The sequence below is a fragment of the Acetobacter nitrogenifigens DSM 23921 = NBRC 105050 genome (assembly GCF_000429165.1).
Taxonomy (GTDB): Bacteria; Pseudomonadota; Alphaproteobacteria; order Acetobacterales; family Acetobacteraceae; genus Acetobacter; species Acetobacter nitrogenifigens.
Genome location: NZ_AUBI01000002.1, coordinates 227008 through 423545, shown reverse-complemented (window position 1 = coordinate 423545; position 196538 = coordinate 227008). Strand labels below are relative to the sequence as shown.

The following is a 196538-nucleotide window of genomic DNA, read 5'->3' as shown; positions in this document are numbered from 1 at the left end:
CTATGGACGTGCATCCCGGGTGGGTTCGGAGCGGGTATGACGATACTGCGGGCCCAAAAGCCTATTATATCAATCTCGAAGCCAAGCCCGGGAAGGGCGATCTGGTCGAGCAGTTCCTGAGCGACATTCTCGCTGGCGTAGAGCAGGAGCCTGGAACCGGCCCGTGGTTCGGGTGCCGTTTTTCCGAGACGACGTTCGGGATTTTCGAGGCGTTCCCGGATACCGCGGCTCGCAATGCTCACGGCGTTGGACCCGGGGGACGAAACTTTCTCAGGTCGGCCGAACTGGCGGACATGCTCGCCTATCCGGCGCATTTGTACCGCCTCGACGTTATGTTTGGAAAATATGATGTGATGTTTGGGAAGAAGGTGGTTTCCGGCTGAATTTTCCCGCGATCGCGTGAATCTTTTTTGCGGCGAGGCGGTCACGGCGCAATTTCTACGATCATACCGTGACGCTCGACCTATCTGACCTGGCGCGACGCGTTGTTGTGATTTTTGGCCCTGCCGCCTGTGCGTGCGGGCTTCTATGGGAGAACAATATGAAGATTTATGACTGGCCCACGGGGCCTTATCCGGCTCGCGTTCGTATGGCCCTGACCGAGAAGGATATGGAATCCAGAATCACGTTCGAAAAGGTCGATCTTTGGAAGGGGGAGCACAAGATGGCGGGCTTCCTGAAGAAGAACTACTCGGGCACCCTGCCGGTGCTGGAGCTCGACGATGGGACGTTCATCGCCGAATGCACGGCCATCACCGAATATCTTGATAATCTTGATGGAAATCCGATTTTGACCGGGAACACGCCCCGCGAAAAGGGGGAGATCCACATGATGAACAAGCGCGTCGAGCTGGAGGTGATGGATGCGGTCAGCGTCTATTTCCACCATGCGACGCCGGGCCTTGGGCCGGATGTGGAACTCTACCAGAATAACGAATGGGGTTTGAGGCAACGGGACAGGGCCCTGAGGGGCATGCGCTATTTCGATTCCGTCCTGCGAGAGCGCCCGTTTGTCGCTGGCGAGAAATTCTCGATGGCCGATATCACCCTCGTGGGCGGCCTGATCTTCGCCGCCATCGTGGAGTTGCCCGTTCCCGAAGAATGCACCGCCCTGCTTGCCTGGCACGAGAAAATGAAAGAGCGCCCTAGTGTCAAAAAACAACTAGAAATTAAAGCATAGTATAAGAATCGCTTATTCAAGAACGCTTCGTTCGCGGCTTCCGGGTGCTGGTGGGGACTGGTGAAGCCGAGGTTGGGCATATAATTGAGAGAAGCGCTGGCGCGGCATTGTTGTATCTCAAAACCGATATTTTTACGGCGGTGGTGCTCCCGGTTCGCGTCAAAAACCCGGCTGTTGAAGCCTCGGTGAATTTAACAAACGCGAAATTTTGTTATTATTCTCTATTTTTACCTTATTGTGTGGTGAGGGAAAATTTCATGCATGAATAACTGCATGCCACCGGTTTTTGGGCCAGACCCGATCTCTTCCAGTAAATTGTTCGCTCGCAGGACGCCGTGTTCGGCCCGGCGTCAATTCAGCGTAATGACTGTTTCGGTGCGAACATGAGGATCGACGGTATTCAGCATTGTGCTCAAACCCCACTGGCGTTGATCGAAAGTTGTGGCGCTCGCGATCTTCGTCAACGTGTTTTTCTGGAAAACCATATTAACATCGAAGGTCAGTGGGTGGGTTTGCCCCCTCATGGTAAGCGAACCGACCAGTTGCGTACGCACTTTACCATTGTGGATCGTTGGTTGGCAGTCGCCAACATAATGCATGGCGGGATGATCGTCGCCGTCAAGCATCAGCCCTGACAGCATCACTGTGCGCAGAACGGCGCTGCCGACCTTGATGGAATTGACGTCCATCGTAAGATCAACGTGGCAGGTCTGGTCAGTCAGGTTGTAAGTCACACTCCCGCCAAGTTTCTCGAACGATCCATCGATGTCAGTGACGGCGCTTTTCGCGTGCAGCGTCGCCTGCGTGTTCGAAGGCGTCAGCGTAACGTGCTGGGGGGCTGCGTTCGCGATCGGAACGAGGATCGGGCTGGCGCACAGGAGAAAGAGTGTGGACAGAGCGTGTTTCATGCGGCGTCAACGCGCGTGAGGTCTGAAAGATGCCGCGTTTTCATGGCGAAAGAAGGAATTTCGCAACGTTGATCGCTTTTCTGTCCACGGGCCGTTCATGGATTAACGGCCGAGGCGCATGCGCTGAGGTGAAACCAATCTGGAAGCGCTTCCAGCTTATGAGCAGTTTGGTTCGAATGCGCACCATATGGCTCGCTGGCCCGGTTCATGCGTCGTCGCTGACATCAGGATCGATATGGTTGTCCCCGGGCCGCTATGGCGCTCCCATAGACGAAGCCATGGGAACATCCTCCGCGTTGCCGAGCGCGCCTGCCGCGAACGCGAGGCTGGCGGCGGAGATCAGCGCCGCGTAATAGGCGTCCGATCGTGTCAGACGGGCGTCGAAGAGACCATTCTGGGCCAAAGACGCCTGGGTGACCGAGCCGACGCCGCTGCGATAGGCGGTGAAGGCGGCGTCGAATGTCGTGCTCGCGGCCGTTTGCAGCCGGTCTGACGCTGCGTAGGCGCTAAGGCTGGTGCGCAGGCTGTTCTGTGCGGCCACGATTTGCCGGACGGAGTCGTCGATGGTCTGGCGCAGGGTTACGCTGGCGGTGTCCGATTGGTTCTGTGCTTGTCGGACGAGCGCGGCGCGCGTGCCGCCATCGAAAATCGGCACGGTAATGCCGCCCAGGATCAGGCTGCTGAAATTATTGGTGGACAGGTTGAGCGTCGGGGAGGAGTCGGATCCAACGCCCGGAACCGAGGACAACGAAAGGCCGCCCGTACTGTAAGCGACGTTTCCGGTGAGGAAAATTTTCGGCAGGAACTCAGCCTTTGCGGCGGCGACGCGACTCTGCGCCGAGCGGACGGTCGCGTAGGCGGCCAGAACGTCTGGTCTGCGGGAAACGGCCTGCCGCACCATGGCGTCGGTCATGCGCATGTCGGAAAGGGCCAGAGGGCGGTTGGAAATATCCTGTGTCTGCAGCCGGGTGTCGGGCGACACGCCCATGGCGGTCATGAGGTCAAGGTAACGGTTCTCTACCTCGCCCTCGGCCTGAACCAGACGAAGTTCCGCCTGCGCGGTCGCCTGCTGCGTTTGGGTGACGTCGACGATCGTGCCCTGGCCCTGCTTCAGCCGGGCTTCGGCCGCTTTCTGGACCTGCCGCGCATTGTCCAGCGCCTCGCGGATCAAGATGACGCGGGCTGCTGCTGCGGCATGTGTGTAGAACGCCAGAGAGACGCCGTAGATGACCTTCTGATGGGCGGCCGTGAACAGGATGTTGCTGGCGATTTGTGCCTGCTGCGCCGCGTCGATGGTCGCCTCGCGCTTGCCGAAATCGAACAGCAGCCACTCAATGCTCAGTGTCTGGACTTCGCCGCTGCCGGAGGTGTTGTTGCGTACGCCATTGGTCAGGTTACGCAGGTCGCTCGCACCAGTGTTAAATGCGTCGCCGATAACGCCGCCATTGCTGATGGATGGGTTGGCCCCATTGTTGCGCGTGTGGTTGTAGCCCCCTACCACCGTGGCGCTGAGGCGAGGCAGATAGCTGCTGCGCGCAATTCCGACCGCCAGAGCGCTGTCGCGCGCGGTGTTCCATGCCCTGCGGGTGAATGGATTGGCCGATTGCGCGATATCAATGAGATCGACCAGCGAGTAGGCGCGGTTTGCTGTGATGTCTGGAGAGGCGTCCCGCGGGTGAATGGCCGTGTTGGCTGGAAGCGCGAAGCCGGGCGGCAGCGTCAGGCCCTGTGCGTGTTCTCGTCCCGGCAGGATTTCTCCGCTTTGGGAGACGTTGGGTTTCCAGGGGGCGTCGGGGTGCGCCGGGGCAGTCTGGAGAGCGTCCGTGGCGCATGCGCCAAGGCAGCAGAGCGTGACGCTGGCCATGGAGCGAAAATACAGAGCCTTCATGGAGTATGGGCTTCCAGCGCGACAAGGCGCGTGGTGAGGTCCGGCGACGCGGGAGACAGCAGCGTGTCCGCCGTCAGCTCGGCGGCCTTGCTCAGGATGTCATGATATTGCGCAAGCCTGTCCATCTGGGCGCGCATATGCGCTGGCTCGACGGTGGCGTTCTCAAATACGCGTTCGGCGGCGGACAGGGCCGTCTGGGCGTCTGCGGCGCAGAGCATCCGGTCTGGTTCCGTGCGCGCCGCAATCTGACGCCGCAACGCTGCGAACATGGCGTCCAGACGTTTCGGAATTTTTTGATAGGCGCTGCTGGGCCAGAAGCTTGTGAACATCGCGTAGGTGATCAGATTGCCGAGCATGATGCCGACGATACGATCGCGCGCGGTGGTCATGTCGGTCGTTGGGCCATAGTCCTTGAGGTCAGACAGGAAGAACGCAAGGCCGATCTGAAAACCGGCATAAGCAATGCGTGCGTCTCCTGTTTTTACCCAAGCGCCGATCAGAGATCCGATGAAAATAAGGAGCAGAAAAGCGACAACGTTGTGGAGATGGGGCATAACGAACACGATCGACAGAATGCCCAGCGTGGCTCCGACCAGCGCGCCCGAAATACGCAATGAGAGTTTTGAAATCATTTCACCCATCGTCGGTTGGGCGACGATGAAGCAGGTGATGATGCTGGTATGAATGCCCTGCCAGTTTAGTATCTTGAACACGAAATAGCTGAACATGACGGCGGCCGTTCCCTTGACGGCGAAGCGCACATGCTCGGGGTTGGTGAATGCGTCCGCAAAGAAGAAGCCGTTCCCTTCGGGTTGAGGAGCCGGAGAGTGAGACGGAGCGGGATTTGTGAAAGAGGAAAGAATGTCGACCATGGCGTCATGGCTCGTCTGGCCAATCCGTGTTGGGGAGGGAATGTCGATTGGATAATCGCCGCCCTCAAAAATGATCGCCATTTCTTGCATGGTCGGCGCCAGATCTTTCAGAGAACCATCGTCGTCGCTACGGCTTGCGTGGGCGCGGGCGAGAATAAGCAGAGCGACGCTGCTGCGCGCGGCCTGCTCCAGCGCCGCCAGATCGTTTGCGCGCCAGATTTTCTCGAGCCGCGCCATTTTCACATTCTTCGCCATGCCAGACATGCCTTCGCGCATCATGTCGTCGGCGCGTTCCAGCAGAAGGGGATCGGGGGCTGCAAGCAGCGCTGCGCTCATGCGCAGGCGCGCAGCGATACGTCGGGTCAGGAGCGCTTTGGGAGACGGACAGATCAGCAGTCCAAGCACGACCATTACAACACCGGGTGCGAGCGTGAACAGGTCGGCGTAAAGCAGGGCGCGTGTCGCCAGTTCGCCGACAGGAACCTGATCGACTGCGATCATCGCATAGACGACGATCAGGCCAAGCATGTATGCGACCGGTTTGAGTTTGCTCGCTGACCCCAGAAAGAAAAATCCACACGAAAGCAGCGCGACGGCAATGACGATGCCCAGCGGATGATCCAGCGTAATGCGGATGATTCCGTAAACCAGAGCCAAAAGTACCAGAATCAACAGATTAACGCCGACCCCGGCGATGGCGTTTGTGGTGCGGTCTTCTTGCCAGAGAGCCATGGTGACGAGGGTCGGGACGGCGAGTTCCGGGATTTGCCAGATTTCACCGATCAGAACGGTCGTCGTACAGCCGGCCGCCATGCGCAGGGCGTAGCCCATGCGGCCCGGCGCAGGATTGCATATAAGGCGCCACAGACGTCGCGTGGACGGTCCTGTCGGCAGGACGAACTGACCGCGCGGCGTGACGTCGGCATAGGGCCCCATGTCGGGCGCCCTATCGACAGGCGGCGCCATGTCGGATCTCGACGGTGGCGGTCGCTCCCAGACGAAGAAGGGCAGGGTCGGCGTGGTCGAGCCTCACCCTGACCGGAAAACGTTGCGCGACATGCACCCAGTCCATCTCTCGGGGAACAAGCGGAAGCGCGCGCGCTATGCCTGCGGTGTCGGCTGATAGAACGCCCCAGCCAATGCTTTCGACGTGGCCACGGATCGACGCGTTTCGGTCGATCATGGAATAAACTGTCGCGCAGTCGCCGGGACGTATAACGCTCAGATTGACTTCGCGGATATTCGCGATGGCAAACCATGCATCGTCTGCAATGAGAGTGAAAAGAACCTGTGATGGGGCAAGAATTTCACCAGGAAGGACTTGCAGGCTCGTGACGTAACCATCCGTGGGTGCAACGACGACAGTTTGTCGCAGTTCATAGCGTGCGTGATCAAGGGCCGCCTGATTGGCCGCTTCTGCCGCGAGCGAGCTTTTCAGGTCTCCGATAGCGACCTGCGCGGCGGCGGATTGCTGATTCGCCTGCTTCAGAGATACCTCCGCATCATGAAGAGCCACGCGCGCCTGATCGTATTGCTGCCATGGAATATAAGCGTGGTTCGCCAGGGGGGATAGACGTTCCACCGTACGCGCGGCGAGGTCGCGATTGGTCTGTGCGCGCGTGGTCTGGTCCTGAGCGACGATGGAGTTGGCGGTCTTTACGGCGACAAGACGTTTTTGATTCTCCACTTCTGCCCGAGCCAGCGCCAGATTGGCTTCCGCCTGCCGAACCGTCAGTTCGTAGGGTTCGGGGTCGAGACGGTACAGCAGATCGCCCTTATGGACATGCTGGTTTACGTGCACCGGCAGCTCCACCAGCCGGCCCCCGACCGTGGTGGCGATGTGGACGAATTCGGCGTCGATAACGCCGCTGTCCGAGGACGGGTGGGCGTTGTCTTCGTGTGCAACATGCATTCCCAGCAACGTTGCGGCTGCAATACAGAGAACGGCGATGCCGATTCCGACGGGTTTGCCGCTTGAAAGATGGACGCGTTTCATAATCAGGGACCGAACCAGATCAGCCAGATGGACAAGGCCACGATGACGCCGAGGGCGCTGTAGGTGAACAGGCGGAACCGCAAAATCGAGTCAATCTTTGTCACCACGAAGATAACGCGCAGCCCAACGGCTGACGCGACGCCGAACATGGCGCACATCATCCAGTCAGGGAAATATGCCCCTGCCAGCGAGAAGGAAGGGGCGGCGTCTGTGGAGCACCCGGCGAGGAGCAGGAGCGGGGTTGCCGAGAGAGGAGACGGGCGCGACATGATGTTGACGATCTGCCTTCTCCACTCTGAAGGGTAACGAGGTAACGAAGGTAACGATGTGTGGTTCTGTTAGCAAAAAATCTTTTCTTATTGCGGTTGGCGTTCTCTTGGGAGAGAGGTTTGCGCGCATGGCGATGTGACGAGGAGGAATGCTCGGTTGCCGTAGGCGCTTGCTGTGCATATGCCGGTGGTACAGATTGGGCTTGGAACTGCATCGCGAACTACGGAGGGTCGTCAGTGGCATTCGACGTCCCGACTGCCTTCTAGGCGCATATCTGTATTCCGAGGGCTTGACCAGCGACCCCGTCCAAGCGTCACATTGCCGCCGTCGTCTGTCCGCAATGGGTATGTCGGAGCCGCCATGTGGTGGAAAACCTCTGGGAGCATATGCAGGAACTGGCGCTCCGTCGCAAATCGAGACGAAATGAACGCCGCTTCATTCCAAGTTATCTTTTATCTCGCCTCTGGCGAAGATTGGATCAAGGTCCGACAGAGCCTGCCATTTCCAGCATCAACGCCGGGAACCGGACCCGATGCCGAATACGTCATCGTGGAGACGATCAAATACGTCCTGAATTGTGTCGTGGGCTCGGCGCCCCTTGCTGTCGACGATTGTCACGGTGGCGGTCATCCCTGCAGCAAGTGTGACGTTCGCAGGTATGGTGTCTATCCGAATTCGTACGGGGATGCGCTGGGCCAGGCGGACCCAGGTGTAAACCGGGTCGACGCTGGGTAGACCCTGCACGCCGGCTCCAGCGTTCGATGTCGCGATGCCGCGCGTGATGCTCACGACATGTCCCCGGAGCGGTGAACGGAAGCCCATAAGATCAATGCGCACCGGGTCGTTGATGTTTACCGAACTGATCTTGGTTTCCTCGAAATAGCCGTCAACCCAGTAAGACGATGAATCAATGACCGTGACGTTGGGGACGCCTGCTGTTGCGAAATCACCGTCACGCATGATCAGGTTATTCACGGTGCCGGTGACAGTGCTGCGGACATGCGTGCGGTCGAGGTTGATCTTCGCTTGAGACAGGCTTGCCAGGGCTTCGGCGTATTGCGCGCGGGCTACTTGTGCGGTCGCTTCGTATACTTGCTTTTCTTCACGGGATGCGGCTGCATCCGTAAGATGCGTGCGGCGTTCATGCTGGGCTGTTTTCAGAACCATGTCGGCCTGTCGCTGTTGCGATACGGCCGTAGCGGTGGCGACCGCCACCTGGAAGTCGAACGGGTCAATGTCGTAGAGTACGTCTCCGGCATGAACGACCTGATTGTCTTTGACATGCACAGCGATGATCTGGCCCGAGACGCGGGGGGCGATATTGGCGACCTGCGCGCGCACCTGACCGTTCCGCGTCCATGGCGCCGCAGTGTAGTAATCCCAGAGAACGAACGCCGTGACCATCGCAATGGCCAGAATTATCGTTGTGGTGATGACTTTGATTGTAAGGCGCGCCCTGTCAAACATGTCCAGAGATTCCTGCTGGCATGGAGAAAATACGGGCAGTGGATGTGTATGAAGAGTGACGTGTCATAAGCATTATACTTTTCACCGCGACAGCTGTTCTGGATCGGCGCGCTATTGGGGCCAGGGAGTCACAGGGCGAGGGAATAAACCCCGGTCAGGATGATCAGCAGACCAAACTCCGCCAAGGGAATATTCCACACGAATCGCTCCAGTCGAGTTTTCGCGATCAGTGGGCGCAGGGCAAGCATCGTCACCACGGCGAGTCCGACATGAAGGAGAAATGACGATACCAGGAGACCGTCCATATCCAGAACCGATGGAATTTCCATCACACAGCGCTCCGGGATTTTGGAAGTATTTTATAAAAATTTATGGCGGATCGGTTTCGTTGCAGCAACATGATCGATCCTGTCATGCCCGACACCGCCCCGACGACTGTGGTCATTTCTCCACCGGATAGTTCCCCCGATCGGGAGAGAAGCCGCTCGGCGGATGCTCGCATGAGAGAAATTCCTTCTTTGCAGCAGGATATTTCTGTGGCGCGCATCGCTGCGTCGCATTCGGCGCGTATCGTGGCGATCGTCGCGGCCCGCCCAAGATGGCGTCGTGCACGCGCCAGAGCTGCGGCAAGGTCCTCGAGTTCCGCCATTCTGGAAAGAACACGCACCTGCGAAAGGGATTTCGGGAGATAGCTGTTCCACAGAAGGATATGCGCCAACCGATCGTAATTCCTGCTGATCAGTACGGAGCCTGCCTGCCTGTCATGCCCGACGCACTGCGAGCGCAGCGTGAAGCCGATGGCCATAGCAACGCGAAACCTCCGTGAGCGCGCAGACGGAGGCAACAACAGCGTCAGGGCCACGAAAATCAGCAACGCCGCAAGGATATAGAACACGTTCCTGTTTACGAAGTCTGCGGGATTGAATTCTTGCTTGTTGCTGACGCCAAGCATGACGAAGAAAAAGACGCCGGCGTTCAGGCCGATCGCCGATGTCTTCGGCTGAAGCAGCAGCAGGCAGCCGCCAAAGACGACGGGCGCAGACGCGAGTGCGAGAAACGTCATTTCGGACCCGCGCGTAAGCACGAAGAAATTCAGAAACGCCGCAACTGCTACAGCCAGGGGCGTGCCGATCAGCGCTCCCATTCCGAAGGCGCGGACATTGTAGGTGGTGGCGGCGAGCATGATGATGATCGACGCCTGGGACAGGGCGGCGACGCTGCCGGGTATGCCGGAAAGAATGCACAACCATGCGGAAAGACTGAAGCCGATGAGCAGACGCAGACCGTTGAGCAGGGCCATGATGACGTCCCGGTGCCCGGCGATCGGAAAATCAGGAGCCGGATTGCGCGTCGCAGAGCCGTCGCGGACTGTGCAGACCCCGTCTTCGGCCCATCGCCAGAAGGACAGAAGCGCCATGGAGCATTCCGCGAACCATGCGTCTTCTATTGTCAGTTCTTCCGCCACTCCCTCCGACGACCGTCGCGGCCGCTCCAGCAGCCCTTCCAGCGCTTTCATCGCAGCGGGCGGGGAGTCCGGGCAGGACGCGCTTTCGAATACCGCCCGAACATCCTTGATCATGGATGGGGAAACGTGCCCCTCTTCAAGAGCATAGCCAATGGCGCGGCTGCGGCTCAGCATTTCCATCAACGACACCATGGCCGACCGGGCGCCTGCGAGCCGTACGCGGCCGTCCCCGATTTCGGTGCGGGCGTAGGAGACCTGCGTGGTGAGCGCCATGATGCGTCCAGCCAACTCGGCGCAAGTGACGGCGTCGGGTATGGAGTGCCCGAGGACCGCATTCCGTGCGATCATCTGTGCTTCACGCGCTGTAGCCTCCAGCCCCGAAACCAGCTTGTTCCATGCTGTAGGCGCACCGATCACGTCATTGACGGCTGCCGTCGCCGCGATGCCAATCAGGATCGCGGATACGCGGTTGACGGTCACCGCGAACGCGTCCTGCGGCGAGTCTATGCAGCCAATGGCGATCAGGGCGACGGTATAACCCGCCAGCATCGCGGCGTAGGCCCGGAAATCTCGCTCCAGAGTTCCGACGACGCAGCACAGGCCCAGCCACAGGCCGGTGCAGCCTAGTAACACGGCGCGATCCTGACTGAAGCACGCGGTCAGAAACAGGGCGACAAAGGCCCCGATAAGTGTTCCAAGCAGTCGATAAAGCGCTTTGGAGAGCGTTTGTCCTCGCAGGGGTTGGGCGAGAATCATCACCGTGACCGCGGCTGTGGCGGGCGAGGATATCTGGAACCAGAGCGCTGCCGCGAGCGCGAGTGAAACGGAAAGCCATGTGCGCAGGCAGAACGCGAATGCGCCCGGCGGGAACAGCGTATGCAAAAAACTCGGGACCCAGAAAAAATCTTTCAAGCCCCGAATGCGCCTGCCCGTTGTTTCCTCAACAGCGCCCACTGCCCGCCCGCCTTCCGCCTGTAGCGCGGATCGTCCGCCGCCTTTTTTGTATCGGACCCTTCGGGCGTCAGGCCAAATGACAAAACAAGGCTCGGTCTGCGTCGGGCTGGATCATGCTATTCGCCCGACGCAGCGCAGATAGAGATCAGGCGGTAAGGTCACGCGTGTAGACGCGGTGACGCTTGGAGGGCTCGGGAACGATGCGTTCGATCAGGCGGCGCATCGGCTGGTTCGTCTCCAGAACCCAGCCCAACTCGATCCGGCGATATGGAAGAGTTCGGCCCCGCTTCATCAACTCGGCAATTACGAGGCCCGGCAGCAGAGAGCCGAGGGCCGTGCCGACTACGGCGCGGTTGACGCCAAGGAGGATGACGCGCGCAGAGTGGAATTCGTGACGCAGCAGGCGTTTGCCGAGGCGCGCCCAGCCGAAAGGCGAAGGTGCGCCGCCGAGGTCCCCTGCGATGTCGAAAAGGTTGGGGATCACCAGAGCCACCGCCATCGGTTCTCCGGCGCGCTCGACCAGTACGAACAGCTCGTCACGGAGGATCGGCTTGATCTGGTGGATCATGGCTTTCATTTCCGTATCCGCGTACGGAATGAAGCCCCACGTGTCGCGCCATGTATCGTTGTACAGCTGGCGCAGGATATCGCCGTCACGCGAAATTTCGCGGCGGTTGAGCTGGCGCACCGAAAGATCGCCCAGGCGCCCTTCGCCCACGCGAAGTCCGCGCGGTATGATATGCGCCTCTTCGGCTTCGGGGCCGACCTGCATGTCGTAGGACAGAACGTCCATCGCCTTGGTCATGCCAGCGGATTCGACTGCGGCGCCCAGTTCCTTCGGATGCCAGGGCATCATGATCATCGGGGGCGCTGTCTGCCCGTCGATCATAAGGCCGTATTCCCCGTTACTGTTCAGCGTCCAGGGGCCAAGCATTCGCGTCCGGCCCTGTGCGCGGAGCCAGTTCGCCGCCGCGTCGAGCAATGGGGGGACGATTTCAGGACTCGCGGCGTCCAGCGCGCCGAAAAAACCTGTGTCTGTTGACAGGCCCGTCGCCGCCGATGTCTGGCCGATCAGATCGTCGATCTGCGCGGAAATGCGACCAACGGGCTTCCCGTCGCGTAACGCCAGAAAATACTGGGCTTTGCCGTGCGAGAAAAAAGCCGACCGCTTCGGGTCGAGCAGATCGCGTTGTTCCATGTCCAGTGGCGGCGCGTACCCCGCCATGCCTGCATAGATTCGACGTGGCAGCCGCACGAACGTGGACAACGCGCGAAATCCGGAAACTGGACTGATGACAAGGCGCGCCGGCTGGGTCATGACATCTCCCTCTAAGCGCGTAGCGCCCCTTACGCGAAAGGCCCCTTGGGCGGGACGCTGATCGCATGGAAACGCCTGCAAACGAAATAAGCCGAGACGTAACCTTGTGTAACAAAATCTTGCCGAGGGTCATGCGCCGTATCGTCCGTAAGCTCGCTGGAGCGGGATTTTACACACATCGACCTTCCGTCCGGGCGATCCTTATCACCGGCGCTTCGAGCGGCATAGGCGCAGCGTTGGCTCGTTTTTACGCGGCGCCGCATCGCACCCTTATGCTTTGGGGACGTGATGAGGCGCGGCTTGGCGAAGTCGCTGCGGCATGTCGGGCGGGCGGAGCGACGGTTCTGACGCGGGCTGTGGACCTGGCGGACGGCGTAGCGGCGCTGGCTGCGTTTCGCGAAGACGACGCGGCGACGCCGTTTGATCTGGTGGCGCTCTCGGCTGGACTGGGAGACATGAAGAGAGCCTCGGATCAGGTCGAGCGCGCCGAAGCGGTGTTCAGGCTGGGCGTGGTGAATTATGCGACGCCTGCGGCTCTCACCATGGCGGCGGCCGAGCGCATGAGGAAGCGTGGCGGCGGATCAATCGGCCTGATCGGTTCCGTCGGCGCGTTTCATGATGTGCCATTTGCGGCCGGATACGGCGGATCGAAGGCCGGGTTGGCGCGATTCGCCAGTTCGGCCCGGATTGCTCTCGCGCCGCTTGGTGTGCGGGTCACGTTGATCGCGCCGGGATTCGTCGACACGGCCATGAGTCGCAAACTCATAGGGCCGCGTCCTTTTCTGGTGTCGGCGGACGATGCCGCGCGACGTATTGCGAAGGCGCTGGGCGCTGGCCGCGCGGAGCTTGTCTTCCCGTGGCCTTTCCGTCTGCTGCGTCGCATTGACCAGATTACGCCGCGCCCCCTCGCGGACGCGCTCATGCGACGTTTGAAAGCAGATCAACAGGCGTAGGCGGCTATGCCAGCCAACCGTGCAAAGAACTGCGCGTTAGAGCTCCAAAACTCAATGAGCGCCCGGGTAGCGCAGGTAAGGCGCGCAGGCCGCGCCATTCGGATGGCAGCGGAAAAATCTGGAAGTTAGGGGACTGGACGTGAGCGAAATTGTAACCGCAGACATTGGCGGAACCAACGCCCGCTTCGCCGTGGCCACGATTGCGGACGGCGCCGTGCTGGAACTCTCGGAGCCCGTGACGCTCCCTGTGCGTGACCACGACAGCCTCGGTTCGGCCTGGCGCGCCTTCCAGGAGCGTCATGGTCGCCCGTTGCCGAAGCAGGCGGCGCTCGCTCTCGCCTGCCCGGTGCAGGGCGAAGTCCTGACGATGGCGAACAGCCCCTGGATCATCACTCGGGCGACATTACCCGACGAATTGGGCGTCGAAGAGCCGCTGCTGGTGAATGACTTTGAGGCTGTGGCTCATGCGGTCGCCAGCCTCGACGCTTCATGCCTTCCTCATCTGAGCGGGCCGGATCGGCCACTGCCAAGCGAGGGCACGATCGTAGCCATCGGACCTGGCACAGGGCTTGGAACCGCGTCGATCATTCGCCGGGACGGGCGCGTCCTCGTGTGCGGCGCGGAGGGAGGGCATATCGGTTTTGCGCCCTTTGACGCGTTCGAGGACAGGCTTCTGGACAAGCTCAGGGCCGTCCACGGACGAGTTTCCGCCGAGCGCGTCATCTCCGGTCCGGGCATCATCCCGATTTGCGCCAGTCTGGCGGAAGAGCGGGGGGATTCGTTGCATGGGCTCGATGATCGACAGATCTGGACGCTCGCTCTCGAAGGTCACGACCGACTCGCGGTCGAGGGCATGACCCGATTTTGCCGTGCGTTGGGTGCTTTCGCTGGCGACATGGCGCTGGCGCATTGCGCGAGTGGCGTGGTCATCGCGGGTGGATTGGGCAAGCGCCTTATGAATGTCCTGCCATCCTCCGATTTCGCCGAGCGATTCGTGGCGAAGGGACGATTCGAAACGATGTTGCGGCGCATCCCGGTTCGCATGATCCGCTACCCGGAACCGGGGCTGTTTGGCGCGGCCTCCGCTCTGGCCCGTCGTCTGGACGAAGCGGCGCAGGCGACCTGATGCTGTTATGGGACGTGCGACCGCCGATGCAGCCGCGTCAGGGACGGTAGCTCGCATCAATAGGGAAGCTTCGTCGTCTTGTGCCATGGACGGCGCAGGTTCGCGCGGGCCAGCCTTCTTGAAGCTTAAGTTGCAGCTGGGGCGATCGGCGTAACAGGTCGGGGCTCGGGCGAAGGCCTGATCGCCAGACCTATGCCCGGTTGCGCAGCCCTTCATGGAAACGGCTGGCAGGCAGCGCTCTACGGACAGGCAGTCGCGCCGTGATCCACAATTTGGAGAAACGCCCATTGTGGAGGTCCGGGCGGGAATCGAACCCACATTCGCGGATTTGCAGTCCGCTGCATCACCATTCTGCCACCGGACCCCGTATGGGGTTGCGCTATATCCACCAGCGAGGCATCGCTGGTCAAGCCGGTCTGTGAAGTCATAATGGTTTGCAGGGTCGCTGCGCCGTGCGGACGGTCGATCGGCAGTGCTGTTATTGAGGTTCTGGGGCGCAAGATGAGTGAGAGCGAAGGACAAACGATTGTGGCCGCGCGCAACGCCGGGACGGGCGCCCCGCACATCGATTTCGATGCGGCGCGTTCGCTTATGGTGGACGATCAGGTCCGACCGATCGAGGTGGACGATCCGCGCATATTGGCGGCGATGCGCACTCTGCCACGCGAACGGTGCGCACCGGACGCCGAGCGTCAATTCGCCTACGCCGACCGTACGCTGCCCCTGACCGAAGGACGTTATCTGCTGCAGCCCATGATCGCCGCGCGCCTGACGCAAGCGGCGGGAATCGTGAACGAAGAGCGTATTCTGGTCGTCGCCGCAGGGACGGGTTATCTGGCGGCGCTCGCGTCGCATCTGGGCGGGCGCGTCATTGCAGTCGAATCCGATCCCGATTTGTGCGCGGTTGGCGAAGCCTTCACATCCGATGTCGCGCCGGGCGTCGTGTGGCGCCACGGACCGCTCGAGTCCGGGGGGGCGGCAGACGCACCGTTTGACCTGATCCTCATAGATGGCGGCGTTCAGGAAATTCCGGGTTTCTGTGTGGCGCAACTGGCGCCAGGAGGGCGTGTCGTCGGGTTGCTGTCGCGCGACGGCGGCGCGTCGTCGGCGTTCGTTGCAGAGCTGGATCGCTCGGCGCCCAAGGGGAGCGCCGCGAATGGCGGGCGGCCGATCATTTCGCATGGCGAAAGCGCATGGGCGATTCGCCTGCAGTTCGACGCTCCGGCGCCGCTGCTGCGGGAGTTGCTGCCGAAGCCGGTCTTTTCATTTTGAGCAGGTCCGAAGCGTTCGGGGCTCCGACTTTTCGTGCGGATGCGTTTTTTCAGATTGCCGGGCGATAGCAAGACGCTGTTAAGTTCATGAGTGGAGTATCAAAATATAACGTGGCATAAGTGTTTTGGCTCGACGCCGCGTGCGGGACAGGGCGAGTGGCGGAGACGAGAACGGCGATGAAGCATTCCTGTGGCGTAGGGTTGGGGCTGGCTGCACTACTGTACAGCTCCACCGCTCTGGCCCAGAAATACGACGGCAGTGGGGCGCCAAGCTTTATTCCACACACCCTGCAAGAAGCGTTGTCGGCGGCGTATTTGACCAACCCGACGCTGCAGCAAGAACGCGCTACGTTGCGCGCAACCGACGAAACTGTGCCTACTGCGCTCGCTGGCTGGCGTCCGAAAATTCAGGGGACGTTCTCGCCGAGTTATTATCAGGGATATAATAACTACCGAGGAAATACGGACGTCCCTGGTTCAGGGTATTTTCGCAGCTATAGCACTGGGGGCTATCAGGCTCAGGTCTCGATTCAGCAACCTATATACAGCGGCGGCAAGACGACGGCGTCGACGCATGAGGCCGTCAATCAGGTGATGGCGGAGCGCGCCAAGCTGATTTCGACCGAACAGCAGGTGTTTATGGACGTCGTCAACGCCTATGTCGGCGTCATTGAAGACGAGCAATTATTACAGCTGAATATCAACAACGAACGCGTTCTCGAGCAGCAGTTACGGGCGACCAACGAACGCTTCCACGTTGGCGAAATCACGCGCACGGATGTGGCTCAGGCAGAAGCTGCGTTCGCCAGCGCGAAGGCGACGCGCCAGCAGGCGGAAGGCACCCTGCAGACGGCTCAGGCGACCTACATGCAGATCGTCGGCATGGCCCCGCCGCCGAATCTTGAGCCGCCTCAACCGCTCGTGCTGCCCGTCAAGTCGGAAGCCGAGGCCGTTGCGCTTGCGATCAAAAATAATCCGGACGTCGTGAACGCGTTATTTACCGAATCAGCGCAAAAAGATGCTGTCGGCGTCGCTATGGCGGCGATCATGCCCACCGTTTCCGTGGAGGGCGCATACATGAAATCGAAGAATCAGGAGTTGAACAACCAGATTAACGAAAACAAATATGCGCTTCTGAACGTTAACGTGCCTATTTATCAAGGCGGTTCGGAGTATGCCGCGATCCGGCAGGCGCGCCAGCAGGCCTTGGCGGCGAGGCGCGCGGTCGATGTGCAGCGACGGACTGCAGCTCAGGCTGCTGCGTCGAACTGGCAGAGGCTGGTGTCCTACAAGGCGGCTATCGAAAGCAATCGTATGGCTATCAAGGCTGGTCTGGTGGCGTTGGACGGAGTCGAGCGTCAGGCGATTGTTGGAACCAGCACCACTCTTGAGGTGTTACAGCAGCAGGGAACCTTGCTGCAGGCTCAGGTGGCGCTGGTGCAGAGTCTCAGCAATATGGTGACGGCGTCTTACAATGTGGCTTCGTCGATCGGGCGTCTTACAGCGTCCGATCTGCATCTGAATGTCCCGTTGTATGATGAAAAAGCGTATTATAATGCGGTAAAAGATCGACTTTGGGGAATTAGTGACTACGCGGTTAACCAGCCGGGCCGTTAGTCTGAGTATTTCGAGCGGGCTGCCAGGGGACGTCTAGATGACAGATGAGCATGACAGCCACGCCGAGAGCGGTTCGATAGAGACAGTCCTGTCGTCGATCCGTCGTATTCTTCAGGATGGCCGGGATGACGCCGCTCCTGCCGAGGCGCATGCCGGTCGAGCGACGCCTGCGGCGTATGATGACGACGAAGATGACGAGGACAGTGTGCTAGTTCTGGACTCTTCCATGATCGCGCAAGACGATGGCGGCGAGCCCTCGGTTCATGACGCGAAACAGGAGGTCGCCACTTCGGAGCGTGAGCATGGGACCGACGTGGAAAAACCCACGCCGGACGCGATAGAGGCGAAGAGTATCGATCCGGTTGAGGCCGACGAGGGGCATGTGACGTCGGACGTCGTGGCTCCTCTTGCGGAGGCGCCTGCGGATGATTTTGTCGAGTCGCCTGCGGAACAACCGGTCGCGGCAATCCCTTCGTCCGCCAAGAACGTCAGTGCTGAATTCGACGCGGCTGCGTCGGAGGGTGAAGGTAAAATTTCGTCAAAAGATGAGACGGTAAGCGAAGTTGTCGCTGAAGACCTTTCTTCGGCGGTCGTTTCGCCGCATGAAGAAAAGGCTGCGGCGACACAACCAGAGCGGCCGCAGGTAATCCAATCTGGGGGGATAATGAGCGAAGATAAAAATACGTCGACCGACGGGCAGAGCTTCGCGCAGGGGTATGGGGCGGCCGGAGCCGCTGCCGAGAGCGACGCGCCTGCGCCTGTCTCCATCGCGCTGGACAAGCAGACAGTCGGCGCGACGGAACATTCATTCGGCGCGTTGCAGCAGATGTTGCGCCGTAAACAGTCCAACGAACATAGGGAGAGACGAGTGGCTATCACGCGTGGTGGAAACCTGACCATTGAGGACATCGTCCGCGACGAAGTCCGCGCCTTCCTCAAGGAATGGCTTGACAATCATCTTTCCAGCATCGTGCAGCAGGCCGTGCAGAAAGAGATCGAGCGCCTCAGCGACCGGTAAACGGCTCGCCTCTGGAGTGACGACTGGGAAGCAGGCGATCGGCGACGATTGCCTGTTTCTCATTTTAGGCTCCTGTGCCAGATAGGGCGATCATCCTGACGATTATGTGGCGGCCCCGCTGATCGTCGCGCGCTCTCTTCTGGTTATGGACGATGCTCGACAAGACGTTTCAGGCGACAGACACCGAAGCCCGTCTCTACGCGGCGTGGGAACAGAACGGGGCGTTCGCGGCCGACCCGCAAAGCCCGACCTCTCCTTTTACGGTCATGATCCCGCCGCCGAACGTCACCGGCGTACTGCATATGGGGCATGCCCTGACCATGACGGTTCAGGACATCCTGATCCGCTGGCGGCGTATGCAGGGGCGGGACGCGTTGTGGCAGCCGGGCACTGACCACGCGGGCATTGCGACCCAGCTTGTGGTCGAAAGGCAGCTCGCTCTTGAGCAGCAGACGCGTCAGGCGCTGGGACGCGATGCGTTCATCGAGCGGGTTTGGAAGTGGAAAGCTGAGTCAGGCGACGGCATTACAAAGCAGTTGCGTCGCCTCGGCGCATCGCTCGACTGGTCGCGCGAACGATTTACGATGGACGAAGGCCTTTCGCGCGCCGTGCGCGAGGTGTTCGTTACGCTTCATCGGCAAAAGCTGATTTATCGTGATCGTCGCCTGGTCAACTGGGACCCGCATTTCCGCACAGCGATTTCCGATCTGGAAGTTGAGAGCAAGGAGGTGCGCGGCAGTCTCTGGTATATCCGCTACCCGGTCGACGGCGCTCCCGACCTGTCGATAACTGTTGCAACCACGCGCCCGGAAACGATGCTGGGCGACGTGGCTGTGGCCGTTCATCCGGAAGACGCGCGCTATGCAGCCCTGATCGGCCGCTCTGTGATCCTGCCTCTGACCGGTCGACGTATCCCTGTCGTCGCGGACGAATACTCCAATCCGGAAAAAGGCACAGGCGCGGTCAAGATAACGCCAGCACATGACTTCAACGATTTTGAGGTCGGCAAACGTCATAATCTGCCGCTGATCGTCGTTCTGGACGCAGGTGCAAACATCACGCTGGAGGAAGTCGAGGCTGACCTTCGGGCCGAGCCTGGTCTTGCCGATCCTGAGTTTGTGCGTGGTCTGCAAGGTCTTCAGCGGGACGATGCGCGCCGCATCATCGTGGAGGAACTGGAACGTCTCGGCCTTCTGGAGAAAATCGAGCCGCATACGCATCAGGTTCCGCATGCGGAGCGCGGCGGCGCGGTGGTCGAGCCGCGCCTGACGACGCAGTGGTACTGCGATGCGGCGACGCTGGCCGGACCGGCGATCGAAGCGGTCGAGAGCGGACGCGTAACCTTCGTGCCGCGTCAGTGGGAGAACACGTTCTTCTCCTGGATGCGCAACATCCAGCCGTGGTGCATTTCCCGCCAATTGTGGTGGGGACATCGAATCCCGGCGTGGTACGGTCCCGACGGCGAGGTCTTCGTCGCGCATGACGAAGCAGGCGCCGCCACGCTCGCCGCCGCGCATTATGGTGAGAGCGTCGCGCTGACGCAGGACGAGGACGTTCTCGACACGTGGTTCTCGTCCGGCCTCTGGCCGTTCTCGACGCTAGGCTGGCCGGATAAGACGCCCGAACTGGCGCGTTACTATCCGACCGACGTGCTGGTCACAGGCTTCGACATCATCTTCTTCTGGGTCGCCCGGATGATGATGATGGGTCTGCACTTCATGGACGACGTGCCTTTCCACACTGTCTTCATCCACGGCCTCGTTCGCGACGAGCGCGGCCAAAAGATGTCGAAGAGCAAGGGCAACGGCATTGATCCTCTGGAACTGCTCGACACTTACGGCGCCGACGCGGTTCGTTTCACGATATGCGCCCTTACTGGCGTCGGGCGGGACCTGAAATTCGGTCCGAAGCGGGTTGAGGATAACCGGGCCTTTATCACGAAGCTCTGGAACGCCGCGCGATTCTGCGAGATGAACGGCGTCAAGGCGGCTCCCGGCTTCGATCCGGCAAAGGTCGTCAGCCCGCTGGGCCGCTGGATTCTGCATGAAGCGTCCAAAGCCGTGCAGGAAGCGACAGCGGCGCTGGAGGCGTATCGCTTCGACGATTACGCAGGCGCCTGCTACCGCTTTGTGTGGAACCGGTTCTGCGACTGGTATCTGGAGTTCACCAAGCCGGCCTTCACCGGGGAAGCAGGACCAGAAGCGGAAGAACTGCGCGCCGTCACCGCGCACGTGCTCGATGTGGTGTTGCGCCTGTTGCAGCCGGTCATGCCATTTGTGACCGACACGTTGTGGAGCGAATTCGGGTTCGGTCCTTCGGGTGGATTGATTGGCGCCGCGTGGCCGGAACAGATTCCGGTGACGGATGCTGCTGGAGCGGCGGCGGAACTTGACTGGGTGATCCGCTTCATTTCCGAAATTCGCACTGTGCGTTCGGAGATGAATGTGCCGCCTTCGCGTCTGTCGCCGGTCCTGCTTCAGGGAGCCACGCAGGAAAGCGTTGATTGCGCGACGCGCTGGCGTGAAGCGATCGGGCGCATGGCTCGCGTCTCCGAGATCGAGGCGTTGCAGGGCGAACCGCCGCGCGGGTCCGCCCAGACCGTGCTTGGGGACACGACGCTGGTCCTGCCGCTCGCCGATCTGATCGATCTGGACGTTGAGCGCGCGCGTCTGGCGAAAGAACTGGACAAGGCGCGCGGCGAAATCGAGAAAACCGAGCGCAAGCTGGGCAACGCCGATTTCATCGCCCGTGGCAAGCCGGAGGTCGTCGAGGAAACCCGGGAGCGTCTGGTGGCGCAGCAGGGCGAGCGGGATCGGCTGCAGGTTGCGTTGGGGCGCCTCGCCTGAAGGTATCCGAAACTGAAAGATCTGTGATTTTTCGGGGGGTGTCGGAGACATGGCAACACGAGCGCAAAGCTCCTGTCCCGCGTCGCTCCGGACCTCCGGAAAACTGCTTTGGCGGGGCTGAAATCCTGGACGGTTCTTTCGAATGAAAGCGGAAATCGACCCGCTCGCGGCGTTCACCGTGACTACGTAGCGCGTCTTTTGCGAAATACAGGCTTCACGGACGCCAGTATCCTCGGCCCGAATACCCCTTCCTCTAAAACACAAAACATTGGAACGGCGTTCCTTGAGACCGGAATGTCGCTCTGAAAATCAAACACTCTGGAGAATTTCTTATGAACCGTGTGCGCGCTACCACCGCGACTTCCCGTCTGCGTCGTCGCGTCGGGATCACGCTGGGCGTGTCGGCGTCGGCCCTGCTATGCGCCGCAGCGCCTGTGGATTCCAACACGGTGGCGACCGGCAACGACATCCCTGCCCATGTCACATTCCCGACGGCGCAGCGTGATTACGTTAAACGCGAAGTCATGATCCCGATGCGTGACGGCGTGAAGCTCTACACGGTCATCGTTGTGCCGAAGGGCGCGCATGACGCGCCGATCCTGCTGACCCGCACGCCATACAACGCCAAGATGCGCGCCAACCGGGTGCCAGACGCTCCGACCATGCGCGCTCTCCTGCCGCAGGGCGACGACGTGTTCGTTGATGGCGGTTATATCCGTGTGTTTCAGGACATTCGTGGCAAATATGGTTCGGAGGGCGATTATGTCATGACGCGCCCGCCGCGCGGCGCGCTCAACCCGACCAACACGGATGAGACGACCGATGCGTGGGACACGATCGCCTGGCTGGTGAAAAATACGCCCGAGTCTAACGGGCGCGTCGGCATGACCGGGTCGTCCTACGAAGGCTTCACCGTCGTGATGGCTCTGCTCGATCCGCACCCGGCGCTTAAGGTTGCGGCTCCGGAAAGCCCGATGGTCGATGGCTGGATGGGCGACGACTGGTTCCACTACGGCGCGTTCCGGCAGGGCAGTCTGGATTACTTCACCGAGCAGATGACTGTGCGCGGCGAGGCGAACACGATTCCACGCGTCGGTCTGGACGATTATACGAATTTTCTCGCGGCAGGCTCTGCTGGAGCTTTCGCGACCCAGGCCGGGCTCGATCAGTTTCCCTTCTGGCGTCGGATGAAGGCGCACCCCGCCTATGACGCATTCTGGCAAGGACAGGCGCTGGACAAGTTGATCGCACAGCGCAAACCCACCGTGCCCATGATTTGGGAGCAGGGCTTGTGGGATCAGGAGGACATGTGGGGCGCGATCCACAGTTGGCAGGCGCTGCGTAACGCGGGGATCTCAACCCCCAATGTGCTCGTCATGGGGCCATGGCGGCACAGTGGGGTGAACTACAACGGCTCCTCGCTTGGACCGTTGAACTTTGAGGGCGACACGGCTGAGCAGTATCGCCGCGACGTCTTCCGCCCCTTCTTCGATCAGTATCTGAAGCCCGGCGCGCCTGCGGCTTTGCTGCCGCCTGCGATCATCTACAACACGGGGCTGCAGCGCTGGGATCGGTACGAGAACTGGCCGCTGGCCTGCGACACGGGCTGCGCGTCGGGCATGAAGGCGCTCTATCTCACGCCGGGCAACGGACTTTCGTTCTCACGGCCTGACTCCGATGGGTCGGATTCCTACGTGTCCGATCCGGCGCACCCTGTGCCGTTCCTGCCGAGGCCGTTCAATTTCGGAGAGAGCGCCCGCTGGAAGCCGTGGCTTGTGCAAGATCAGCGAGAAGCTGAATCCCGCCCCGACGTCCTGACTTACGAGACCGCGCCGCTTGACGAACCGGTCGCCGTCAGTGGCGTTCCGGTGGCCCAACTCTATGCCGCAACGACGGGTACGGACGCCGATTGGGTAGTAAAGCTGATCGACGTCAATCCGCCGACCACGGCGGACCGGCCGGAGATGGGCGGTTATGAACTGCCTGTATCCGAGGACATTTTCCGTGGCCGCTATCGCAAGAGCTTCTCGCAGCCTTCGCCGATCGAGGCCAATCGCGTGGAGAACTATCGCTTCACATTGCCGCCTGTGAATCACGTCTTCGCAAAAGGCCATCGAATCATGGTGCAGATCCAGTCGTCTTGGTTCCCGCTCTATGACCGCAATCCGCAGCGCTACGTGGCCAACATCTTTGACGCGGCGCAGGCGGATTACGTGAAGGCGACGCAGAGCATCCACCACGGCGGCGCGTCGGCGAGCGCCGTGATCCTGCCGGTCGCGCCAGTCGGGCAGTAAGGATCGCGCGCCGCCGTTGTCGCCGCCGTATCGGCCGCCCATATAGAGGCGGTCAATCGGACAGCACCTGGAGCGTACCATGAGCGATGCAGCAACGACGGCGACCGAAACAGCAATCCTTGGCGGTGGTTGTTTCTGGTGTGTGGAGGCCGTGTATCTCACGCTGCGCGGCGTGAAGAGCGTGCGTTCAGGATACGCGGGCGGCCACACCGAACACCCGAGCTATGAAGAGGTTTGTACGGGCCGCACGGGTCATGCGGAGGTCGTGGAGGTCGTTTTCGATCCGTCCGAAATATCCTACGCCGACCTGCTACGGATATTCTTTACGGCCCACAACCCCACGACGCTAAACCGGCAGGGCAACGACATAGGTACGCAGTATCGCTCTATCATTTTCTGGACGTCCGAAGACCAGAAAAAAACGGCTGAGGCGACCATGAAAGAGGTAGAGGTAGCGGATGCATGGGACGCTCCTCTGGTGACGGCGATCGAGCCGCTGACGCATTTCTGGCCAGCAGAGGCCAAGCACGAGGATTATCTCGCGCGTAATCCTGAAAATGCTTATTGTCAGGCTGTCGTTGCCCCGAAGGTAGCGAAAATGCGGAAATTGTTCGCACGATATCAGAAAGACGCGTGAGGAGGCCGCTGACCCCGCAGTTATAGCGCAGGGTCAGGACCCGCTCTGTGTGGCGGCGGGGTTCGCGTCGTCAGGACCCGACGTGACCCCAATTTCCATGATCAAATCCCCCAGCCATTTTATGCCGGAGTCGCGGCTCGATTTTCTGGGAAGAAGCATTCTTACGCCGGGCGTTCCAAAAATATCGGGCAGGCGAGATGAAGTCAGGCCTGCGGTTTTTCGAAAGAAATCGGCGATATAGTCTGGAACAATAGCGACAGTATCGGGTTGCCTGAGAAATGCGGGCAAGTGCCCGAACGAAGGCACGACATTCCGTATGGTGCGGTTGACGCCCATATCGCGCAGTCGATGATCGAAGGTGCTGTGTCTTAACGCCGTCTCGATCAGAACATGTCGACATTTCTCTATCGTCGGCAGGTCCAGAAAGTCCGGCAGTGAACAGTAATCCGGATTCCAGACGCAAGAAAAACGGAAAGATCCCAGAGAAGTCGAGAGATAGTCGGGGCGGGTCACGCCGCCGACTGTCAGGGCCAGATCGATCTCCCTCCGTTCCAGCGCTCCGTCGAGCGTAGCGGGAGAGAGGGTCCGGAACGTCACCGTCGTGTCCGGGGCGTCTGCGGCGAGGCGCGATGCAAGGCGCGGCCCGACAGTGTAGTCGAGCCCCCCGTCAGTTCCGATGATAAAAGAACGAGGCGACGAGGCAGGATTGAACGTTCCACGCGCACTGAGAGTCGATCGAAGGGTTTCGGCTGTCAGCTCAAGGGTTTCCGCGATTTCAATGGCGTGAACCGTAGGCTGCATACCGTGTCGCGTACGAATGAACAACTCATCCCCGCAGGTCTGACGCAGACGTTTCAAGGCTGAACTGACCGCCGGCTGCGTCAGGGCCAGACGCGTGGCGGCCCGACTGACGCTTCGTTCATGCCAGAGGGCCAGAAACACATGGGTCAGGTTAAGGTCGATCCGGGACATATTCATTGTATTTATATTCAATCACAAAAAACAAAATTTGACGATAATGTTTTGTTTCAGCAACGGTAAGGACGACCCTCGCGTTATAAATCAACAGGAGCGCTTTGTGAGAAAAGCCATTGGCCGCGTAGCCATTCTTCTCGCTTCTCCGGTGTTTTTTCCTGACGCCGGAGAGGCGCGAGCGCCCCAGCATGCGCCATCGAATCGCTCCGTCGCGCATACAGAACATTCAAAACCGTCGAAGACTGCGGTCGAGCCGAAGCACAATCAACGGTTTACTGCGGCAGGAGCCGAAGCTGTAGAGGTTCGGGGGGGCATGAGGACGGCGAACGGCGTCACCAACACGACGCCGGGCGGTGGGTTGATGGCGCGGCAGAGCGCAGCACGCTCCCAGAGTACAATCACGCGCGACTTCATCGCGAAGCAATCCCCGACGGGCAACGCCATCGCGATGATTTCGGCTCTCCCTGGCGTTATTTCCGCAAGTACCGACCCGCTGGGTCAATCTAACACGGCGATGTCCATACGTGGTCTCCAGCAAGCAGAAATCGGTTTTGTTTATGAGGGAATTCCGCTCAACGATTCCATCAACTACACGCCTTACACGCAAGCGATGGTCGATACCGACAACATCCAGTCGGTCACCGTAGCTCAAGGCGCTCCGGATATCGGAGCGCCTGTCTACAATGACGTTGGGGGGCTGGTTACGGTTGCTCTGCGCGATCCTCTTGAGAAAAGAGGGGGGAGCGTCGACTTCAGTTTCGGCTCCAAAGCGCTTCAGCGTGAATTCATCAGGCTGGACAGCGGGGAGATCGGGCGCAGTCGGGTCAAGGCGTTCGCGTCGTTCTCGTCCACCACAAACGACCAATGGCGTGGCTCCGGGAAATTCCGAAAATATCACGTTGATTCGAAAATTATCAAGGAATGGGGTTCCGGCAGCAGTGCGGGCCTAACCTTTTCCTACGATAACTGGCAGCAGGCCAGTTATAGGCCGATGACCATGGCCCAGTGGCGCCAATATGGAAATTCATTCAATTACACAAAAGAGTATTACCCGGGCAATACAAGCTGGGTTGGGCTCCATCTGTATCAGAGACGCTCCACAGCGATTATCGCTCCAGTAAAACTTAAACTGAGCGAACATGTCTCTCTGGACGTGACGCCTGCTTATATGAACTACTCCGAGTTCTATTATGGCGGCGTCACCCTAAAGAACAAGGGTTCGTATTTTGGCGACCAGCAGATCGCTGACCTGAATCTGCCGTATCAGACCAACGGCGTCACCACCGCCTCCAGCATCAATCCCGTCCCCCAAAAAAGTGGATTCCTCAACGCCGTTCTTACGTGGAAAGCCGGACGTAATACGTTCCGCGCCGGGTACATTTATAACTACATCGCACTGGAGGAACCCATATATTATGCGGCGGTCAATTACACCGGCGGCATCGCTAACAACTACAGCAAGTACATGATCACGATGCCAGACGGCCGCCAGTATCGTACGCTCGACATGAACTTCAAACACCAGATGAACGAGCTGTTCATAGACGATACTTTAAAATTCCTTGACGATAAACTCACTGTCGAGGCTGGCCTGCGTTATCTGATGATCAGTCGCTGGAATACGAACCTGATTCCCGGCGCCACACGATACAAGGTCGGCGCAAGCTACGCCCAGCCTTTGCCTCAGGTGTCAATCAGCTATCAGATAACACCGCATGACCAGATATACATTGACGGCACGACCGCTTACCGCGCTCCGGCGTCAGTGCAGGTTTATGGCGAGGTCTTCTCGACTACGAGTCCAACGCCGGCCTCAAGACAGGCTTCACTGAAGGGTGAATATTCAATCGGTGAGGAGATCGGCTACCGGCATTACGGCCTCGTCAATCTGTCTGTTTCACTGTTTAATTATAATATAACGAACAATCAGATTACGTCGTCGCAATACATCAACGGAATTCCTCTGCCGTCGCCGATCGAGGCGGGAGGTAAAACGTCACGGGGAGCGCAGGCTGAAATCGGTCTCAGACCCTGGCGTCACTGGAGCCCATATGTTTCGGCGCAGTACCTCCATGCGACAACCGATAACAATATCGCATCCGGCCTCGACTATCTGCCGACGAAAGGGAAAATCGCTGTCCAGAGTCCGGAGTTCTCGGCTGCCGCAGGGATTTCCTATGACGACGGACATATTTTTGGAAATTTTGTCTTCAATTACGTCAGCTCTCAATATTCAACCCTTATGAATGACGAGAAAATTCCCGGGTATGAGACGGCCAACATGACACTGGGTTATCGCATGCGCTCCATAGGCTTCGCGCAACATCCCCAGATTCAGCTGAACGTCATAAATATTGGAGCCAAGAACTACCTGTCTGGATTTCAGAGTATATCGAACAACGCCAAGGCTACGCGCGGCGTCTATGGCACGACGATTGCTGGATCCTCTCCTCTCTACCTGAGCGCGGGCGGCGTGGCCGCCGTCGCGTCGCTCAGCACAGCGTTCTGATCACCCTATTTCGGAGCACCGCCCGATGTCATCTTTCCGTCTTGCTCTTTCCCTGTCGAGCTGTCTCGTTCTGTCAGCGCTTTCCGCCCGTGCGTCTGCCGCCCCGTCATGGCCGAGCGATGAAGGGCGTGGATCCTGCCGGGTGTCGAAAAAGATCGACGTTCCGGTGAAAATGCGTGACGGCGCGATCTTGCGTGCCGATGTGTATACGCCGGATACGAAGGAAAAAGTTCCGGTGCTGCTGATGCGCACGCAGTACGGCAAAAGCGCGGCCCAGGTACAGCCGTCCCGTTACCAGAGCCCGGACTGGTTCGCGTCGCATTGCTACATCGTCGCGATTCAGGACATTCGCGGTCAGGGAAAATCGGGCGGTGTGTTTTACGAATACCGCTACGACCGTGACGACGGTTACGACACGGTGCAGTGGGCCGCCACGCTTCCCGGTGCGGATGGGCAGGTCGCGATGTATGGCTCGTCCTATGTCGGGGCGACGCAATGGCTCGCGGCGACCGCATCCCCTCCGGCCCTGAAGGCGATAATTCCTTCAAACACTGGCGACGATTATTACGACGGCTGGAGTTATGAAGACGGCGCCTTCCGTCTGGCGTTCATAGAGCCATGGATGCTTGAGACCATAGCCTCATCGGCCGCGGCCAATCGCGGGGATGAGGCGCTTTCGAAGCAGTTGTTCGCCGATGGGAAGAACGCCTCCATCTGGCTGCCTTATACGCCCTATTCTAAATTTCCCCCGCTGCATCGCGAAGACCCGAAGGTCGCGCCTTACTTCTACGATACGGTCGCCCATCCCTCGCGTGATGGTTTTTGGGAGGCGTTCCAGATCCGGACGCATTACGATCGCGTCAAGGTTCCGGTGCTTGCTTTCGACGGATGGTACGATTCTTTTCTCAACGGCGCCGTCAATAATTTCAACGGTATGCGCACGGATGGCGGATCCCCAGACGCCCGTACTCATCAACGCCTGATTATCGGGCCGTGGGAGCATATCGGGTGGGGCAGACCGGATGCGATCGTCAGTCCGCGCCTGAAGGACATCGGCCCCGTAGCAAACAGTCCGGTTAACGCGTTGACGGTCCAATTCATGGACCACGTTCTGAAAGGCAAGGATAACGGGTTCGCTGACGGTCCACGTGTCGATTATTTCACCATGGGAGAAAATCGTTGGCACGTGGCGCGATCGTTCCCGATCGAGGGCACGCAGTACGTCCCGTGGTATCTAGGAAGTGCGGGTCGCGCCAATTCGTCGATGGGAGACGGTACTCTGACGCAAAAATTTTCGAAACAAGGTTCTTCTTCCGATCAGTTTGTCTATGACCCGTCCAACCCGGTCCCCAGCGCCGGGGGGCATTCATGCTGTTCGTGGACGTCCGGCCCGCAGGGGCAGTTCGATCAATCGCCAGTGGAGCAAAGGCCTGACGTTCTCGTCTATACCAGCGCGCCTCTCAAGAGCCCCGTTAACGTAACCGGACCGATCACGGTCGATCTCTTTGCCGCCACCGACGCGAAGGATACGGACTTTACGGCGAAACTCGTCGACGTGGCGCCGGACGGCCGGGCGATTAACCTCAACAACGGCATTATTCGCGCCAGATACCGGGAGTCTCTCAGCAATCCAGTCCCCATTATTCCCGGTAAGGTTTACGAGTATCGTATCAAGGTCTGGCCGACCTCCAACCTGTTCCAGACGGGCCACCGGATTCGCCTCGAAATTTCGTCGAGCGATTATCCGCAGTTCGCGCCGAATCCCAATACCGGAGAAGCTCTGGGCGACGCGCATGGCGCAGTTCGCGCCAGTCAGACAATCTGGCACGACGCAACGCACCAATCCTCTGTGGTGCTTCCGATCCTTCCGGAGACGGTCGCCGGTGAAGGATATGATCATCCTCCACAGGACTAACTTCAGGACCTGTTACTTTATTGACTTGAATCGCGTGTTTCTGCTGCCTGAAAAGCAGGTGGAGCGGATCAGACCATTTTTCCCGCTGTCCTACGAGGTTCCGTGCTTGGACGAAAGGCAGGTTCCGAGCGGATTGTATATGTGATCCGCGACGGTCTCAGTGGAAAGACGTTCCAAAAGCGTATGGTCCGCACGAGATTTTATACAACCAATTTATTCGTTGAAGCCGCCTGGGCGTCTTTGACCGGATTTTCACCGCCCTGACTGAGCAGGCTGGCCGTTCAAGGCGTCTGATGATTGATGCAACCTATCTCAAGGCGCACAGAACGGTAGGGTCGCTGCTGGAAAACCCCGTCATATCGGACGCACAAAAGGCGGCCTGAACTCAAAGCTCGACTAGCAATAGGATGTGATTTTGGCTGACACGTCGCGGCCAACGTATCAGCGGAACACGGCTTCCTCAGCGAAGGCCTTGCACGGCATGCACCGCACATGCGCCGCCTGCGACATAGAGGCTGCGAAGGTTCCTGAAACGAGTCGCTTCAGGAGCGGTGGAAACGGGGAGCGGCAGGTCGGCGTCCTCGACTCGGTCAAGGGTCATGTTTGCAAGCAGACGACCAAATACGGTTCCCGGCGCAATTCCGCGACCATTGTAACCGGCAATGGAAAGCATTCCGGGCGCAAGGCGATAAAGAAACGGAAGACTTGTTTTTGTTACACCGACTTTTCCGTACCATTCACTTTCGAAAGCAGTTCCGCTGAGTTGAGGAAAGATCTTGGCCAGCATCCGCGTCGCCCACGCATGGTGAATGGGGCGTTCCAATCCACGCAAGGCCCCGATGCTGCCGAACACCAATCGCCCCTCCGCATCCATGCGGAATGACGTGAGAACCTTTCGTGTGTCCCATGCGCCGTGTCCCTGTGGCAGGACGGTTTCCCGAAGGTCCGCCCGCAGCGGAGCGGTTGCAAAATTGAAGTACGGCATGGTGGTGAGCGGACCGGCGAGGGAGGAGCAAGCCCCCATGCTATAGGTGTTTGTCGCAACGATAACTTTTTTGGCGCGCACGGTCGCATGGGGTGTTTCAATCACATACCCCGTGTTTGATTGCACAATACCTGTTGTGGCGGTTGACGTGAAAAGGCGTGCGCCAGCGTTGATCGCGGCGGTAGCCAACCCCCGAGCATAAGCCAGGGGCTGTATTGTTCCCGCTCTACGATCTAGTAGGGCGGAATTGAACATACGAGAGCCTGTCGTCCGAACCGTCTCTTTTTCGCCCAGAAGCACGACATCCGCTCCTCTTTGGAGCCATTGCCTCTCTCGCTCCCTGAGGTCAGCCAAGCCGCTGGCGTCTGGTGCGCAATGCAGGGTGCCTATATGAGACGCCTCGCATTGAATGTTGTGTTTTTCGATCAGACTGAAGACAATAGCGGGGGCAGCGCCGAGCAGAGAAATAAAACGTTCTCCCTGCTGCTTCCCCATAGCCAGGCAGATATCGTCGGGCTTCATCCACATGCCGGCGTTGACAAGACCGACGTTACGTCCGGACGCGCCAAATCCGATTTGCGCGGCTTCCAGCAGGACGGGCTCGCGGCCAGCTTCCGCAAGGTGAAGGGCGGCCGACAGGCCTGTGTAGCCTCCACCAACGACGACGACATCTGTGTTGAGGTCTTGCTGAAGAGATGGTGTAAGGGGCGCAGCGTGCGCTGTCTTGCCCCAGAGACCATGCGATCGAAAATCTGTGTCCATATTCTGTGGTGTCTTTCTTCTTTTATAAGAGGGATTTTACAACCGCGCCGGAATTGAAGGCGTTATTCGCATCGCGTCATCGTTGAATTTCGTTGGCGTAGCAAGGCTTGCGACATTTCATTTTGCTCGGCCTACCGGAGATGAATGTTGAGGCGTGGAATGTTGGGCGCGGCGGTCAAGGCCATCCTATCGGATGTCGAAGAGGTCTCCGTAAAGATCAATTTTGAAAAATTCTATATGAGCGTGAAGGAGATCATGCCGAATTCGGACATCTTCAGTAGATATGGGGTGAGAGAAGTTGCAAACATCGTGTCCGTTCGGTTTGGGATTTCTCAGGTGTCGTGACCCGGTGCGGGCGCGCAGAAGAGAGCGAGCGCCCCCAGAACAAGGAAGAAGGCTGCGAGAATGAAAGCCATCTGAAAATTCTGGCCGTTTGCGACCAGATAGCCGGTTATTGCCGGGGCTGCGATGCCAGTCGCTCCGCTGCACGTCAGCGCGATCGCGTATAGCTGAGTCACGCTGTCGCCACGTTGATCGAAATCTGTAAAAAGCGCAGTGTTTTCACCAAGACTGGCGATAATCAGCGCCATGCCCACGCCGGCGACAAGCGCCGCGATTATGGCGTTCGTGCAATATGGTATCAACACGATGCTTGTAGAGAGAAGTGACAAGATTAAAATAAAAACACGTCGTCCACCAGAGTGGGTCGCGCGATCGGCGCCCCAGGCCTTGAAGGCGGCGCTGGCAAGCGCGCTAAGCGGCGTAGCGACGATGTAGGACAGGCCGAAATACAGACTGGCGACTTCAGTAGACAGATTGAAGTGATATACATAAAAAAGAGGCATCCACGATAGAAACAGAAAGGTCGCGTATGCTCCTGCGCATTGTTGGGCGATCATCATCCAGAAGGTGGGGCTGCGAAGCGCTCTTCCGATGAGCGGCCAGTCTGCGGCTAATTCTTTTTCTGACGATGCGCTTTCTCTGCCTGGAGCGTCGCGGAAGATAATGCGCCATATAATGGACCATGCCAGACCGCATGCACCGATGACAAGGAATGCGATACGCCAGCCCCTGCTCGAAACCAGTTCTCCGCCGAGAAGCGCTCCCAAGGCCAACCCCATGGGCACGCCAGCCTTGCCAATGGTCATGGCAAGGCCGTGCTCCGACGGTGGCGCCCAGTTCCGTATACTTTTCAGACCCAATGTAAAGCAGGGGGATTCACAGGCGCCGAGCAGGATGCGTGTCAAAAAAAGTTGGGGCAGTGTCGCAGCGTAACTGATCGTCATCAACGCCAGTGACCAGAGCGCGACGGCCCATGCGCCAATACGCCTGGAGCCCCAGCGACTGACGAGGAAAGCCGACGGGATATGGAGCAGAAAATAGCTCCAGAGAAAGCTGGACATAAGCCATCCTGCCGTCACCGGCCCTATTTTGAATTCCCGGACGATATCGGGCATGGCGGCGGAGAGAACCGCACGATCGCTGTAGCTGACGACTCCCATAAAAAACATTGCGAAATAAATCGCATACCGATAGGGCGACCACTTTTTTGGAATCGTTGATGTGTCCTCCGCATACTGTGCAAGGGACGAGCGAACAGAGCTGCTCATGGTCTCGATGCTCCGCAAGCGACGACGCGGAAACGGCGTCGTCGCGACAGGACTGCGATTAGAATTCGGCCTTGATGGAACCGAAGAATTGCCGAGGCGCGCCAAGCAGGAAGGACTGGTAGCTATAAGCTCCGGTCGCGTTGGACAGCGGATTGCCGTTCTCGCCCATGGTGCTGATATATCTGGCGTTCGCAAGATTGCTTACTGTAAGGGACAGAACCAGATTTTGTACAAAATTCAGATCATGGATTTTCTGTCCGATATGATCGAAGCGATAGTCGACGCCTAAATTCGCCAACCAATAAGCGGGAGCTTTCGAGTCTCCGACATAGCTGAAATTGCGGCTTCCCATACGGGTTGCGTCAATCCAGATCGTCGCACCGCTCCAATTGTAAGAAAGGCGAGTTTTATACATGAAGCGTGGGTAATTGACCACCTGCTGCCCCTTCAGGGCGTAGGTCACCCCCAGGCTGGTAAGATTCTGGTCGTATGTGGCGTGATCGTAACTTATGCTATTGTAGAATTCCAGTCCAGATATGGGACGAATTGTCAACCCGGCGTCAACGCCGTTCATAGTGACTCCTCCGACATTTGCGACAGAAGAGACGGGGTTGATTAGGGAGCCTGACGTGACCTGCTGGAGCCGATTTTCGAAGTTGGTCCGGTAGGCATACAAAGTCGCCGCGATCATATGGTCTGTATAGTGATAGCCAACCGCATACGTCCAGGCCGTTTGCGGCCGTAACGTTTTGACGGAAGCGTCATACGCCGATTGTAGAACGGCGAACGGAGAAGTCGACAGCTTGTATCCCGATTGTGCATAGGTGTGGACGTTTTCAGAGATATCCGCAAATAATTCATGACCCGGCAAAAAACGCCATGCCAAGCCGATATGGGGGAGAAATGGCTTGACGATTGTTTGTCCAACGCCACTGGTGATCGGCTCTGTCGATCCATAGTAATCGGGGTTCAAATATCCATTGCCAACCCGCGTCGTATTCAGGAGGGATTTGAAACCAAAATGTATATCGATATTGCGAGCAGGGTGATATGTATCCTGGAAAAAAGTCGTGAAAGTGTTTGTGTTATACGTCTGACTGAATATTTTTGCGAACGGATGAGAGAAATGACCAAGATCGTTCACCAGGGAGCCAGACAGAACTCCGTCGACAAGGTTTGGCTCTGAGTATGAATACATTGGTGAGTAATAATGATTGTTTTCGTACCAAACGCCAACGCCAAAATCATTATGGGCGATATTGTAGCGCAAGGAGGAAAGAATTCCGAAGCGCAGAATTTCTGGCTGTTTTACGATATCGCTAAGAGGAGAACCGTTGGGAGACGGCCAGTAGGGTGAAACCCACGTTGTCTGGTTCTGCTGGTTGTGCCCGTAAATGGTGCTTGTCCAACGAAGCCGATCGGTCAGGGCAAGGTCAGCAGTTAACCCGCCGAGATAGTCTGTGTTGTTTGTTCCGCCGGAATAATAAGCAGCGTCGAGAGGGTCGGACAATGTCGCGATGCGGGGAGTGTAGATGCCTTTCGCCGCATTGATGGCTGTCTGATAACCAGAAATCCGTCCATTTTGGTAATAATTTTGATTGTATCCAAGCTTGTCAAGCATCTCAAAAGAGTAGTCGTCATAGGTGTTCTGATGCAGATCGCTCCAGTTGAAAAACGCACTGATTTTACTGCGTTCACCCAATGGTTGAATGAACTTCGCATTGACCTGCTGGATGAATTGCTCGCCATATCCTTTCCACATGCCTGTGTCGTTTCGCATATAGGAGACAAAGAACTTTGTTCCTGATGGCGTTAATTTTCCAGAGTCGAAACGCAGGAATGTGTGATAGAGATCGTTGCTTCCAAATGTCTGGACGATCTTGCCGCCAAGTTTATCCTTGGGATCCAGAGAGATATATTCAATAGACCCGCCAAGGTTGTTGGTGGCGGCGACTGTTTCAGCGCCCGCAGAACGTGAGACGTCCATGCGGCCGACATTTTCCGATGAAATGGCCTGCAGCGGATTTAAGCCATTGTAATTTCGATAACTCATCTCACCCAGGGGAATGCCATCGAGCGTCATGCCGACTTCCTGTTGCTGGAAGCCGTGCATCATCAACTGGGCGGACCAGTTGTCCAATCCCTGGGGATCATTGGATTGAAACATTACGCCGGGCAGGGCTCCGAGAACCTTCATCGGATTTGTGCCGGGAATGGCGTTGGCGATCATGCTGGCGCCGACAGTAATTGTTGAGCTGCGGTAAGGCCTCGCCACGACCGACAAAGATTCCGCCTTCGTGGCGGTCATGCCAGTTCGTGCAACTGACGGGCGGACCTGCGCTTTCATGGATGACGGGACAGGCGATGACGTGCGCTCAGCGTGCGACTGTGCGCGATGGTGACCTGTCTTGGAAGCGGCATATGCTGTGGCGATGGTGAGGGTGGTCGCCAATACAGAGGTTCCTGATATCAGTACAGACCGATGTATCGATGGTTTCATATTCGTCTTCCTTCTGTCTTGTAGGTGGGGTGGCTGTGTAAACCGTGATGTTTGTAAATGTATTATATTGCGAAACCGAAACATAATAGGGGTGGCGGGTGACTCAAATTTATTTTGCGCTACTGATCGCCGTTCGACGCGTTGTTGAGAGTGAAACGGAAATCACAAAATTTGGCTCCCTCCATAATCGTCTGGGTTCGATGGAACGTGATGCGTGGATTGATTCCTTGGCAGAAAGAGCCATCACGCTGGCATGACATGACGCCGCCCAGAAAGCCGATCCCCATGTCCTGATACATCTCTGCGTAGCGGCAACGTGTGACATCGAAGGACAATTCCGACTCGCTGCTGGAAATCAGATCGAGTTCCAGAGCGTCGTCCTGCGTCCACAATTTAAGGATCTCCATTACATCGAGCAGGTCTGGGGCATGGTCGAACCCAGTCGCCATGGCCTTTCCCTGGGAGATTGCTGATTGGGTGACCGCAGCGCGAATTGTCTCGAGCGCGATTTTCGCCCCATGAGTCGAAAGAAGCACGTCGTACACATCTTTCAAGATCGCGGCTTCTATACGCCTGCGGGTCAGGATCGGTGTAGCGTGATCGGTCATTCGGAACTCTCGTCGGCTATGGTGGGCTCGTATCCGCCGTCGACATGTTTTTCCGTGCCGGCCAAGGCCGGAGAAAAAATGCAAACAAGGCGGAGGGAGCCAAGTGTCGCTCGAAGAATATGCCGGTCGTTACGATCCAGAGCGTAAAGCACGCCGGGACCGATCGGATGGACTTCGCCGTTGGCGAGATTTACGACCTCGCCACAGCCCTCAAGGCAATAATTCGCTTCGAGGTGGTGCCGGTATTCGAGCGTGAGTTCGTGTCCTTCCTGCACGACGGTCTCATGCAGCGAGAATCCCATCTTATCAGACGCGAGGAGAAGGCGAGCGCTCTCCCATCCATGTCCGTGTCCGTAACGGCCGGGGGTGTTGCGCATGTCCTGTGCGGTTCGTACGATCATTGATTGCCTCCCTTATGCGCCGTCTGGTTGAGGTATGCACCGTGGGTCAAGCTGGCTTCTTTGTTGCGGCCAGACGTATCGCAAGGGCGACAAGAGCCGTGGCGAATATAGATTGCTGTAGAGTATAAAGGCGAGGATGTTGCTTTATCCAGCATCCGATTTTCGTTCCGCTATAGCAATAAAAAAAATCGAACAAGGCACCGACCATAACAAGAATGACGCCCAGAAACATAAACTGTTCGGTGACCTGCGCTCTGGCGGTGATAAACTGGGGTAAAAGAACAGAACAAAACAAAAGTGATTTTGGATTTGTCGCGTTTGTAACGAATCCGGTCCTGAAAGCCTGCCAGTAGTCCTTTCTGGGGCGCCGCTTACTGGCGTCTCCCAGGATGGGGCTAGTGCGTGCCGCCAGGGCAATCTTCACTCCAAGATAAAGCAGGTATAGCGTTCCAGCAAGACGCACGAGGTCAAATAACCAGGGAGATGTGACCAGAAGAGACGCGAGACCAAGGGCGGCGAGAATTACATGCAGAGCGCGGGCGACGCCTAGTCCGGCGGCGGTCGCCAGAGCGCGATTTGAACCTTCGACGCTCCCGGTCCGCAGTAGCAGGATCATATCGGCTCCGGGTACCAGGTAGGCAATCATGAGTGCGCCGAAATACAGGGGAATGTCAGACATATGGCCTCCGCTCTCGTAAAGAGGATAGACGAGAGGCGGCAAGCATGTCCTTGCGAAGATTTTTTATTTCGATTATGAAATTGGAATTATCTGCCACTTTAGATGTGCGGTGAGTATATTTATGCCAATTCTGTCGCTAGACGCTATCGATATGCGTATTCTTTCCGCCCTTCAGTGGAATGGACGCCTTTCGAATGTGGATCTGGCGGTGGAGGTTGGTCTGTCGCCATCGCCGTGCCTGCGGCGCGTTCGTCTCTTGGAGGAAGGCGGTTATATTTCTGGGTATAGGGCGATGTTGGGGAGAGAAAGTCTCGGTTTGGGTCTTACTGTTTTTGTAGGAATTAAAGTCGAGCGGCATGACGACGAGAGCGCGTCGGCGCTCGAAAATAAGATCGACTCCATGCCGGAGGTGGTCGCCTGTCACCTGGTTTCAGGTGAATCTGACTATTTGTTGGAGGTCGTGGTGCCGGATCTTGTCTCCTATGAGCGTTTTTTAAGAAATACGTTGCTGAAATTGCCGATGGTTCGCGACATCACCAGTAATTTCGCCATTCATCGCGTTAAGTCGGAGTCTCCGCTGCCGCTGACGCATCTGGTTAAATCTGCGGGCGCTTAAGAGTGATAAGATTGTCTCTGTTGCCTGGGGCGTCGATCAGAAGCGGTAGATCTTGACGTTACTTTTTACTTGAGGGTGTCGTGTTGCTGTCGGCCCCTTGCTCTGGCGGCAGGGAGAGAGCCGCCGCCTTTCCCACCGCATCGACAATGGCGTGGATTCTCTTGGTCAGTCCGCCACGGGAGCGTCCGATGGCCTGATCCGCACGACTTTTTTTAGGCGTTTATATACTTTGCAAACACGACCTAATTTCATGACGTTTGCGTACAAAAAAGCGTTTATGCCGTTTACAAATATGGTGACAGGCGAGGATCTCTCGCCGTCCGCATTGTGAGAGGTCAAACGCCTGAGGCAGACGATATGACGGCAGTCGATCCGGGTTGTGCGGCCCCGTGGAGAAAACTCGATTCTCTCAGGTCTTATTGGGAAAGAGGTATTTGCGGGAACTCAACAGAATTTGCCAGAGAACCCGACGCCCCCATAGAGAAAGGCGCGTCGAAGGGACAAACAATTGAGACCGCAGAACGACGAACCTCTGATGTTTTCTGACGAACGGGCGCAGTTTCGCTTCGAAAGCTTGGAGGGCGGCGTTGACGTCGCCGTTGCAGGATTTGAGCGAGTCCCCCAACGCCAGTCCTCCGATCATGCCAACCGACGCGCCCATACCGGAATATAGGGTGAGGCACCACGCTGAATCTCCCAGAAGGAGAACGCGCCCTTTCGACCAGCGAGGCATTTTGACCATCTGAACGGAATCGAACAGGAAGTCGTCTGTTGCCGCGAGATCCTCCAGGACTCTCGAAACAATCCCGTCGATGTCCAGATCGACGAAGATCTGTCGCAGAGTTGTAAGGGGATCCTTCTTCGACGCCGCGGTCGGGTTTTTGGTCCGATAAGAAAAGAGGGCGGTAGAAGGACGCCCTTCGAGGGGAAAGACGGTCAGGGTTCTTCGCGTGTCGGCCAGCATGAGACCGTCTCCGTCCTTGAAGCCCCGGACCGGTCGACGCAGTGGAAAGGCGCACAGCATTGTTCCAAGGGAGTGAAAGAACGCCTCGTCCGGTCCGAAGACCAGTCTGCGCACGGTAGAGCGAACGCCGTCCGCACCGATGACGAGGTCGTAAGCTTCAGTCGTTTCCTGACCGCCGTCGGAACGCAAGGTGACCTGCGCCTGTGTGTTTCCAGTCACGATCGTCTGCGGCACCGTGCCGAACCGCACCTCGACCCTTCCCTCGACACCGCGCCAGAGGGCTTCTTCGATATCCCCTCGGAGTACCGCGATGGGCGCGTCTGTCTCCCGGGTGAGATCGGCGATTCGTCTGCGGCTGCCATCCTTGCGAACATCCCAAAATCGAATGTTCTCAGGCGTCCGCTTCTCCATGATGTCGAGAACGCCCAGAGCCTCCGCCGCATCCTTGCCCTCATCTCGAAGGCCGATGAAATAGCCGCCCCTTCGTCGTTCTGGCGCGCGCTCGATTATGACGGGCGTCCAGCCCTGACGTTTCAAGGCGATGGCCGCCGACATGCCGGAAATCCCAAGACCTACGATCAGCGCACGTTGTGTCATATACCCGGATAACCAGTGAGAGTGCTGCGTTGATCTGAACGTTGCATAGATTGGTGAAGGCATCAATCTGAACATCATTTAGATTGATGCGGAGGAGGCAGCATGGTTTCAACGGAGCGTGACAGCTATCATCATGGCGACCTGAGAGCCGCGCTGATCGAGGCGTCTGAATCGATTATTCGAGAAGAGGGCGTCAAGGGGTTTACGCTTAGAAAAGCCGCGAAACGCGCTGGCGTGTCGCCGGGCGCTCCCTCTCATCATTTTAAAGGGACGAAAGGTCTGCTGACCGCCGTCGCCATCCGGGTTTTTGAACGGCTTGGCGCGGAACTGGCGATCTTGCCTGTTTCCGACGTTCCTGCTCGGGATTTACGTATGCAGGCGGAAGGCTACGTGACATTCGCCACACGAAATCCCGGATTGTTCCGCCTGATCTGTCGTGTCGATCTCATTGACTGTCATGATCGGGACTTCAGGGAAGCGTCTTTCAATGCCTTGATGAATTATGGAAATGCAGCAGCAGCTTACTTCGGGGAGGATCCTCCGGACCGCGCTGCACGTATCTTCCGTCCTTATCTGGCGAGCGCATTCGCGACGGTGCACGGATTGGCCCATATGATTCTGGAGGGACGCCCTGCGCTCCTGTTTGACACGCCGAATCCTGCCGAAACATTTATCGAGACGACATTGCCGTCAATCCTGTTGGCCACATGGCCAGACCGGCCTTGTCAGGTGCGACATTCTGCGTGAGACAAAGAAATCCTCGTGCAAAATAAGCAGATTCAGAGCTCTTGAGAAATTTTTGAAGCTTTGGGGCAGGTGGGTATATTTGTCATTTATATAACTTGTAGGAGTTAAAGATCGGGGCGAGGTCGCTGATTCGAAAATCCTGACTCCATGGCGCTGTTTTCGAATCGCGTAATTTGAAAACTGTTTTGGAAATACTCACCCGTTCAAACATTTGCGGTTGAGCGGGAAATGCTTTCGGAAGAGCGCGGATCACTCCGCTGCCGCGCGCAGCCCGGCTCCGGCGGCAAGCGGCGCCAGCGGCAGAGCCCCTGCGAAGAACGCCAGCAGCAACTCGAGATCTGGCGCGAAGGGCAGACCTGTCCGCGCAGCGTCCACCGCAGCCGCACCAAAGATCAGGCCGGGCGTCGCGAGCGGCAGAACCAGCAACGGAAGCAGCACCCCGCCGCGCCGCGCGCCCAGCACGATCGCCGCAGCCATACCGCCCAGCAGCGAGAGGATGAGGGTTCCCGGCAACAGCCCCGCCAGCAGCACGGGCAGAGTGGCGAAGGGCAGGCCGAGCATGATCGCCAGCGGCATGGCCGCGATCAGCAGCGGCAGGCCCGTCGTCAGCCAATGAGCGGTAATCTTGGCCAGAGCCACCAGAGACGGCGGCAGCCCGAGCAGGAGCAACTGGTCGAGCGACCCGTCCTCAAGCTCCGCGCCGAACAGCCTGTCGAGCGGCAGCAACGCCGCCAACAGGGCGCAGACCCAGATGACCCCGGGCGCCATGCGGCGCAGCAACTCGGGGGAGGGGCCTAGCGCCAATGGAAACAGCGCGCCCGCAAGAATGAAGAACAGCACCGCGCCCAGCGTGTCCGCGCCGTGCCGCAGAGCCAGGCGCAGGTCGCGCGCGACGATGGCCCAGAATATCGCGATCATGCCCAGGCCCCCGCAGCGCCCCAGGCGCCGTCGATCGCGGCTTCAAGCGGCGCGCCTGGCAACGCCAGCGCGCCTGCCTCCGGCAAGGGGAGCGGCACGTGCGTCGTTGCGATCACCATGCCGCCCGTCCGCCTGTGCAACGCCAGCGCCTCGCCGAGTCGTTCGACCGCGCGAGCGTCCAGCCCGAGGCTGGGCTCGTCGAGCAGCCAGAGAGCCGCGTCCGCCAGCACGATGCGGGCCAGCGCCGCGCGCCGCTTCTGCCCAGCGGAGAGCAGGCGCGCGGGCAGTTCCCGCAACTCCAGCAGTTCGAACGCCTCCAGCGCGGGAGCGAGCGGGCGGCCGCGCGCGAACAAGGAAAGGTTTTCCGTCAGGGTAAGGCCCGGTTTCAGGGCCTCCTGATGGCCGAGATAGGCGATATGCCGGGCGTGCATGCTTCGGTCTTCGAAGGCGTCCGCCCCATGCCACAGAATCCGCCCTGAATCGGGTTTCCGCAGGCCCGCCAGCACGCGGAGAAGGGTGGATTTTCCGGCGCCGTTCGGCCCGGTCAGCAGCATTGCGTCCCCGGCGTCCATCGCGAGGGAGACGCCGTCGAGCACCAGCCTTTCGCCGCGAAAGACCGAAATCTCCTCGACGCGCAGCGGCCGGGAGGACTCCTGCTTAGAAATCGGACCGATCCCCTATTTGTGACCGTGCGCCGACCCTGTTTGGCGGCTGCTCGCGTTCTCGTGGTCGCCGCCGCGCTTGTGTCGGAGACGGCTCCCGGTATGTTCTAGCGCCGATCGTAGATCAAGCCGGCGGCCCCGTTTGGGCGGGGCCAAAAGCAGCCTCGTGGAAGCGCGGGGCGGTCTTGGCCGGTTTCGACATGCCAGCGGGATGCTGTTGTCGCGGAGGGAAGTTTACATGAAGTCGGTTGGGCACGATTCGCTGAAAACCGGGCGCGAGCTCAAGGTTGATGGCAAGACCTATCACTATTTCTCGATCCCCGAGGCCGAGAAGACCATTGGCGACGTCAGCCGCCTGCCGGTCAGCCTCAAGGTGCTGCTCGAGAACGTTCTGCGTTTTGAAGACGCGCGCTCCTACACGCAGGACGACGCCAAGGCGATCGCCGGCTGGCTGCCCGCAGGCAGCAGCACGAAGGAAGTGCCCTTCAAACCGTCCCGCATCCTGATGCAGGACTTCACCGGCGTCCCGGGCGTCGTCGATCTGGCCGCCATGCGCGACGGCATCGTCGATCTGAAGGGCGACCCGGAGAAGGTGAACCCGCTGGTTCCGGTGAACCTGGTTATCGACCACTCCGTCATGGTCGACGTCTACGGTACCAAGGACGCGCTGCAGAAGAACATCACCATCGAGTTCGACCGTAACGGCGAGCGTTACGCCTTCCTGCGCTGGGGTCAGGAAGCGTTCAAGAACTTCTCGGTCGTTCCGCCCGACACCGGCATCTGCCACCAGGTCAATCTGGAATACATCGCGCAGGTCGCATGGACCGCGGAAGTCGGCGGCAAGGAATACGTCTACCCCGACACGCTGTTCGGCACGGACTCCCACACGACAATGGTCAACGGCCTTGGCGTGCTCGGCTGGGGCGTGGGCGGCATCGAAGCGGAAGCGGCCATGCTGGGTCAGCCGATCGCGATGCTCATCCCCGACGTCATCGGCTTCAAGCTGACCGGCAAGCTGCCGGAAGGCGCGACGGCGACCGACCTCGTGCTGACCGTCACGCAGATGCTCCGCAAGAAGGGCGTCGTCGGCAAGTTCGTCGAATTCTTCGGACCAGCCCTCGACCATCTCCCGGTCGCCGATCGCGCCACCATCGCCAACATGGCCCCGGAATACGGCGCGACCTGCGGCTTCTTCCCGGTCGACAAGCTGACGCTCGACTACCTGCACGAGACGGGCCGCGACGCGCACCGCCTGAAGCTGGTTGAAGAATACTACCGCGCCCAGGGCATGTTCCGCACGCCCGAGATGGCCGATCCGGTGTTCACCGACACGCTCGAGCTCGACCTGTCCTCGGTTGTTCCGTCGATCTCCGGCCCGAAGCGTCCGCAGGACCGCGTCGTGCTGACCGACGCCACCTCGGCGTTCGAGAAGGAACTGACGGCTGGCCTCGGCGTCCCCGCGAACGACATCGACAAGAAAGCGTCGGTCGCTGGCACGAACTACGAGATCGGCCATGGCGACGTCGTGATCGCCGCTATCACGTCGTGCACCAACACCTCGAACCCTGCCGTGCTGATCGCCGCCGGTCTCGTGGCCCGCAAGGCCCGCGCCCTCGGCCTGACGCCGAAGCCGTGGGTCAAGACGTCGCTGGCTCCCGGATCGCAGGTCGTCACCGACTACCTGAACCGCGCCAACCTGACCGAAGACCTCGACGCGATGGGCTTCAACACGGTCGGCTACGGCTGCACCACCTGCATCGGCAACTCTGGCCCGATCGCCGACAACATTGTCGACGCCATCGAAGGCAACAAGCTGGTCGCAGTGTCGGTTCTGTCCGGCAACCGTAACTTCGAAGGCCGCATCTCTCCGAACGTGCGTGCGAACTATCTCGCCAGCCCGCCGCTGGTCGTTGCGTACTCGCTGCTCGGCACGATGCGTCAGGACATTACGACGGCCCAGATCGGCACGTCCAAGGACGGCAAGCCGGTCTATCTGAAAGACATCTGGCCCTCGAACAAGGAAATCGCGGACCTGATGGGCTCCGCCATCACCCGCGAGCAGTTCATCGAGCGTTACGCGAAGGCGTCGATTGGTCCGCAGGAATGGCAGGACCTGAAGGTCGCGACCGGGTCGCAGACCTACGCATGGGACGGCAAGTCCACCTATGTTCAGGATCCGCCGTACTTCAAGGGCATGGGCGTCGAGCCTGCGGCCGGCGCTGGCGACGTCAAGGGCGCGCGCATCCTCGCGCTGCTCGGCGACAACATCACGACCGACCACATCTCGCCTGCTGGTTCGATCAAGAAGGATTCGCCCGCCGGCAAGTACCTGATCGAGCATGGCGTCGAGCCGAAGGACTTCAACTCCTACGGATCGCGCCGTGGCAACGACCGGATCATGGTGCGCGGCACGTTCGCCAACATCCGCATCAAGAACGAGATGCTTCCGGGCACCGAGGGCGGGCTTTCCAAGCACTTCCCTGACGGCAAGGAAGGCTTCATCTACGATGTGGCCATGCAGTACAAGGCCGAGGGTACGCCGCTGGTCGTGTTCGGCGGCAAGGAATACGGCATGGGCTCGTCGCGCGACTGGGCCGCGAAGGGCACGCTGCTTCTGGGCATCAAGGCGGTCATCGCCGAGAGCTTCGAGCGTATCCATCGCTCCAACCTCGTCGGCATGGGCGTCCTGCCCCTGCTCTTCAAGGAAGGCACGACGCGCAAGACGCTCAACCTGAAGGGCGACGAAGTCATCGACATCGTCGGACTGGAGACCATCACGCCGCGCATGGACGTGACGCTGGTGATCACCCGCGCCGACGGAACGAAGGACGAGGTGCAGCTGCTCTGCCGCATCGATACGCTGGACGAAGTCGAATACTACCGTCATGGTGGCATTCTTCAGTACGTTCTGCGCGGGATGCTTGAGGCTGCCTGAGACCACGTCGTTCTCTGACAACCAGGAAAATGCCGGTCCGGTCCCCACCGGGCCGGCTTTTTCTGTTGAAACGGTCCTTCGGGCCGAATCGATCTGCAAGACGTTCGACGGCCACAGGGTGTTGCGCAACGTCTCGCTGACCGTCGAACGCGGCGAGCTTGTGTCGATCATCGGCCCTTCGGGCTGCGGTAAATCGACCTTTCTGCGCTGCCTGAATTTCCTTGAAATTCCCGACACCGGCGCAGTCACCATCGCCGACGACAGCATCCGCCGCGACGGCGGTCCATGGCGTTCGTCTGACGAGGCGCAGGCGCATCAATTGCGCGCTCATGTCGGAATGGTCTTCCAGTCCTTCAACCTGTTCCCGCACCGCACCGTCCTCGACAACGTGATGTTGGCGCCGCAGGTGGTGAAGCATGTCGCGGCGTCGGTGATCGAGGCCGAGGCCCGCGACCTGCTGGCCAAGGTGGGGCTGGAGGCTGCGGCGCTGCGGTATCCCGCAACTCTTTCCGGCGGTCAGCAACAGCGCGCGGCGATCGCGCGCGCACTGGCGATGCGCCCCGACGTGATGCTGTACGACGAACCCACATCCGCGCTCGATCCACGGGTTGCGGAAGAGGTGCTGGAAGTCATGCGCGCGCTTGACCGCGAGGGGATGACGCAGATCGTCGTGACCCACGACATGCGCTTCGCCCGCGCCGCCTCTGACCGCATCGTGTTCATGGAAGCTGGCGAAATCGTTGAGATCGGCGATCCGGACGAAATCTACGTCAATGCACATGATCCGCGCACCCGCGAGTTTCTCGGGGCGTCGCTGTGACGGTTGCCGCCTGTCTTGTGTCCCGCCAGACGTTCCGTCGGTTCGTTTGCTTGGCCAGCCGTTTGATCGCCTGTGGTCGGATTCCGGTTGTAGGGCTGCTGTTCGCCTCCACGGTTTTTCTGGCGTTGAGCCCGGTCGCCCGGGCCGAAGCGCCCCTGCGCTGGGCTTCCGACGGCACGGCCAACGTGCCCTTCACGTTTCACGATCCGGCCGAACAGACCCGGATGGTCGGGTTCGAATACGACATCATGGCCGAAATCGGTCGTCGTCTGTCACGCGATACCCAGTTCGTTCAGAACGATTGGGACGGCCTGATCCCCGGATTGCAGCGCGGCTTCTACGAAATGGTCGCCGACGGGATCGAAATGACGCCCGAGCATATGGAGGCGCTGGATTTCAGCCGCCCCTATTACGTGACGGCGGAGCGTATCGTCGTACGCCGGGATCAGGCTGGTCTGGATTCGTTCGAGCGTCTGGGCGGGCATGCGGTCGGCACGATCAAGGACACGCTGGCGGAACGGATGCTGCGTGATCGGTCCGACGTGAAGCTGAGTTCCTATGACGAGGAATCGAACGCGTTCTCGGACCTGAAGGATGGGCGCCTCGACGCCGTACTGCTCGACGGTCCGATCGCGCTTTATTATGGCGAGGCCGATCCGGCGTTGCGGATCGTCGGTCCCCCGATCGGTCATCTCGCCTACGGCGTGGCGTTCAAGAAGGGCGCCAATCAGGAACTCCGGCGCCGCGTCGATCAGGCGCTGCAGGACATGGTCGCCGATGGGGCGCTACACCGCATTTTGGCCCGCTGGAACCTGTGGACGCCGGAAATGGTGGAGTGGACGGGCGACCGCACCAACCCCAATATCGCGCCGACCGAGTGGGAACGCTATCTCGCCGCCACCGCTCCGACGCCGGGGTGGGAGGCGCGGTTCTATCGTTACGTCGGCTTCCTGCCGCTTCTCGCGCGCGGCGCGGCGCTGACGCTTGCGGTTTCGGCCTGCGCCATGGTGCTCGCCGTAGGGCTAGGCCTCGCGCTGGCGTTGACGCGGCGCTATGGGCCGACATGGCTCGCCTCCCTTGCGACGCTCTATGTCGAGATTATCCGCGGAACCCCGCTGCTGATCCAGATCCTGTTCATTTTCTATGGTCTGCCGGGCATCGGCATCCGGCTCTCGCCTTTCGTCGCGGGCGTGCTCGGCCTTGGCCTGAACTACGCAGCTTATGAGGCGGAGAATTACCGCGCCGGTCTGCAATCCGTGGCGAGGGGGCAGATGGAGGCGGCTACAGCGCTCAACATGACCCACGCTCAGGCTCTACGGTATGTCGTGGTGCCGCAGGCCTTCCGCGTCGTCGTGCCGGTGATGACCAACGACTTTATCTCGCTCCTGAAAGATTCGTCTCTGGTCAGCATCATCACCCTGACCGAGTTGAGCCAGACATATGTCCGGTTGTCCTCGACCTATTTCGATTATTTCGGCACCGGTCTGATGGTCGGCGCGGCGTATCTGCTGCTCGGCCTGCCCTTCGTAAGGCTGGCGCGCATGGCTGAGAAACGGCTGGCGGTCAGCGAGCGCAAGGGACTGGGGCGGCGCTGATCTCCGGTGTCGCTATGCTGCATGAACGCAGCCATTGCGTTTTTGGCATGCCGGTCTCTCATATCTTCATATTGTGTATGAATACGGAAGCGGACACGATAGGACACATTTCCTCTCGCCGCGGCATGTCCAATGGATCTTCTTTCAGCTTTACACAGTTTCGTACGCGTCGCCGCCACCGGCTCCTTTTCTGCGGTGTCCCGCGAGACGGGCGCCAGCCAGCCGACAATTTCGCGTCACATCGCGTTGCTCGAATCGCATTACGGCACGACGCTGTTCGCGCGGACGACGCGAAGTCTGATGATGACCGAAGATGGTCGCAGCCTCCTTCCTCACGCTTACGAAGTGCTGGAAATTCTGGAGACGGCGGAGACCGTGCTCGGGCGACGTCGCGCTTCGGTGTCGGGGCTGGTCCGCCTTGGCGTCACGACGGCGTTCGGTCTTTATCTGACGACGCGCATCAACGAGTTGCTGCAACGTCAGCCTGAGCTCTCCGTCGAGCTGGTGATGCGCGACGGCTTTGGCGATCTGGTCGAGGAAGGCCTCGATCTTGCGATCCGCGTGGGCGAAATCGCCGAGGGATCGCTGATTGCGCGCAAACTTGGATCGGTGCACCGCGCTCTTGTCGCGTCCGCGAAGCATTTCACGCCACGCGGAGAACTTGAGCACCCGCGCGACCTCGCAGACCAGCATTGCGTCGTCTACACATACGGCGGCGGGCGTCAGGACTGGCATTTCTCGAACAACGGCGAAGAAAGCGTGGTCGCGCCGCACACCGTATTTCGCGCGAACAGTAGCGAAGCTGCGCTTCATGCGGTGAGCGCGGGCGTCGGCGTTGGGCTTCTGCCTGAATTTCAGGTCCGGGATCAGATTGCCTCAGGCGAATTGATCCGGGTGCTTCCAAGCTGGGACGTGCCGCCTATGCCGCTTTACGCCGTCCACACCGGCCCTCGCACGCTCCCGCTTCGCACCCGGACCGTGCTGGATTTTCTCGTGGAAATCTCGAGTTCGATTCTTCGATCGGAGTGATCCGGCCTTAAACGGCTGGCTCCGGGACGTCGGATATCAACCTTCGTGATATCCGGGGTCCTTGGAGCCTGGGCGCGGGTCGTCGCTCGGCTGCAGTTTACCGTTATAGCCGTTGAGCAATGTCGGGGACCACGCGACGATCCAGTCGTTCACCTGCTTGACGAAGCGGCCCGCGAACGGTGACAGCCCGATGCCCTGTTTCGACCAGTCGGCGAGAATGGTGCTCAGCTTCGTCTCGCCCCGTTCCGCCGGACTGATGGCTGTCGCCACGGCCTGAAGATTGACGCTGCCGTCCTTGCCCCGGACGATGTGCGCCCACGTCGCCACCACCATGACCGTAGGCATCGGGAAGCCGAGCACACGCAGTCGCTCGAAGGCGAGATTAAGGTCCGGCGCAGGAACGGTGACGTTAGGGCCGAGCATCATCGGTCCGGTGGACAGGCAGTCCGTCACGCCGGGCGCTGGCGTGGTCAGGCGATTCATATACGCGGCGTCGTCATGGCACGTGGGTTGCAGCGGGCCGGATTGGTCCTTGGGTATAGCCGCGGTGCTTGCGCTGGCGATGACCACGCCGGTGACGACGCCGCGGTCCGTGCGCACGAACACGTTGCTGAGTATCTCGCCATGTGCGCCGATCTGCGTCGACAGGACCGGATGCCATGTTCCTGCTGGGAGCGGCAACTGACGCCCGGCGAAGGGAACGATGTCGTGCAGGTCTGTGTCGATGGGCGGCGCAGACGACGTTGCGGGCACGCCGCCGGACTGCGCGCCGGGACCGCCGCCCGGACCGGGCGCCGCCGCTCCGCTCCCGCCGGAGTCGTCGCCATCGGCGGCGGGCGCGGCTGGGGCGTCGCGACCAAGCATATGGTCAATGTAATGCGTGACGGTCTGGAGGCGGGGAACCACGCGCAACAGCCAGGCAGCCGGGTAAAACAGCGCGACGATCGTAAAGAAGATGGTCGCGAAGAGGGCCGTTCGCCACAGAGGCGCGCGAACCCATAAACGTGAAGCGGCGGACATGGATCAGATCGGAGCCATCGTGTCAGGGCGTCAGATAGGCGCGATTGGGAGAAACAGGGTCGGCGGCAATCTGCGCCGTGACGCCTTCATCTTCTTTGACGATGCGCACCATCTTTGCGCCCTGCTGTCGCGCGACGATAAGGGATTCGCTGATCATGTCTTCGATCGAGCGCACAAGGTCGCGCGCAGAGGCGGCGTCGCCCATGCGGCTCTGTCTGCGCATCACGTCGATCAGCAACGCTGGATCGATGCCGCCGGTCTCAACCTTCAGGCCATAGCTCTCGATCATCGTCTCGATTTCGAGCGCGGAGACGCGGGCGATATCGAGTCCTTTGAGGGCTCGGAAGACGAAAATGCGATCCAGGCGGTTCAGCACTTCCGGCGCGAATCCGGCCTGACGCAGCGCTTCGACCGATTCCGCGCGCATGCGATCCGGATCGTCGACCAAGCGATCTGCGATTTCGGTCAGCGCCTCGGTCGCGATGTTGGAGGTCAGGACGAAGATCGCCCGCACCGTGGAGACTTGAGCGCCCGTGGACGCCTCCGTGACGTGTCCGTCGTTCCACGCCGTGAGGAATTTCTTGAAGACGTCGGGATGCGCCTTCTCGATTTCGTCAAGCAACACGACCGCGTCCGGCTTTTCCTTCAGACCGCCGGTCAGCTTGCCGTAGGTATCGGAGCCCACATAACCCTTGGGCGAACCGAAAAGCTGCGTCGCGGCGTGCGGGCTGCTCATCTGCGTCATGTCGAAATGCAGCAGCGGGCGCTCGAGCTGTTTGGCGAGCTGTTTGGCGAGGTATGTCTTGCCTGTGCCTGGAGGTCCGGCCAGCAGGAAGATCCCGACAGGCTTGCCGCGCACCTGTAGGGCGAGGCGGCGGCGGAGCTGACCCGCCATATCCTCGCAGACCTGATCCTGCCCGATGACGCGGGCGCGCAGATTGGCGGCCAGCTCCTCGGCGTCGATGGTCGTTTCCCGCTGTTCTCGGGCCATCATTTCTTCAAGAGCGTTGCGGTTGGTCAGTCGAGCCAGAACGTCCATCATCCACCCCCGTCTGCGAAGAAGCCCGCGACGCGCCATTCGCTCGGCGCGCGTTTCGAACAACAGTCCCGCAATGGTAAAAAATCCGCCGACAGCCGCCAGCACCGGCCACGCGGGCTCGCACCATTTCATGAAATGGTCGAGGCTGGCGAGCGAAAGATGCAGGCTCGCCGCAGCCTGAAGACTGGCCAGTATCAGAAAGATGACCATCATAACCGGCATGAACCGGTTAAGCGCGGGAAGCAGGCCCTTCATATCATATTATCCCGGTCTTGCGGCGCAGAATCATCGGGTCGCGCGGCGCGGCGGCCTCGTACGTCCAAGCAATGATGCAGCGTGAAAAGCTCAATGGAACACCGCGTTCATTGCGCGACCACGGTCATGGTCAGGTACTCGTCGCGATGAATGGTCGGCAGCAGCGTCGGCCCGAGCACCGTCAGCGCGCCAGGCTGCATGCCCGTCACGCCGGGGTCCGACACGGGGGATATCTGCACTTCGCCGCTGATAAGGATCGGGAGAACGACGGACACAGGATTCTGCGACAACGTGACCATTTTCGTCACGACGCCTGATTGAACCGACACTACGCCGCCCGCTCCGCTGGCGTCGAAGATGGGCATCGTGACCAGTCGATATTCACGCCGCTTGATTCCTGCGAGGATTCGCGCCTGATCACTGGCGGAATATCCAGCGTTTTGCAGCGCCTGCTCTGCATGTTCAGGCGCGATCAGCGCGAATTCCGCGCCGAAGGTGAGCTGTCGCCCGGCGGGCTGCGCCGTTTTTTCCTGCCCCTGCTGCTGCGCGGTGGGCGAACTGGAGTGGTTTAGCCACGCGCCGCCGCCAGCGATCAGCGTGATGCCCGCGACCGCCGCGACGAGCACACGCAACCCGGACGAGTTCGCCTCGGTCTGCGGTTGTAATTCGCGAAGGGGGTCGGGGCCCTGATTCATGGCGCTTATGAGACATCTTGCCCCCGGAAGGCGCAAGGGATTTACCTCTAAAATGGGCGTAACGTGACGTATCGAAGCGAATCTCATTCACCAACGTTCACGGCGCTTTAAGTCTCGGGGCTGCTCGTCCGGCGGATGGTTCTTGCGGTTGGAGGACTTATCGCCTACATTGACGCAATTCCTTTCATCTTCCGCTTTTTGGGGGGTGGCCGTTTTGGCCGCCTTTTTTGTTTTGGACGAAGATCTCTCTACGCATACTGGTCTTGAGACGCGAATCGCGGCTCTTATCGCGCCGACGCTCGTCGATCTCGGGTACGAAATCGTGCGCGTCGCCGTGCTCGGTCGTGACGTGCCAACGGTTCAGATCATGGCGGATCGTGCGGACGGCTCGCAAATCACTGTGGATGACTGTGAACAGATCAGCCATGCGGTCGGAGCCGTCCTCGACGTCGAGGACCCGATTCCAGGCAACTGGACCCTTGAAGTGTCCTCGGCGGGCATTGATCGTCCGTTGACGCGCGTCAAGGACTGGGTGCGCTTCGCCGGGCACCTCGCGAAGGCGGAAGTCAATATCCCCGTCAACGGTCGTCGTCGTTTCTCGGGTGTCGTGCTTGGGGGCGATGAGGCTGGCGGCCGTTTGCGGCTGGACGACGGTAGTGAGGTGGTTCTGCCTTTCGCGGAACTGCGCAAGGCCAAGCTGATTCTCACCGATGCGCTCATCGATGCGGCGCAGCGCGAGGCTGGCGTTGAGCCTGAGGGCGAGGCCGAGACGTCTGAGGACGTGAGTTCATCGGCAGCGCCCACAGGGCGCGGTCGTCAGAAGAAGCCGGGCGCCCGTCGGCACTGAAACCCGGGCGACCGGAGGCTTGGCCGTGACTGCGGTGCGTCTCCGGATGTATGAATTTGGGCCGTTCGGTCTGTGTGTGGAGTGCTGAAGAGTCATGGACACCTCCGTTTCCCGTCCTGAGCTGCTGCTGGTGGCCGACGCCGTCGCGCGTGAAAAGCTGATCGATCGCGACGAGGTTCTCGAGGCGATGGAGCAGGCCATCCAGAAAGCCGGTCGCGCCAAATACGGTCACGAGAAGGACATCCGCGCGACGATCGATCGTCGTTCGGGCGAGGTTCGTCTGTCGCGCTGGACCGAGGCGGTTGAGGTCGTCGAGAACGAAGAGACGCAGATCCCGCTGCATATCGCGCGCAAGTTCAAGCCGGAAATCCAGCTGGGCGAGCATCTTGTCGATCCGCTCCCGCCGATCGATTTCGGTCGTATCTCCGCGCAGACCGCCAAGCAGGTGATCGTGCAGCGCGTGCGTGAGTATGAGCGCAAGCGCCAGTATGACGAATTCAAGGATCGCGTGGGCGAGATCGTCAATGGAACGGTCAAGCGCACCGAGTACGGCAACCTCATGGTCGAGATCGGCTCCGCCGAGGCGCTGCTGCGTCGCGACGAGTTGATCCCGCGCGAGGCGTTCCGCAACTCCGACCGCGTGCGCGCCTACATCTACGATGTGCGTGACGAGCCGCGCGGCCCGCAGATTTTCCTTTCCCGCACCCACCCTGCGTTTCTTGCGAAGCTGTTCGCGCAGGAAGTGCCGGAAATCTATGACGGCATCATCGAGATCAAGGCCGTGGCCCGCGATCCGGGCTCGCGCGCCAAGATGGCTGTCATTTCCCGAGACGCCTCCATCGATCCGGTCGGCGCTTGCGTCGGCATGAGGGGGTCGCGCGTGCAGGCCGTTGTCGCGGAGCTGCAGGGCGAGAAGATCGACATCATTCCTTGGAGCCCGCAGGCCGCGACCTTCGTGGTCAACGCGCTGGCTCCTGCCGAAGTGTCGAAGGTCGTCATGGACGAAGAGGCCGGCCGAGTTGAGGTCGTGGTGCCCGACGAGCAGCTCAGCCTCGCCATTGGTCGTCGCGGTCAGAACGTACGTCTGGCGAGCCAGCTGACGCGTTGGGACATCGATATTCTGACCGAGGCCGAAGAGTCGGAGCGTCGTCAGGAGGAATTCCGTCGCCGGTCCGCGCTGTTCGTGGAGGCGCTGGACGTGGACGACGTCATCGCCGGCCTGCTGGTGACCGAGGGTTTCAACACGATCGAGGAACTCGCCTACGCCGAACAGGACGAGCTGATCGGCATTGAAGGCTTCGACGACTCGGTGGTCGAGGAACTCGTCCGTCGTGCGGAGACCTATCTGGCGCAGAAAGAGCAGGAACTGGACGACAAGCGCGTCGCGTTGGGCGTGTCCGACGATATCGTGGCGCTGAATGCGTTCACCAACCAGATGCTCGTGGCGCTTGGTGAAAAGGGCGTGAAGACGCTCGACGATCTGGCCGATCTGGCGGGCGACGAACTGATCGAAATCCTCGGGACCGACTCGATCGATGAGGAAACGGCCAACGAGATCATCATGATGGCGCGCGCGCACTGGTTCGAGGGTGAAGACGGCGCCGAAGTTGCTGGCGAGTCGGGGGAGGCTTCTTCTGAGCACGAACCCCAATGAGACAAATCGTCACATCCATGCTATAAGCACTGCGCAGTCCTCATCTTCGGGTGAGGGCGACGCAACGGCTCAGGTCGTCGGTGCCGATGGTGGCGACGACGATGGCGATGATGAAAAAGGGCCGCTGCGTCGGTGCATCGTCACGCGGGAGCGTGGTGCGCCGGAAACGATGCTGCGTTTTGTCGTTGGACCCGACCGGGTCGTGGTTCCCGATCTCAGCGCGCGGCTGCCCGGACGGGGAATGTGGTTGAGCGCTCGGCGGGATGTGCTAGAAACCGCCCGGACTCGCGGAGCCTTCGCCAGAGCGGCGCGCGATCAGGTTGTCGTCCCTTCCGATCTGGCCGAAGTGATCGAAATCGGATTGCTGCGTCGGCTTACCGAGATTCTGGGGCTGGCCCGCAGGGCCGGACAGAGTGTATGCGGCTACGCAAAGGTCCGGGAGTGGATTGAGGCGCGGCGCGCTGGAGTGATCGTGCAGGCGTCTGACGGCAGCGTCGACGAGCGCGCCAGGATTATGTCCGGCGCACGCGACCTGCCGGTGGTTGCGTCCCTTGCGGCTTCGGCCCTGGGGCAGGTTTTTGGCCGCGAGCGTGTTGTGCACGCGGCGTTGCAGGCGGGGCCGCTGGCTTCGCGGCTGCGACATGAGAGTGAGCGTTTCGCGGGGATGGCCAGCCGGTCCGCCCCGCTTGCGTCGGGCAGGTCCGGCGATGGGGTAACAGGCGGGTAAATGAACGAAGGCAACGATCAGGATCAGGGTAAGGGACGTCTTTCCCTTCGGCCGGCGGGCAGTTCGACGGTAGGGCACACGGTCGACGCCGGTTCCGTACGCCAGAGCTTCAGCCACGGTCGTTCGAAGGTAGTGCAGGTTGAAGTCCGCAAGACGCGGGCGCCGAAGCCTGGCGCGAGCAAGCCCGGATCGGGCGGCGGGGGGCGTGGCGCAGGTGGCCGCGGGCCCATCCGCGGGCTGACGCCCGCCGAGATCGCCGTGCGTCAGCGCGTGCTCGAAGAGCAAGCGGAACGAGAGGCTCAGCGCATCGAGCAGGAGAAGATTCAGATCCTCTCCGCCGCCGAGGAAGCGCGTCGTCGCGAGGAAGAAGAGCGTCGCGCGGCTGAGGAGCAGGCTGCGGAGAAGGCCCGCGAGGAAGCTGAGGCGCAAGCCGCAGCCAGCGCAAAGCCCGCCGCCCCGGCTCCTGTTGCGCCCGAAGAGCGCGGCCCGGTTGTGTCGGCTGTGCCTATTCCTGGCGAGGTTACGCTGGCGCCGCCGACGGATCGCGTGATCCCGCTGGCCGAACGCGCGATCATGCCTACCAAGCCGCTGGTTCCATCGCGGGCCCCGGCGTCTCAGCCGTCGACTCCTGCTGGCGAAACCCTGCGTCTGCGCACTGCTCGCGAAGGCGAAGACGATCGTCGCGGCCCTGCGCCTCGCAAGGGCGCCGGAGCGCCGCCGCCGCGCAAGAGCGCGGGCGCTGGCGCGAAGAAGGACGGCGGCATTGGTCGCCGTTCGGGGCGCATCGACGTTCAGGCGGCGATCGAAGGCGACGACGACAAGACCCGCTCGCTGGCGTCTGTCCGGCGTCAGCGCGAGCGTGAGCGTCGTCAGGCGGAGCTGGAGCGTCTGCGCGCGGATCAGGTGCGCGTCGTTCGCGACGTCGTGCTGCCCGAGACGATCACGGTTCAGGAACTCGCCAACCGTATGGCGGCCCGTCAGGGCGAAGTCATCAAGGCGCTGATGAAGATGGGCGTCATGGCGACCGTCACGCAGACGATCGACGCCGACACGGCCGAACTGGTCGTGCAGGAGTTCGGTCACCGCGTGCGCCGCGTCGCCGACAGCGATGTGGAAATCGGCATCGAGGGCCTTGAAGACACCGAAAGCGATCTGCAGCCGCGCGCGCCGGTCGTGACCGTCATGGGTCACGTCGATCACGGCAAGACGTCGCTGCTCGACGCGCTGCGCACCACCGACGTCGCCTCGGGCGAAGCTGGCGGCATCACGCAGCACATCGGCGCGTATCAGGTCACGCTCGCCTCCGGCGCGAAGATCACCTTCATCGACACGCCGGGTCACGAAGCGTTCACGGCCATGCGCGCCCGCGGCGCGTCGGTTACGGACGTGGTGGTGCTGGTTGTCGCCGCAGATGACGGCGTCATGCCGCAGACGGCTGAGGCGATCAAACACGCCAAGGCTGCGAACGCGCCGATCATCGTCGCGATCAACAAGGTCGACAAACCTGGCGCCAACCCGGAACGGGTCCGTCAGGAACTGCTCAGCCACGAGATCGTCGTGGAATCGATGGGCGGCGACGTGCAGGACATCGAGGTTTCGGCGCTCAAGCGCACTGGCCTCGACAAGCTGGAAGAGGCGATTCTGCTTCAGGCCGAAATTCTCGACCTGAAGGCCAATCCTGATCGCGCCGCCGAAGGCGTGGTGATCGAGGGCAGGCTGGATCGCGGACGCGGTCCTGTCGCGACTGTGCTGGTTCAGAAGGGCACGCTGCGCAAGGGCGACATCGTGGTGGCCGGGGCCGAATGGGGCCGCGTTCGCGCGATGCTCGACGACCGCAGCCGCCAGATCGACCTCGCCGCGCCGTCGACGCCGGTGGAAATCCTCGGCATCGCGGGCGTTCCTGACGCAGGCTCTCCCTTCGTCGTGGTCGAAAACGAGAACCGGGCTCGCGAGATTTCCGAGTTCCGTCAGCGCAAGATCAAGGAACATGCGGCGGCCGGGCAGACGGCTGCGCGCGGCACCCTCGATCAGATGCTCGCCCGTATTCAGGCTGGCGCCCAGAAAGAGGTCGCTGTTCTGATCAAGGCGGACGTGCAGGGTTCGGCCGAGGCTCTCAAGGCTACGGTCGAGAAGCTGGCGCATGAGGAGGTCGCGGTTCGCGTCCTGAACGCCTCTGTCGGTCAGATCACCGAAAGCGACATCCAGCTCGCCAAGGCGTCCGACGGCGTGATCATCGCCTTCAACGTCCGCGCGACGTCGCAGGCGCGCGAGATGGCGCAGCGCGACGGCGTCGACATCCGTTACTACTCGATCATCTATCAGGTGGCGGACGATATCGAGCAGTTGGTCAAGGGCAAGATCGCGCCGAAGCATCGTGAGAAGTTCATCGGCTACGCGGAAATCCGCCAGGTGTTCAACATCACGAAGGTCGGCAAGGTCGCAGGTTGCTACGTCACGGAAGGCGTCGTTCGTCGCGGTTGCGGCGTGCGTCTGCTGCGCGACGGCGTGGTCATCCACGAGGGCGAACTCAGCCAGCTCAAGCGCTTCAAGGACGACGTCAAGGAAGTGGCCCGCAATTATGAGTGCGGTCTCTCCTTCGCTGGCTACAACGACCTGCGTGAAGGCGACGTCGTTGAGTGCTTCGAGATGGAGCTGGTGCCCGCGTGAGCCGCTCGTCTCCGAAACGTCCAGACGGAAAGGGGCCGGCGGGGCGACTCGCCGGCCTTTCCTCTTCGGGGCCCTCTCAGCGACAGTTGAGAGTTTCCGAAGAAGTGCGCCGCGTTCTGGCCGAACTTTTTGCGCGCACGACCTTTCGCGATCCGGAGCTGGAAGGGGTCATGATCACCGTGACCGAAGTTCGTATTTCTCCGGATCTGAAGCACGCGACCGCTTTCGTCGCGCGGCTTGGCCGCACGGACGTGGAGGCGGTGTTGCCTGCGCTCAAGCGGGTAGCGCCCTATCTTCGCACGCAGCTTTCGCACACGCTTCGTCTGCGGATGGCGCCCGAGATTCATTTCCAGCCGGACACGGCGCTGGATTATGCGATGGAAGTTGACGCGCTGCTGCGTCGCCCAGAGGTCAAGCGCGATCTGGACGAGTGACCTTAACGGTCTGCGTCCGGGGATTTCCTTTCAGGATCAGATGTATTCTGGCGCGCTCTCAGCGTGAACAGATTGCCTTGCTGGCGCGCTGATTGCGCGCCTCCCGCGCGGGCCCTGTTGTCATCTCTGGCACGCAGTGACATTTTGCTTCTCCCAATGATCTGGGGCTTTGGTCGCCGCGCGACCCCGCTATGCTGCGGGCCCTATTTCGAGTTTTCAGGCAGTATAAAAGGGGACATCGGCTATGGCCTACGCGACGGTCAATCCGTTCACCGGTGAGGAAATCAAGGTTTTTCCGAACGCGACGGACGAGGAAGTGAAGATCGCGCTGGATGAGGCGCATGAGACCTTCCTGTCCTGGCGCAAAACGTCTTTCAAGGAACGCGCCCGTGTGATGCACGCGGCCGCTGGCATTCTGCGTCGTGACATCGAGGAATATTCTCGGATTCTGACCCTTGAGATGGGCAAGCTGATCTCGGAGGCTCGCGCGGAGACCGAACTCACCGCGGCGATCTTCGAATATTACGCGATCAACGCCGAGCGACTGCTGGAGTCCGAGGGGCTTCCGGTGCAGAGCAAGGAAGAAGGCCGCGCGAAGATCATCCATCAGCCGCTTGGCATTATTCTGGCGATCGAGCCGTGGAACTTCCCGTTCTATCAGGTTGCTCGCATCATCGCGCCGCAACTTTCAGCCGGCAACACGACCCTGCTCAAGCACGCGTCGAACGTGCCGCAGTCGGCGGCGGCGATGGAACGCCTGATGATTGAAGCGGGTCTGCCGAAGGGGGGCTTCCGCAATCTGTTCCCCACCCGCGATCAGTTGGCGACCATCATCGCCGATCATCGTGTTCGCGGCGTCGCGCTGACGGGTTCGGAAGGCGCAGGCGGCAAGGTAGCCGCGCAGGCGGGCGCCGCGTTGAAGAAGACGACGATGGAACTGGGCGGTTCCGACGCGTTCATCGTGCTTGAGGACGCCGACCTCGAAAAGACCGTGAAATGGGCTGTGTTCGGTCGTCACTGGAACGCCGGGCAGGTCTGCGTCTCCGCGAAGCGGATGATTGTGGTCGACAAGGTGTATGACGAGTTCGTCAAGCGTTACCGCGAAGGCGTCGCGTCGTTGAAGATGGGCGATCCGATGGACCCCGCGACCACGCTGGCGCCACTCTCGTCTCAGGGTGCCGTCGAGGACCTGAAGCGGCAGTTGGCAGAGGCGATCGAACACGGCGCGAAGGCTGAGGAGATTCCTCTCGCCGTGCCGAACACGGGCGCGTTCTTCCGTCCGGTCATTCTGACCGGCCTTGAGGGCGACAACCCGGCCCGCCTGTGGGAGTTCTTCGGCCCTGTGTCCATGCTGTTCCGGGCCAAGGACGAGGCTGACGCGATCCGCATCGCCAACGACTCGCCGTATGGTCTCGGCGGATCGGTGTTCACGCGGGACGAGGAACGCGGCGAAGAAGTCGCGAAACAGATCGAGACCGGCATGGTGTTTATTAACCACCCGACCATGGTGAAGGCTGACCTGCCGTTTGGCGGCGTTTTGCGCTCCGGCTATGGTCGCGAACTGATCGGGCTCGGCATCAAGGAGTTCGTCAACGCGAAGCTGATCGACGTGGTCGACATCGACGCGCCGTTCTGATTGCTCCGTGCGTGGCGCCGGGTAATGACGGCGCCACGCATATGATGCTTTGTGAACTGCGTCGGGCATGTTAACGCCCATTCATGTTTTATAGATTTACTGATAGCGCTCCAATTTCGGCAGGTCGTGAATGACGGCGCAGCACGGTCGTGACGACAGTGCCTGAGCCCTCGCCGCGCGACGCCGGTTCGGAATTGTTACGCAGGATCGTTCAGACCTGCGTGCGCCGTGGTCTGGCGTTGGCGCTGACGACGACGCGTTGGAAAGTCGATATGGACGCGGCTTCGCGTTCTCTTCTGCTTGATCCGGCAGGCCCTGGCGTTCTTGTGGCGTTCTGGCATGAGGCGCTGATGCTGGCGCCGACGCTCTGGTGGTGGACCGAACCCCGCAACCCTCTGTTAAGATTGAGAGTATTGATCAGCCGCAATCGTGACGGCCGGATGATCGCGGGCGTGGTCGCTCCGTGGCGAATTCCAGCGCTGCACGGCTCGTCTGATCGTAAAGGCAAGAACAAAGGCGGCGCGTCTGCGTTGAGGCGTTTGCGCGCGTCGCTCGAGCAGGGCGACGTCGTCGCCATCATGCCGGATGGTCCGAAGGGCCCAAGGCGAGAGGTGCAGGCAGGTGCGCTTGCGTTGGCGGAACTGACGGGCGCTCCGATCATTCCCGTGGGAGTGGCCTGTTCTGGCGTTCGGGCCGGGTCATGGGACAGGATGATCGTTCCCCTGCCATTCGGGCGAGGCAGGCTGGTATGTGGTCCGCCGCTGGTGGTGGCGCGAGGGCGGCGCGACGAGATGCGCGCGCAACTGACGGCCGGATTAAACGAGGCGATGGCGGAAGCCGGACGCCGCCTTGCTGACGCGGATTATGATGAACGCCTTGCCTCCATGCGCGCGCCCGTTATTTCCGGTCAGCAAGATGCGCAGACGACCACCGTCGGTCGGGCGTTGGGCAGCGTATGGGCGGCGATCGCCTCCCTGATCGCTCCGGGACTGATCGTTATGCTGAGGCGCCGCGTCGCGCGTGGCAAGGAATTGCCCGCCCGGTTGCGGGAACGAATCGGATTGGGCGGCGGCGTGGCGAGACCTCCCGGTTCGCTGGTCTGGATCCACGCAGCGAGCGTCGGGGAAACCGTCTCCGTGCTGCCTGTGATTCGCGCGTTGCTCGCCTGTGCCTGGGGCGAGGCGGGCGACGCGCCGAATGTTCTGATCACCACCGGGACCGTCACAGGGTTCAAGACGCTTGCGGCGGCGCTGCCGGATGAAATTGCAGCAGGCCGGGTAGTTCATCAGTTTGTGCCACTGGACGTGCCGCGCTGGGTGAACCGGTTCCTGAAACGCTGGCGGCCGCAGGCGTTCGTGCTGACGGAAAGCGAGCTTTGGCCTAATATGATCGAATGCTGCCGCCGAGTTGCGGTGCCGGTTATGGTGGTGAACGGGCGCATGTCGGCGCGCGCGCTGGCCGGTTGGCGCCGCGCTCCCGATCTGGCGGCGTGGACGCTCTCGCCGATGCGATGGATCGCGGCGCGTGCCGAGGAGGACGCGGCGCGGTTCCGTGCGCTTGGCGCGCCGGTCGTCGTCACGGCCGGAGATTTGAAGTTCGCCGCCGAGCCTCTGGGGTTCGACGCTGCGTTGCTGGAGCGGCTGCGGCTGATCGTCGGTGAGCGCCCGGTATGGCTTGCGGCGTCGACGCATGAAGGTGAGGAAGCGGCCATTTTCGCCGCCGCCGCCGCCCTGCGCGACAGATATCCGGACCTTTTGACCATTATCGCGCCGCGTCATCCGGAGAGAGGCGCAGTTGTGGCGGCGCTCGCCGCCCGCGTGCTGCCGCCGCCGATCAGGCATGATCTGGGAGTGGCCCCGAGGCGGTCGCAGGGGCAATGGCCGGAAGCGTCGGATCCGGTCTGGGTTGCGGATACGCTCGGCGAACTCGGCGTGCTGTTTCGTCTTTCGCGCGTCGTCTTCATGGGCAACAGCCTGTTCGAGACGCCGGGAGGGCGAGGGCGGCAAGGTCCGGCGCGCAAGGGCGGCGGTCATAATCCGCTTGAGCCTGCCCGGCTGGGTTGCGCCATCGCCACTGGTCCCGCCATCGAGAATTTCGCCGCGACTTACGCCCGGCTGGGGGAAGCGATCACCGTGGTCGATTCCGTCGAAGCGCTATCGCTCTGGTTGGGGCCTCTGCTGGCCGACGCCGGGCGCGCCTGGACAGCCGGAGACGCTGCGCGACAGGCTGCGGATTTCGACAAGGCGCTCCCTGAGCGCCTCGCTCGCCGTATTTACGAGACGATGGCGGGAGAAACACCCGCGCAGGTGGGTGTGTGATCCGGTGGTCGCCACGTTTGCGCGCGCCCGCTTTCTGGAGTGCGGCGCCCGGCGTGGGGGCGTGGTTGCTGAAACCTGCGTCGGCAGCGGTGGAGGCGATTGCGGCCAGACGGCGCGCTCGGGTCGGCGAGCGCGTGTCTGTGCCCGTATTGTGCTGCGGCAACCTGACCGCTGGTGGCGCGGGCAAGACCACGCTCGCGCTCGACCTCGGCGCGCGGCTGAGAGAGCGGGGCGTAGCCGTGCATTTTCTGACGCGGGGATACGGCCGTCGACCACGTGCTCGCGGTGTGGGAACGAACATTTTCGGTCGTGGGTTTCCAGAGGAGCCTTTGCTGGTCGATCCCGATATCCACAGCGCTGCGGATGTTGGGGATGAGGCGTTGTTGCTCGCCCGGATTGCGCCGTGCTGGGTCGGCGCGGACAGGGTTCGTTCGGCGCAGGCGGCGATCGCGGCCGGGGCGACGTGTCTTGTGATGGACGACGGATTTCAGAATCCGGGGCTGCACAAGGATATGGCGCTTCTGGTGATCGACGGATCGAGCGGCCTTGGCAACGGTCGCGTCATTCCGGCCGGGCCGCTAAGGGAAAATCCGGAAGCGGGGCTGGCGGCGGCCGACGTGGTGGTCGTAACTGGCGAAGACCGTGCAGGCGTGAGCGTCTGGGTCGAAAAACGGGCGCCAAAGGGCATGCCCGTGCTGCGTGCGTGGCCGGTCATGGAACCATCCGTCGATCTGTTGCGGGGGCGCCCGGTGGTCGCGTTCGCTGGACTGGCGCGTCCGTCAAAATTTTTTCGAGCGTTGCGGGAGCGTGGCGTGGCTCCGCTTCGCGTCGTGTCGTTTCCTGACCATTACGCGTATCGGCGCAAGGACCTCGCGCGGTTAGCCCGGGTTGCTCTGAAGTTGGAGGCGACGCTTGTGACGACCCCCAAGGACGCGGTGCGATTGCCGGCTTATTTCCGGCGGCATGTTACGGTGGTTGGCGTGGAACTGGCGTGGGCGGACCCTGATGCGCCTGAGTCTCTGCTCGACCGTTGGCTTGAGCGCGAGGTAGCTGCACGGTGAAGGTGGATCGAGAAAAACGCGACCTGGAGCGTGTCGGCGTGGGGATGCGGGTGGAGGCGGCGCTCGCGCGGATCGCTTTGGTGTTGCTGCGGCGTCTCGGTCCGGTGCGCGCGTCGAATTTCGCCGGACGTCTGTGCCGTTTTGTGGGACCGTTCTTACCGGTTTCGCGTGTGGCGTACGCCAATCTCCGGCTCGCGATGCCGGAACTGGACGAAGCGGCGCGAAGACGCATCGTGCTGGGTGTGTGGGAAAATCTTGGCAGGACAGCCGGAGAGTTCCCGCACATCGCCAGCCTGCGCGAGAACACCGCCTCAGGGCCTGGTTTCGAGGTCGAGGGCGCCGAGCATCTGATCGAGCAGGCGCAGCGGGGCGGTTCGGTGCTGTTCGTGTCAGGACATATCGGCAATTGGGAGATGCTTCCTCCGGGCGTTTCGGCGTACGGCCTCGGCTTCGCCTCATTCTACCGAGCGGCGGCGAATCCTTTGGTCGACAGGATGATTCGGGATTTGCGCAATGAGGCGATGGGGGAGCCCAAGCCGCTATTCGCCAAGGGCGCGCGGGGCGCCCGGGAGGCGCTTGCCTACGTTGCGCGCGGCGGGCGTCTCGGGATGCTGGTCGACCAGAAGATGAATGACGGCGTGGAGGCGCGGTTCTTCAGTCGTCCGGCGATGACGGCGCCAGCTTTGGCGGCGATGGCGTTGCGGTACCGCAGCCCGGTTATTCCCGGTTATGTTCGCCGGCTCGGCCCGGCCCGCCTGCGCATTGTGGTCGAACCACCGTTGCCGCTGCCCGATAGCGGCGACAGGCAGGCGGACATCCTGTCATTGACGCAGGCGGTCAATGACAGGCTGGAGGCTTGGATCAGAGCCTGCCCGGAAAGCTGGCTATGGCTGCACCGCCGGTGGCCTACGGAATCGAGCCAGCCCTGAATGGGGCGATATTTTTGCTCACCCTTGAGTGCTTGCCCGGAAAAGATTCACAGCGCTGGAGTTTTTGCATAAAAAAACATCATATTTAATGTGCATAAGATTGTTTCGTGAGCAGAATTAGAGATAAAGCGGAATGGATAGTTGCTTTTTTGTCACATTTGCTCTGCGGTGCCTCTTTCTAGGGCGAAATTGTGAAGATTCAGTTTGGCGTGAGCGCATCTCCGCCATAACGTTCCCTCCAGTTCGCCGCCACAGGACAACGGGGATGCCACAGCCAATGCTATCTGAGACGTTGCCCTCTTCATTTTGCAATGTAGTGCCGTTCCGTCAGGCGGTTCTACCTCGTCACCGCGAGTATCTGTCGCGGTGGTTGAACGCAGGCCTTTGTATGGGACTGTGTGACGCCGATATTTTTGTGTCAGATGGCGACACAGGCGCCGTGGGCTCCGAGATGGTTCTGGTGTGGGTCCGCGAAAGCGCTGACCCAGCCTATATCATCCGTCCGGAAGGCCTGCGTTGGGTCGTGGTCGATGCGATCCGCGATTATGAACTGAGCCGCCAGACCTCGTTCGAGCATGCGCTGAATTTCGTGCGTCCAGTTCTGCCTGTTCAAGGTTCGACTGTCGCCGCCTGAAGGTTGCGCCGCGCCCGGTTCTGGCGGGCTGTGTAATACTAGATTTGAAAGTTTGCGTCGGTCAGTTCATCGTGGCGACGCTTTGTCTTGCTTCTATAAGAACACTCAAAATCCTCGTTCCTCAGAAAATTAGTCCGCTCGGAATTTTGCGAGACTCTGATTTGTATAAGGCCCGACCGTCCGTAGTCTCGCCAAAAATCAAGAAAATTTGGAACACTTTTGGGAAAAGCCAATATTGTTGGCGTGATTGCCGTGAGATTTGGTTTGGGGAGGAGTGGCGATCCATGTCGACGGGCGGCGGATGTGCCGTTCAACGCTGCGCCGGGCGTTCATGAGTAGAAAACATTCCAAATATGCGATGATTTTTTCTCTGGCGCTGTAAGAAAAGCGCGGCTGATGCTCATTAACGTCGAAGGCTTGGCCGCATTCGCTGAAAACCGAAGGTAAACTGCCAGGCAGGGGTCCGTCTTCGTGGCGATAACCCTTACGGGTGCGGAAGCGCTGACGCTTCGTCGATCAGCTCCTGCTCATGCACGTCGAGTTGACGCGCCAAAACACGCTCCGTCTCGTCGTTGAGATTGCCGTCGTGCAAAAACTCTTTCAGGGCTTTTCTTTGGGCGCGCACCACTCTCAGGCGGATCGCCAGTTCGGCGCGACGGTTGCGGAGCAGTTCGTCCCGGTTGGCCTCAAGGTCAGTCTGCTTGCTGTCCAGTGTATGTAAAAGTTCCTGATACTCCTGCAAAAGAAGCGGCGCCGCCCTGCTTTGCGCGGGCTCAGGCTCTCCGGCGGATCCTCCCGCAGGGCTGTTGTGGCGGCTTGCTTCATCCTTCAGGACGCTAATCGCCACACGCACCAGAGCCAGACGGGTCTCATCCAGTTCCTGCTGAGTTCGGTTGGTTCCTTCCTGCGACGGCAGTAGCCGAAGGACAAGCGGGAGAAAGACGCTGGCCCCGAGCAGCGACATGATTATGACGCCGGCGGCAATGGTGATCAGCAGGGATCGTTCCGGAAACTCCTCAGCCGAGGGCAGGGAAAGAATCGCAGCCAGTGTGATGGTGCCACGCGTGCCGGCCAGGGCGAGGATCAGTCTCTCGGGCCAGTTTGCGCCGATGAAGGGGCGCCGCCACAGGCGCGCAGCGATCCGCCGGGTCAGGACCGAGGCGCTGACCCATGCCAGGCGGCTCAACGTCATCACAGCCTGCAGCGCCACGATTGCGATCGGCAGTTCCCAGGGAGATACGCCTCCCGAGTGCATGATCGCCCGCGCCTGATGCACCAGGTCCGGCAGTTGCAGCCCGAGCAGCAGGAACACCAGGCCGTTGAGCGCGAAGGATATCGTTTCCCATAACGCGGTCGCCCGCATGCGCGTCCCGATTTCGGTTTCGTTCATCACGCCGGTAAGGCGGATTGTCATGCCTGCGGCGACGACCGCGAGAATGCCTGACGTCTCGATGGATTCCGCAACCAGATAGGTGAAGAACGGCAATATCAGCGCAAGCAGCATATGGCTTGGAGGGTCGTCGTAACCGCGTCGTAGCAACATGCTTTCCGCGCGGCTGGCGCAAAGGCTGATGATGACGCCGGTCACGATTCCGCCCAGCGACACCCATGCGAAATTGGCGGACGCAGCCTTCAGGGAGAAGATGCCGGTCGTTGCGGCGGCCACGGCGAATTTGAAGCAGACGAGCCCGGAGGCGTCGTTCAGAAGCGCCTCGCCGCGCAGAAGGTGGATGATACGCGGCGGCGTGCGTCCCCCACGAAGGATGCCGGAGACTGCGATCGCGTCGGTCGGAGACAGGGCGCCCGCGAGAGCAAACGCGGCAGCCAGCGGTACTGTCGGCAGAAGCCAGTCGAGAAAATAGCCGCCCGCCAGAGTGCTGAGCGCGACAAGCCCGACGGCCATCGCTACGATAATGCTCCGTAGTTCGCCGAATTCCCGCATGGGCACGCGATAGGCGTCGACGAACAGGAGTGGCGAGATGAAGAGCAGAAGAAACAGATCAGTGTCGAGCCCGACATGCACTCCGGCCAGAGCCGCCGCTGCGCCTGCCGCGATTTGCAGCAGCGGCATCGGGATGCGCAGCTTCAGCACGCGCGCGATAAGGCCGGTAAGGCCAACGACGGTGAGCAGGGTCAGCGCGAGCAGTGTAATGTGCATGACGTAACTGAGACGCCGATACGACTGTTGTAAAGATGCCGGGTGGGTTGCGCGCGGCACAGGCTATTGGGGCGGGACGCGTTGTACGGGTGGCGTGAAGTTGCCGGCTGTTAGAGCTGCTGCAGTTTGAAGAGAACACGTGCGGCTTTAATCGCGCCAATCCACTGTTTGCGCTTTGGCTTTTTACTGTTTTTGCGTGCTGGCCAATGGGCGCGTAACGCGCTTTTTGTCGGGAAAAGCTTCACTCTTTGGGAAGGCAGTTTTCGATCAGGGGGCGCCGGATATTTTGCGGGGGGGGCTCGGTACTGGGTTTGCCTTTGTTCCAAAGAATGACTTCACTCTTCCCAGTGTAGAGGGCAGGGGTGTGTCGTAAGTCAGGCGGGGCCAGGCATGAGGCCACGAAGCAGGAGGATATAATCCTCCTTATTTTGGCGGTGAACTGGGCAGAGGCCGCGCCAGAAGCGATGTGATGAACGCCTCCAGTTTAGGGGCGTCGATGGTACGGACGACCGTCTCACGCTGCTCGTCCAGATCCGGCTGATATCCGGGCGTCCACGACAGCGTGTCGCCATATCCTGCGCCGAACTGGCTGTTCACGTCGACGTACAGCTCTTCACTGTGCTTGATCAGGCTCGGGTCCAGCCAGACGGCGGCTGCGATTTCGTCCCAAAGCGGAAAGCCGGGTTCGCGCTTGCTGATCGTGCCGGCGAACGCGGGATTGGCGGCTGCAAGTTTATGGAGGAATTCCGGCGTTAACTCCGTCGCAGTGGAGGGATCGGCTGGAACCGCGACAATATGCCGCCACGGCGCGCGCAGCACGATGCTCGCGGCTTCGGGGTCGAAGCGGAAATTGAATTCTCTCCGTGGAGAATTCGCGAATTCTCTGGCGAACTGTGCGGCGGCGACGTCGGGGCGAACCTGTTGCGGGTTGAGACTTCCGCCCATGTAAACCAGTTCTTTCGCCAGGCTGGCGAAGGACGGATCCAGGCGTTGCGCCAGCGCAAGATCTGTCATCGGACCAGTCGCGATGATCGTCACCTGTCCGGGAAATTCATGAACCTTGCGGATCATGAACATGACGGCCGGCTCATCCGACGCCTTGATGGTCGGATCGCCTTCCGGCAGGTGCGGCACGACATCGGGAGCATGATACGGCGGCGTGCTTTGGACAGTGGGCTCCACCCACTTTTTCATCCAGGCGCCTTTCCAGACCAGCTTGCCGTAAAGCGCTTCCCACCGGTCGGTGAGTTTTTCGGAGTTCAGCAGCGGATAAACCGCGCCGCGTAGCACGGGAACGTCCGTCCTGTGCGCGATCTCGACGGCGCGCAGGGCGTGCGCCACGCCTTCATCGCGCCAGACGTCGCCGGACAGGATCGTGATGCCGAGAACGTCGACGTTCGGCGCCTGCAGCAACATCCATTCCGCGATGCCGGACCCGTCGTCATCGACAATGACTTTTCGCGCCTCGGCTGCGTGGGAGGGCGGCGCACAGACGGCCGTTCCGCCGATCAACGTCGCCGCCAGAGCGACGGGACGAAAAAGCGCGCGCAGTATTCTCATGATTATAAAATTCCGAAAGAGCTGCGGCGCGCGGCCGCGATAGGCGACATGTTCTGGCGGAGAGGTGGTTGCAGGCGCAGATCAGACCGGGTTCGCGCCGTCCGTGCCGCATTTGGCGAAGCGTCCCTTGGCGTCCTTGCAGCGGACGGGCTTCGGCGCCGGGCATTTGGTGAATTTGCCCTTCGCGTCGCGGCACGGCGCCGCTGCGTGTGCGGAGCTGATGGCGAACTGTGGGGATAACGACGGCGCTATGGTCGCGGTCAGCAGGGTGAGGCAGGCAGTCGCAAGCATGGCTTTCATTGGTCTTCTTCCTCGCTCAACGTCGGCCGTCACAGCGCCTCGCTCACGGCCTCCTACAGACCGTGACGATGCCCGATTGGATGAGCGTTCACAAGCGGGTAGCTTTGGTGTGGGGGCGATCGGTCGGCTCTGCCGATAGATGCTCGGGGCAGCTTTACGACTGGGGCGGTGCAGCGGCCAGTTTCGTCACGACTGCGGTAGTTGGGGTTTCTGGCCGCAAGACGGAATGGGGGACGTTGGGTCACTTGCAGACCGCCCATCATCCGCTCCCGCAAACGGTTATTGCGGGACGAGAGTTCTTAGGTCGCTTGCTTGCAACGGGAAAGAGCAGGGTTCCGCCTGAACGTTGGTTGGCCTGCCTTCACGTATCGAGGGTCAGCGGGAGGCGGCGGGGAGCCGAGGTGCCTACGACCTTGATCTGGAATTTCAATGTATTTTCAAAAACGGCGACTCTGGATGGCTCCGGCGTTCACGCTCGCAGCAGCCAAGGGCTCCATCCCGTCGCCGAAGCAGAACGACGGGAGCGTCCTCTGCGTTCAACTGCGGTCGTAACGATCGACGGACAGGTCCAGCACCGGGATATTCGGCTTGCGGCCATGGATCAGATCGGAAACGATCCGTCCGGAGCCACAGGCCATGGTCCAGCCCAGTGTGCCGTGGCCGGTGTTCAGCCACAGGTTCGAGAACTTCTTCGACGCTCCTACGATCGGTGTGCCGTCGGGAGTGTTGGGGCGCAGGCCGGTCCAGTATGTCGCCTGACTGAGATCGCCGCCGCCATAAAGTTCGGAAAACGAGAGTTCGAGCGTCGCGCGGCGGTCGCGGCGCAGGCGCAGGTCGAAACCGCCGAGTTCGGCCGTGCCGCCGATGCGGATGCGGTCGCCGAGGCGGGTCATGGCGACCTTGTAAGTCTCATCGTTCACTGTGGAGACAGGCGCGCGAGCTTCGTCCGTCATAGGCACGGTCAGAGAATATCCCTTCACCGGATAGACCGGCAGGCGAACGCCCAGCGGACGCATCAGCAGCGGAGAATAGCTTCCCAGCGCCATGACATAGGCGTCGCCGGTGATCCGTCCGGCGGAGGTGCGGACGCCGAGGATCGAATCAGCCGACGCGTCCAGCGCCTCGATCGTCGTCTCGTAGCGAAAGGTGACGCCCAGCTCTTCGGCTTTTTGCGCCAGACGCTGCGTGAACATGTGAGCGTCGCCGGACTCGTCTCCGGGAAGGTAGAGGCCGCCCTTCAACAGATGCTTCGCGCCGGACAGGCCCGGCTCGCGCTCAAGGATTTTTTCGACGGAAAACAGTTCATGCGCGACGCCGCTGTCGCTCAGCAGGCGCATGTCCTCCTGCGCGTGGTCGAGTTGCGCCTCTGTGCGGAAGAGCTGAATCAGGCCCTTCTGACGGTCGTCGTAAGTAATGCCGGTTTCATCACGCAGATCGGTGAGGCAATCGCGGCTGTATTCGGCGATCCGCAGCATGCGGGACTTGTTCACATCGTACGCATGTTCAGTGCAGTTCATCAGCAAACCGCCGATCCACCGCAGCATTGCGATATCGATCGCGCCAGGACGCACCACCAGCGGGCTGTGCTTGCCCAGCATCCATTTCAGCGCCTTGAACGGCAGGCCGGGGGCGGCCCATGGCGTCGAATATCCCGGCGAGACCTGACCCGCGTTGGCGAAAGACGTCTCCAGTCCGGCTGCGGGCTGGCGGTCGATAACCTCCACTTCATGCCCGAGTTTCGCCAGATACCAGGCGGTCGTAACACCGATGACGCCGGCGCCAAGAACGATGACTTTCACAGCGGGAGAATCCTTTCGACGGTTCGACGGGCCGGACGGGCCTTTTGCACGAAGGGCGACGTTACGGCGTCCTGATTATGACGGGTTGGGGTGGGCGTCCAGCGGCGCCGCCCGCAGGGGACGGGCGCAGTTTTGGCGGAGCGGCGTGGAATGTGGTAATCGCCGTGCCGATTGCGTCGGAATGCCTGCGCTCGTCTGTGTCTGTCCTGGCTGAAGGGATGGTCCAGGGCGATCGCCGTCGCCGACGCCTGTCCGGAGAGTATGATGACCGCCTGCACACCGGGTGACGATACGCCCACCATGACCGCTTGGGGCGTTGCTCCCGCGACCACGCCTGCCTCGGGCGACGTCGATCATGGGCGTCATGGCGACCATGCGGACGACATGCTCATCCTAGCTCTCCCGAAGGGCCGCATCCTGAAGAGCGTCGCCCCGCTTCTGGCGCGCGCCGGGATCGAACCCGCCGCCGACTGTCTGCAGGAAGACAGCCGCCGCCTGCGGTTTCCAACCAATCATCCCAAGCTCGACGTCGTGCGCGTGCGTTCCTTCGATGTGGCGACCTTCGTCGCGCATGGCGGCGCGCATCTCGGCGTGTGCGGCGCCGACGTGCTGATGGAGTTCGATTATCCTGAGCTATACGCGCCGCTCGACCTGGGCATCGGTGGTTGTCGCGTGTCCGTGGCCCGCCCGCAGGGCGACCCGCCAAACGAGGACTGGTCGCGCTATTCCGAGGTGCGTGTGGCGACGAAATACCCCACGATCACGCGCCGCCATTTCGCGGCCCGCGGCATCAACGCCGATATCGTGCATCTGAACGGCGCAATGGAACTGGCGCCGATGCTCGGCCTGTCGCGTCTGATCGTCGATCTTGTCGACACCGGATCGACCCTCCGTGCGAACGGGCTGCAGGAAGTCGAAACCATCGCGCAGATCACCAGCCGTCTGGTCGTGAACCGGACCGCGCTGAAGACCCGTCCCGAGGCGATAGCCTCCCTCATCGCGCGCTTCCGCGCGGCGCTGAACCCCGCCTGAACATCGCGCCGCCCTGCCGGCGCGGCGACAAATATAGAGTGTGCGTATGAAACGTCTGGATGCCCGTGCGCCTGATTTCGAGGCCGCGTTCACGTCGCTGCTGGCGAACCGGGAGGCGGAGAGCGCGCGCGTGGACGCGCCGGTCGCCGAAATTCTTGCAAAAGTACGGGCGAAAGGCGACGAGGCCGTTTGCGCCTACACCAGTCGTTTCGACCGGTTGGACCTTACGCCCGAGACCATGCGGATCACTGGGGCGGAAGTTAAAGAGGCCGCGTCCGGCGTGCCGCAAGACTTGCTCGACGCGCTCAATGTCGCCGCGACGCGCATTGAGGATTTTCACCGCGCGCAGTTGCCGCAGGATATGAAATACACCGACTCTGACGGGCTGACGCTTGGGCAGCGCTGGACGTCGCTCGACGCGGTCGGTCTGTATGTTCCCGGCGGCAAGGCGGCCTACCCGTCGTCGGTTCTGATGAACGCCATCCCGGCGCGCGTTGCAGGCGTCAAAAGGCTCGCCATGTGCGTGCCGACGCCCGGCGGGGTGCTGAACCCTCTGGTGCTCGCCGCTGCGAAGCGGGCGGGCGTCACGGAGATCTACCGTGTCGGCGGGGCGCAGGCTGTAGGCGCGATGGCGTTCGGCACTGAGACCGTCGCGCCTGTCGACCGGATCGTCGGCCCCGGCAACGCATGGGTGGCGGAGGCGAAACGGCAGGTGTTCGGCCATGTCGGCATCGACAGCATCGCCGGTCCCTCTGAGGTCGTGGTCGTCGCGGACGCGAAGAACGATCCGCGACTCGTGGCGCTCGATCTGCTGGCGCAGGCGGAGCATGACGAACTGGCGCAGTCGATCCTGATCACTGATGACGCCGCGTTCGGCCATCTGGTGACCGAGGCGGTGGAGACGGAGTTGAAGACCCTGTCGCGCGCCGCCATCGCACGAGCGAGCTGGCGCGACTTTGGCGCCGTCATCATCGTGCGCGACTGGGAGGAGGCCGCCCGACTGGTGGATCGTCTGGCGCCGGAGCATTTGGAGCTCATGGTGGACGAGCCGGAGGCGCTGTTCGCCCGTGTGCGGCACGCCGGCGCCGCGTTCCTCGGCCGTTTCTGCCCGGAAGCCGTGGGGGATTACGTCGGCGGGCCCAACCATGTTCTGCCGACGTCACGCACGGCGCGTTTCGCGTCGGGCCTATCCGTTTACGATTTTCTGAAACGCACGACTTTCATTTCCAGCGGTCCGGACGCTCTTTCTCGTATCGGTCGCGCTGGCGTCGCGCTGGCGACGGCGGAGGGGCTGGAGGCGCATGCCCTGAGCATTTCGGAGCGCCTCAAGATCATCGATCGAGGGTGACGGATCGCCCTTTGACCGACGGCGAACGGCCTCAAACCTTGACCGCAGGCCCTCGCCGCATACATATCGCACCCGGTTAAGTGGACTGATCGTCCTGTCAATGAGGTATAGAATGAACGAAGGCCAGCATGTCTAAGGAAGACATGATCGAATTCAGCGGCACCGTTACGGAGCTGCTGCCCAACGCCATGTTTCGCGTGAAGCTTGATAACGAGCACATGATTCTCGCGCACACGAGCGGAAAAATGCGGAAAAATCGCATTCGCGTTCTCGCCGGTGACCGCGTGAGCGTCGAGATGACCCCTTACGACCTGAGCAAGGGCCGCATCACCTTCCGCTTCAAGTAACACGGTTATGACCAGCGCCATCTCCGGCCCGGACGACGGGTCCGGCGCGGCTTCCGCAAGCCGCCCTCTTCTGGTGCTGGCTTCGGCATCGCCCCGCAGATTGTCTCTGCTGGCGCAAATCGGCCTCACCCCCGATCGAGTCGACGCCGCCGATCTGGACGAGACGCCAGCCCCCCGGGAGCTGCCGCTTCCGTACGCCCGCAGACTCGCGGTGGAAAAAGCAGCCGTAGTCGCTGCACGCACGGATGAGCCCGCGTTGATTCTCGCCGCCGATACGGTCGTGTCCATGGGGCGCCGTATTATGCCGAAAGCGGAAGATCGCGATACGGCCCGGACCTGTCTCGAATTGCTGTCCGGGCGCCGCCACACCGTCGTCACCGCAGTCGCGCTTGCGCCCAGCGGCGCATGGTCCGAGGGGCGGCGTTGCGTGCGCGCCGTCGAAACTACGGTGACCTTTTCCCGTCTGACGGAGCGTCAGATCGAGGGTCTTCTCGACCTTGGAGATTGGAACGGCAAGGCGGGCGGCTACGCGTTGCAAGGCCACGCAGCGTCCTTCATCCGCTTTGTGTCAGGCAGTCCTTCCGCCGTCATCGGTCTGCCGCTGTTCGAAACTGCGCAATTGCTGCGTGGTCAGAAAGGCGCATGGCTGACCTGAAGCGCTCGCTCCGCGTCGCCTGCTCGCCGGGCGAAGCGCGGATCGCGGTCGTCGAGGATGGCGTGCTGCGTGATTTCGCCCTGTGGCGTCCGGGCCGTCCGGACGGTGTGGGCGACGTTTATCGCGGACGCGTCGCCAAAATCGTGCCTGCGCTGGGTGGCTCTTTCATCGCATTGGGTGGCGGGACGGACGGATTTCTCCCCAGCCATGACGGCGCGCCACCGCTGGTCGAGGGCGAGTCGGTTCTGGTGTCGGTGGTCCGCGCGCCGATGGGGGGCAAGGGACCACGCCTTAAAATCGCAGGCGGCGCGCCGACCTCTGGTGAAACTGGCCTGCTGACGCGCGGACCGTCTCCGCTGGAGCGTCTTGCAGGAAGCTGGGACGGCCAAATAGTCATCGACCACTCCAGCTTCGCTGCACGCGTCCCGGCTGCCCTGCGCACGCGCGTGCAGCGCGTCCCGCAGGCGTTCGATGAGGGCGTTGAAGACGCCGTGCAGGCGCTTGGCGTCCCCGAAGTCGCGCTGCCCGGCGGCATGAGCGCCACGATCACGCCGACGCCAGCTCTCGTGGCGATCGACATGGATAGCGGAGCCGCCTCGGCGACCGCCAGCGCCAAGCAGACGGCGCAGTTTGCGGCGAATCGTGACGCGCTTCCCGTGCTGCTGGACCAGATCAGGCTGCGCAATCTGTCGGGGGCGATCCTGATCGATCCGGCGGGCCTGAACCAGCGCAAGCGGCAGGCCCTGCGCGAACCGGTCGAAGCGGCTTTGCGGGCTGATCCGTTGCGCCCGCGCTGCCTCGGCGTGACGGGGCTAGGCCTGATCGAGATCGTTCGTGCGCGGGTGCATCCTCCGCTTCACGAATTGCTGTCCAGCGCCCACGGGCAGGCTCTTGCGGCGCTTCACTCCGCAGTCGTGCGGTATGCGGGCCGTCCCGATGCGCGACCGGCGCTTCGGGCCGGTTCCGGCGTATTCGCCGCTCTTGAAGGCGACCTTGAGGCGATGTCCGATCTACGCGGCTGGCTGGCCGCCCCCCTCGATCTGCGACTCGACCCGTCGCTGCCGCCTCTTTCGTGGAGTTTCTCCGATGAATAAGTCCAGCCTCTGCCCGATCTGCGGTCGCGCAGCGGAACGCGGCTTCACCCCGTTTTGCTCCAAACGCTGCGCCGACGTCGATCTCGGCCGCTGGTTCTCTGGCGATTACCGCGTGCCGGGCCCTCCGGCGGACGATGGCGAGTCGGATTCCAGCATCGCTGGATCCTCGGAAGAGAAAATGGAGTGACGGGTTGATCTTGGCGCGCGGGCAGGTTAAACGCTCGCCACGCGCAGCGTTCCTGTGTTGCACGCCGGGCGCCCAAGTAGCTCAGTTGGTAGAGCATGCGACTGAAAATCGCAGTGTCGGTGGTTCGATTCCGCCCTTGGGCACCATTTCCTTCCTAAAATCCATTTGAAATCAACACCTATCGGCTTTTGCTGTTTGGTGCCCCTGCATGTTGTCCCTCTTGGTGACTGCGCTTTAGGGAGCCGCTGAGCGTGCTTGTGAGGCGTGAAATGGCTTGCGAATCTCTTTGCCGCTCCCAAAAAACGATACCTCCAAACGCCGCAACCCGCACGCGGAGGGACCAGCCTCCATCTTTCCGACGCCGCAAATGCGCGCCACCAGACGTGTCGAATCGCATCGTGTGGACTCCGATGTGGACTCGCGCCCGGACCCTCGGTATTCTGACCACTCAGAAGCAAATTTTCTTGAAATTTCAACGCTCTAAGACGTCGTAAAGGCGGCTGGTGGAGCTGAGGGGAATCGAACCCCTGACCTCCTCATTGCGAACGAGGCGCTCTCCCAACTGAGCTACAGCCCCGCCTTGTGTGGGGCGATACATAGCGTTTGGGCGAGGGGTGTCAAGTCGTATTGTCATCCTGCGTCGCGCAGTGCGTATTGTCTGGCGAACGTGGGGACGATAGGGTTGCGCGCCGTCACGCCGCCCCCGTTGAGGCGGCGTGACGGCTTAATGGCTGAAGGTTGACCAATTTGCTTACCGGCGTGTTCGAGCTGCTTCTTACGATTATCCAGCTGTATCAGTGGGTCGTCATTGCTTACTGCGTTTTCAGCATGCTCTACGCCTTCGGCGTTCTGGATGGTCGCAATCGTGCCGTCTGGCAGATAGGCAATATACTCTCTCGCCTTACCGAGCCCGCACTCAATCCCATCCGCCGGGTGCTGCCGACCTTTGGCAACGTGGACCTTGCGCCGCTGGCGTTGTTGCTCGGCCTGCAGTATCTGGCCAGACCCGCCGTAGTCGCCATATACCGAATGCTGGTGACCGGATCCCTATCTTCTGGACTCTACTGAAGCATGCCTTCGAATATAGAAGCTGCTCTACGGATCGCCATCCTGATTCCTTGCCATAACGAAGAGGCGGCGATCGGTCTGGTCGTGAGAGATTTTCGTGCGGCCCTGCCCGACTCAGCGATCTATGTCTACGATAACAATTCGTCAGACAGGACCGTGGAAGTCGCCCGGATGGCGGGCGCGCTTGTGCGGAGCGAGCCTCTCCAGGGAAAAGGCAACGTGGTGCGGCGTATGTTCGCCGATATCGAAGCCGATTTCTATGTGCTGGTCGATGGAGACGCTACGTACGAGGCGGCTGCCGCTCCCGCTCTGATCGAACTCGCCCGGCGAGAGCAGCTCGACATGGTGAACGGCGCCCGCGTAACAGATCGCGTCGCGGCATACCGACCCGGGCATCAGTTGGGTAACCGGGCTCTGACCGGGCTGGTCAACGCGATTTTCGGCAAACGACTGTCGGACATGCTTTCCGGCTATCGTGTGTTCTCCAGACGCTTCGTGAAGTCTTTTCCAGCGCTCTCGGGCGGATTCGAGATCGAGACTGAACTCACAGTGCATGCGCTTGAGCTGGCGATGCCGATCTCCGAATTGCAGACCAGATATATCGAGCGTCCCGAAGGGTCCGTGTCGAAATTGCGGACGTACCATGACGGTTTCCGCATTTTGTGGACCATCGTCGTGCTGGTGAAGCAGGAGAAGCCGTTGATGTTCTTTTCTGCCCTGGCGGCGCTGGCGTGTCTGTGCGGATTGGCTCTGGGCATTCCTGTCGTCGTTGAGTTCGTGCAGACGGCGATGGTGGCTCGGTTGCCGACGGCGGTCCTCGCGACCGGCTTCATGATTCTCGCGGCGTTGTCACTGGTCTGCGGTCTGATCCTCGACAGCGTCACGCTCGGGCGCCTGGAGTTGAAGCGCCTCGCCTATCTCGCACAAAGAGGGCCGATCGCATTTGACGAGCCGGTAGCTTAACTGCGGGCCGCAATGACGATGTGCTGGCGTCTGAAGTATAATAGGCGGCTGGCCCGGGTGTGAAATGCAGACGCGTTATTAATCGCGACCTGCATACATGCGCAATCGGGAGAGCGTCCGCGCGAAGCGCCTGCTCCACCTGTTCGGCGGGGCGATGGCCCTTACGTGAAATTACGTCTGCCGCAGTATCGCGTACAAAGCTGTCAGGTGGCGGCGGGCGCAAGGTCCCCAGGCCACGCAGGCGATGTGTGGGCGCGACCGCGAATCTGTTTTGCTGCGGCGGTTCGAGCGGGGCGATAAGCCTGGCTGCGCAGAAGCTCGTAATCCTGAGAGTAGATGCTGCGAATGCGTTCAATCTGTTCGGGGGACGCAGTTACGGTAGGCGAGATCGAAGCGTTCACGCGAGGAATGTCCTCCTGCCGATTGGGGAACAGGAAAGAGCGCAACGCGCCCATATTGCTCATATCGAACAGGCGCTGCACGGCGATGTGGCCATCGGCGTTACAGACGTACCAGCTTTGCGGTCGGAAAATATGATCGACTTGGTACCAGTTTTTGGCTGCCTCGACATGATCCAGCGCGTCGTCGAGAGAGCGGAACGCCGCATATTCCGTTCTGAATGTGTCCGCTAGCGTGCGGTCGTGTCCGCCGCCGCTGCGCGCGTGCCGGAAAGCTGAGATAAAACGGTCGACGGGATTGCGCACCACGGCGACGCTGGGAAGCTTCGCGAGTTCAGGCTGTCGGGCGGCGAAGTAACGGATGCTGCGATGCTCCATTTCCTGCCCGTAAAGTGAGCGGCAGATGGAGGTGCCGGCATTCTTCGGGACATGGATGAAGAGAACGCCTGTATTCGCGATGAGGGCATGGCGGGCGCGGCGCTTGCGACCGTCCGGCAGAGGGGCTCCGAACTCCGCGCCACGTTCGTGGATGTCAGAAAAAAGCCTGACGTTGAAGGACTTCGCCAGCGCGGTTTTGCCTGCGCTGGCGAGCGTTTGTTTCAGCCGCATTCGCTGTTGCACGCCGCGTGACTCCTCTCCGGCGGCCCGCAAGAGTTATGCGCGCCTGGTCGCCACAAGCGTGGCTAACTGCGCCGCAGTCTAAACATCTGTTCTCTCGACAAAGCGTCTGTAACGTAATTCTTCGCGTCCCTTTGATGACGAAATATGTCTTGGTGAGCGCCCCGCTCAGCCTCTGAACAGACAGTTAGCCTGCGCTTTCGGCTTTCCAGTCTCGGACCTTGGTGGTCTTCCCAAGGCCGGGATTGAAGCAGTTGCAGGGATCAAGCGTCCGGTAGTGCGCGGCCAGCTCCTGCGGGGCCTCGTATAGGTGGCCGTAATTGTGTTCGGCGGGATAGCGGGCTCCACGGGCGTCGTACAGCGGAAGCATTCGGTGTTCGATCTCGACGCAGTCATGGCCTTTTCGGACGATATAGTCCTGATGCATGACGTGGCATAAAAAATGGCCGTAATAGAGCTTCGAAATAAAAAACCTGTCTATTTCTTCCGGTAACGTCTCGAACCAATTCCGATCGTTGCGCCGCAACGCTATGTCCAGCGCCACGATGTCCTCGACCGTACTTGTGTGCACGCTGCGATAGCGGATGGCGGCCCCGGCGGCGGCGAATCTGTGCAGAAACGCCTTCGACCCCTCATCCGGCGTGCACTGGAAGTAGTCCATGCCGTGCGTCGTCTTGAATGTTTGGAGGAACGCGGCAGTCTCGCCGACGAGGTCGGCTTCGACCTTCAGCATCAGATGATGCTCGAACCTGTCCCGATATTCCAGCATGCGTTGCGGCAGGTGCTGCGGAAACAGGGAGCTGCTCCATTGCAAAAGTCTGTCACTTGAATGCGCCGGCAGGCAGGGGAGTTTTTCAGCCAGCCTGTCAAAGCGGTTTTTCAACGCGAACATGGCTGGCAGGCGGCGCGTGCCGATCGCGCGGATAATAAGGAACGTATCCTTTCCGTAGACTTCCGCGATGTTGAATGCGTCGCGGTGCATATATTCGCCCGCGATCGGCAGTTTCGTGAACGATGTCAGGATGTGGCGTCGAATGTCCTCCAGCTCGCTCGCGCTGTTCGTGCCGATATAAAACACTGCGGGATTGCGGTCGGCTGGAAAAGTATCGAGCCGGACAGCAAAAAGCGCGACGCGTCCGGCGCATCCGGCGCCCTCGAACAGATGGCGTGGATCGGCGTTGAAGCGCGCGGGCGTGTCGGCGTCCACGTCGCGTACATGGTCCCGGTAGGTGTCGTCATGCCCCTTGCCCGCATCCCAGCGGATGGCGTCAGGGGGGAAGCGCCCCTGATCCGCATTGGTCAGGATTTCCTCGGGCGTGGAACCAAGGTCCACCCCCAGATGATTGACCAGACGCAGCGCCCCGTCTTCTCCAACTTGCGCGAACAGCGACATCTCGGTGAAGACCGGGCCGCGTTGGACAAGCGACCCGCCGGAGTTGTTGCTGACGCCGCCGAACACGCCGGCGCCGAGGCAGGAGGAGCCGATGACGGAATGCGGCTCGCGCCCCAGCGGCGCCAGGGTGCGCTCCAGCTGGTCCAGTGTGGCGCCGGGCAGGCATACGACCTGCCTGCCGTCGCCGATCACGGAGATCGTCTTCATGCGCATGCCGCTGATGATGACGATGTCCCGGTCGTAGCCGTCGCCGTCGGGCGTAGAGCCGCCAGTCAGGCCCGTATTGGCCGCCTGCATCAACACGATCTTGTCGGCGGCCACGCAGGCCTGCAACACGCGCCATTGCTCCAGCAGGGAACCGGGCCGCACGACCGCCAGCGCCTTGCCGTCGCCAAAACGATACCCGCGCCGATACTGCGCCGTCGCACCCGGATCGGTCAGGACGTGTTCTGCGCCGGTGATCTGCTCAAGCGTCTGGATGAACGGACGATTGGCGCTGGAAATTTTCCGGGGGCGTTTCAGCAGGGACTTCAACACGGCGGATTTCGTCTTTCTTTGTGGCGAGGCTGCCCGGCGCAACCTTTCGCTCCGACCGGCCAGAGGGCCGACGCGCGCCATCGGCTGCGCGTTGGTCATGACCTTTGATCTTTATCTAGAGTGTATCTCGTTCAGACGAAATCGTCTGCGAGGGGGAGCAGGCTCAGTCGAGGCCGTCTGAGATATGTGTGTCGGGTTGGTGTTCAGTGGACACGCTCCGGGCGCGCTAGAAATCAGCCGGTCGGACGCCAGCATTGCTGAGGCCGGGACGTCAAACGGCCGTCGCGATGTCCGAAATCGACATATCGGCCCTTCGCCACCAGCATTGCCCGGCGGGTCGTGACGCAGGCAGCATGGCGAGCGGGTCGCCGGAGAACTCCACCGTGTTGGTCGGCGTCTCCTGCAACGTGATCGCGGTGCAGCGCAGTACGCCGCCGTCCGCCACAAGCATGGCGTTGAGCTTGGCCATCATCAGGCAGGCCATAAGTTCAGTCGTCGGGTCGCCGGGCGTCACGACGATCCGCGCCGCGCGCGCGGGTTCATGGGCACGGAACCACTCCAGAAGGGGGTCATCCTCCGCCAGTTGCAACGCGTGATCGAGCCGCTCGTCGATGAATTTGTGCCATGCGCCCTTCGCTCGCTGAAACGACACGGGCATGTTGCCCTTGCCGTCCAGAGGCCCGTCATTGGTCGGTTGAAGACGAACGGTGACGAATTCGTTGTGACCATGCGGCAGGGCGCAGCTTTCGCTGGCGCCGTGGATCAGCCGGTGCCCCATCGAAAACCGGCGGGTGAAGAGCATGTCAAACATTGCCGGCGCTCTCTGCGCGCAGGGTCTGATACTGCTCCCATCCGGCGCGGCGCAGCTTGCAGGCGGGACATTCGCCGCAGCCATAGCCCCAAGGATGTAACTCCCCACGCTGCCCCAGATAGCAGCTGTGACTGTCGCGGTTGATCAGGTCCACCAGCGCCTCTCCGCCCAGACTGCGCGCCAGTTCCCAGGTCCGCGCCTTGTCGATCCACATCAACGGCGTGTGCAGCACGAAGCGCGTCTCCATGCCGAGGTTGAGCGTCGCCTGGAGGGATTTGATCGTGTCGTCGCGGCAGTCGGGATAGCCGGAGTAATCGGTTTCGCACACGCCGGTGACGATGTGGCGCAGACCGCGCCGGTAGGCGAGGGCGGCGGCGAAGGTCAGGAAGATCAGGTTTCGCCCCGGCACGAACGTGCTGGGCAGGCCGCTTTCCGACATCGTGATCTCGGTCTCGCGGGTCAGCGCCGTGTCCGACACAGCCCCAAGAGCGTCGAGGCTGAGCGTATGGTCTTCCTCCAGCCGCGCCTTCCAGACCGGATCGATCGTCCCCATACCGTCACGCAGCGCATCGCGGCAGGCGAGTTCCACGACGTGACGCTGTCCGTAGTCAAAGCCGAGCGTCTCCACCCTCTCGAACCTATCCAGCGCCCATGCGAGGCAGGTCGCCGAATCCTGACCGCCGGAAAACACGACCAGAGCGCCCTTGTTGCGGGCGGCTTCATGCGCGCCGCCTGTAGCGGCGGGCGAGGCCCCGGTCGTCCCCTTCGTGGAGGCGCCCGTTGTCGTTGCGCGCGTCATTCAGGGAATTCCGATCATCTTGTGGGTCTGCAGGGACAGACGCCAGCGCGGGTTCTCAAGGCAGTAGCGCGTCGCGGCTGCGATATTGGCGGCCTGCTGCGGGCCGTCCATCGGCTGCAACCAGAACTGCTCGAAATCGAGCTTCAGAAAATCGGCCGGGTCGAAACCGGCCTGCGGGTAGACCAGCTTCAGTTCCTGCCCGCTCTTCTGCACAAGTGTGGAGCCCGCTTTCGGGCTGACGCACAGCCAGTCGATCCCGGCGGGCGCCGTGAGCGTGCCATTGCTTTCTACCGCGATGGTGAAGCCCTCCGCGTGGACCGCGTCGATCAGCGCCTCGTCTAGTTGCAGCAGGGGCTCCCCCCCGGTGAATACGACGAAACGGCGGTCTTGCCCCGGCGCGGGCCATGCAGCGGCGATGGCTGTGGCCAGCGATGCGGCGCTCTCGAACTTCCCGCCGCCATCGCCGTCCGTGCCGATGAAATCCGTGTCGCAGAACTGGCACACGGCGGTCGCGCGGTCAGCCTCCCGCCCGGTCCAGAGATTGCACCCGGCGAAACGGCAGAACACGGCGCTGCGGCCCGTCTGGCCGCCTTCGCCCTGCAACGTGTGGAAGAGTTCTTTGACCGCGTATGTCATGCGCGGTGATGTCGGGCATGAACGACCGGAAGGCAAGGGGGTGACTTAAAGACGTGCCATTGCCGTAGGCTGCGTGTTCACCAGATGTTGAGTTCGTGATGATAACCCCCGGTGGATCGATCCGGGTAGGAGGCGGTGGTAACGATCCTGAAAGGTACGAAACTGTTGTCTTTGTAGTCTGGTATAATAGAGACTTGAGCCATGCCTTTTTCGATGGCTGCGATTAACGCGTCTACCGAGCGTTTTTTGAGAGCCTCAGCGAAAAGAGGGATATAGACGACATTTGGAGGGATGTCTTTCCCCCCCAATTCTTCGGGCAAAAGCAGAGTTTTGACTAAACTCCCGTCATCACAGGCAGCTTCAGCTTTCTCTTTTGTGTCAATGCTCTGAAAGAGTTTATGCATCACCCAACTCCAGCGTTTCTTTTTTTTAACTTGATAAATAAATTTAGTCAATGTGCTGGTTTTATTTTGAAGATTTGTGCTGAGTATACCCGGGAACATTATGGAGTTTTACATTGAATATATAATCTCTATTTGAATAAACGTCGTTTGCTTTATTTCCATCTTTTAGTTGGTAAAATGTCATTTGGATAGATGCTGGTGGAGATGCGGATGTCCCTTCTTTCACGCTGCCAGGGTAAAGAAAAGTGGTATTGGCTTTGAATACTTTCCCCGAATTTTCGTTCGCGTCGAGATGTTGCTGCTGAAGTATTTCGTAGGTGCTCATTCCGTCGTGCCGACCTTTTGCAGAAACATTTGTTGGGTTTTGAGATGTTGTGACAAAATTTCTTGGGTCGTCGCCGCTTCCGCCAAAGCGGTTGGCAAATGAATGGGCGCGAGCTTGGCCGTGAGCTTGAAGATCTTGATAAGCTCCTGGAGGGGAGAGGTGGGAGGCGGCGTGCGCTCCTTGGCGTTGAGGCCCCCCGATCAAGGTTGCTTGCGTCCCAGAGGCAGCTCCATTGGGGTGAAGTTTTTGATAAGTAACGCTACTGTCATTTCCAAGATTTTCGGTGTGGTCCATAAAGTAATTTTTTTCTGAATTTTTTGATTGCTTGCTATCCTGTATTCGTTCTTTGTATTTTTGTTCTCGACTTTTCTTATTTTTTCTTGCGACGGCATCGCAATGGGTGCATGGCTTAGTAACGTCGTGGGGTGCGAGTGTTGATGTGGCGGGCCCCATATCTGCTGGAGGTGGGTGGTCGGTGAAGGGCTTGCCTTCCGCTTTATGTTTTTCTTCCTTATCAAGAAAATCTTGATATTCTTTTGTGGGTTTATTTTGTTGATCACGTCGGGCTTTTTGTTCTGCGGCGGCGTATCCCGGTATCACATCTTTAGCTTTGCCAGGTTTGACGTTATTAGTTCCCTGTCCCTGTCCCTGTCCCTGTCCCTGTCCCTGTCCCTGTCCCTGTCCCTGTCCCTGTCCCTTTTTTCTTTTCTTTCTTTGCGATGCTCTGATTGAAGAAGCTGCTTTCGATTTTTTTCTATTTCTATATGCCTTGCTATTTTGCGATTGTTTTTTTTGAACACGTGCCATTGTGTGATTCCTTTTATAATTATAGATTTTTTTTGTTGCTTTTATTATTAAGCGAAGTCTGATAGGGAGTCTTGGGTGTTGATTTCTTCGATAAGATCAAGGAGACGGATATCAGCACCATCGTTTCCGAAATCGTAAATAAATTCTTTCACATTCTCGTCTTCATGAACCTCGCCGTCAGTCGTTACCCAAAGCCACGTGAACCATGCGAGTCCTTCCTCGCTGGAAATATTCCATAATCGCGCATAGCGTACGATGTCCGTTACGAGTGCATGCAGGGCGACGTCATCATATTTGGATGTAAGATCAGGCTCTTTTCCTCTTAACCATTGGATAATTTTTCTTTGTGAACGGTCGTTGAGTGCGAGTGCAATCATAGCCATCTGGCTTGGTTCAAAAACCAGAACGCCACGCTCCGCTATCGGCCAGTTCTCGCGCCTCCGCGCTTCCAGCACGCCCTCAGGCGCATTGACCAGAATGGATATGGCCGGTCCGAACATTCTGGCCCGCTGGGCGTCACGCATCGCAGGCAGCGTGATCGCGACAGTCGCCGGGTCGAAATGCCGAAAGACGCACATATGCGTCCGACCGTAGTCGATTTTCTCGTCGACAGGAATGCGGACCATGGTCAGGCCGCGCAGATGCCGAAAAAACGCCATTTCTTCGCAACCCGACGCGTTCCAGAACACGGATCCGGTCGCAGCCTCCGGTAACGCAAGGAATTCGTCGACACGTGTTTTAGGGATGGCGACAAGCACTGGGCTGTGGCGTTTGGCCTCTGCCTCCGTCTGTTCGATGAACAGCGATCGAAAGCGGAAGCCTGCGCTTGCCAGCAGGGCGGGCAGATCATCGAAAAAACCGCCGTCCATGGTCGCCATGATCGGCTCGACATCCCAGGCGGCAAGTCGGGTTTTCAGATCGGTCATGGTCGCTTCGTCGCTCATCGCCTCTTCACCAACGCACATGTCCTGTCGCGTGGCGCCTGAGGCTTCCAGCGAGTCAGTCTGGTGACCCTACACGTGGAGGTGCGGCTTGTGTGTCGTTAAATGAATTTTGACAATTTTTTTTGGACGATGGCGCCGCGAATATCGGTTCGGGCGCCTCCCAAAATCTGTGCTGGCCCGGAGCGGCTCTCTCGCCGCCCCGGACAAACATCGTTACTCGCCCTTCTTCACCGCGTCGAAAGCGTCGAGCACGCGCGTCGAATACACCAGCGCCGCGCCCGCGTTCAGCGCGATGGCGACGCTCAGCGCCTCCCCGATCTCGTCGCGCGTGGCGCCCGCTTTCACGGCCTCGGCGGCGTGAATGGTGATGCAGCCGTCGCAACGTGTGGTCGCCGCTACGGCGAGCGCGATCAGTTCGCGGGTCTTGGCGTCGAGGTGGTTGGTCTTCTCTCCGGCGGCGTTCAGCGCCAGCACGCTTTCGACCGTCGCGGGGGAAAGCTGCGCGTAGCCGCCGATGGCCTTGCCCAGATGTTCGCGGCGTGCGCCCCAGTCTGCCCAGTCACTCATTCTTCGTCACCCTGTGCTGTTGAGGGATTCGGGCGGCCGGAGGACTCCGTGCGAGCGTCCGGGCGTATCGAACCCGCCGGGCTATAGTCACCAGAGCGTGAGCGGCGTGTCACGACACGGTTACGGGAGGGGGAGGTTCTTGCTGAGGCGGCGACGGCTCGCTATCGGCAAAGGATGAACGCCATGAACGACACCTCTTCCGAGCGCGCATCCACACATGCGTCCGTATCCGTACCGGCGGCGCAGGGCGCGGGACCGTTTGCCCTGTATAAGGAGCGTGTCGCAGGCGGGCAGCTCAAGCCCGATCCGGATCAGGAGCGCGTAGCCCGGCGTCTTGATCGCCTGTGGAGCGAGTTGAAGGGGTATCACCCCGCCCCGGCGGCGGAGCCAGTCCGCAAAAAAGGGCTTCTTTCGGCTGTCGTCAGCCGCCTGCCCTCGCTGGGACAGAAGGTGGAGGATGTCGCCCCGCCGCGTGGCGTGTACATCGTCGGTCGCGTCGGTCGCGGCAAGACGATGCTGATGGATCTCTTCTTCTCCTGCGTCCCGGTGAAGAAGAAGCAGCGCATCCACTTCCTGAGCTTCATGCGTGAGGTTCATCAGAGGCTGAAAGAACTGAAGCAGGCCAACCCTGGCCTCTCCGACCCGATCCCGCCCCTGGCCAAGACGATCGCGGATGAAGCGACGCTGCTGTGCTTCGACGAATTCCAGATCAACGACATCGCTGACGCAATGTTGCTTGGGCGGCTGTTTCAGGCGCTGTTCAAGCTGAAGGTCATCATCGTCGCGACGTCCAACACGGTTCCGGGCGACCTGTTCCAGAATCGTCCCGGCGCGGACGCGTTCAAGCCGTTCATCGCCATTATCCGCTCGGAGCTGGATACCGCGGAACTCGACTCGCAGAATGACTATCGTCGCGGGCGGGACCAGGACGACACGACGTGGATCGTGCCAGCGGACGAGACAGCGCGTCGCAGGCTGGACAAGATCGTCGAGCGGTATGGTCAGGGGCACACGCCCGAAAAGGTGACGCTGCATTTCAACGGGCGAGACCTGCCGGTGGATCATGCGCAGGGTCCGGTTGCGCGTTTCGAATTCACATCTCTGTGTGGACGTCCTCTGGGACCGAATGATTTCCTCGCCATCGCGAAGCAGTTTCCGGTGGTCGTGGTGGAGGACATGCCGTCGCTCGGACCGGACGACTACAACGTCGCGCGGCGCTTCATCACCTTCATCGACGCCTTGTACGACAACGGCAATCTGCTGTTCGTGTCGGCTGACGAGAAACCCGACGCGCTGTTTCCGGAGGGGGAGGGATCGGACGCCTTCGCCCGGACGGCGTCGCGTCTGATGGAAATGGGCAGCGAGAGCTGGCTCACCCGCGCGCGCGACGCGCATGGTCGCCTCGCTAGAGCGTGACAGACGCCGGTCTTGTCGGTCTTCCCTGCGCGGTCTAGCAAAATTCCTGCATCGCCCGCCTTGTCGGGCGCAAACAGGTCACTGACCGGGTGATGAGGGACGGAGGCGCGCCGGATATGGGTGCAGGCTCTACTAAGCCTTGGGTATCGGGGTCTTTGGTAACGGGACGCAGCGTCGTCGGGTCTGACGCTTCCTTCCGACTCATCGGTTTTTCAACATTGCGGATCATGGTCGCCGGAGGTCGGAGTTGCAGCCGACCGTCTGACGGCGGTCATGAGCCCGAGTCCGCGGGATTGCGACTAGACATGGGAGTGTTCTGAAGATGGCGGGCGCCGATCTCCTTACCGCCGCTCTAAGCGGCAGCAACATCGCCTACGTGGCCGATCTGTACGCGCGGTGGGCTGAAAACCCCTCCAGCGTCGATCCGTCTTTCGCCAGCCTTTTCGGCTCTCTCGATGACGAAGCGGCCTCGATCCTGCAGGACGCCTCCGGCGCGTCGTGGGCTCCGCGCAAATCCATCATCACGGGCGAAGAGCCTGTGGCCGTCCCGGCTGGCAAGCCCGCGGCTGGAAAGGGCGCCGGTCTGGCTGCTTCTGACAGCCTCGCCGTTGCGCAACTGGTTCGCGCGTTCCGTGAATTCGGGCATCTGGAGGCGCAGACCGATCCGCTCGGTCTGAAGGTTCCGAAGCCCGCCGTCGAACTGGACCCGGCGACTTACGGCTTTGGTCCGGCGGATCTGGACCGTCCGGTTTATATCGGCTCCCTGCTGTCCCCGCTGCTTCCCGGACGCGACACGGCGACGGTCAAGGAAATTGTGGCGGCCCTGCGCGACGTTTATTGCGGCGCGATCGGCTCCGAATACATCTACGCCCGTAGCGAGGAGCAGCGGGAGTGGTTCCGCGCGCGCATCGAGGGTGACAACTGGCAGGCTGGCGTTACGGCGACCGAGCAGAAGGCGATCCTCAAGCACCTGACCGAAGCGGAAGGGTATGAGGCGTTTTGCGCGAAGCGTTATGTCGGCGGCAAGCGTTTCGGTCTTGAGGGCGGGGAGGTCTCGATCCCGTCCCTGCATGCGATCATCGACCAGGCGGCGCAGCAGGGCGTGAAGTCCGTGGCCATCGGCATGGCGCATCGCGGACGCCTAAACACGCTCGTGAACGTCGTCCGCAAGCCGTATGTCGCGGTCTTCAACGAATTCGCAGGTGGTTCTTTCAAGCCTGACAATGTCGCGGGCTCGGGCGACGTGAAATACCATCTCGGAACGTCGACGGACGTCGAGATCGCCGGGCGTTCGGTACATATCTCGCTGCAGCCCAACCCGTCGCATCTTGAGGCTGTCGATCCGGTCGTCTGCGGCAAGATTCGCGCGGCGCAGGACGATGACGGCGACACCGAGACGCGTCTGTCGCACATGGCTATCCAGATTCATGGCGACGCAGCGTTCGCCGGTCAGGGCGTGGTGTATGAAACGCTGTCGATGTCGCAGCTTGTCGGCTACCGCACCGGCGGTTCGGTGCATATCATCGTCAACAATCAGGTCGGTTTCACCACCAACCCGGTGAACGGGCATTCCGGCGTCTATGGCTCGGACATGGCCAAAGCCATCGAAGCGCCGGTCCTGCACATCAACGGCGACAACCCGGAAGCGGTCGTTTACGCGTCTCGTCTGGCCGCTGATTATCGCCAGAAATTCGCCAGCGACATCATCCTCGACATCGTCTGCTATCGCCGCAACGGCCATAACGAGACGGATGAGCCCGCTTTCACGCAGCCCATCATGTACAAGGCGATCGCCACGCATGAGACGCCGCACACGCTTTACGCCGCGCATCTGGTGAAAGCTGGCGTCGTGACCGAGGAAGAGGCGAAGAGCCAGTGGGACGCGTTCCACGCACGCCTCGACGCCGAATACACGGCCGCCCAGTCCTACAAGGTGAACAAGGCCGATTGGCTGGAAGGCGCGTGGTCGGATCTGCAGGCGCCGAAAGAGGGCGAATACCCGACGGTTGCGACGGGCGTCTCCAAAGACGTGCTCGCGAAAATCGGCGGTGCGATCAGCACTGCGCCGGAAGATTTCGATCTGAACGGCAAAATCGCACGTCAGCTTAAGGCCAAGGCCAAGGCGATCGAGACCGGCGAAGGCATCGACTGGGCGACGGGCGAGGCTCTTGGCTTTGGCTCTTTGCTTCTTGAAAAGCACCGCGTTCGCCTGTCGGGCGAGGACGTGCAGCGCGGCACGTTCAGCCAGCGTCATGCTACGGTCAAGGACCAGACGACGCAGGGCGATTACACCTTCCTCAATCATATCGAGGACGGTCAGGCGAAAATCGATATCTACAACTCGCACCTGTCCGAGTTCGCCGTGCTTGGCTTCGAGTATGGCTACACCATGCACAACCCGAACAATCTGGTGCTGTGGGAGGCGCAGTTCGGCGACTTCGCCAACGGCGCTCAGGTGATCGTGGACCAGTTCATCGCCTCTGGCGAGACGAAGTGGTTGCGTATGTCCGGTCTGGTGATGCTGCTGCCGCACGGTTACGAAGGGCAGGGTCCGGAGCATTCGTCCGCCCGCCTTGAACGCTATCTGCAGCTCTGCGCCGAAGATAACATGTTTGTCTGCAACATCACGACGCCGGCGAACTACTTCCATGCGCTGCGTCGTCAGTTGAAGCTGCCGTACCGCAAGCCGCTGATACTGATGGAGCCGAAGTCTCTGCTGCGTCACAAGCTGGCGGTCTCGACTTTGCCTGAGTTCGAGACAGGCACGTCGTTCAAGCCGGTCATCGGCGAGGTTGACGATCTGGCGGCGGACAAGGTCAAACGTATCGTGATCTGCTCGGGCAAGGTTTATTACGACCTGCTGCAGGAGCGGCGTGACCAGAAGCTGGACACCACGGCGATCCTGCGCCTTGAGCAGCTTTATCCGTTCCCGGAAGCGGAACTGGCCGCCGAATTCAAGAAATATCCGAAAGCCACTGATATCGTGTGGTGTCAGGAAGAAACCCGAAATGGCGGCGGTTGGCATTTTGTCGATCGTCTGATCGAAGGCGCTCTTGGCGTCGCCGGGCACAAGGTCACGCGTCCGGCCTACGTCGGCCGCGCGGCGGCGGCGAGCCCGGCGACAGGTCTGGCCAGAATTCACGCGGCGGAGCAGGCTGCGCTGGTCAAGTCGGCGCTCGGTCTGGGCTGACGTCGGGGGTTTGGAGCGGCCGCGCCCGGTGGCGTGACCGCTCAACGCGCCGTCTTGCAGGTCGCCCTTTCGTAATTTTGCGAACGGGAGGACAGGCGGCGTCGAGAGATGCTCCGGCGGTGTATGTCGCCGGTCGTAGCGTGACTGTGGCGCCTGGTTGAAGCGTCGCAGGCGCGTGGGATAAAAAGGAAGTGGGAAGCGAGATGTCTGTCGAGATCAAGGTGCCGGCACTGGGCGAGAGCGTCACCACGGCGACGGTCGGCAAGTGGCTGAAGAAGGCTGGCGAGGCGGTTGCCGCTGATGAAGCGCTCGTGGAGCTGGAGACCGACAAGGTGAGCGTCGAAGTGTCGGCGCCGCAGGCTGGCGTGCTTGGGACGCCCGCGGCGAACGAGGGCGACGAGGTCGAAGTCGGCGCTCTGCTGATCACGCTGGACCCGAGCGGCAAGGCCTCTGCGGCTCCCGCCAAGGCCGAGGCCCCGAAGGAAGCGGCCCCGAAGGCTCCCGCCCCTGTCGCAAAGGCGGCTGCGGCTCCCGCCGTGAAATCTGCTCCGGTTGACGCCGCGGCAGCCCTTCCGGCTGCGCGCAAGCTGATGGCGGAGAAGGGCGTTTCGGCCGAGCAGGTCGGCGCGGGCACGGGCAAGGATGGCCGCATCACGAAGGGCGACGTTCTGGCGTTCGTGTCGCAGCCTGCCGCCAGTGCGCCTGCGGCCGCGCCGAAGGCCCCGCGTCAGGACGATCCGCGTGAAGAGCGAGTGAAGATGACGCGCCTGCGTCGTACGATCGCACGTCGCCTGAAGGACGCGCAGAACACCGCGGCGATGCTGACGACGTTCAACGAAATCGACATGACCGCCGCCAAGGAGATGCGTGTCGAGTTCCAGGACAGCTTCGTCAAGAAATACGGCGTGAAGCTGGGCTTCATGTCGATCTTCTCGAAGGCGGTCATCGCGGCGCTGCAGGAGTTCCCGGCGATCAACGCGGAGATCGACGGCGAAGACGTCATCTACCGCAACTTCATCAACCTCGGCATCGCGGTTGGCGGCCCGAACGGTCTGGTCGTGCCGGTGCTGCGCGACGCGGAAAATCTTGGCCACGCCGAGATCGAGAAGCGCATAGCGGGCTTCGGCAAGGCGGCGCGTGAGGGTACGTTGAAGATCGACGATCTGGCCGGCGGCACGTTCTCGATCACCAATGGCGGCATCTACGGCTCGATGCTTTCGACGCCGATCCTGAATGCCCCGCAGTCCGGCATTCTGGGCATGCATAACATCGTCGACCGCCCGGTCGCGGTGAACGGCAAGGTCGAAATCCGGCCGATCATGTATGTTGCGCTGTCCTATGATCACCGCATCGTGGACGGCAAGGAAGCGGTGAGCTTCCTCGTCAGCGTGAAGAAATACGTCGAGGACCCGCGCAGCCTTCTGCTCGGCCTCTGACAATCCGTCGCGCCCCGGGCCATGTATATGACGCGGGGCGCGTGACGATTTAACGGCGTTTCGCATGGGAAACGCGGCGGCCTTCCTGCAGGGAGGCGCACAAGGGCGATTAATGTGACGGGCGACGCGCCCGGCGTTCATCGGCTTCAATCGGGACGGGAAAATATGGCTATCGAGATCAAGGTTCCGGCGCTGGGTGAAAGCGTCTCCTCTGCAACGGTCGGCAAATGGCTCAAGCAGCCGGGCGACGCTGTGGCGGTGGACGATCCGATTGTGGAGCTGGAGACCGACAAGGTGAGCGTCGAGGTTCCGGCTCCTGCGGCTGGCGTGCTTGAGAGCCACGTGGTCAAGGAAGGCGACGAGGTCGAGGTTGGCGCGGTGCTGGCGCTTCTGGCCGAAGGCGGCAAGGCGGCGGCCAAGCCCGCTGCGAAGGCTCCTGCTGCGAAGTCTGAGGAAAAAGCGGCGCCCGCTCCTGCGAAAGCTGCGGCCCCTGCGCCCGCGAAAGCGACGGAAGCTCCTGCCGAGACCGATTACGATGTCGTGGTGATCGGCGCCGGTCCGGGCGGTTATGTGTGCGCAATTCGTGCGGCGCAACTGGGCTTCAAGGTTGCGTGCGTCGAGAAGCGTGCGACCCTTGGCGGCACCTGCCTGAACGTCGGGTGCATTCCGTCGAAGGCGCTGCTGCACTCGTCCGAGAACTTTCATGCGGCTGCGCATGACTTCGCCGCTCACGGCGTGGATATCGCCAGCGTGAAGCTCAACCTTGCGCAGATGCAGAAGCGCAAGGCCGGGATCGTCGAAGCCAACGTGAAGGGCGTCGAGTACCTGTTCAAGAAGAACGGGATCACCTGGCTGAAGGGCGAGGGCAAGGTTCAGGGAACCGGCCGTCTGACGGTTGCGGGCAAACCGGTCACGGCGAAGCACATCGTCATTGCCGCGGGCAGTGACAGCGCCGGCCTGAAAGGTGTCGACGTCGATGAGAAGGTGATCGTCACGTCCACTGGCGCGCTTGAGCTTTCGGCTGTGCCGAAGCGTCTGGTCGTGATTGGCGGCGGCGTCATCGGTCTGGAGCTGGGCAGCGTGTGGCAGCGTCTGGGCGCGGAAGTGACGGTCGTCGAATTCCTCGACCGTCTGGTTCCAGGCACGGATAACGAGGTCGAGGCCGCGTTCCGCAAGATCCTGACCAAGCAGGGTCTGAAGATGAAACTCGGTCATAAGGTGACGAAGGCCGAGAAGACCGCGAAGGGCGTGACCCTGACGGTCGAGGCCTCCAAGGGCGGCGATGCGCAGACGCTGGAGGCGGACGTCGTTCTGCTCGCTATCGGGCGTACCGCGGCCAGCAAGAACCTCGGTCTGGAAGAAGCCGGGATCGCGGTGGACAACCGTGGGCGGGTCGAGGTGGATGAGCACTTCGCCACCAACGTTCCGGGCGTGTACGCCATCGGCGACGTCATCAAGGGACCGATGCTGGCGCACAAGGCGGAGGAGGAGGGCGTGGCCCTCGCCGAAATCCTCGCCGGGCAAGCGGGGCATGTGAATTATGACGCCATTCCGGGCGTCGTCTACACATGGCCGGAACTGGCCACGGTGGGCTTCACCGAGGAGCAGCTCAAGGAAAAGGGCGTCTCCTACAAGGTCGGCAAGTTCCCCTTTATGGCTAATGGCCGTGCGCGCGCTTTGGGAACGACGGACGGGTTCGTGAAAGTCATCGCCGATGCGACGACTGACCGGGTGCTCGGCGTCCATATCCTCGGCCCGGGCGCGGGAGAACTGATCGCCGAATGCACCATGGCGATTGAGTTCGGGGCGTCTTCCGAAGATATCGGCCGTGTTTGCCATGCGCATCCGACGCTGAGCGAGGCGGTCAAGGAAGCCGCGCTTGGCGTCAACGGCATGTCTCTGAATATCTAACGCCCACAAGAGAGAGGCGCGGCAGGGGCGAGCCCCCTGTCGCCTGCAGCGCGTGACCGGCAATGCTGGTCGCGCGTTTTTTTGTATTTGGCGTTGCCTGTGGCGCGTCGTTAAAGCGTGAGCGTGGCGCAACGCTCGTCAATATCTGTTCGCTTTTGATAAAAAAGCGATTTTCTGGCTATTGTCCTCGCAGTGACATAAGCTTTACTGGCCTTGGGCGTATCGGGGGGATTTGCGTTGAAGCGCAGCGTAAAAGGATGGCCGAAGACGGGTACAGCGCCATCGATGGGCTCCGTGCTGATCGCGACATCCGTTGCGGCTGCGCTTCTGGTGTCCATGTCTGCAGTTGCTGCGCAACCTGCGTCTGGAGGTCTGGAGCAACCCGCCGCGCCAACCGTAGGCGCATCAGGTGTGAGCCCGTCGACGGCGGTGACTCCGACGCCCACGACGCCGTCTGACCCGGTTCTAAATCCCACGCCCTCCGTCGAAATTCCTCCGCTGCCCGCGCTTGATGATGCTGCCGCCCGGCAAGAGGCGGGCAAATTGCAGGCGGCGCTGAAGCGTGAAGTGCCGAATTTGCAATCCTTCACCATCCAACAGCGCGCCCACTGGGTGGCCGCCGCCAGGAATGGCGTCGAGCAGGGGGGGTATCGAATCACGCGCGCGCAGGTTTTGGTCGTGGTGGACCGCAATCCGGCCGTGCAAAGGCTTGCTCTGGTGCTCGCATTGCCGGATTCTGACGACTGGGAGGTGATTGGCGGCGTCAAGGTTTCGACCGGGACCAAGGGACGCAAATACTACTACATCACGCCGACAGGCGTGTTCGACAACACAACCGACCGGCTGGGTTATCGCGCAGAAGGCACCAAGAACGAGAACGGAATTCGTGGCATCGGCGCAAAAGGAATGCGGGTCTGGGATTTCGGTTGGCGGAACGCGGTCAAGGGCTGGCGAACCGATGGCGAGACCGGCGACATCCGTTTGGAGATGCATGCTACGGATCCCGACTTCCTTGAGCGACGGCTTGGCCACACTGGTTCAGAGGGATGCGTGCGCGTTCCCGCGGCGTTCAATGTGTTTCTCGACAGGCACGGGTTGCTGGACGTCCAATACGAACAGGCCGCGAGCTATGACGGCAGGTTCCGTGCGTTGTTGAGAAAAGACCGCACGCCGTCTCCGATCGCGGGAGAGGTTATGCTGGTGTTTGATTCTGGGGACAGCGTCGCGCCTGCGAGCCGATCATAACGTGACGTGAACGGGTTGATCGCCCGTTCGGCTGGGCGAAGCAGGCGGTGGCATACAACCTGCCGCTTCGCACACAAAACTCAAAGAGCTTCTTGGGGTGGTGTGGATTTGGCAAAGATATTTTGAGTCCAAATCATCATGTTTCGATTCTGCTATGTTACAAATATAAGATAAATAAACGATACAAGAAATTACATTCTGGCGTTTATTGGTAATAATCATATTAATTTAGTGTTAATTTCGCAACAGGCTGTGGCAATTGGGAAGCGAATTTTGAATTCGCCGTGGACACACGAGTTCAACAAAAACATGTTGCGCTTAGTGATGAACCCGATACATGGCGAAAAATATGACACACCAAAGAAAAGCTATATTTTTATGTTTTTCTTTTCTGGCGACGGGAAGTTTTTGTGTGCAAACCAAAATCGCCGCCGCCGCATCGTCAACCCAGACACAATCTGGAAAGTCACATAGGAGTATAAAGAAAAGGGACAATTCTGCGCCTGCATCAAAAATACAAAGTGCTCCTGCGAAGATAAACGCCCCTGCGTCGCACCAGTATTCTCAGGTCAGAGCGGGAGCCGTTGCGCCCACCGTATTGCCGTCGATTGAAAGCAATACCAACGAAAGCGTCGTTGTTACCGGTTCCGCTTTGAGCACATCGGCAAATCACAACGCAAACCCTGTCCAGATCGTGACTGCCAAGCAGATCAATGCGACTGGCATGACGAATCTTGGCGACTTCCTGCAGCGCCTGCCATCGATCGGATCTTCGGGAACGACCAACTCGCAGACTAACGGTGGGGGAGGAGCATCATGCACCGACATCCGTAATCTGGGCCAAAGCCGTGTGCTGGTGTTGATCGATGGAAAGCGCACGTCTCTGAATGGCGCGTCGGCCTGCGTCGACCTGAACACCATTCCTGTTCAGCAAATCGCCAGTATCGAAATCCTGAAAGACGGCGGCTCTGAACTTTACGGCGCAGACGCTGTCTCCGGCGTTATCAATATCAAGCTTCGTCACGACCTGACGACGGGCAATATTACCATCAAAGGCGGCGTCACCGGGCAAGGCGATAACCTTACGGGTCAGATTTCCGGCTACAAAGGCTGGAACTTCGATCACGACAAGGGCAACATAACGGTCTTCGGGTCTTATATGAGTCAGGGCGGCGTCTTGCAGCGTAATCGCTCATGGGCCGCAAACGCGCAGACCAACAACCCGACATCGTCTTCAGGCGTGCTGCATGGTTCAAGCATAACGGGAGATGGCCTGTTTTACGGCAACAATACCGGCAACGCATACTCCGGCAACGGCTCTAGTGGCGTGACCGATTATAACGGCCAGCGTTATCAGTACGGGCAGGCGCAGTCTCTGGAAAACGCCCTGCAAAATTCGACGATGTCTGTCGATGCGCATTATGCCGTGAATCGTCATTTCGACTTCTATATGAATTCTCGTTATTCTCATAAGACGTCGAACTACTACATGGCGCCGGAGCCTATTGCAGGCAGCCCGACGACAATCCTCCTGCCCGCCAATTATCCGGGCAACACGACCGGTGAGCCGTTGCAGGTCTATAAACGGATGATGGAGTGGGGGAATCGTCGCTTCGAAACGGCGCTTGATACCTGGACAAGTATGGCTGGTCTCAAAGGCGATATCGTCGGGGACTGGAAGTACGATGTTTCTTACACGTACGGAATGAGCCGTGAGACGGACCAGACGGAGGGCGCCGGCAACTACCTGAAGCTGCTTCAGGAGTGGGGACTTGAACCCAGTAATCCTGGGAATCTTCAGGACCCGAATACGACGTTCACATATAATCCAAACAGTTGCGCCGGTAGCGCCGGCTGCCAGCAGTCAAGCGCATTCTCCACGCTGTCCCAGCAGGGAGCCGCGTATTCCAATTACACGACCATCAACCACTCTCTCTACCAGCTTCGTGACCTGAACCTGCGCATCAACAACAACCATGTCGCGAAAATGCCGTGGAAAAACGGCGGTTCGTTCGGCCTTGCCATGGGCATGGAACACCGTGGAGAGTCCCTGAACTATACCCCTGATCCGAACGTAGTTTCCGGCAATACATTGACCAACACGCAGGGCATTACGTCGGGCGGGTTCAATGTGACGGAAGGGTACCTTGAAGGTCGCCTTGAACTGCTGCGCAACGCGTTCCTGGCGCGTGATCTGACGATCGACGCGCAGGGCCGTTACTCGTCCTACAGCACATTCGGCAGCACCAAAAACTGGAAAGCGTCGATCAACTGGGCGCCGACTCAGGACGTTAGTTTTCGCGCAACTTTGGGAACATCTTTCCGTCAGCCGAATGTGTATGAAATGTACGGCGGTCAGGCCCTCAGCTATGAAACCGCGACGGATCCCTGCGCGCAGGTTTCATCCTATGGCACACTTTCCAACGCAGTGCAGGCGAGTTGCGCCAAACGCGGTATCAACACCGCGACGTTTACGCAGGCTGGCAGCGGACAGGTCGCCACGACAACGGGTGGCAACACCAAGCTGCGGCCGGAAACCGGTCGTACCTACACGTTCGGAGCGGTCCTGACCCCCCGTTGGATCAAGGGTTTCTCCACCTCGGTCGAATTCTGGCACTACACGCTGCAGCACATGATCGGAAGTCTTGGAACGCAGTACATCCTGGACTCGTGCTATACCGGCGCCGATTCAGGCCAGTGTTCGTATATTACACGTAATTCCGGTGGTCAGCTCACAAACGTCAACGCCATTGACGAAAACCTGGGGAACATGATCACCAGCGGCATTGACTGGGACCTGAGCTATCACCTTATGGTCACCACGCGTGATGTGTTTTCCATCGAAAATAACTTCCAGCGCCTGCTGTCATACAAGCAGCAGAATACGGCTGGCGGCCCGTGGTATAACTACATGGGCTCTTTGCTGTATCAAAATACGGCTGGTGAGACGTCAGGCGTGCCCATCACGCGTGATTACCTGACATTGTCCTGGCAGCATGGACCATTGTCCGTGAGCTATATGGTCAATTACATCAGTGGCATGCGCTGGAACAACGGCACCGCCAATCTGCAGCCTGTTGGGACACAGCGCATCAAAACACCCGGCATGTATCTGCAGGATCTGAGCATGACGTATAATTTCCACAGATGGGCGTTTACAGGCGGCATTCAGAACATCGCCAACAAGAAGCCCCCGTTTGTGGCCAGCGCGACTGACAACAGCGACGGCGGCATGTATGGCAGTTATTACAACGGCCGTTACTTCTTCTTGCAAGCTGGCATGAACTTCTGAGGTCAGTTGCCCCTGTCCGCAATTAATTGCGGACAGGGGAATTTTAAAGAATTTCGAATAATAATTTTAAATGCTCGTATTTATTTCTCGTCAAAACCACGTGCGGATACCGAATGTGAAGTTCATATTGTGAACTGTGGTGTTTCCCGAACGCGCCATTGCTGCAGCCTGTCCAAAAACACCGGAATAGGTCATGCCGATATAGGGCGCGAACTTTCTGCGCCATTCGTAGCGCAGGCGTAGCCCGGCATCGATGTCCGACAGACCGGTTCCAACGCCTCGCGCGCGATCTGACTCACTGTAGAAATTCAGTTCCGCCTGAGGTTGCAGGATCAGACGGTTGGTCAGCAGGATATCGTAGGACCCCTGAAGCCGGGCGGCTGCGCCGCGATCACTGAAATAGGCTGTCGCCTCCAGATCGAAGAAATAGAGAGCCAACCCTTGCACGCCGACTGCGCCCCAGGCGCGCGCGGGGCCGCTGTCGATATCGACGCGAACGCCAGTCTGCAGGTCGAAGTACCGGGAAATCGCATGATTGTAGAGCGCCTCATGATCGCCATCGCCGAAGCGTCCGCTCGTCCCGACCGTTCCTTCGGATTTTAGCCAGAGCTTATCGTAATCGCTGCCGTACCAGGATTGCGCGTCATAACGGAACTCTCCACCGCGGCCGCTGTAACGGGCTTCGAATTCATCAAGCAGGCCATGGAAATATCGGCTCTGATCCATGACCGGCATGACGCCGTTGATGTAATGGACCGGTGCATCGCCAGGCCTTGCAGAGCCGACCTGACCAGGCGATCGCACGCTCATGCCGCTCATGCCGCTCATGCCGCTCATGCCGCTCATGCCGCTCATGCCGCTCATGCCGCTCATGCCGATAAGGCGCGGGGTCGCGCCGTCCTGCGCCGTGTTCGGAGCCGGTGGGGAGCGCATCAACTGTGTTTGCGTTTTCTTGCCAGTCGCAGATGCCTTCGTTTGCTTCTCGGCGCCGGGTTTTGGCACGTGTACAATGCTTCGGGTGGGCATCGTCATGCCCGGCATGTCCATCCCTTGCATCGCGTCGTTTGGTTCGGTGGCGTGGCCGATGGGCGCGGGGCTTATGGCCAGCGTCATGAGGGCGGCGAGCGACGTCGTGCGACGGCGGCTCACGACACAACCACCGTACGAAACATGCCCGTGTCCATATGGTACAACAGGTGGCAGTGATAGGCCCACAGGCCCGGCGTATCGGCGGAGACCAGATAACTAAGACGCTCGCCCGGCTTTACGGTGATCGTGTGCTTGTATGGGCGGAATGCGTCGTGGCCGTTTTCCAACTCGCTCCATAGCCCATGCAGGTGGATTGGATGCTCCATCATCGTGTCGTTGATAAGGATGAAGCGGACGCGTTCGCCGAGGGCGAGACGTATAGGTTCCGCTTCTGAAAACTTCTTGCCGTTGAAGCCCCAGATGAAGCGCTCCATGTTGCCCGTCAGATGGAGAGTGATCTCTCGAGAGGGCGGGCGCGGGTCCGTGCCTGGGCGTGTCGCGCGGAGGTCTGTGTAGGTAAGGACGCGCCGTCCGTTATTTTCCAGACCGTCTCCCGGTTCCGCCAGGCGGTTCATCGGTTCCGCAGCGACGCTTTGAACCTCGACGCCGGTTTTGAGGTCGGCGGGCGCCGTCATTGCTGGCGCGCCGTTCCCTTTTTCATGAGCCGAAGGCATGGCCATGCCCGGCATATTCATCCCCGCGGCCTCATGCTTGTCATTCGCGCCGCCCATGTTCATTCCGGCCATGCCCATATCCGCCATCGTGCGCAGGGGGCGGGGGTCCATTGGCGGAATGGGGCCTGTCAGGCCGAATTGCGTCGCGAGCACGCCGCGTGCGTAGCCGGTGCGATCCTCTGACTGCACGAAGATCGTGTGAGGCCCTTCGCTCTGCGGCTGCACGATCACGTCGTATGTTTCCGCCGGGCCGATGCGGAATTCATCCACCGGCACAGGTTCGACGTCGTTGCCGTCGGCGGCCACCACGGTCATCGACAAACCCGGAATCCGCACGTCGAACAGTGTCATGGACGCGGCGTTGATGAACCGCAGGCGGATGCGCTCTCCGGGGCGAAACAGCCCGGTCCAGCCAATATCCGGCGGTTGCCCGTTCAGCAGGTAAGTGTAGATCACGCCGGAGACGTCAGAGATATCGGTCGGAGCCATGTTCATGGCGCCCCAGCGCAGGCGGTCACGCACCGCCCTTCCCAATCCGTCGCGTCGGGCGTCGCGCGCGAAGGTTCCGACGGTGCGCTGGCGGAAATTGTAATAGTCGCTGTTGAACTTGAGGTTGGAGACGATGTCTCGCGCGGCGACGTCGGTCCAGTCGGACAGGACCATGACGTAATCGCGTTCTGTCTGGTGGACGGGGCCGGCGGCGGGGTCGATGACCAGAGCGCCGTAGAGCGCGCCCTGCTCCTGCCCGCCGGAGTGGCTGTGATACCAGTATGTCCCGCTCTGGCGGACCGGGAAGCGGTACGTGAACGTCTCGCCCGGCGCGATGCCTGCGAAGCTGAGGCCGGGCACGCCGTCCATATCCGCCGGAAGCCGCAATCCGTGCCAGTGGATCGAGGTCGCCTCGTCCAGACGGTTCGTCACGTCGATCCGTACAGTGTCCCCTTCGCGCCAGCGCATGGCGGGGGCAGGGGCGAGACCGTTCACCCCGGCGGCGTCGAGGTGTGCGCCATGGACGGTCATAGGCACGGTTTCGACCGTCAGGCTGAACGACGACGAGGCCAAAGGCGGGGGCTGCGGCGTCTTTGGAATGACAACGTCGCGGGCAGACCATGCGTCGGCGAGGGCTGGCGACGCCTGAAGGAGGCGCGGCGCGGCGCAGGCGAGGGCGGCGCCGGTTACGAAACGTCGACGCGGCAGCGCGCGCGGCGATCGCGATATGGTACGGAGCATGAGGGAAATCCGCGAAAGGTTCGGTCGCGCCAGCAGCGTTCAGGGCGTTGGACGGCTATCCGGATCTATCAGTCCAGGCGGCTTCATCGGCGCTGGCGAAGGGAAACGCGGCTCAGGCCGCGTCAGACCGGGATTCTGGGCGGAGGCAGGTCGGGCGCGCCAGTCAGGCCGGGCGCGCCGGGGGGGAGATGCGCCGTATACACGACGGGATGCTGCGCGAATGTCAGGACCAGACGCGGTGGCGCGGCGGCGAGAGGAATGGCGACGCTCGACGTGCAACACGCGCCCGGATTGTGCGGGTGGTCTCCCGTAGGCATTTGCGTCGACGGCCCGGTCATCTGCATGGCCTTCGTCGCTTTGTGACATGGCGCGTCCGAGCAGGCCGCCATGCCGTGACCGGTCGAGGTCATTGCATCGCATGACGTTGCGGATGCGGAGCCTGCGAACAGGGGCGCGATCACCAGCGCCGCTACGATCAGCAGCGCGGCGAGAAGGCGTCCAACTTGCTCCGGGCGACGCTTGGTCACACCCAACCTCTTTCACACGTAGCCCCGGCGCTCATCGTCGGAACGTCTTTCTGACTTTACCGAAGTCGGACGGTTGCGGGCAAGGTCGGACATGATCGTCCATCCGCGGTTATGGGACGGCGCCGCCCGTTTATCGTGCCGAGGCTGACGATGCGGCTCACCGGCATGGCGGTTTGGAAGTGGCGACTGTGTGGTTTTCGGAAGGCGCTTCGCAAGCGCCGAGTAAACGCTTCGGGAGTCTGGCGTCAGGACAAACCGGATTCACGGCGCGCCTCCTGAAGCGTGATTGCGAAAATGTTCGTGAGCTTTTTCGGTGCGCAAGAATATAGCATATTGCATATTTCGGCGCGACTGCGTTAGAGAAAACCTTCTTCGCGGCGCCCTGTCGGGTTAAAACGTTCTTCACAGGCTATTCCTTATGCTTCCTTCGAAACGAAGAAGATTGCCTACTGACGTACAGAAATATAGCATATGCTATATTTTGAGTGCATCGTTATTCAGCGTGCGTCGACCGTTGGGCGGAATGTGGTTGATCGCCAGTTTGGCTTTCTCCGCCGCAGGAGACGTCTATGCGGCGCCCGGCGCGGAGGGCTCTTCTTTTTCGCCACAAGAGACCGGAGCCAGCCGCCAGCCGCCAATTCGGACCCGCCCGCGGAGTGACGACGGCGACACCAGGGCGTCTACGTCGCTTCAGGCGTCCGCTACGTCGAAACAACTCGGCTCCGAACACATTGACGTCGTCGGTCATCTCAATCGAGAACGCGCTCGTATTTTTCCGGGTCTGGGCGCTGTGGATTATCATATCGACCAACATCAGATCGTGGTCACCCCGGGCGGTCAGAATGCGGCGTTCAACCAGATATTGTTGCGCGTTCCCGGCGTCGTTCTCGACAGTTATGGCGAAGTGCATGTGCGCGGAGAACACGGAGGCCTGACCTATCGGGTCAACGGCGTGCTTTTGCCCGAAGGGTTGAATGGCTTCGGGCAGGAACTGGATACGCGCATGATCGGGTCCGTGGACCTGCTGACCGGCGCGTTGCCTGCGCAGTTCGGATTTCGCACGGCTGGCGTGGTGGACGTTACGGCCAGAAGCGGAGAAAGTCTGAAGCACAACCAAATGTCGTTGTATGGCGGAAGTTACAACACTTTTGTCCCTTCGGTTCAGTTGGGCGGCCAGCACGGAAAGCTGGATTACTTCACGACACTGTCCTTCACGCGCAACAACATCGGCATCGAAAATCCGAGCCCCGCCTTCCGCGCCGTTCATGACGTCACCCGGCAGGAAAAGGCTTTCTCTTACCTTTCGTATCAGATCGACGACGCCAGTCGTGTGAGCCTTCTGAGCAGCGTATCCTATGCGGACTTCGAGATTCCGAATTCGTTCAAAACCTTCGATCAGTCCAGCCCGCGCTATACGACCATCTATGATCTGACTGGCGTCAACACGCTTGATCCTGCCATGAACTGGGCCAATTTGAACGACAGCCAGACGGAGCAAAATTACTACGCCGTTTTGTCCTATCAGCGTACGACCGAGAGGCTGAATTTTCAGGCATCGCCATATTTTCGCTACGGACGGATCGACTACACGCCGGACCGTGATCGTGATCTGATCTACCAAGGCGTCTCGGAACATGAAGTCAACGACTTCGCAACGGGCGGCATGCAGGCGGATTTGTCTTGCGATATCACGAAAAATCACACGATAAGGGCAGGCGTTCTGGGACAATATACGTCTGAACGACTGGACACCAACACGCTGGCGTTTCCTGTCGATGCGACAGGGCGGCAAAGTTCGAGCACTCCGGTGCGGGTGATGGACAACACCGGAAACTGGTCGGTTGAAGCCGGAGCATATATTCAGGACGAGTACAAGATCACGCGAAACCTGACGTTCAATTATGGGCTTCGCTATGACCGCTTTGCGTCGTCTTTCGACACTGAAGGGCAATTGAGCCCGCGGGCGAATCTGGTTTGGAAACCGGCTCCCGGCACAACGTTTCATTTTGGATATTCACGATATTTTGCACCGCCCTCACCGCAATACGTCTACCCTTCGACATTGGCGAAGTTTTCCGGAACGACCAATGCCGCCGCCAACATGACCGATGACGCGACAAAGGTCGAAAAATCCCATTATGTTGACGCGGGTCTTCTGCAGCTCATTACACCGGAGATTCAGGTGACGCTCGACGCCTATGCCAAATGGGCGCATGATCTGACAGATCTCGGGCAATTCGGGCGCGCGGTCGTGCTCGCGCCGTTCAGTTATCGACGCGGCCGTGTTTATGGCGCTGAATTCGGGAGTTCATGGAAACACGGGGCCTGGTCGGCGTTCGGCAATTTCTCATACGTCAAGACGGCGGCGCGGGACATCAACTCGGCGCAGTATCAGTTCGATCCGGAGGAACTGGCCTATATCCGAACGCATGATATCCAGCTTGATCATCAGGGAGAATACGCTGCTACGGCAGGGCTGTCATGGACCGCGAAGCGTGACATGGCGTATATCGACTTTGTCTATGGCTATGGTTTACGCAGCGGTTTCGCCAATCTGAAAAAAGAACCGCAATATGAAGTGTTCAATATTGGCTATCAACACACCTTTTCGAAGGTCATTGTGGGGAAAGATGTAAGAATTCGTGCTGATGTGATGAATCTTTTCGACAAACGCTACCAGCTTCGAGATGGAAGCGGGGTCGGCGTCTATCAGGCCCAGTATGGACAGAGGCGCGGGACGTTTTTCTCCGCCGTTTTTGATTTTTGAGATTTTAACAGAATTGGTCAATTTTGATCAGGTATGCGGGTGACGACCATATTTCGAGGCGAGCAACGGACATCGGGGGAGTGTTGGTCGTGAAAATGTCGCCGTTATCGTAAAGTATTTTTATTTTAAATAAATAAATTAAATGAAAAATTTTCAGATATTTTTCCAATTCCACCGATGCAAATGCTCCGGTTCATCTTGTTCAAGGGGAGGATGCTCCGGCGTCCACCGTGAAGTCCCAACTCATGAAGGTCATCTGGGTGGGGCGCCAGATGCCCGCTATGTTCAGCTGTTGCCCGTCTGACGTGGCTCGGTCGCAACTTCCGATGGAGGGGGCCGCTCATCGTGGCGGCTTGATTCCCTCCCATAGCAAGGTGACCACATTAGCGACATAAATTGCGTCAGCTGTCTTTTCGGAATCTGGATCGCCGCAGATGCGGCTGGAAAAAGCCCGGTTGTGCAGTACGCCAAGCAGGGTCGAAGCGAGCACCTGCGCATCGCTCCGGGCCAGTTTTCCCTGATCCTGCGCCCGTCCGATCCATTCAGTCAGGGCCCTGAAGGCTCGTGCCGGAGCAGACTCCTCAGGATCTTCCTCCGAACACAAGGCGCCCGTCGCAATCCCGCTGGTCTGAAGGACCGTGAAACCAGCGTGCAGATCTTCGAAGAAAGCCGAGATCGTGCAGGCGATTTCGATAATCTGTTCCCTGATTGGCCGGTTGTCGGGACCAGACTCAAGCGTTGCGATCCATTGAATTTCCTTCGGCGCTTCCAGCGCCGCCAACATAAGGCCCTGCTTGGAACCGAAGCGGTTGAAGAGGGTCGTATGACTGACGCCGATTTCTCGTGCGATGTCCGCCGCCGAGATGCTCCCGCCGCGTTCCAAAAAACAGCGCCGCGCGATGGAGAGGATGTGGTCGTCCGGTACTTCTTTGGGGCGTCCGATTTTCATTCCTGATTCCGACTTGACGATTCACCTCCGCATAATATCTTTCTTTCTAGAAAGAAATAAAGAGGCATCCAAATATGAAGCGCAATCCTAACCTGAACTGGCATAAAGTGGACCCCGGCTCCCTGACTGGTCGAAACGCCATCGTGATCGGTGGGACGGGTGGTCTGGGCCGTGCTATCAGCCAGGCGCTGGCAGGACGCGGCGTGGCCGTCACAGTGGTGGGGCAGACGTTCCGCGACAAGGATGTCGCCAATATCGGCTTCGTGCAGGCGGATATCAGCCTGCTGAAGGAGGCGGAGCGTGTCGCGCGTGAGCTGCCGGCAGAACGCAGCGACCTGTTGTTGTTCACGACCGGCATTTTTGCAGCGCCGAAGCGTCAGATGACGGCGGAGGGTATCGAGAGGGACATGGCGGTCAGCTACCTGAATCGTCTGGTGATGCTGCGCGATCTTGCTCCCCGTCTGGGTAAGCAGCGTGGTGAGGATGCGTCACGCGCGCGGGCATTCATCATGGGCTATCCGGGTACCGGTCAGCTGGGCGCGCTGAACGACCTGAATTCTGAGCGGACCTACAAGGTAATGTCCGCGCATATGAATACCGTTGCCGGCAACGAGGCGTTGGTGGTTGACGCCGCTCATCGTTATCCTGATCTCGACGTATTCGGTCTCAACCCGGGTCTGATTAAATCGAGCATCCGCAGTAATCTAATGGGCGCGGACAGCCTGAAGCATAGGATCATGGAATGGCTGATCGGCAAGCTGGCCCCAAGCGCCGACGATTACGCGGCGCGGATTTTACCTTTGTTATTTTCGCCTGATCTTGATCACCGCAGCGGGGCGTTCTTCGACCGCAAGGCGCAGGCTATTCTTCCGTCCAATGGTATGACCGAAGCGTATGCACAGCGCTACGTCGCGGCCTCAGAGATGCTTGCGGCCAGGGCTGGTGTCCGTTTCGCTAAATAATTCGCAGCTGTGACTGCAGGAACGGAAGATCGCCTGTAATTGATCTATCCGCGACCCTGAGGGCAGTGAGCGCCAATCGCGCCGTCATCGCAAGGGGCTCTTACGCCGAGGAAACCCCTTTTCTCGATTAGGTAAATTCAACCCACGCGGTTTCAACCCCCGCAGGTCGGCTCTCCAATCGCCTTCGCGCGATCAAGGGGTTTTCGTAAGGAGTGCTCTGGATCTAATGTCTTCGCCGGAAGCCGTTATTGCGCGGCACGCGGCGCAGGCGTCAGCGGCGTGATGCGGACCAGAATATACGGACGCTCCTGCATGTCGCGACCGTCATGGAACGCGGGCAGGCGCGACCATTGCCCCACTGTCATCCACAGAGAGTTCCCGTCGAGTGCGAGGCCGTCCGGCGCGATCAGGCGCGGGTCCTGCGCTACGATAGACAGCGTTCCGTCGGGGGTGCGGTGCAGGACGGCGTGGCGTTCTATGTCCGTCAGATACAGGGAGCCGTCCGGCGCGGTCGCCATGCCGTCCATGACGCCGACTTCGCCCTCGTCTTTGACGGACGCCTCGATCGCCGCTTCGCTCTGCGTCGGGTCCGCGAGAATCGCAGTCGGGGCGCTGTAGAGCCTGCGCGCTGAAAGAGGCGACCAGTAAAGGCGGCTGGAATCCGCGCTCAGCGTCAGGCCGTCCAGACCGCCCTGCGCCATCGTCGGGTGCTCGGCGTCATAGTGGGCCATACGCCCATCCACTTCCATCACCAGATCTGGATCGGCGTTGACGTAGCGCGTGCCGGAGAGGACGCGCCGTCCGTTGCCGGAGGCCAGGTCGATGACCATCAATGCCGGATGATCGTCGAAAGAGGTGTCGGTGACGAACGCTGTGCCCTGCGCCCCATGCGTAAGGTCGATGCGCACGTCGTTGACATGTGTCTTGGGGGTCGCGACAGGCTCGGTCAGGGCGTATCGGCGAACGATCCGGTTACTCGCCGGGTCGATATGGATCAGCGCGGGATGGGATTTTGCCGTCGAATCCGCACGCAGACCTTCATCGACCAGCCAGAGCTGACCGTTGCCGTCGACGGTCATGCCCAGCGGGGAGACCAGCTTCTTCTGTGCGGCGACGTCGGGAAAGGGCGACAGTTTGCCGTCGCGGTCTGACCAGGTCGCCAGCACGGGGCCGGGGTGCTTCTGCGCGCTGGTCGGAAAGGCGAGGACGAGGCGACGATCCGGCAGCAGGGCGATTCCCGACGGCTGCGCGCGATCAAAACGACCCATGACGGTCACATTGCTGGTTGGCGTAGAGCCGTGATCGACGCTGTCCGCCGCCGCCGCTGCGCCGTAAGCCGTCAGGAGCGCGGCGCACGCAAGGAATGAGTGGCGGGTCGATCTCCAGATACGGCGCATGCTTTTGTTCTTCCTTGATATGTTGGCGAGCCCGTCGCCGGCCAGCCTTTGCTGGGGAGGCTAACGGCGCGGCGCGTCCTGCTGCAAGTCTACGAACGCGCCGGACGGCGGGGCGTTCGACCTTGCGGCGGACGTCGGAAAGCCCCGCGCGCGGGCGATTCAGGAAAAGCGGGAGAAATCCGGCGCGCGTCGTTCAGCGAACGCGGTGAACGCCTCCCGCGCTTCTGGGGAAGTCAGGCGACGGGAGAACTCCTCGGTCTCGGCGTTCATTCGGGCCAGAACTGTCTCGGAATCGCGCATCAGGCGGCGGGTGGCCGCCACTGCTCCGGCCGGCAGAGTGACGAGGCGAGCGGCGATGGCCTCAGCGGCTCCCGTCAGCCCTTCGCGCGACGTGATCCGGTTCGCGAGCCCCCAGGCCAGCGCGTCCTCCGCCCCGACAGTCTCGCCCAGCGCGAGCATCGCGAAGGCCCGTGCATGACCGATCCGGGCGGGGAGGAGAAGGCTCGACGCCGCTTCCGGCACAAGGGCGAGGCTGACGAACGGGGTGCTGAGTCGGATATCGTCCGCGAGGAGCACGTAATCGCAATGCAGCAGCATCGTCGTGCCGACGCCGACCGCATGACCGTGCGCAGCCGCGACCAGAGGCTTCACATTGGTCGCCAGCGCCTCGATGAAGCGCGTGACGTTGCGCAGGCCGCTTCCCGCCGCCATGGCCGCGAATTCTCCCAGGTCGTTGCCGGCGGTGAACGCTTCTCCCTCTCCCCTGATAAGGATCGCGCGCGTCGAGGCGTCGGTCTGCGCGGCGAGCAACGCGTCTGCGAGCACGCCGTACATGGCGTCCGTCAGCGCGTTTTTCTTTTCCGGGCGGTTCATGACGAGCGTGAGCACGCCGTCCGACTTGTGGACTTTGACGAGATCGGTCACGTCGGGTTCTCCATTGCGATGGGCGCCGTCGCGCATATGCCTCGACGCATTCCCGTCCGCCGGATCAGGAAACGCGCCCGTTGTGCGCCGGTTCGCCTTATAGCTGTTGGCAACAGCCGGAGATGGCGGCAAAACAACTTAATGGTAGCGAATTCAGACGAAATGCGCCGCGCCGCTCCGCGCCGCCAGCGCACCGCACGCGAGCACGGTGGAACGGCGCTGGACGCTCCGACGACGGATGACGGGCAGGCGGGGGAGCGACGTCAGGAAATTCTGGAAGTCGCGGCCCAGCTTTTCGCCGAACATGGCTACAGGTCTACGTCTATCCGCGACATTGCCGACCGTGTGGGGATGCTGCCGGGGTCGCTGTATTATCACATACGCTCGAAAGAGGCGTTGTTCGTGGAAATCCACGACAAGGCGCTTGACGCTGCGGCGATCCGGGTACGCGACGCCATCGAACCCCTCGCTGACCCCTGGGATCGCCTGCTGGCGGCGTGTGAGGAGATGGTCGAGATTCAGCTGAATCCGGGATCCCTGACGCTGCCGATCATGAACATCTTCCGTTCGGTTCCACCGGAGGTGAAGGTCGCCCTGCTTCGAAAGCGCGACGAGTTTGAAACAATTTTCCGCCTCATAGTGGAGGACCTGCCTCTTCCGGCGGAGCTGGACCGCAGCATTTACCGCATCCTGTTGTTGCGGCTGCTGAACACGGCCGACGAATGGTATCATGAAGGACGCCTGACGCGTCGCGAGATCGCGGGGCAGATCGTGGCTATTTTCCGCCATGACGCGGCGCGTGGAGAGACGCAAGCCTGACGCGTCGTTGTCGTGTCAGCTCTGCAGCGCCTCCATGGGACGATCGGCGAGGATGGCGTCGAAGACGAAGCGGGCCGACGGAGTCATCCGCGTGTCTGAAAGCCACGCGACGCCCATGGTCATGAACATTTCCGATTGAAAAAATGCGTCGTCGAGCGTGACGGCCAGATTATGCGGATGCGTCAGCATCGAGGCGGGGACGAACATCAGGGCCTCCGCCGCTGCGCCGATTTCCGCCGCTGCGATGGGAGAGTTGACCTCGATGATCCGTCGGGGAAGAGCCAGTCCCCGCGACTTCAGCAGGGAATCGAAACGACCCCGCATCGCCATGCCCTGCACGGGCAACACCCAGATCCTGTTGACGTATTCGGGCCATCGACGCAGCACGTCCGAGAAGCGCAGGTTCTTGTCCTCGTCCACCACGACGCAGAATTCGGTCGTCAGCGGTTCGCAGGCGAAGCGCGGGTGAACGTCGATCTCGTGCAGGTCGATCAGCAGCATGTCCAGCCGGTTCGCCTCCAGCTCCGATAGAAGCGTCGCGCGCATGCCGTATTCGCAGCGGAGAGTCAGGTACGGATGCTCCCGCTTCACCGTGGCGCACCAGTTCGGCAGACGGGTGTGCAGGGCGGGCGCCTGAAAGCCGATGGACACCGTGCCCCGGAGGCTCTTGCCCATGTGCACGATGTCTTCGTTCAGGGCGATCAGCTCGGCGTCGATACGACGGCAGGCGGTCAGTACGCGGGCGCATAGTTCCGTCGGCTCGAGCGCCCCGCCCAAACGCTCGAATAATTTAGCGCCGAGAAGTTCTTCGATTTCTATACAGCTTTTTGATACGGCGGCAGTGGAAACGCCGAGCCGCAGAGCGGCGGCCTTCATGCTGCGGGTCGTATCAAGCGCATGGAGCAGCGTGATGTGACGCAATTTCAAAAAGCGTCTGACGTCAGGGAAATCATTTGCTTTCTGCATGGCGGTCTCCGGTTCTGGTTATCAACCAGATGGTTGACGATGCGCAACAAGATTTCCTTAGGAGAAAACGTTTCGATTGTTTCATAATTTTCAGATCGGAGTTTTCGAGATCGGGGCCAGTGCATGGCGCTGAATTTTCCATACATTTCCAGCAAAAGACGCATTTCGTCACACGCGCAGGCATGAGCGCGAGAAATTAAAGGATATGGAATGATATCTGGGCGTGACGCGACATCGCATAGGCCACACGGCAGGATCGCAGCCCCGAGCGGCAGGGCGCGGCAGGGCCGGATTAGAGTCGGTGCGGCGTCCGCCGTGCTGCTTCCGTTGATCGGGTGTCTGGTTGATGGAGAGGCGAAGGGGGCGCCTCGCTCCCGTCACACCGAAAAAGCGACGCATTCGGGTGCGACTACGGGCGCTCATGGGCTTCCCGCCGCAGCGACTCGTCCTGCGACCCATCCGGCTCACGTCAACGGCGCCGCCGAGACATTAAGCGTAAGTGGCGCACGGCGCGCATTCCACTTTTCCCAGGCGCAGCACGCGGCCGATTCCGCCACGCGCATTACGGCGGAAACATTGGTCCGCCATGGCGTCGTTGGTCTGACGGGACTTCAGAATCTCGCGCCGAACGTGACAATCCAGAGTCTCATGGGAACGGCCAGCACGAATTTCTTTATTCGCGGCGTTGGATTTAACGATTACACCCAGAATAACACGTCATCTATCATGACCTATATCGATGACGTGCCTTTTCCCCTGAGCACCATGGCGTCAGGTATGATGTTCGATATCGCTGACGTGGACATCCAGCCCGGTCCGTCGGGGACGACGCACGGTCTGACGGATTCGGGCGGCGAGGTGAATATCCGGACGGCCGATCCGACAGAGACATGGCACGGAGGCGTGACGCAGGACATTGCGAGTTACGCCCGCAGCCGGACCGATCTCTACATTTCCGGTCCGATCACGGACAAGCTGTCGTTCCGAATAGCCGGACAGACAATGCACGGCGGAGGCTGGCAGTATAGTCCGGCCAACCACACGCATCTTGGCGACGCAAACGAGGGAGCGTTACGCGCCAAGCTGCTCTGGAAACCGGACGAACATACGGAAATCAAACTTACCGGCCACTGGACGCAGGACAATTCGGGGGTCGTCGTCGGCAAGCCCGTTTTGAATTTTCTTCCTGCGGCGCAGTCCATTCCGACGCTGGGCTATCAGCAGGCGAACTGGGATCTGCGCCCCCAGTTCGCGCAACTTATTGGGCGTTCGGCGAATACGATGCCGTCGGAGCACAATACGTTCTGGGGTTTCGATCTGAATATGTCGCACGACTTTGGTTTCGCGACACTGCGCAGCATCAGCGCCTATGAAACGGAGCGTGAGGGTGAGTACACCGATCAGGACGGGACCACCTACGCCAGCGGAGATCAGTATCGTAATATCGTTGCGAACTCTTTCACGCAGGAGGTCAATCTTAAATCAAACGACCACGGCCAGAGACTGCAATGGGTTGTGGGTATGACCTATAACCGGGTCCGCATGTCGCAGCAGTTTTATTTTGATTTTACGGATTACGTGCCGTTGCGCGGATATCTGTCGGAAACTTCCTTCCGGCAGAACCAGCAGACGTTCAACCAGTATGCGTACGTATCTTATCGCCTGCCGTATAGCATCACGCTCTTTGGCGGCATTAACCATGAAGCCGACGACAGACAGCTTCTGGGGCTGCGGACGGTGCATTTCGGCATTAACAATTTGAACTTCAACAACGAAGGCGCAGCAGCCAACCAGTTCGCGGGAACTGTAGGCATCCAATGGCAGGCCGCTAAAAACCTGATGTTCTATTACAAGATGAGCAAGGGCTTTAAACCGGGCGGATTCACGGGAAACAATACCGTTGTACAGGCGCAGTTGACGCCGTTCAGGCCGGAGAGCCTTCTCGCCTACGAAGCCGGTTTCAAGAGTGATATCATTCCGAACGTGTTTCGCCTGAATGCGTCAGCTTTTTATTACGATTACCATAATCAGCAGTATATCAGCTCCTATCTGGTGCCGAGTTATGGGCCGTTGGGCATGTTCGTGAACATTCCCAAATCTGAAATTTGGGGTGTAGAGTTCACCACGAATATACATCCGCTCCCCCATGTGTACCTGATGCAGAACCTCGGCTATGAGCGAGGGAAATATCAGAAATTTCTGGCGCTGAATTCGACCGCCACTAACGCTTATTACACAGCGAACCACGTATGGCAGGGAATTTATACCGATTACGGCGGCGTTGATTCAGGGATCCCGAAACTGACGCTGAACGGTACGGCTGATTATCGCTTCAACCCGCTGCGCCATTACGAACTCGAGACTGGCCTCGACTGGATGTATCGTGGCTCTCAGGCGCTGGTGGCGGGCGGTCTTGGCTCGTACCGTCTCCCCGCGTATTTTCTGATGGGCGCGCATATGACGTTTCATCCCGTCAGTGATCGCTGGTCGGCGACGATCTATGCGTCGAATCTGCTTAACCGGCAGTATTTCGTGGCCGGAGGGCAGGCGACGACGACATATTTCTGGATTCCCGGCGCGCCGCGTTTCATCGGCGGCCGCCTGAGCGCCAATTTTTGATTCCGCTTCTTACGCAGAGAAAAAATCGCAAGGAGGCGTCGATGCTCGGCCAGTTCAAATCCGGCTCCACAACGTCGGACGCCGTCCAGCCCAGCCCGCCGGTCAGCAAGGTCGTATGCCTTGCGGCAGGAAGCATCGGAAATTTTCTCGAATTCTACAACTTCATGGCCTACGCGTTTTTCGCGCCGATGATCGGGCAGGCGTTTTTTCCGGTCAAAGGCGCGCTTATGCAGCTTCTGGCGGCGCTTATCACTTTCGCGGCAGGCTTTCTCGCCCGACCGTTGGGATCGCTGGTGATGGGGTTCTATACGCAGCGGATGGGCGTCGGAAACACGTTGATGGCGACGTTTCTGATGATGGCCGCAGGGTCAGCGCTTCTGGTGGCGACGCCTGATTATGCGACGATCGGCGTGTGGGCGCCTGTGCTGGTGTTGATTTCGCGCCTATTGCACGGGTTTTCGGAGGGCGGGGAGGTAGGTCCGGCCACCGAGTTCATTTATTCATTAAGGGGTGAGCGAGATGCGGGCGCGATGGCGTCCGCGCAAGCGCTGACGCAGTTCATGTCGCAACTGGCAGCTGTGGCGGTGGGCCTTGTTCTGTCAGTGGCTCTCTCGCATGAACAGCTATATGCTTGGGGCTGGCGCGTGCCCTTCGTTCTCGGACTGGTTATCGTTCCATTCGGCCTGTTCTTCCGACGTCTCGCACTAGGCGGGCTGGATCAGACGGCTGCACATCCGGTCATGACAGAACCCTCGCGCGAGCCGTTCCCATGGCTGGTCGTCGCACTGACTTTCTGTGTGATCCTGACGGGAACCGTCACGACCTATCTCCGCGCCTTCGGCGCCAGCTATGCGATCTCCGTGCTGCATCTGTCGCCAACGCTTGGCATGGCGGCGATGTCGATTGGCCTGATAGCGGGGCTAGCAGCGATTGTGACGGGCATCCATCTGCAACGTTCCTGCCGTGCGCGGCCATTGATACTCGGAGTGTCGGGCGCCTATCTCATTGTTATCCTTCCTGTGTATTATTTCTCGGTTCATAGTCCTGGCCTCGTGAGCCTCATCGTGCTCAACGTCGTGACGAACGTCATGCCCGGGCTTTTGTCCGCCGTAAGTTCCGAACTGGTCCTACGCTCCATTCCGGCGGCGCAGCGCAGTTTTGTTTTTGGCGTCGTCTATTCCATAACCGTATCGGTGTTCGGCGGCGCGACGCAGCCCTTCGTGACATGGTTGATTCTCATGACCGGGAACGCCATGGTTCCCGGATATCTTGCGTCGATCGTGATTCCCGTCGCGCCGATCGCGTTGCTCGCCCTGTCGCGCCGTGCGGCGAAGCGCAGCGCGCAGGAGGTGAATGGCGAGGCAGGTCTTCGGAGTTTTGAAGTCCCCGTGTCGGCGTTTTCGGAAGCGTAACCTCTTCCGCGCGCCATAAGGAAACATAATGACTGCATTCGATTTCATGAACCGCAACAGCGCCGAGTTCGACGCTATCCGGCACGATTTGCACGCTCACCCGGAGATCGGGCTTGAAGAGCACAGAACTTCCGCCATCGTGGCGGAAAAGCTCGCCGAATGGGGGATAGAGGTTCATCGAAATATCGGCCGCACCGGTGTTGTCGGCGTGCTGCGTTCAGGCAGCGGCAATCGTTCCGTTGGTTTGCGCGCGGATATGGACGCCCTGCCGATGCAGGAAGAAAATACGGTCGAATATCGCAGCAAGACGCCGGGCATGATGCATGCGTGCGGGCATGACGGTCATACTACGATGTTGCTTGCCGCCGCGAAATATCTTTCGGAGACAAAGAATTTCGACGGGACGGTGAACTTCATCTTTCAGCCGGGGGAGGAAGGCGTGGGCGGCGCCAAGGCTATGCTGGAGGATGGTCTGCTGGAGCGTTTTCCCTCCGACGCGCTGTTCGGAATGCACAACAAGCCGGGTTTGCCGGTTGGCAAGTTCGCGATCCGATCAGGCCCGGCGATGGCCGGGGGCGCGTTCTTCGACATCACGATAAAAGGCAAGGGCGCTCACGGTGCGCGACCTGAGGATGGCATAGACCCTGTCATGATTGCTGGGCAGATGATCACTGCGCTCCAGTCCATCGTCTCGCGCAACATCCCGCCGTCCGAAGTCGCGGTGCTGAGCATCACGAAAATGGCTGGTGGCGACGCATACAACATCATCCCGGATACGGCGACGTTAGGCGGCACCGTGCGCTGCTTCAGTTCTGCCATCATGACGCAGATTCAGGAGCTGATCGAACGCACGATTACGAATGTTGCGGCTGCATTCGGCGCGCGCGCGTCTCTTGATTTTCGTCTGATTTTTGCTCCGACGATCAACGATCCAGAACATGCCGACGCGTTCGCTGGCGCCGCTGAGTCTCTGGTCGGCGAAGCGTCGGTCGATCGCAATACGGAAGCGGCGATGGGGTCGGAAGATTTCAGCTTCATGCTGGAGAAAACGCCGGGCGCCTATATCCTCGTTGGCGGAGGCGAAGGGGCCGCGCCGCATCACCCGCGCTACAACTTCAACGACGCGACGACGCCGTATGGCGCAGCACTTTATGCGACGATTGTGGAAAGAACGCTTCCCGCCAGAGCGGCGGGCTGAACGAAACCGCAATACACAGGGGCAGGTACGATGGAAAATCAGGATCAGATCTGGTCATATGTGGAGCGCAAGGCCGAGCCGATGATCGGTCTCAGCGACGCCGTGTGGGATGTTCCGGAATTGAATTACGGCGAATTCGCATCCTGCGCCCTGCATAAAAACGCCCTTGAAGCTCAGGGTTTTCGCGTCACGACAAATGTCGGCGGCTTGCCGACGGCGGTCATGGGAGAGGCCGGGGTGGGTGGTCCGGTGATCGCCATTCTGGGCGAGTATGACGCGTTACCGGGGTTGAGTCAGGCCGCCGGAGAGGCCACGCACAGGCCTTTGCCGGGCGATGGCAGTGGGCATGGATGCGGCCATAACCTTCTCGGCTCGGCGGCGCTGCTCGCCGCGACTGCGGTGAAGGATTGGCTTGCCGAAACCGGGGCTCCCGGCCGGGTCCGGTATTACGGGTGTCCGGCCGAAGAAGGCGGCGCGGGGAAAGGGTTTATGGTGCGGGAAGGCGTGTTCGACGATGTGGACATCGCCATCACCTGGCATCCGGCGCATTTCGCGGGCGTGTTTCCCGCGGCGTCGCTCGCCAACCAGATCATCGACTTCACGTTCACCGGACGCGCGTCCCATGCAGCCGCCGCGCCGCATCTGGGACGTTCCGCTCTGGATGCGGCGGAACTGATGAATATCGGCGTGAATTATATGCGCGAGCATATGCTGCCCAGCTCGCGCATTCACTACGCCTATCAGGACGTTGGCGGCGTGGCGCCGAACGTCGTGCAGTCGCGGACGGTGATCCGCTACACCGTCCGTGCGACCGAACTCGACGAGCTGCTGCGTCTGACCGCGCGCGTCAGAAAAATTGCCGACGGCGCGGCGTTGATGACAGAGACGACGGTCAGCAGCGCGGTGCTGAGCGGCATGGCCAATCTCCTTGGCAACGCCACCCTCGAACATGTTCTGCAGGCCAATCTCGAACGTCTGGGGCCGCCGCAGTTTGACGAGGCGGATCGCGCGTTCGCCCAATCCATCCGTGAAAGTCTGACGCCTGAAGATATTGCGGCTCCGTTCGTTGCGGCTTGTCTTTCCATAGATCCGGAAAAGCCGCTGTGTGATGCGATCCTGCCTTATCGCAGCGACAGCTTCCGTACGATGATGGGTTCGACCGATGTTGGAGACGTCAGCTGGGTTGTGCCGACGGCGCAGGCGCTGGGCGCGACCTGTGCGATTGGAACGCCGTTTCACACATGGCAGATGACGGCGCAGGGGAAATCGCCTCTCGCGCACAAGGGCATGGTGCATGTGGCCAAAGCGATGGCCGGTACGGCGATCGATGTATTGCGCGACGAAACGCTGCTTGCCAGAGTGAAGCGGGAGCATGCGGAGAAAATCGCAAAGACGCCGTATGTCAGCCCGATACCGCCTGACGTGCAGCCGCCTCTCGTCGTCAGGGCTGTGCAGGCCGCCTGAATTCTACTGGAGTGCCCTTGATGTCCGAAGCCCTTGCCGAAATTTCAGCGCGTTTCGAAGAATTCGCCGCCATCCGCCGCGATATTCACGCGCACCCGGAGCTGGGGCTGGTCGAGCACCGGACGTCGGCTCTCGTGGCGGAGCGTCTGGAGGCCTGGGGGATCGAGGTGCACCGCGGCGTAGGCGGCACGGGCGTAGTCGGCGTGCTGCGGTCCGGCAATGGAGAGGGCTCCGTAGGCTTGCGCGCAGATATGGACGCGCTGCCCATTTTCGAAGCTTCGGGAGCGGCGTGGAGCAGCCAGACGCCGGGTCTGATGCACGCGTGCGGCCATGACGGCCATACGACCATGTTGCTTGCGGCCGCGCGGCAACTGGCGGAAACGCGGCGTTTCAACGGCACCGTGAATTTCATCTTCCAGCCGGGTGAAGAGGGATGTGGCGGCGCGCTCGCCATGCTTAACGACGGTCTGTTCGAACGTTTCCCCTGCGACGCCATCTATGGTTTGCACAATCAGCCAGGTCTCGATGTCGGCAGGTATCGCATGACGCCTGGCCCGGCCATGGCCGGGGGCGGCTTTTTCGACGCCACGTTGACCGGCGTCGGCGCTCACGCGGCGAGGCCGGAAGCGGGAGTCGATCCCGTCGTCGCGGTATGTCAGCTCGTCACGGCGTTGCAGACCATCGTGTCGCGTACGATATCGCCCAGTAATCCCGTGGTCTTCAGTGTCACCAAGATTTCCGGTGGAGAGGCGCATAACGTCATTCCGCAGACAGCGTCGTTTGGCGGCACTTTTCGGGCAATGAACTGGGCGACGCTTGATCTGGTGCGGGAACGTCTGGAGCACATGACGCAGGCGTTGGCTGCAGGCTTCGGCACGACGGCGGAAATCACGTTTGGGGAAATGTTCGCCCCGATGATCAACAACCCCGAGCGAACGGCTTTCGCCGCCGATACGGCGCGCGCAATCGTGGGCGCGGACGCCGTAGAGGGAAGTGCGCCGTTCGTCCTGGGCTCCGAGGACTTCGCGTTCATGCTGGAGAAAGTGCCTGGCGCGTTCGTCAGGGTGGGTAACGGGGCGACGGCGGGTCTGCATCACCCTGCCTACGATTTCAACGACGAAACGATTCCTTATGGCGCCGCGCTGCTCGTCGAACTGACGGAGCGTTCGCTGATGCGCGCCGCCTGCTGAAAGCGGTTTCGGCGAGGCCTTTTGCCTTTGTTGCGAAAACGGCACGTCTAGCCTCTCTCGCCGGACGAAATGCTCCCGCGGGCGGGGTGTTCCGTTTTCTGGCGTCTGTTATTTGTGTCGGAAACAATGACGGTTTTGGCATTTGGGCAACATTGAGCCTGCGTCGCTCAAACCGTTGTTTGTGGGAGATTGACAGCCCGTAACGAATACGTAATCTCGAAATCGCAACGATATGGACGGCCGGCGTTTGAGCGCGTGCAGCCCTGATTTTGGTTCGTCATGTCGTGATTCTCGTTTTTTCGATGGGGCTGTTCTGACTATGACCATAACTCCGCTGACGCGCCGCGCCCGCCGTTCCAGATTTTTTCTACTGTTGGGAACGGCGATAGCGGGGGTAGCGGCCATGGAGTCAGCGGCGTTGGCCGCTCCGTCCGATGCAGGACAGGCGACTCATGGCAAGGCGTCGGCGCACAAGAAGCACGCCTCTCACGCGGTCGCCGCGCAAGGCGGTTCTCCCGTTGCCCCGGCTCCAGCGCGCCGCGCCGCTGCGCATAAGCGTGCAACCTCGATGACCAGTCATGATCAGGAAGCGATTGAAGTTCGCACCGATCGCGTGCGCAGTCACAGTGCGGAAGTCGCCGTAACACGCAAGACCATGGATCATTTCGTTGCGGGCACGAACCCGATGCAGGTGCTGGCGCAAACCACGCCGGGCGCAGTCTTCGCGTCAACGGACGCGTTCGGCCTCGACACATACGGCAACACACTGTACGTGCGCGGCTTCAGCCAGATGCAGATCGGGGCGACGCTGGACGGCATTCCGCTCGGGACGCAAGGTTTCGCCAACTATAACGGCGTGTCGATTACTCAGGCCATGATTCAGGACGACATCGGGGGAATGACGATGTCGCAGGGCGCCGGAGCCCTTGACTCTTTCTCGGCTCAAAATCTTGGCGGCGCCATGACTTATGTGTCGTCCGATCCGGCGGATAAGGCCGGCGGCAAAGTCAGCCAGACCTTCGGCAGTTACAACGCATATCGCACGTATGCCCGTGTAGACAGTGGCGTTCTCAACTCCACGGGAACGAAATTTTACGCGTCTTTCGCGCGCACAAACACCGATATGTGGAAAGGTCAGGGCTACCAGAGCGAAATTCAGGCCGATGCGAAAGTCGTTCAGCCGCTGGGCGACAAGGGAAAAGTCACTGCGTTTTTTGGTTACGGTAACTTTACGCAGGGCAACTACCTGACGATGACTAAAAACATGTGGGAGAAGATGGGGCGTTATTCGACCTATCTGAAACCCGATTACACGAAGGCCAAGCTGTGGGCGTATTACGCGCAGTACACCAGCGAAGTGCCTCCCGGCTATGAAGGCGTTCTGTCGAACGACGAAATCGGCGATTACGCATGGGACGCGTCCCAGGTTCAGCGCACGTATCTTTCGTCGATCAACACGCATTATGATCTGTTCAAGAACGTGACGTCAGACACTGTCATCTATGGCAACGTGAGCAGCGATATCCACGGCGGCACGAACAATTTTGTGACGTCGCCCAGCTACGGAGCCGTCACGCTTCAACCCGATGGCACCGTGACTGGCGTCCCTATGGCGCTGCAGATGGCGCACGCTTTTATGCGTCGTCTCGGGTTCACGCAGAAATTCTCTTACGAAGCGCCGCACCACAACCACATCGAAGCCGGTGTGTGGTACGAGAATAATCACTGGATCTACAATCAGCGCCTCTACGAAGACGGTCTCAACGAAGCCCACAACTGGAATTCGGATTTCAAGGCGGGGACCGGGCATACGTGGTTTAACGACACATACAATACAAATACGTTCCAGTTCTTCCTGCAGGATCGCTGGACGATCATTCCGGGCATGACCCTGCTCGCCGGTTTCAAGTCGCTCACGCAGACGACGCATGGCGGCACAAAGGATGATTACACATCTGAACTCGATGCAGAGGGTTGGAACACCTATTACCGTCACGCCGCCAACGGCACATTGACGTCCTCGGGTGCGTTCTTGCCGCACTTCAATTTTGATTATCACTTTCTTGACCATCACGAATTTTATATCGACATCGCAGAAAACCTCCGCGCGTACGACTATTATTCCCAGACGCAATCCGGCACGGCGTGGGGCGGTCTCGGCAACTCCACGATCTCGGCGCAGACGGTGTTTAACGAGAACAAGAAAGTCCTCCGGCCTGAGCGGACCTGGAACTACGTCGTCGGATACCGCTACGATTCCCGGTTCTTCTCAGGGTCGGTCGATTATTATCACACGGACTACTACAATCGTCTGGCGACCATTACGGAAGGCAGTTCAGCGACAGCGAACAGCGCCTACATGAACGTCGGGCGTGAATCCATGGACGGCGTCGACGTCATGGCGACGATCAGGCCGGTGCGCGGACTTGAGATTACCAACAGCTTCAGCTGGAACGACGCGCAGTATCTGACCCATTCAATCAATTACGGTGGGCAGAGCTACGACATTCATGGAAAACATCAGGTTTACTACCCAAAATTCACGTACAAGGCGAATCTGAACTACACGTGGCGCGGAGCGATGTTCAACTTCAACGTCAATTACATCGGCTCGCGTCCGATGACCTACATGAATGACGAATACATCCCCGCCTACTGGCTCGCGACGACCAGCTTCGCCTACGACTTCGGCAAGATCGGCTTTGCGAACAATATCAAGGCGTCTTTCGGCATTACAAACCTGTTCAACAAAAACTACATCAGCAGCGCCTATGGCGCGGCGTCGGTGTCCGGCGATGACAACGCTAACCTTTTTGTCGGGGCGCCTCGTGAGTTTTACGGCACGATCGCAGCGTCCTTCTAAAGGAGGCCTGCGTCCACGTGCTTAAACCTTCACCAGGCCATTCTCCGGCGCCACGGCAGGGCCGGGGAACACGTTCGTCAACGCCGAGGGGCTGAGCCGCAGATGGTCGCGCAGCACGCCGCTCGCGACCGCCCGAAGGTCCGAGGTCGGCGCTAGGTCGCGGTTCTCGAACAGTTGCGCCGCCTGTAACCCCGGCCACGTCCCGGCTACACGCCCGCCCGCAACCGCGCCGCCGAGCAAAAACGCCGCCGTCGCGGTGCCGTGATCGGTGCCTCCGGTGCCGTTCATGCGAACGGTGCGGCCGAATTCTGTCATCACCAGAACCACTGTGCGATCCCACGTCCGACCAAGGGCCAGACGCATGGCGTCCATGCCCATATCCAGCTGCCGCATGGGACCTGCGAGGCGTCCTTTCTGAGCGGCATGCGTGTCCCATCCGCCCATTTCAAGCGCTGCGACGCGTGGTCCTCTTTGGTCAGCGAGCATGCGTCCTGCCGCGTCCGCGAGAATTGCGAACGCGCCGGGTTTCTGTCCGCCGGGGGCAGGCGGAGGCGCGTCTCCGGCCAGCACCTTGGCGGAAAAACCAAGGGCGGTCAGGCCGTTGCGAAAGGCGGGTCCTGTGACGGGGTCTTTCGCATTCAGCGCAGCGATCTGAGTGTAGAGGTCTGCGTCCGGTCGTCGACCGCCCTCGGGCGCGTAGCTGGCGACAGTGGTCGGACCGCGCAGCAACAGCGGGACCGAAAGCCCGAGGGAAAGCCCAGCGCCTTCCGCGCCATGCCTGTTTTTCGGAAGGGCGGAGACCGCGCGGTTCAGCCAACCACTGCTGAGCCTCTGGTCGGCGCCGCTTTCCATGTAGTCCTGCGCCTCGAAATGCGAGCGGCTGCGGTAATGGCCGGCCACGGCATGAAAAGGCAACATCTGGCCGGCGGCGTAGAGGCGCTGCATCCCCGAAAGGGAGGGGTGCAACCCGAAGAAACCGCCAAGGTCGAGCAGCCCGCCGTCCCTGCCGGGCTCCGGCGGCAACAGGTCTCGGCGCAGCGCCGTAAGCGAGGGGTCGCCATACGGCGTCACCGCCGCCATGCCGTCCAGCGCGCCACGCAAAATGACGACGACCAGACGCGGGTCGTCGTCGCCGTCCGGCGTCCCGGCGAGCGCGAGGGAGGACCGGCCCAGAGCCCAGCTTGCGGCGAGGCCGAGCAGGGCGGACCGGCGACGGATCAGCAGGGAATGCCTCAACATGTCTGGCGCCTCTGAAATTCGGGTGACGAGAACAGCAGGGTCAACCCGGCCTGACGGGAGCCCGCGTGGAGGATCGCCTCGATGGTGGCGGGCCGCAGGGCGGGGCCGAGGGTTGCGTGTGCGATGTCGAGGGGATTTCCCTCATGTACGCCCGCCGAAATGCGATAAGCCCAGTCTGCGCGAGCCATCATGTCGGCGGGCGCCGACCAGTCGGCGGCGCGGTCGCTCCAGCCATTGGGCAGGGGCGCCGTCCACAGCGGCTGTCCCAGCGCGCCCAGCGCCCCGGCGAGCGTGTGCGCGGGAGAGTGGGGCGCATCGGGAGATGGGCGTGGTCCAGCCCGGTCGAGCGCCCGCATCGCGGCCACGGCGAAATCCATCGGCGTACGGAACTTGTCGGTCCGTTCCCCGACGGAGCGCCTGCGGGGGGCGTGACGCAGTTCGATCAGCGCCAGAGCGGCCGCGCCCAGATCGCCCTGTGTATCGTGCAGCGCGGCCGCCACATGGGCGACGTCCGCAGGCGGCGGTGCATCCGAGACGAAATGCCCCACCAGCTTCGTGGCGAGGTGACGATATGTCGTCGGATGGGTCGCCAGAAATTGCAACGCCGCGACGCCGCCTTCCTCTCCTTCGGGAAAGGTTCGTCCCAGAATGGTTTTTTCGCCAGGTTCGTGCGCGTTGGCTCGAAACTGAAACCCCGGACGCTCGGCGTTCATGTTCACCGTCCAGCCGGTCAGGACCGCGGCGAACGCGGTCACGTCCGCCTGAGTGTACCCGGCCTGCGGCGAGACTGTGTGCAGTTCCAGACATTCCCGCGCGAGGTTCTCATTGAGGCCGCGATGGGCTTTTAGCCCGACTGGGCTGGAAGGGCCCGTCGAGGATGTGTTGTCGAGATACATGAGCATGGCCGGATGACGCATCACAGCCAGAGTCATGTCCGAAAAACGCGCGGTGACATTGGGGCGGATCGCCTCGCGCATGTAGGCGCCGATCACGGCGCGCGTATCGCCCTGACGCAGGCTGACGGTAAAGTGGTTGAACCAGAACCAGGCGAGCCTCTCCCGGAAAGGTTGTTCCGAAACCAGAAGTTGTTCCATCTGGGCTGCGACTTCAGCCTGAAAGACGGGTTTGACCAGAGAGTTGTCCCGGATTTTTTCGCTGCGCTGCGTGCGCAGGGCGATCAGACCGTCGGCGCTTTCGCCAAGGCCGGTGAAGATCGCGGCATCCGGTGTGAGCGTCTGCGCGCGGAGCCACGTTACAGGCGTGTCCGGTAGTGGCTCGTCGCCACGCCGCCCCCAGCCAAATCCCGTTATGGCGCTGGATTCTTCCATGATGAGTTCTCCGCGCTCGCGTCGTCGTTCCCGACCCTTGGGCGCAAACGTGGCGAGATGACGGCGCATGCGCCCGTCCGGTTGTCACGCTTGGGAGACTGCATTCCATTTCGCAGCAGCCGATGATGCGGATCGCCAGCGCCGCTCGCGCTGCCGGGGGCGGCGCATATGGAGCTTTGACGCGACGCAAAAATATAGCATGCTGCATAAAGTGCGGAGTCGGGCGTGGACAAGCCGGGCTCCTGCGGAGAAGTCACACGTGCTGAAGCTTTGGTCGACGCCGTCATCCCCTGACGGTTCTCGCGTCAGTCTGGAAGAACGGAGCCTGTCCACGCTGTTCGGCAGCGTCGGCGTTCCGTCTGGCGGCGCGTCCGCCTTTCGTCGTTTCCTCGCCTTTGTCGGGCCGGGCTATCTGGTGTCGGTCGGGTATATGGACCCAGGCAACTGGGCTACCGACCTGCAGGGCGGCGCGAGGTTCGGCTATCAGCTGCTCAGCGTAATTTTGCTCTCCAACATCATGGCGGTGATCCTGCAGGCGCTGTCAGCGCGGCTGGGCATAGCGACCGACCGTGATCTGGCGCAGTCGTGCCGCGATTACTTTCCGCGTCCGATCAATCTTCTGCTGTGGCTCGCGTGCGAGCTGGCGATTATCGCCTGCGATCTGGCCGAGGTGATCGGTGCGGCCATCGCCCTGCAGCTTCTTTTCGGTCTGCCGCTGCTTGCCGGGGCTCTCGTCTCGGCTCTCGACGCCTTTCTGGTGCTGGGGTTGATGGGGCGGGGGTTTCGGTATCTGGAGGCGATGATCATCGCGCTTCTGATGGTGATCGCCCTGTGTTTCGCTGTGCAGCTTGTCGCCGCCGCGCCTCCGGTCGCAGCCGTCGTGCGCGGTTTCATCCCGACGACGCAGATCGTGACAGACCCGAAGATGCTGTACATCGCGATCGGCATTATCGGCGCGACGGTCATGCCGCATAACCTCTATCTGCACTCGTCGATCGTTCAGACCCGCGCTTATGAGCGGACTCCCTCTGGTCGGCGGGAAGCGCTTCGCTGGGCGACGCTGGACAGCACTATCGCCCTGACGCTCGCGCTGTTCGTCAACGCAGCCATCCTGATCGTCGCGGCGGCCGCGTTTCATGGCGGTCCGCACAGCGACGTAGCGGAACTGGAAGACGCGTTCAGGCTGCTTTCGCCGGTTCTGGGCATGGGGATTGCCTCCACCCTGTTCGCGGTGGCGCTGCTCGCGGCGGGCACGAATTCGACCATCACCGGCACGCTTGCAGGGCAGATCGTCATGGAGGGCTTCGTGCAGTTGCGTATGCCGCCGTGGGCGCGACGCCTGTTGACACGCGGGCTCGCCATCGTGCCGGTCATCGTCGCCACCGTCCTGTTCGGCGACCGGAGCGTCGGCAAGCTGCTGATGTTCAGTCAGGTCGTGCTGTCCATGCAGTTGCCCTTCGCCGTCATCCCACTGGTCTGGTTCGTCGCTGACCGGAAACGTATGGGGACGTTCGCAATCTCGCTGGGTTATGCGGCGGTGGCCTGGATCGTGGCGGCGATCATTCTCGTGCTTAATCTGGAGCTGCTTTACAGTTCATTCGCCGGATAACTGTGCGAGAAAAGCGGTCTTCGAGAGCGACGGAGTTTGACTTCCGAGCCGTCGCGCCGTCATCATAGATATGAAATGAGCCGCCCGACTGCTTTCGGCAGCGGGCTGTTTTCGTTTCATCCGTTTAACGTAAGACAGAAGCGTAAAATTCGATGATTCCCGCCCTGATGCCGACCTACAACCGCGCCGACCTCGCTTTTGAGCGGGGCGAAGGCGCCTGGCTGTACGCGACGGACGGGCGACGATTTCTCGATTTCGCAGCGGGCATAGCCACCTGCTCTCTGGGGCACGCCAACCCGCACCTGGTCGCCGCCATCACCGGGCAGGCGGCGCAGGTGATGCATGTCTCGAACCTGTTTCGTGTTCCGCAGGCTGAGCGCCTGGCTGAGCGTCTGGTCGCCAATTCCTTTGCCGACAGCGTCTTTTTTTGCAACTCGGGCGCAGAGGCGAACGAAGGCATGGTGAAAGCCATCCGCCGCGCGCAAGCGAAATCCGGCCACCCGGAGCGTACGCGTATCCTCTGCTTCGACGGGGCTTTCCACGGGCGTACGCTCGGCATGCTCTCCGCCACCGGCAATGCGACCTATCTAGACGGGTTCGGAGAGCGCGCGCCCGGCTTCGATCATGTGCCGCTGAACAACATGAACGCCGTGCGCGACGCCATCACGCCGGAGACTGCGGGTATCATGCTGGAGCCGATTCAGGGCGAAAGCGGAATCAGAGCGGCGGACCGTCGTTTCCTGACCGAACTGCGGGCTGCGTGTGACGAGTTCGGACTTTTCCTCGGCTTTGATGAGGTTCAGACCGGCATGGGTCGCACCGGACGTCTGTTCGCCCATGAATGGGCGGGCGTGACGCCGGATGTCATGTCCAGCGCCAAGGGGCTTGGCGGCGGCTTTCCGATTGGCGCGATTCTGGCGACGGAGGAGGTGGCGCGTCACCTCGTCGCCGGGTCGCATGGCACGACGTTCGGCGGCAATCCACTGGCCTGCGCTGCGGGCAACGCTGTTCTTGACGTGCTGCTGGCTCCCGGATTTCTGGATCAGGTCAATGACCGGGCGGCGCTTCTCGGTCGTTTGCTGGACGACGTCGTACGCGACTTTCCCGAGGTGTTCTCGGAGCGGCGCGGCATGGGTCTGCTGATCGGGCTGCGTTGCGTTCCGAAGGTCGGCGAGGTGCAGGCTGCGGCGCGTGACGCAGGTCTGCTGGTTGTTACAGCGGGCGACAATGTTCTGCGCCTGACGCCGCCATTGGTGATCACCGAGGCGGATTGTGAGGAAGCGGCGGCGCGTCTGCGGCAAGCGGCGACGGCGGTCCGTTCGACAGTTCTGGAGGCGGCGCAATGAGCGCCGCTTCAACCGCAGCAGCGGTATGGGGCGGCGCGACCGTGGAGGTCGCGTCCGAGCCACCGAAACTTTCGGGGCCGCGTCACTTCCTCGAGTTGCGTGATCTGGACGGCGCTACGCTGCGACAGATTCTTGACGTCGCGTCAGGGGTCAAGCGGATGCAGCGTAACCGCGCGCGTCCTCTGCACCCGGCTGCGCCGCTGGCCGGGCGCAGCGTCGGTCTGCTGCTGTCCAAGCCATCCACGCGGACGCGTGTGTCGTTCGAAGTCGGCGTGCGTCAACTGGGTGGAGAGGTCGTCGTGCTGTCTGCGTCAGAGACGCAGCTCGGACGCGGCGAGTCAGTGCCCGACACCGCGCGCGTGCTGTCGCGCTTCCTCGACGCCATCGTGCTGCGAACCGGCCGCGCCGCGGCCCTGCGCGAGCTGGCGCAATGGAGCAGCGTTCCGGTCATCAACGGCCTGACGCCTGCGTCGCATCCGGTGCAGATCCTCGCCGACGTCATGACGTTTGAGGAACATCGCGGACCGATCGCCGGTCGTACTTTGGCGTGGGTGGGCGACGGCAACAACGTCGCGACCTCGCTGATCGAGGCCGCCGTGCGCTTTGGCTTCACATTGCGTCTTGCGACGCCCGCCCAGCTTCCGCCGAACAAGGATGTCGTCGCCTGGGCGCTTGAGCAGGGTGGGGCGATACATGTCACCTGCGACCCGCGAGAGGCGGTTGACGGCGCCGACTGTGTGCTGACCGATACGTGGGTCAGCATGTCGGACGAAGACGCCGCTGAACGGATCGCTTTGCTGGAGCCGTATCGCGTTGATCGCGCGCTGATGGCCTGTGCTGCGCCTGACGCCCTTTTCATGCACTGCCTGCCTGCCCATATCGGGGATGAAGTGACCGAAGAGGTGTTCGAAAGCCCCCGATCGGTTGTGTTTGACGAGGCCGAGAACCGGCTGCACGCTCAGAAAGGCCTGTTGATCTGGTCTCTCTGCGGCGAGAACTGGACCCGCTTCGGCGAGGAGGAGAAGTGACGGGCGAACGGAAAGGCGCGCTGGGAAGCGGTCCGGAAGATGGGCCGCTGCGACCGTCCGCCACGGAGGACGTGTCCGCCGGACCGGGATGGCTGGAACCGGAAATCGACAAGGCGTTTGCGATGCTTGGTCTGCCTGCCGAGGCGTTGCGCCCGCTGAAAGATTCCTACATCGGCTGCCTCGCCAATACGACCGGGCCTGTCGATCTGGACGTCGCGCACGACGCCTGCCGCAAAGGGCTGCTGCGTGCGTTGAAGGCTGGTTTTACGTTGTCGCCGGAGGCGCTTATGGCGTTCGAGCAGTCTCTTGAGGCCGTCGAGGCGGACCTGACCTCCTCGCTTTGAGCAGTTGAGCTGGGGCCGGGTTCCGGCGGATCGTCGGCAGTCGCTGCGGCCAGCCTGCAGCGAGGACGATGGGGATCGCCTCGTCCAGCCGTTATGCGGCGGCCTCTCATCGAAAAGGCTCGCTGATAACCAGCCTTCTGCGCGGTTTCTGCAGGCTGCATATGGCGTGCGCCAGCATGTCTGGTTCAAGAGAGCCTTGTCCGTTCGCTCCGGCGTGCAGACAAGGCTCAGTTTTTTGTTTTGGCCAGCATCCGTGGCCGGTCGGTTGTTGCCGTCTGGTTGGACAAGGATGCCCTAAGCCGCGTTCGGCCCTGGTCGTTCGCAGGAGTATCAACGATGATCGACACGCCGGCTTTTCTGGACCGTGGACGTCCGGACGTTCCCGATATGGTCGTCCCGCGCGGCGTCACCCCGTTTCATCTGGAAGGGCGTCCGGTGCGTGGGCGTCTGGTTCGTCTGGGGGCGCTGGCCGACGCGTTGCTCTCACGCCATGACAATACGCCCGAGGTCAATGCTTTGGCAGGCAAGGCGCTGGCGCTTGTCGCGGGGCTTTCCTCGGCGTTGAAGTTTCAGGGGTCGTTCTCGTTACAGGTCAAGGGTGATGGTCCGCTGAGTCTGCTTGCCGCAGATTGCACGGATGCCGGGTCGCTGCGGTTCTACGCCCGCAGTGACGAAGAAGCTCTGCCAGCGTTGCTGGGGGAGGTTGCGACGCCTTCCGATCGCGAACTGTTCGGCAACGGGTATCTGGCGTTGACCGTCGATCAAGGTGCGGATATGGATCGGCATCAGGGGATCGTCGAAATCGTCGGCGACGACCTCGCCGCCATGGCCACGCATTATTTCGAAACGAGCGAGCAGCATGCATGCTGGCTGATGCTGGCGTGCGAACGGACGTCGGAGGGTTGGCGTTCCGGCGGACTGATTCTGGAGCGCATCGCCTCTGAAGGCGGCGTCGTGACTGATGATTTCGGCGACGGCGCCAGCCGGGTTTCCGCGCCTGAAGACGAAGACGCCTGGGAAACGGCGACGATCCTCGCCCGTACCCTGACGGCTGCGGAGTTGCTGGACGACGGACTTCCGCCCGAGAAACTGCTCAACCGGCTGTTTCATGAGGAATCGCTGCGGGTGGGGCAGCCGAGAGCGCTCGCATATGGCTGCCGTTGCTCACGCGCAAAGCTGGTCGATATTCTGGGGCGTTTTTCCGAGGACGAGCTCGATCACATGGTCGTCGAGGACCGGATCGTGATGACCTGTGAATTCTGCAACGTCGATTTCCGCTTTTCTCGCGAAGAGGTCGGTCCGCGTTCGGCGTGAGCGCGCGGTAACACAATCATAGGTCTTGCGGGTTCAAATGGGCGCCGCTAACGGCCGTAGCCGGACAGCCCATGAGCGGGTTGCCGCTTCTCGACGTCAGATCCGGTCGCAGGAGAAACGCCGATGGGCATGATTGTGGAGGAGAGGCCCGTGACCGACCAGAACCCGGGTCGATCGACTCCAGAGCAAAGCGCCCAGCCTGAAAAGGGCGCCCTCATGGTGCGCGTGGGGCAGGTGGACTACCCGCTGCGTATCCGGGGGAAGCCCGTCACGCGCCTGTATCCGGGATGGCGCGCTGTGGCGTTCGAGCCCGCGTTGCTGCCCATGCCGCTGTTGTATCTGCGGGATGATGAGGGGCGCGACGCCTTCTGGCTGTTTGACCGCACGCTGAATTACCGGGCCAGCGCCCTTGCGGATCTGAGGCCCGAGGAGCGGTCGATGATCGTCGGCGCGATTGCGCCTTTCTTTCATACGCTGCGCAAGTCTGTCTTTTGCGAGATGTGTCCGGGTCCGATCTCGGGCGCCGCGCCAGCCGCCGTCGCGCGCATGCCGGCGCTCCTGCGCGATGACTTGCTGAATCGCTGGCTGGAGTCGCAGCCTCCGTTGCGTCAGGTCGGCGCCGGGAGCGACGGAGAGCGCTCATCTCTTGCCTTGCAGGACGGCGTTGTGTTCGACATCGCGGTTTTGCAGCAGATGCTTCCCGCCGCCCACGGGTTGGCCGAGCAGGCGGAGCCGGTCGTGCTGTCGCCTACCGGGCGCTCGGTTCTGCGGGGTCATCATGTCCTGGTGGGAAACGGCTTCAGCGTGACGCGCTTCGTCGATCCGGAGGTGAACGCCGTGTTCTATCTTGGCGTCGCTCCGGAACTCGGGGCGAAGGAAGGCGCGTCGCCTTTTCTGTATTGCCCGCAGGTCGATCTGATCGTCAGCGCCGCGGCTTCCGGGACGCTTGACGCCCTTCCGCGTCGCCTGCTGTCCTGGTTCGCCGCCGATCCCGCGCGTGCGGCGGCGCTGCCGAGGCAAACGGTCGTGCGGATGTCCGCCGGGTTTTCTCTGGGGTCGGCGTCGTTGCTGTCTCTTGGCGGAACGACCGCCCAGACCGTTCGTTCAGAAGCAGGCGCGGCGATAGCCGGACCCGTGGATGACCTGCTGAGCGAGGCTCAGGTAGGGGACGCGTTTCAGGGGCGTTTCGTTGGGGCGGCGACGACGCCGGAGGGGGAGGCGACTGCTGGCGGCGTTCCGGAAGCATGATCGGTTTGGACCCTCGGCGTTTAGAGTCTTTGCAGAATGATCTTTTGCGTCGCGCGACCTCGGCCCTTCACCAGACAGGAGAACGCTGACGTCGGGATTCGCCTCCATCGAGCAGACGTCGGGCGGGCGCGGGCCGCCGATCAGCATTATCCGTCTGGACGGATCGCGCGGAGTGATCAAACTATTCCATCGCATCCGGCTGACTTCTCTACGCCGGTCGCGACACCGATACGGAGACAGTTCGGATGAGACGTGATCGCCGCCGGTTCGCCGGTTTTCTTTCGTTCGCCAGAGCGTCGGCGCTCTGTGTGACGGCGCTGGGCGCCCCGGCTTTCCTTTCCGCCTGTTCCGACGAGCAACCCCGGTCGTTTCCGCCTTACCAGTTCGGCTATCTGGGTCAGATCCATCTGAACGTCGCGACGTTGCAGTCCATCGACCACGCGACGCCAGCCACTGGCGATGAAGCCTCGCGCGCGCCAATTCCTCCTGATCAGGCTTTGCTGCAATTGGCTCAGGACCGTCTTGCGGCGACCGGGCAGAGCGGCTCCGCCACGTTTACGATCGATCAGGCGTCCATCGTGCACGGCCCCGGAGGAACCCTGTCGGGCCGTATGGACGTGCATATCGACATCCTGTCGCCGACCGGGCAGCAGCTTGGCGTCGCTGAGGCCCACGTCACTCGCGATTTCAAGCCGAATCTCGACTCGGGAAACGCCGACAGCGAAGGCAATCTCTACGATCTGACGAAGCAGATGACGCAGGACATGAACGTTGAGCTGGAGTTCCAGATCAAACGTAACCTGCGGGATTGGCTTGTGGACGCGGGCGGCATGCCGACCGACGGCGCTATCCAGTCTCAGTCTCTGGACGGCTCGCCGCAGCAAAGTCCGCCTGCGGCCGCTGCCTCCGTCGCAGCTCCCGCTGTGTCCGGGGCTGGAGTGGGCGCTACAGTGACGGCAAACGCTCCCACTGCGGATGGGACCGGCTCGGCTGCAACCGCTGAGCCTGTTGGCGTGCCCGCTGCCGCTGCAAGCGCCGCCCCGGCGGCTTCAGCCGAACCCGACGCGATATTCCCGAGCGGCGATCCCGGCGCGTCTGACACGACGAAGAAAACGCTCTCCCCAAAGCCGGGCGTTCTGCAATTGCCGACCAAGGCCAGCAAGACCCAACCTGCGGCGACAAACAGCAGCGGCTACTGAGCGTAACGCAGGGAATACTCGTCAGGACGATCCGGCGAGTATTTCCTGCGTCCGGTGCCGGGCCGCCGTGTAGTCGCCTGCGGTCTGAAAGCGCTGGCTGTTTTTACGCCTCAAGGGAGGCAGGCGGCGCGAAACGCAGCGAAGGCGCGCGCGCGGTGGCTGATCGCGTTTTTCTCGTCGTCGCTCATCTCGGCGAACGTCCGCGTCTCGCCAGCCGGGATGAAGATCGGATCGTAGCCGTGTCCTGCGGCCCCGCGCGGCGCGGGCGCAATCGCGCCATCGATCCGCCCCTCGAAGCTGCGGGTCGAACCGTCCGGGAAAGCCAGGCACAGAACGCACACGAACCACGCATCGCGTTCGTCGCCGCCGATCCCTTCCTCGATGCGGCGCATCGCCCCGTCGAAGTCCTTGTCCGGCCCGGCCCAGCGCGCCGAGTAGATTCCGGGCGCGCCGCCCAGAGCCGACACGCAAAGACCGGAATCATCCGCGAGTGCGGGAAGTCCGGACGCCTTGGCGGCGGCGAGGGCCTTCAGTTTAGCGTTGCCAGTGAAGGTCGTCGCGGTCTCATCGGGTTCCGGCAGGCCGATTTCGCCCGCCGAAATGACCGTGATTCCAAACCCGCCGAGCAGGGCGGAGAATTCCGCCAGCTTGCCCTTGTTGTGGCTCGCAAGGACGAGGCGGCTTCCCGCCTCCAGCCCGGCGGGCGCGCTCACGCCGCCTCGGCGGCGGCGACGGCTGCGTCCTGCGCGGCGAACAGGGTCTTCATGCCGCTTTTCGCCAACCCGAGAAGGGTGAGAAACTCCTCCTCGGAGAACGGCTTTTCTTCGGCGGTGCCCTGAATTTCGACGATCCCGCCCGCGGCCGTCAGGACGAAGTTGGTGTCCGCCGCCGCCGCGCTGTCTTCGACGTAGTCGAGGTCCAGCACCGCGCCTGTGTCAGTCAGGCCACAGGAAACCGCCGCGACCTGCCCGATCAGGGGCACGGTCGTCAGCACGCGCTCGCGGTGCAGCTTTCCCAGAGCCAGACGCAGCGCGACCCAGGCGCCGGTGATGGAGGCGCAGCGGGTGCCGCCATCGGCGTTCAAAACGTCGCAGTCGAGCGTGATGCTCATCTCGCCAAGCGCCTTCAGGTCGGTGACGGCGCGCAGGGAACGGCCAATCAGGCGCTGGATCTCCTGCGTGCGGCCCGACTGCTTGCCCTTCGCCGCTTCGCGGCTGCCGCGCGTGTGCGTAGCGCGCGGAAGCATGCCGTATTCCGCCGTGACCCAGCCCGACCCCTTGCCCTTCAGGAAGGGCGGCACGCGCTGCTCGATGCTGGCGACGCACAGAACCTCGGTTCCGCCGACGCGGATCAGGGCCGAGCCTTCGGCGTGATGGGCGAAACCGGTCTCGATAGTGACGGAGCGCATGGCGTCATGGGCGCGGCCTGAAGGGCGCATGGAAGGATCCTTCGCAAAGAACAATATATGGGCCGCTGCATAGCCGGGCGGCGGCGCGCTGGCCACCCCGGCGGGAACTCCGGTGTCGGCTTTGGCCAACGCCGCGTTCGAGGCGATGCGCCCTTGTCAGGAGGCCGGACGTTCCCCAGACTCAGAAGTGAACGTGTAAGCGCATGGCGGCGATCTGCTCTGAGTGGAGAGCGTCCGGTGTCTCAGGGAGGCGGGTCATCGACCGCATGAACGGTAAACTGGGCATGGAACGCAGAGCGCTGCCGCCGGGGCTTGACCGTCGATCCGCAACCATCTTGCGGGAACTGGTCGAACACTATGTGGCCACGGGCGACCCGGTGGGCAGTCGCACCTTGTCGCAACGCCTGCCTATGGGATTGTCTCCGGCCACCATCCGCAACGTGATGGCCGATCTGACGGATGCCGGGCTGTTGTTCTCCCCCCATACATCGGCGGGGCGTCTTCCGACAGAAAAAGGGTTGCGGCTGTTTGTCGACGGCCTTCTCCAGTTCGGCAGCCTCAGCGACGAGGAGCGGGAGTCCATCAGCCAGTCGCTGGAGACGCGTGGGCGCTCGCTCGAGGACACGCTGACGGAGGCGTCCTCCATGTTGTCCGGCCTGTCGCAGGCGGCGAGTCTGGTCATCGCGCCCAAAGGCGAAGGCTCGGTGAAGCATATCGAATTTGTCGCGCTGGGCGGCAATCGCGCGTTGGTGGTTTTGGTGGGCGCCGATGGGCAGGTAGAAAATCGCGTCATCGAGACGCCAGTCGGGACGCCGCCATCGGCTTTGGTTGAGGCGACGAATTACCTCAATGCGCGCGCAGCCGGGCAGACACTGACGGAACTGCGCGGACGCGTAAATGAGGAAATGTCCGCAAATCGCACGGAACTTGATCAGTTGACGGCCGAGGTGGTAGCGAGCGGCCTTGCGACCTGGAGCGTGGAGGGGCGCGGCGGCACGCTTATCGTGCGCGGACAAGGGCGGCTTCTGTCAGACATCACCGAGATCGAACGCCTGTCGACAATCCAGATGCTGTTCGAGCGGCTTGAGACACAGGATTCCATGCTGCGTCTGCTGGAGCTTGCGGAAAAATCTGACGGTGTGCGTATTTTTATCGGAGCGGAGAGCGGGCTTTTCGGCGTGTCCGGCATGGCGATGGTGGTGGCGCCGGCGCGGAACGAGGCGAACCGCATCGTCGGCGCCATTGGCGTGATTGGTCCCACGCGGATCAATTATGGGCGGATTATCCCGGTAGTGGATTACACTGCTCGGGTGATCGGGGAGATATTGCGGTAGCAGCGATTTCTTTGCGTCAGTCAGGCAATGTACTTTTTCCTTTAGGAAATTCAAGAGAATTTTATTGAGTGTTATTTCAGATGTAACGTAGTCTTGGTGTTTCTGGTGTCATGACTGTGCAACGGTTCCGATGTTTTGAAACCTCTGCGCGAAAGTATGTAGAATGGCGAATATACAAAATCGGGCGGAGATCGGCGACAACCTGTATCGCTTCTACAATCCCGGGATGGTGTCGAGAACCTGCCTCATTAGCGCACATGGCCTTTGGTCTACCACATTTGGGTCTCCGATGCGGCTTGGCCATAGTAATGTGAGATTGCGATATTATTCAGCGCACCATTATGCTGTTGATGACGCGGGTTTGCCTGCTTATACGCGCGATAGCGTAGCGGCTGTTGAAACGCTCACGCCAGACACGTCTCCAGATTATTTGTTGTTCAAATATACGAATAGTGAGTTTAAACCGTCTTGGTTAAAAAGACATAATGATAATGGAGAAAATTATGCAGGGGTGAGTTTTGCCGCAAAAGTTGACAATATTGACATTATTACCATTCGTAATAGACACGGTTTTAATCCTATCAGATTATCTGTCGTTTTGAAAAATTTGTGGTCGAATGGTCTTGATTATGACGAAATACGATGTGTTTTTTGTCGTGGCGTATTGAGTTAATATATTAAGGTATTTTACAATAAAATTTTTGGAAATATTTGAATTTATATTGTGAATTTACTTATTCGATTCGGATTCGTGTGCCGAAATCAAATTTTGAGACTTCTGTTTAAATATACGAAACAGGAGTCTGTTCGCATTGTCGCGCGTCAGTAACCTCAGATGCCGCCGAACAAAATATCCCACGAGCAAGTAATCTCTGACGTTTCGGTTGTTAGCAGCCTGTTAAGCTTGCCAGAGAACCTGTGTGATGCAGGCAGTTTCTCCGTTTTGTCGGGCGTAAACTGGATGTGCGGCTTGTCGACCACGCTTGGTTGCGCTCTGCGTATCGAGCTGCAACCGCATTTGTGTAATGTGGGCGGTGTCTGGTGGAGCAGCGCCGTTCTCGAGACACAGAGTGTTGGTGCGGTCAGGCGAGTCTGGAGAAAGTGGGCCGCATTACGATGCGGGGCGGGGCACGCCATCCATGATGAGCGTCAAGAACGTGGTTGCGATGTAGGGGCGCAACACTTATAGCCCAGCCGAACCTGCTTCTGCCTGCCGGCCTCCAGGCAGGAAGGCGTCAAATAGGCGGCGCGCTACCCGAGTAGGGGCGTGACGGTAGTATTTCTACTCTGGAGACTGATCCTTGAGCACGATCTCATCATCTGAAATTGCCCGGCTGCAAGTTTGCCTGCGTCGTCTGCTGGATTCAAAGGGGTTGACCGTCAACCCGCCGCCGCGTCCGGGCCTGTCCGTCGAAATCGCTGTTAACGGCGAAGTAGTCGGCACCGTTCATCGCGACGAAGACGAGGGTGAAGTGTCTTACGCGATCAATCTGGTCGTGCTGGAAGAAGACCTGCCCGCTACCGCTGGCAAGTAAGAATCGACCGGAACACGGGGCCAGAGCGGGCGGGAGCATTCCCTGTCCCGCCTCAGAGCGCTCAGGCGTTATGCGGGGTCGCCGAGGCTTCCATCACGGGATGTTTGGGCGCGGGCAGATCGATGCGCGTCAGCTTCCACCTCCAGCCTTCGATCCGCAGCTCGATGGCTAGCGGCGTGTCGTTTTCGTGTCCCGGAAGGGTGACCTGCGCCTGAAACGTGTCGAGACGCGTGAAGTGGCCCGAGGCGTGTCTCAGCGTTCCGAAAATTGTCCCGCCACCGGTCGCCTTGGGGATCGCGGCCATGGCTTCGTCCACCACGACGCCGAGATTGTTCTGCGTGACGTGAATATCGACGGCGTTGGACACAACATTGGTGGCGAAGGATTCGCCGAAGGCTGGCAGGTCGTCCGATGCGTTCGTCGGCTGGAGATTAAGATCCGTCAGCACCTGCTGTTTCAGCGAAGCGTCGAGCAGGCCCCAGTTGATAGAGTGGCCAAGCGCAACCATGTCGTGCTGCCGGACCGACGTCGCGATCGACCACATCGCCATGAAGGGCGACGCTGCATAGATCGCGAACGACGTCACGAACGCAGCGACACAGACCTTGCGCGCGCTGCGACGGCGCGGGCAGTCCGTCATGAACGTGTAGGGAATGATCTCGGCGGCCTTCATGGTTGAATCCTGTTAACTGAACTTCACCATAACATGCGCAACGCAGCCATGCATTCATGGCCCTGCTCGGCATCGCGAATATCACGAAAACGTGAAGTTGTCTTTAAGGAATACATGACCCCAATTCAGGGCGTTGTTCGGGGCCACGTCGCGGGCGTTCGCTCTGGCGATTTTTCAATGTATGCGCTTAAAATCACTGGGTTATTGCCACGCTTCCATCTGTGCGCGTGGTCCTGACCGGTCTTCCGACGTGCGAGGCGCCAGTGTTTGTCGATCTGACAGAAAGCGAGATTCAGCGCTATTCCCGCCACATTCTTCTGCCGGAGGTTGGCGGAACCGGGCAGATGCGCCTGCGCAATTCATCAGTCCTGATCGTGGGCGCTGGAGGGCTTGGGAGTCCGCTCGCCTGTTATCTTGCGGCGGCGGGCGTCGGACGGATCGGCCTTGTCGACGACGATCAGGTGGAACTGTCCAATCTGCAGCGGCAGATTCTGCACACGACCGACCGTGTCGGAGTCGCGAAAGTCGAGTCCGCCGCCCGCGCGCTTTTGGCGCTTAATCCTGAGATTACGATCGAGACGCATGCAGTGCGCCTGACCGACGGCAACGCGACAGGGTTGGTCGGCGGGTATGACCTCGTATGCGACGGTTGCGACAATTTCGACACGCGCTACGTGGTCAACAGAGCTTGCGTCGCAGCGAAACGCACGCTTGTTTCGGCGGCCGTCACTCGTTTCGAGGGACAATTGACGACCTTTCGTCCGCATCGCGGCGGTCCCTGCTACTATTGTCTTTATCCGGAAACGCAAGCTGCGCCCGACGCGCCGAGTTGTGGCGACGCAGGCGTGTTCGGCGCAGTGACGGGCGTTCTCGGAACGCTTCAGGCGACAGAGGCCCTCAAGGAGTTGCTCGATCTCGGGGAGAGCATGGACGGGCGGCTTCTCCTCTGGGACGCGCTTGCGGCCCGCTTCACCACGATTCGCATCGGTCGCGATCCACATTGCCCGGTGTGCGGCGGGGTTTCTGCAGAGGCCGCCCCGATCGCAACGTAAGCCCGGAAGATTCCTGATCCGGTCCTAATTACTCCTCGTTCAGACTGGGCGCAGGGCTCGCCGCTGCATGCGATTGCCGTCCTCAATCGCGCACTGTGCCTGCGCCCTGCTTCGTCAGGAAGCTCGATGCGGTCTAATTTTCCTGACTGGAGGCATTTAAGGGCGCCGCTTCATGAGCGCCGCCGTCGCTGTAGGCGATCAGGCGCGACTCGGGGCCTTGCGTAGGCGGTCTTTATGTTTGCTTTGTGTTGTTCCGCCTGTTTTCAAGGGTGCGTTACAGTCGTCCGTCATCATGGTTCCAGCGTTGACGATGGGATGTGCGGCCTTCCTTTCTGCAGCGCTGGGGCCTTGCCTGTCTTTGCTGCTGGATCGCGCCTGTCCGCTGTGAAAGCGACATCAGGCGCACTTTCACACAAGAGAATTCAGCACGTCGCTTGCAGAAGCCACTTGCCGTAAGACGCTGGGCTTGGCACGGATGCGCGCATGACCGCCACTCGCTCCCTGTGCGCCGCCACGCTTCTGGCGACATCCGTCACGTTCGCCGTCGGCACCCATGCGGCCGACACGACGACCGCGCCGCCGCATCATCATCACCATCATCACGCAGAGACGGCGGCAACCGCGAAGTCGGCAACGGCAAAGCCGGTCGCCGCCAAGGCGGCGCATGGCGCGCACGCGCATCACGCGGCGCATGAAGGGGGCTCCAAGGCGAAGCATCCAGCCACGCCAGAGAGCGCGCACAAATCCGCCGCCCACCATCATCCGGCGAAGCATCCGCTTACGCATCACCATGCGGCTCCGGCCGCAGGCGCTGTGGTCCCGGCGCCCAAGTCCATTCCGGACGGTGCGCCGACTCCGCAGCAACCGGACGCCAGCGCGCCGGGCGCGCCAGCAGCGGCCCCCGACGCACAGAAGGGAACGAACACCGGTCTGCCCCTGCCGCGTTTTGCGGCCTTCCGGGCCGACGAAGTCAACATGCGGGCCGGGCCTGGGCAGCGTTACCCTATCCAGTGGGTGTATCATCGTCGAGGATTGCCGGTGGTGATTGAGCGCGAATTCGACGTCTGGCGTCTGGTCGAGGATTCGGACGGTGTAAAAGGGTGGGTGCATCAGGCGACGTTGGTTGGATCGCGAGATTTTGTAGTGCCGGGCGCAAGCCCCGAAACGCCGGCGGCGACGCCCGGCGCCGCGCAGCCTCAGCAGGGTCAGATGTCGGCCCAATCGTCGACCGGACACGCGGATCAGTCGCCCGCAGGGCACATGGAATCGCGCGTCATCGGGTCTGTGGCGACGGAAGCCGACGCCCTGAAGACGTCCGGCGGAGTGATGCTGCGCGCATCAGGCGACGACAGCGCCCCTGTCGTCGCGGTATTGAAACCTGGCGTGGTCGGCACGTTACGCACCTGTGCGGCGGGCTCAGCGTGGTGCAAGGTGTCAGTGCGCCAATATGATGGCTGGCTGCGTCGCTCCTCCGTCTGGGGCGTATCGGCCGACGAAGCGTATCCGCCTTCTTGAGGCGTTCGCGCCGCCCCGCCTCTGACGCGCGGCGCGGTGGAAAGCGTCCCGAGGGCTTGCCAGGGGAGGTCTACAAGAATGGCGGCTTTGCAGTGCAGAACGAAGATCGTCGCGACATTGGGTCCGGCGTCCTCGACGTATGAAGTCATCCGCGATCTTACCCTCGCGGGAGCTGACGTCTTTCGTTTCAATTTCTCGCACGGTTCGCATGAAGACCATGCGGCCCGTCACAAGATCGTCCGGCGGGTCGAAGCTGAGCTGGGCAGGCCGCTTGGAATTCTGGCCGATGTGCAAGGGCCGAAGCTCCGGGTCGGCGTGTTCGCTGAAGGCCGCGTGGTTCTGGAGCAGGGGGCGTCGTTCCGCCTGGACCTCGACCCGACGCCCGGGGATGCGACGCGCGTCAATCTGCCGCATCATGAAATCATCGCTGCGGCGCGACCGGGCAGCGCGTTGCTGCTCGATGACGGTAAACTCAAACTCACTGTCACTCACGTCGGTCCGGATTTTCTCGACACCGAAGTGACCTTCGGCGGTCCTCTGAGCAATCGCAAGGGCGTCAACGTCCCGGACGTGGTGCTGCCGATTCCGGCGCTTACGGAAAAGGACCGCGCCGATCTCGCGTTCGCGCTCGACCTTGGCGTCGACTATGTGGCTCTGTCGTTCGTCCAGCGCGTCGAAGACGTGCTGGAGGCGAAGACCCTTACTGACGGCCGGGCCTGGATTATGACCAAGCTCGAAAAACCGCAGGCTATGGACAATCTGGAAGCGATTCTCGCAGCCTCCGACGCAGTCATGGTCGCCCGTGGCGACCTCGGCGTCGAATTGCCCCCGGAAGCCGTGCCGCTCGCGCAGAAACGGATCATTCGTCTGGCCCGTACGTTGGGCAAGCCGGTGGTCGTCGCGACGCAGATGCTGGAGAGCATGATCTCGGCGCCCACTCCCACGCGGGCGGAGGCGTCCGACGTGGCTACGGCCGTGTTTGACGGTGCGGACGCGGTCATGCTGTCGGCGGAATCGGCCGCTGGTCAATATCCGCGCGAGGCGGTGACGATCATGAACCGGATCGTGCAGCGCGTAGAGGCGGACGCGGGCTGGAGGACGTTGATGCAGGCCGGGCGGCTGGAGCCGGAGCATTACGTGGCCGACGCGATCGCTGGCGCCGCGCAGCAAGTGGCGGCGACCATCGGCGCAAGCGCTATCGTCGCCTATACCCACACCGGCCCGACTGCCCTGCGCGTCGCGCGCGAACGGCCGATGTCGCCTATTCTGGGCGTCACGCCGACCATCGACACGGCGCGCAGGCTTGCAGTCGTGTGGGGCGTGCAGCCTCGGGTCAGCAATCCGGACAAGCCCGTACGCGACGCGGAGACCATGGTTTCCACGGCGCTCGATATCGCAATCGGCGGTGGTTTCACGAAGCCGGAAGAGTCCATCGTCATTGCGGCGGGTATGCCGTTTGGCGTCAGCGGTTCGACCAATACGCTGCGCGTGGCCAAGGCGCCGAAGGCCGCCGGATAACGTGAAGGCTGCCGCGCCGATGGTGGCTCTTCGGCGCGACCGGGCCTAAGAAGGGGTAAATCTGGCGGGTGAGGGCGGATCGACCCTCACGCGAGCATTACAGGCGCGGCATGAACACGACACGACGATATTTCGGCACCGACGGCATCCGGGGCACCGCCAACACTTCTCCCATGACGGTTGAGGTGGCTCAGAAGCTGGGACAGGCGGCGGGGCTGCATTTCAGGCGGGGCTCGCACCGCCATCGCGTCGTGGTTGGCAAGGACACGCGCCTGTCCGGTTACATGATCGAGTGCGCGTTGGTCGCTGGTTTCCTTTCGGCCGGGATGGACGTGACGCTGGTGGGACCGATGCCGACGCCCGCCATCGCCATGCTGACGCGCTCGCTGCGCGCCGATCTCGGCGTTATGATTTCCGCGTCGCATAATCCTTTCGGCGACAACGGCATCAAGCTGTTTGGGCCGGACGGTTTCAAATTGTCGGACCGAGAGGAGACGACCATCGAGGCGCTGATGGGCGCTGACCTGTCGTCACGCCTCGCCTCGCCGTCCGAGATCGGACGCGCGTCCCGCCTGAACGACGCCGCCGGAAGGTATGTCGAGCACGCAAAGGCGTCCTTTCCGCGTGGTCGCCGTCTGGATGGCCTGAAGATCGTCATCGACTGCGCCCACGGCGCCGCCTACCGCGTCGCGCCAACCGCGCTGTGGGAACTCGGTGCAGACGTCATTCGCCTTGGCTGTACGCCTGATGGCGTCAACATCAACGAAGGATGCGGTTCTACGCACCCTGAGTCGCTTTGCGAAGCGGTGGTCGCGCACGGCGCCGATCTCGGGATCGCTCTGGACGGCGACGCCGACCGGATGTTGCTTGCCGACGAGACGGGGCGGCTGATCGATGGCGATCAGATTATCGGCCTGATCGCTCGCTCATGGGCGGCGCAAAACAGGCTGGCTACCTCCTCGGTCGTCACGACGGTGATGTCCAACATGGGGTTGGAGCGTTTTCTGTCTTCGCTGAAGCTCAATCTCGTCCGTACTGCGGTCGGCGATCGCTATGTCGTAGAGCGTATGCGAGAAGACGGCGCCAATCTGGGGGGGGAGCAGTCCGGGCATGTGGTGCTTTCCGACTTTGCGACAACCGGAGACGGGCTGGTCGCAGCGTTGCAGGTTCTTGCCGTGCTGATCGAGGACGGGCGTCCGGCCAGTGAAGTTTGCAGCGTGTTCACGCCATTTCCGCAAAAACTGAAGAACATCCGCTTCTCCGGCCCCAGCCCGCTGAAGCTTCCGGATGTGGAAGCAGCGCGCGACGCCATCGTCGCACGGCTTGGCGATAGTGGACGACTGGTGCTGCGGGAAAGTGGCACAGAGCCGCTGGTGCGGGTGATGGTCGAGGCTGAAGACGCCGCTATTGTGGATGCCGCAGTCGACGATATGTGCGCCGCGATCCAGAACACCCGCGTTCCGGCCTGACCCTTGCAAGGTCGGGTTCTCAGTATCGCGGGTAGCGACTCTGGCGGTGGCGCTGGGATTCAGGCCGATCTGAAGACAGTCACGGCTTTGGGCGGTTTCGCGATGACGGCGATAACCGCCCTGACCGCACAAAATACTGTGGGTGTTTTCGGCGTGGTTGAAACGCCTCCGGAGTTTTTGAGAACGCAGATCCGGTGCGTGCTCGACGACATAGGAACGGACGCGTTCAAGAGCGGGATGCTGGGCGGGGCCGATAATATCGCGGTTGTGGCTGAGGAAATCGCCGCCTATCGCACGGTTCCGTTCGTTCTCGATCCGGTGATGATCGCCAAGGGAGGCGCCGCGCTTTTGCACGACAACGCCGTTGACGCCCTGATCGGGGTTCTAATGCCGTTGGCGACGGTGATCACGCCCAATATCCCTGAGGCCGAGCGGTTGATCGGCCGCCGCATCGTCGACGAGCGCGATATGGTGGAAGCCGGGCGGCAGGTGTGCGCGCTGGGAGCTTCTGCGGTTCTGGTGAAAGGCGGTCATCTGCCGGGGACGATATTGACGGATGTGCTGATCGCCGACGGTGTGGAGGAGGCGTTTACCGCTCCGAGAATCGAAACCCGGCACACGCATGGGACCGGGTGCACGTTGGCCAGCGCCATAGCCACGCGGCTGGCGCAAGGCCGTTCGTTGCGAGACGCCGTGGCGGACGCGCGCGCTTATCTGCGCGCGGCGATCGAGAGCGCGCCGGGGTACGGCGCGGGGGCCGGCCCGCTCAACCACGGCGTAGCGATTACTGAAATCGCGCGTGGTTGACGCCTCGTATTGCGATCAGGCGGCGAACTGGTCGAGGTTCGCCAGTTCGCTGACCTGTTCCGCCGTTTCGACGCCAGGTCTCTGGTTGGGTTCGCGCAGCATATAGCCGCGCCCCCAGACGGTGGTGATGAGATTGCCCGCTCCGGCCGCCTGCAATTTTTTTCGCAATTTGCAGATGAATACGTCGATGATCTTCATCTCTGGTTCATCCATCCCGCCATATAAGTGGTTGAGAAAAGCATCTTTTGTAAGAACCATGCCTTTGCGGAGGACCAGAAGCTCCAGAATCGCGTATTCCTTGCCCGTCAAATGGACCGGAGCTTCGTCAACCTTGACTTCCCGACTGTCGAGGCTGAGGCATAGAGAGCCGATCCGCAGCGTGGGTTCGCTGAAACCCTTGGACCGGCGCAGGATCGCTTGCATGCGGGCGACCAGTTCATCTGCGTCGAAGGGCTTCGTCAGATAATCGTCCGCGCCGACCGAGAAGGCTTTAACCTTCGCCTGCGGGCGTGTCAGGCTGGATAGAACGATGATCGGCGTGGTCACGCGGGCGGCTCGGACGCGGCGGACCACTTCGTAGCCTTCCATGTCGCGGAGCATCAGTTCGAGTACCGCGAGGTCGTAGTCGTAATGCCGCAACATTTCGATCGCCTCTTCGCCCGCGGCGACGTGATCCACTGTGAAACCGGCGCTTTTCATGATCTGGGCGATTTCCCCGACCGCGCCCATATCGTCCTCAACCAGCAATACACGCATTTTTCGACCCCCCGTGTGACGTTGATCAATCGTTACCATTTATGGTTGTATGTGTCCAAAGAAAATTCTCGTAAAACGTGTATAAAGACATCTGTATGGTGATAAATATAGAAACATCGCATCATTTTTGATTAAATTCCCGGAAAAGTATCGATTTATTGGGGGGTTGCTCGTGTCGATGAGCATTCTTGATCGAATATCGGCAACTTGTGCGTGTATTCCTGCGGCCGTCGCTACTGCGCGAATCGCATCGATTTCCGGCCTTGCTGTGACAGTGAACGGCCTGGCGGGGTTGGCCAGTATCGGTGATCGCGTAACGATTGTGCGCAGAGACGGGTCGGAGACGCTGGCGGAGATAGTCGGCTTCTCTTCGAAGACCGCGCGAGCGATGGCCTTCGGTAGCCTCGACGGCGTCGGCGCTGGAGCAGAAGTGAGGTTGCCGGTGTTCATCGGCGCCCGGGCGCCAACGCCAGGGGGGAGCCTTCGTGTGTCGGAGGCGTGGATCGGACGCATCGTCGATCCGCTCGGCCGTCCGCTGGATGGAAAAGGCCCTCTTCCGCCGGGTCCTGAATGGCGCGCCGTGAGGGCTGCGCCGCCCGACGCCACACTTCGCGCGCGGTTGGGGCCGCGCATCGATCTTGGCGTACGCGCCATGAACCTGTTCACCACTTGCCGGCAGGGGCAGCGGCTCGGTCTCTTCGCCGGGTCCGGTGTCGGCAAATCGACGCTTCTTTCCATGTTGGCCCGCAACACCGCCTGTGACGTGTCCGTCATTTCTCTGGTCGGAGAGCGCGGGCGTGAAGTCCGGGAATTCGTGGAAGACGATCTCGGCCCGGAAGGTCTGGCGCGTTCTGTCGTGGTCGTCGCGACGTCGGACGCGCCTCCACTGATGCGGCGAGAGGCGGCTTACGCGGCGACGGCCGTGGCGGAGTATTTCCGCGACCGGGGCAAGTCGGCGTTGCTCTTGATGGATAGCGTCACACGTTTCTGTCAGGCGTTGCGGGAGATCGGTCTTTCCACGGGAGAGCCCCCCGCGACCCGTGGCTATCCTCCCTCGGTGTTCGCCGAACTGCCCCGATTGCTGGAGCGCGCGGGGCCGGGACTGGCTCAGGCGGACGGAGCGGCAGGGCAGATCACGGCGCTGTTTACGGTTCTGGTGGAGGGAGACGACCACAATGAACCTGTCGCCGACGCCGTAAGAGGCATTCTGGACGGGCACATCGTGCTCGACCGCAAGATTGGCGAGGCAGGTCGTTATCCCGCTATCGACGTGCTGCGCTCTCTCTCCCGTTCCGTGCCGGGTTGTAATTCCGGTGCGGAGAATGCGTTGACCCGCCGCGCTCGAAGTCTGATGTCAGTGCACGCGGATATGGCCGATATGATTCGGCTCGGCGCCTATCGACCCGGTTCGGATCCCAGAGTTGATGAAGCCATCGCTCTGGTTCCCGGGATCGAGACTGTTCTGGCTCAGGATCGCCGCGAGCGCTCCACTTTGTCAGCTTCATTCGACGCTCTGCGCGACGTCCTGCGCGAAGAGCCTGTTCCCGCCGACGTCACGCCCTCCTGATGCATCGCCGTCTTTTCCACCTTAACTCAGGACAATTGTCATGCCTTCCTCGGCTCTCCCTTCCTTACGGCGTCTGAGAAAACAGGAGCTGGAAGAAGCGCAAACGATGCTGGCCGCCGCGCAGGCGCGCGCGATGATCGCGGCGGACGCGGTAAAGACAGCCGAGCAGAACCTGCTCAACGAGCGGGAGGCGGCGATGGATTTCTCCGCAGACGATCACGTGGTCGAAGCGTATTCGCGGTGGCTGCCGGTCGGTCGCGCCGCGCTGGAACGGGCTCGCGGACTCGAGCAGGATGTGGCGATGGAGGTGGAGGCGAGCCGGACCCGTCTGACGCTCGCTCGCGCGGCGTTCGAGGCGGTCGAAAAGTTGATGGATATCAGGCGTCAGGAGGAAGAGGCGGTCAGTCGCCGGAAAGAGCAGAACGCGCTCGATGATATTGCCGGGCGCGTAAGGTCCGCATCGGAGGCGGAACCGGAGTAAAGACGTAGAGGGCCGATTTCTCGACGAAGCTTTTCTGGTCGCGCGCTTTTCCGGCGCCGCCCCCTGACGCATGACGGTCGTGACGGGTAAGAATGGCGCACGCCAGCAGGAGTCGGGACATGACCGCCGCACAAGTCGAACTTCCTACCCGTGCCGACACGGAGCGGCTGGCGCGCTCCATCGCGGGCCTCGCGCGCTCCGGCGACGCGATCCTTTTGTCCGGGCCGCTAGGGGCGGGGAAAAGCGTTTTCGCGCGGGCCTTTCTGCGCGCCCTGCATGACGATCCGGCGCTGGATGTTCCCAGTCCGACGTTCACTCTTGTCCAGATGTATGAGAGTCCCGACATGGCCGTCGCGCATTTCGACCTGTGGCGCCTTGACGGGCCCGAGGCTCTGGAGGAGCTCGGGTGGGATGACGCGCGGGCAGGGATCGTGCTCGTCGAATGGCCGGAGAGGCTCGGGGCGCTCGCACCCTCGGGTGCGCTGCATGTGACGTTGACGCCCGTTCCGGTGGAATCTGTGGAGGATTTCGCCGCTGAGGACGCGCCGCGTATCGCCGTGGTGGAGGGATGGCCGGATCGCTATCCGGCCGGTCGTCGGGCTGGCGGTGAGGGCGCGTTGTGACCGGCGCTTCGAGCATTTTTACGATTCCGGCGCACCTGCGTTTTCTTGACGAAATCGCCGCGCGCTGGGCCGCCGGGGTTGATAACGACGTCGAGCGCATTGGTGACGGCGCCATCCTGTTGCCGGGTCGACGGGCGGCCCGCGCTCTGACCGAGGCGTTTTTACGCCATGCCGACGGCCGCGCTGTCCTGCTGCCCCGCATCATGCCGATCGGCGGTCTGGATGAGGCGGAGACTGCGTTGGGGAGTTCCGACAGTCTGCTTCTGCCCCCCGCCGTTCCGGCAATGCGACGACTGGCGGTTCTGACGCGACTGGTTCTTCAGGCCGGGCAGGCGTTTGGAACGCGCCCGACGCTGGATCAGGCGTGGCCGCTGGCGCGGGCGCTGGCTGACCTGATGGACGAGGCCGAATGGGCGGGCGTCGATCTCGCCGAGCGGCTCCCGGAGGCGGTTGAGGACGGGTTCGCCGATCACTGGCGGGTGACGCTGGATTTCCTGCGCATCGTCACGGCGGCGTGGCCGCAATGGCTCGAAGAGCAGGGGCTGATGAACCCGGTCGCGCGGCGGATCGCGCTTCTGAGGGCGCAGGGGCGCTACTGGGAAGGCGTGAGCGCGTTGTCGGGTCAGGACGGGCGGCTATGGGCGGTAGGATTCACCGATGCCCTGCCTGCCACCGTGGACGCCCTGCGCGGCGTGCTGGCGCATCCGGCCGGGCTGCTGATTCTGCCCGGTCTTGATCTCTCGATGGACGACGACAGTTTCGCGGCCCTGCCCGACGGGCATCCGCAGAACGGGTTGTCGCGGTTGCTTGCCGATCTGGACGTGACGCGCGGAGACGTGACGTGCTGGGACTCGGTTTTCGGCGTTGAAGAAGAACGCGCACGCGCCGGCATCGCCGGGCGGTCGACGACGATCGCCCGGGTGCTGCTGCCCGCCACGGCGCTGGGGGACTGGGCCGCGAATCCGGAGCGCGGATCCTGCGCCGAGCTGACGCGCCTGACGCCTGCTGATCAGCAGGAAGAAGCAGCCGCCATTGCGCTGGCTTTGCGCGCGGCCATTGAGACGCCGGATCGGCGGGCGGCGCTCGTCACCCCCGACCGCACGCTGGCGGGGCGCGTGGCCGCCGAACTGCGGCGTTGGGACGTGCTGGCGGACGACAGCGCGGGCGAGCCCTTGCTCGCCACGCCGCCCGCCACATTGCTGCGCCTTGTCGCGCAGGCGGCTGACAGCGCGCTGGCGCCTGTGACGTTGCTTGCGCTATTGAAACATCCTTTGGTTGCATGTGGGTTTACGCTTGGAGATTGCCGCGCTTCGGCGCGCCTTCTGGAGCGCCGTCTCCTGCGCGGGCCAGCGCCAGCGCCTGGACTCGCCGGGCTGCGCGCGCGGCTGGCGTCGGTGCGTGGAGAGCGGACCGACGGGGACGACGGCTCCTCGGCCGATCGCCCCGACAGCCCGGCCTCGCTCGATATTTTTCTCGATGCGCTCGACAGATGTCTGGCTCCGGCGCTTACGGCGGCGGCGGAAGACAGGCCCCTTCCCGAGCAGGTCAAGGCGTTGCTGGAAACCGTCGAGGCGCTGGCGACGACGGCGGAGACGTCGGGCGCCGAGCGGATGTGGCGTGGAGAAGAAGGCGAGGCTCTGGCGCAGCGATGTTCGGAGTTGATCGCGGCGACGGATATTCTGCCGCCCCAGCCTTGGGCCGTGCTCGACGGACTGCTCTGCGCCGTGTTGAGCGAAGACCGCGTCGCGACCCGACGTGTCTTGCGTGGGCGGGACGACGCGATTCTGACTCTGCATCCGCGTGTGTTCATCTGGGGTTTGACGGAAGCGCGTTTGCAGAGCGTCGAGGTGATGGTGCTCGGCGGTCTGGTGGAAGGGGTGTGGCCGCCTGCGACCGACCCGGGGCCGTGGCTAAGCCGCCCCATGCGCGCCCGCGTCGGGTTGCCGTCCCCGGAGCGCGGCATAGGGCAGGCCGCGCATGATTTTGCGTCCTGCGTGGCGGCGGCTGAAGAGGTGATTTTATCTACGCCCGGACGTAGGGACGGCGCGCCCGCGGTGCCCGCCCGCTGGCTGGTGCGGCTCGATGCGTTCCTCGCCGGGCGTGGGCAGTCCTTGCCCGAGCATCCCGCTCAGGCGTGGCTCAAGCGGCTTGATCGGCCGGAAGGCGCGGCCGTTGCGGCGGTTCCGCCGCAGCCGCGTCCGCCGCTCGCACGTCGTCCGCGCCGGTTGAGCGTCACCGAAATCGAGACGTGGATTCGCGATCCTTACGCAATCTATGCGCGACATGTGCTGCGTCTGCGGCCGCTTGATCCGCTGGAGCAGTCTGTCGACGCCTCGGATTATGGAACTCTGGTGCATGCGGCGCTTGAGCGTTGGTTGACTGAGATCGGCGTCGGATGGCCGCACGATGCACAGGCGCGTTTGCGCGGGATTTTCGAAAATTGCCTTGATGAGGCTGGCTTGCGGCCAGCGCTCGCGGCGTGGTGGCGTCCTCGGCTGATGCGGATCGCGGAATGGGTGGCTGAGGCGGAAGGCGCGCGTCGTGGGGAAGGCGCTCCGCGCGTCATCCTGACAGAGGCGTCCGGGCTGGCGACGATTACCGATGCGCCGGGCGGCGCGTTTCAGTTGAAGGGCCGTGCCGACAGAATCGATCTTTTCGACGACGGTTCGGCAGCGCTTCTCGATTACAAGACTGGCTCGGTTCCAAGCGGAAAAGCTGTGCTTGAAGGCTGGAGCCCGCAACTTCCTCTTGAGGCCGCAATGTTGGTGCGCGGAGCTTTCCCGAACGCCACGACGAAGGCGGCCGATGTGGAGCTTCTCCCTTCGGCCTTGCTGTACTGGCGCCTGACGGGAGGCGCGCCGCCCGGGGAGGAGACCGCCGTCACGTCAAAGGTGGGAACGGCGGGAGAACTTGCCGAACGGGCTTGGGAAAGTTTGCGGCGTCGCGTCATGGAATACGATAATCCGGATCAACCTTATCTCTCACATCCGCATCCGGGGCAGGAGCCCCGTTTCGCGGATTACGCACAGCTTGCGCGCGTCGCGGAATGGAGCGCCGCGCGCGAGGAGGGCGGGGAATGACACGGACCGCTATTGAAATCGCCTGCGCGGAGCAGGATGAAGCGTCCGACCCCCGCGCATCTGTCTTTGTCTCGGCGTCGGCGGGAAGCGGCAAGACGAAGCTTTTGATCGATCGCCTGCTGCGGCTGATGTTGCCGCGTGTGAACCCGGACGATCCGGGCGGTCCGTGGTTGCCGGGGGCAGATCCGGGCCGCATCCTGTGCTTGACATTCACCAAGGCGGCCGCAGCAGAAATGGCGATCCGGTTACAGCGGACGCTTGGCGCGTGGGTGACGCTGCCTGACGCGGAGCTGGACGTCGCCCTGCGTAGCCTTCGTGCGCCGGTGGCGGCGCGTGCGCAGGCGCGGGCCCTTTTCGCTCGCGTTCTGGATATGCCCGGCGGCATGAGGATCGGCACGATTCACGCGTTCTGCCAGTCCCTGCTGCGACGTTTTCCGCTTGAGGCGGCGATCAATCCGCATTTCCAGCTTATGGAGGACACCGACGCGTCGCTGGCTTTGCAGGAGGTGACGGAAACCGAACTGGCGCGCTTGCCGCCCGTGACGGTGGGCGCTCTCGCATCACAGATAGGATTACGCGATTTCACCGAACTGGTGACCACGCTGAAGAGCGCGAAGGCCGCTCCCCGCGCGCTGGAGCTTGCGCGCAGAGATCCGGAGGGTTTGAAGCAGGGGCTGTCGCGCGCGCTTGGCGTCGGAGAGGAGGCGTTGGGCGATGCCGACGTCGATCCGCTACTTGCGGCCTGCGCGGATATTCCAGACGAGAACAGGTTACGAGACGCCATAGCCTTGGTCGCGGCGGAGGGTGCGGAAAGCGCGAAGAAGATGGCTGTGTCCATGCTGGACTGGCTGTCGCAGCATCCGCCGGAACGCGCCGCGCATTGGTCGGAGTGGCGTGGCCTGTTTCTGACCAGTAAGGGAGAGCCGAGAAAAAACGCGGGGCTCAACAAAAAATTGCTCGATGCGCACGAAGACGTTCTTGCGCCGTTTGAAGCGGAGGCCGCCCGGATTCTCCGCGTGGAGGAAGTCCGCCGAGCGCGCGTTTTGATCACGTTGACCCTCGCTCTTCTGGGGGCGGCGGCCCCGGTTATCGAATCTTACGGCGCGCGCAAATCGCTGCTTGGACAAGTGGAGTATGACGATCTGATCGCCCGGACGCTCGGGCTGCTGCGCGATCCGGGTTCGGCCTGGGTGCTCTACAAGCTGGACGGAGGCGTCGATCACCTGCTGCTGGACGAGGTGCAGGACACGTCGCGCGTACAATGGGAGATAGCCGGAGGTCTGACTTCCGAGTTTTTCGTCGGCGAGGGTGCACGAGATCCTGCGGCCGGGCCACGCACGGTCTTCGCCGTGGGCGACTACAAACAGTCCATTTATGGATTTCAGGGCGCCGATCCGGATGCTTTTCGTGACTGGCGGAGGATTTTCGAACGCCGTGTGCGGGACGGGGGCGGCGAGTGGCGGGAGCCTGCGCTGAACGTGTCGTTTCGCTCTACGGCGCCGGTTCTGAAACTCGTCGATTCTGTCTTTGCGCATTCTCTGGCCGCACGTGGCGTCAGTGACCCGGGTCAGCCCGCGTCGCATCACGAAAGCGCACGGCCGGGGCAGGGCGGTCGCGTTGAACTGTGGCCTCTGGTTCCTCGTTTGGAGCAGGGCGGCGAAGACGCGACGTCGGATATGGACGTCGCGCTCGATCCGTGGGCTGCGCCGACGCGCAATGCGGGGCTCGTCTCTCCACCGCAGCGACTGGCCGATACGTTGGCGCGCTGGATCGCAGCGGAGTTGCTGAAGCCGCCCGCGCCGGGCGAGCGACAGCTGACCCCGGGAGACGTGCTCGTGCTCGTGCCTCGGCGCTCCGCCTTCGTGCGGGCGTTTGTGCGCGCGTTGAAATCTGCGGACGTGCCGGTCGCGACGCTGGTGCGCACGGGGTTGGCCGATCAGACGGTCGTGCAGGATCTGCTGGCGCTTTGCGACGCGTTGCTGCTGCCGCAGGACGATCTGACGCTGGCCTGCGTGCTGACCTCGCCGCTTGGCGGTCTTGCCGACGACAGCCTGATGGCGTTGGCCATGGAGCGGCAGGAGGGGGAGCCGCTGTGGACCGTTTTGCGTGAGCGTCATGCGCAACGGCCTGACTGGGCGACGGCCTGGCATATTCTGTCGGGTCTCTTCAGGCGCGTGGATTACCTGTCTCCCTATGGACTTTTGTCGGAAGCTCTGGGCGCGTTCGGCGGGCGCGCGCGGCTGCTTGCGCGTCTTGGGCCAGAGGCAGGGGAGCCGATCGATGAATTGCTCTCGGCCAGTCTGCGCTACGAAGATTCTCATGCGCCGTCGCTGCAGGGGTTTCTGCACTGGCTTCGGCAATCGAACGAGAGCGTGAAGCGGGAGCCCGAAGCGAGCAGCGACGCAGTGCGCGTGATGACCGCGCACGGCTCCAAGGGGTTGCAGGCGCGGCTGGTGATCCTGCCGGACACGACCGGTTCGCCGCGTGCGGAATCCCGCTTGTTATGGCTGGACGATCGCCTTGGCCCTCTGCCGGTGCTGACGCCGCGCAGCGATTTGGGCACGGAGGCGACGCGGGCGCTCCGCGAAACGATGCGGGTGAAGGCGGCGGAGGAATATAACCGGCTGCTTTACGTCGCCCTGACCCGCGCGAGCGATCGACTGGTCGTGTGCGGGTGGGAGCCGCGCAAACTGCAGGAAGAGAGCTGGTACGCACGGTGTCTGGCGGGCTTCGAGGCTGCGGAGGCTGGCGTCGAGCTATCCGGGCTCGGGTGGGGCGGCCAATGTCTGGTGATCGAGGAGCGGGCGACGGTCGAGGCGAAATCCGCTGCCGCCGCGCCGTCAACGCCGCCGCCGCCCACGCCGATGTGGATGGGCGCCGCCCCTGACTGGCGTCCCGCCCCGCCGCCCCGGGAGCCTGCTCTCGCCCGGCCGCTCAGTCCCAGCCGGCCAGACGACGTGGGCATGGGCGAGCGTCCGGCTTCCCGCTCCCCGCTGGAGGTGGCGTCCATTACGCCCGACGCTGCGCGTGAGGCGGCGTTCCGGCGCGGCGCGCTTGCGCACGCCCTCTTGCAATTTCTTCCTGATCGGCCAGCCGCCGACCGTACGCAGGTGGCCTATGACTGGTTGCTGAGGCCGGGCAACGGGTTGGACGAGGGCGAGGCGGCGCGACTGGTGGCCCGCGTGCTGGAAGTGATGGAGCACGCCGAGTTGGAGCCGCTCTTCGCGCCGGAAGCTCGGGCGGAGCAGCGTCTTGCGGGCGTTGTTCACGGCAATGTGGTGGTAGGGCAGGTCGATCGTATGCGCGTCCTCGACGACACGGTTATGATCTGCGACTTCAAGACCAATCGTCGTCCGCCTGTTTCTGTCGAGCGCACGCCGGTTCTCTATCTGCGCCAGATGGCGGCTTATCGCGACCTGTTACGCGCGCTTTATCCGGGTCGTATTGTGCGGTGCAGTCTGGTCTGGACGGAAGCGCCTATGGTCATGGAGCTGCCTGACGCGCTCCTGGATGAGCATGAGGTCGTCTGACGAGAGTGATTTCTTGTTCATGTCAAATTTATCAGGGGTTTTCTAAGGTCTGAAGGTTTTGTGTCCAGAATTCTGATTCGGGGTAACGCGAAGTATTCACTGCATTATTCAGCCGTGCGCAGATGGAGGCGTAGCATCGATTTTTTTGTTCTTTGTCGTGTACAAGACGGTGATGCAGGACTAAGGCCACGGCAGAGTTTCGCTTAAATCACGGAAAGACAATAAACGGGTCAACGCTGGACGTTTGTGTTTTGCAGCTTTACGTTTCGTGAAAATGGGCAGCCACCTTGGCTGGCGATTCACATGCTGTCGGTTGCTGGACATCGTACAATCATTTTGTGATCATTATGGTCTGTGCCGCCGAATCAGGAAATTCACTCATGACAGTCACGAGACGCGCGCTGATTGCGCTCGCCGCAGGCGCCGCCGCGTCGCCTCGTTTCACAAGCGCTGCGTCGCCGAAGTCCGTCTGGTGGCAGGAGGCGGTGTTTTACGAAATATACCCACGCTCGTTTCAAGACGGGAATGGCGATGGGATCGGCGACTTCCTAGGCATGGCTGAACGCGTGGATTATCTCGCCGATCTTGGCGTTGACGCGATCTGGGTCGCGGCGTGTTTCGATAGCCCGAACGCCGACAACGGTTATGACGTGAGTGATTATCGTAAAATCATGCCTGATTTCGGCACGATGCGGAATTTTGACAGTTTCCTCGAACGCACAAAAAAACGTGGAATACGCGTCATTCTGGATATGGTTTTCAACCATACCAGCGACAAGCATTCATGGTTTATGAAAAGCCGCTCTTCGAAAGATAATTTCTATCGCGATTTCTACCATTGGCATGACGGCATGGACGGTGCTGCGCCAACCAACTGGCGCTCGGTGTTTGGCGGTTCGGCCTGGACGCTGGATTCGCACACTAATCAATATTACCTGCATACGTTTACGAACAGGCAGCCCGATTTGAATTGGGAAAACCATCATGTAAGAAACGAGTTGTATGCGATTTTGAAGTTCTGGTCGGACAAAGGGGTCGACGGGTTCCGTTTCGATGCGATCACCAGCATCGCCAAGCCATTGGAGCTGTATGATCTCTCGGCGCAGGATATCGCCGCAGGCCGTTCTTTCGCTGATCGTGGCGAGCGTCTGCACGCCCATCTACGCGATATGTCCGCCCATTGCAACGTCGACTCCAGACTTTACTTTGTGGGAGAGACATGGGGCGCGGATCGCAATCTGTTCGTTGAGCTGACGCAGGCGGATCGTCACGAACTCTCCGCGGGATTTCCTTTCGATTTCCAGATGAAAGATATCGAAGGCGGTTGGCGCAAGCTGCCCTGTAAATTATCGGATTTGCGTGCCTTCAACGCCGGGAACGCGTTTGACGATAAACCCGGCGTCTGGCCGGTAGTCTGGCTTGAGGACCACGACTTTCCTCGCTCAGTCTCCCGTTACGGGTCGCAAAAGCCCGAGTTCCGATCAAGGTCTGCCAAGATGCTGGCGGTGATGATTTTGTCGTTGCGCGGCACGCCCTTCCTTTATCAGGGGCAGGAAATAGGCATGGAAAATTACCCCTTCACGTCGATCGACCAATTTAATGATGTCACCGCGCATAATGTCTGGAGCGAGCAGGTTGGCGGACATCACGTAACGCCGGCTGACATGTTGGCCAATCTTGCGGATACAACACGCGATAATGCGCGTACGCCCATGCAGTGGGATACGACCCGCAACGCTGGGTTCTCGACCGGAACGTCATGGATGCTGGTCAACCCGGATTATCGGACGACCAACGTCGCCGCACAGATAGACGATCGTAACTCCGTGTTTGACTTCTATAAGGCAATGATAAGGACCAGAAAAACTCAACCGGCGTTGGTCCATGGAAAGTATCGCGACGTCTCTTCAGATGATGGCGCGATTTACGCCTTTCGACGGGAGCACCCTGCGGGGAATACGCTGACGATCATGAATTTTTCGGACTCTATCGAAATTTTTCGCATCCCGCAGGGCGTGAAACCCACCAGAGTTCTGATCGCGAACATGCCGGAGCGCTCGATTGTAGAGCCGTCTCTGACGCTGGAGCCGTGGGAAGGCATGATTATCGCGATTTAGGGTGGATTCATTGGAAGGCGCGCCACCGGGCGCTCGGCCTTACGGGCATTTGGCGCAACAGACGCTATTTGAAGGGACGCCGAAAACGTGAAGTTTTTGTGACGCGGTTGAGTCTAAAGCCTTCCCTGCGCAAACGTATCGGGCTTTCAGGCGCTAACGCTCACGACAGGTTAACCCAATGTTGCATCTTGCCAGGCGCTCGTTTCTGTCGCTTTCCGTCGGAACGTCTCTGTTCGCCGTCAACGGCGCCCGAGGCGCCGCCCCTGCTCGCCCGCCGATGTTAGCTCATGAGCCGTTTACGTTCCTGTTCATAACCGACACGCACCTGCAACCGGAATTAAACGCCAATGGCGGATGCCATATGGCCTTCAGGAAAGCGAAAACAGTTCCGGCTGACTTTGCGATTCAAGGTGGCGATCATGTGTTCGACGCCCTTGGCGTCAACGCGGGTCGGGCGACGATGCTGCTCGACCTGTACCGCCGCACGGCGGACGATCTGACCTTGCCGGTGCGCCATACGATCGGCAACCACGATTGCTTTGGCGTCTATACCAAAAGCGGCGCGCTGCCGACGGACCCTATGTATGGCAAGAAATATTTCGAAGATAATTTCGGCCAACTTTACTACGCGTTCGATCATAAGGGCGTTCACGTCGTCGTGCTGGATTCAATTGGAATCACTGCTGACCGAGCCTATGAGGGAAGGATCGACGCCGCGCAAATCGCGTGGTTGTCGCAGGATCTTGCGGCGCAACCTGTGGGGACGCCAGTCATTATCGTCACGCATATCCCGCTTGTCACGGCCATCGAAGATTATGCTGCGCCGCCGTCTGTTCCTCCGGCCCATCATGGCTTGTCAGTCGTCAACGCCTATGAAGTGCTGCCGCTGTTCGACCATTACAATGTGATCGCTGTATTTCAGGGACACACCCATGTTCTCGAGCGTGTGGAATGGCATGGCGTTCCCTACATCACAGGCGGCGCCGTTAGCGGCAACTGGTGGCATGGCACGCGGTATGGCACCCCGGAGGGGTTCATGGTGGTGGACGTGGCGGGCGGCAAGGCGAGCACCCGTTACGAAACCTATGGATTTCACAGCGTCGATCCGCATAACACCTGAAGCAACTACGCATTCCGTAACGGAGCCTGTTGCAGCTCGTTCATTCTGGAAAACTCCAGGGACGCCGGAGCTGAGGAAAGAGTCCGGGGTGGATGGACACCGGAAAAATATACGCCGACAGAGGCGTGACGCCGCCGGGGCATCTCTCATGCCGCGATGAGGTGGATGCGAGTGTCGTCAAATTGTGTTCTGTCCTTCCGATATTTGAAGAACGCTCCTTACGGTGGGACCTCGCATGATGGCTCGTTGACGGGGACCCCCGTGAAAGCCAGTGGATACAACCCGCGACTGGATGCGTAAGCGCTCATCTCACCGGCCGAGGCGCGACCTGATTCGGAGCAGAGCTTCAGCGTGGCGCCCGGTACGTCGATTGCTTCACAGGACGGCTGGAGCGCGTCCACGATATTGGAGCGCCCGACCAGAACCTTTCCTCCGCGCATAACCAGCATTTCGTCCTGAGGCGTCGCCCGCACAACCTTGTGGACGTTCTGATGTTCGGGGTCGGCGAAGAGGACGAGGTCTGCGCGTTTGCCCACAGCGATATCCCCGATCGCCGCCTCCGCGCCGGCAACATGCGCGGCGTTATGCGTCACCATCCGCCAGAGTTCGCGGTCGCTCAGTGCGTCGTGCAAGTGCGCGTGATTATAGTGCAGCGCACACGCCAGTTCGCGGTTGAGGTTCATGGAGCCGGACGGGAGCCAGTCAGATCCCAGAGCGATTGTAATGCCGCGTTTTCTGGCGGCGAGAATATCGAGCGTCCTGCCGTAGAGCGACAGATTGCTCCGTGGAGACCAGACGATGCTCGCGCTTCTGGCGGCCACGAGATCGAGGTCCTGAGGCGTGAGGGCGACTGCGTGAATGAGAGCCGCCTGTGGCATGAGCCAGTCGTTGCTGACGCCCCCGCCGCCGGGTTGCGGCGTGACGTCGTAAGACGTCGAACTCTGGCAACGAAATTCGTTGCGCGCCGCCTCGTCGCGACCTTCGGCGACGTGGGCGAGAAAGGCGCTGGTCGCAGCTACCTGCGCGCGGGTGGCGGGGTGGTGGCCGTAATCGCAATCCCGCGTTCTCATGAGGCCGGATGCGTCATCAAGAGGGAAAATATTGTAGGTCGCGGGTGTGATATCGAGAGATTCCAGGCCTGCTCGGAAGTCGAGATTGCGCAGCAGACCCGGCGCCATGCGTTCGGCGACTGTGGAGGTCGCGCCGCCGACCAGAAAGCGTAATTCGCTCCAGCTCAGTGAGAGCGGATCGCGATTGGGTTTGAAATCTTCCAGTCGCGGATGTCCGTCCAGCCCTGCGCGCCATTCGTGGCGGTGGGCGAAGCGCTCTCCCGTATCGGGCTTCGGCGGCGTATCGTTGAAGTCCAGATGATCATGCGTGTTGATAAAGCCCGGTGACAGAACGGCGTCAGTGCAGATTATGCGCGTCGCGGTCGGTGGCGTCGGGCAGTGAGCGGCGACGCAATCGATCCGGCCGCCGGGATCGATAAGGACCTCGCCCGGCGTGAGAACGCGGTCTTGGGCGAGAATGGTCGCCTGTATCAGGGTCTCGCCAATGCCCTTGTGTATCTTGCACGCAGGCTCCGCTTGCACGGCGACGGGAATGAGCAGGATAAGCCAGATAACTCCACGAGGAATCATGAGCGCAGGGCCTTGAAGACCTGCGTGCGAAATTTCTCGGCAGATCCTCTGGAGCATATGGCGACGTTCGGCGGCAGGGCGTCGCCGGTGTAGATATGCGTTCCGCCAAATACATATTCGCCGCGCGTTTCTGCGCCGTTCAACTCCACCTTGACGTTGACCGCCTCGAACTCCGACGCCACCGATGGGTCGAGCACCATCGCGGCGGCGAAAGGGTCGGCGTAGGTGGCGCCCGGCTTATGGCGCTGCTCGGTTTCGAATTTAAGCCGCTCGGCGTTGGATTTCAGGAAAATTTCGCTTTTCTGGGTGCCGAAAGTCCTGATGTGGTCGAAGTCCGCCTGCGTCAACATCTCTGTCGGGCCAAGGCCGCCGGTCATGGCGATCTGAAGCCCTGAGCGCAGGACGATATCTGCAGCTTCAGGATCGACCATCGCGTTAAAACTCACGGCAGTGCCAATTCCTTCGTAACGGCCGCCGACTATGACGACGCCACGCGCCTTGCGGGCAATGGATGGATCAAGCAGCAGGGCCAACGCAATGTTTGAGAGGCCTCCGAGAGCCAGCAGAACGACTTCTCCCGGGTGCGCCGAGACGATTCTGGAGATGGCGACGGACGCATGCTCCGGGGCCGGTCGCAGGGCGACTTCAGGCACAACCATATCGCCGAGACCGTAGCGACCGTGGATAAAGCCGGCTGCCGGGTAAGGACGGTTCAGCAGCGGGTGGTCAACGCCGCGATGAACCGGAATTTTTCCATTGGTCAAAGTTTGCGAGAGATAAAGGGCGTTTCGAACCTCCTGCTCATATCCGATGTTGCCGGGAGCAACGGTGATGGCCTCGGTCGTGATCTGGGTGGAACTGAGCATCATCATGATGGCGAGAAGATCGTCGGTGCCCGGGTCGGTATCGATGATGATGCGGCGCACGTCCTGCAGCCAGGGAAGGCTGGAAAGCGGATGGCCTAGCACCGTCCAGGCCGCCTGCCCCAGGACACGGCCGGACGACAGCAATCCTCCGGTCAGCAGGGCGGCGCCATTAAGAAAATGCCTGCGATCGAGGGGCATGTTTTTATCCTTGTTGTGCGAGCCATCGGCGCGTTGGTCGTTTGATATTGCGAACATGAAATATGTTCTCACGCTTGGGAAGATCGTCTGGAACCGCCGACTCCCTGTCGTCGAGGACGTGTCTTGCGCCGCTTCGTTGAGAGCGAGCGCCCGATTGCGCGACGTTGCCGGTGTGTGGGGCCTCGGTTCGATCAACGGATCTGTTCCTGCCCACGCATTGCGTGTCAGCCCTCGCCCGGCCGGATCCGGTATGTGAGCGGCGTCTCGCTTCAGTGAATGGCGAGGTTATCGATCGTTCAGGGTGAGTTGTTTGCGAGGCGCGGGGAGGTCGCCCGAGGTTCGTGGAGGACTGCTGGTCGGACCCGCGAGTGGGGCCGTTCGGACGTGCTGTGTGGTCGTGCGTCGAGAAGCGAAAAAAGCTCTTGCGCTATATCTTAAGATAGTTCATATCGTAAGACATGTTTAAAGATCATATGCACATACGCTCTCTCCATCCTCTTTTCCAAGGCGGCGGTCGTCGCGGCGCAGGCCGCGATTTTGGCGACAGGCCCGGCTGGGGCTTCGGCTCAGGCCGCGGTTTCGGTCGCGGAAGAGGGTTCGGCGGAGGGGACTTTCCTGCTGGACGCAAGCTGAGCTCGGAGGATCTCCAGCTCATTCTTCTGGCGCTTCTGGCGGAAAAACCGGCCCATGGTTACGAGCTCATCAAGTTGCTTGAGGAGCGGTCCGGGGGCTTCTACGCGCCAAGTCCTGGCATGGTGTACCCGGCTCTGACCTATCTTGAAGAGATCGGTCACGCTTCGGTCACGCAGGAGGGCAACCGCAAGCTCTACGCATTGACCGAGGATGGCCGCGCGACACTGGAGCAGCGCAAGGCGCAAGCCGACGCGATCCTTGAGGCGCTTGCACGTATCGGCAGCCGCATGTCGGAAGTTCGCGACGCGTTTGCGGGCGTCGACGGGGCGGACCCGCAGGCGGGCGAGGAACTCCATCGCGCCCGTCGAATGCTCAAGCAGGCGCTCATGCAAAAAAGAGGTTGCTCAGCGAGCGAAGCGTCGCGGGTTTCACGCATCCTTGAGCGGGCGGCCGCAGAAATTCTCGGGAAAGCCGAGTGATTGACAATCTTTTTCTGTCCCGAGGCATATTCAGGAGGTCTGTATGAACGCGCCTGTCCGCACGCCGCTGCGCGTGCGCCACGAGACGCGACTGCGCGCAGCGCAGGTCGTCAGCGTCACCGATATTTCGCCGAAAATGCGCAGCTTTGTTTTCCGTAGCGAGGATCTGAAAGATTTCCTCAGTCTTGCGGCGGACGATCATGTGAAGCTTTTCTTTCCGCCGTCAGGCGCAAACCCTGCGGAGCAGTCCTGGCTTCGTCCCGGCGCGGGCGGACGACCCTCCGGACTTGTTGCGCGCGATTATACGCCCCGACGTTTCGACGCTCGCGAGGGTACGATCGACATCGAATTCGTCCTGCATGACCACGGACCAGCGTCGAACTGGGCGTCTCAGGCGAAGGTCGGGCAGTGGCTGGGCATCGGCGGTCCGCGCGGTTCTTTTGTCGTTTCTGACGACTATGGGCTTTTCGTGCTGATTGGCGACGAGACCGCCTTGCCTGCAATTGCGCGTCGACTGGAGGAACTTCCTGCGGGAACGAATGCGGTCGCATTGATTGAGGTCGCGGACGCGCGCGAAGAGCGCGATCTGCCGACAGCGGCGAACGCTCGCATCACCTGGCTTGTTCGCGACGGCGTTGCGGCCGGGACTACGGACCTGTTGATGCGGGCTGTGGAAGCGTTGCAGCCGCCGAGCGTGGATCCGGCGGATATCTATGTGTGGATCGGCGCCGAAATCGAGACTGCGCGAGGACTTCGCACATGGTTCGCTGAACATTGGTCCATGCCTCGCGCGCAAATTCGCGCGGGCGGCTATTGGCGCCTCGGGGTAGCCGATGGCGCAGGCCGCATCGACGACTGAACTTTCACACCCGACGGTCAATTTTCATTTCGGTTTTTTCCACGTCAGGCGTCGGGTGACGGCGCCTGACGCCTGCGTGCGCCTTAATGCGCGAACGAGGGCGACAGTTGCGCCGCCGTTCGTCGTTTTCTCTGGCGGTCGCCTTGTGTGCGGGGCGTATATCGGCGGATGACAGGGGGCCGCGACGTTGCTAGAAGCCCTTCGCATTGTTCAGGGTTCGTGTCGTCCCGGTCTGCGCAGGAAAAGCCGCCCCAATGAAAATCGTCGCGTGCAACAGCAATCCCCCTCTGGCCGAGGCGGTCGCCGCCGAGCTTAATATTCCCCTCTGCAACGTTTCCGTTCGGCGCTTCGCCGACATGGAGATATTCGTCGAGATTTTTGAGAACGTGCGCGGCGAGGACGTGTTTGTGGTGCAGAGCACCTGCACGCCGACGAACGACAATCTTATGGAATTGCTGATCATGCTCGACGCCCTGCGTCGCGGATCGGCGCGCCGCATCACCGCAGTGATGCCTTACTTCGGTTATGCCCGGCAGGATCGCAAATCCGGTCCTCGCACGCCGATCAGCGCCAAGCTGGTCGCCAATCTTCTAGTCGAGGCCGGGGCTGACCGCATTCTTACGCTGGATCTTCACGCGATGCAGATCCAGGGCTTTTTCGATATCCCGGTCGATAACCTCTACGCAGCTCCGCTGTTCGTGCGCGACATCAAGGAGCGTTACGGCGACCGCGACCTGATGATCGTGTCGCCCGACGTCGGCGGCGTCGTTCGCGCCCGCGAAATCGCCCAGCGTCTGAACACCGATCTCGCCATTATCGACAAGCGGCGCGAGCGCGCAGGCGTGTCGGAAGTGATGAACGTGATCGGCGACGTGAAGGGGCGGCATTGTCTGCTGGTCGACGATATCGTCGACAGCGGCGGTTCTCTTTGCAACGCCGCCCAAGCCATTACCAATCATGGCGCGGCTTCGGTCGGCGCCTATGTCACGCATGGGGTCCTGACGGGACGCGCGGTCGAGCGTGTTGCGGAGTCGACCATCGAGATGCTGACGATCACAGACAGCATTATGGCTACCGACGCGGTGAAGGCCGCGAAAAATATTCGTCAGGTCACGATCGCCGGATTGCTCGCGCGCGCCATGCGCGCCGTTGCGGATGAAAGCTCCGTCTCGTCATTGTTTGACTGATCGGGGCCAGGGCTGCGATCAAGGGATTTGTAACGACCGGGAGATGTCGATGTCCGTGATCGATCCAACGCCATACTGGTACCTCAGGCATGGCGAGACCGACTGGAATCGCAGGGGACTCTCGCAGGGCCGTACCGACATTCCTCTGAACGCCACGGGCCTGGAGCAGGCCGAGCAGGCCGGGCGCACCCTGATCGAGGCGGTGCAGGACGGTCCAAAAATCGATCGTGTCATATCGTCGCCGCTCGTACGCGCGGCGCGTACGGCGGAGATTGCGGTGGGGGCTCTGGCGGCGTCGGGCGTTCGCCCGACGCTGGGCTTCGATGATGATCTTCAGGAAGTGTGCTTTGGCGAACAGGAAGGCCAGCCCATGGGGGAGTGGTACGACGACTGGATCGCCGGGCACTATACCCCTCCTGGAGCAGAACCTTTCGCGCTGCTGCGCGACAGGGCTGTCGCAGGCGTCAACCGGGCGCTGGCCGGACAGGGGACGGTGCTGATCGTGGCGCATGGCGCCCTGTTCCGCGCGCTGCGATCCGCCATGAGGCTGGAGCCGAACGTGCGTCTGCCCAACGCCGTGCCGCTGAAGCTCGATCCTCCGAGTGTTGGCGGGACGCCCTGGAGCCTCAATCAACTCGGCTGAAAGGCGCCTCTGCTGGATCAGCCGAACAGACGCGCGGACGCGGAGTCGTTCTGCGCGCCCGGACTGTCGCCGCTGTCGCCGGTCGTGATGCGCCCGGCGGCGTCCAGCGCCATTGCGAAAGTCCCACCGCCATGATGGCGTGTTGAGACGGAAACGCCAGTCGCGGCGAGCGATGTCGGGGCCGCGGAACTTCGCCCTGTGTGGCGTGACGCAAGCAGATCGTAGCCTGCGCCACTGATGGCGGCGGTTGTGGTCATTGAACGCTCCCCTTTTGTCGCCAGTGTAACGTGCTCATCCTAAGTGCTGGTTAATGCGAGAAAGGCCGGGTCGCCGGGCGAAGACGCCCGAACACCCATATGCTTCCAGACAGTTGAGCCTGAACCCGCTGGACCAAAACCGTTGGATTGACGCGGCTGCGACGAAATTGCGCGAAAGGGCGGAGGCCGACGCAGCCGCATGCTTCACAGAGCGCCCATCAGGATCGAGACAGCAGGTCCTCGACTTCTCCCCATGTTGGCGCTGCGTCCGCGGCGCCGGAACGTGTGGTCGCCAATGCGCCGCACGCGGCGGCCACACGCACGGCGTCCGCCAGCGCCCGACCCTGGGCGAGGCTGACGGCCAGCCCCGCGTTAAAGCAGTCGCCAGCAGCGACCGAGTCGATCGCGACGACAGGATAGGCCGGGATAAAGCCGCCAGCGTTCTCGTCCTGCCACCACACGCCGCGCGCGCCCATTTTCACGATGGCGGCGCGGGCTCCGCGCTCGATCAGGGTCCGGGCGGCCCGCTCCGCGCTTTCCGGGGAATCCGGGGCCACGCCCGTCAGGACCTGCGTTTCGGTTTCGTTGGGCGTCACGACGTCGCTCAGCGTCCACAGGCGCTCGGGCAATTCGTGCGCGGGCGCCGGGGCCGGGTCGAGGACGACCAGCCCCCCGGCGCGCCGCACGCGTTCCGCAGCAGCGACGACGGCGTCCATCGGAATTTCCAGTTGCAGCAGCAGGACAGCGGCCTCGTCGAACAGGGCGGCTGCATGGTCGATATCGCTCGCGTCGATCCGCATGTTCGCGCCGCCTGCGACACTGATCGCGTTTTCCCCGTTATGGTCGACGCCAATCAATGCAACACCGGTTGGAGCGCCCTCATCCTCGCGCAGCGCGGAAAGGTCGACCCCGAATCGTTCGAGTTCTCGCCGCGCCTGTTGGCCGAACGCATCGTTCCCGATCCGCCCGGCCAGCGCCGCACGAAGGTCGAGAGCGCCAGCCAGACGCCCGCTCGCAGCGGCCTGATTGCCGCCCTTCCCGCCAAGCCCGATGGCGTAACCATCCGCCATGACGGTTTCGCCGGGCCGGGGGAGGCGCGCCATTTTCGCCGTGACGTCGATATTGACGCTTCCGAAGGAGAGGACGAGGGGCCTGGTGGCTGTCATGGCGGGCGTGATCCGGATTGTGGGCTTCCAGAAAGGGAAGCGGCCAGTTCTGTCGCCCAAAGCACGACGTCGTTCAAGATCGACGTTTGGGTTTGAACGAATCGGGCGCCTGATGAGTTATAGCCGACGTCAGGAAGATTGCTGCAATGAACGGGGACGGCCTCTGGCGCTTTTCCGCGATTGGCCACATTGTAAGAATTGTTTGCAACTGGAGCGGCGTAGAAGGCGGAGTCTTACGTCAGAAGAAGACGCGCTGCTTCACGATCAGGGAGAGCACCATGAACACGATCAGCAAAATATTGACCGTCGCCGGTTTGACACTTGTTTCGGCGGCAGCGCTGACGGCGACGGCGCGCGCCGAAGAGATCATGTATATGGGCGAATTCAAGGCCGAGCACGGCGCGACGAACGCTCCGACGGGCGACGTCATGGCGACGCTCGACACCACGACCAACGTCCTCAAATACACGATCAAGTGGAAAGGTCTGACCGGCCCGGTGACCGTGGCGCATTTCCACGGACCGGCGAAGGACGGGGTTGATGCGGGAATCGTCGCCCCGATCGACGGGCCTTACGCGAATCCGCTGTCAGGACAGGTCACGCTGACCAGCGCGCAGGAGGACGAACTGGCGAATGGGCTGGTGTATGTGAATCTGCACACCAAGGCTTTCCCGAAAGGCGAAGCGCGCGCGCAGCTTTCAAAGTAATTCCAAGCTGGGAGAACGGCGCGTTAAGGCGCCGCTCTCCCGTGAAGGTTTGCTATTGAAGTAAATTCAGAATCGACCGACGCTGGAGCCATATCCGTTCGCGCCGGTGCGCGGATATGGCTCCAGCCCGTTGTTTGCGAGTATTTTTATCCGCCCTGACGAGTCCGTCCGATCGGATGACGCTCTAAAAAACTGCTCGGTCTGCAGGTTGTCGTCGCCCGGCAATCAGTCGAGTGCGATAACCGTGCGCCAGGGTTCTTCCTTGGCGCGCTTCGCTTCAAACGCCGCAATAGACTGCTCCTGCTGCAGCGTCTGACCGATGTCGTCGAGACCTTCCAGCAGCAGGTGCTTGCGCAGCGGATCGACCTCGAACGGAACTTCCGTCCCATCGGGGCGGATCACCACCTGACGCGCCAGATCGACGGTCAGGCGACTGTTCGCCCCCTGCGCCGCGTCTTCCATCAGCGTGTCGCACACTTCGCGCGGCAGACGGATCGGCAGGATGCCGTTCTTGAAGCTGTTGTTGAAGAAGATGTCGGCGAAAGACGGCGCGATCACGCAGCGAAGACCGAAGTCGAGCAGAGCCCAGGGCGCATGTTCGCGTGATGACCCGCAACCGAAGTTTTCATGCGCGATCAGGATTTGCGCGTTGCGATACGGTTCGCGGTTGAGAACGAAATCCGGGTTTTCCGAACCGTCCTCGCGATAGCGCATGCTGTCGAAGGCGTGCACGCCCAGACCGGTGCGCTTGGTGGTCTTGAGGAATCGGGCCGGGATGATCTTGTCGGTGTCGATATTGGCTTCCGGGAGCGGAGCCGCGATCGCCGTCAGGGTGGTGAACTTGTCCATCGGTGCGGGCTCCTCAAACGGGCAGGGCGCTGAGTTCGCGAACGTCCGTCAGGACGCCGGTCACGGCTGCCGCTGCGGCCATGGCGGGGGAGAGCAGGTGTGTGCGGCCGCCCGGCCCCTGCCGTCCTTCGAAATTGCGGTTGGAGGTCGAGGCGCAGCGCTGCCCCGGCGTCAGCTTGTCCGGGTTCATGCCGAGGCACATGGAGCACCCGGCCTCCCGCCATTCGAAACCGGCGTCGAGGAACACGCGGTCCAGGCCTTCCTGCTCGGCCTGCGCCTTCACAAGCCCGGAGCCGGGGACGATCATGGCGCGCACGCCGCTGGCGACCTTGCGTCCGGCGGCGATGGCTGCGGCGGCGCGCAGGTCTTCGATGCGGCTGTTGGTGCAGGAGCCGATGAACACCACGTCAACCGGCGTCCCGGCGATCTTCTGCCCGGCCTTGAGGTCCATGTAGCTCAGCATGCGCTCAAGCTGTGCGCGCTTGGCCTCGTCGGCCTCGTCCGCCGGGTCAGGAACCGCGCCGCCGATGGGGAGGACGTTTTCCGGACTAGTGCCCCAGGTCAGGGACGGCTCGATCTCTTCGGCGCGCATGGTGACGGTCGTGTCGTACGCTGCGCCCTCGTCGGAGGGGAGCGTGCGCCAGTAGGCCACGGCGGCGTCGAAATCATCGCCCTTCGGTGCGAAGCGGCGGCCCCGGACATACTCGAACGTCGTGTCGTCCGGCGCGACCAGACCGGCGCGCGCGCCAGCTTCGATGGCCATGTTGCACACGGTCATGCGCCCGGCCATATCGAGGCCGCGAATGGCGGAACCGCAGAATTCGATGACGTGACCGGTGCCGCCCGCCGTGCCGATCTTGCCGATGATCGCCAGCACGACGTCTTTCGCCGTCACGCCGGGCGCGAGCGCGCCTTCAACCTCGACCTTCATGTTTTTGGCGGGCTTCTGCAGAATCGTCTGCGTCGCCATGACGTGCTCGACCTCGGACGTGCCGATGCCGAACGCGAGGGAGCCCATCGCGCCGTGGGTCGAGGTGTGGGAGTCGCCGCAGACGATGGTCATGCCGGGCAGGGAGATGCCCTGCTCCGGACCGACCACGTGGACGATGCCCTGATTGGCCGAAAGCAGCGGGAAATAGGGAACGCCGAATTCCTTGACGTTGCGCTCGAGCGTCTCGATCTGGTTCCGGCTTTCCGGCTCCTCGATCGGTTGCGTGCGGTCGGACGTCGGGACGTTGTGATCCACGACGGCGATCGTCGCTTCGGGGTGACGCAGTTTGCGTCCCGCCATGCGGAGGCCTTCGAAAGCCTGCGGGCTGGTCACTTCGTGAACGAGGTGCCGGTCGATGTATAGGATCGCAGTGCCATCGGACAGGGTTTCGACGACATGGCTGTCCCAGATCTTGTCGAACAATGTGCGCGGCGACATGGCGGTGCGGTTCCTGACTGGCTTGGCGGACGACGCTTCGGGGCGGTCAGGCCTCCCGTCGGGGTTGTCCGGAACGAAAAGACGCTTGGTTGCGTCCGGGCTGGTAGCCGAAATCGGGCCGCCCGAAGGCGGCCCGATCTGCGACGACATCACCACTATGTGGAAGTCCGTGCGGCGCTCTCAAGAGAGAGTCGCACGGAAAACGCCGGTTCGCCATGCGCCGGATTCGCCCGCCATGAGGTGAGGCAGGTCCGGTCGCCGGGCGAAAGCGATTACTCGCCGGCGGTCGCCGTCGGAGCGACTTCGCGAGCGCGCTCGGCGATACGCGCCGACTTGCCGCTGCGGCCACGCAGGTAATACAGCTTCGCGCGACGCACCTTGCCGCGACGGACGACGGTGATGTCGGCCAGCGTGGGTCCGTAGAGCGGGAAGACGCGCTCGACGCCTTCGCCGTTCGAGATCTTGCGAACGGTGAAGTTGCTGTTCAGGCCCTTGTTGGAGCGGGCGATCACAACGCCTTCGTAAGCCTGAACGCGCTCGCGCTCACCTTCCTTGACGCGGACCGACACGCGGACCGTGTCGCCAGCCTGGAACTCGGGGACCGCACGGAGGGCGCTCAGGCGAGCGATTTCGTCGGCCTCGTACTGCTGGATGATGTTCATATCGGGAATCCTTCCTGAACCGATGATGTCGATAGATGTGACGGAGCGCCGGTATGCGGCCCGCCCTGGTGTCTGGTGCCGCAATCGGCGCCGGTGCGCGGCGTCGCTGCGGGTGTTTCTCTGCCGGTCGCGGAAGAATCCGCGGATCGGGCCGCCCACAGATCGGGCCGCCGCTCGCGCGTGACCCTCTCGGATTGCTCCCGCCGCCATTTCGCGATGGCGGCGTGGTTGCCGGACAGCAGGACATCCGGCGCCGCGCGACCGTTCCACTCGGCCGGGCGGGTGTAGTGCGGGTATTCGAGCAGGCCGTCGGAGAAGCTTTCCTCCACGCCGCTGTCAGCCGACCCCATGACGCCCGGCAGCAGCCGGACGCAGGCGTCGAGCAGGACGAGCGCCGCAGTTTCGCCGCCCGAAAGCACGTAGTCGCCGATCGAGACCTCTTCGATCTCGTGCGCTTCGAGCACGCGCTCGTCGACGCCTTCATAGCGACCGCACAGGACAGTGACGCCCGGCCCGGCGGCGTAGCGGCGAACGTCCGTCTGCGAGAGCGGCCGACCGCGTGGCGTCATGTAGACGCAGGGCGCGCCATCGGCCCGCTTCGCGTCGTTGAGCGCCGCGTCGATGACGTCGGGACGCATCACCATGCCCGCACCGCCGCCGAACGGCGTGTCGTCCACGGCGTTGTGACGGCCCAGCCCGTAAGGGCGAAGGTCGCGCGTCTCGCACCGCCACAGGCCCTGCTCCAGCCCGCGACCGGCCAGAGACTGGCCAAGCGGACCCGGAAACATTTCCGGGAACAGGGTGACGACGGTCGCGGTCCAGCTCACGCTGCGCCTCCCGCTGCCCTGGCGGCTTCACGGTCACGCTTCGACGCGTGTTCTTCTTCCCCCACGACCTCGGTCGGGCGGGAGACGGTCACGCGCCGCGACGCGAGATCGACTTCCGGCACGCAGGCCAGGGTGAAGGGGATGACCGAGCCGGAATCGAGTTCCAGGCTCGCGCCCGCGCCGTAGTCATGCACCGTGACGATGCGGCCGATGACGGATCCGTTTTCGACGACCTCCATTCCGATCAGATCGGAATGGTAGAACTCGTCCGGCTCCGGCTCCGGCAGGGTGTCGCGCGTCACGAAGAGCTTGCGGTTCACAAGTGCCTGCGCCGCTTCGCGGCTTTCGACCGGCTTGCCGTCGGCGCCGCGCAGCAGCGCAATTCCGTCGGCCCGCCATGTGAGCGTCCAGGCGCCGCCACGATCGTCGGTCAGCGTTCCGTACGAAGCGAGGGAGTCCGCGTCGGCGGCGAAGCTGTGCACATGCACAAGCCCCCGCACGCCGTGCGGACGTCCAATCACTCCGATCTGGATGCGATCCTGCGTCATGGAAAGGCGGCGCCCTGCGTTCCGTCAGAAGTTCAGGCTGCTGCCGCTTTGGCGGCGGCGGCGGCGCGCTCCTGCGCCTTCTTCTTCGGCGCGGACTGCTTCGGCTGCTCGTTCCACACGGGCTTCGCCATCAGGCCGGCGTTGCCGAGGAAGCGCGCGACGCGGTCCGTCGGCTGGGCGCCCTGCGACAGCCAGTGCGTGATGCGCTCGCTGGTCAGACGGATACGCTCGGCGTGGTCGCTCGGCAGCATCGGGTTGTAGGCGCCGACCTTCTCGATGAAGCGGCCGTCACGGGGGGAGCGGCTGTCGGCCACAACGATGTGGTAGTAGGGACGCTTCTTCGCGCCAGCGCGGGAAAGGCGGATCTTGAGGCTCATTCAGACAACTCCAGAGAATGAAAAACCGTGAAACGAACGGGGGCGGGGCTTAGCCGAACGGCCTGCCGCCGGGGCCGCCGGGGCGGCCCGCTCCCCCGGGCATGAGTGCGGACAGGCCCTGACGCATGAGACCTTTCATGCCGAGCTTGTTGATCCGCTTCATCATTGTGGACATGTCGTCGAACTGCTTGAGCAGCTTGTTGACGTCCTGAACCGTCGTCCCTGACCCGGCGGCGATGCGCTTCTTGCGCGACGCCTTGATGATGTCCGGCGTCTTGCGCTCGGCCTTGGTCATGGACGAGATGATGGCTTCGTGGCGCTTGAAGATCGTCGTATCGAGATCCTTGTCGCCGATGGCGTCCTTCAGCTTGCCCATGCCGGGCAGCATGCCGAGGATGCCGGAGATCGACCCCATCTTCTTGATCTGCTTGATCTGCGACACGTAGTCGTCGAGATCGAACTTGCCGGCCATCATCTTCTTGGCCAGCCGCTCTCCCTCTTCGTGGTCGAGCGTGTCGGCGGCCTTTTCGACGAGGCCGGCGATGTCGCCGAGGCCGAGGATACGGCCTGCGACGCGTTCCGGATGGAATTCTTCAAGCGCGTCGAGCTTTTCGCCCGAGCCGGTCAGCTTGATTGGCGCGCCGGTGATGGCGCGCATCGACAGGGCCGCGCCGCCTCGGGCGTCGCCATCCATACGGGTCATCACGACGCCGGTGACGCCAACGGCCTCGTTGAAGATCTTCGCGGTGTTGACGGCGTCCTGACCGGTCATCGCGTCGACGACCAGCAGCGTCTCCACCGGGCTGGTGGCGGCGCGGATCTGCCGCACCTCCTCCATCAGGGCCTCGTCGATCGACAGACGGCCTGCGGTGTCGAGGATGACGACGTCAAAACCTTCGCGACGCCCCGTGTCCATCGCGCGTGCGGCGATCTCGAGCGGCGCCTGCCCGGCGACGATCGGCAGGGACATTACACCCGCGCGTTCGGCCAGCTGCTGGAGCTGGAGCTGGGCGGCGGGACGCTGCGTATCGAGGGAGGCGAGCAGCACCTTCTTCTTCTCGCGGGTCGAGAGGCGAAGGGCGATCTTGCCGGAAGTGGTGGTCTTGCCGGAACCCTGCAGGCCGACCATCAGGATCGGCGCGGGCGGCACGGCGTTGAGGTTCAGCGGAACCGCGCCTGCGCCGCCGAGCGCGTCGATCAGCGCGTCGTTGACGATCTTGGCGACGGCCTGACCGGGGGAAATGCTGTCCAGCACCTCATGCCCGACCGCGCCTTCACGGACCTTGTTGACGAAGTCCTTGACGACAGGCAGCGCGACGTCGGCGTCCAGCATGGCCAGACGGACTTCGCGCATCGCCTCGGCGACGTCGGCCTCCGACAGCGCGCCGCGCTTGCCGAGTCCGTCGATAACGCCTGAAAGCCTGCCTGAGAGTGACTCGAACAAGAACCGGTTACCCCAAAAGAATACGCGCCACTGCGCGAGGACTCGCGAGGTGGCGGGACTGATGTTGGGGCGGCTTTACGCGGTGCGGAGGCGCATTGTCAAACCCGTTCTGTCGAACGGCTGTGAAAATGGCGGAGTTTCGCGTTTTTTGGCTGAGATTCGAGCGATCAACCCGCCGGTGGGCATTTCGGCAGGGCGCGCCCGAGAATCTGTCCCCGAAAGGTCAGCAGGTCGGTCGATTCGACAGGGTGTTCCCGCAGGGCATGAACTTCCCCGGCGGTGTAGGGGGCGACGCCCGAAGGCGTGCTTTTGCCGCCCAGACGAAAAACGACGAAGTTCATCACGTCGGCCAGCAACGCATCGTCGCGAATCAGCGACATCGACACGCCGGGCACACGCACCAGATAGGCCCGTCCTTCCGGTGTGCAGGTGAACACGCCCACGGCATCACGCAACGACGGCACGAAGCTCGGGCGCGACTTGCCCTCGATTCCATGGCAGCCGCCGCAGTGGGTGAGATAGGCGGTTTGCGTGCGGTCGAGCGCGCACGCGTCGCGAAGTGCAGGTCCGCCCGCGAGCGTGATCGCAATGGCGAGACCCGACAGCGCTTTACGGAGCCGCCGACACGGCTTCGTAAGGCAATGTGCGTTATTTTTTGATGGTCTCATGGCGTCTGTTAGCGCACTCGGCGGAACGTTGCCGGGCGCGCCACTTCTGGCGCGCGAGTCTCAGGGGAGAGGATGCTTGGCGTCCAGAGCCTTGCGCTCGTCGACCAGAGCCGGAGCGGCGACTGGCGTGGCGCGTGCGGCCTTGATTTCAGCAGCCGTAAAGGTCGGAGTCGCGCCAGTGCCGCCGAGGGAGGCCACATAGGTCAGAATGGCGGCGAGGTCGTCGTCAGACTGGCTGGAGAAGGTGGGCATGTAACCGGCGTAGCTCGCGCCGCCGGCGGTGATGGAGCCGGTCAGCCCGTTGAGGACGACGTGCTCAACGTAAGTCTTGCCTTCGGGTGAGCCGGCGATCTTGCCAATACGGCCCTTCAGTGTGGGGAACTGCCCCGGAACGCCCATTCCGTCGGCCTGATGGCAGATGCCGCAGTTCGCGCCGTACAGAGCCGCGCCGTCCGCGGCGCGAGCCGCGTGCGCCTGAAAGGTCGCGGCGGCGGTAAGAGCGGAGCAGAGAACGAGAGTCTTGAACTTCATGAAGCGCTTCCAACAATTGCGGCAGTAGAACAGTTATAGACGAGTGACGTCGTTCCGAAACACCAGATGATGTCGTTATTCGCCTGCGGCCTGTAACTCGGCTGATCGCCGTCGGTGTTGAGGCAGCTGACCTGATTGCAGGCGTCCTGACCGCAGCAATCGCGGTAGGCGACGATGTAGGAACGGCGATCATGGGGGTTGAAACACGTCCCGATCCACGACGTAGGCGAAGGGGCCGTGCCGGGCGGGCAGGTATGCACGCCGCCGCCGCAGGTCGAGCACAGGTTCCCGTCGATCGCGCAATAGCGCCAGTAGTCGCACTTCGTGTCGTCGGAGACCTGCGCCTGTGCTGCGAATGGCGTCCTGGCGCCCTCGTTCGTCGTTTTTTTGGCGGTTGCCGGCTGGGCCGACGGACCGTGCGCGCGCGCGGCGGGTAACAGCGGCAGAGCGGGCGCCGCGACGATTCCGGCGCCGATCCGGGCGATCACGCCGCGACGGGACGCGCGACCGGCGAGTGCGCGCAGCGCCCTTTCCACCAGCCTGTCCATGAGCGGCGCTTCGACGGCGGGGCGTCTGTCAGACCGCATTCAGAAGTTCCTTCTCGCTCCCGTTGACGGCGGCGCTGCTTTCTCCGCCGCGCACGGCGGCGATCATCGCTTCGATCTGCCCCCGCGTATTGACGATTTCGCGCGCGCGCAGCACGCCGCGCTCGTCCAGCAAAACGAGCGTCGGAAGGCGCGCGACCTGCAGCACCAGAGCGAGTTCAGGCCCGGTGACGAATGGCACGCCGCCCAGATCGAGCCGCTCGCGCATGGACTGCAACTCCGGCAACGCGCCGTCGCCCACCAGCACCAGCTCGACGCCGGGTGATGATGCGGCGACGTCATTCGCCGCCGGGATCACGCGTTTGCAGATCGGGCAGTCCGGGGCGACGAACAGGACCATGCGGACCGCGTTCGCTTTCAAGGGTTCGCCGATCGGAAAGGCGGTTCCCGCCAGAGTGGTCATGCTGATCCGGGGGATGGCCTGCCCCACGGAGAGCGCCGGTGCGGCGGTCTGCGCGCCGATGGGGGCGAGCCGTTCGTGCAGCACCCCGATCTGGCGCGCCATGGCGAAGACGATGACTGCAAGGACGACCACCGCGACCATCAGCAGCGCCTCGGAAATCACGAGTGTTGTCATCATGGCGTCTGTTCCTGACGTGGCGCGGGAAGGAGCGTCAGGCGGCTGGCCGCGATGGCCAGCGCCAGCAGGCAGGCGCCAGTTATGGCGCCCTGCGCGCGGAGGGCGAGCGAGTCCGGCGAACCCGCCACGGCGACAAAGAGGGCGGCGACGGCCAGCGCCACGCTGCGTGCGACGCTGCGCCATGACAGCGTTTCGCCGCCGGAGCCGGGCAGGCAGCCGCAGGAAATGGAAGTCCGTCCACGGATGACGTTGATCGCCATTGCTGCCGAGAAGACCAGCAACAGCGCCGCGCTCGCCAGACCGCACGCTGTCGGCGCGACGCCGGACAGCAGCCCCGCTCCGAGCAGCGTTTCAGCTCCGATGAGAAGCCACAGGACGGGCGTCAGCAGCGCATCTGGTAGCAGGCGGTAAGCTGCGAGTTGCCCGAGAAAGCCGTCGCGGTCGCGCATTTTGGAGACGCTGGCGGCGAGAAACAGCGCCCCGACAGCGCCGCCTGCCACGCCGCCAGCGACGTTGAGGGCGACAGAGGCGACGTCGGAAGCAGCGCCGTTCATTGGCCTGGCGCCAAGGTGAAGACCAGCGATGTGCCCAGTCGGTCCATCTTGCGGCGCAGCTTGCCCGTTGCGGCGTCGAGAATGAAGAAGTCGCCGGTTTCGTTCGTGGTGAACAGCAACGGGGAGGCGTCCTGCGTGACGCCGATCATCGCGCTTGGGGCGGGCAGAGAAATACGGCGAACGAGCTTGCGAGCGGTGACGTCGATCTCCCAGACCTCGGTTCCCGGTTCCTTATGCGTCCAGAACGTTCCCTTGTGCATCAGCACATAAAGATGGCCCGTCGCTTTATGATACGCGGCGAGTTGCCAGCCGCCCGGCCGCCACGTCGTCTCGAACGGCGCCGAAGCGTCGGAGGCGCGCTTCATGCCAGCGGTCTCCTGAATCGAAAACGGCGTCCCGATGGTGGAGTTCGCGCCGAGTTTGGCCGGGTAGACAAGGCCGGAATAGGCGATGAACAGGGCGCTGCCGTCCGTGGCGACGCTCGGGCTGTTTTCAAACACCGGGTCCCGGTCGGGTGCGAAGAAGGACGGCGTGTGCGTCACCTTGGGCGCGCCGCCTGCCGAGAGGGTGACATTCGACAGGCCGCCATCTGCGCACAGGGAGGAAAAGCCCGCCGGGCCCCAGGGGTAGATCAGCGCGCAACCCGGTATGTCGACATTGGTCTCGATCATGTGCGTGGCCGTGGAGACGACATGGACGGCGTTGCTGGGGATCATGTCATAGACGTAGATGCGCCCGCCGTCGGCGCTGATCGCCAGATCGTTCGCCTTCGGCGTCACGAGCGCACGGCCGGGAAGGACCTCGTCGTTGGATATGGTCAGCGTCGAGGGATCATAGGTGGCGAGCAGGTCGGCGCGGTCGCCGCGATTGCCGCGCGACCAGACGGTCTCGGCCACGGAGAAGAAGCGGCCGTCCGGCGCCTGCACCATGTTGCCGTTATAGGCGGCCTGCACCATGCCGAGCAGCTTGCCGGCATCCGCGTCGACGACATAGACGCGCCCGTCCTTCGCGTGCGGGTAATCCGCGTCCATAACGAGGATACGGTGTGGTCCGGCCGGGGAGAGTTTGGCGATATCGCTCTGTTCTGTCTGAAGGACCGGCTCTTCGGCGCGCGCGTGCGTTGTGGAGGACAACAATGCGGCGCCGAGGCAGGTTGCGAAAACGAGCCGCGGCGCAAGCAGACGGAAGAATAGAGCGGACGCCGCTTTCCGGGGGACGTCCCTTCGCCTGTCACGCATTGTTCGGCTGTTCCTCCTGTGAAACATTTTTCCCTTCTGCCGTAAATCATGACGTCCAACAAGTGAGATCGGCGCGTCCTTCGAATTCCGCGCGGCGATCATTGTAAACTCCAATACGGAATGGAATTAGTCTCTGGCCGTGTGTTCCGGAGTTTAAACAACAATGCCGCCCGACGCGCCGTTTTCTGCGTTTCTCGACAGCGTTCCCCCGTCGTCGCCCCTTCGCGATGCGATTACGCACCATTATCTTGCGTCGGAACCGGAGTGCGTCGGCCGCCTGTTGCCACAGGCGACGCTCCCCCCTTCCGTGGTCGAGGAGGCGCGGGGGCTCGCCGCTCGGCTGATTGGCGCGTTGCGGGAAAAGGGCGGACGCGGCGCGGTTCAGGCTCTTGTTCGTGAATACGATCTTTCGAGTCAGGAAGGCGTGGCGTTGATGTGTCTGGCGGAGGCGTTGCTGCGCATCCCGGACTCTCCGACGCGAGATGCGCTGATTCGTGACAAGGTCGCCGGAGGCGACTGGCGCGCGCATGTGGGGCGAGGACGTTCAGTCTTCGTCAACGCCGCGACATGGGGTCTGATCGTCACAGGCAAGCTCACGACCACTGTTGACGAAGCGGGGCTTGGCGCAGCTTTGACGCGCCTGATCGCGCGTGGCGGCGAGCCGCTGATTCGGCGCGGCGTGGACTTCGCGATGCGAATGATGGGCGAGCAGTTCGTGACCGGGCGCACCATCGAGGAGGCTCTTGGGCGCGGCGTCCGCATGGAGGAGAAAGGTTTCCGCTACTCCTACGACATGTTGGGAGAAGCGGCGATGACGGCGCAGGACGCGGCGCGTTATTATCGCGAGTATGAGGCGGCGATTCACGCTATCGGACGTGCGGCGGCAGGCGCAGGCCCATACGAGCGGCCTGGAATTTCGATCAAGCTCTCAGCGCTGCATCCGCGTTACGCCCGGTCGCAACGCGCGCGGGTCATGGCGGAACTGGCGCCGCGCGTCACGGCGCTGGCGCTTCTCGCTCGGCGATACGACATCGGGCTCAACATCGACGCGGAGGAAGCCGACCGGCTGGAGTTGTCCCTCGATATCCTCGAAACCCTTTGCCTCGAAGAAGGTCTTGCAGGGTGGGGAGGCGTCGGCTTCGTCGTGCAGGCCTATCAGAAGCGCGCGCCGTTTGTGCTGGACTGGATCATAGATCTGGCGCGTCGCACCGGTCGTCGCCTGATGGTCAGGCTGGTCAAGGGCGCATACTGGGACAGCGAGATCAAGCGCGCCCAGGTTGACGGCGTGGAGGGCTTTCCGGTCTTCACCAGAAAGGTCCACACGGATCTGTCTTACATTGCGTGCGCGCGGAAGCTTCTCGCTGCGCGGGACGCCGTGTTTCCTCAGTTCGCCACCCACAACGCCTACACGGCGGCGCTTATCATGCGTATGGCGGGTCAAGGGTTCAAGCCGGGCGATTACGAATTCCAGTGCCTGCACGGCATGGGCGAGCCGTTGTACGAGGAGATCGTCGGCGCCGATAAGCTGCGTCGTCCGTGTCGGATTTATGCGCCGGTAGGCTCCCATGAGACCCTGCTGGCGTACCTTGTCCGGCGGTTGCTGGAAAATGGCGCGAATTCATCCTTCGTCAACCGTTTGCAGGATCCGGCGGTCTCGATCTCGGAACTGACCGCCGATCCGGCGACCGTCGTCGCGGCGGCGGACCCTGCCGGGGCGCCGCACGCGCGTATCGCGAAGCCTTCCGATCTTTTCCGTCCCGGAAGGGAAAATTCCCGCGGCGTCAACAGCGCGGACGAGGGCGTGCTCGCCCGATTGGCTGAAACGTTCGCGGGCGCTGTGGAGCTTTCGTGGAGTGCTACGCCTCTGGGGACGGAGGCCGGAACGCCCATGCGGGAGACATTAAATCCGGCGAGTCTCTCTGACGTGGTCGGCCATTATGTTGAATCGACGCCGGAAGCTGTCAACGTCGCGTTAATCGCGGCAGCGCAGGCGCAACCCGGATGGGCCTGCCGATCGCCAGAAGAGCGGGCGGCGGTTCTTGATCGCGCCAGCGTTTTTCTGGAGGAACGCACGCCGGTTCTGCTCGGCCTGATCATGCGGGAGGCGGGCAAGACGCTGACCAACGCGGTCGCCGAGATTCGGGAGGCTGTCGATTTCCTGCGCTATTACGCGGAACAGGTCAGGACGGGATTCTCCAACGACACGCATCGTCCTCTTGGCGTCGTCGCTTGCATCAGTCCGTGGAATTTTCCCCTCGCGATCTTCATGGGACAGGTTTCCGCCGCGCTGGCGGCGGGCAACGTCGTCGTCGCGAAACCCGCGGAGGAGACGCCCCTGATCGCCGCGCAGGCGGTGGCGATTCTTGTCGAGGCAGGGGCGCCGGAGGATGCGGTACGTCTGCTGCCGGGTGGTGGAGATGTCGGGGCGCGGATTGTCGCGGATCATCGTGTCAAAGGCGTCATGTTTACGGGATCGACCGAAGTGGCGCGTCTGATCCAGAGAACGCTCGCTGATCGGGTTAACCCCGATGGGTCCCCTGTGACGCTGATCGCGGAAACTGGCGGGCAGAATGCGATGATCGTCGATTCGTCCGCGCTCGCGGAGCAGGTGGTGCAGGACGTTCTGACTTCTGCGTTCGACAGCGCCGGGCAGCGATGCAGCGCCTTGCGCATTTTGTGCGTGCAGGAAGACGTGGCGGATCGCGTCGTCGAAATGTTGAAGGGTGCGATGGAGGAATTGTCGGTTGGGCGACCAGACAGATTCGCCACGGATATAGGGCCCGTCATTTCGGCGGATGCGCGCGACGGGATTAACGCGCATATTGAACGAATGCGGGCCAAGGGGTGCGACGTGTTTCAGGTCGCCCTGCCTGCCTCCTGCGCCGATGGTTTTTTCGTGCCGCCGACACTGATAGAAATCGGACGAGTGGGCGATCTGAAGCGGGAGGTGTTCGGTCCGGTCCTGCATATCCGGCGCTACGTGCGCGAAGAGCTGGATGCAGTTCTGGCGGCGATCCGCGAGACAGGTTATGGCCTGACCTTTGGGTTGCATACGCGGATAGACGGGACCATCCGTCACGTTACGGCGCGTACGGACGCCGGAAACATTTACGTCAATCGAAACACCGTGGGCGCCGTCGTGGGCAGTCAGCCTTTCGGCGGGCATGGTCTCTCAGGCACCGGGCCGAAGGCGGGCGGGCCGCTGTATCTGGTGCGGTTGCTGGCGCAGGCTCCGTCAGACTTCACGGCGACGGAGGGGGATTTGTTATTGCCCGGCCCTGTGGGCGAAGAAAATCGCTACCGGACGCGGGGGCGCGGGGTGGCTCTGTGCGTCGCAGCGAAGGCGGAAGATCTCGCCGCGCAAATCGAACGTTGCACCCGTACTGGCAATCGTGCGCTGATGGCTGATAACGCTCTGTTGCCCGAGGGGGGGCGCGACGGAGTCATCGTCAGTGCAAACCCCGAGAGCGAACCGTTCGATCTTGTTCTTTTCTCTGGCGAAGACGACGATTTGCGGACTCTGACGCAGCGCGTGGCCATGCGCGATGGGCCGATAACGCCGGTGTTCCGCTGTTCGGCGGAACGGTTGACGCCCTCCGCGTGGCTTTTGCAGGAGCGTACGAGCAGCACGAATACGACGGCGGCGGGCGGCAACGCGCAGTTGATGATGATCGGGTGATTCGGTGCGTGTGCTTGTTGCGGTGGTATGGCGGCCAGAATCTGCAGTGCTCGTCGAACGAATTATCGTGGAATGAATCTGGATGCCCGCGTGCGGGAAAGGTGAATGACGAGCGTGCATAGAAAACAGTCTTTATATGGCGCAGGATTATTTGCGGCGCTGTCTCTGCTTTGGCCCGTCCTCGGCGCGAGAGCTGATGATTCTCACAGGGGCGGGACCTTGCGGCTTGTCGCGGCGAGTTCTGGCGGGACGCTCGATCCGCAGATCGGATATTCGGCGCAATATATAGACCTTTTCGCCGGGATTTACGATGGGCTGACAGGATTTCGCAAAGTGCGGGGCGGCGGTGGGGACGGGGTCGTCGCGGACCTTGCTGAAGCTCTGCCTGCGCCGCAGGATGGCGGGCGAACCTGGGTTTTCACACTGCGGCGCGGGGTAAAGTTTTCCGATGGGCGGGAGGTGACGGTCGATGACGTCGTTGCGTCGATGCGACGTATTTTCCTTGTCGGGTCTCCCACGGCGGGATCGTTCTATTCGAGTATCGTCGGCGCCGACATATGTCTGCGCGACGCCGCCCGCTGCACCCTGGACGGGGGCGTCGTGGGCGATGCGGCCGCACGCACCATCACCTTTCACCTGAAGGAGCCCGACGGAGAGTTTCTTCAGAAACTGGCCTTTACGCACGCGAGCATTCTTCCCGCCGATACGCCGACGCATGACCTTGGCAACACGCCTGCGCCGGGGACCGGGCCTTACCGGGTCGTTGCCTACGACCCCAACCGGTTTCTAAGGCTGGAGCGCAATTCATTTTTCAAGTTGTGGAGCGAGGAAGCGCAGCCGGACGGATATGCGGACGCGATTCTCTACACGTTCGGCGTGCCGGACGAAGCGGCGGTGACTGCGGTCGAAAACGGTCAGTACGACTGGATGTACGATCCGATCCCGCTGGATCGCCTTGGGGAACTGGGCGCGCGCCATACGGCGCAGACGCATGTCGATCCGCATCCGATGGCGTTTTTCGCGCCGATGAACGTCAATATTCCTCCATTTGACAACGAGAAGGCGCGGCAGGCGGTCAACTACGCCATGGGACGCAAGGCGATGGTCATTTTCTACGGCGGCCCGGCGCTCGCGCGTCCGCTGTGCGACATGATCCCCTCGTCGATTGTGGGGCATACGGAGGCCTGCCCTTATTCGGCAGGCGCGGACTTCAACCGCCCCGCGCCGCGCTGGGTTGCGCCCGATATCGCCAAAGCGCGCGCACTGGTGCGTGAAAGCGGCACGGCAGGGCAGAAAGTGACTGTTGTGGTCGGGAACGGAACTGTCGATCTCGCGATGGGGAATTACCTGCGCAATACATTGCAGGATATCGGCTATCAGGCTTCCGTGCGGGCGCTCAGTCCAGGGGTTATGTTTTCATATATCCAGAACAGTTCAAATCATGTGCAAATTTCGATCAAATCGTGGGCGGCGGATTATCCGTCACCTTCAAACTTCCTCGATGATTTGCTCGGGTGTGAGAATTTTCACCCTGGATCGGACAGTTCGATCAACATGCCGGGATTTTGCGACAGATCCATTCAGGAGATCATGGATCAGGCGAGATCTGACGCTACGTTGACACCTGAGCGCACGCTGGCGCTCTGGAGGCAGGCCGATGTCCGTTTGATGCGGGCCTCTCCCATCGCACCTGTTATCGAGATCAACGCCGTGTCGCTGACTTCTCCGCGCCTGGGTAACTACTTTTATACGAACGTCTATCAGTTGCTGTTTTCAAAAGTGTGGGTGCAATAAGCGATTAAAAGTATTTGGCATGGCGACTTTCGCCTGACGGAGTTGGATATTTTCTTGCGTGGGACAGGGCTTTGGTCGTAACGCCGTTCTGTCTTTCCGGGGGGCGTTCGGATGGATCAGAAGACTCTCTGTTTGGAAGAAAAATCCTGACCGGAGAGTGTCCGCTGCAGCGCGCGTAACGTAGTCCGCTCAAAAAGAAAAAAGCCGGACGAGCCGGCTTTTTCCCGTACGGCCCGGTCGACCGGGCCGACCTCGACGGAGATCAGTTGCTCTGAGTGGTCGAGGAAGCAGTCTTCTTTTTGTGGTGATGGTGCTTCTTGCTGTGGTGCTTCTTGGTCGTCGGCGTAGCGGCGTCGGTCGTCGTCGGAGCTGTCGTCGCTTCGGCCGGCGCAGCGGTGGTTGTGGCTGCAGGGGCAGTCTCAGCGGGAGCGCTGGCGGCAGGCGCGGTCGCAGCGGCGGTCGGATCCGTGGCGGTCTGAGCGAAGGCCGGTGCGGCGCCGGTCATGGCGATCAGGGAGAGCGCGGCGAAAAGACGAGTTGACTTCATGATAGTCTCCAAAATACAGCGCCTGCTCGGGAGTCTAAGGTCCACGATCGCGAGTGTCGACCGGTGGAGAGCGGCTGCGGCACCCGTAACACGGCGCGCGTTGTTTCGTCTCGAATTAAGTTTTGATAACGATGGAGGTTTCTGACGAGGATCGCCTTAATTTTATCATATTCATTGAGACGAATACTTGTTGTGGCGCCATGAAAACGTCATCCAGCGGCGTTAAAAGACGATAGCCTGCGGAAGTTCTTTCATGTTATTTTGCGCCTTCCGCCCTCGCATTGTATCAGGGTCTTCGCTTTTTCAGCCGGTGCAAAAGCCCTGATTCTTTGTATCTCAACCGGGATGGAAAGACTTGTGCGTGCTTGCCGCAAGAACTCGTCACGGCGGCGAAAAGTGCGCTGCGCTATCTGAAAAGATGTGGCGGGTTTGAGACGCCCAAACGGGTCTGTTTCGTGTTACATTCATTGCGTGCTTCCGATGCCCGATGGCGTCGCAGGCGGTGGACCGTGCCGTTCACTGTGACATCAGTCCAGAACGAAATCGGAGGCTGCGTATCCCTGTGCGAACAAGGCCGTCCGCAGAGATGTGTAATCGATGCGGTTGGCGATTTCCTGACGCACGACGGGCTTTGCGTGAAACGCCAGGCCAAGGCCCGCCGCCCGCAACATTGGCAAGTCGTTCGCCCCGTCACCGATGGCGAGGGCCGCGGTGTCCGGCCGCCCGTCGAGAGCCAGCAGGCGTCGCAATTGCGCCAGCTTGGCGTCCGGGCCGAGGATGGGGTCTTCCACGGTTCCGTCCAGTTGGTCTCCAGTTACGACCAGCCGGTTGGCGTGATGCTCCGAAAAACCGCACAGCTTCGCGACCCGCGCGGTGAAGAATGTGAAGCCGCCTGAGACGAGGGCTGTGCGTGCGCCGTGCGCGTTCATGGTGGCGACTAGCGTGCGTGCGTCTTCATTCAGCCGCAGGCTCCCCCACGCCTCTTCCAGCAGGGAGGACGGCAGACCGGCGAGCACCGCCACCCTGTCGCGCAGCGCGGTCGCGAAGTCGATTTCGCCGTTCATGGACCGGCGGGTGACGGCGGCGACGTCCTCTCCGACGCCGGGGCGCAACGCCTCCGCATGGGCCGCGATGTCGTCCAGCGTTTCGTTCGCCACCATCGTGCTGTCCATGTCAGCAACGAGAAGCTGCTTGCGCCGCCCGTCGGCGGGCGTCATCAGGACGTCGATCCGACGGGAGGCCAGCGCGGCGCGAATCGTCTCGAAACGTTCGGCTGACAGGCGAGTGCAGGCGATGTCCTCCGCCTCTTCGGCTGACAGGGTGCGGTCCCTGCGCCCTTCGCTGAGAGCAAGGGCGGTGTCGATGTCGGCGGTGGAGAGAGCGGTCGTCCGCCGGTCGGCGACCAGAGTCATAATGAAGTCCATGGTAAAAATGCGTGTGGCAGGGATGGCGGTGTGAGGCAAGGCGACAAACCCGAGAACGTTTTGCGGTCGGATGGCTCTGGATCGCGGTCGCGCGTCGCGCTGATCGTCGCCGGGCCGACCTGTTCGGGCAAATCCGCACTGGCGCTTGGCGTTGCGGAGCGATTGCCGGGCGTCGTGATCAACGCGGACTCGATGCAGGTCTATCGTGAACTCCACATTCTGACTGCTCGTCCGACGCCCGAAGAAGAGGCGCGGGTTCCACATCGGCTGTACGGAGTGCTGCCCGCCACGGATGTCGGCAGCGTCGCGTGGTGGCGGGCCGAAGCGCTTGCCGCCATGGAGGCCGCCTGGGCCGAAGGCCGGACGCCCGTGTTGTGCGGCGGCACGGGCATGTATCTGCGCGCGCTGATCGAGGGGCTCGCCGAAGTGCCTGCGCCGACGGCGGAGGCGCGCGAGGAGGCGCGCCGCCTCGCGCTTGAACCGGCGGCGCTGCATGAGCGCCTCCTTGAGGTCGATCCGGAAACCGGCGGGGAGTTGCGTCCGACCGACGCGCAGCGTCTGGCGCGCGCGTGGGAGGTCTGGCGCTCGACAGGGCACGGCCTCGCCTGGTGGCGACGTCAGCCCGGCCTGCCTGCCGCGGAGTGCCGTTTCCTTGCGGTGCGGCTGCACCCGGACCGCAGCGAGCTTCGCGCCGCCATCGCCCGGCGGTTCGACATGATGATTGCCGCTGGAGCGGTGGAGGAAGTGCAGCGCCTGCTTTCTTTTGGACTCGATCCGTCCTGCCCGGTCATGCGTGCGCATGGCGTGCCGGAACTGACGGCGATGCTGCGGGGCGAGTTCGACGTGACTGAAGCCCGCGACCGCGCCGTGCTGGCTACGGGGCGCTACACGAGGCGTCAGGCCACGTGGTTCAACCATCACGCTCTGGCGGGTGAAGGTGACGTGATTACAATCGAAAAGAGAATTGGCGATGAGACGCAATTTATGGAAAGAAAAATAACGTCGATTGTATCTTTTGCGAAAGAGGCGATTGACGCGGCCGGGGAGCAGGGTTAAACCCGCGCTCCCTGCCGGGTTTTCCGGCAGGTCAAATCGCCAGGGCGCTGCCGGATGGAGCGGCGCGCCGGGCCAGATACCGAATGAACGTCAGCGCGATCAGATGCGCCGTCGAACGTCGGGGGAGCCAGAGGACAATGAACGCCGCCACTCAGACGACCGCCGCCCAGCCCAACGCAAGCACGACGCTCTCCGGCGCCGAAGTGCTTTTGCGCGCGCTTGAGGAGCAGGGCGTCGAGGTCGTCTTTGGATATCCTGGCGGTGCGGTCCTTCCGATTTACGACGCCCTGTTTCAGCAGGATCGCATTCGCCACATTCTGGTCCGCCACGAGCAGGCCGCCGTCCATGCGGCGGAGGGTTACGCCCGTTCGACAGGCCGCGTGGGCGTCGTGCTGGTGACCAGCGGACCGGGCGCGACCAACGCCGTGACGGGGTTGCTCGACGCGCTGATGGATTCCGTGCCGCTGGTGTGTCTTTCGGGACAGGTGCCGGTGCAGTTGATCGGCAACGACGCGTTTCAGGAAGCCGATACGACCGGCATCACGCGCCCCGCGACGAAATACAATTATCTCGTGAAGAAGCCGGAAGATCTGGCCCGCACGGTGCACGAGGCGTTCGAGATCGCCCGCTCCGGTCGGCCGGGTCCGGTTCTGATCGACCTGCCGAAGAACATCACCGTCGGTCCGGCGCCTTATGCGCCGCCTTCGACGCAGGGCCGTCGTTCCTATCAGCCGCGCGTTGAGCCTGACCGCGAGGCAGTGCGTGAAGCGGTCGCGGCGATGCGCCGCGGCAAGCGTCCGCTGTTCTATGTGGGCGGCGGCGTGATCAACGCGGGACCGGAAGCGTGCGAGGCGCTGGGGCGCCTTGTGCACATGACCGGCTTCCCCTGCACGTCCACGCTGATGGGCCTTGGCGCGTTTCCTTCCAGCGACCCGCAATTCGTCGGCATGCTCGGCATGCACGGAACTTACGAGGCGAATCTCGCCACGCATGATTGCGACGTGCTGATTGCCCTGGGGTCGCGTTTCGACGATCGCGTGACGGGCCGCGTCGACGCGTTCTCCCCGCGTTCCTTCAAGATTCACGCGGATATCGACCCGTCGCAGATCAACAAGATCATTCAGGTCGATATCCCGATCATCGGCGACGCCGGTCGGACGATCGCAGCGATGATCGAGGAATGGGAGCGGGCCGAGGGCCCGGCGCCCGACGCCGATGCGCTGAAGAACTGGTGGGAACATATTGAGGGATGGCGCGCGCTGGATTGCCTGCGCTTCACGCAGGACCCGGCGCCCGACGCGATCATCAAGCCGCAGAAGGCTATCCAGCGCATTTACGAACTGGCGCTTGAGACGGGGCGCGACACTTACGTGTCCACCGAAGTCGGTCAGCATCAGATGTGGGCGGCGCAGTTCTTCAAGTTTGAGCAGCCGAACCGCTGGCTGACCTCCGGCGGGCTCGGCACGATGGGTTACGGCCTGCCAGCGGCGGTCGGCGCGCAACTCGCACATCCGGATGCGCTGATCATCGACGTTGCGGGAGAGGCCTCCACCCTGATGAACATTCAGGAACTGGGCACGATCGCGCAGTACCGCCTGCCGGTGAAGCTGTTCATCATCAACAACCAGTATATGGGCATGGTGCGGCAGTGGCAGGAACTTCTGCACGGTTCGCGGTATTCAGAAAGCTACAGCTCTGCGCTCCCTGATTTCGTGAAGCTGGCCGAAAGTTTCCACGCGAAAGGCTTCCGCGCCCGCACGATGGCGGAACTCGACGACACCATCCGCGCGGCTCTGGCGCATGACGGCGCTGTGGTGGTCGATCTGTGCGTGGCCGAGGGCGAGAACTGCTTCCCGATGATCCCGTCGGGCGCCGCTCACAACGAAATGATCCTTGGGCCGGAGCAGGAGGCGCAGGGCGCTGTCGTGACGAACGAGGGCAAGATGCTCGTCTGACACAGTCGCAGGCATCGCCTGGCGGCGTCGGTTCTGGGCCGTCGCCGCCGGGCTTCCCTCCCGCGCGTGGCAGGTTTCCGCGCCGGGACGCCCTTTTCTTTTGCCGCCGTGGCGAGTACAGGCCATCAATTCTCGTCGCGGGGCGGATCGCGGATCAAAACGATGAAACACGCAGCAGGGGCGTCGTCAGCGACGACCTCCACCTCTCCTTCCGGACGTGACAACGACGAATACCGCGCGGTGATTTCCGTGCTGGTCGACAATGAAAGCGGCGTTCTCGCCCGCGTGGTCGGTCTTTTCTCCGGCCGTGGCTACAACATCGAGAGCCTGACCGTGGCTCCGGTCGAAGATGACGGCGCCCGTTCGCGCATCAACATCGTCACCTCCGGCACGCCCGCGATCATCGAGCAGATTCGCGCGCAGCTCGATCGCCTTGTGCCTGTCTGCCGCGTCGCCAACCTGACGACGCTTGGCCCGCACATCGCCCGCGAGATGGTTCTGGTGAAGGTGGTCTCCACCGGAGAGGCGCGCACGGAAGCGTTGCGCATCGCCGAGGCGTTCCGCGCCCGCGCCGTCGACACCACCGCAAGTTCGTTCGTGTTCGAGCTGACAGGCGCATCGGAAAAGCTGGACAGTTTTGTCGAGCTGATGCGCCCGCTCGGGCTGGCCGAGGTTTCCCGCACCGGCGTCGCCGCCCTGACCAGAGGGCCGCGCTCGCTCTGAGGATACACCCATACGACTGACGGCGCGGGACGCGTTCCCTGCGCCGCCTCGTGAAGATTTTCAACGAAAGGTAGAATGAAGATGCGTGTCTATTACGATCGCGACGCCGATGTGAACCTGATCAAGTCCAAGAAGGTCGCGATCCTCGGTTACGGCAGCCAGGGCCACGCCCACGCCAACAACCTGAAGGACAGCGGCGTCAAGGACATCGTCATCGGTCTGCGCCCGGGCTCCACGGCGATCGCCAAGGCTGAAGGCGCCGGCTTCAAGGTCATGACGCCGGACGAGGCGGCGAAGTGGGCCGATGTCGTCATGGTTCTGACGCCGGACGAAGGACAGGGTCAGCTCTACAAGGACTCGCTTGAGAAAAACCTGAAGCAGGGCGCGGCCATCGCCTTCGCGCATGGTCTGTCGATCCATTTCCGCATCATCGAAGCGCGTCCTGACCTCGATGTGTTCCTGATCGCGCCGAAGGGCCCCGGCCACACGGTGCGTTCCGAGTACCAGCGCGGCGGCGGCGTGCCTTCCCTCGTCGCGGTGGCGCAGGACGCTTCGGGCAGCGCGCTCGAAATCGCTCTGTCCTACGCTTCGGCCAACGGCGGCGGCCGCGCGGGCATCATCGAGACCACCTTCAAGGAAGAGGTCGAGACGGACCTGTTCGGCGAGCAGGCGGTTCTGTGCGGCGGCCTTGTCGATCTGATCCGCGCCGGGTTCGAGACGCTGGTCGAGGGCGGATACGCTCCCGAAATGGCGTATTTCGAGTGCCTGCACGAAGTGAAGCTGATCGTCGACCTGATCTATGAAGGCGGCATCGCGAACATGAACTACTCCATCTCCAACACCGCCGAATACGGCGAGTACGTCACCGGCCCGCGCCTGATCACGGCGGAGACGAAGGCGGAGATGAAGCGCGTTCTGACCGACATTCAGGACGGCACGTTCGTTCGCAACTTCCTGCTGGAGAACCAGTCCGGCAACATCGGCTTCAAGGCCATCCGCGCCCGCAACAACGAGCACCAGATCGAAGTCGTCGGCGAGAAGCTGCGCGCGATGATGCCGTGGATCGCGAAGTCGAAGCTGGTCGACAAGGCGAAGAACTAAGACATACGCGGCGGGGAAGGGCGGCGCTCTTCCCCGTGGTTGTCCGGCCTGCGACGCTTTGCTGCGTCGTGGGCTTTTTTTATGGGGTTATGGTGTGTTTGAATACGCCTGCCTTGTCCTTGAAGCTGACATCTCGGGTGTCAGACGATGACGACGATCTTTCCAATCTGTTCGTTTGACTCAAGAAAGCGAGTGGCATTTTGAATCTCATCGAAAGGAAAAGTTTTCGAGATCAACGGGTTCAGGGAGCCGTTTCCAAGGCCAGAAAGAATGAATGTCTTTGCGCGCGCAAGCATATCGTCATCATCGACTATTTCATTGTAGAGATAGCCCTTTAAAGTAAGGCTTTTGCCGAGAACTGTGAATTGCGGGAATATCCCCGTATCCGGACTAAGGGCGCCATATTCGAGCAGAATGCCTCGGCGAGCCATTGCTTCTGTCAAAATGGCGATTTCCGGCCCGCCGATAGGATCGAATACGACGCGCGCGCCCTTACCCTTCGTGAGTGCCATGACAGTTGTGACCAGATCTTCTTCTGCCGTGGCGATGACGTGATCAGCACCAGCATCGAGCAATGCCTGACGTTTTGCGCTAGTTCGCGTCGTCGCAATGACCTTGGCTCCCACGGCATGAGCAATCTGAAATGACGCTATGCCGACACTGCTTGACGCTGCTGAGACGATCACGAAATCCTCGCTTGTCAGCTTCGCCTGCTCAATCAACGCGCCCCAGGCTGTGATATACATCATCCATGAAGCGGCCGCCTGAGCGAAGGACAGATTGGCGGGATGCTTCACGACGTGGCGGGCTGGGATGTTGATAAGTTCCCCATACGTACCCCAGCGGGCCATGTCTTCGGTCGGAATGACGCTGACCGCATCACCGATGGAAAACCCGGTAACGTTGTCTCCAAGTGCCTCGACTATGCCCGCAGCTTCATAGCCGAGTCGGCTCGGAAATACCGCTTTCTGGACATAGGCGTTCCGCCGGAACATCACTTCGGCGCGGTTTAACCCGATCGCCTCGACGGCGATCCGGATTTCATCGGCAGCTGGCGGCGCAACGTCGATGTCCTCGATATGCAAAACATCTGCATCACCAAACTCATGGAAACGGACAACACGTGACATGGCGCGTTTTCTCCTCTCAGGACGTAGAGTCAGAAAATGTGGCGGCGTACGCCGTCATCCCGCACATATCTAGGCGCGTCATTCCTGGGTCGGAACCGTCGATATCCTGATTTCATTGTTATGCCTATCGATAACAATTAAGATGCTGAGCATGGATTTTATTCAACAGCTTCGCATCTTCGTCGGTGTCGCAGAGCATCGCAGCTTTGCCCGGACTGCGGAAGCTTTGCGGCTGACACGTCCCGGTGTGACAAGCGCGATTAACGCCCTGGAAGACAGTGTCGGAGTGCGTCTTCTGCACCGGACCACCAGACGCGTTTTGCTCACAGGTGAAGGAGAGCAGCTTTATGAGCGGGCCATACATCTGCTTGCTGACGTCGATGACGTGCAAGGTCTATTCGGTAGCTCAGGCGAGCGCCCGCACGGCAGGTTGCGAGTCGACATACCTGTGGCGATTGCTAAGCCTTTTATTATTCCTGCGCTCCCGGACTTCATTCGAGCTTATCCAGATATAGAAATTATTTTGGGAGTTAGCGATCAGCCAGTCGACTTACTGGCCGACGGAGTGGATTGTGTAATTCGTCTCGGAAAATTACCTGAATCTAGTATGGTAAGCCGAGTTATCGCGCAGATGACAATAGCGATTTGTGGATCGCCAGAGTATCTCGCAAGGTATGGTTTTCCTAAAACCTTTTCTGATCTCGTTAATCACCGTGCTGTTAATTATTTTTCTGGCCGAGGTCATCGAGCGATGCCTTGGCAGATACCCGATCGCGATGGGGTTCGCGAAATTACGCTCAAAAGCGGCGTGCTGGTAAACGACACAGAAGCGTTCATTGCTTCTGCGCTGGCCGGAATGGGGCTTGCACAAGGTCCCGGCGCCTGCATGGCGGATCACCTCGAAACGGGAAAGCTTGTCGAGGTCTTGCCCGAAGAGCGGAAGTTGCGTCGACCGCTTTCGATCATGTATCCGGCCCGTCGACATCTTGCGCCACGTGTCCGAGCATTCATGGACTGGTCGGAGCATATTATGACGTGTCAGAAAAGCGAATGGATTTCCCCAAGGTAGGGGAGGCATGAACTTTTCATGATTTTTACGCAATAGCCGACGTTCTGCTTCCCCCAATGCCTGTCATGCCCTTCGCCACGGTGTGGCGCTGACGCATCGAAGCCCTACATCACCTGCGAACTCCCAGAGCCTCCAGCATACGCACCAGGTCGGCCAGCGATCTGGCCTCCATCTTGCGCATCACCTTTCCCCGGTGAACCTTGACCGTGATGGTCTCGATGCCGAGTTCAGCCGCGATTTGCTTGTTCATCAGGCCGGAAACCGCCAGCGCCGCCACGTCTTTTTCGCGGGGGGTCAGCGTCGCGTAAAGCGCGTCGAGGGCGCTGCGGCTGCTCTGGGCGCGCAGTCTTTCCCGGTCGGCGGAAAGCGCCTTGTCCAGAGCTGCAAGAAGAGCGTCGTCGGAAAACGGCTTGCTGAGAAAATCCACAGCTCCCTGCTTCATGCTGCGCACGGCGGAGGGAACGTCGCCATGTCCGGTCATGATGACGACCGGCAGAAGGATATCCTCAGCAAGAAGCCTCTCCTGCACCTCCAGACCGTCTTCTTTTTCCAGCCTTATATCCAGCAGCAGGCAGGCGGGGGTGAGCGGGTCGTAGGCGTCGAGAAAGACAGAAGAATTTTCGTGCAGGAAAATCTCGAAATTTTCCGAACGAAGCAGGCTGTCGAGGGAGCCGCGAACATCCGCGTCGTCGTCGACGACATGCACCCGGCCACGCATCGTCATCGAGATTCCTCCGTTGAAGGCCATTGAAGTTCGACGGACGCTCCTCCCTCGGGACGATTTTTCACGCCAAGGCGTCCTTCATGCGTTTCCATGATTGTTCTCGACACAGAAAGGCCCAGCCCTACGCCGCCTTCCTTGCTGCTTATGAACGGAGCGACGCCATCTTCCAGAAGTTCTGGCGGGAAACCCGTTCCGCTGTCTTCAACGGTCAGCGTTAGGCTCGCTCGCGATACATCTTTCGCGGCACTTAGTATAAGATTTCGTGGACGGTCGGAGACTGCGCTCATGGCCTGGGCAGCGTTTAACATGACGTTCACCAGCACCTGGTGAATCTGCACCCTGTCGCCGACGAAATACAAATCCGGCGCGGTGACGTGGTTCTCGGCGCGGACGCCGTAGCGTTGAAATTCGGACGAGAGAATTTCGACAGTCTCTGTAATGACGTTCGCAAGAGAGAGTTTTTCATGTTCCGGCGTCTGGCGGCGGCTCATGGCGCGGATACGTTCGACCACACGCGCGGCTCGTTCCCCCGTGCTGACGATGCCGTCCAGACACCGCCCTACCTCATCCAGATCAGGCGTGTCGCGACGAAGCCAGCGCCGCCCGGAGCGGGCGAAAGTCACTGTCGCCATAAGAGGCTGATTAATCTCATGCGCCACGACCGCCGTCATCTGTCCAAGGGCGGAGATGCGGGATGCGTGCGCGAGGTCTGTTTGCATCTGTTCTACCCTCGTGCGCGCCTGATTGCGTTCGGTCATATCCACTGCGGTGACGAGGATCGTGTGGCTTTCTCCGTATTGCGCGCCATGGCTGACGGTGAACGCCACGTCTCTCTGGCAGGATTCCCTTGGCATGACCGTGCATGACAGTTCCTGCCGGACGCCTTCGGCGAGCGCGCGAATAATAGCGTCGCGGAACAGTCGGCGGCCTTCGTCATCAAGGATCTTCGTAAGATCGGCGGCGTAGGCTACTTTCGGGCCGACAAGACGGTCGGCGGCTTCGTTCTGCGCCAGCACGATGGCGTCTGCTCCGTGGGAGTCGGTCGATAATTCGAAAATCGGCACGCCTGCGCCGTTGAAAATCGCCTTGTAACGGCTTTCCGATTCCATGCGCCCGGCCTGTGCGAGACGTTCCTGCGTGAGGTCGGCGCTGAGTTCGATCACGCCCCCTTCGCCGCCATATTCGCCCACTTTTCCCATCCATGTGCTGGTGAGGATCATGGGGCGGCCGTCCCTATCCAGCCGCGTAATTTCTCCGGACCACAGCGCGCCCGGCGCAAGGCGGGGGGCGCTTGTCGCGGGGAAAGATGTCTTGAGCAGCGACTGGACTTTCTTGCCCAGAGCTTCGTCTCTCGACCAGCCGTAAAGACGGGTCGCGCCTTCGTTCCAGTCGATGATCCTGTCGTCGTTGTCCCGGATGATGACCGTATCGTGCGTGAGAGCCAGCCACAGGCTCTGTTCCGAGAGCCGGGAACGTCCCGCCTGTGCGCGACGTGACAGGAAGGTTGCGACCATAATCGCGACCAGGCTGATGCCGAGCCGGATATAGGCGCTGTTGAAAGATTCTCCGTAATGTTTGATCAGAAAGGAGATCACCGCCAACGTCGAATAGGTTGCTCCGGCGGCTACGATAGTGCGGGCGCTGCCAGCTTCGGCGATGAACAGGATGCACAGGACATACAGAACCGCCAGCGCGTCATGCGTCGACACGACCGTGCTAAAAAGAAAGACGCCGATGCTCAGGATCAGAACGATCAACCACCGTATCGGAGTCATGGCGATGCTGTTTTCCTGTTTCCGGGCGGTCTTTTTCCGCGATGTCAGAGGCGTCTGAACGTAGGCGCGAAACGCCATGACCCTAAACCATGGCGCAGACGCCGTCACCCTGATCTGCGGCGCATTATCGGAGAACAGGTCGACCATCCGCTTTTGTAAGCTGCGGCGTTTTGCTTCGTCTATTCAAGGAAAGGGGAGCATGTAGGGCGGCGCCATCGTTTCATATTCATTGGCCCGATCCGCTTTTTTTGGTCGAATATGGCGGTATTCACCGAGGGCGACGACGCATCGACGGAGCGCGGGGGAAACTCTGGCTCATAGCGGGTGGATGCGTCTGAGTCCTGACAATGGAACGAGAGTCGACGCTAAAAATGTGGCTCGGTTCGAAAGGTGCGCCTGCCGCCGTTCTGCGCGGCTGAGCCACTGTGGCGCTTCGGCTCCCCCTGACGGAGTGTCGACGCGCCAATCCTCACGAGAAGGCGAACACTCGAGACTTCACAATAAAAAATCCCCGCCTAAGCAGGGATTTTCATTAACCGCGATCTGCAGACTGCCGTGTGCGGCGTTTACAGCGCGGCGGCGAGCTTGGGAACGACGTCGAACAGGTCGCCGACAAGCCCATAATCCGCGACCTGGAAAATCGGCGCGTCTTCATCCTTGTTGATGGCGACGATGACCTTGCTGTCCTTCATGCCCGCCAGATGCTGGATCGCGCCGGAAATGCCGACAGCGATATACAGCTCCGGCGCGACGATCTTGCCGGTCTGGCCGACCTGATAATCGTTGGGCACGTAGCCCGAATCCACGGCGACGCGGGATGCGCCGATGGCGGCGCCCAGCTTGTCGGCTAGGGGCTCCAGCACGGTCTTGAAGTTCTCGCCGTTCTGCAGCCCACGGCCGCCGGAGACGATCACGCGCGCGGACTCCAGTTCTGGTCGGTCGCTGGTCGGCGTCTCGGCGGAAACGAAACGCGACGTGTCGCCCGCAGCGGGAGCGGCGGCGTCTTCGATGGAGGCGGAACCGCCTTCGGCCGGGGCCGGGTCGAAGCTGGTCGCGCGGATGGTGAGCACTTTCTTGGCGTCCGCCGATTTGACCGTGGCGAGCGCGTTGCCGGCGTAGATCGGGCGGACGAACGTGTCGGCGTCGACGATGTCCAGCACGTCGGGGATCGGCTGCACGTCGAGCAGGGCGGCAGCGCGCGGCAGCACGTTCTTGCCCACGGACGATGCGGCGGCGACGATGTGCGAGTAATCGCCAGCGAGCGACACGAGGAGGTCGGCCAGAGGTTCGGCCAGCGTGTGCGCCAGGGCGTCGCTTCCGGCCTTCAGGACCTTCGTCACGCCGGGGATCTTCGCGGCGGCTTCGGCGCCCGCGCCGACGGATGCGGCGTCGCCGACCACGAGGGCATGGACCTCGCCCAGCTTGGACGCTGCGGCGATGGCGCTGCGGGAGGCCTGACGAACGTGACCGGCTTCGGTCTCGACAAAAACAAGAACGGTCATGATCAGATCACCTTGGCTTCGTTACGCAGCTTCTCAACAAGCTCCTCGACGGAGCCGACCTTGACGCCGGCCTTGCGGGCGGGCGGTTCGGCGACGGAGACGACGGTCAGGCGCCGCGTCGTATCGACGCCGAGGTCGCTGGCCTGCAGCGTCTCAAGCGGCTTCTTCTTCGCCTTCATGATGTTGGGCAGGGAGGCGTAGCGCGGTTCATTGAGGCGCAGATCGGCCGTCACGATGGCGGGCAGCGCGATGGAGACGACTTCCGTGCCGCCATCCACTTCACGCGCGACTTCGGCGCGACCGTCGGCCAGTTCCACCTTGCTGGCGAACGTGCCCTGCGGCCAGCCGAGCAAGCCGGCCAGCATCTGGCCGGTGGCGTTCATGTCGTCGTCGATGGCCTGCTTGCCGAGGATCACGAGATCGGGCGTCTCGCGCTCGACGATCGCCTTGAGGATCTTCGCGACCGCCAGCGGCTCCGGGCTTTCTTCCGTCAGCACCAGAATGGCGCGGTCCGCACCCATCGCCATCGCCGTGCGCAGCGTATCCTGCGCCTGCTGCACGCCGATCGACACGGCGACGACTTCCGTCGCAGCGCCTTTCTCGCGCAGCCGCAGAGCCTCTTCGACGGCGATTTCGTCGAACGGGTTCATCGACATCTTGAGACCTGCGGTCTCGACGCCTGTCCCGTCGGCTTTCGGGCGGACCTTGATGTTGTAATCGACGACACGTTTTACCGGGACGAGAATTTTCATGGTCTTCTTGCCTGATACCCGTTGGCGGCGGTGCGAAGCGGGGTCCTGAGGACGCCCCTGCATCGCGCCGCCTGAGAAAATGACTGCCCTAAGCGACAGAAGGTCTAGCGTACGCCGGTCGGGAAATCACATCCCGCCCGGATAGTTCGGACCGCCGCCGCCCTCGGGCGTGCACCAGTCGATGTTCTGCGCCGGATCCTTGATGTCGCACGTTTTGCAATGCACGCAGTTCTGGGCGTTGATCACCAGACGCGGATCGCTGGCTTCGTCCCCGACTTCGTAAACGCCTGCCGGGCAATACCGGCTCTCCGGCGCGCGGAAGACGTCCCAGTTCACCGTCTTCCACAGCGCGGCGTTGCGGAGCTTCAGGTGGACCGGCTGGTTTTCCTCGTGGTTGGTGTTGGAGAGGAAAACGGACGACGGCTTGTCGAACGTGATCTTTCCATCCGGCTTCGGATAGGCGATCGGCTGCGACGTGCTCGCTGGCGTCAGGGTCTCGTTGTCCGCGTGCCTGAAGCGCAGCGTCCACGGCGCCTTGCCGCGCAACACCATGGCGTCAAAACCTGAGTACAGCGCGCCGAGCTTCGTTCCCCAGCGTGAGAACGCGGGCCGCACGTTGCGGGCCGTCTTCAGCTCGTCATACAGCCACGATCCGCGCACGCGGCTGGTGAAGGACGCGGGTTCGACCTGCTCCGTCTTCAGCGCATCGGCCACGGCCTCGGCGGCCAGCATGCCGGACTTCATCGCCGTGTGCGTGCCCTTGATCTTGGGCGTGTTGAGGAAGCCTGCGCTATCGCCGATCAGCGCGCCGCCGGGGAAGGTCAGGCGGGGGATGGACTGGAACCCGCCTTCCGACAGGGCGCGCGCGCCATAGATCAGACGACGTCCGCCTTCGAAATGCGGCTTGAAAACGGGGTGCAGCTTCGTGCGCTGCATCTCGTCATACGGCGAGATCCAGGTGTTCCGGTAATCCAGCCCGGTGACGAAGCCGTAGGAGACGAGGTTTTCGCCGAAATGGTAGAGCCACGCGCCGCCATAGGTGTGGTCGTCGAGCGGCCAGCCGAAGCTGTGCACCACGAGGCCGGGGCGATGGTTGGCGGCGGGGATTTCCCACACTTCCTTGATTCCCAGCCCGTAGGTCTGCGGGTCGACGCCCTTGCGCAGGTCGTAATGCGCCATGACCTGCTTGGTCAGGGAGCCACGGCAGCCTTCGGCGAACAGGGTGTATTTGCCGCGCAGCTCCATGCCCTCGGCGTAATTGGGGCCGTGCTCGCCTTCGCGCGTCACGCCCATGTCGCCGGTGGCGACGCCGACGACGCGATTTTGTTCAATCAGAACCTCGGAAGCGGCGAAGCCGGGATAGATCTCGACGCCGAGCGCCTCGGCCTGTTCCGCCAGCCAGCGGCACACCTCGCCCAGACTGACCACATAATTTCCGTGGTTGGCGAGATGCGGCATCACCTTCTCAAGCGCCGGAACCTTGAAGCCGCGCGATTCGGTGAGGAAATACATCTCCTCCTCGGTCACTTCGGTCTTGATCGGCGATCCGAGATCACGCCAGTCGGGGAGAAGTTCCTCCAGCGCCCGGGGCTCGATCACAGCGCCGGAGACGATATGCGCGCCGATTTCGCTGCCTTTCTCAATCAGGCAGACAGTCGCGTCCGGCGCGACCTGCCGCAGGCGGATCGCAGCCGCCAGTCCCGCAGGCCCTCCACCCACGACGACGACATCAAAATCCATCGCCTCGCGTGTGCTCATAGCTTCTCTACTCCGTCTCCGTTGCCCGGCGGGCGCCTCCGCAGTGCAAGGCGGTTCCACCGCGCGGTTCGTCGGCTCCATGCTCCTGGGAGCCCGTTTTCGCCGCAAAAATCTTCTGTCGCGGTTCCTCTGACACAGGCAAACCGCTTCGTCGATACGCCGAAGACAAGGACGCCTCCGGACACACGACTGATTCGCGTTAGAAAACGGACAGGTCAACCGTCAGGTTGCAACCTGACGAATGCGGAAACTGGGGGCAGTAGGGGAAGTTATGAGATGTTGGCATGGTCCGTCGCCGGATGTCGGGGCGGCGCATGACCGCCGCTACGTCACCTTGCGACGCGCAAGTCCGCCGCTGTCAGGAAATTTCAGGCTGTGTGCGAGATCAGGAGGCCGGACCGAAGGCGAGTTCGTGAGTCGCCCGCCACGTCGAATCGACATAATTGACGATCAGTCCGCGCCGCAGACCTGTGATCGGTCGCGCCGCGAAACCATGCCACGTGTCGTCGCCCGGGACGAACAGCGTGCCGGTATTGAAGCGTCCCGAACTGCGTTTGGCGGGAACGCCATCGGGCGTCATCAGGTCGGTGCCCCACTGCTCCGCGTCGGCGTGGGTGGACAGCGACACCAGCAGGGTGAGCTTCTTGGCTCCGATATCGGTGTGCGGCTCCAGCCAGAAACCGTCGGTGTCCAGGCTCAGCTCGAGCCTGAGCGCCGTGTGGTCGAGGTCCGCGCCGCACATAGCTGAAATCGCGCGTCGGGCCTCTGCGCTGTCCAGCACCTCCGCCATCTCGTTCAGGCGCTGGTCGCGAGCCCGCGCGCCGGGCTCGACGAACACCCGCGCGCCGTTACGGGTTTCCCGCCGTCCGCCGGTGTCGCCCGCCATCTCGCCTGCGGCGGCTTCCCAGGCAACCAGAGCGTCACAGGCGGGCTTCGGCAGAACGTTGTCGATCGTCCAGTGGCGGAACGGGTGGGTCGAGACTGTCGCAGCCGCGAGCGCGCCCTTGAAATTGGTCAGAAGCGCCGCGTCGGACGTTGTGTCTGTATTCGTCATGTCGTCTTCCTTACTCGCTCGCCACGCGCCTTGCAGCCCCGGCGACCGGATTGTGGACGCCGCCGTCCTTGGCAGAGCGCGGCCGGACAAGGCGGCGTACGCCTCAGGACAAACGCGAGGCGCGACCACGCCCCGATCCTGCCCCCGTGGCGCGCCGCAGGCAAGCAGCGCTCAGGCGGTCGCGTCGGCGCGCCCGCGTATGTCCCTGTTCACCCGGCGTAAAACGCAAGCCTGCGCAAGCGTCGTCACGCCTGC

At 61.5% G+C, this 196538-nt stretch carries 160 protein-coding genes, 3 tRNA genes and 3 pseudogenes; 88 read left to right on the top strand and 78 right to left on the bottom strand.

Annotation, left to right across the window (positions count from 1 at the left end; translation table 11 throughout):
- Both G442_RS25535 and G442_RS0104780 read left to right on the top strand, forming a co-directional pair.
- Positions 1–383, top strand: a 383-nt coding sequence (locus G442_RS25535; protein ID WP_051291917.1) for a putative quinol monooxygenase, incomplete at its 5' end; no start/stop codon positions are given.
- Between the two features lie 158 nt (positions 384–541).
- Entirely contained in the window at positions 542–1180 is a 639-nt protein-coding gene (locus G442_RS0104780) for a glutathione S-transferase (protein ID WP_026397070.1), read from the top strand.
- A gap of 350 nt (positions 1181–1530) precedes the next feature.
- Here G442_RS0104780 and G442_RS0104775 read toward each other — a convergent pair whose 3' ends face one another.
- The 9 genes from G442_RS0104775 to G442_RS0104735 form a co-directional block, all read right to left on the bottom strand.
- Complete coding sequence (locus G442_RS0104775) at positions 1531–2088, bottom strand: YceI family protein (RefSeq protein ID WP_026397069.1); 558 nt, start codon at positions 2086–2088, stop codon at positions 1531–1533.
- Positions 2089–2341: 253 nt separating this feature from the next.
- Entirely contained in the window at positions 2342–3976 is a 1635-nt protein-coding gene (locus G442_RS0104770; protein ID WP_026397068.1) for a TolC family protein, read from the bottom strand.
- A complete protein-coding gene (locus G442_RS0104765; protein ID WP_026397067.1) occupies positions 3973–5814 on the bottom strand; it encodes an FUSC family protein in 1842 nt (613 codons plus the stop codon). Before G442_RS0104765 ends, G442_RS0104770 begins: the two co-directional genes overlap by 4 nt.
- A complete protein-coding gene (gene mdtN, locus G442_RS0104760) occupies positions 5795–6844 on the bottom strand; it encodes a multidrug transporter subunit MdtN (protein ID WP_026397066.1) in 1050 nt (349 codons plus the stop codon). The genes G442_RS0104765 and mdtN overlap by 20 nt, the downstream gene beginning before the upstream one ends.
- A 2-nt stretch (positions 6845–6846) precedes the next feature.
- Entirely contained in the window at positions 6847–7113 is a 267-nt protein-coding gene (locus G442_RS20905) for a YtcA family lipoprotein (protein ID WP_035376159.1), read from the bottom strand.
- Positions 7114–7624: 511 nt separating this feature from the next.
- A complete protein-coding gene (locus G442_RS0104750; RefSeq protein ID WP_026397065.1) occupies positions 7625–8581 on the bottom strand; it encodes an efflux RND transporter periplasmic adaptor subunit in 957 nt (318 codons plus the stop codon).
- Positions 8582–8709: 128 nt separating this feature from the next.
- Complete coding sequence (locus G442_RS0104745; RefSeq protein ID WP_026397064.1) at positions 8710–8910, bottom strand: DUF1656 domain-containing protein; 201 nt, start codon at positions 8908–8910, stop codon at positions 8710–8712.
- Complete coding sequence (locus tag G442_RS0104740) at positions 8910–10958, bottom strand: FUSC family protein (protein WP_246791228.1); 2049 nt, start codon at positions 10956–10958, stop codon at positions 8910–8912. The genes G442_RS0104745 and G442_RS0104740 overlap by 1 nt, the downstream gene beginning before the upstream one ends.
- A gap of 187 nt (positions 10959–11145) precedes the next feature.
- The gene (locus G442_RS0104735) at positions 11146–12318 is read right to left on the bottom strand and encodes a GNAT family N-acetyltransferase (protein ID WP_026397062.1); all 1173 of its coding nucleotides are present in this window, start codon (positions 12316–12318) and stop codon (positions 11146–11148) included.
- 131 nt (positions 12319–12449) lie between these two features.
- Between G442_RS0104735 and G442_RS0104730 the strand changes: the two genes are divergently transcribed.
- Together G442_RS0104730 and G442_RS0104725 are read left to right on the top strand one after the other, a co-directional pair.
- Positions 12450–13271 carry an SDR family NAD(P)-dependent oxidoreductase gene (locus G442_RS0104730; RefSeq protein WP_084440363.1) on the top strand — a complete coding sequence of 274 codons (822 nt, stop codon included), beginning with the start codon at positions 12450–12452 and terminating at the stop codon, positions 13269–13271.
- Positions 13272–13410: 139 nt separating this feature from the next.
- Positions 13411–14397, top strand: a complete 987-nt coding sequence (locus G442_RS0104725; protein WP_026397060.1) for a glucokinase — start codon at positions 13411–13413, stop codon at positions 14395–14397.
- A 290-nt stretch (positions 14398–14687) separates the two neighbouring features.
- On the opposite strand, the gene G442_RS0104720 is transcribed toward G442_RS0104725, so the two are convergent.
- Positions 14688–14761 (bottom strand) — tRNA-Cys (locus G442_RS0104720).
- Between the two features lie 164 nt (positions 14762–14925).
- Here G442_RS0104720 and G442_RS0104715 point away from each other — a divergent pair.
- The 6 genes from G442_RS0104715 (at position 14926) to msrA (ending at position 24080) form a co-directional block, all read left to right on the top strand.
- A complete protein-coding gene (locus G442_RS0104715) occupies positions 14926–15669 on the top strand; it encodes a protein-L-isoaspartate O-methyltransferase family protein (RefSeq protein ID WP_246789329.1) in 744 nt (247 codons plus the stop codon).
- Positions 15670–15845: 176 nt separating this feature from the next.
- Positions 15846–17285 carry a TolC family outer membrane protein gene (locus G442_RS0104710; RefSeq protein WP_026397058.1) on the top strand — a complete coding sequence of 480 codons (1440 nt, stop codon included), beginning with the start codon at positions 15846–15848 and terminating at the stop codon, positions 17283–17285.
- Positions 17286–17322: 37 nt separating this feature from the next.
- Positions 17323–18303: a DUF2497 domain-containing protein gene (locus G442_RS26090; RefSeq protein ID WP_246789328.1), complete on the top strand. Its 981-nt coding sequence runs from the start codon at positions 17323–17325 to the stop codon at positions 18301–18303.
- A 152-nt stretch (positions 18304–18455) separates the two neighbouring features.
- Complete coding sequence (locus tag G442_RS0104700; protein WP_026397056.1) at positions 18456–21149, top strand: valine--tRNA ligase; 2694 nt, start codon at positions 18456–18458, stop codon at positions 21147–21149.
- Positions 21150–21481: 332 nt separating this feature from the next.
- A complete protein-coding gene (locus G442_RS0104690) occupies positions 21482–23443 on the top strand; it encodes a CocE/NonD family hydrolase (protein ID WP_051291915.1) in 1962 nt (653 codons plus the stop codon).
- A 79-nt stretch (positions 23444–23522) separates the two neighbouring features.
- The gene (gene msrA / locus G442_RS0104685) at positions 23523–24080 is read left to right on the top strand and encodes a peptide-methionine (S)-S-oxide reductase MsrA (protein ID WP_026397053.1); all 558 of its coding nucleotides are present in this window, start codon (positions 23523–23525) and stop codon (positions 24078–24080) included.
- A 33-nt stretch (positions 24081–24113) separates the two neighbouring features.
- Here msrA and G442_RS20900 read toward each other — a convergent pair whose 3' ends face one another.
- The gene (locus G442_RS20900) at positions 24114–25058 is read right to left on the bottom strand and encodes a LysR family transcriptional regulator (protein ID WP_051291914.1); all 945 of its coding nucleotides are present in this window, start codon (positions 25056–25058) and stop codon (positions 24114–24116) included.
- A 100-nt stretch (positions 25059–25158) separates the two neighbouring features.
- Between G442_RS20900 and G442_RS0104675 the strand changes: the two genes are divergently transcribed.
- Together G442_RS0104675 and G442_RS0104670 are read left to right on the top strand one after the other, a co-directional pair.
- Positions 25159–27564, top strand: coding sequence for a TonB-dependent receptor (locus tag G442_RS0104675; protein WP_026397052.1), 2406 nt, complete (start codon positions 25159–25161; stop codon positions 27562–27564).
- A gap of 25 nt (positions 27565–27589) precedes the next feature.
- Positions 27590–29479 (top strand): CocE/NonD family hydrolase, encoded by a 1890-nt coding sequence (locus G442_RS0104670; protein ID WP_026397051.1) that lies wholly within the window; start codon positions 27590–27592, stop codon positions 29477–29479.
- 460 nt (positions 29480–29939) lie between these two features.
- On the opposite strand, the gene G442_RS20890 is transcribed toward G442_RS0104670, so the two are convergent.
- From G442_RS20890 to G442_RS0104630, 6 genes are all read right to left on the bottom strand, one after another.
- Entirely contained in the window at positions 29940–31226 is a 1287-nt protein-coding gene (locus G442_RS20890) for an NAD(P)/FAD-dependent oxidoreductase (protein WP_035376157.1), read from the bottom strand.
- Between the two features lie 332 nt (positions 31227–31558).
- On the bottom strand, positions 31559–32836 hold the full coding sequence (locus tag G442_RS20885) for an MFS transporter (RefSeq protein ID WP_051291913.1): 1278 nt from the start codon (positions 32834–32836) through the stop codon (positions 31559–31561).
- 58 nt (positions 32837–32894) lie between these two features.
- A complete protein-coding gene (locus G442_RS0104645) occupies positions 32895–35288 on the bottom strand; it encodes a TonB-dependent receptor (RefSeq protein ID WP_246789327.1) in 2394 nt (797 codons plus the stop codon).
- Between the two features lie 167 nt (positions 35289–35455).
- Positions 35456–35944, bottom strand: coding sequence for an L-2-amino-thiazoline-4-carboxylic acid hydrolase (locus G442_RS0104640; RefSeq protein WP_026397048.1), 489 nt, complete (start codon positions 35942–35944; stop codon positions 35456–35458).
- Positions 35941–36345, bottom strand: coding sequence for an ectoine synthase (locus G442_RS0104635; RefSeq protein WP_026397047.1), 405 nt, complete (start codon positions 36343–36345; stop codon positions 35941–35943). The genes G442_RS0104640 and G442_RS0104635 overlap by 4 nt, the downstream gene beginning before the upstream one ends.
- A gap of 46 nt (positions 36346–36391) precedes the next feature.
- Complete coding sequence (locus tag G442_RS0104630) at positions 36392–37024, bottom strand: LysE family translocator (protein ID WP_026397046.1); 633 nt, start codon at positions 37022–37024, stop codon at positions 36392–36394.
- Positions 37025–37145: 121 nt separating this feature from the next.
- On the opposite strand from G442_RS0104630, the gene G442_RS0104625 reads away from it, so the two are divergent.
- A complete protein-coding gene (locus G442_RS0104625) occupies positions 37146–37640 on the top strand; it encodes an Lrp/AsnC family transcriptional regulator (protein WP_026397045.1) in 495 nt (164 codons plus the stop codon).
- Positions 37641–37728: 88 nt separating this feature from the next.
- Here the strand turns inward: G442_RS0104625 and G442_RS26085 are convergent.
- A pseudogene (locus G442_RS26085) lies at positions 37729–37854 on the bottom strand (IS5/IS1182 family transposase); the annotation flags it as partial.
- A gap of 195 nt (positions 37855–38049) precedes the next feature.
- Entirely contained in the window at positions 38050–39201 is a 1152-nt protein-coding gene (locus G442_RS0104620) for an FAD-dependent monooxygenase (RefSeq protein ID WP_026397044.1), read from the bottom strand.
- A 102-nt stretch (positions 39202–39303) separates the two neighbouring features.
- Here G442_RS0104620 and G442_RS23850 point away from each other — a divergent pair, with 102 nt between their 5' ends.
- Complete coding sequence (locus G442_RS23850; RefSeq protein ID WP_051291911.1) at positions 39304–39948, top strand: TetR/AcrR family transcriptional regulator; 645 nt, start codon at positions 39304–39306, stop codon at positions 39946–39948.
- A 249-nt stretch (positions 39949–40197) separates the two neighbouring features.
- Here the strand turns inward: G442_RS23850 and ccmB are convergent, their stop codons facing one another.
- The gene (gene ccmB / locus G442_RS0104610; RefSeq protein WP_026397043.1) at positions 40198–40866 is read right to left on the bottom strand and encodes a heme exporter protein CcmB; all 669 of its coding nucleotides are present in this window, start codon (positions 40864–40866) and stop codon (positions 40198–40200) included.
- Positions 40863–41531, bottom strand: coding sequence for a heme ABC exporter ATP-binding protein CcmA (ccmA, locus tag G442_RS0104605; protein WP_456303701.1), 669 nt, complete (start codon positions 41529–41531; stop codon positions 40863–40865). The genes ccmB and ccmA overlap by 4 nt, the downstream gene beginning before the upstream one ends.
- 235 nt (positions 41532–41766) lie before the next feature.
- On the opposite strand from ccmA, the gene acnA reads away from it, so the two are divergent.
- From acnA to G442_RS0104585, 4 genes are all read left to right on the top strand, one after another.
- A complete protein-coding gene (gene acnA / locus G442_RS0104600) occupies positions 41767–44463 on the top strand; it encodes an aconitate hydratase AcnA (RefSeq protein ID WP_026397041.1) in 2697 nt (898 codons plus the stop codon).
- On the top strand, positions 44414–45283 hold the full coding sequence (locus G442_RS0104595) for an amino acid ABC transporter ATP-binding protein (protein ID WP_084440361.1): 870 nt from the start codon (positions 44414–44416) through the stop codon (positions 45281–45283). Before acnA ends, G442_RS0104595 begins: the two co-directional genes overlap by 50 nt.
- A 95-nt stretch (positions 45284–45378) precedes the next feature.
- Positions 45379–46878: an ABC transporter substrate-binding protein/permease gene (locus G442_RS0104590; RefSeq protein ID WP_035376214.1), complete on the top strand. Its 1500-nt coding sequence runs from the start codon at positions 45379–45381 to the stop codon at positions 46876–46878.
- A 132-nt stretch (positions 46879–47010) separates the two neighbouring features.
- On the top strand, positions 47011–47907 hold the full coding sequence (locus G442_RS0104585; protein WP_026397038.1) for a LysR family transcriptional regulator: 897 nt from the start codon (positions 47011–47013) through the stop codon (positions 47905–47907).
- Positions 47908–47943: 36 nt separating this feature from the next.
- Here G442_RS0104585 and G442_RS0104580 read toward each other — a convergent pair whose 3' ends face one another.
- The 3 genes from G442_RS0104580 to G442_RS0104570 all read right to left on the bottom strand — a co-directional run bounded on the left by G442_RS0104580 (position 47944) and on the right by G442_RS0104570 (position 50916).
- On the bottom strand, positions 47944–48927 hold the full coding sequence (locus tag G442_RS0104580) for a hypothetical protein (protein ID WP_026397037.1): 984 nt from the start codon (positions 48925–48927) through the stop codon (positions 47944–47946).
- 22 nt (positions 48928–48949) lie between these two features.
- Complete coding sequence (locus tag G442_RS0104575; protein WP_026397036.1) at positions 48950–50221, bottom strand: AAA family ATPase; 1272 nt, start codon at positions 50219–50221, stop codon at positions 48950–48952.
- Between the two features lie 107 nt (positions 50222–50328).
- Positions 50329–50916, bottom strand: a complete 588-nt coding sequence (locus G442_RS0104570) for a hypothetical protein (protein WP_026397035.1) — start codon at positions 50914–50916, stop codon at positions 50329–50331.
- Positions 50917–51121: 205 nt separating this feature from the next.
- On the opposite strand from G442_RS0104570, the gene rimP reads away from it, so the two are divergent.
- The 10 genes from rimP (at position 51122) to G442_RS0104515 (ending at position 63823) form a co-directional block, all read left to right on the top strand.
- The gene (gene rimP, locus G442_RS0104565) at positions 51122–51763 is read left to right on the top strand and encodes a ribosome maturation factor RimP (protein ID WP_084440360.1); all 642 of its coding nucleotides are present in this window, start codon (positions 51122–51124) and stop codon (positions 51761–51763) included.
- 94 nt (positions 51764–51857) lie between these two features.
- Positions 51858–53417 carry a transcription termination factor NusA gene (gene nusA, locus G442_RS0104560; RefSeq protein WP_026397033.1) on the top strand — a complete coding sequence of 520 codons (1560 nt, stop codon included), beginning with the start codon at positions 51858–51860 and terminating at the stop codon, positions 53415–53417.
- Between the two features lie 124 nt (positions 53418–53541).
- Entirely contained in the window at positions 53542–54144 is a 603-nt protein-coding gene (locus tag G442_RS0104555) for an RNA-binding protein (protein WP_026397032.1), read from the top strand.
- Positions 54145–56811, top strand: coding sequence for a translation initiation factor IF-2 (infB, locus tag G442_RS0104550; protein WP_026397031.1), 2667 nt, complete (start codon positions 54145–54147; stop codon positions 56809–56811).
- Positions 56808–57245: a 30S ribosome-binding factor RbfA gene (gene rbfA / locus G442_RS0104545; RefSeq protein ID WP_026397030.1), complete on the top strand. Its 438-nt coding sequence runs from the start codon at positions 56808–56810 to the stop codon at positions 57243–57245. The genes infB and rbfA overlap by 4 nt, the downstream gene beginning before the upstream one ends.
- Before the next feature lie 244 nt (positions 57246–57489).
- Positions 57490–58881, top strand: a complete 1392-nt coding sequence (locus G442_RS0104535; RefSeq protein ID WP_026397029.1) for an NAD-dependent succinate-semialdehyde dehydrogenase — start codon at positions 57490–57492, stop codon at positions 58879–58881.
- 149 nt (positions 58882–59030) lie between these two features.
- Complete coding sequence (locus G442_RS0104530; protein WP_051291909.1) at positions 59031–61199, top strand: glycosyltransferase N-terminal domain-containing protein; 2169 nt, start codon at positions 59031–59033, stop codon at positions 61197–61199.
- A 17-nt stretch (positions 61200–61216) separates the two neighbouring features.
- Positions 61217–62260, top strand: coding sequence for a tetraacyldisaccharide 4'-kinase (lpxK, locus tag G442_RS0104525; RefSeq protein ID WP_026397027.1), 1044 nt, complete (start codon positions 61217–61219; stop codon positions 62258–62260).
- A 44-nt stretch (positions 62261–62304) separates the two neighbouring features.
- Entirely contained in the window at positions 62305–63189 is an 885-nt protein-coding gene (locus G442_RS0104520) for a lysophospholipid acyltransferase family protein (RefSeq protein WP_051291940.1), read from the top strand.
- Positions 63190–63466: 277 nt separating this feature from the next.
- Complete coding sequence (locus G442_RS0104515; protein WP_026397025.1) at positions 63467–63823, top strand: hypothetical protein; 357 nt, start codon at positions 63467–63469, stop codon at positions 63821–63823.
- A 484-nt stretch (positions 63824–64307) separates the two neighbouring features.
- Here G442_RS0104515 and G442_RS0104510 read toward each other — a convergent pair whose 3' ends face one another.
- The 4 genes and pseudogenes from G442_RS0104510 to G442_RS0104495 all read right to left on the bottom strand — a co-directional run.
- Positions 64308–65981, bottom strand: coding sequence for a Na+/H+ antiporter (locus G442_RS0104510; protein ID WP_026397024.1), 1674 nt, complete (start codon positions 65979–65981; stop codon positions 64308–64310).
- 423 nt (positions 65982–66404) lie between these two features.
- Entirely contained in the window at positions 66405–67541 is a 1137-nt protein-coding gene (locus G442_RS0104505) for a nucleoside hydrolase (protein ID WP_051291908.1), read from the bottom strand.
- An 81-nt stretch (positions 67542–67622) separates the two neighbouring features.
- On the bottom strand, positions 67623–67841 hold the full coding sequence (locus G442_RS20875) for a hypothetical protein (protein WP_035376154.1): 219 nt from the start codon (positions 67839–67841) through the stop codon (positions 67623–67625).
- A gap of 536 nt (positions 67842–68377) precedes the next feature.
- Positions 68378–69655: pseudogene (locus tag G442_RS0104495) on the bottom strand (D-amino acid dehydrogenase); the annotation flags it as partial.
- Positions 69656–69717: 62 nt separating this feature from the next.
- On the opposite strand from G442_RS0104495, the gene G442_RS0104490 reads away from it, so the two are divergent.
- From G442_RS0104490 to G442_RS0104455, 8 genes are all read left to right on the top strand, one after another.
- Positions 69718–69927, top strand: a complete 210-nt coding sequence (locus G442_RS0104490; protein ID WP_161628330.1) for a hypothetical protein — start codon at positions 69718–69720, stop codon at positions 69925–69927.
- Between the two features lie 97 nt (positions 69928–70024).
- On the top strand, positions 70025–70672 hold the full coding sequence (gene hisG / locus G442_RS20870; protein ID WP_051291938.1) for an ATP phosphoribosyltransferase: 648 nt from the start codon (positions 70025–70027) through the stop codon (positions 70670–70672).
- Between the two features lie 46 nt (positions 70673–70718).
- A complete protein-coding gene (gene hisD / locus G442_RS0104480) occupies positions 70719–72020 on the top strand; it encodes a histidinol dehydrogenase (RefSeq protein WP_026397020.1) in 1302 nt (433 codons plus the stop codon).
- A 128-nt stretch (positions 72021–72148) separates the two neighbouring features.
- Positions 72149–72367, top strand: coding sequence for a translation initiation factor IF-1 (infA, locus tag G442_RS0104475; RefSeq protein WP_010667149.1), 219 nt, complete (start codon positions 72149–72151; stop codon positions 72365–72367).
- Between the two features lie 7 nt (positions 72368–72374).
- Complete coding sequence (locus G442_RS0104470; protein ID WP_026397019.1) at positions 72375–73022, top strand: Maf family protein; 648 nt, start codon at positions 72375–72377, stop codon at positions 73020–73022.
- Positions 73010–74116 (top strand): ribonuclease E/G, encoded by a 1107-nt coding sequence (locus G442_RS0104465; protein WP_026397018.1) that lies wholly within the window; start codon positions 73010–73012, stop codon positions 74114–74116. The genes G442_RS0104470 and G442_RS0104465 overlap by 13 nt, the downstream gene beginning before the upstream one ends.
- On the top strand, positions 74109–74303 hold the full coding sequence (locus G442_RS0104460; RefSeq protein ID WP_026397017.1) for a DNA gyrase inhibitor YacG: 195 nt from the start codon (positions 74109–74111) through the stop codon (positions 74301–74303). Before G442_RS0104465 ends, G442_RS0104460 begins: the two co-directional genes overlap by 8 nt.
- A gap of 70 nt (positions 74304–74373) precedes the next feature.
- Positions 74374–74449: transfer RNA gene (locus G442_RS0104455), tRNA-Phe, on the top strand.
- A 355-nt stretch (positions 74450–74804) separates the two neighbouring features.
- Here the strand turns inward: G442_RS0104455 and G442_RS0104450 are convergent.
- Positions 74805–74880 (bottom strand) — tRNA-Ala (locus tag G442_RS0104450).
- A 161-nt stretch (positions 74881–75041) separates the two neighbouring features.
- Between G442_RS0104450 and G442_RS0104445 the strand changes: the two genes are divergently transcribed.
- Together G442_RS0104445 and G442_RS0104440 are read left to right on the top strand one after the other, a co-directional pair.
- Positions 75042–75371, top strand: a complete 330-nt coding sequence (locus G442_RS0104445) for a YggT family protein (protein WP_307188540.1) — start codon at positions 75042–75044, stop codon at positions 75369–75371.
- A gap of 3 nt (positions 75372–75374) precedes the next feature.
- The gene (locus G442_RS0104440; protein ID WP_026397015.1) at positions 75375–76334 is read left to right on the top strand and encodes a glycosyltransferase family 2 protein; all 960 of its coding nucleotides are present in this window, start codon (positions 75375–75377) and stop codon (positions 76332–76334) included.
- Positions 76335–76537: 203 nt separating this feature from the next.
- Here G442_RS0104440 and G442_RS20865 read toward each other — a convergent pair whose 3' ends face one another.
- The 9 genes from G442_RS20865 to G442_RS0104390 all read right to left on the bottom strand — a co-directional run bounded on the left by G442_RS20865 (position 76538) and on the right by G442_RS0104390 (position 84573).
- Positions 76538–77341, bottom strand: a complete 804-nt coding sequence (locus G442_RS20865; RefSeq protein ID WP_051291907.1) for a sulfotransferase family 2 domain-containing protein — start codon at positions 77339–77341, stop codon at positions 76538–76540.
- A gap of 196 nt (positions 77342–77537) precedes the next feature.
- Positions 77538–79268, bottom strand: coding sequence for a D-lactate dehydrogenase (dld, locus tag G442_RS0104430; protein ID WP_026397014.1), 1731 nt, complete (start codon positions 79266–79268; stop codon positions 77538–77540).
- Positions 79269–79551: 283 nt separating this feature from the next.
- Positions 79552–80091, bottom strand: a complete 540-nt coding sequence (locus G442_RS0104425) for a 6-pyruvoyl trahydropterin synthase family protein (RefSeq protein WP_026397013.1) — start codon at positions 80089–80091, stop codon at positions 79552–79554.
- Positions 80084–80890 carry a 7-cyano-7-deazaguanine synthase QueC gene (queC, locus tag G442_RS0104420; protein WP_084440358.1) on the bottom strand — a complete coding sequence of 269 codons (807 nt, stop codon included), beginning with the start codon at positions 80888–80890 and terminating at the stop codon, positions 80084–80086. The genes G442_RS0104425 and queC overlap by 8 nt, the downstream gene beginning before the upstream one ends.
- Complete coding sequence (gene queE, locus G442_RS0104415; RefSeq protein ID WP_026397011.1) at positions 80891–81526, bottom strand: 7-carboxy-7-deazaguanine synthase; 636 nt, start codon at positions 81524–81526, stop codon at positions 80891–80893.
- Between the two features lie 77 nt (positions 81527–81603).
- Complete coding sequence (locus G442_RS20860) at positions 81604–81981, bottom strand: hypothetical protein (RefSeq protein ID WP_146882176.1); 378 nt, start codon at positions 81979–81981, stop codon at positions 81604–81606.
- A 10-nt stretch (positions 81982–81991) separates the two neighbouring features.
- On the bottom strand, positions 81992–83062 hold the full coding sequence (locus G442_RS25710; protein ID WP_146882174.1) for a hypothetical protein: 1071 nt from the start codon (positions 83060–83062) through the stop codon (positions 81992–81994).
- A gap of 47 nt (positions 83063–83109) precedes the next feature.
- Positions 83110–84006, bottom strand: a complete 897-nt coding sequence (locus G442_RS0104395) for a DUF4123 domain-containing protein (protein ID WP_026397009.1) — start codon at positions 84004–84006, stop codon at positions 83110–83112.
- A gap of 213 nt (positions 84007–84219) precedes the next feature.
- The gene (locus G442_RS0104390; RefSeq protein WP_026397008.1) at positions 84220–84573 is read right to left on the bottom strand and encodes a carboxymuconolactone decarboxylase family protein; all 354 of its coding nucleotides are present in this window, start codon (positions 84571–84573) and stop codon (positions 84220–84222) included.
- Between the two features lie 183 nt (positions 84574–84756).
- Here G442_RS0104390 and zapE point away from each other — a divergent pair, with 183 nt between their 5' ends.
- The 4 genes from zapE to lpdA all read left to right on the top strand — a co-directional run bounded on the left by zapE (position 84757) and on the right by lpdA (position 92526).
- A complete protein-coding gene (gene zapE / locus G442_RS0104385; protein ID WP_026397007.1) occupies positions 84757–85989 on the top strand; it encodes a cell division protein ZapE in 1233 nt (410 codons plus the stop codon).
- 322 nt (positions 85990–86311) lie between these two features.
- Positions 86312–89179 (top strand): 2-oxoglutarate dehydrogenase E1 component, encoded by a 2868-nt coding sequence (locus G442_RS0104380; protein ID WP_026397006.1) that lies wholly within the window; start codon positions 86312–86314, stop codon positions 89177–89179.
- Between the two features lie 203 nt (positions 89180–89382).
- Positions 89383–90615, top strand: a complete 1233-nt coding sequence (odhB, locus tag G442_RS0104375; RefSeq protein ID WP_026397005.1) for a 2-oxoglutarate dehydrogenase complex dihydrolipoyllysine-residue succinyltransferase — start codon at positions 89383–89385, stop codon at positions 90613–90615.
- Between the two features lie 165 nt (positions 90616–90780).
- On the top strand, positions 90781–92526 hold the full coding sequence (gene lpdA, locus G442_RS0104370; protein WP_026397004.1) for a dihydrolipoyl dehydrogenase: 1746 nt from the start codon (positions 90781–90783) through the stop codon (positions 92524–92526).
- 110 nt (positions 92527–92636) lie between these two features.
- On the opposite strand, the gene G442_RS26655 is transcribed toward lpdA, so the two are convergent.
- The gene (locus G442_RS26655) at positions 92637–92864 is read right to left on the bottom strand and encodes a hypothetical protein (protein WP_169720785.1); all 228 of its coding nucleotides are present in this window, start codon (positions 92862–92864) and stop codon (positions 92637–92639) included.
- Between G442_RS26655 and G442_RS20850 the strand changes: the two genes are divergently transcribed.
- Together G442_RS20850 and G442_RS0104360 are read left to right on the top strand one after the other, a co-directional pair.
- Positions 92863–93771 carry a L,D-transpeptidase family protein gene (locus tag G442_RS20850; RefSeq protein WP_084440371.1) on the top strand — a complete coding sequence of 303 codons (909 nt, stop codon included), beginning with the start codon at positions 92863–92865 and terminating at the stop codon, positions 93769–93771. The genes G442_RS26655 and G442_RS20850 overlap by 2 nt on opposite strands.
- Positions 93772–94120: 349 nt before the next feature.
- Positions 94121–97063 (top strand): TonB-dependent receptor domain-containing protein, encoded by a 2943-nt coding sequence (locus tag G442_RS0104360; protein WP_035376209.1) that lies wholly within the window; start codon positions 94121–94123, stop codon positions 97061–97063.
- 90 nt (positions 97064–97153) lie between these two features.
- Here G442_RS0104360 and G442_RS23845 read toward each other — a convergent pair whose 3' ends face one another.
- From G442_RS23845 to G442_RS0104345, 3 genes are all read right to left on the bottom strand, one after another.
- Positions 97154–97882, bottom strand: a complete 729-nt coding sequence (locus tag G442_RS23845) for a copper resistance protein B (protein ID WP_051291937.1) — start codon at positions 97880–97882, stop codon at positions 97154–97156.
- A gap of 326 nt (positions 97883–98208) precedes the next feature.
- Positions 98209–99996 (bottom strand): copper resistance system multicopper oxidase, encoded by a 1788-nt coding sequence (locus G442_RS0104350; protein ID WP_026397001.1) that lies wholly within the window; start codon positions 99994–99996, stop codon positions 98209–98211.
- A 122-nt stretch (positions 99997–100118) separates the two neighbouring features.
- On the bottom strand, positions 100119–100523 hold the full coding sequence (locus tag G442_RS0104345; RefSeq protein WP_026397000.1) for a hypothetical protein: 405 nt from the start codon (positions 100521–100523) through the stop codon (positions 100119–100121).
- A 502-nt stretch (positions 100524–101025) separates the two neighbouring features.
- On the opposite strand from G442_RS0104345, the gene G442_RS0104340 reads away from it, so the two are divergent.
- Positions 101026–103290, top strand: a complete 2265-nt coding sequence (locus G442_RS0104340; protein WP_456303700.1) for a TonB-dependent receptor — start codon at positions 101026–101028, stop codon at positions 103288–103290.
- A 340-nt stretch (positions 103291–103630) separates the two neighbouring features.
- Here G442_RS0104340 and G442_RS0104330 read toward each other — a convergent pair whose 3' ends face one another.
- Positions 103631–104239 (bottom strand): TetR/AcrR family transcriptional regulator, encoded by a 609-nt coding sequence (locus tag G442_RS0104330; protein ID WP_026396998.1) that lies wholly within the window; start codon positions 104237–104239, stop codon positions 103631–103633.
- Positions 104240–104313: 74 nt separating this feature from the next.
- Here G442_RS0104330 and G442_RS0104325 point away from each other — a divergent pair, with 74 nt between their 5' ends.
- Positions 104314–105201, top strand: coding sequence for a Rossmann-fold NAD(P)-binding domain-containing protein (locus G442_RS0104325; protein WP_026396997.1), 888 nt, complete (start codon positions 104314–104316; stop codon positions 105199–105201).
- A gap of 245 nt (positions 105202–105446) precedes the next feature.
- On the opposite strand, the gene G442_RS0104320 is transcribed toward G442_RS0104325, so the two are convergent.
- Both G442_RS0104320 and G442_RS0104315 read right to left on the bottom strand, forming a co-directional pair.
- Entirely contained in the window at positions 105447–106598 is a 1152-nt protein-coding gene (locus tag G442_RS0104320; protein WP_026396996.1) for an L-dopachrome tautomerase-related protein, read from the bottom strand.
- 159 nt (positions 106599–106757) lie between these two features.
- Entirely contained in the window at positions 106758–107522 is a 765-nt protein-coding gene (locus G442_RS0104315) for an enoyl-CoA hydratase (RefSeq protein ID WP_026396995.1), read from the bottom strand.
- A gap of 141 nt (positions 107523–107663) precedes the next feature.
- Between G442_RS0104315 and G442_RS0104310 the strand changes: the two genes are divergently transcribed.
- On the top strand, positions 107664–108341 hold the full coding sequence (locus G442_RS0104310) for a TetR/AcrR family transcriptional regulator (protein WP_246789322.1): 678 nt from the start codon (positions 107664–107666) through the stop codon (positions 108339–108341).
- Positions 108342–108356: 15 nt separating this feature from the next.
- On the opposite strand, the gene G442_RS0104305 is transcribed toward G442_RS0104310, so the two are convergent.
- Positions 108357–109307 (bottom strand): LysR family transcriptional regulator, encoded by a 951-nt coding sequence (locus G442_RS0104305; protein WP_026396993.1) that lies wholly within the window; start codon positions 109305–109307, stop codon positions 108357–108359.
- A gap of 210 nt (positions 109308–109517) precedes the next feature.
- Between G442_RS0104305 and G442_RS20845 the strand changes: the two genes are divergently transcribed.
- The 6 genes from G442_RS20845 to G442_RS0104275 all read left to right on the top strand — a co-directional run bounded on the left by G442_RS20845 (position 109518) and on the right by G442_RS0104275 (position 120053).
- Positions 109518–111926 (top strand): TonB-dependent receptor, encoded by a 2409-nt coding sequence (locus G442_RS20845; protein WP_084440356.1) that lies wholly within the window; start codon positions 109518–109520, stop codon positions 111924–111926.
- 41 nt (positions 111927–111967) lie between these two features.
- Positions 111968–113338, top strand: a complete 1371-nt coding sequence (locus tag G442_RS0104295) for an MFS transporter (protein WP_146882172.1) — start codon at positions 111968–111970, stop codon at positions 113336–113338.
- 28 nt (positions 113339–113366) lie between these two features.
- Positions 113367–114536, top strand: coding sequence for a M20 aminoacylase family protein (locus G442_RS0104290; RefSeq protein ID WP_026396991.1), 1170 nt, complete (start codon positions 113367–113369; stop codon positions 114534–114536).
- 30 nt (positions 114537–114566) lie between these two features.
- Positions 114567–116000 carry a M20 family metallopeptidase gene (locus G442_RS0104285; protein WP_026396990.1) on the top strand — a complete coding sequence of 478 codons (1434 nt, stop codon included), beginning with the start codon at positions 114567–114569 and terminating at the stop codon, positions 115998–116000.
- A gap of 20 nt (positions 116001–116020) precedes the next feature.
- Positions 116021–117190 carry a M20 aminoacylase family protein gene (locus G442_RS0104280; RefSeq protein ID WP_026396989.1) on the top strand — a complete coding sequence of 390 codons (1170 nt, stop codon included), beginning with the start codon at positions 116021–116023 and terminating at the stop codon, positions 117188–117190.
- Between the two features lie 319 nt (positions 117191–117509).
- Entirely contained in the window at positions 117510–120053 is a 2544-nt protein-coding gene (locus G442_RS0104275; RefSeq protein WP_026396988.1) for a TonB-dependent receptor domain-containing protein, read from the top strand.
- A gap of 21 nt (positions 120054–120074) precedes the next feature.
- Here G442_RS0104275 and G442_RS0104270 read toward each other — a convergent pair whose 3' ends face one another.
- Both G442_RS0104270 and G442_RS0104265 read right to left on the bottom strand, forming a co-directional pair.
- Positions 120075–121277, bottom strand: a complete 1203-nt coding sequence (locus tag G442_RS0104270) for a DUF1501 domain-containing protein (RefSeq protein ID WP_026396987.1) — start codon at positions 121275–121277, stop codon at positions 120075–120077.
- 8 nt (positions 121278–121285) lie between these two features.
- Entirely contained in the window at positions 121286–122689 is a 1404-nt protein-coding gene (locus tag G442_RS0104265) for a DUF1800 domain-containing protein (RefSeq protein ID WP_246789320.1), read from the bottom strand.
- A 190-nt stretch (positions 122690–122879) separates the two neighbouring features.
- On the opposite strand from G442_RS0104265, the gene G442_RS20840 reads away from it, so the two are divergent.
- The 7 genes from G442_RS20840 to G442_RS20835 all read left to right on the top strand — a co-directional run bounded on the left by G442_RS20840 (position 122880) and on the right by G442_RS20835 (position 130708).
- A complete protein-coding gene (locus tag G442_RS20840; protein WP_371863393.1) occupies positions 122880–124229 on the top strand; it encodes an Nramp family divalent metal transporter in 1350 nt (449 codons plus the stop codon).
- Positions 124230–124381: 152 nt separating this feature from the next.
- Positions 124382–125575, top strand: a complete 1194-nt coding sequence (locus tag G442_RS0104250; RefSeq protein ID WP_026396984.1) for an aspartate aminotransferase family protein — start codon at positions 124382–124384, stop codon at positions 125573–125575.
- Positions 125572–126603, top strand: a complete 1032-nt coding sequence (gene argF / locus G442_RS0104245; RefSeq protein ID WP_084440355.1) for an ornithine carbamoyltransferase — start codon at positions 125572–125574, stop codon at positions 126601–126603. Before G442_RS0104250 ends, argF begins: the two co-directional genes overlap by 4 nt.
- Complete coding sequence (locus G442_RS0104240) at positions 126600–126947, top strand: hypothetical protein (protein ID WP_035376151.1); 348 nt, start codon at positions 126600–126602, stop codon at positions 126945–126947. The genes argF and G442_RS0104240 overlap by 4 nt, the downstream gene beginning before the upstream one ends.
- A gap of 339 nt (positions 126948–127286) precedes the next feature.
- On the top strand, positions 127287–128261 hold the full coding sequence (hslO, locus tag G442_RS0104235; protein ID WP_026396981.1) for an Hsp33 family molecular chaperone HslO: 975 nt from the start codon (positions 127287–127289) through the stop codon (positions 128259–128261).
- Between the two features lie 150 nt (positions 128262–128411).
- On the top strand, positions 128412–129509 hold the full coding sequence (locus G442_RS0104230; RefSeq protein ID WP_146882170.1) for a hypothetical protein: 1098 nt from the start codon (positions 128412–128414) through the stop codon (positions 129507–129509).
- Positions 129510–129754: 245 nt separating this feature from the next.
- Positions 129755–130708, top strand: a complete 954-nt coding sequence (locus tag G442_RS20835) for a hypothetical protein (RefSeq protein WP_084440354.1) — start codon at positions 129755–129757, stop codon at positions 130706–130708.
- 110 nt (positions 130709–130818) lie between these two features.
- On the opposite strand, the gene rdgB is transcribed toward G442_RS20835, so the two are convergent.
- The gene (gene rdgB / locus G442_RS0104220; protein WP_026396979.1) at positions 130819–131421 is read right to left on the bottom strand and encodes an RdgB/HAM1 family non-canonical purine NTP pyrophosphatase; all 603 of its coding nucleotides are present in this window, start codon (positions 131419–131421) and stop codon (positions 130819–130821) included.
- Positions 131418–132146, bottom strand: a complete 729-nt coding sequence (gene rph / locus G442_RS0104215) for a ribonuclease PH (RefSeq protein ID WP_026396978.1) — start codon at positions 132144–132146, stop codon at positions 131418–131420. Before rph ends, rdgB begins: the two co-directional genes overlap by 4 nt.
- Before the next feature lie 236 nt (positions 132147–132382).
- On the opposite strand from rph, the gene hrcA reads away from it, so the two are divergent.
- From hrcA to G442_RS0104205, 3 genes are all read left to right on the top strand, one after another.
- A complete protein-coding gene (gene hrcA / locus G442_RS0104210; protein ID WP_026396977.1) occupies positions 132383–133450 on the top strand; it encodes a heat-inducible transcriptional repressor HrcA in 1068 nt (355 codons plus the stop codon).
- Between the two features lie 163 nt (positions 133451–133613).
- Positions 133614–134123: a putative adhesin gene (locus tag G442_RS26525; protein ID WP_154660345.1), complete on the top strand. Its 510-nt coding sequence runs from the start codon at positions 133614–133616 to the stop codon at positions 134121–134123.
- Positions 134124–134751: 628 nt separating this feature from the next.
- Positions 134752–134985: a DUF3126 family protein gene (locus G442_RS0104205; RefSeq protein WP_026396976.1), complete on the top strand. Its 234-nt coding sequence runs from the start codon at positions 134752–134754 to the stop codon at positions 134983–134985.
- Between the two features lie 61 nt (positions 134986–135046).
- On the opposite strand, the gene G442_RS0104200 is transcribed toward G442_RS0104205, so the two are convergent.
- Positions 135047–135658 (bottom strand): DUF2939 domain-containing protein, encoded by a 612-nt coding sequence (locus G442_RS0104200; protein ID WP_035376149.1) that lies wholly within the window; start codon positions 135656–135658, stop codon positions 135047–135049.
- 263 nt (positions 135659–135921) lie between these two features.
- Between G442_RS0104200 and G442_RS0104195 the strand changes: the two genes are divergently transcribed.
- The 5 genes from G442_RS0104195 (at position 135922) to thiD (ending at position 142019) form a co-directional block, all read left to right on the top strand.
- A complete protein-coding gene (locus G442_RS0104195) occupies positions 135922–136710 on the top strand; it encodes a HesA/MoeB/ThiF family protein (RefSeq protein WP_026396974.1) in 789 nt (262 codons plus the stop codon).
- A 483-nt stretch (positions 136711–137193) separates the two neighbouring features.
- Positions 137194–138225, top strand: coding sequence for an SH3 domain-containing protein (locus G442_RS0104190; protein WP_051291905.1), 1032 nt, complete (start codon positions 137194–137196; stop codon positions 138223–138225).
- A 78-nt stretch (positions 138226–138303) separates the two neighbouring features.
- The gene (gene pyk / locus G442_RS0104185) at positions 138304–139743 is read left to right on the top strand and encodes a pyruvate kinase (RefSeq protein WP_026396972.1); all 1440 of its coding nucleotides are present in this window, start codon (positions 138304–138306) and stop codon (positions 139741–139743) included.
- Between the two features lie 110 nt (positions 139744–139853).
- Positions 139854–141212, top strand: coding sequence for a phosphoglucosamine mutase (gene glmM, locus G442_RS0104180; RefSeq protein WP_026396971.1), 1359 nt, complete (start codon positions 139854–139856; stop codon positions 141210–141212).
- A gap of 3 nt (positions 141213–141215) precedes the next feature.
- Complete coding sequence (gene thiD, locus G442_RS0104175) at positions 141216–142019, top strand: bifunctional hydroxymethylpyrimidine kinase/phosphomethylpyrimidine kinase (RefSeq protein ID WP_026396970.1); 804 nt, start codon at positions 141216–141218, stop codon at positions 142017–142019.
- A 15-nt stretch (positions 142020–142034) separates the two neighbouring features.
- Here thiD and ctrA read toward each other — a convergent pair whose 3' ends face one another.
- Positions 142035–142775 carry a response regulator transcription factor CtrA gene (gene ctrA, locus G442_RS0104170; RefSeq protein ID WP_026396969.1) on the bottom strand — a complete coding sequence of 247 codons (741 nt, stop codon included), beginning with the start codon at positions 142773–142775 and terminating at the stop codon, positions 142035–142037.
- A gap of 178 nt (positions 142776–142953) precedes the next feature.
- Between ctrA and fliI the strand changes: the two genes are divergently transcribed.
- The 7 genes from fliI to G442_RS0104135 all read left to right on the top strand — a co-directional run bounded on the left by fliI (position 142954) and on the right by G442_RS0104135 (position 155293).
- Entirely contained in the window at positions 142954–144342 is a 1389-nt protein-coding gene (fliI, locus tag G442_RS0104165; RefSeq protein WP_035376148.1) for a flagellar protein export ATPase FliI, read from the top strand.
- Positions 144343–144382: 40 nt separating this feature from the next.
- A complete protein-coding gene (locus tag G442_RS0104160; RefSeq protein WP_026396967.1) occupies positions 144383–144823 on the top strand; it encodes a flagellar FliJ family protein in 441 nt (146 codons plus the stop codon).
- A gap of 119 nt (positions 144824–144942) precedes the next feature.
- Complete coding sequence (tsaE, locus tag G442_RS0104155) at positions 144943–145446, top strand: tRNA (adenosine(37)-N6)-threonylcarbamoyltransferase complex ATPase subunit type 1 TsaE (RefSeq protein ID WP_026396966.1); 504 nt, start codon at positions 144943–144945, stop codon at positions 145444–145446.
- Entirely contained in the window at positions 145443–148526 is a 3084-nt protein-coding gene (addB, locus tag G442_RS0104150; protein ID WP_026396965.1) for a double-strand break repair protein AddB, read from the top strand. The genes tsaE and addB overlap by 4 nt, the downstream gene beginning before the upstream one ends.
- Entirely contained in the window at positions 148523–152056 is a 3534-nt protein-coding gene (gene addA / locus G442_RS0104145; protein ID WP_246789318.1) for a double-strand break repair helicase AddA, read from the top strand. The genes addB and addA overlap by 4 nt, the downstream gene beginning before the upstream one ends.
- Before the next feature lie 380 nt (positions 152057–152436).
- The gene (locus tag G442_RS0104140) at positions 152437–154173 is read left to right on the top strand and encodes an alpha-glucosidase (RefSeq protein ID WP_026396963.1); all 1737 of its coding nucleotides are present in this window, start codon (positions 152437–152439) and stop codon (positions 154171–154173) included.
- A 178-nt stretch (positions 154174–154351) separates the two neighbouring features.
- Entirely contained in the window at positions 154352–155293 is a 942-nt protein-coding gene (locus G442_RS0104135) for a metallophosphoesterase family protein (RefSeq protein ID WP_026396962.1), read from the top strand.
- A gap of 218 nt (positions 155294–155511) precedes the next feature.
- Here G442_RS0104135 and G442_RS0104130 read toward each other — a convergent pair whose 3' ends face one another.
- Positions 155512–156933, bottom strand: a complete 1422-nt coding sequence (locus G442_RS0104130; RefSeq protein WP_026396961.1) for an amidohydrolase family protein — start codon at positions 156931–156933, stop codon at positions 155512–155514.
- The gene (locus G442_RS23840; RefSeq protein WP_161628329.1) at positions 156930–157997 is read right to left on the bottom strand and encodes a nucleoside hydrolase; all 1068 of its coding nucleotides are present in this window, start codon (positions 157995–157997) and stop codon (positions 156930–156932) included. The genes G442_RS0104130 and G442_RS23840 overlap by 4 nt, the downstream gene beginning before the upstream one ends.
- 55 nt (positions 157998–158052) lie before the next feature.
- On the opposite strand from G442_RS23840, the gene G442_RS24895 reads away from it, so the two are divergent.
- From G442_RS24895 to G442_RS0104100, 5 genes are all read left to right on the top strand, one after another.
- A complete protein-coding gene (locus G442_RS24895; RefSeq protein WP_146882164.1) occupies positions 158053–158253 on the top strand; it encodes a hypothetical protein in 201 nt (66 codons plus the stop codon).
- Between the two features lie 217 nt (positions 158254–158470).
- Positions 158471–159109 carry a PadR family transcriptional regulator gene (locus G442_RS0104120; protein WP_146882162.1) on the top strand — a complete coding sequence of 213 codons (639 nt, stop codon included), beginning with the start codon at positions 158471–158473 and terminating at the stop codon, positions 159107–159109.
- Between the two features lie 43 nt (positions 159110–159152).
- Positions 159153–159968, top strand: a complete 816-nt coding sequence (locus G442_RS0104115) for a siderophore-interacting protein (protein WP_026396959.1) — start codon at positions 159153–159155, stop codon at positions 159966–159968.
- Positions 159969–160222: 254 nt separating this feature from the next.
- Positions 160223–161155 (top strand): ribose-phosphate pyrophosphokinase, encoded by a 933-nt coding sequence (locus G442_RS0104105; RefSeq protein WP_026396957.1) that lies wholly within the window; start codon positions 160223–160225, stop codon positions 161153–161155.
- A gap of 49 nt (positions 161156–161204) precedes the next feature.
- On the top strand, positions 161205–161798 hold the full coding sequence (locus G442_RS0104100) for a histidine phosphatase family protein (RefSeq protein ID WP_026396956.1): 594 nt from the start codon (positions 161205–161207) through the stop codon (positions 161796–161798).
- Positions 161799–161815: 17 nt separating this feature from the next.
- Here G442_RS0104100 and G442_RS0104095 read toward each other — a convergent pair whose 3' ends face one another.
- Entirely contained in the window at positions 161816–162055 is a 240-nt protein-coding gene (locus G442_RS0104095) for a hypothetical protein (protein WP_026396955.1), read from the bottom strand.
- Positions 162056–162273: 218 nt separating this feature from the next.
- Positions 162274–163221, bottom strand: coding sequence for a ribokinase (locus G442_RS0104090; RefSeq protein WP_026396954.1), 948 nt, complete (start codon positions 163219–163221; stop codon positions 162274–162276).
- Between the two features lie 146 nt (positions 163222–163367).
- Here G442_RS0104090 and G442_RS0104085 point away from each other — a divergent pair, with 146 nt between their 5' ends.
- A complete protein-coding gene (locus G442_RS0104085; RefSeq protein WP_307188539.1) occupies positions 163368–163928 on the top strand; it encodes a CHRD domain-containing protein in 561 nt (186 codons plus the stop codon).
- A 225-nt stretch (positions 163929–164153) separates the two neighbouring features.
- On the opposite strand, the gene leuD is transcribed toward G442_RS0104085, so the two are convergent.
- The 13 genes and pseudogenes from leuD to G442_RS0104015 all read right to left on the bottom strand — a co-directional run bounded on the left by leuD (position 164154) and on the right by G442_RS0104015 (position 174240).
- Positions 164154–164777 (bottom strand): 3-isopropylmalate dehydratase small subunit, encoded by a 624-nt coding sequence (leuD, locus tag G442_RS0104075; RefSeq protein ID WP_026396952.1) that lies wholly within the window; start codon positions 164775–164777, stop codon positions 164154–164156.
- A gap of 13 nt (positions 164778–164790) precedes the next feature.
- A complete protein-coding gene (gene leuC, locus G442_RS0104070; protein WP_026396951.1) occupies positions 164791–166206 on the bottom strand; it encodes a 3-isopropylmalate dehydratase large subunit in 1416 nt (471 codons plus the stop codon).
- Between the two features lie 272 nt (positions 166207–166478).
- Positions 166479–166868 (bottom strand): 50S ribosomal protein L19, encoded by a 390-nt coding sequence (gene rplS, locus G442_RS0104065; protein WP_026396950.1) that lies wholly within the window; start codon positions 166866–166868, stop codon positions 166479–166481.
- Positions 166869–167017: 149 nt separating this feature from the next.
- Positions 167018–167695: pseudogene (gene trmD / locus G442_RS20825) on the bottom strand (tRNA (guanosine(37)-N1)-methyltransferase TrmD); the annotation flags it as partial.
- Positions 167692–168243, bottom strand: a complete 552-nt coding sequence (gene rimM / locus G442_RS0104055; RefSeq protein WP_026396949.1) for a ribosome maturation factor RimM — start codon at positions 168241–168243, stop codon at positions 167692–167694. The pseudogene trmD and the gene rimM, both read right to left, overlap by 4 nt.
- Before the next feature lie 32 nt (positions 168244–168275).
- Positions 168276–168620 (bottom strand): 30S ribosomal protein S16, encoded by a 345-nt coding sequence (gene rpsP / locus G442_RS0104050; protein WP_026396948.1) that lies wholly within the window; start codon positions 168618–168620, stop codon positions 168276–168278.
- A gap of 49 nt (positions 168621–168669) precedes the next feature.
- On the bottom strand, positions 168670–170064 hold the full coding sequence (gene ffh, locus G442_RS0104045) for a signal recognition particle protein (protein ID WP_026396947.1): 1395 nt from the start codon (positions 170062–170064) through the stop codon (positions 168670–168672).
- 167 nt (positions 170065–170231) lie between these two features.
- Complete coding sequence (locus G442_RS26075; protein ID WP_051291903.1) at positions 170232–170732, bottom strand: c-type cytochrome; 501 nt, start codon at positions 170730–170732, stop codon at positions 170232–170234.
- 60 nt (positions 170733–170792) lie between these two features.
- Positions 170793–171263 carry a c-type cytochrome gene (locus G442_RS0104035; protein ID WP_026396945.1) on the bottom strand — a complete coding sequence of 157 codons (471 nt, stop codon included), beginning with the start codon at positions 171261–171263 and terminating at the stop codon, positions 170793–170795.
- A complete protein-coding gene (locus tag G442_RS0104030) occupies positions 171260–171850 on the bottom strand; it encodes a methylamine dehydrogenase light chain (RefSeq protein ID WP_026396944.1) in 591 nt (196 codons plus the stop codon). The genes G442_RS0104035 and G442_RS0104030 overlap by 4 nt, the downstream gene beginning before the upstream one ends.
- Positions 171840–172448, bottom strand: a complete 609-nt coding sequence (locus G442_RS0104025; protein ID WP_026396943.1) for a thioredoxin domain-containing protein — start codon at positions 172446–172448, stop codon at positions 171840–171842. Before G442_RS0104025 ends, G442_RS0104030 begins: the two co-directional genes overlap by 11 nt.
- Positions 172445–173002, bottom strand: a complete 558-nt coding sequence (locus tag G442_RS0104020) for a MauE/DoxX family redox-associated membrane protein (RefSeq protein ID WP_026396942.1) — start codon at positions 173000–173002, stop codon at positions 172445–172447. Before G442_RS0104020 ends, G442_RS0104025 begins: the two co-directional genes overlap by 4 nt.
- Positions 172999–174240 carry an amine dehydrogenase large subunit gene (locus G442_RS0104015; RefSeq protein WP_051291902.1) on the bottom strand — a complete coding sequence of 414 codons (1242 nt, stop codon included), beginning with the start codon at positions 174238–174240 and terminating at the stop codon, positions 172999–173001. The genes G442_RS0104020 and G442_RS0104015 overlap by 4 nt, the downstream gene beginning before the upstream one ends.
- A gap of 163 nt (positions 174241–174403) precedes the next feature.
- On the opposite strand from G442_RS0104015, the gene putA reads away from it, so the two are divergent.
- Complete coding sequence (putA, locus tag G442_RS0104010; RefSeq protein WP_026396940.1) at positions 174404–177919, top strand: bifunctional proline dehydrogenase/L-glutamate gamma-semialdehyde dehydrogenase PutA; 3516 nt, start codon at positions 174404–174406, stop codon at positions 177917–177919.
- 105 nt (positions 177920–178024) lie between these two features.
- A complete protein-coding gene (locus G442_RS0104005) occupies positions 178025–179713 on the top strand; it encodes an ABC transporter substrate-binding protein (RefSeq protein ID WP_084440351.1) in 1689 nt (562 codons plus the stop codon).
- A gap of 262 nt (positions 179714–179975) precedes the next feature.
- Here G442_RS0104005 and G442_RS0104000 read toward each other — a convergent pair whose 3' ends face one another.
- On the bottom strand, positions 179976–180260 hold the full coding sequence (locus G442_RS0104000; RefSeq protein ID WP_026396938.1) for a hypothetical protein: 285 nt from the start codon (positions 180258–180260) through the stop codon (positions 179976–179978).
- Between the two features lie 527 nt (positions 180261–180787).
- Complete coding sequence (serB, locus tag G442_RS0103995) at positions 180788–181684, bottom strand: phosphoserine phosphatase SerB (protein ID WP_026396937.1); 897 nt, start codon at positions 181682–181684, stop codon at positions 180788–180790.
- 60 nt (positions 181685–181744) lie between these two features.
- Here serB and miaA point away from each other — a divergent pair, with 60 nt between their 5' ends.
- From miaA to ilvC, 4 genes are all read left to right on the top strand, one after another.
- The gene (gene miaA / locus G442_RS0103990; protein ID WP_035376197.1) at positions 181745–182740 is read left to right on the top strand and encodes a tRNA (adenosine(37)-N6)-dimethylallyltransferase MiaA; all 996 of its coding nucleotides are present in this window, start codon (positions 181745–181747) and stop codon (positions 182738–182740) included.
- A 137-nt stretch (positions 182741–182877) separates the two neighbouring features.
- Positions 182878–184695: a biosynthetic-type acetolactate synthase large subunit gene (ilvB, locus tag G442_RS0103985; RefSeq protein ID WP_026396935.1), complete on the top strand. Its 1818-nt coding sequence runs from the start codon at positions 182878–182880 to the stop codon at positions 184693–184695.
- Positions 184696–184857: 162 nt separating this feature from the next.
- Entirely contained in the window at positions 184858–185418 is a 561-nt protein-coding gene (gene ilvN, locus G442_RS0103980; protein WP_035376147.1) for an acetolactate synthase small subunit, read from the top strand.
- 81 nt (positions 185419–185499) lie between these two features.
- The gene (ilvC, locus tag G442_RS0103975) at positions 185500–186519 is read left to right on the top strand and encodes a ketol-acid reductoisomerase (RefSeq protein ID WP_026396933.1); all 1020 of its coding nucleotides are present in this window, start codon (positions 185500–185502) and stop codon (positions 186517–186519) included.
- Positions 186520–186659: 140 nt separating this feature from the next.
- On the opposite strand, the gene G442_RS0103970 is transcribed toward ilvC, so the two are convergent.
- Complete coding sequence (locus G442_RS0103970) at positions 186660–187649, bottom strand: zinc-dependent alcohol dehydrogenase family protein (protein WP_026396932.1); 990 nt, start codon at positions 187647–187649, stop codon at positions 186660–186662.
- A 151-nt stretch (positions 187650–187800) separates the two neighbouring features.
- Here G442_RS0103970 and G442_RS0103965 point away from each other — a divergent pair, with 151 nt between their 5' ends.
- Positions 187801–188718: a LysR family transcriptional regulator gene (locus G442_RS0103965; protein WP_026396931.1), complete on the top strand. Its 918-nt coding sequence runs from the start codon at positions 187801–187803 to the stop codon at positions 188716–188718.
- A gap of 109 nt (positions 188719–188827) precedes the next feature.
- Here the strand turns inward: G442_RS0103965 and G442_RS0103960 are convergent, their stop codons facing one another.
- The 6 genes from G442_RS0103960 to G442_RS0103935 form a co-directional block, all read right to left on the bottom strand.
- Positions 188828–189442, bottom strand: coding sequence for a response regulator transcription factor (locus tag G442_RS0103960; RefSeq protein WP_035376146.1), 615 nt, complete (start codon positions 189440–189442; stop codon positions 188828–188830).
- Positions 189439–191364, bottom strand: coding sequence for a PAS domain-containing sensor histidine kinase (locus G442_RS0103955; protein ID WP_026396929.1), 1926 nt, complete (start codon positions 191362–191364; stop codon positions 189439–189441). Before G442_RS0103955 ends, G442_RS0103960 begins: the two co-directional genes overlap by 4 nt.
- Before the next feature lie 419 nt (positions 191365–191783).
- On the bottom strand, positions 191784–192719 hold the full coding sequence (locus G442_RS0103950) for an FAD-binding protein (protein ID WP_026396928.1): 936 nt from the start codon (positions 192717–192719) through the stop codon (positions 191784–191786).
- Positions 192720–192721: 2 nt separating this feature from the next.
- Positions 192722–193471: an electron transfer flavoprotein subunit beta/FixA family protein gene (locus tag G442_RS0103945; protein WP_026396927.1), complete on the bottom strand. Its 750-nt coding sequence runs from the start codon at positions 193469–193471 to the stop codon at positions 192722–192724.
- A 126-nt stretch (positions 193472–193597) separates the two neighbouring features.
- Positions 193598–195229 carry an electron transfer flavoprotein-ubiquinone oxidoreductase gene (locus tag G442_RS0103940; RefSeq protein ID WP_026396926.1) on the bottom strand — a complete coding sequence of 544 codons (1632 nt, stop codon included), beginning with the start codon at positions 195227–195229 and terminating at the stop codon, positions 193598–193600.
- A gap of 385 nt (positions 195230–195614) precedes the next feature.
- Positions 195615–196283: a hypothetical protein gene (locus tag G442_RS0103935; protein ID WP_026396925.1), complete on the bottom strand. Its 669-nt coding sequence runs from the start codon at positions 196281–196283 to the stop codon at positions 195615–195617.
- Between the last annotated feature and the right edge of the window lie 255 nt (positions 196284–196538).

What these genes read in the sequence shown, in the direction of transcription:
- G442_RS0104780 (WP_026397070.1), top strand. Translation starts at nt 542, where the DNA reads ATGAAGATTTATGACTGGCCCACGGGGCCTTATCCGGCTCGCGTTCGT.
- G442_RS0104775 (WP_026397069.1), bottom strand. Translation starts at nt 2,088, where the DNA reads ATGAAACACGCTCTGTCCACACTCTTTCTCCTGTGCGCCAGCCCGATC.
- G442_RS0104770 (WP_026397068.1), bottom strand. Translation starts at nt 3,976, where the DNA reads ATGAAGGCTCTGTATTTTCGCTCCATGGCCAGCGTCACGCTCTGCTGC.
- G442_RS0104765 (WP_026397067.1), bottom strand. Translation starts at nt 5,814, where the DNA reads ATGGCGCCGCCTGTCGATAGGGCGCCCGACATGGGGCCCTATGCCGAC.
- mdtN (WP_026397066.1), bottom strand. Translation starts at nt 6,844, where the DNA reads ATGAAACGCGTCCATCTTTCAAGCGGCAAACCCGTCGGAATCGGCATC.
- G442_RS20905 (WP_035376159.1), bottom strand. Translation starts at nt 7,113, where the DNA reads ATGTCGCGCCCGTCTCCTCTCTCGGCAACCCCGCTCCTGCTCCTCGCC.
- G442_RS0104750 (WP_026397065.1), bottom strand. Translation starts at nt 8,581, where the DNA reads ATGTTTGACAGGGCGCGCCTTACAATCAAAGTCATCACCACAACGATA.
- G442_RS0104745 (WP_026397064.1), bottom strand. Translation starts at nt 8,910, where the DNA reads ATGGAAATTCCATCGGTTCTGGATATGGACGGTCTCCTGGTATCGTCA.
- G442_RS0104735 (WP_026397062.1), bottom strand. Translation starts at nt 12,318, where the DNA reads ATGACCCAGCCGGCGCGCCTTGTCATCAGTCCAGTTTCCGGATTTCGC.
- G442_RS0104730 (WP_084440363.1), top strand. Translation starts at nt 12,450, where the DNA reads ATGCGCCGTATCGTCCGTAAGCTCGCTGGAGCGGGATTTTACACACAT.
- G442_RS0104710 (WP_026397058.1), top strand. Translation starts at nt 15,846, where the DNA reads ATGAAGCATTCCTGTGGCGTAGGGTTGGGGCTGGCTGCACTACTGTAC.
- G442_RS26090 (WP_246789328.1), top strand. Translation starts at nt 17,323, where the DNA reads ATGACAGATGAGCATGACAGCCACGCCGAGAGCGGTTCGATAGAGACA.
- G442_RS0104700 (WP_026397056.1), top strand. Translation starts at nt 18,456, where the DNA reads ATGCTCGACAAGACGTTTCAGGCGACAGACACCGAAGCCCGTCTCTAC.
- G442_RS0104690 (WP_051291915.1), top strand. Translation starts at nt 21,482, where the DNA reads ATGAACCGTGTGCGCGCTACCACCGCGACTTCCCGTCTGCGTCGTCGC.
- msrA (WP_026397053.1), top strand. Translation starts at nt 23,523, where the DNA reads ATGAGCGATGCAGCAACGACGGCGACCGAAACAGCAATCCTTGGCGGT.
- G442_RS20900 (WP_051291914.1), bottom strand. Translation starts at nt 25,058, where the DNA reads ATGAATATGTCCCGGATCGACCTTAACCTGACCCATGTGTTTCTGGCC.
- G442_RS0104670 (WP_026397051.1), top strand. Translation starts at nt 27,590, where the DNA reads ATGTCATCTTTCCGTCTTGCTCTTTCCCTGTCGAGCTGTCTCGTTCTG.
- G442_RS20890 (WP_035376157.1), bottom strand. Translation starts at nt 31,226, where the DNA reads ATGGACACAGATTTTCGATCGCATGGTCTCTGGGGCAAGACAGCGCAC.
- G442_RS20885 (WP_051291913.1), bottom strand. Translation starts at nt 32,836, where the DNA reads ATGAGCAGCTCTGTTCGCTCGTCCCTTGCACAGTATGCGGAGGACACA.
- G442_RS0104640 (WP_026397048.1), bottom strand. Translation starts at nt 35,944, where the DNA reads ATGACCGATCACGCTACACCGATCCTGACCCGCAGGCGTATAGAAGCC.
- G442_RS0104635 (WP_026397047.1), bottom strand. Translation starts at nt 36,345, where the DNA reads ATGATCGTACGAACCGCACAGGACATGCGCAACACCCCCGGCCGTTAC.
- G442_RS0104630 (WP_026397046.1), bottom strand. Translation starts at nt 37,024, where the DNA reads ATGTCTGACATTCCCCTGTATTTCGGCGCACTCATGATTGCCTACCTG.
- G442_RS0104625 (WP_026397045.1), top strand. Translation starts at nt 37,146, where the DNA reads ATGCCAATTCTGTCGCTAGACGCTATCGATATGCGTATTCTTTCCGCC.
- G442_RS0104620 (WP_026397044.1), bottom strand. Translation starts at nt 39,201, where the DNA reads ATGACACAACGTGCGCTGATCGTAGGTCTTGGGATTTCCGGCATGTCG.
- G442_RS23850 (WP_051291911.1), top strand. Translation starts at nt 39,304, where the DNA reads ATGGTTTCAACGGAGCGTGACAGCTATCATCATGGCGACCTGAGAGCC.
- ccmB (WP_026397043.1), bottom strand. Translation starts at nt 40,866, where the DNA reads ATGATCGCGATATTCTGGGCCATCGTCGCGCGCGACCTGCGCCTGGCT.
- acnA (WP_026397041.1), top strand. Translation starts at nt 41,767, where the DNA reads ATGAAGTCGGTTGGGCACGATTCGCTGAAAACCGGGCGCGAGCTCAAG.
- G442_RS0104595 (WP_084440361.1), top strand. Translation starts at nt 44,414, where the DNA reads ATGGTGGCATTCTTCAGTACGTTCTGCGCGGGATGCTTGAGGCTGCCT.
- G442_RS0104585 (WP_026397038.1), top strand. Translation starts at nt 47,011, where the DNA reads ATGGATCTTCTTTCAGCTTTACACAGTTTCGTACGCGTCGCCGCCACC.
- G442_RS0104580 (WP_026397037.1), bottom strand. Translation starts at nt 48,927, where the DNA reads ATGTCCGCCGCTTCACGTTTATGGGTTCGCGCGCCTCTGTGGCGAACG.
- G442_RS0104575 (WP_026397036.1), bottom strand. Translation starts at nt 50,221, where the DNA reads ATGAAGGGCCTGCTTCCCGCGCTTAACCGGTTCATGCCGGTTATGATG.
- G442_RS0104570 (WP_026397035.1), bottom strand. Translation starts at nt 50,916, where the DNA reads ATGAATCAGGGCCCCGACCCCCTTCGCGAATTACAACCGCAGACCGAG.
- nusA (WP_026397033.1), top strand. Translation starts at nt 51,858, where the DNA reads ATGGACACCTCCGTTTCCCGTCCTGAGCTGCTGCTGGTGGCCGACGCC.
- infB (WP_026397031.1), top strand. Translation starts at nt 54,145, where the DNA reads ATGAACGAAGGCAACGATCAGGATCAGGGTAAGGGACGTCTTTCCCTT.
- G442_RS0104535 (WP_026397029.1), top strand. Translation starts at nt 57,490, where the DNA reads ATGGCCTACGCGACGGTCAATCCGTTCACCGGTGAGGAAATCAAGGTT.
- G442_RS0104520 (WP_051291940.1), top strand. Translation starts at nt 62,305, where the DNA reads ATGCGGGTGGAGGCGGCGCTCGCGCGGATCGCTTTGGTGTTGCTGCGG.
- G442_RS0104515 (WP_026397025.1), top strand. Translation starts at nt 63,467, where the DNA reads ATGCTATCTGAGACGTTGCCCTCTTCATTTTGCAATGTAGTGCCGTTC.
- G442_RS0104510 (WP_026397024.1), bottom strand. Translation starts at nt 65,981, where the DNA reads ATGCACATTACACTGCTCGCGCTGACCCTGCTCACCGTCGTTGGCCTT.
- G442_RS0104505 (WP_051291908.1), bottom strand. Translation starts at nt 67,541, where the DNA reads ATGAGAATACTGCGCGCGCTTTTTCGTCCCGTCGCTCTGGCGGCGACG.
- G442_RS20875 (WP_035376154.1), bottom strand. Translation starts at nt 67,841, where the DNA reads ATGAAAGCCATGCTTGCGACTGCCTGCCTCACCCTGCTGACCGCGACC.
- G442_RS0104490 (WP_161628330.1), top strand. Translation starts at nt 69,718, where the DNA reads ATGACGGGTTGGGGTGGGCGTCCAGCGGCGCCGCCCGCAGGGGACGGG.
- hisG (WP_051291938.1), top strand. Translation starts at nt 70,025, where the DNA reads ATGCTCATCCTAGCTCTCCCGAAGGGCCGCATCCTGAAGAGCGTCGCC.
- hisD (WP_026397020.1), top strand. Translation starts at nt 70,719, where the DNA reads ATGAAACGTCTGGATGCCCGTGCGCCTGATTTCGAGGCCGCGTTCACG.
- infA (WP_010667149.1), top strand. Translation starts at nt 72,149, where the DNA reads ATGTCTAAGGAAGACATGATCGAATTCAGCGGCACCGTTACGGAGCTG.
- G442_RS0104470 (WP_026397019.1), top strand. Translation starts at nt 72,375, where the DNA reads ATGACCAGCGCCATCTCCGGCCCGGACGACGGGTCCGGCGCGGCTTCC.
- G442_RS0104465 (WP_026397018.1), top strand. Translation starts at nt 73,010, where the DNA reads ATGGCTGACCTGAAGCGCTCGCTCCGCGTCGCCTGCTCGCCGGGCGAA.
- G442_RS0104460 (WP_026397017.1), top strand. Translation starts at nt 74,109, where the DNA reads ATGAATAAGTCCAGCCTCTGCCCGATCTGCGGTCGCGCAGCGGAACGC.
- G442_RS0104440 (WP_026397015.1), top strand. Translation starts at nt 75,375, where the DNA reads ATGCCTTCGAATATAGAAGCTGCTCTACGGATCGCCATCCTGATTCCT.
- G442_RS20865 (WP_051291907.1), bottom strand. Translation starts at nt 77,341, where the DNA reads ATGCGGCTGAAACAAACGCTCGCCAGCGCAGGCAAAACCGCGCTGGCG.
- G442_RS0104425 (WP_026397013.1), bottom strand. Translation starts at nt 80,091, where the DNA reads ATGTTTGACATGCTCTTCACCCGCCGGTTTTCGATGGGGCACCGGCTG.
- queC (WP_084440358.1), bottom strand. Translation starts at nt 80,890, where the DNA reads ATGACGCGCGCAACGACAACGGGCGCCTCCACGAAGGGGACGACCGGG.
- queE (WP_026397011.1), bottom strand. Translation starts at nt 81,526, where the DNA reads ATGACATACGCGGTCAAAGAACTCTTCCACACGTTGCAGGGCGAAGGC.
- G442_RS25710 (WP_146882174.1), bottom strand. Translation starts at nt 83,062, where the DNA reads ATGGCACGTGTTCAAAAAAAACAATCGCAAAATAGCAAGGCATATAGA.
- G442_RS0104395 (WP_026397009.1), bottom strand. Translation starts at nt 84,006, where the DNA reads ATGAGCGACGAAGCGACCATGACCGATCTGAAAACCCGACTTGCCGCC.
- G442_RS0104390 (WP_026397008.1), bottom strand. Translation starts at nt 84,573, where the DNA reads ATGAGTGACTGGGCAGACTGGGGCGCACGCCGCGAACATCTGGGCAAG.
- zapE (WP_026397007.1), top strand. Translation starts at nt 84,757, where the DNA reads ATGAACGACACCTCTTCCGAGCGCGCATCCACACATGCGTCCGTATCC.
- G442_RS0104380 (WP_026397006.1), top strand. Translation starts at nt 86,312, where the DNA reads ATGGCGGGCGCCGATCTCCTTACCGCCGCTCTAAGCGGCAGCAACATC.
- odhB (WP_026397005.1), top strand. Translation starts at nt 89,383, where the DNA reads ATGTCTGTCGAGATCAAGGTGCCGGCACTGGGCGAGAGCGTCACCACG.
- lpdA (WP_026397004.1), top strand. Translation starts at nt 90,781, where the DNA reads ATGGCTATCGAGATCAAGGTTCCGGCGCTGGGTGAAAGCGTCTCCTCT.
- G442_RS20850 (WP_084440371.1), top strand. Translation starts at nt 92,863, where the DNA reads ATGTCTGCAGTTGCTGCGCAACCTGCGTCTGGAGGTCTGGAGCAACCC.
- G442_RS26655 (WP_169720785.1), bottom strand. Translation starts at nt 92,864, where the DNA reads ATGGACACCAGAAGCGCAGCCGCAACGGATGTCGCGATCAGCACGGAG.
- G442_RS0104360 (WP_035376209.1), top strand. Translation starts at nt 94,121, where the DNA reads ATGACACACCAAAGAAAAGCTATATTTTTATGTTTTTCTTTTCTGGCG.
- G442_RS23845 (WP_051291937.1), bottom strand. Translation starts at nt 97,882, where the DNA reads ATGAGCGGCATGAGCGTGCGATCGCCTGGTCAGGTCGGCTCTGCAAGG.
- G442_RS0104350 (WP_026397001.1), bottom strand. Translation starts at nt 99,996, where the DNA reads ATGCTCCGTACCATATCGCGATCGCCGCGCGCGCTGCCGCGTCGACGT.
- G442_RS0104330 (WP_026396998.1), bottom strand. Translation starts at nt 104,239, where the DNA reads ATGAAAATCGGACGCCCCAAAGAAGTACCGGACGACCACATCCTCTCC.
- G442_RS0104325 (WP_026396997.1), top strand. Translation starts at nt 104,314, where the DNA reads ATGAAGCGCAATCCTAACCTGAACTGGCATAAAGTGGACCCCGGCTCC.
- G442_RS0104320 (WP_026396996.1), bottom strand. Translation starts at nt 106,598, where the DNA reads ATGCGCCGTATCTGGAGATCGACCCGCCACTCATTCCTTGCGTGCGCC.
- G442_RS0104310 (WP_246789322.1), top strand. Translation starts at nt 107,664, where the DNA reads ATGGTAGCGAATTCAGACGAAATGCGCCGCGCCGCTCCGCGCCGCCAG.
- G442_RS0104305 (WP_026396993.1), bottom strand. Translation starts at nt 109,307, where the DNA reads ATGCAGAAAGCAAATGATTTCCCTGACGTCAGACGCTTTTTGAAATTG.
- G442_RS20845 (WP_084440356.1), top strand. Translation starts at nt 109,518, where the DNA reads ATGATATCTGGGCGTGACGCGACATCGCATAGGCCACACGGCAGGATC.
- G442_RS0104295 (WP_146882172.1), top strand. Translation starts at nt 111,968, where the DNA reads ATGCTCGGCCAGTTCAAATCCGGCTCCACAACGTCGGACGCCGTCCAG.
- G442_RS0104290 (WP_026396991.1), top strand. Translation starts at nt 113,367, where the DNA reads ATGACTGCATTCGATTTCATGAACCGCAACAGCGCCGAGTTCGACGCT.
- G442_RS0104285 (WP_026396990.1), top strand. Translation starts at nt 114,567, where the DNA reads ATGGAAAATCAGGATCAGATCTGGTCATATGTGGAGCGCAAGGCCGAG.
- G442_RS0104280 (WP_026396989.1), top strand. Translation starts at nt 116,021, where the DNA reads ATGTCCGAAGCCCTTGCCGAAATTTCAGCGCGTTTCGAAGAATTCGCC.
- G442_RS0104275 (WP_026396988.1), top strand. Translation starts at nt 117,510, where the DNA reads ATGACCATAACTCCGCTGACGCGCCGCGCCCGCCGTTCCAGATTTTTT.
- G442_RS0104265 (WP_246789320.1), bottom strand. Translation starts at nt 122,689, where the DNA reads ATGCGCCGTCATCTCGCCACGTTTGCGCCCAAGGGTCGGGAACGACGA.
- G442_RS0104250 (WP_026396984.1), top strand. Translation starts at nt 124,382, where the DNA reads ATGATTCCCGCCCTGATGCCGACCTACAACCGCGCCGACCTCGCTTTT.
- argF (WP_084440355.1), top strand. Translation starts at nt 125,572, where the DNA reads ATGAGCGCCGCTTCAACCGCAGCAGCGGTATGGGGCGGCGCGACCGTG.
- G442_RS20835 (WP_084440354.1), top strand. Translation starts at nt 129,755, where the DNA reads ATGAGACGTGATCGCCGCCGGTTCGCCGGTTTTCTTTCGTTCGCCAGA.
- rph (WP_026396978.1), bottom strand. Translation starts at nt 132,146, where the DNA reads ATGCGCCCTTCAGGCCGCGCCCATGACGCCATGCGCTCCGTCACTATC.
- hrcA (WP_026396977.1), top strand. Translation starts at nt 132,383, where the DNA reads ATGAACGGTAAACTGGGCATGGAACGCAGAGCGCTGCCGCCGGGGCTT.
- G442_RS26525 (WP_154660345.1), top strand. Translation starts at nt 133,614, where the DNA reads ATGGCGAATATACAAAATCGGGCGGAGATCGGCGACAACCTGTATCGC.
- G442_RS0104200 (WP_035376149.1), bottom strand. Translation starts at nt 135,658, where the DNA reads ATGAAGGCCGCCGAGATCATTCCCTACACGTTCATGACGGACTGCCCG.
- G442_RS0104190 (WP_051291905.1), top strand. Translation starts at nt 137,194, where the DNA reads ATGACCGCCACTCGCTCCCTGTGCGCCGCCACGCTTCTGGCGACATCC.
- pyk (WP_026396972.1), top strand. Translation starts at nt 138,304, where the DNA reads ATGGCGGCTTTGCAGTGCAGAACGAAGATCGTCGCGACATTGGGTCCG.
- glmM (WP_026396971.1), top strand. Translation starts at nt 139,854, where the DNA reads ATGAACACGACACGACGATATTTCGGCACCGACGGCATCCGGGGCACC.
- ctrA (WP_026396969.1), bottom strand. Translation starts at nt 142,775, where the DNA reads ATGCGTGTATTGCTGGTTGAGGACGATATGGGCGCGGTCGGGGAAATC.
- fliI (WP_035376148.1), top strand. Translation starts at nt 142,954, where the DNA reads ATGAGCATTCTTGATCGAATATCGGCAACTTGTGCGTGTATTCCTGCG.
- G442_RS0104160 (WP_026396967.1), top strand. Translation starts at nt 144,383, where the DNA reads ATGCCTTCCTCGGCTCTCCCTTCCTTACGGCGTCTGAGAAAACAGGAG.
- tsaE (WP_026396966.1), top strand. Translation starts at nt 144,943, where the DNA reads ATGACCGCCGCACAAGTCGAACTTCCTACCCGTGCCGACACGGAGCGG.
- addA (WP_246789318.1), top strand. Translation starts at nt 148,523, where the DNA reads ATGACACGGACCGCTATTGAAATCGCCTGCGCGGAGCAGGATGAAGCG.
- G442_RS0104140 (WP_026396963.1), top strand. Translation starts at nt 152,437, where the DNA reads ATGACAGTCACGAGACGCGCGCTGATTGCGCTCGCCGCAGGCGCCGCC.
- G442_RS0104135 (WP_026396962.1), top strand. Translation starts at nt 154,352, where the DNA reads ATGTTGCATCTTGCCAGGCGCTCGTTTCTGTCGCTTTCCGTCGGAACG.
- G442_RS0104130 (WP_026396961.1), bottom strand. Translation starts at nt 156,933, where the DNA reads ATGATTCCTCGTGGAGTTATCTGGCTTATCCTGCTCATTCCCGTCGCC.
- G442_RS23840 (WP_161628329.1), bottom strand. Translation starts at nt 157,997, where the DNA reads ATGCCCCTCGATCGCAGGCATTTTCTTAATGGCGCCGCCCTGCTGACC.
- G442_RS24895 (WP_146882164.1), top strand. Translation starts at nt 158,053, where the DNA reads ATGAAATATGTTCTCACGCTTGGGAAGATCGTCTGGAACCGCCGACTC.
- G442_RS0104120 (WP_146882162.1), top strand. Translation starts at nt 158,471, where the DNA reads ATGCACATACGCTCTCTCCATCCTCTTTTCCAAGGCGGCGGTCGTCGC.
- G442_RS0104115 (WP_026396959.1), top strand. Translation starts at nt 159,153, where the DNA reads ATGAACGCGCCTGTCCGCACGCCGCTGCGCGTGCGCCACGAGACGCGA.
- G442_RS0104105 (WP_026396957.1), top strand. Translation starts at nt 160,223, where the DNA reads ATGAAAATCGTCGCGTGCAACAGCAATCCCCCTCTGGCCGAGGCGGTC.
- G442_RS0104100 (WP_026396956.1), top strand. Translation starts at nt 161,205, where the DNA reads ATGTCCGTGATCGATCCAACGCCATACTGGTACCTCAGGCATGGCGAG.
- G442_RS0104095 (WP_026396955.1), bottom strand. Translation starts at nt 162,055, where the DNA reads ATGACCACAACCGCCGCCATCAGTGGCGCAGGCTACGATCTGCTTGCG.
- G442_RS0104090 (WP_026396954.1), bottom strand. Translation starts at nt 163,221, where the DNA reads ATGACAGCCACCAGGCCCCTCGTCCTCTCCTTCGGAAGCGTCAATATC.
- G442_RS0104085 (WP_307188539.1), top strand. Translation starts at nt 163,368, where the DNA reads ATGAACGGGGACGGCCTCTGGCGCTTTTCCGCGATTGGCCACATTGTA.
- leuD (WP_026396952.1), bottom strand. Translation starts at nt 164,777, where the DNA reads ATGGACAAGTTCACCACCCTGACGGCGATCGCGGCTCCGCTCCCGGAA.
- leuC (WP_026396951.1), bottom strand. Translation starts at nt 166,206, where the DNA reads ATGTCGCCGCGCACATTGTTCGACAAGATCTGGGACAGCCATGTCGTC.
- rplS (WP_026396950.1), bottom strand. Translation starts at nt 166,868, where the DNA reads ATGAACATCATCCAGCAGTACGAGGCCGACGAAATCGCTCGCCTGAGC.
- rimM (WP_026396949.1), bottom strand. Translation starts at nt 168,243, where the DNA reads ATGACGCAGGATCGCATCCAGATCGGAGTGATTGGACGTCCGCACGGC.
- rpsP (WP_026396948.1), bottom strand. Translation starts at nt 168,620, where the DNA reads ATGAGCCTCAAGATCCGCCTTTCCCGCGCTGGCGCGAAGAAGCGTCCC.
- G442_RS26075 (WP_051291903.1), bottom strand. Translation starts at nt 170,732, where the DNA reads ATGAGACCATCAAAAAATAACGCACATTGCCTTACGAAGCCGTGTCGG.
- G442_RS0104035 (WP_026396945.1), bottom strand. Translation starts at nt 171,263, where the DNA reads ATGAAGTTCAAGACTCTCGTTCTCTGCTCCGCTCTTACCGCCGCCGCG.
- G442_RS0104030 (WP_026396944.1), bottom strand. Translation starts at nt 171,850, where the DNA reads ATGCGGTCTGACAGACGCCCCGCCGTCGAAGCGCCGCTCATGGACAGG.
- G442_RS0104025 (WP_026396943.1), bottom strand. Translation starts at nt 172,448, where the DNA reads ATGATGACAACACTCGTGATTTCCGAGGCGCTGCTGATGGTCGCGGTG.
- G442_RS0104020 (WP_026396942.1), bottom strand. Translation starts at nt 173,002, where the DNA reads ATGAACGGCGCTGCTTCCGACGTCGCCTCTGTCGCCCTCAACGTCGCT.
- G442_RS0104015 (WP_051291902.1), bottom strand. Translation starts at nt 174,240, where the DNA reads ATGCGTGACAGGCGAAGGGACGTCCCCCGGAAAGCGGCGTCCGCTCTA.
- putA (WP_026396940.1), top strand. Translation starts at nt 174,404, where the DNA reads ATGCCGCCCGACGCGCCGTTTTCTGCGTTTCTCGACAGCGTTCCCCCG.
- G442_RS0104005 (WP_084440351.1), top strand. Translation starts at nt 178,025, where the DNA reads ATGACGAGCGTGCATAGAAAACAGTCTTTATATGGCGCAGGATTATTT.
- G442_RS0104000 (WP_026396938.1), bottom strand. Translation starts at nt 180,260, where the DNA reads ATGAAGTCAACTCGTCTTTTCGCCGCGCTCTCCCTGATCGCCATGACC.
- serB (WP_026396937.1), bottom strand. Translation starts at nt 181,684, where the DNA reads ATGGACTTCATTATGACTCTGGTCGCCGACCGGCGGACGACCGCTCTC.
- ilvB (WP_026396935.1), top strand. Translation starts at nt 182,878, where the DNA reads ATGAACGCCGCCACTCAGACGACCGCCGCCCAGCCCAACGCAAGCACG.
- ilvN (WP_035376147.1), top strand. Translation starts at nt 184,858, where the DNA reads ATGAAACACGCAGCAGGGGCGTCGTCAGCGACGACCTCCACCTCTCCT.
- ilvC (WP_026396933.1), top strand. Translation starts at nt 185,500, where the DNA reads ATGCGTGTCTATTACGATCGCGACGCCGATGTGAACCTGATCAAGTCC.
- G442_RS0103970 (WP_026396932.1), bottom strand. Translation starts at nt 187,649, where the DNA reads ATGTCACGTGTTGTCCGTTTCCATGAGTTTGGTGATGCAGATGTTTTG.
- G442_RS0103965 (WP_026396931.1), top strand. Translation starts at nt 187,801, where the DNA reads ATGGATTTTATTCAACAGCTTCGCATCTTCGTCGGTGTCGCAGAGCAT.
- G442_RS0103960 (WP_035376146.1), bottom strand. Translation starts at nt 189,442, where the DNA reads ATGACGATGCGTGGCCGGGTGCATGTCGTCGACGACGACGCGGATGTT.
- G442_RS0103955 (WP_026396929.1), bottom strand. Translation starts at nt 191,364, where the DNA reads ATGGTCGACCTGTTCTCCGATAATGCGCCGCAGATCAGGGTGACGGCG.
- G442_RS0103950 (WP_026396928.1), bottom strand. Translation starts at nt 192,719, where the DNA reads ATGACCGTTCTTGTTTTTGTCGAGACCGAAGCCGGTCACGTTCGTCAG.
- G442_RS0103945 (WP_026396927.1), bottom strand. Translation starts at nt 193,471, where the DNA reads ATGAAAATTCTCGTCCCGGTAAAACGTGTCGTCGATTACAACATCAAG.
- G442_RS0103940 (WP_026396926.1), bottom strand. Translation starts at nt 195,229, where the DNA reads ATGAGCACACGCGAGGCGATGGATTTTGATGTCGTCGTCGTGGGTGGA.
- G442_RS0103935 (WP_026396925.1), bottom strand. Translation starts at nt 196,283, where the DNA reads ATGACGAATACAGACACAACGTCCGACGCGGCGCTTCTGACCAATTTC.